The organism is Nonomuraea sp. NPDC049378 (assembly GCF_055586745.1).
Genome location: NZ_JBVJHP010000002.1, coordinates 159,479 through 382,535, shown reverse-complemented (window position 1 = coordinate 382,535; position 223,057 = coordinate 159,479). Strand labels below are relative to the sequence as shown.

The 223,057-nt window shown below is 70.0% G+C and carries 218 protein-coding genes, 4 tRNA genes and 2 pseudogenes (2 of these 224 cut by a window edge); 108 read left to right on the top strand and 116 right to left on the bottom strand.

From position 1 onward, the window contains the following. Positions 1–473: the 5' portion of a serine/threonine-protein kinase gene (locus ACZ6SA_RS06705; protein WP_347648445.1), read on the bottom strand. It extends 712 nt beyond the left edge of the window; the window shows 473 of its 1,185 coding nt (coding positions 1–473); its start codon is at positions 471–473; its stop codon lies beyond the left edge, outside the window. 140 nt (positions 474–613) lie between these two features. On the opposite strand from ACZ6SA_RS06705, the gene ACZ6SA_RS06700 reads away from it, so the two are divergent. The 8 genes and pseudogenes from ACZ6SA_RS06700 to ACZ6SA_RS06665 all read left to right on the top strand — a co-directional run bounded on the left by ACZ6SA_RS06700 (position 614) and on the right by ACZ6SA_RS06665 (position 10,486). Beyond that, positions 614–1,732, top strand: coding sequence for a NuoI/complex I 23 kDa subunit family protein (locus ACZ6SA_RS06700; protein WP_465826955.1), 1,119 nt, complete (start codon positions 614–616; stop codon positions 1,730–1,732). Then, positions 1,729–2,424 carry an NADH-quinone oxidoreductase subunit J family protein gene (locus ACZ6SA_RS06695; RefSeq protein WP_443155621.1) on the top strand — a complete coding sequence of 232 codons (696 nt, stop codon included), beginning with the start codon at positions 1,729–1,731 and terminating at the stop codon, positions 2,422–2,424. The genes ACZ6SA_RS06700 and ACZ6SA_RS06695 overlap by 4 nt, the downstream gene beginning before the upstream one ends. Next, a pseudogene (gene nuoK, locus ACZ6SA_RS06690) lies at positions 2,424–2,732 on the top strand (NADH-quinone oxidoreductase subunit NuoK); the annotation flags it as partial. The gene ACZ6SA_RS06695 and the pseudogene nuoK, both read left to right, overlap by 1 nt. A gap of 188 nt (positions 2,733–2,920) precedes the next feature. Next, the gene (locus ACZ6SA_RS06685) at positions 2,921–4,831 is read left to right on the top strand and encodes an NADH-quinone oxidoreductase subunit 5 family protein (RefSeq protein WP_465826954.1); all 1,911 of its coding nucleotides are present in this window, start codon (positions 2,921–2,923) and stop codon (positions 4,829–4,831) included. Further along, entirely contained in the window at positions 4,828–6,486 is a 1,659-nt protein-coding gene (locus ACZ6SA_RS06680) for a complex I subunit 4 family protein (protein WP_465826953.1), read from the top strand. Before ACZ6SA_RS06685 ends, ACZ6SA_RS06680 begins: the two co-directional genes overlap by 4 nt. Beyond that, the gene (locus tag ACZ6SA_RS06675; protein ID WP_465826951.1) at positions 6,483–8,024 is read left to right on the top strand and encodes an NADH-quinone oxidoreductase subunit N; all 1,542 of its coding nucleotides are present in this window, start codon (positions 6,483–6,485) and stop codon (positions 8,022–8,024) included. Before ACZ6SA_RS06680 ends, ACZ6SA_RS06675 begins: the two co-directional genes overlap by 4 nt. 117 nt (positions 8,025–8,141) lie before the next feature. Beyond that, a complete protein-coding gene (htpX, locus tag ACZ6SA_RS06670; RefSeq protein ID WP_347648451.1) occupies positions 8,142–8,993 on the top strand; it encodes a zinc metalloprotease HtpX in 852 nt (283 codons plus the stop codon). 2 nt (positions 8,994–8,995) lie between these two features. Further along, positions 8,996–10,486: a hypothetical protein gene (locus tag ACZ6SA_RS06665; protein WP_347648452.1), complete on the top strand. Its 1,491-nt coding sequence runs from the start codon at positions 8,996–8,998 to the stop codon at positions 10,484–10,486. Here ACZ6SA_RS06665 and ACZ6SA_RS06660 read toward each other — a convergent pair. Both ACZ6SA_RS06660 and ACZ6SA_RS06655 read right to left on the bottom strand, forming a co-directional pair. After that, on the bottom strand, positions 10,461–10,934 hold the full coding sequence (locus ACZ6SA_RS06660) for an NUDIX hydrolase (RefSeq protein ID WP_465826949.1): 474 nt from the start codon (positions 10,932–10,934) through the stop codon (positions 10,461–10,463). The genes ACZ6SA_RS06665 and ACZ6SA_RS06660 overlap by 26 nt on opposite strands. 137 nt (positions 10,935–11,071) lie before the next feature. Beyond that, complete coding sequence (locus ACZ6SA_RS06655) at positions 11,072–11,572, bottom strand: YajQ family cyclic di-GMP-binding protein (protein WP_347648454.1); 501 nt, start codon at positions 11,570–11,572, stop codon at positions 11,072–11,074. A gap of 523 nt (positions 11,573–12,095) precedes the next feature. On the opposite strand from ACZ6SA_RS06655, the gene ACZ6SA_RS06650 reads away from it, so the two are divergent. Further along, positions 12,096–12,180, top strand: a tRNA-Tyr gene (locus tag ACZ6SA_RS06650). A gap of 237 nt (positions 12,181–12,417) precedes the next feature. Here ACZ6SA_RS06650 and ACZ6SA_RS06645 read toward each other — a convergent pair. From ACZ6SA_RS06645 to ACZ6SA_RS06595, 11 genes are all read right to left on the bottom strand, one after another. After that, the gene (locus tag ACZ6SA_RS06645; protein WP_465826948.1) at positions 12,418–13,797 is read right to left on the bottom strand and encodes a tyrosine-type recombinase/integrase; all 1,380 of its coding nucleotides are present in this window, start codon (positions 13,795–13,797) and stop codon (positions 12,418–12,420) included. After that, a complete protein-coding gene (locus ACZ6SA_RS06640) occupies positions 13,794–13,985 on the bottom strand; it encodes a helix-turn-helix transcriptional regulator (protein WP_465826946.1) in 192 nt (63 codons plus the stop codon). The genes ACZ6SA_RS06645 and ACZ6SA_RS06640 overlap by 4 nt, the downstream gene beginning before the upstream one ends. Further along, a complete protein-coding gene (locus tag ACZ6SA_RS06635; protein WP_465826945.1) occupies positions 13,982–15,595 on the bottom strand; it encodes a replication initiator in 1,614 nt (537 codons plus the stop codon). The genes ACZ6SA_RS06640 and ACZ6SA_RS06635 overlap by 4 nt, the downstream gene beginning before the upstream one ends. Then, positions 15,592–15,795, bottom strand: coding sequence for a hypothetical protein (locus ACZ6SA_RS06630; RefSeq protein WP_465826944.1), 204 nt, complete (start codon positions 15,793–15,795; stop codon positions 15,592–15,594). The genes ACZ6SA_RS06635 and ACZ6SA_RS06630 overlap by 4 nt, the downstream gene beginning before the upstream one ends. Beyond that, positions 15,792–17,213 (bottom strand): FtsK/SpoIIIE domain-containing protein, encoded by a 1,422-nt coding sequence (locus ACZ6SA_RS06625; protein WP_465826942.1) that lies wholly within the window; start codon positions 17,211–17,213, stop codon positions 15,792–15,794. The genes ACZ6SA_RS06630 and ACZ6SA_RS06625 overlap by 4 nt, the downstream gene beginning before the upstream one ends. Positions 17,214–17,299: 86 nt before the next feature. Beyond that, entirely contained in the window at positions 17,300–17,611 is a 312-nt protein-coding gene (locus tag ACZ6SA_RS06620) for a hypothetical protein (protein ID WP_465826941.1), read from the bottom strand. 264 nt (positions 17,612–17,875) lie between these two features. Then, positions 17,876–18,289 carry a plasmid replication, integration and excision activator gene (locus ACZ6SA_RS06615; protein WP_465826940.1) on the bottom strand — a complete coding sequence of 138 codons (414 nt, stop codon included), beginning with the start codon at positions 18,287–18,289 and terminating at the stop codon, positions 17,876–17,878. Positions 18,290–18,411: 122 nt separating this feature from the next. Then, positions 18,412–19,128 (bottom strand): GntR family transcriptional regulator, encoded by a 717-nt coding sequence (locus ACZ6SA_RS06610; RefSeq protein WP_465827100.1) that lies wholly within the window; start codon positions 19,126–19,128, stop codon positions 18,412–18,414. 104 nt (positions 19,129–19,232) lie between these two features. After that, on the bottom strand, positions 19,233–19,676 hold the full coding sequence (locus ACZ6SA_RS06605) for a hypothetical protein (RefSeq protein WP_465826938.1): 444 nt from the start codon (positions 19,674–19,676) through the stop codon (positions 19,233–19,235). After that, complete coding sequence (locus ACZ6SA_RS06600; protein WP_465826937.1) at positions 19,673–19,966, bottom strand: hypothetical protein; 294 nt, start codon at positions 19,964–19,966, stop codon at positions 19,673–19,675. The genes ACZ6SA_RS06605 and ACZ6SA_RS06600 overlap by 4 nt, the downstream gene beginning before the upstream one ends. An 8-nt stretch (positions 19,967–19,974) precedes the next feature. Further along, positions 19,975–20,388 (bottom strand): hypothetical protein, encoded by a 414-nt coding sequence (locus ACZ6SA_RS06595; RefSeq protein WP_465826936.1) that lies wholly within the window; start codon positions 20,386–20,388, stop codon positions 19,975–19,977. A 120-nt stretch (positions 20,389–20,508) separates the two neighbouring features. On the opposite strand from ACZ6SA_RS06595, the gene ACZ6SA_RS06590 reads away from it, so the two are divergent. After that, positions 20,509–21,726, top strand: coding sequence for an XRE family transcriptional regulator (locus ACZ6SA_RS06590; RefSeq protein WP_465826934.1), 1,218 nt, complete (start codon positions 20,509–20,511; stop codon positions 21,724–21,726). Here the strand turns inward: ACZ6SA_RS06590 and ACZ6SA_RS06585 are convergent. From ACZ6SA_RS06585 to ACZ6SA_RS06570, 4 genes are all read right to left on the bottom strand, one after another. Continuing rightward, a complete protein-coding gene (locus ACZ6SA_RS06585; RefSeq protein WP_465826933.1) occupies positions 21,704–22,267 on the bottom strand; it encodes an NUDIX hydrolase in 564 nt (187 codons plus the stop codon). The genes ACZ6SA_RS06590 and ACZ6SA_RS06585 overlap by 23 nt on opposite strands. Before the next feature lie 124 nt (positions 22,268–22,391). Continuing rightward, positions 22,392–23,597, bottom strand: coding sequence for a restriction endonuclease subunit S domain-containing protein (locus ACZ6SA_RS06580; RefSeq protein ID WP_465826932.1), 1,206 nt, complete (start codon positions 23,595–23,597; stop codon positions 22,392–22,394). Positions 23,598–23,833: 236 nt separating this feature from the next. Next, the gene (locus tag ACZ6SA_RS06575) at positions 23,834–25,807 is read right to left on the bottom strand and encodes an N-6 DNA methylase (RefSeq protein ID WP_465826930.1); all 1,974 of its coding nucleotides are present in this window, start codon (positions 25,805–25,807) and stop codon (positions 23,834–23,836) included. Between the two features lie 666 nt (positions 25,808–26,473). Beyond that, positions 26,474–27,097, bottom strand: coding sequence for a hypothetical protein (locus ACZ6SA_RS06570; RefSeq protein WP_465826929.1), 624 nt, complete (start codon positions 27,095–27,097; stop codon positions 26,474–26,476). Between the two features lie 274 nt (positions 27,098–27,371). Here ACZ6SA_RS06570 and ACZ6SA_RS06565 point away from each other — a divergent pair, with 274 nt between their 5' ends. Both ACZ6SA_RS06565 and ACZ6SA_RS06560 read left to right on the top strand, forming a co-directional pair. Then, positions 27,372–27,758, top strand: a complete 387-nt coding sequence (locus ACZ6SA_RS06565) for a DUF6228 family protein (protein ID WP_465826928.1) — start codon at positions 27,372–27,374, stop codon at positions 27,756–27,758. Between the two features lie 233 nt (positions 27,759–27,991). Further along, complete coding sequence (locus ACZ6SA_RS06560; protein ID WP_347649287.1) at positions 27,992–28,132, top strand: hypothetical protein; 141 nt, start codon at positions 27,992–27,994, stop codon at positions 28,130–28,132. A 195-nt stretch (positions 28,133–28,327) separates the two neighbouring features. On the opposite strand, the gene ACZ6SA_RS06555 is transcribed toward ACZ6SA_RS06560, so the two are convergent. After that, positions 28,328–28,840: a DUF6461 domain-containing protein gene (locus tag ACZ6SA_RS06555; protein ID WP_347649286.1), complete on the bottom strand. Its 513-nt coding sequence runs from the start codon at positions 28,838–28,840 to the stop codon at positions 28,328–28,330. A gap of 852 nt (positions 28,841–29,692) precedes the next feature. On the opposite strand from ACZ6SA_RS06555, the gene ACZ6SA_RS06550 reads away from it, so the two are divergent. After that, the gene (locus ACZ6SA_RS06550) at positions 29,693–30,970 is read left to right on the top strand and encodes an aspartyl protease family protein (RefSeq protein WP_465826927.1); all 1,278 of its coding nucleotides are present in this window, start codon (positions 29,693–29,695) and stop codon (positions 30,968–30,970) included. Positions 30,971–31,080: 110 nt separating this feature from the next. Here ACZ6SA_RS06550 and ACZ6SA_RS06545 read toward each other — a convergent pair whose 3' ends face one another. Continuing rightward, a complete protein-coding gene (locus ACZ6SA_RS06545; RefSeq protein ID WP_465826925.1) occupies positions 31,081–31,581 on the bottom strand; it encodes a hypothetical protein in 501 nt (166 codons plus the stop codon). Positions 31,582–31,662: 81 nt separating this feature from the next. Between ACZ6SA_RS06545 and ACZ6SA_RS06540 the strand changes: the two genes are divergently transcribed. After that, positions 31,663–31,872, top strand: a complete 210-nt coding sequence (locus ACZ6SA_RS06540) for a Hint domain-containing protein (protein WP_465827099.1) — start codon at positions 31,663–31,665, stop codon at positions 31,870–31,872. Between the two features lie 198 nt (positions 31,873–32,070). Here ACZ6SA_RS06540 and ACZ6SA_RS06535 read toward each other — a convergent pair whose 3' ends face one another. Further along, positions 32,071–32,973: a LysR family transcriptional regulator gene (locus tag ACZ6SA_RS06535; protein ID WP_347649283.1), complete on the bottom strand. Its 903-nt coding sequence runs from the start codon at positions 32,971–32,973 to the stop codon at positions 32,071–32,073. Positions 32,974–33,161: 188 nt separating this feature from the next. Between ACZ6SA_RS06535 and ACZ6SA_RS06530 the strand changes: the two genes are divergently transcribed. From ACZ6SA_RS06530 to ACZ6SA_RS06520, 3 genes are all read left to right on the top strand, one after another. Then, a complete protein-coding gene (locus tag ACZ6SA_RS06530) occupies positions 33,162–33,467 on the top strand; it encodes a DUF1330 domain-containing protein (RefSeq protein ID WP_347649282.1) in 306 nt (101 codons plus the stop codon). Positions 33,468–33,765: 298 nt separating this feature from the next. Beyond that, positions 33,766–34,146 carry a hypothetical protein gene (locus ACZ6SA_RS06525; RefSeq protein WP_465826922.1) on the top strand — a complete coding sequence of 127 codons (381 nt, stop codon included), beginning with the start codon at positions 33,766–33,768 and terminating at the stop codon, positions 34,144–34,146. A 316-nt stretch (positions 34,147–34,462) separates the two neighbouring features. After that, complete coding sequence (locus ACZ6SA_RS06520; RefSeq protein WP_465826921.1) at positions 34,463–35,020, top strand: DinB family protein; 558 nt, start codon at positions 34,463–34,465, stop codon at positions 35,018–35,020. Between the two features lie 186 nt (positions 35,021–35,206). Here ACZ6SA_RS06520 and ACZ6SA_RS06515 read toward each other — a convergent pair whose 3' ends face one another. Both ACZ6SA_RS06515 and ACZ6SA_RS06510 read right to left on the bottom strand, forming a co-directional pair. Then, on the bottom strand, positions 35,207–35,875 hold the full coding sequence (locus ACZ6SA_RS06515; protein WP_465826919.1) for a Type 1 glutamine amidotransferase-like domain-containing protein: 669 nt from the start codon (positions 35,873–35,875) through the stop codon (positions 35,207–35,209). 167 nt (positions 35,876–36,042) lie between these two features. Next, a complete protein-coding gene (locus ACZ6SA_RS06510; protein WP_347649278.1) occupies positions 36,043–36,423 on the bottom strand; it encodes a nuclear transport factor 2 family protein in 381 nt (126 codons plus the stop codon). A gap of 88 nt (positions 36,424–36,511) precedes the next feature. Between ACZ6SA_RS06510 and ACZ6SA_RS06505 the strand changes: the two genes are divergently transcribed. Beyond that, positions 36,512–37,303 (top strand): helix-turn-helix domain-containing protein, encoded by a 792-nt coding sequence (locus tag ACZ6SA_RS06505; RefSeq protein ID WP_347649277.1) that lies wholly within the window; start codon positions 36,512–36,514, stop codon positions 37,301–37,303. Between the two features lie 166 nt (positions 37,304–37,469). On the opposite strand, the gene ACZ6SA_RS06500 is transcribed toward ACZ6SA_RS06505, so the two are convergent. From ACZ6SA_RS06500 to ACZ6SA_RS06490, 3 genes are all read right to left on the bottom strand, one after another. Beyond that, a complete protein-coding gene (locus tag ACZ6SA_RS06500; RefSeq protein WP_465826917.1) occupies positions 37,470–38,696 on the bottom strand; it encodes a riboflavin synthase in 1,227 nt (408 codons plus the stop codon). Between the two features lie 296 nt (positions 38,697–38,992). After that, complete coding sequence (locus ACZ6SA_RS06495; RefSeq protein ID WP_465826916.1) at positions 38,993–39,355, bottom strand: hypothetical protein; 363 nt, start codon at positions 39,353–39,355, stop codon at positions 38,993–38,995. A 5-nt stretch (positions 39,356–39,360) separates the two neighbouring features. Next, a complete protein-coding gene (locus ACZ6SA_RS06490) occupies positions 39,361–39,903 on the bottom strand; it encodes a helix-turn-helix domain-containing protein (RefSeq protein ID WP_465826915.1) in 543 nt (180 codons plus the stop codon). A 238-nt stretch (positions 39,904–40,141) separates the two neighbouring features. On the opposite strand from ACZ6SA_RS06490, the gene ACZ6SA_RS06485 reads away from it, so the two are divergent. Beyond that, positions 40,142–40,273 carry a hypothetical protein gene (locus ACZ6SA_RS06485; protein WP_347649273.1) on the top strand — a complete coding sequence of 44 codons (132 nt, stop codon included), beginning with the start codon at positions 40,142–40,144 and terminating at the stop codon, positions 40,271–40,273. Between the two features lie 36 nt (positions 40,274–40,309). On the opposite strand, the gene ACZ6SA_RS06480 is transcribed toward ACZ6SA_RS06485, so the two are convergent. Beyond that, positions 40,310–41,233, bottom strand: a complete 924-nt coding sequence (locus tag ACZ6SA_RS06480; protein WP_465826913.1) for a slipin family protein — start codon at positions 41,231–41,233, stop codon at positions 40,310–40,312. 221 nt (positions 41,234–41,454) lie between these two features. Beyond that, positions 41,455–42,204, bottom strand: coding sequence for a hypothetical protein (locus ACZ6SA_RS06475; protein WP_465826912.1), 750 nt, complete (start codon positions 42,202–42,204; stop codon positions 41,455–41,457). A gap of 440 nt (positions 42,205–42,644) precedes the next feature. On the opposite strand from ACZ6SA_RS06475, the gene ACZ6SA_RS06470 reads away from it, so the two are divergent. Together ACZ6SA_RS06470 and ACZ6SA_RS06465 are read left to right on the top strand one after the other, a co-directional pair. Further along, positions 42,645–43,412, top strand: a complete 768-nt coding sequence (locus ACZ6SA_RS06470; protein WP_465826910.1) for an ArsR/SmtB family transcription factor — start codon at positions 42,645–42,647, stop codon at positions 43,410–43,412. Positions 43,413–43,590: 178 nt separating this feature from the next. Continuing rightward, positions 43,591–43,959, top strand: coding sequence for a GYD domain-containing protein (locus ACZ6SA_RS06465; protein WP_465827097.1), 369 nt, complete (start codon positions 43,591–43,593; stop codon positions 43,957–43,959). 9 nt (positions 43,960–43,968) lie between these two features. On the opposite strand, the gene ACZ6SA_RS06460 is transcribed toward ACZ6SA_RS06465, so the two are convergent. After that, complete coding sequence (locus tag ACZ6SA_RS06460) at positions 43,969–44,196, bottom strand: hypothetical protein (protein ID WP_465826909.1); 228 nt, start codon at positions 44,194–44,196, stop codon at positions 43,969–43,971. A 216-nt stretch (positions 44,197–44,412) separates the two neighbouring features. Here ACZ6SA_RS06460 and ACZ6SA_RS06455 point away from each other — a divergent pair, with 216 nt between their 5' ends. Beyond that, complete coding sequence (locus ACZ6SA_RS06455) at positions 44,413–44,892, top strand: hypothetical protein (RefSeq protein WP_347649268.1); 480 nt, start codon at positions 44,413–44,415, stop codon at positions 44,890–44,892. Positions 44,893–44,968: 76 nt separating this feature from the next. Here the strand turns inward: ACZ6SA_RS06455 and ACZ6SA_RS06450 are convergent, their stop codons facing one another. Further along, positions 44,969–46,309 carry an aminotransferase class I/II-fold pyridoxal phosphate-dependent enzyme gene (locus tag ACZ6SA_RS06450; protein ID WP_465826908.1) on the bottom strand — a complete coding sequence of 447 codons (1,341 nt, stop codon included), beginning with the start codon at positions 46,307–46,309 and terminating at the stop codon, positions 44,969–44,971. A 30-nt stretch (positions 46,310–46,339) separates the two neighbouring features. Between ACZ6SA_RS06450 and ACZ6SA_RS06445 the strand changes: the two genes are divergently transcribed. From ACZ6SA_RS06445 to ACZ6SA_RS06425, 5 genes and pseudogenes are all read left to right on the top strand, one after another. Next, positions 46,340–47,179: an ATP-binding cassette domain-containing protein gene (locus ACZ6SA_RS06445; protein ID WP_465826906.1), complete on the top strand. Its 840-nt coding sequence runs from the start codon at positions 46,340–46,342 to the stop codon at positions 47,177–47,179. Positions 47,180–47,225: 46 nt separating this feature from the next. Beyond that, positions 47,226–47,528 (top strand): hypothetical protein, encoded by a 303-nt coding sequence (locus tag ACZ6SA_RS06440; protein WP_347649265.1) that lies wholly within the window; start codon positions 47,226–47,228, stop codon positions 47,526–47,528. A 5-nt stretch (positions 47,529–47,533) separates the two neighbouring features. Next, positions 47,534–48,700: an N-methyl-L-tryptophan oxidase gene (gene solA, locus ACZ6SA_RS06435; protein ID WP_465827096.1), complete on the top strand. Its 1,167-nt coding sequence runs from the start codon at positions 47,534–47,536 to the stop codon at positions 48,698–48,700. Then, positions 48,697–49,398: pseudogene (locus tag ACZ6SA_RS06430) on the top strand (diaminopimelate decarboxylase family protein); the annotation flags it as partial. The gene solA and the pseudogene ACZ6SA_RS06430, both read left to right, overlap by 4 nt. Before the next feature lie 304 nt (positions 49,399–49,702). After that, the gene (locus ACZ6SA_RS06425; protein ID WP_347649263.1) at positions 49,703–51,223 is read left to right on the top strand and encodes an aldehyde dehydrogenase; all 1,521 of its coding nucleotides are present in this window, start codon (positions 49,703–49,705) and stop codon (positions 51,221–51,223) included. Between the two features lie 186 nt (positions 51,224–51,409). Here ACZ6SA_RS06425 and ACZ6SA_RS06420 read toward each other — a convergent pair whose 3' ends face one another. Next, entirely contained in the window at positions 51,410–52,615 is a 1,206-nt protein-coding gene (locus ACZ6SA_RS06420; RefSeq protein WP_347649262.1) for a cytochrome P450, read from the bottom strand. Positions 52,616–52,731: 116 nt separating this feature from the next. Between ACZ6SA_RS06420 and ACZ6SA_RS06415 the strand changes: the two genes are divergently transcribed. Then, positions 52,732–55,884 carry an AfsR/SARP family transcriptional regulator gene (locus tag ACZ6SA_RS06415; protein ID WP_465826905.1) on the top strand — a complete coding sequence of 1,051 codons (3,153 nt, stop codon included), beginning with the start codon at positions 52,732–52,734 and terminating at the stop codon, positions 55,882–55,884. A gap of 20 nt (positions 55,885–55,904) precedes the next feature. Here the strand turns inward: ACZ6SA_RS06415 and ACZ6SA_RS06410 are convergent, their stop codons facing one another. Next, on the bottom strand, positions 55,905–56,705 hold the full coding sequence (locus tag ACZ6SA_RS06410; protein WP_347649260.1) for an NAD-dependent epimerase/dehydratase family protein: 801 nt from the start codon (positions 56,703–56,705) through the stop codon (positions 55,905–55,907). A 99-nt stretch (positions 56,706–56,804) separates the two neighbouring features. Continuing rightward, positions 56,805–57,260, bottom strand: a complete 456-nt coding sequence (locus ACZ6SA_RS06405; protein ID WP_347649259.1) for a hypothetical protein — start codon at positions 57,258–57,260, stop codon at positions 56,805–56,807. Between the two features lie 130 nt (positions 57,261–57,390). Here ACZ6SA_RS06405 and ACZ6SA_RS06400 point away from each other — a divergent pair, with 130 nt between their 5' ends. Continuing rightward, positions 57,391–58,158 (top strand): class I SAM-dependent methyltransferase, encoded by a 768-nt coding sequence (locus ACZ6SA_RS06400; RefSeq protein WP_347649258.1) that lies wholly within the window; start codon positions 57,391–57,393, stop codon positions 58,156–58,158. A gap of 45 nt (positions 58,159–58,203) precedes the next feature. Here ACZ6SA_RS06400 and ACZ6SA_RS06395 read toward each other — a convergent pair whose 3' ends face one another. The 4 genes from ACZ6SA_RS06395 to ACZ6SA_RS06380 form a co-directional block, all read right to left on the bottom strand. Beyond that, positions 58,204–58,854: a maltokinase N-terminal cap-like domain-containing protein gene (locus ACZ6SA_RS06395; RefSeq protein ID WP_465826903.1), complete on the bottom strand. Its 651-nt coding sequence runs from the start codon at positions 58,852–58,854 to the stop codon at positions 58,204–58,206. Between the two features lie 118 nt (positions 58,855–58,972). Then, positions 58,973–59,332 carry a hypothetical protein gene (locus tag ACZ6SA_RS06390; protein WP_443154507.1) on the bottom strand — a complete coding sequence of 120 codons (360 nt, stop codon included), beginning with the start codon at positions 59,330–59,332 and terminating at the stop codon, positions 58,973–58,975. 312 nt (positions 59,333–59,644) lie between these two features. Continuing rightward, on the bottom strand, positions 59,645–61,792 hold the full coding sequence (gene helR, locus ACZ6SA_RS06385; protein ID WP_465826902.1) for an RNA polymerase recycling motor ATPase HelR: 2,148 nt from the start codon (positions 61,790–61,792) through the stop codon (positions 59,645–59,647). A 216-nt stretch (positions 61,793–62,008) separates the two neighbouring features. Next, complete coding sequence (locus tag ACZ6SA_RS06380; RefSeq protein WP_465826900.1) at positions 62,009–62,947, bottom strand: aldo/keto reductase; 939 nt, start codon at positions 62,945–62,947, stop codon at positions 62,009–62,011. On the opposite strand from ACZ6SA_RS06380, the gene ACZ6SA_RS06375 reads away from it, so the two are divergent. Further along, positions 62,946–63,551 (top strand): TetR/AcrR family transcriptional regulator, encoded by a 606-nt coding sequence (locus ACZ6SA_RS06375; protein WP_347649253.1) that lies wholly within the window; start codon positions 62,946–62,948, stop codon positions 63,549–63,551. The two genes, ACZ6SA_RS06380 and ACZ6SA_RS06375, sit on opposite strands and share 2 nt — an antisense overlap. On the opposite strand, the gene ACZ6SA_RS06370 is transcribed toward ACZ6SA_RS06375, so the two are convergent. Continuing rightward, a complete protein-coding gene (locus tag ACZ6SA_RS06370) occupies positions 63,548–64,750 on the bottom strand; it encodes an ROK family protein (protein WP_465826899.1) in 1,203 nt (400 codons plus the stop codon). The two genes, ACZ6SA_RS06375 and ACZ6SA_RS06370, sit on opposite strands and share 4 nt — an antisense overlap. Before the next feature lie 204 nt (positions 64,751–64,954). On the opposite strand from ACZ6SA_RS06370, the gene ACZ6SA_RS06365 reads away from it, so the two are divergent. The 4 genes from ACZ6SA_RS06365 to ACZ6SA_RS06350 are packed head-to-tail and all read left to right on the top strand — an operon-like array spanning position 64,955 to position 70,190. Next, on the top strand, positions 64,955–66,265 hold the full coding sequence (locus tag ACZ6SA_RS06365; protein ID WP_465826897.1) for an ABC transporter substrate-binding protein: 1,311 nt from the start codon (positions 64,955–64,957) through the stop codon (positions 66,263–66,265). Next, the gene (locus ACZ6SA_RS06360; protein WP_347649250.1) at positions 66,262–67,176 is read left to right on the top strand and encodes a carbohydrate ABC transporter permease; all 915 of its coding nucleotides are present in this window, start codon (positions 66,262–66,264) and stop codon (positions 67,174–67,176) included. The genes ACZ6SA_RS06365 and ACZ6SA_RS06360 overlap by 4 nt, the downstream gene beginning before the upstream one ends. Further along, positions 67,173–68,024 (top strand): carbohydrate ABC transporter permease, encoded by an 852-nt coding sequence (locus tag ACZ6SA_RS06355; protein WP_347649249.1) that lies wholly within the window; start codon positions 67,173–67,175, stop codon positions 68,022–68,024. The genes ACZ6SA_RS06360 and ACZ6SA_RS06355 overlap by 4 nt, the downstream gene beginning before the upstream one ends. 51 nt (positions 68,025–68,075) lie before the next feature. Beyond that, a complete protein-coding gene (locus ACZ6SA_RS06350; protein ID WP_465826896.1) occupies positions 68,076–70,190 on the top strand; it encodes an alpha-galactosidase in 2,115 nt (704 codons plus the stop codon). A 30-nt stretch (positions 70,191–70,220) separates the two neighbouring features. Here ACZ6SA_RS06350 and ACZ6SA_RS06345 read toward each other — a convergent pair whose 3' ends face one another. Next, the gene (locus ACZ6SA_RS06345) at positions 70,221–71,576 is read right to left on the bottom strand and encodes a serine hydrolase domain-containing protein (RefSeq protein ID WP_465826894.1); all 1,356 of its coding nucleotides are present in this window, start codon (positions 71,574–71,576) and stop codon (positions 70,221–70,223) included. A gap of 100 nt (positions 71,577–71,676) precedes the next feature. Between ACZ6SA_RS06345 and ACZ6SA_RS06340 the strand changes: the two genes are divergently transcribed. Continuing rightward, a complete protein-coding gene (locus ACZ6SA_RS06340) occupies positions 71,677–72,228 on the top strand; it encodes a helix-turn-helix domain-containing protein (protein ID WP_347649246.1) in 552 nt (183 codons plus the stop codon). Here ACZ6SA_RS06340 and ACZ6SA_RS06335 read toward each other — a convergent pair. Continuing rightward, entirely contained in the window at positions 72,215–73,018 is an 804-nt protein-coding gene (locus ACZ6SA_RS06335; RefSeq protein ID WP_465826893.1) for an aminotransferase class IV family protein, read from the bottom strand. The genes ACZ6SA_RS06340 and ACZ6SA_RS06335 overlap by 14 nt on opposite strands. A gap of 84 nt (positions 73,019–73,102) precedes the next feature. On the opposite strand from ACZ6SA_RS06335, the gene ACZ6SA_RS06330 reads away from it, so the two are divergent. Beyond that, positions 73,103–73,447 carry a MerR family transcriptional regulator gene (locus ACZ6SA_RS06330; protein ID WP_347649244.1) on the top strand — a complete coding sequence of 115 codons (345 nt, stop codon included), beginning with the start codon at positions 73,103–73,105 and terminating at the stop codon, positions 73,445–73,447. Position 73,448: 1 nt separating this feature from the next. Here the strand turns inward: ACZ6SA_RS06330 and ACZ6SA_RS06325 are convergent, their stop codons facing one another. Beyond that, a complete protein-coding gene (locus ACZ6SA_RS06325) occupies positions 73,449–74,252 on the bottom strand; it encodes a class I SAM-dependent methyltransferase (RefSeq protein ID WP_465826892.1) in 804 nt (267 codons plus the stop codon). A gap of 75 nt (positions 74,253–74,327) precedes the next feature. On the opposite strand from ACZ6SA_RS06325, the gene ACZ6SA_RS06320 reads away from it, so the two are divergent. Next, entirely contained in the window at positions 74,328–74,927 is a 600-nt protein-coding gene (locus ACZ6SA_RS06320) for a TetR/AcrR family transcriptional regulator (protein ID WP_465826890.1), read from the top strand. Positions 74,928–74,943: 16 nt separating this feature from the next. On the opposite strand, the gene ACZ6SA_RS06315 is transcribed toward ACZ6SA_RS06320, so the two are convergent. Next, entirely contained in the window at positions 74,944–75,492 is a 549-nt protein-coding gene (locus ACZ6SA_RS06315) for a dihydrofolate reductase family protein (RefSeq protein ID WP_465826889.1), read from the bottom strand. Positions 75,493–75,569: 77 nt separating this feature from the next. Beyond that, the gene (locus ACZ6SA_RS06310) at positions 75,570–76,271 is read right to left on the bottom strand and encodes a helix-turn-helix domain-containing protein (protein WP_465826888.1); all 702 of its coding nucleotides are present in this window, start codon (positions 76,269–76,271) and stop codon (positions 75,570–75,572) included. 139 nt (positions 76,272–76,410) lie between these two features. Here ACZ6SA_RS06310 and ACZ6SA_RS06305 point away from each other — a divergent pair, with 139 nt between their 5' ends. Further along, complete coding sequence (locus tag ACZ6SA_RS06305; protein ID WP_347649239.1) at positions 76,411–76,911, top strand: MarR family winged helix-turn-helix transcriptional regulator; 501 nt, start codon at positions 76,411–76,413, stop codon at positions 76,909–76,911. A 13-nt stretch (positions 76,912–76,924) separates the two neighbouring features. On the opposite strand, the gene ACZ6SA_RS06300 is transcribed toward ACZ6SA_RS06305, so the two are convergent. Further along, positions 76,925–77,308 (bottom strand): hypothetical protein, encoded by a 384-nt coding sequence (locus ACZ6SA_RS06300; protein WP_347649238.1) that lies wholly within the window; start codon positions 77,306–77,308, stop codon positions 76,925–76,927. A 149-nt stretch (positions 77,309–77,457) separates the two neighbouring features. On the opposite strand from ACZ6SA_RS06300, the gene ACZ6SA_RS06295 reads away from it, so the two are divergent. Further along, entirely contained in the window at positions 77,458–78,141 is a 684-nt protein-coding gene (locus ACZ6SA_RS06295; RefSeq protein WP_465826886.1) for a flavin reductase family protein, read from the top strand. On the opposite strand, the gene ACZ6SA_RS06290 is transcribed toward ACZ6SA_RS06295, so the two are convergent. From ACZ6SA_RS06290 to ACZ6SA_RS06280, 3 genes are read right to left on the bottom strand one after another with little or no spacing between them, the layout of a single operon-like run. Then, a complete protein-coding gene (locus ACZ6SA_RS06290) occupies positions 78,103–78,612 on the bottom strand; it encodes an NUDIX domain-containing protein (protein ID WP_465826885.1) in 510 nt (169 codons plus the stop codon). The genes ACZ6SA_RS06295 and ACZ6SA_RS06290 overlap by 39 nt on opposite strands. Positions 78,613–78,631: 19 nt before the next feature. Further along, entirely contained in the window at positions 78,632–79,375 is a 744-nt protein-coding gene (locus tag ACZ6SA_RS06285; protein WP_347649235.1) for an ABC transporter permease, read from the bottom strand. Next, positions 79,356–80,297: an ATP-binding cassette domain-containing protein gene (locus ACZ6SA_RS06280; RefSeq protein WP_465826883.1), complete on the bottom strand. Its 942-nt coding sequence runs from the start codon at positions 80,295–80,297 to the stop codon at positions 79,356–79,358. The genes ACZ6SA_RS06285 and ACZ6SA_RS06280 overlap by 20 nt, the downstream gene beginning before the upstream one ends. A 259-nt stretch (positions 80,298–80,556) precedes the next feature. Here ACZ6SA_RS06280 and ACZ6SA_RS06275 point away from each other — a divergent pair, with 259 nt between their 5' ends. The 13 genes from ACZ6SA_RS06275 (at position 80,557) to ACZ6SA_RS06215 (ending at position 89,486) form a co-directional block, all read left to right on the top strand. Continuing rightward, positions 80,557–81,108 (top strand): P-loop nucleotide/nucleoside kinase family protein, encoded by a 552-nt coding sequence (locus tag ACZ6SA_RS06275; RefSeq protein WP_347649233.1) that lies wholly within the window; start codon positions 80,557–80,559, stop codon positions 81,106–81,108. Beyond that, a complete protein-coding gene (locus tag ACZ6SA_RS06270; protein ID WP_465826882.1) occupies positions 81,105–82,109 on the top strand; it encodes a lysozyme in 1,005 nt (334 codons plus the stop codon). Before ACZ6SA_RS06275 ends, ACZ6SA_RS06270 begins: the two co-directional genes overlap by 4 nt. 42 nt (positions 82,110–82,151) lie before the next feature. Then, on the top strand, positions 82,152–82,694 hold the full coding sequence (locus ACZ6SA_RS06265; protein WP_465826880.1) for a C40 family peptidase: 543 nt from the start codon (positions 82,152–82,154) through the stop codon (positions 82,692–82,694). Between the two features lie 50 nt (positions 82,695–82,744). Beyond that, a complete protein-coding gene (locus tag ACZ6SA_RS06260; protein WP_347649230.1) occupies positions 82,745–82,975 on the top strand; it encodes a transposase in 231 nt (76 codons plus the stop codon). A 39-nt stretch (positions 82,976–83,014) separates the two neighbouring features. Beyond that, positions 83,015–83,087 (top strand) — tRNA-Thr (locus ACZ6SA_RS06255). Between the two features lie 879 nt (positions 83,088–83,966). Next, the gene (locus ACZ6SA_RS06250; RefSeq protein ID WP_465826879.1) at positions 83,967–84,413 is read left to right on the top strand and encodes a hypothetical protein; all 447 of its coding nucleotides are present in this window, start codon (positions 83,967–83,969) and stop codon (positions 84,411–84,413) included. Between the two features lie 480 nt (positions 84,414–84,893). Next, a tRNA-Met gene (locus ACZ6SA_RS06245) sits at positions 84,894–84,967 on the top strand. Between the two features lie 70 nt (positions 84,968–85,037). Then, on the top strand, positions 85,038–85,202 hold the full coding sequence (gene rpmG / locus ACZ6SA_RS06240) for a 50S ribosomal protein L33 (RefSeq protein WP_019632658.1): 165 nt from the start codon (positions 85,038–85,040) through the stop codon (positions 85,200–85,202). 317 nt (positions 85,203–85,519) lie between these two features. Further along, complete coding sequence (locus ACZ6SA_RS06235) at positions 85,520–85,969, top strand: MaoC family dehydratase N-terminal domain-containing protein (protein ID WP_465826878.1); 450 nt, start codon at positions 85,520–85,522, stop codon at positions 85,967–85,969. Next, positions 85,969–86,397: a MaoC family dehydratase gene (locus tag ACZ6SA_RS06230; protein ID WP_443154523.1), complete on the top strand. Its 429-nt coding sequence runs from the start codon at positions 85,969–85,971 to the stop codon at positions 86,395–86,397. The genes ACZ6SA_RS06235 and ACZ6SA_RS06230 overlap by 1 nt, the downstream gene beginning before the upstream one ends. Before the next feature lie 54 nt (positions 86,398–86,451). Beyond that, positions 86,452–87,516 carry a hypothetical protein gene (locus ACZ6SA_RS06225; protein ID WP_443154524.1) on the top strand — a complete coding sequence of 355 codons (1,065 nt, stop codon included), beginning with the start codon at positions 86,452–86,454 and terminating at the stop codon, positions 87,514–87,516. A gap of 142 nt (positions 87,517–87,658) precedes the next feature. Continuing rightward, positions 87,659–88,696 (top strand): UDP-N-acetylmuramate dehydrogenase, encoded by a 1,038-nt coding sequence (locus tag ACZ6SA_RS06220; RefSeq protein WP_465826876.1) that lies wholly within the window; start codon positions 87,659–87,661, stop codon positions 88,694–88,696. A gap of 223 nt (positions 88,697–88,919) precedes the next feature. Next, positions 88,920–89,486, top strand: coding sequence for a TMEM165/GDT1 family protein (locus ACZ6SA_RS06215; RefSeq protein WP_347649224.1), 567 nt, complete (start codon positions 88,920–88,922; stop codon positions 89,484–89,486). A gap of 65 nt (positions 89,487–89,551) precedes the next feature. Here the strand turns inward: ACZ6SA_RS06215 and ACZ6SA_RS06210 are convergent, their stop codons facing one another. Both ACZ6SA_RS06210 and ACZ6SA_RS06205 read right to left on the bottom strand, forming a co-directional pair. Next, on the bottom strand, positions 89,552–92,413 hold the full coding sequence (locus ACZ6SA_RS06210) for an ATP-binding protein (RefSeq protein WP_465826875.1): 2,862 nt from the start codon (positions 92,411–92,413) through the stop codon (positions 89,552–89,554). 111 nt (positions 92,414–92,524) lie between these two features. Further along, complete coding sequence (locus ACZ6SA_RS06205) at positions 92,525–92,671, bottom strand: hypothetical protein (protein ID WP_347649222.1); 147 nt, start codon at positions 92,669–92,671, stop codon at positions 92,525–92,527. Between the two features lie 197 nt (positions 92,672–92,868). Here ACZ6SA_RS06205 and deoC point away from each other — a divergent pair, with 197 nt between their 5' ends. Genes deoC through ACZ6SA_RS06185 form a run of 4 tightly spaced genes read left to right on the top strand, consistent with a single transcriptional unit; the run spans position 92,869 to position 96,280 of the window. Next, positions 92,869–93,798 carry a deoxyribose-phosphate aldolase gene (gene deoC / locus ACZ6SA_RS06200; protein WP_347649221.1) on the top strand — a complete coding sequence of 310 codons (930 nt, stop codon included), beginning with the start codon at positions 92,869–92,871 and terminating at the stop codon, positions 93,796–93,798. Beyond that, entirely contained in the window at positions 93,798–95,228 is a 1,431-nt protein-coding gene (locus ACZ6SA_RS06195; RefSeq protein WP_443154528.1) for an aldehyde dehydrogenase family protein, read from the top strand. Before deoC ends, ACZ6SA_RS06195 begins: the two co-directional genes overlap by 1 nt. Next, the gene (locus ACZ6SA_RS06190) at positions 95,221–95,442 is read left to right on the top strand and encodes a hypothetical protein (protein ID WP_465826873.1); all 222 of its coding nucleotides are present in this window, start codon (positions 95,221–95,223) and stop codon (positions 95,440–95,442) included. The genes ACZ6SA_RS06195 and ACZ6SA_RS06190 overlap by 8 nt, the downstream gene beginning before the upstream one ends. After that, the gene (locus ACZ6SA_RS06185; RefSeq protein WP_465826872.1) at positions 95,435–96,280 is read left to right on the top strand and encodes an aldehyde dehydrogenase family protein; all 846 of its coding nucleotides are present in this window, start codon (positions 95,435–95,437) and stop codon (positions 96,278–96,280) included. The genes ACZ6SA_RS06190 and ACZ6SA_RS06185 overlap by 8 nt, the downstream gene beginning before the upstream one ends. Before the next feature lie 71 nt (positions 96,281–96,351). Here ACZ6SA_RS06185 and ACZ6SA_RS06180 read toward each other — a convergent pair whose 3' ends face one another. Continuing rightward, a complete protein-coding gene (locus ACZ6SA_RS06180) occupies positions 96,352–97,794 on the bottom strand; it encodes an amidase (RefSeq protein WP_347649218.1) in 1,443 nt (480 codons plus the stop codon). 56 nt (positions 97,795–97,850) lie between these two features. Between ACZ6SA_RS06180 and ACZ6SA_RS06175 the strand changes: the two genes are divergently transcribed. Next, entirely contained in the window at positions 97,851–99,029 is a 1,179-nt protein-coding gene (locus tag ACZ6SA_RS06175) for a threonine synthase (protein WP_347649217.1), read from the top strand. A 97-nt stretch (positions 99,030–99,126) separates the two neighbouring features. Here ACZ6SA_RS06175 and ACZ6SA_RS06170 read toward each other — a convergent pair whose 3' ends face one another. The 5 genes from ACZ6SA_RS06170 to ACZ6SA_RS06150 all read right to left on the bottom strand — a co-directional run bounded on the left by ACZ6SA_RS06170 (position 99,127) and on the right by ACZ6SA_RS06150 (position 106,185). After that, complete coding sequence (locus ACZ6SA_RS06170; protein WP_465826870.1) at positions 99,127–99,882, bottom strand: ABC transporter ATP-binding protein; 756 nt, start codon at positions 99,880–99,882, stop codon at positions 99,127–99,129. After that, a complete protein-coding gene (locus tag ACZ6SA_RS06165) occupies positions 99,879–102,419 on the bottom strand; it encodes an ABC transporter permease (protein WP_465826869.1) in 2,541 nt (846 codons plus the stop codon). The genes ACZ6SA_RS06170 and ACZ6SA_RS06165 overlap by 4 nt, the downstream gene beginning before the upstream one ends. 182 nt (positions 102,420–102,601) lie before the next feature. Next, positions 102,602–103,291, bottom strand: coding sequence for a hypothetical protein (locus ACZ6SA_RS06160; protein WP_465826867.1), 690 nt, complete (start codon positions 103,289–103,291; stop codon positions 102,602–102,604). Then, positions 103,288–105,798, bottom strand: a complete 2,511-nt coding sequence (locus ACZ6SA_RS06155) for an ATP-dependent RNA helicase (RefSeq protein ID WP_465826866.1) — start codon at positions 105,796–105,798, stop codon at positions 103,288–103,290. The genes ACZ6SA_RS06160 and ACZ6SA_RS06155 overlap by 4 nt, the downstream gene beginning before the upstream one ends. 9 nt (positions 105,799–105,807) lie before the next feature. After that, a complete protein-coding gene (locus ACZ6SA_RS06150; RefSeq protein ID WP_347649212.1) occupies positions 105,808–106,185 on the bottom strand; it encodes an ArsR/SmtB family transcription factor in 378 nt (125 codons plus the stop codon). Between the two features lie 85 nt (positions 106,186–106,270). Between ACZ6SA_RS06150 and ACZ6SA_RS06145 the strand changes: the two genes are divergently transcribed. Beyond that, positions 106,271–106,444 carry a hypothetical protein gene (locus tag ACZ6SA_RS06145; protein WP_465826864.1) on the top strand — a complete coding sequence of 58 codons (174 nt, stop codon included), beginning with the start codon at positions 106,271–106,273 and terminating at the stop codon, positions 106,442–106,444. Positions 106,445–106,492: 48 nt separating this feature from the next. On the opposite strand, the gene ACZ6SA_RS06140 is transcribed toward ACZ6SA_RS06145, so the two are convergent. Further along, entirely contained in the window at positions 106,493–106,873 is a 381-nt protein-coding gene (locus tag ACZ6SA_RS06140; RefSeq protein WP_465826863.1) for a peptidase inhibitor family I36 protein, read from the bottom strand. A 427-nt stretch (positions 106,874–107,300) separates the two neighbouring features. On the opposite strand from ACZ6SA_RS06140, the gene ACZ6SA_RS06135 reads away from it, so the two are divergent. Both ACZ6SA_RS06135 and ACZ6SA_RS06130 read left to right on the top strand, forming a co-directional pair. After that, positions 107,301–109,862 carry an ATP-binding protein gene (locus tag ACZ6SA_RS06135; protein ID WP_465826861.1) on the top strand — a complete coding sequence of 854 codons (2,562 nt, stop codon included), beginning with the start codon at positions 107,301–107,303 and terminating at the stop codon, positions 109,860–109,862. Positions 109,863–109,934: 72 nt separating this feature from the next. Then, the gene (locus ACZ6SA_RS06130) at positions 109,935–110,399 is read left to right on the top strand and encodes a hypothetical protein (RefSeq protein ID WP_347649208.1); all 465 of its coding nucleotides are present in this window, start codon (positions 109,935–109,937) and stop codon (positions 110,397–110,399) included. Here ACZ6SA_RS06130 and ACZ6SA_RS06125 read toward each other — a convergent pair. After that, complete coding sequence (locus tag ACZ6SA_RS06125) at positions 110,368–111,198, bottom strand: undecaprenyl-diphosphate phosphatase (protein ID WP_347649207.1); 831 nt, start codon at positions 111,196–111,198, stop codon at positions 110,368–110,370. The genes ACZ6SA_RS06130 and ACZ6SA_RS06125 overlap by 32 nt on opposite strands. A 39-nt stretch (positions 111,199–111,237) precedes the next feature. Next, a complete protein-coding gene (locus tag ACZ6SA_RS06120) occupies positions 111,238–112,119 on the bottom strand; it encodes a MurR/RpiR family transcriptional regulator (protein ID WP_347649206.1) in 882 nt (293 codons plus the stop codon). Positions 112,120–112,230: 111 nt separating this feature from the next. Between ACZ6SA_RS06120 and ACZ6SA_RS06115 the strand changes: the two genes are divergently transcribed. The 9 genes from ACZ6SA_RS06115 to ACZ6SA_RS06075 all read left to right on the top strand — a co-directional run bounded on the left by ACZ6SA_RS06115 (position 112,231) and on the right by ACZ6SA_RS06075 (position 120,170). Then, on the top strand, positions 112,231–113,364 hold the full coding sequence (locus ACZ6SA_RS06115) for a C45 family peptidase (RefSeq protein ID WP_347649205.1): 1,134 nt from the start codon (positions 112,231–112,233) through the stop codon (positions 113,362–113,364). After that, positions 113,361–114,968 (top strand): ABC transporter substrate-binding protein, encoded by a 1,608-nt coding sequence (locus tag ACZ6SA_RS06110; protein WP_347649204.1) that lies wholly within the window; start codon positions 113,361–113,363, stop codon positions 114,966–114,968. Before ACZ6SA_RS06115 ends, ACZ6SA_RS06110 begins: the two co-directional genes overlap by 4 nt. Positions 114,969–114,971: 3 nt before the next feature. Continuing rightward, positions 114,972–115,889, top strand: a complete 918-nt coding sequence (locus tag ACZ6SA_RS06105) for an ABC transporter permease (protein WP_443154541.1) — start codon at positions 114,972–114,974, stop codon at positions 115,887–115,889. Further along, positions 115,886–116,728, top strand: a complete 843-nt coding sequence (locus tag ACZ6SA_RS06100) for an ABC transporter permease (protein WP_347649202.1) — start codon at positions 115,886–115,888, stop codon at positions 116,726–116,728. Before ACZ6SA_RS06105 ends, ACZ6SA_RS06100 begins: the two co-directional genes overlap by 4 nt. Beyond that, on the top strand, positions 116,728–117,669 hold the full coding sequence (locus ACZ6SA_RS06095; protein ID WP_347649201.1) for an ABC transporter ATP-binding protein: 942 nt from the start codon (positions 116,728–116,730) through the stop codon (positions 117,667–117,669). Before ACZ6SA_RS06100 ends, ACZ6SA_RS06095 begins: the two co-directional genes overlap by 1 nt. A 1-nt stretch (position 117,670) precedes the next feature. Further along, on the top strand, positions 117,671–118,432 hold the full coding sequence (locus ACZ6SA_RS06090; RefSeq protein WP_347649200.1) for an ABC transporter ATP-binding protein: 762 nt from the start codon (positions 117,671–117,673) through the stop codon (positions 118,430–118,432). Positions 118,433–118,492: 60 nt separating this feature from the next. After that, entirely contained in the window at positions 118,493–119,413 is a 921-nt protein-coding gene (locus ACZ6SA_RS06085; RefSeq protein WP_347649199.1) for an AraC family transcriptional regulator, read from the top strand. Further along, positions 119,410–119,916, top strand: a complete 507-nt coding sequence (locus tag ACZ6SA_RS06080) for an HAD domain-containing protein (protein ID WP_347649198.1) — start codon at positions 119,410–119,412, stop codon at positions 119,914–119,916. The genes ACZ6SA_RS06085 and ACZ6SA_RS06080 overlap by 4 nt, the downstream gene beginning before the upstream one ends. 62 nt (positions 119,917–119,978) lie before the next feature. After that, complete coding sequence (locus ACZ6SA_RS06075) at positions 119,979–120,170, top strand: PspC domain-containing protein (protein ID WP_106243857.1); 192 nt, start codon at positions 119,979–119,981, stop codon at positions 120,168–120,170. Here ACZ6SA_RS06075 and ACZ6SA_RS06070 read toward each other — a convergent pair. The 3 genes from ACZ6SA_RS06070 to ACZ6SA_RS06060 form a co-directional block, all read right to left on the bottom strand. Further along, positions 120,155–121,030, bottom strand: a complete 876-nt coding sequence (locus ACZ6SA_RS06070; RefSeq protein ID WP_465826858.1) for a CPBP family intramembrane glutamic endopeptidase — start codon at positions 121,028–121,030, stop codon at positions 120,155–120,157. The two genes, ACZ6SA_RS06075 and ACZ6SA_RS06070, sit on opposite strands and share 16 nt — an antisense overlap. A 273-nt stretch (positions 121,031–121,303) precedes the next feature. Next, complete coding sequence (locus ACZ6SA_RS06065; protein WP_465826857.1) at positions 121,304–121,873, bottom strand: hypothetical protein; 570 nt, start codon at positions 121,871–121,873, stop codon at positions 121,304–121,306. After that, on the bottom strand, positions 121,870–122,418 hold the full coding sequence (locus ACZ6SA_RS06060) for an RNA polymerase sigma factor (protein ID WP_347649195.1): 549 nt from the start codon (positions 122,416–122,418) through the stop codon (positions 121,870–121,872). The genes ACZ6SA_RS06065 and ACZ6SA_RS06060 overlap by 4 nt, the downstream gene beginning before the upstream one ends. A 119-nt stretch (positions 122,419–122,537) precedes the next feature. Between ACZ6SA_RS06060 and lipB the strand changes: the two genes are divergently transcribed. Next, positions 122,538–123,173 carry a lipoyl(octanoyl) transferase LipB gene (lipB, locus tag ACZ6SA_RS06055; RefSeq protein WP_347649194.1) on the top strand — a complete coding sequence of 212 codons (636 nt, stop codon included), beginning with the start codon at positions 122,538–122,540 and terminating at the stop codon, positions 123,171–123,173. A gap of 6 nt (positions 123,174–123,179) precedes the next feature. On the opposite strand, the gene ACZ6SA_RS06050 is transcribed toward lipB, so the two are convergent. Both ACZ6SA_RS06050 and ACZ6SA_RS06045 read right to left on the bottom strand, forming a co-directional pair. Next, a complete protein-coding gene (locus ACZ6SA_RS06050) occupies positions 123,180–123,503 on the bottom strand; it encodes a type II toxin-antitoxin system VapC family toxin (RefSeq protein WP_465826855.1) in 324 nt (107 codons plus the stop codon). After that, complete coding sequence (locus ACZ6SA_RS06045) at positions 123,500–124,588, bottom strand: GNAT family N-acetyltransferase (protein WP_465826854.1); 1,089 nt, start codon at positions 124,586–124,588, stop codon at positions 123,500–123,502. Before ACZ6SA_RS06045 ends, ACZ6SA_RS06050 begins: the two co-directional genes overlap by 4 nt. Positions 124,589–124,618: 30 nt before the next feature. Between ACZ6SA_RS06045 and ACZ6SA_RS06040 the strand changes: the two genes are divergently transcribed. Then, complete coding sequence (locus tag ACZ6SA_RS06040; protein ID WP_465826853.1) at positions 124,619–125,083, top strand: MarR family winged helix-turn-helix transcriptional regulator; 465 nt, start codon at positions 124,619–124,621, stop codon at positions 125,081–125,083. 78 nt (positions 125,084–125,161) lie between these two features. On the opposite strand, the gene ACZ6SA_RS06035 is transcribed toward ACZ6SA_RS06040, so the two are convergent. Then, positions 125,162–126,688: an amino acid permease gene (locus ACZ6SA_RS06035; protein WP_347649190.1), complete on the bottom strand. Its 1,527-nt coding sequence runs from the start codon at positions 126,686–126,688 to the stop codon at positions 125,162–125,164. A gap of 156 nt (positions 126,689–126,844) precedes the next feature. After that, positions 126,845–127,387, bottom strand: coding sequence for a type 1 glutamine amidotransferase domain-containing protein (locus tag ACZ6SA_RS06030; RefSeq protein ID WP_347649189.1), 543 nt, complete (start codon positions 127,385–127,387; stop codon positions 126,845–126,847). 246 nt (positions 127,388–127,633) lie between these two features. Here ACZ6SA_RS06030 and ACZ6SA_RS06025 point away from each other — a divergent pair, with 246 nt between their 5' ends. Genes ACZ6SA_RS06025 through ACZ6SA_RS06005 form a run of 5 tightly spaced genes read left to right on the top strand, consistent with a single transcriptional unit; the run spans position 127,634 to position 133,418 of the window. After that, the gene (locus ACZ6SA_RS06025) at positions 127,634–129,454 is read left to right on the top strand and encodes an ABC transporter substrate-binding protein (RefSeq protein ID WP_347649188.1); all 1,821 of its coding nucleotides are present in this window, start codon (positions 127,634–127,636) and stop codon (positions 129,452–129,454) included. Continuing rightward, positions 129,451–130,506 (top strand): ABC transporter permease, encoded by a 1,056-nt coding sequence (locus ACZ6SA_RS06020; protein ID WP_465826851.1) that lies wholly within the window; start codon positions 129,451–129,453, stop codon positions 130,504–130,506. Before ACZ6SA_RS06025 ends, ACZ6SA_RS06020 begins: the two co-directional genes overlap by 4 nt. After that, the gene (locus ACZ6SA_RS06015; protein WP_465826850.1) at positions 130,503–131,384 is read left to right on the top strand and encodes an ABC transporter permease; all 882 of its coding nucleotides are present in this window, start codon (positions 130,503–130,505) and stop codon (positions 131,382–131,384) included. The genes ACZ6SA_RS06020 and ACZ6SA_RS06015 overlap by 4 nt, the downstream gene beginning before the upstream one ends. A 58-nt stretch (positions 131,385–131,442) precedes the next feature. Further along, entirely contained in the window at positions 131,443–132,417 is a 975-nt protein-coding gene (locus ACZ6SA_RS06010; protein ID WP_465826848.1) for an ABC transporter ATP-binding protein, read from the top strand. Continuing rightward, the gene (locus ACZ6SA_RS06005; protein WP_347649184.1) at positions 132,414–133,418 is read left to right on the top strand and encodes an ABC transporter ATP-binding protein; all 1,005 of its coding nucleotides are present in this window, start codon (positions 132,414–132,416) and stop codon (positions 133,416–133,418) included. Before ACZ6SA_RS06010 ends, ACZ6SA_RS06005 begins: the two co-directional genes overlap by 4 nt. 34 nt (positions 133,419–133,452) lie before the next feature. Here ACZ6SA_RS06005 and ACZ6SA_RS06000 read toward each other — a convergent pair whose 3' ends face one another. The 5 genes from ACZ6SA_RS06000 to ACZ6SA_RS05980 all read right to left on the bottom strand — a co-directional run bounded on the left by ACZ6SA_RS06000 (position 133,453) and on the right by ACZ6SA_RS05980 (position 137,787). Next, on the bottom strand, positions 133,453–134,100 hold the full coding sequence (locus tag ACZ6SA_RS06000) for a response regulator (RefSeq protein ID WP_465826847.1): 648 nt from the start codon (positions 134,098–134,100) through the stop codon (positions 133,453–133,455). Positions 134,101–134,122: 22 nt separating this feature from the next. Continuing rightward, positions 134,123–135,256 (bottom strand): sensor histidine kinase, encoded by a 1,134-nt coding sequence (locus ACZ6SA_RS05995; protein WP_347649182.1) that lies wholly within the window; start codon positions 135,254–135,256, stop codon positions 134,123–134,125. A gap of 84 nt (positions 135,257–135,340) precedes the next feature. Continuing rightward, positions 135,341–136,165: an NmrA family NAD(P)-binding protein gene (locus ACZ6SA_RS05990; RefSeq protein ID WP_465826845.1), complete on the bottom strand. Its 825-nt coding sequence runs from the start codon at positions 136,163–136,165 to the stop codon at positions 135,341–135,343. Between the two features lie 181 nt (positions 136,166–136,346). Next, a complete protein-coding gene (locus tag ACZ6SA_RS05985; RefSeq protein WP_465826844.1) occupies positions 136,347–136,985 on the bottom strand; it encodes a maleylpyruvate isomerase N-terminal domain-containing protein in 639 nt (212 codons plus the stop codon). A 73-nt stretch (positions 136,986–137,058) separates the two neighbouring features. After that, positions 137,059–137,787, bottom strand: a complete 729-nt coding sequence (locus tag ACZ6SA_RS05980; protein ID WP_465826843.1) for a nucleotidyltransferase domain-containing protein — start codon at positions 137,785–137,787, stop codon at positions 137,059–137,061. A gap of 10 nt (positions 137,788–137,797) precedes the next feature. Between ACZ6SA_RS05980 and ACZ6SA_RS05975 the strand changes: the two genes are divergently transcribed. The 3 genes from ACZ6SA_RS05975 to ACZ6SA_RS05965 all read left to right on the top strand — a co-directional run bounded on the left by ACZ6SA_RS05975 (position 137,798) and on the right by ACZ6SA_RS05965 (position 140,083). Beyond that, positions 137,798–138,565: an SDR family oxidoreductase gene (locus tag ACZ6SA_RS05975; protein WP_347649178.1), complete on the top strand. Its 768-nt coding sequence runs from the start codon at positions 137,798–137,800 to the stop codon at positions 138,563–138,565. 127 nt (positions 138,566–138,692) lie between these two features. Then, the gene (locus ACZ6SA_RS05970; RefSeq protein ID WP_347649177.1) at positions 138,693–139,508 is read left to right on the top strand and encodes an SDR family NAD(P)-dependent oxidoreductase; all 816 of its coding nucleotides are present in this window, start codon (positions 138,693–138,695) and stop codon (positions 139,506–139,508) included. A gap of 80 nt (positions 139,509–139,588) precedes the next feature. Then, the gene (locus tag ACZ6SA_RS05965; protein ID WP_347649176.1) at positions 139,589–140,083 is read left to right on the top strand and encodes a hypothetical protein; all 495 of its coding nucleotides are present in this window, start codon (positions 139,589–139,591) and stop codon (positions 140,081–140,083) included. Between the two features lie 4 nt (positions 140,084–140,087). On the opposite strand, the gene ACZ6SA_RS05960 is transcribed toward ACZ6SA_RS05965, so the two are convergent. Continuing rightward, positions 140,088–141,029: a ribose-phosphate diphosphokinase gene (locus ACZ6SA_RS05960; RefSeq protein WP_347649175.1), complete on the bottom strand. Its 942-nt coding sequence runs from the start codon at positions 141,027–141,029 to the stop codon at positions 140,088–140,090. A gap of 33 nt (positions 141,030–141,062) precedes the next feature. Then, the gene (locus tag ACZ6SA_RS05955; RefSeq protein ID WP_465826841.1) at positions 141,063–141,701 is read right to left on the bottom strand and encodes an HAD family hydrolase; all 639 of its coding nucleotides are present in this window, start codon (positions 141,699–141,701) and stop codon (positions 141,063–141,065) included. Positions 141,702–141,827: 126 nt separating this feature from the next. Here ACZ6SA_RS05955 and ACZ6SA_RS05950 point away from each other — a divergent pair, with 126 nt between their 5' ends. Beyond that, positions 141,828–143,627 (top strand): alkyl/aryl-sulfatase, encoded by a 1,800-nt coding sequence (locus ACZ6SA_RS05950; protein ID WP_347649173.1) that lies wholly within the window; start codon positions 141,828–141,830, stop codon positions 143,625–143,627. A gap of 130 nt (positions 143,628–143,757) precedes the next feature. On the opposite strand, the gene ACZ6SA_RS05945 is transcribed toward ACZ6SA_RS05950, so the two are convergent. Further along, positions 143,758–146,562: an AAA family ATPase gene (locus tag ACZ6SA_RS05945; RefSeq protein WP_465826840.1), complete on the bottom strand. Its 2,805-nt coding sequence runs from the start codon at positions 146,560–146,562 to the stop codon at positions 143,758–143,760. A gap of 133 nt (positions 146,563–146,695) precedes the next feature. On the opposite strand from ACZ6SA_RS05945, the gene ACZ6SA_RS05940 reads away from it, so the two are divergent. The 3 genes from ACZ6SA_RS05940 to ACZ6SA_RS05930 all read left to right on the top strand — a co-directional run bounded on the left by ACZ6SA_RS05940 (position 146,696) and on the right by ACZ6SA_RS05930 (position 148,092). Further along, positions 146,696–147,169, top strand: coding sequence for an SAM-dependent methyltransferase (locus tag ACZ6SA_RS05940; RefSeq protein ID WP_347649171.1), 474 nt, complete (start codon positions 146,696–146,698; stop codon positions 147,167–147,169). A 76-nt stretch (positions 147,170–147,245) separates the two neighbouring features. Next, entirely contained in the window at positions 147,246–147,371 is a 126-nt protein-coding gene (locus ACZ6SA_RS05935) for an aromatic-ring hydroxylase C-terminal domain-containing protein (protein ID WP_465827095.1), read from the top strand. A 133-nt stretch (positions 147,372–147,504) separates the two neighbouring features. Beyond that, a complete protein-coding gene (locus tag ACZ6SA_RS05930) occupies positions 147,505–148,092 on the top strand; it encodes a pyridoxamine 5'-phosphate oxidase family protein (RefSeq protein ID WP_465826838.1) in 588 nt (195 codons plus the stop codon). Positions 148,093–148,095: 3 nt separating this feature from the next. On the opposite strand, the gene ACZ6SA_RS05925 is transcribed toward ACZ6SA_RS05930, so the two are convergent. Both ACZ6SA_RS05925 and ACZ6SA_RS05920 read right to left on the bottom strand, forming a co-directional pair. Then, positions 148,096–149,073, bottom strand: coding sequence for a proline dehydrogenase family protein (locus ACZ6SA_RS05925; RefSeq protein ID WP_347649169.1), 978 nt, complete (start codon positions 149,071–149,073; stop codon positions 148,096–148,098). A gap of 85 nt (positions 149,074–149,158) precedes the next feature. After that, positions 149,159–150,337 carry a cytochrome P450 gene (locus tag ACZ6SA_RS05920; protein WP_465826837.1) on the bottom strand — a complete coding sequence of 393 codons (1,179 nt, stop codon included), beginning with the start codon at positions 150,335–150,337 and terminating at the stop codon, positions 149,159–149,161. Positions 150,338–150,382: 45 nt separating this feature from the next. On the opposite strand from ACZ6SA_RS05920, the gene ACZ6SA_RS05915 reads away from it, so the two are divergent. Continuing rightward, positions 150,383–150,901: a GbsR/MarR family transcriptional regulator gene (locus tag ACZ6SA_RS05915; protein WP_347649167.1), complete on the top strand. Its 519-nt coding sequence runs from the start codon at positions 150,383–150,385 to the stop codon at positions 150,899–150,901. Here the strand turns inward: ACZ6SA_RS05915 and ACZ6SA_RS05910 are convergent. The 3 genes from ACZ6SA_RS05910 to ACZ6SA_RS05900 all read right to left on the bottom strand — a co-directional run bounded on the left by ACZ6SA_RS05910 (position 150,830) and on the right by ACZ6SA_RS05900 (position 153,910). Continuing rightward, a complete protein-coding gene (locus ACZ6SA_RS05910; RefSeq protein WP_465826835.1) occupies positions 150,830–152,419 on the bottom strand; it encodes an ABC transporter permease in 1,590 nt (529 codons plus the stop codon). The genes ACZ6SA_RS05915 and ACZ6SA_RS05910 overlap by 72 nt on opposite strands. Then, positions 152,416–153,336, bottom strand: a complete 921-nt coding sequence (locus tag ACZ6SA_RS05905) for an ABC transporter ATP-binding protein (protein WP_465826833.1) — start codon at positions 153,334–153,336, stop codon at positions 152,416–152,418. Before ACZ6SA_RS05905 ends, ACZ6SA_RS05910 begins: the two co-directional genes overlap by 4 nt. A gap of 127 nt (positions 153,337–153,463) precedes the next feature. Beyond that, a complete protein-coding gene (locus tag ACZ6SA_RS05900) occupies positions 153,464–153,910 on the bottom strand; it encodes an SgcJ/EcaC family oxidoreductase (RefSeq protein WP_347649291.1) in 447 nt (148 codons plus the stop codon). Positions 153,911–154,208: 298 nt separating this feature from the next. Between ACZ6SA_RS05900 and ACZ6SA_RS05895 the strand changes: the two genes are divergently transcribed. Beyond that, on the top strand, positions 154,209–154,910 hold the full coding sequence (locus ACZ6SA_RS05895) for a hypothetical protein (RefSeq protein ID WP_465827093.1): 702 nt from the start codon (positions 154,209–154,211) through the stop codon (positions 154,908–154,910). 149 nt (positions 154,911–155,059) lie between these two features. On the opposite strand, the gene ACZ6SA_RS05890 is transcribed toward ACZ6SA_RS05895, so the two are convergent. Then, positions 155,060–156,508: a purine-cytosine permease family protein gene (locus ACZ6SA_RS05890; RefSeq protein ID WP_465826832.1), complete on the bottom strand. Its 1,449-nt coding sequence runs from the start codon at positions 156,506–156,508 to the stop codon at positions 155,060–155,062. Between the two features lie 93 nt (positions 156,509–156,601). On the opposite strand from ACZ6SA_RS05890, the gene ACZ6SA_RS05885 reads away from it, so the two are divergent. Continuing rightward, positions 156,602–158,002, top strand: coding sequence for an MFS transporter (locus tag ACZ6SA_RS05885; RefSeq protein ID WP_347649162.1), 1,401 nt, complete (start codon positions 156,602–156,604; stop codon positions 158,000–158,002). Between the two features lie 10 nt (positions 158,003–158,012). Here the strand turns inward: ACZ6SA_RS05885 and ACZ6SA_RS05880 are convergent, their stop codons facing one another. Next, positions 158,013–158,855, bottom strand: coding sequence for a Rossmann-fold NAD(P)-binding domain-containing protein (locus tag ACZ6SA_RS05880; protein WP_465826830.1), 843 nt, complete (start codon positions 158,853–158,855; stop codon positions 158,013–158,015). Positions 158,856–159,064: 209 nt separating this feature from the next. Here ACZ6SA_RS05880 and ACZ6SA_RS05875 point away from each other — a divergent pair, with 209 nt between their 5' ends. Then, positions 159,065–160,429 carry a sensor histidine kinase gene (locus ACZ6SA_RS05875; protein WP_347649160.1) on the top strand — a complete coding sequence of 455 codons (1,365 nt, stop codon included), beginning with the start codon at positions 159,065–159,067 and terminating at the stop codon, positions 160,427–160,429. Positions 160,430–160,447: 18 nt separating this feature from the next. Continuing rightward, a complete protein-coding gene (locus ACZ6SA_RS05870; protein WP_347649159.1) occupies positions 160,448–160,753 on the top strand; it encodes a nucleoside triphosphate pyrophosphohydrolase family protein in 306 nt (101 codons plus the stop codon). A gap of 312 nt (positions 160,754–161,065) precedes the next feature. Here the strand turns inward: ACZ6SA_RS05870 and ACZ6SA_RS05865 are convergent, their stop codons facing one another. Next, positions 161,066–162,853 (bottom strand): bifunctional metallophosphatase/5'-nucleotidase, encoded by a 1,788-nt coding sequence (locus tag ACZ6SA_RS05865; protein ID WP_465826829.1) that lies wholly within the window; start codon positions 162,851–162,853, stop codon positions 161,066–161,068. 108 nt (positions 162,854–162,961) lie between these two features. On the opposite strand from ACZ6SA_RS05865, the gene mshD reads away from it, so the two are divergent. Beyond that, positions 162,962–163,888 carry a mycothiol synthase gene (gene mshD, locus ACZ6SA_RS05860; protein ID WP_465826827.1) on the top strand — a complete coding sequence of 309 codons (927 nt, stop codon included), beginning with the start codon at positions 162,962–162,964 and terminating at the stop codon, positions 163,886–163,888. Between the two features lie 6 nt (positions 163,889–163,894). Here the strand turns inward: mshD and ACZ6SA_RS05855 are convergent, their stop codons facing one another. From ACZ6SA_RS05855 to dcd, 3 genes are all read right to left on the bottom strand, one after another. Then, positions 163,895–164,899 (bottom strand): inorganic phosphate transporter, encoded by a 1,005-nt coding sequence (locus tag ACZ6SA_RS05855; RefSeq protein ID WP_347649156.1) that lies wholly within the window; start codon positions 164,897–164,899, stop codon positions 163,895–163,897. A gap of 5 nt (positions 164,900–164,904) precedes the next feature. Then, positions 164,905–165,522 carry a DUF47 domain-containing protein gene (locus ACZ6SA_RS05850; protein WP_106243913.1) on the bottom strand — a complete coding sequence of 206 codons (618 nt, stop codon included), beginning with the start codon at positions 165,520–165,522 and terminating at the stop codon, positions 164,905–164,907. 251 nt (positions 165,523–165,773) lie between these two features. Next, positions 165,774–166,349: a dCTP deaminase gene (gene dcd, locus ACZ6SA_RS05845; protein ID WP_465826826.1), complete on the bottom strand. Its 576-nt coding sequence runs from the start codon at positions 166,347–166,349 to the stop codon at positions 165,774–165,776. A 99-nt stretch (positions 166,350–166,448) separates the two neighbouring features. Between dcd and ACZ6SA_RS05840 the strand changes: the two genes are divergently transcribed. From ACZ6SA_RS05840 to ACZ6SA_RS05825, 4 genes are all read left to right on the top strand, one after another. After that, positions 166,449–166,522: transfer RNA gene (locus tag ACZ6SA_RS05840), tRNA-Gly, on the top strand. 91 nt (positions 166,523–166,613) lie between these two features. After that, positions 166,614–166,946: a DUF6247 family protein gene (locus ACZ6SA_RS05835; RefSeq protein WP_465826824.1), complete on the top strand. Its 333-nt coding sequence runs from the start codon at positions 166,614–166,616 to the stop codon at positions 166,944–166,946. Further along, positions 166,947–167,192 carry a hypothetical protein gene (locus ACZ6SA_RS05830; protein WP_465826823.1) on the top strand — a complete coding sequence of 82 codons (246 nt, stop codon included), beginning with the start codon at positions 166,947–166,949 and terminating at the stop codon, positions 167,190–167,192. It abuts the gene before it with no gap. A 1,020-nt stretch (positions 167,193–168,212) separates the two neighbouring features. After that, complete coding sequence (locus ACZ6SA_RS05825; RefSeq protein WP_465826821.1) at positions 168,213–168,908, top strand: DUF6461 domain-containing protein; 696 nt, start codon at positions 168,213–168,215, stop codon at positions 168,906–168,908. A gap of 195 nt (positions 168,909–169,103) precedes the next feature. Here ACZ6SA_RS05825 and ACZ6SA_RS05820 read toward each other — a convergent pair whose 3' ends face one another. From ACZ6SA_RS05820 to ACZ6SA_RS05790, 7 genes are all read right to left on the bottom strand, one after another. Further along, the gene (locus tag ACZ6SA_RS05820) at positions 169,104–169,421 is read right to left on the bottom strand and encodes a hypothetical protein (protein ID WP_347649779.1); all 318 of its coding nucleotides are present in this window, start codon (positions 169,419–169,421) and stop codon (positions 169,104–169,106) included. Between the two features lie 104 nt (positions 169,422–169,525). Further along, on the bottom strand, positions 169,526–169,711 hold the full coding sequence (locus tag ACZ6SA_RS05815) for a hypothetical protein (protein WP_465826819.1): 186 nt from the start codon (positions 169,709–169,711) through the stop codon (positions 169,526–169,528). A 108-nt stretch (positions 169,712–169,819) separates the two neighbouring features. Continuing rightward, positions 169,820–170,998, bottom strand: coding sequence for a glycoside hydrolase family 99-like domain-containing protein (locus ACZ6SA_RS05810; protein ID WP_465826817.1), 1,179 nt, complete (start codon positions 170,996–170,998; stop codon positions 169,820–169,822). Continuing rightward, positions 170,995–171,783 (bottom strand): carbohydrate ABC transporter permease, encoded by a 789-nt coding sequence (locus ACZ6SA_RS05805; protein WP_465826815.1) that lies wholly within the window; start codon positions 171,781–171,783, stop codon positions 170,995–170,997. Before ACZ6SA_RS05805 ends, ACZ6SA_RS05810 begins: the two co-directional genes overlap by 4 nt. Then, positions 171,784–172,632, bottom strand: coding sequence for a carbohydrate ABC transporter permease (locus tag ACZ6SA_RS05800; RefSeq protein WP_465826814.1), 849 nt, complete (start codon positions 172,630–172,632; stop codon positions 171,784–171,786). Next, positions 172,629–173,939 (bottom strand): ABC transporter substrate-binding protein, encoded by a 1,311-nt coding sequence (locus ACZ6SA_RS05795; protein WP_465826812.1) that lies wholly within the window; start codon positions 173,937–173,939, stop codon positions 172,629–172,631. The genes ACZ6SA_RS05800 and ACZ6SA_RS05795 overlap by 4 nt, the downstream gene beginning before the upstream one ends. A gap of 33 nt (positions 173,940–173,972) precedes the next feature. Continuing rightward, on the bottom strand, positions 173,973–177,995 hold the full coding sequence (locus ACZ6SA_RS05790; protein WP_465826811.1) for a discoidin domain-containing protein: 4,023 nt from the start codon (positions 177,993–177,995) through the stop codon (positions 173,973–173,975). 202 nt (positions 177,996–178,197) lie between these two features. Here ACZ6SA_RS05790 and ACZ6SA_RS05785 point away from each other — a divergent pair, with 202 nt between their 5' ends. Further along, positions 178,198–179,010 carry a helix-turn-helix transcriptional regulator gene (locus tag ACZ6SA_RS05785; RefSeq protein ID WP_347649772.1) on the top strand — a complete coding sequence of 271 codons (813 nt, stop codon included), beginning with the start codon at positions 178,198–178,200 and terminating at the stop codon, positions 179,008–179,010. Between the two features lie 227 nt (positions 179,011–179,237). Here the strand turns inward: ACZ6SA_RS05785 and ACZ6SA_RS05780 are convergent, their stop codons facing one another. After that, a complete protein-coding gene (locus tag ACZ6SA_RS05780) occupies positions 179,238–179,627 on the bottom strand; it encodes a hypothetical protein (protein WP_465826809.1) in 390 nt (129 codons plus the stop codon). Between the two features lie 417 nt (positions 179,628–180,044). Between ACZ6SA_RS05780 and ACZ6SA_RS05775 the strand changes: the two genes are divergently transcribed. After that, positions 180,045–181,466, top strand: coding sequence for an SNIPE associated domain-containing protein (locus ACZ6SA_RS05775; protein ID WP_465826807.1), 1,422 nt, complete (start codon positions 180,045–180,047; stop codon positions 181,464–181,466). A gap of 612 nt (positions 181,467–182,078) precedes the next feature. On the opposite strand, the gene ACZ6SA_RS05770 is transcribed toward ACZ6SA_RS05775, so the two are convergent. Both ACZ6SA_RS05770 and ACZ6SA_RS05765 read right to left on the bottom strand, forming a co-directional pair. Beyond that, complete coding sequence (locus tag ACZ6SA_RS05770; RefSeq protein WP_465826806.1) at positions 182,079–182,945, bottom strand: hypothetical protein; 867 nt, start codon at positions 182,943–182,945, stop codon at positions 182,079–182,081. Then, positions 182,942–183,442, bottom strand: coding sequence for a SigE family RNA polymerase sigma factor (locus ACZ6SA_RS05765; protein ID WP_347649768.1), 501 nt, complete (start codon positions 183,440–183,442; stop codon positions 182,942–182,944). Before ACZ6SA_RS05765 ends, ACZ6SA_RS05770 begins: the two co-directional genes overlap by 4 nt. A 156-nt stretch (positions 183,443–183,598) precedes the next feature. On the opposite strand from ACZ6SA_RS05765, the gene ACZ6SA_RS05760 reads away from it, so the two are divergent. After that, the gene (locus tag ACZ6SA_RS05760; protein ID WP_347649767.1) at positions 183,599–184,228 is read left to right on the top strand and encodes a DJ-1/PfpI family protein; all 630 of its coding nucleotides are present in this window, start codon (positions 183,599–183,601) and stop codon (positions 184,226–184,228) included. 98 nt (positions 184,229–184,326) lie between these two features. Here the strand turns inward: ACZ6SA_RS05760 and ACZ6SA_RS05755 are convergent, their stop codons facing one another. The 4 genes from ACZ6SA_RS05755 to ACZ6SA_RS05740 form a co-directional block, all read right to left on the bottom strand. Next, positions 184,327–184,899: a TIGR03086 family metal-binding protein gene (locus ACZ6SA_RS05755; RefSeq protein WP_465826804.1), complete on the bottom strand. Its 573-nt coding sequence runs from the start codon at positions 184,897–184,899 to the stop codon at positions 184,327–184,329. Next, positions 184,886–185,368: an SRPBCC family protein gene (locus tag ACZ6SA_RS05750; protein WP_465826803.1), complete on the bottom strand. Its 483-nt coding sequence runs from the start codon at positions 185,366–185,368 to the stop codon at positions 184,886–184,888. Before ACZ6SA_RS05750 ends, ACZ6SA_RS05755 begins: the two co-directional genes overlap by 14 nt. Continuing rightward, positions 185,301–185,699 carry an ArsR/SmtB family transcription factor gene (locus ACZ6SA_RS05745; RefSeq protein WP_347649764.1) on the bottom strand — a complete coding sequence of 133 codons (399 nt, stop codon included), beginning with the start codon at positions 185,697–185,699 and terminating at the stop codon, positions 185,301–185,303. Before ACZ6SA_RS05745 ends, ACZ6SA_RS05750 begins: the two co-directional genes overlap by 68 nt. A gap of 168 nt (positions 185,700–185,867) precedes the next feature. Further along, positions 185,868–186,764, bottom strand: a complete 897-nt coding sequence (locus ACZ6SA_RS05740; RefSeq protein ID WP_443154590.1) for a hypothetical protein — start codon at positions 186,762–186,764, stop codon at positions 185,868–185,870. A gap of 142 nt (positions 186,765–186,906) precedes the next feature. Between ACZ6SA_RS05740 and ACZ6SA_RS05735 the strand changes: the two genes are divergently transcribed. After that, entirely contained in the window at positions 186,907–187,419 is a 513-nt protein-coding gene (locus ACZ6SA_RS05735) for a SigE family RNA polymerase sigma factor (protein WP_443154591.1), read from the top strand. Next, positions 187,406–188,164 (top strand): hypothetical protein, encoded by a 759-nt coding sequence (locus ACZ6SA_RS05730; protein WP_465826801.1) that lies wholly within the window; start codon positions 187,406–187,408, stop codon positions 188,162–188,164. Before ACZ6SA_RS05735 ends, ACZ6SA_RS05730 begins: the two co-directional genes overlap by 14 nt. A 47-nt stretch (positions 188,165–188,211) precedes the next feature. On the opposite strand, the gene ACZ6SA_RS05725 is transcribed toward ACZ6SA_RS05730, so the two are convergent. Genes ACZ6SA_RS05725 through ACZ6SA_RS05715 form a run of 3 tightly spaced genes read right to left on the bottom strand, consistent with a single transcriptional unit; the run spans position 188,212 to position 192,746 of the window. Further along, positions 188,212–188,928, bottom strand: coding sequence for a class I SAM-dependent methyltransferase (locus ACZ6SA_RS05725; protein WP_465826800.1), 717 nt, complete (start codon positions 188,926–188,928; stop codon positions 188,212–188,214). A gap of 48 nt (positions 188,929–188,976) precedes the next feature. Further along, positions 188,977–191,418, bottom strand: a complete 2,442-nt coding sequence (locus ACZ6SA_RS05720; protein WP_465826798.1) for a hypothetical protein — start codon at positions 191,416–191,418, stop codon at positions 188,977–188,979. Further along, on the bottom strand, positions 191,415–192,746 hold the full coding sequence (locus ACZ6SA_RS05715; protein WP_465826797.1) for a DUF4407 domain-containing protein: 1,332 nt from the start codon (positions 192,744–192,746) through the stop codon (positions 191,415–191,417). Before ACZ6SA_RS05715 ends, ACZ6SA_RS05720 begins: the two co-directional genes overlap by 4 nt. A gap of 83 nt (positions 192,747–192,829) precedes the next feature. Between ACZ6SA_RS05715 and ACZ6SA_RS05710 the strand changes: the two genes are divergently transcribed. Next, entirely contained in the window at positions 192,830–194,164 is a 1,335-nt protein-coding gene (locus tag ACZ6SA_RS05710) for a hypothetical protein (protein ID WP_347649758.1), read from the top strand. Positions 194,165–194,181: 17 nt separating this feature from the next. Here the strand turns inward: ACZ6SA_RS05710 and ACZ6SA_RS05705 are convergent, their stop codons facing one another. The 3 genes from ACZ6SA_RS05705 to ACZ6SA_RS05695 form a co-directional block, all read right to left on the bottom strand. After that, positions 194,182–194,910: a Type 1 glutamine amidotransferase-like domain-containing protein gene (locus ACZ6SA_RS05705; RefSeq protein WP_465826795.1), complete on the bottom strand. Its 729-nt coding sequence runs from the start codon at positions 194,908–194,910 to the stop codon at positions 194,182–194,184. Between the two features lie 62 nt (positions 194,911–194,972). Continuing rightward, positions 194,973–195,656 (bottom strand): DNA alkylation repair protein, encoded by a 684-nt coding sequence (locus ACZ6SA_RS05700; RefSeq protein WP_465826793.1) that lies wholly within the window; start codon positions 195,654–195,656, stop codon positions 194,973–194,975. 34 nt (positions 195,657–195,690) lie between these two features. Continuing rightward, positions 195,691–196,734 carry a BtrH N-terminal domain-containing protein gene (locus tag ACZ6SA_RS05695; RefSeq protein WP_465826791.1) on the bottom strand — a complete coding sequence of 348 codons (1,044 nt, stop codon included), beginning with the start codon at positions 196,732–196,734 and terminating at the stop codon, positions 195,691–195,693. 194 nt (positions 196,735–196,928) lie between these two features. Between ACZ6SA_RS05695 and ACZ6SA_RS05690 the strand changes: the two genes are divergently transcribed. Then, entirely contained in the window at positions 196,929–198,149 is a 1,221-nt protein-coding gene (locus tag ACZ6SA_RS05690) for a family 16 glycosylhydrolase (protein ID WP_465826789.1), read from the top strand. A gap of 51 nt (positions 198,150–198,200) precedes the next feature. Here ACZ6SA_RS05690 and ACZ6SA_RS05685 read toward each other — a convergent pair whose 3' ends face one another. Further along, positions 198,201–198,791, bottom strand: coding sequence for a TetR/AcrR family transcriptional regulator (locus ACZ6SA_RS05685; protein WP_465826788.1), 591 nt, complete (start codon positions 198,789–198,791; stop codon positions 198,201–198,203). Between the two features lie 39 nt (positions 198,792–198,830). On the opposite strand from ACZ6SA_RS05685, the gene ACZ6SA_RS05680 reads away from it, so the two are divergent. Then, complete coding sequence (locus ACZ6SA_RS05680) at positions 198,831–199,310, top strand: hypothetical protein (RefSeq protein ID WP_465826786.1); 480 nt, start codon at positions 198,831–198,833, stop codon at positions 199,308–199,310. Between the two features lie 6 nt (positions 199,311–199,316). Here ACZ6SA_RS05680 and ACZ6SA_RS05675 read toward each other — a convergent pair whose 3' ends face one another. Beyond that, on the bottom strand, positions 199,317–199,781 hold the full coding sequence (locus tag ACZ6SA_RS05675; RefSeq protein WP_465826785.1) for a GNAT family N-acetyltransferase: 465 nt from the start codon (positions 199,779–199,781) through the stop codon (positions 199,317–199,319). 332 nt (positions 199,782–200,113) lie between these two features. Between ACZ6SA_RS05675 and ACZ6SA_RS05670 the strand changes: the two genes are divergently transcribed. Beyond that, on the top strand, positions 200,114–200,995 hold the full coding sequence (locus ACZ6SA_RS05670; RefSeq protein ID WP_465826784.1) for a helix-turn-helix domain-containing protein: 882 nt from the start codon (positions 200,114–200,116) through the stop codon (positions 200,993–200,995). Here the strand turns inward: ACZ6SA_RS05670 and ACZ6SA_RS05665 are convergent. The 4 genes from ACZ6SA_RS05665 to ACZ6SA_RS05650 all read right to left on the bottom strand — a co-directional run bounded on the left by ACZ6SA_RS05665 (position 200,961) and on the right by ACZ6SA_RS05650 (position 208,957). Then, positions 200,961–202,181, bottom strand: coding sequence for an MFS transporter (locus ACZ6SA_RS05665; RefSeq protein WP_465826782.1), 1,221 nt, complete (start codon positions 202,179–202,181; stop codon positions 200,961–200,963). The genes ACZ6SA_RS05670 and ACZ6SA_RS05665 overlap by 35 nt on opposite strands. Positions 202,182–202,538: 357 nt before the next feature. Continuing rightward, positions 202,539–204,662, bottom strand: coding sequence for a carbon starvation CstA family protein (locus ACZ6SA_RS05660; RefSeq protein WP_347649748.1), 2,124 nt, complete (start codon positions 204,660–204,662; stop codon positions 202,539–202,541). A gap of 3 nt (positions 204,663–204,665) precedes the next feature. After that, positions 204,666–205,016, bottom strand: coding sequence for a hypothetical protein (locus ACZ6SA_RS05655; protein WP_347649747.1), 351 nt, complete (start codon positions 205,014–205,016; stop codon positions 204,666–204,668). Positions 205,017–205,150: 134 nt separating this feature from the next. After that, entirely contained in the window at positions 205,151–208,957 is a 3,807-nt protein-coding gene (locus ACZ6SA_RS05650) for a S8 family serine peptidase (protein WP_465826780.1), read from the bottom strand. Between the two features lie 163 nt (positions 208,958–209,120). On the opposite strand from ACZ6SA_RS05650, the gene ACZ6SA_RS05645 reads away from it, so the two are divergent. Together ACZ6SA_RS05645 and ACZ6SA_RS05640 are read left to right on the top strand one after the other, a co-directional pair. After that, entirely contained in the window at positions 209,121–212,042 is a 2,922-nt protein-coding gene (locus ACZ6SA_RS05645; RefSeq protein ID WP_465826779.1) for a helix-turn-helix transcriptional regulator, read from the top strand. A gap of 178 nt (positions 212,043–212,220) precedes the next feature. After that, on the top strand, positions 212,221–214,230 hold the full coding sequence (locus ACZ6SA_RS05640; RefSeq protein WP_465826778.1) for a GxGYxYP domain-containing protein: 2,010 nt from the start codon (positions 212,221–212,223) through the stop codon (positions 214,228–214,230). On the opposite strand, the gene ACZ6SA_RS05635 is transcribed toward ACZ6SA_RS05640, so the two are convergent. Continuing rightward, a complete protein-coding gene (locus ACZ6SA_RS05635) occupies positions 214,231–214,833 on the bottom strand; it encodes a histidine phosphatase family protein (RefSeq protein ID WP_443154604.1) in 603 nt (200 codons plus the stop codon). It lies immediately after the preceding gene. A 55-nt stretch (positions 214,834–214,888) separates the two neighbouring features. On the opposite strand from ACZ6SA_RS05635, the gene ACZ6SA_RS05630 reads away from it, so the two are divergent. Next, on the top strand, positions 214,889–215,836 hold the full coding sequence (locus tag ACZ6SA_RS05630; RefSeq protein ID WP_465826776.1) for a DNA polymerase domain-containing protein: 948 nt from the start codon (positions 214,889–214,891) through the stop codon (positions 215,834–215,836). 128 nt (positions 215,837–215,964) lie between these two features. Further along, positions 215,965–217,449, top strand: a complete 1,485-nt coding sequence (locus ACZ6SA_RS05625) for a M28 family metallopeptidase (RefSeq protein WP_465826775.1) — start codon at positions 215,965–215,967, stop codon at positions 217,447–217,449. A 34-nt stretch (positions 217,450–217,483) separates the two neighbouring features. Here ACZ6SA_RS05625 and ACZ6SA_RS05620 read toward each other — a convergent pair whose 3' ends face one another. Continuing rightward, positions 217,484–218,092 (bottom strand): hypothetical protein, encoded by a 609-nt coding sequence (locus ACZ6SA_RS05620; protein WP_443154607.1) that lies wholly within the window; start codon positions 218,090–218,092, stop codon positions 217,484–217,486. Between the two features lie 190 nt (positions 218,093–218,282). On the opposite strand from ACZ6SA_RS05620, the gene ACZ6SA_RS05615 reads away from it, so the two are divergent. Continuing rightward, on the top strand, positions 218,283–218,618 hold the full coding sequence (locus tag ACZ6SA_RS05615) for a hypothetical protein (protein WP_465826773.1): 336 nt from the start codon (positions 218,283–218,285) through the stop codon (positions 218,616–218,618). 18 nt (positions 218,619–218,636) lie between these two features. On the opposite strand, the gene ACZ6SA_RS05610 is transcribed toward ACZ6SA_RS05615, so the two are convergent. Further along, entirely contained in the window at positions 218,637–219,494 is an 858-nt protein-coding gene (locus tag ACZ6SA_RS05610; RefSeq protein WP_465826771.1) for a TetR/AcrR family transcriptional regulator, read from the bottom strand. Between the two features lie 99 nt (positions 219,495–219,593). Continuing rightward, complete coding sequence (locus ACZ6SA_RS05605) at positions 219,594–220,868, bottom strand: MFS transporter (protein WP_465826770.1); 1,275 nt, start codon at positions 220,866–220,868, stop codon at positions 219,594–219,596. 70 nt (positions 220,869–220,938) lie between these two features. Between ACZ6SA_RS05605 and ACZ6SA_RS05600 the strand changes: the two genes are divergently transcribed. Then, positions 220,939–221,943 (top strand): GlxA family transcriptional regulator, encoded by a 1,005-nt coding sequence (locus tag ACZ6SA_RS05600; protein ID WP_465826768.1) that lies wholly within the window; start codon positions 220,939–220,941, stop codon positions 221,941–221,943. 22 nt (positions 221,944–221,965) lie between these two features. Here the strand turns inward: ACZ6SA_RS05600 and ACZ6SA_RS05595 are convergent, their stop codons facing one another. Both ACZ6SA_RS05595 and ACZ6SA_RS05590 read right to left on the bottom strand, forming a co-directional pair. Then, entirely contained in the window at positions 221,966–222,997 is a 1,032-nt protein-coding gene (locus ACZ6SA_RS05595) for an alpha/beta fold hydrolase (RefSeq protein ID WP_465826766.1), read from the bottom strand. Continuing rightward, positions 222,994–223,057, bottom strand: partial view of an AbrB/MazE/SpoVT family DNA-binding domain-containing protein gene (locus tag ACZ6SA_RS05590; protein WP_347649733.1) — the final stretch only. The gene runs 194 nt beyond the window's last position; 64 of the gene's 258 nt are visible here — the last part of the coding sequence; the start codon falls outside the window, past its right edge — the gene reads right to left on this strand; the stop codon is at positions 222,994–222,996. Before ACZ6SA_RS05590 ends, ACZ6SA_RS05595 begins: the two co-directional genes overlap by 4 nt.

The window sequence follows — 223,057 nt, the reverse complement described above, 5'->3', positions numbered from 1 at the left end:
TGCCCGCCCCGCCCGAGCTCCCGGAGCACCTGGTAGTGGCCGACCCACTCCGGTTGCCCGGGACGCCGCCGATGCGGCGGGCTGGGGGAGGTGGTGCGCTTGTGCACGTCCATCGGCCGGTGCGGAGGAAGGGGCGTCGCTCTGAGGCGGGCGCGCACCATCTGGGGCACGAGGATGCCCGCATGGATGGCCCCTCCGCCCCAGCTGAGCAGCAGCCCCAGCGTGACCAGAACGGCCAGGAACTCCGGGACGTCCTCGAAGCTGGCGTAGGCGAGGGCCGAGATCGTGAACGAGCCGATGCCGACGAGGTAGACGCACGCGGCGACGAAGTGCCAGACGTTCCGCAACCAGTAAGCCGCGAACCCGATGCTGAACGGGGTCGCCAGGCCGCAGGTGAACAGGGGCAGGCAGGCCCACAAGACGGCGGCCGCCCACCTCCCGCCACTGGGACGGACTGAATGGCTGTGGTGCATGGCGGAGAGACTATCGTTCAAGTACCGGTTCATATCGGGCGAGTGCACAGGTTGTGGATAACCGCCTCTCAGCCTGTGGATAGCTGTGGAAAAACTGGGGACAATGCTCTGGCTCATTCACCTGCGAGGCCAAGTGCGTCATGATGTTGAACATGGGGCGGATACCGGGAGTCGGACTGGCAAAAGGGCTGTCCATCACCCTTCGCCACATGCTGCGTAAATCGGTCACGCAGCAGTATCCCGAGGTCAAGCCCGCTCTACCGCCGCGGAGCCGGGGCGTTATCGCCCTGGTTGAGGAAAACTGCACCTCTTGCATGCTCTGTGCCCGGGAATGCCCAGACTGGTGCATCTACATCGACTCGCACAAGGAGACCATCCCGGCCCCCGAGGGCGGCCGCGCCCGCCAGCGCAACGTCCTCGACCGCTTCGCCATCGACTTCTCCCTGTGCATGTACTGCGGCATCTGCATCGAGGTGTGCCCCTTCGACGCCCTCTTCTGGTCGCCGGAGTTCGAGTACGCCGAGGGCGACATCCGCAACCTCCTCCACGAGAAGGACAAGCTGGCCGCCTGGACCCAGACCGTACCGCCGCCGCCTGCTCACGACCCCGGCGCCGAGCCGCCGAAGGAACTCACGGCCGCCCCGCGCCGCCCGGCCGCCTCCCGCGCCACGCCGTCCGCCAGGCAGCCCACCGCGCCGAAGCCCGCGACCGCACCGGACCCCGACGGCGCGGCGGACCCCGCGGGCGGCACGTCCGAGCCCGCCGAGGAGAGGCCCACGTCCGGCACGCCGGAGCCGACCGCGGACGCGCCTACGACAGGCCCCGCGGCGCCATCACGGCCCGCAGGCGGTCGAGAGCGTCCCCGCCGATCCATGGCCGACGTACGGGCCATCCGCCCCCCTGGCGCCCTTCCGCCCGGAGCTCAGGGCGACGCTCCAGCCGAAGGCCCTGACCCGGCGGACACCGGCGGACCGGCGGCTCCCCCGACCGGCCCCGAGAGCTCCGAGCCCGAATCCGCGGAGGACACCGGACGCTCCGAGGGGCAGGAAGCCCGCCCTCAGGGACCGGCTTCGTCCACAGGCCGGCCGTCCCCGGACACGTTGTCCACAGCTTCGAGCCACCCGCAACCCGAGCCCGGCCCGCCGGAGCAGACTTCACCCGCGAGCCCCCGCAAGCGGAGGATGGCCGATCCACGGTCCATCCGTCCGCCAGGGCGGCTCGGTCCTGACGACACAAGGGAGTCCGAGGAGGAGTCGTGACCGAGGCGGTGCCCTCCTACCTGTCACCCACCGGGCAAGAGATCGTCTTCTTGCTGCTGGGCGCGGTAGCGGTCGGATCGGCGCTGCTCGTCGTCACGACGAGGCAACTCGTTCACGCCGCCCTCTGGCTGGTGGTCTGCTTCGGCGCGCTGGCCGGCGGCTATCTCGTCCTGACGGCGGAGTTCGTGGCATGGGTCCAGGTCCTCATCTATGTCGGCGCGGTGGTCGTGCTGATGTTGTTCGGCATCATGCTCACCCGCGCGCCCATCGGCCCCTCCGCGGATCTCGACAGCGGCAACCGGGTGGTCGCCGCCGTGGTGGCGGTGGCGACGGCGGCGGTCCTGGTCACCGTGGTGATCGACGGTTTCCGCACCGCCTACGCCCCGCTGCGCCCGGGCAAGGGTGCCGCCAAAGAGCTGGGCGCCAGCGTGTTCGCCACCTGGGTGCTGCCTTTCGAGGCGCTGTCCGTGCTGCTGCTCGCCGCGTTGATCGGCGCGATCGTGCTGTCACGCACCGACATCCCCGGCGGCTCACCCGCCGAGCCCGCGAGCGCTCCGCCCTCCGCCCGGCCGGGAAACTCCCGCTCCCCGAGCAGCCCCGAGACCGCCCAGCCGCCGGCCCGGTCCGGGAACACTTCGCCGTCCGACCAGACCATGGGCAGCACACCACCCGAGCAGACCGGGGGTCACTAGTGCACATCGTCTACCCGGCGGTCGTCTCCGCGCTCCTGTTCTCCGTGGGCGTCTACGGCGTGCTCGCCCGGCGCAACACGATCCTGGTGCTGATGTCGGTCGAGCTGATGCTCAACGCCGTCAACCTCAACCTGGTCGCGTTCGACGTGTGGCTGGGTGACCGCCTGCACAGCGGTCAGGTGCTCACCCTCTTCGTCATCGTCATCGCCGCCGCGGAGGTGGGCCTCGGCCTGGCCATCATCCTGGCGCTCTACCGCAACCGCCGCACCGTCGACATCGACCATCTCCGCGACCTCGCCGAGCCCGCCGACGACCCCGGGCGCCCGCAGACCGTGCCGAGCATGCCCGCCGGCGACGGGCTACGGACAGCCCCGCGCACTCTCACCGACCCGTCCGGCCCGCCGGCGCCTTCGGAACCACGCGCCGACGACCCCGGCCAGGAGCAGCCGGCCGCCGGTCGCGGGGGCGACAGGCCCGTCAGGCGAGGGGGCCCGCGATGACGACTTTTCCCCTGCTGGCGGTCCTGCTGCCGTTCCTCGCCGCCTTCGCGGGCCTGCTGCTCTCCCGCCTGCCCCACAGCGAAGACCCCGGGGCAGGAGCGGCGGGCGCGCGGGCGAACACCAGGGCGGCCTGGATCGCCGTCCTGCCCACGGCCGCCTCCGCCGTCCTGGCCATCGAGCTGGCCTGGGGCCCCGGGTTCGCCTTCCTCAACGGGGAAGGCGCCACCACCTCGCCGCCCACCGGCCAGACCTACGGCACGATCGTCACCGGCGGCGTGCCGATCTCGCTCACCCTGCAGGCCGACAACCTGTCGGGCGTCCTCGGCGTCCTGGTGACCCTCGTCGCCCTGGCCGTACAGATCTACTCGGTCGGCTACCTCAAAGACGACCCGCGCTACCCCTCCTACAGCGCGTTCATCAGCCTGTTCACCAGCGCGATGTTGCTGGTCGTCTACGCGGGCGACCTCCTGGTCCTCTACGTGGGCTGGGAGATCATGGGCCTCTGCTCCTACCTGCTCATCGGCCACTGGTGGGAAGACCGCGGCAACTCGCGCGCGGCGGTCAAGGCGTTCCTCGTCACCCGCCTGGGCGACGTCGGCTTCCTCTTCGGCATCTTCGTGCTGGGCCTGGCCGCGGGCAGCTTCCGCGTCGCCGACGTGCTGGCGAGGGTGCCGGAGATGTCGCCGGCCACCCTGGTGACGGCCACGATGTTGCTGCTGGCCGGGGTGGCGGGCAAGAGCGCCCAGGTGCCTTTGCACACCTGGCTGCCCGACGCGATGGCCGGTCCGACGCCGATCAGCGCCCTCATCCACGCCGCGACCATGGTCGCCGCCGGGATCTTCATCGTGGCCCGGCTCTTCCCCGCGTTCCTGGCCGCCCGGCCCACGCTCGACGTGCTGGCCGTCATCGCCGCGCTGGGCATGCTGGGCGCCGCGCTGGCCGCGCTGGCGCAGGACGACCTGAAACGCGTGCTCGCCTACTCCACGGTCAGCCAGCTCGCCTACATGGCCGGCGGGCTCGCCGCGGGCTCCGACACGTCGGCCGTCTTCCACCTCGTGACGCACGGGGCGTTCAAGGCGCTGCTGTTCCTCTGCGCGGGCGTGGTCATCCACCACGTCGGCTCCAACCTGATGGCGCGGATGGGCGGCCTGCGCCGGGAGATGCCGGTCACGTTCGTGGCGACCACGATCGGGTTCGCCGCGCTGATGGGCCTCCCGCCGGCCAGCGGCTTCTTCAGCAAGGACAGCCTCCTCGTGGCGATGGACGGCGCGCTCGCGACCGGGGTGCTCACCGACGCGGCCGCCCTGCTCCTGTACGCCTGCGCGCTCGCGACCGTGGCCGTCACCGGCGCGTACGCCACCAGGGCCTGGCTCCGCACGTTCTTCGGCGAGGCGACACCCGCGGCGCTTCCCGAGCCCGAGCCGGGCACCGCCCACGTCGTCGACGGCCGTGAGGCCCCCCGCTCGATGCTCGTGCCCGTCGCCCTGCTCGCCGTTCCCGCCCTGCTGCTGGGCTTCGCCGTCGAGCCGCACCTCGCGCTCGGCGTGGCGGCGACCAGCGTCGTGCTCGCCCTGCTCGGGGCGGGGGTGGTCTACGCGTTCTGGCGCATCGACCCCGCCGCCGACCCGGCCCGCCTGCTGGGGCCGTTCCGGGCGCCGTGCGAGCGGGCGTTCCACGTCGACGGCCTCTACGCCGCGCTCTTCGTACGCCCGGTCATGGTGCTGGCCAGGCTCGTGGTCAGCACCGACGACCGGGTCGTTGACGGCGCGGTGCGCGGGTCGGGCAGGTCGGCGCGTGGCCTGTCAGGAGCGCTGAGGTTCGCCCAGAACGGCAACGTGCAGCTCTACGTGAGCGGGCTGCTGGCCGGTGTCCTGCTGATCGTGGTCGGGGCGGTGGTGTTCACATGATGGGCTGGCTTCCCGTCGCGCTGCTGGCCGTGCCGCTGCTCGGCGCGCTCCTGCTGCTCCTCGCGCCTCGGGCGCTCCGTCCCCGTCTGCGCGCGTACGGGCTGGTCCTGTCCGGCGTCACGCTGGCGCTGGCCGTGCTGCTGGTGGCGGCGTTCGACTACGGTCAGGCGGCGCGCCCGCAGTTCGAGATCGACCAGCCGTGGATCCCCGGGCTGGGGCTCCGCTTCCACCTCGGCGTCGACGGGATCTCGCTGCCGCTGGTCGCGCTGACGGCCCTGCTGACGTTCCTGTGCTTCGTCTACCTCTGCTGGGGCCGCGCGCGGGCCGGCGAGCAGCTCATGACGGCGCGGCCGAGAGCGCTCGTGTTCACGCTGCTCGTGCTCGAGATCGGCATGATCGGCACGTTCCTCGCCCTCGACCTGCTGCTCTTCTTCGTGTTCTTCGAAGTCGTGCTCATCCCGATGTACTTCCTGATCGGCATCTGGGGCGGCGAGGGGCGCAGGGCGGCGTCGGTCAAGTTCATCCTGTACACCCTGCTCGGCTCGGTCGTGATGCTGCTCGGCCTGCTGCTCGTGTGGGCGCAGACCGGCACGCTCGACATCGAGGCGCTGGCCGCGGCCCACGGCGCCGGCATGGCGAGGTCCGTACAGATCCTGGCGTTCGTGGCGATCGCGGTGGGCCTGGCGGTCAAGACGCCCATGTGGCCGCTGCACACCTGGCTGCCCGACGCCCACACCGAGGCTCCCACCGTGGGCTCCGTGCTGCTCGCCGGGGTCCTGCTCAAGATGGGCACGTACGGCTTCGCCAGGATCGCCATCCCCGTCCTTCCCGAGGGGGCCGCGGCCGTGGCGCCGTGGCTCGGAGCGCTCGCCGTCGTCGGCATCGTCTACGGCGCCCTCGCCTGCCTGGCGCAGCGCGACCTCAAACGCATGATCGCCTACTCCTCGGTCGGCCACATGGGCTTCGTCCTGCTGGGCTTCGCCACGCTGACCCCCGTGGGCATCAACGGCGCCCTCTTCGCCAACGTCGCCCACGGCCTGATCACCGGCCTGCTGTTCTTCCTGGCCGGGGCGGTCAAGGACCGCTACCACACCGCCGACATGCCGTCGCTGGGCGGCGGCCTGCTGGCCACGGTGCCCCGGCTGGGTTCGGTGCTCACGTTCGCGTCGATCGCCTCGCTCGGGCTGCCGGGCCTGGCCGGGTTCTGGGGGGAGATGCTGGCGCTGTTCGGCGCCTTCCAGCCGGCGAACACCCTGCCGCGCCCGCTGTTCCTCACCTACATGGTGATCGGCGGCCTGGGCGCGGTGCTGACGGCGGCGTACTTCCTGGTCATGTTGTCCCGCGTCACCCACGGCCGTCCCGCCCGTCCGGCGGAGCGGGTCCTCCAGGGCGCGGGCGGTCCGTCACCGGGTGCGGGCCATCCGGACGCACCGGATGGCGACGCCCATGACACCCCCGGCGAGCGCCCGGTGGCGCCGCTCGACGCCGGCGGCGGGCCGGCCGAGATCGGGGACCGACCGGACGACGTCCGCACCCACGAGCTGCTGGCCTGGACGCCGCTCGTGGTGCTGATCCTGCTCTTCGGGCTCTGGCCGGGCCTGCTGCTGTCGCTCACCACCCCGGCCGTGCAGCTCCTGCTGGGAGGCGCCTCGTGATCCAGCAGATCGACTATCTCGTCATCGCACCCCCGCTGGTGCTCGCGCTGGCGGCCGGTCTGGTGCTGCTGCTCGACGCGTTCCTCCCGGCCCGCCCGCGCACGAGGGGCGTGCTGGGGCTCGTCACGCTGGCGGGCGTGCTGGTCTCCCTGGCTTTCGTGCTCGTCCAGGCGGCAGGGGGCGGCACGCCGCGGTCGACGTTCTGCGTCCCGCCGAGCCTCGCGGACCCGGCGACGGCGCAGTGTTCGTTCGTGGCCGACCGGTTCACGCTGGTGTTCGCGGGCATGGTGCTGGTCGCGGCCGTGGTGGTCGTGCTGCTGTCGATGAGCGAGCTGGCCGGCGGCGGCATCCCGGTGGGCGAGTGGTATTTCCTGCTCCTGTGCACGTTCGTCGGCGCGGTCACCCTGCCGGCCTCCCGCGACCTGATCATGCTCGTGGTGGCGCTCGAGCTGGTGTCGCTCCCTGTCTTCGCCCTCACCGCGCTCAAACGCTACGACGGCCGCTCCTCCGAGGCCGCGGTGAAGCTGTTCGTCGTGTCGGTGGTGTCGACCGCCGTCATGCTGTTCGGGGTCTCCCTGCTGTACGGCATCGCGGGCACGGTCTTCCTGTCCCGCCTGGGGGCCGTCTTCAGCGGCCAGGCCCAGGCGCCCGGCGTGGCGCTCGTTCAGGGCGACCTGCCCGCGGTCGGCACGGTCGGCGTCGTCCTCGTCGTGGCGGGATTCGCGTTCAAGATCGCCGCCGTGCCGTTCCACTCCTGGGCGGCGGACGTCTACCAGGGCGCGCCCGTGCCCGTGGCCGCGCTGCTCTCGGTCATCTCCAAGGCGGCCGGGTTCGCGGGCCTGATCCTCGTACTGGTGGCCGCGCTGTCCGGGCAGGCCGCCACGTGGGTCCCGATCATCGCGGTTCTCGCCGCGCTGACCATGACCGCGGGCAACCTGCTGGCCCTGCGCCAGCGCTCGGCCGTACGCCTGCTGGCCTGGTCGTCGGTGGCGCAGTCCGGCTACATCCTGGCCCCGCTCGCCGTGACGGTCACCGCCGACGGCGGCACCGCGATCGGCGCGTCCATGGCCTACCTCGTGATCTACGCCGCGATGAATCTGGGCGCGTTCGCGGTCGTCATGCTCGTCTCGAAGACCACGGCCCGCAACGAGCTCGACGACTACCGCGGGCTGGTGTTCCGCCGTCCCGCCGCCGGGCTCGCGCTGGCGTTCTGCCTGATCTGCCTGGCGGGGCTGCCTCCGGGGCTGGCCGGGCTCTTCGCGAAGGTGTTCGTCTTCCGCGAGCTCGTCGAGGGCGGCTCCGGCTGGCTGGCGCTGGTCATGGCGGTCAACACCGTGATCGGCCTCTACTACTACGCCGTCTGGACGGCGCGCCTGTTCGCCTCGGCCCCCCAGCCGGAGCCCGCGCCGGAGCCCGCGCCGCCGCGCACGTTCCCGGCGACCCTGCCGGCCATCGGGATCGCCGTGGCGGTCGCCGTGTTGTTCTCGGTCGCGCCGCAGCTGGTTCTCGACGTGACAGCTCTGTCCGCGTTCGGTTGACGCGCGATGACATGCGGGTGAAAGGTCGCGCTCTGCCTTCAGCTGAGCACGCCGGGGAACGAAGAACCGGGTCATCATCGTTGGACTGAGGTGAACCCAGGCACGAAAGGGGGAGCCTTGCACCACAACGGTCTGCGCACCGCCGTTCTGCTCGGCGGATTGTCGGCGTTCATTGTGGCGGTGGGCGCGTGGTTGGGCGGCGGCACCGGTGTGCAGATGGCGCTGGTGCTCGCCCTGGCGACCAACGGCGTCGCCTACTTCTTCTCCGACCGCATCGCCCTGTCGGCCATGCGTGCCCGGCCCGTCGGCGAGGTCGAGCACCCCACCCTCTACCGGATCGTGCGCGAGCTGTCGACGCAGGCCAGGCAGCCGATGCCGCGCCTGTACATCTCGCCGACCGTGCAGCCCAACGCGTTCGCGACGGGACGCAGCCCGCGCAAGGCCGCGGTGTGCGTGACGTACGGGCTGACCCAGCTGCTCGACGAGCCGGAGCTGCGCGGTGTGATCGGGCACGAGCTGTCACACGTGTACAACCGCGACATCCTCGTCTCCTCGGTGGCCGGTGCGCTGGCCACGATGATCACCTGGCTCAGCTATGTGGCCGTGTTCTTCGGCGGGTCGGATGACGACGAGGGGCCGGGTTTCCTCGGCGCGCTGCTGATGATGGTGCTCGGGCCGGTCGCGGCCGGAATGGTGCAGATGGCGATCTCGCGCGCGAGGGAGTTCCAGGCCGACGAGTCGGGCGCCCGGCTCACGGGCGACCCGCTCGCGCTGGCCTCGGCGCTCCGCAAGATCGAGCTGGGCGCCCGCCGCCTCCCGCTTCCGGAGAACAGCCGCCTCACCTCGGCCTCCCACATGATGATCGCCAACCCGTTCAGCGGCTCCGGCTTCGGCCGCCTGTTCTCCACCCACCCGCCCACCTCCGAGCGAGTTGCCCGACTTGAGCGCATGGCCGGATATCGTCGTTGACGATGGGCCGATTTCCACGATTAACCAAAGCGGAGCGCAAGCTCTGGGACGCCTTCCCCACGGGCCGGCTCGTCGAGCTGAGCCCCTTGGAGATCAGCGCCGGCCGCCCGGCAGGGTCGAACGCACCCACCGACGGCCACACCTGGGGCCCCGACCGTACGATCAGGGCCGAGGTGATCACCCGGCTGCTGCTCGGCGCCCGTGACGACGGCGGGGGCGCCGCGCCGGCCCTGCGCCTGCGCGGCGCCAGGATCACCGGCCGGCTGTCGATCGTCGGCGGCACGATCCCGTACGAACTCGTCCTGAGCGGCTGCCACCTGGACGAACCCATCCAGCTCACCGGCTCCGCCACCCGCACCATCCGCCTGACCGACTGCCACTTCCCGGGCCTCAGCGGCGGCGGCATGCGGGTCGCAGGCCACCTCAGCCTCTCGGGCTCCCACAGCACCGGCACCGTCCGCGTGAGCCGGGCCCAGTTCGAGAGCGGCCTGTGGCTGGGCGGCACCAAGGTGGTGTCCGACGACGGGAAGTGGGCGCTCTACGCGAACTCCATCGTCGTCGACTCCGGCATGTACATGCGCAACGCCGACCTCACCGGCGGCGTCAGCCTGGTCGGTTCCCGCCTGAACGGGGGGTTCTTCCTCGACGGCGCCACTCTCCGTAATCCCGGCAAGGACGCCCTGACCGCCGACAACATGGTCGTCGAAGACAGCATGCGCTGCACCGGTGGATTCCAGGCATCCGGCTGCGTACGGTTGCGCGGCGCCCGCGTCAACGGCACGCTCGCGTTCGCCGGCGTCCTCAGCAGCCCCGACACCCGCTACGCACTCCACGCGAGCCACATGGAGGTTCGCGAGCTGTCACTCACGCCGTCGGAGCCCATCGACGGCGTCGTCACCCTCGCCCACACCACGGTCGGCACCCTGCACGACAGCCCCGACACCTGGCCGGACAAGCTCCGCCTCAACGGCCTCACGTACGACCGTCTGCGCGGTTCTGGCGTGGCCCGGCGCATCGAGTGGGTGACGCGCGACCCGGAGGGGTTCCGGCCGCAGCCGTACGAGCAACTGGCCGCCTGGTACCTCAGCGACGGCAACGACGCGCTCGCCCGCCGCGCCCAGCTCGCCAAGCTGCGCGCCAGGCGGCAGACACAGGGGCTGGGGGGCCGGATGTGGGGGCGGCTGCTCGACGCGGCCGTCGGGTACGGCTACCGGCCATGGCTGGCCGGCATGTGGTTCACGCTCCTGCTGGCCGTCGGAACGGTCGTCTTCGCACTCAACCCACCCAGGGCCCTCAAACCCGATGAGAGCCCCGATTTCAACTCGTTCGCCTACAGCTTCGACCTCTTGCTCCCGATCCCGGCGTTCGGGCAACGAGAGATGTTCGACCCGGCGGGCTGGACGCAGTGGCTCGCGTACGGGCTGATCGTCTGCGGGTGGATCCTGGCGACGGCGCTGATCGCGGGCGCTACGCGAGTCCTCCGCCCGCAGTGATCTTCCGCAGGATCTCCGCGAGATTCACGGGGAAGAAGACCTCGCGCGTGCTCTCGAGCTCCGCCACGCTCCACCACCGGTAGGCGGTCGTCGTGTCCTTCTCGATCTGCTCCATGTGCTCGAACGACACCGCCGTTTCGGATCCGACCCTGATCGCGAAGAACGTCTGATCCTGCGTGATGGCGTAGTCGGACCACTCGAACTCGATCACGCTGGATCCGTACGGACCGGTGAACTGGCTCACATCCGCCCGGATCCCGACCTCCTCGAACAACTCCCGCGCCGCCGCCTCCTGCAACGTCTCGCCGCCCTCGGCGGCCCCGCCGATCGTGAACCAGAACGGCTGATCAGGGCGAGCAGGATCAAAACCGTGAAGCAGCAGAACGCGATCCTGATCATCAAGGGGCAGGGCACGTGCCGTGAAGCGGCGCAGGGGGATCTTCGTCACGACAACTGAGCATAGGCGGGCCGGACCCGAGGCACAGGCGGGGTCACGCCGCCCTCGTACGAGAACGCCGCGCCCGGCCATGTGCCCCGTATGCCCCTCAGCCACCTCCGGAGCCGTCGCGGTTCCACGCCCGCGAGCTAGCGGTAGTTCACGAACTGCAGGGCGATGTCCAGGTCCTTGCCCTTGAGCAGCGCGATGACGTCCTGGAGGTCATCCTTCTTCTTCGAACTGACCCGAAGCTCCTCGCCCTGAATCTGCGCCTTGACCCCCTTCGGCCCCTCATCGCGGATCATCTTCGAAATCTTCTTGGCGTTCTCCTGGTCGATGCCCTCCTTCAGGCTGACCAGCAGGCGGTATTCCTTGCCCGACAGCTTGGGCTCGCCCGCATCGAGAATCTTCAGCGACAGGCCCCGCTTGACCACCTTGTCCTTGAACACGTCGAGTGCGGCGTTGGCCCGCTCCTCGCTGTTCGCCTTGACCTCGATGTTCTCCTGCCCGGACCAGCTGATGGCCGCCCCGGTGCCCTTGAAGTCGAAACGGTGCCCGAGCTCCTTGACCGTCTGGTTCAGAGCGTTGTCGACCTCCTGCCGGTCGATCTTGCTGACGATGTCGAACGACGAATCAGCCAAAACACCCATCCTCTCAGCTGCGAAAGCACTCTCCGGATCCCGCCGGCACGGCGTACGCGGCGCGGACCCAGCGCACGAGCCTAGCCAGCATCGGCCCGCCATGCAGGCCCCCAACCCGTCGCGCCCCCCACCACACCGTTCACCCGCTCCCACCGACGCCCCATCCGGCCCGTTTCCGCGGAGATCCACGCGCCGCCACCCCTGGAACTCGTCACCCATAGAGGTCCGTACGGCGTTCCCACCGCGTCGCGTCACCATGGAGGTCCGTACGGCGTTCCCACCGCGTCGCGTCACCGTGGAGGTCTGAACGGCGCTCCACGTCGTGTCACGCGCCTTCACGTCCGTGACACGTTCCCGGCCCTCCCGGGGCGTTCCACACGACACGGCCGCGCACGGAGGATGTTGCGTGCGCCGAAGGACCGGCCAGCGCCGGTGTGGCACGCGACCGCGATCCGGCCCGGGACAAACCGGTGTCACGTACACCTCGGAAGTCCGCTATCCTTCTGTCTGTCGCCGCGAGAGCGGAAGACACGGCAGGTTGCCCGAGTGGCCAAAGGGAGCGGTCTGTAAAACCGTCGGCTCAGCCTACGCAAGTTCGAACCTTGCACCTGCCACCAGCAGTAACAGCAGCTCAGAGGCCCTTCGGGGCCTCTTCTGCGTTTCAGGGGTATGCAGCCAGATGCCGCTCTGAGCGGCCGTTTGTCGCTGGTCACGGGATATACGCGGGATGGATCTGGGGGGCGTTTCCCCAGGTCGAGGCCCATGATCCGGAGTATGCGCGGGATGACGTGGCCCCTGCAACGCCGAAAGGCCCCGGGGAAGCCGGAGCCCTTCAAGTGGTGCCGTTCGCGATCTCATGCGGTGAGTACGTCCGCGATCCGCTGGTTGACGATGTCCTCCTGGCCGTCGATGCACTTGGCATAGACCCTGAGCAGGACGTCCACCCCGTGGCCGGCACGGGCCGCCACCTCTGGAGCCGGGACGCCGCCGTTGAGCCAGAGCGAGACGGCCGCGTGCCGCAGGTCGTACGGCCGCCGAGCGAGCGGTGAGGCGACCTGGGCGGGTGTGAGAGCGAGGGTGCGGGCTTCCTGCCAGACCTCGGTGTAGGCCGTCGAGGCGACCACGCCGCCGCGCTCACTGCGGAACAGCCGCCCGTCAGGAGCAACGCCGAACTCTTCGACGTGTTGCCGAAGCATCTTCACGAGTTCCGGAGGGATCGGGATCCGGCGGACGTCGTCCTCGCCTCGATGCTTGAGACCGCGCAGCTCGTGAGCGTCCCCGGTGTCGGTCCATCGGCGGTTCACCTCGGGTCGTGAGCTGTCGAGGGTGAGCCGTCCCCAGCCGTTCGCCGGGAGGTAGCAGTCCTGCTCGCGGAGACTGACCGCCTCGCCGGGGCGGAGGGCGGCGAAGTACATGCAGGCGAACATTGCCATCAATCGCCGGCCCCGCCCCTTCCCGTCACGCTGGCGCTTGCCCACGTAGGTGAGCGCCACGAGCAGTTCTCTGGCCTGGCGAGGGTTGACCACGACCCGCGGATCCACGGTCTCGGTCGTCTTCGGGGCCTTCCACTTGATCCGGTGCAGCGGGTTGGACGGCAGCTCTTCCAGTTCCACCGCGTACTCGAAGACGTGGTGCAGGACAGCGCGCTTGCGCCTGATCGTGTTGGCGCCGGCCTGCTTGCCGTCGAGACGGAGCGCGAGGGCATCGAGGGCAGGGCGGACGGCTTTGGTCTCGTTGAGGTCTGCCATGTTGAGCGATGCCGCCTCCAGCCAGCGGACGGCCCGCGCGATGTCGGCAGGCATGGCCGGCCGCTTCCCTTCGGGCAGCAGCACGTAGTGGCGCAGGGCCCTGCGGAGGAGCGCGGCATCCGGGCGTCCGGCCTTCTCCGTCGTCAGCGCCGGGAGCGCCGTCGCCAGGGCGTCGGACATGCTGTCTCGGCTCTTGGCAGCCGCGTACGGCCAGCGCGCCTCAACGTACGCCTTCACGAAGTTGAGGACCGTCCGCGCGTCCTTAGCCTTGGTCATCGACTCGGGGAGACCGGTCTCCAGGTCGAACGCCTCACCGCGTCTCGCGGCCTGCCGTAGGTCGGTCAGGAAGCTCTCGCCGAGAGCCTTGGTCTTGTAGGTCTTGGACTTCTGCCGGCCGCCGACCTTCCAGCGCACCTCGTAGGAGGGTGACTTGCTGGACTTGTTCCGCCGGATCTCCCAGAACTTCACGTCGTACGAGGTCGTCATGCGGCGCTCCTGAGGGATTCGAGCCAGGCTTCGAGGTCGCTGCGGTAGATGCGCAGTTCGCCGTTGGGCAGGCGGATGCCCTTCGGTGCCTTGCCGATCTCGCGCCAGCGGTAGAAGGTGCGGCGGGAGACGCCGCCGAGTTCGTCGAGGACCTGGCGGACAGTCAGGAGTTCGTCGTGCTTGGTCATGCGGCCCTCCTCGTGTCCTCGGTTGCCGAAAGATCTTGTCCGGCTGCTCTGGCTTCCAGCTCTCTGAGGTGGGCTCGCCAGCGTTGGCGTTCGTGGACGGAGCGGAGAAGCCGGGCGGCGAGGGGTGGCACGTTGGCGTCGCCGGCCGGGACGGGGCGCCAGATGTAGCGGTGTGGGTCGGTGGGCTCGTCGGCCTTACCAAGAGCCTCCAGGACCCACGTACGGCGGTCCTGCTTGTGTTCGGCGAGGGTCTTGTTCGACCACTTGCGCGAGACCAGGACCCGGCGTCCGGCATAGCCGAGGTGGTCGGGCTTGTGGGCCTTGCCACGGCAGCGACCGGGTTGCATGCCGGGCTTGGCGTCCTTGGGCTGGATGCCGTAGCGGAGCCAGTTCGGGCAGGTGGGTGAGCAGGGTTCGTAGCGGAGAGCGTCGAGCATGCGGGCGGCGTGCTGTTGCTGGGCTTGGCCGCCGTCGAGGGCGTCGCCGAGTGACTTGGTGAGGTACTTGGACAGGTAGCGGATGCACTGGTCGGCGTCTGGGGTGCCCGCGAGCACGCCTTGGACATCGATTTGTTCGCCGAAGCGGATCACGTGGAGGGGTTCAGCATCCTCGTCCAGGGCGTCGAGGGCTTGGCCCCAGGTGGACAGGACCTCGCCGGTGGCGGGGTCGAGGTAGCCGGCCTGCTCGTCCCAGACGGGCAGGTGGTCACCGTCGAAGCGAACTTCGTCCGCCTGTGGCCACCAGACCTGGTGATAGGTGGCGGCGGCGATCTGCTTGATCTCGGCGCGTGGGAGGGTGCCGCGGATGGCCATGTGCAGGTGTGGGGCGAGCCGCTTCTGAGGCTCGACCGAGGCGAAGTACTGCACGTCATAGCCCGCGACGCGACGCAGGTTCTGCACGAAGCGATCCACCAGCTTGGAGAAGTGCAGCGCGTCCCGTGCGGCACGCTGGTAGTCGTAGGTGTCCGGATCAATGGGGACGCCGTCCCGGACCTTGCCGTAGGAGGGCAAGGTGAGCGTGACGAACAGGGACGGCCGGTAGACCTTGCCGCCTGCGCCATGGAAGGTGCGCCCAAGAGTGGTGCTGGTCATCTTGCGCTTGGGCAGGTCCGGCGCGTCCTGCCGCCGTCGGGTGGAGCGGGAGCGCTTGGCGCTGGCACGGCCCAGCACGTTTCCGCGCATGCCTGCAGCGTTGATCTCCTCGTCCAGACCGGTGATGATCGCGTCGAGTTCGGCGGTGTCCTCGCCGGCCTTTTCGGCAGCGTTGCGCTGGGCTTGGTAGTCGGCGCGGAACTCCACCAGCCAGCGCTGTTCCTCGTTCGGCTCGTCGGGCGTGATGGCGGGTTCGGCGTCGAGGTGCCAGCCCTCCCGGCACTGGGCCTTGCGGAGCTGCTTGTTGCGCTTGGCGCACGGCGGGCACTTGCTGTCGAGCGTGGCCCCGCACGGCACGTCGATGATCTCCCATTTACCTGTGACGACGTCGAGGCGCTTGAGCGGGACGGGCCGGATGCAGACGCCGTGTTGCTTGGCGACCTCTACGAGCACGTCGCGGGCCATCGGCATGGCCTGGCGGACGGCTCGGGGGAGGGCGCGGTCGTGCGGATGAGTCATGCGCTCCTGCCTTCGCCGGTGGTCTCGGTCATCAGGGCGCAGAGCCGGTAGTGGTCGTGGAAGGCGTTGGCGTGGACGTGGGGGTGGTAGAGCTCGAAGACCCGCATGCGGGGCAGGTCACGCGCGGTCAGCAGAACCATGAGCGGGCGGCCCGCGACCAGGCTGATTTCGTCGGCGGTGCCGTGGAAGCAGACCTTCACGCGGCCTCCCCGCTGAAGGCGTCGACCATGGCGCGGATGTCGTGGTCGGAGACGTAGGCGGCGCGGACCCGGATGGGTTCGGGGCTGGTCTCCAGCCGGACGTATCCGACGCCCGCGCCCAGCTCCGGAACCGGTGAGATGTGGTCGGCCAGGGCGCCCCGGTCGCGGGCGCCGTCGCCGAGGACCATGTCCACCTGCTCGGACTCGTCCAGCCGGAGAGCGATCTTGTCCGGGAAGAGATTGCGGACGTTCATGACCTCTTTGCGCGGGTCCTGGAGTGCGGCCAGGACGCCGACGCCGACCGCGCGTCCTTGAGTGGTCAGGGTGGCCAGGGCAGCGGAGATGCGTTGTCTGAGCTGCCGGTCGGACTGGTAAGCGGTCAGGAACGCCACCTCATCGACAACGACCAGGACGAACGGGTCCTCGGCGGTAGGGGTGTGGGAGCGCTGGAGTCCGGCGAAGCGGGCGGCGCGCTTCTGCATGACGCTCACGGCCTCGTCGAGCAGGTCGGCGCATTCCTCGGGCGTGGCCGCGTACCGATCGCCGAACAGGTCGCGGCCGTAGGACAGTTCCATGAGCTTGGGATCCAGCGCCCACAGCTCGACCAGGCCCGCGCTGACGGCCGGGAGAAGGGAGCGGATGACGGACCAGATGATCGACCCTTTGCCGGCTCCGGTCGCGCCCGCGACGAGGACATGCGTGCCGTGCACCTTGAGCCGCCACGGCCGCCCGTCCTCGCCTTTGCCGATCTCGACCGGCCCGACCGTTGGTTCTTCCGGGATATCGAGCGCCGGGAGGGGCGAGGCGAGGGGATCGCTACGCGGGAAGGTCAGCGTCAGCCATCCAGCGCGGGACACCGCCACGCGGCACGACTTCGCACCGAAGCCTTGGGCCAGGTGGTCAGTGCGATCCGCCCAGTCCTTGACGGCCTGACCCTTGAGCATGCGCACGGTGACCACGTCGGCCCACGAGGTGCAGGTGACCTTGCCCAGCCCGGGAAGGTAGTCCCGACCCCGCAGATGACGGCCAAGACCGGAGACGATCATGACGGGTTGCCAGTGCCGCCGGTAGACCCAGATGAGCCGCCACCAGGCCAGCAGCCGGTAGCCGACGAGCCGGGCGAAGGACGGCCGGTCGAGGAACGCCCACGAGGTCAGGGCCAAGACGATCGTCCCGGACAGGGCCGCCACCAGTGGCCAGCCGTAGAAGTACCAGACAGCACCGAGAGCGGTCGGGACGAGGGCCGCGATCGGATGACGCCAGACCGTACGGACGAGCCTGGCGAACGTACGAGCGATGAGAACGACGATGGTGAGGAAGGCGGGTGTGGTGACGACGGCCGGTCGGAAGACGACGGCCGTATCGGGCGTGGTGGAGACGAGGTTGCGCGCCTCATCCCCAGGCAGCCGCTTGAACATAAGCTGGGAACCTCTCGTGATGTGGAGTCAGGGGAGAACCGAGGGGCCGCCGGAAGTTGCCGCTTCCAGCGGCCCCGCCTCTTGCGTCAGGCAGCCGTGTCGTCGGCATCCTCGGCCGACTGCTCGGCGTGCAGTTGCTCGCAGTCGGCCAGGTAGCGAGCGGCGGCGTTGAAGATCTCGCGGGCGGTGGCCAGGTCGGCTTCGGTGACCGGCCCAGCTCCGGTGGTGGAGATGTGCACGTTCGCCTCGATGGAGTAGAGCTCCAGGTACGGGCGCGGGCTGCTGAGCAGAAGACCGGCGCGGACCTTGAGGCCGGACGTGTGGAAGGAGACCCCGACATGCGGCGTGGACTCCGGTCGCAGGGACAGGGTGACGTAGGTGTACGGGCGGGAACTCATGCCGCGACCCCCTGTCCGTCGGGCAGGCCGTAGAAGCTGCGTTCGACGGAGCGGGCGAAGCGGTGGGCCGCGTGGACGAGCTGCCGCGCGAACTCCAGGTCCTCCACCGTCACCGGTACCGTCCGTGGTGACCAGGACGGAGGTGGCGCCGAAGTCGAGCGCCAGGACGGGCTCACGGCGGGCGAACGGGTGGTTGAGCGTGCGGGCGGCGTGCCCGGTGGTTAGCCGGATCACGCTGTTGCGCGGCGTACGGCGTCGGGTCATTTAGGCGGCTTCCTTTCCGGCCTTGGCGGACTGGGCTTGCTGGCGGGGTGGATGCATCTCGCGGACCTTGATCGAGTACGCGAGGCGACCGGCGGCGTTGACGTACGGCGTGACCGTGATGCCGTCGAACGCGACCGGCGTGAACGGCAGCCCCGGCATGGGCTGCGGCGGCACCGGCTGAACCGGCGCGAGGATCTTGACCGCCACTGTCTTCTGGGCGGGCTTGAGGGTCGGGTCACCGTCCATGACCGCGACCTGCCAGACCAGTTCGGCGGTCTGCTTGTCGCGGGCCTGCACGAACCGGCCGCCGGATGAGGCGTCGAAGTCTTTGACGGGCTCGACCTCCCCGACGATGTAGCAGCCGTGCGGGAAGACCATGGAGTAGGTGACGGGGATCGGTCCCTGGATGGCCATGTGGTTCCTCTCGACAGCGGAGGACAGCTCTTCGTTCGCTCGTCCACTTGTCCGCATGAGTTGAGAGTAAGAGATCGCAACTCGTCCGCACAAGTGGTTGAGCGGTAAGTGGTGGGTAAGAGTTAGCTCACCTTGAAGACATCTTCGAGCTCGTGCAGAGTCCCGGGCAGTGCCAAGCTCACCACCATGAGCACGTTGCCGGCCGGATCGTGCACGGTCGCCAGCACGCCGAGCACCGGGTTGGACGACCCGAGCAGTTCGGTTTCGTCCTGGGTGGGCTTGCGCGCGCTGACTCGTTCGGTGATGTGGTCGAAGCGCAGGTGCTTGACCGACTGGAGATGCTGGCGGATGCCCCGCCGCAACGGCTCGGGCTTGTCCAGGTCGGTGCCAATGGCATGTTCCAGCGGCACCCAGATGGTCTCTACCGCCGAGATCACATCGGCTTGCCGCGCCACTCTCTTCCGCGCGATCAGCGGAGTTCCCTCTGCGACGCCCAGCAGGCGCGCGACATGGCGGGGAGCCGGTACGCGCCCCGCCTCCAGGACGGCATCGGCGTTCTCGCCCTGCTCGGTCGTGCCCAGGCTGGGGCGTACGGTCTCGGCCGGGCGCTGGGGCCGGCCTTTGACGAACGACCCGCGGCCGTGCTCGCGTTCGATCCACCCCTGCATGGCGAGGGTCTGCAGGGCGCGCACGACAGTTGTCCGGCCGACTCCGAGTTCACGCACAAGCTGGGTTTCGGAGGGCAGCATGTCACCTGGGGCGTACTCGCCCGATTCGATTCGTTCCTGAATCGTCCGCATGACCTGCGCGTATTTGGGTGGGGCGAAATCCATGCCCATCTCAACCGCCCGTTCACTCTTCCACTCGTGCGCATAAGCACAGTACCGGCTGAGGCAACGCCTGTCAGCGGCCCTGATCCAAAGGACAGCAGGATGTAGCCCGCTCAGGAGCCCTTCACCAGAGCGACGCACCTGGAACAGGCCCTCGATGAAGCGACGGAGAACGGCACCGACCACCCGCACATCGGCAACGGTCCCGCCGACGCCGAACATACGGCCACCTTGGTGCCCGGCTCCACGGCATGCAGCACCACCGTTTGCCCCGTCTCTCTCCACCCGGTCACGTACGCCGGGGGAGCAGGCACGTCGACCAGCTCTTTCAGATCGAGGTCATCCCACCGCAGCGACCAGCGCCGTACGCCGCTCGGCAGGTCCCAGGCATCACCGTCGAGCTCGACCAACGCCGTCGTGCCGCAACTCAGCACCGCCACTACCACGCCCTCACGCCCGAGCAGCTCCGAACGATGAGCACGCGTGTACGCATGACTGTGCAGGGTGTCCACGATCGTCGCCCGCCAGCCGATCCGCGACGACGCTGCCGGGCTCACAACGGCTCCACGGTCCAAGTGGAGCGGAGTTCGGCGTAACGCCTCGCGATCCGGCGAGCTGCCCTGAACGGATCATCCGCCGGGTGCCACGCGTAAATGACCCGGTGGCGATCAGGATCCCATCCGGTACGCCACCAGAACCGCCCGCCGTCGCACCAGACGACCAGGCCCACCCAGACCGAAACCAACGCCAGCCCGTAACCATCATGGACATCAGCGTTGATTCCGTCGTAACGCAATTCCTGTTGAAGCAGCTCGGCCGATCGACAGGGATCGATGGCGATCAGCATCGGGGCGCTCATTTGGCGATCCGCTCAAAAAGGATGTACTCAGCCGGATCGAGGTATGCGCGGAAGATAAGACGGCTTGACACAGCGTCAGGACCCGCGCCGAAGTCATAGACCTTGTGCACGATGGTGCCCTGAACGGAGGCGCCACCGGGGATGCGCCGCATCGCCTTACGCAGCTCGTCCATCGCGGTGGCCTGGAACGCCGAGGACCCGCACGGCCCCAGAACGTCACCCTCCTCTGTGGGGATGCGCACTTCCCAGTCGAACCGCTCCTGCGGCGTCTCGGCCGGCCCCTGACAGTGCAGGCATTCTTCCTGGGCGGAAGCTGCCAGGCCCATCCCTGCGGCCGTCGCGTGTCCGCGCCGGGTGACGATCTTCCATCCCCGTCCGTCGCACTCTGTGCATCTGACTGGCGTTGTCATGCCGGACAGCATGATTGCCCATACTTTTCAGACCTATCCCACGCTGATATACGACCCTTGGATATAGGCTCCGCCGCGCGAGGGAATGCATCATCCGGGCGCTAAAGCCGGAGGTCAGCAATGCAGAATGGCGCGTTCGACCCCATTGAACTACCCGTCACGGTCTGGGAACAGGAACAGACCCGGGAGATTCTCAGAAAGCGCGACATTGCCGGACTTTTCGGTATCGCAGGCAAATACGGCGCCAGCCAGGTCCGCATCGGCACCGCCACCGGCCTCGGCCAGCCCCGAGTCAACGCCATCCTGCACGGCAACGGAACGATCAAAGAACTCGCCGTCATCGAACGCATCGCCGCCGGCCTACGTCTGCCCGATCACGCCCGCATGCTTCTCGGCCTGGCCCCGCTCGACATTGCCTCGCCCACCGGCGACCACGACGACGAACACGAAGAACAAACCACCGAACTCCTCGACTGCCTGGAAGCCGCCTCAGCCGTAGACGCCACCACGGTCATGATCCTGCGCACCGACACCAACAACCTGCGCCTGCTGGACCGCCGTCTCGGAGGCCCCGCCATCGCCGACAAGATGCACGCCCAGATGGCCCAGATCGAGCGCGCCCACCGCCACGCCATCCGCCCCGGCCTCCGCACCCAACTGGCCCACCTCCTAGCCGAAACCGCCTCACTCGCAGGCTGGCAGGCCATCAACACCCTGGCACTCAACGACGCCTGGACCCACTACGAACGCGCCAAAGCCGCCGCCTACGAGTCCGACGACGCCGCTCTACTGGCCTACGTCTCCGGCGAACAGGCATACGTCCTCATGGAACTCGGCCGCCCAGCCGAAGCCACCGAACTCCTCCAGCACGTCCACCGGCAGCACAGCGCCCATGTACCGGCCCGCCTCCGTACCTGGCTCTCAGCCGCCGAAGCAGAAGCCGCCGCCATCCTCGGCGACGAAACCACCTGCCGCACAGCCCTCGACCAAGCCACCGCCCTCCTCCCCAAAGGGGACGGCGACCCGGACATGCCCTACCTATCCATCAATGCTCACCACGTCGCCCGCTGGCGCGGCAACTGTCTCGTCCGCTTCGGCGACCCCGACACCGCCGACGACCTCCGCTCAGCCCTGGCTGGCATGGACGGCACCTACAACAGAGCCGAATCCGGCGTCCGCTGCGACCTCGGCCACGCCCTCCTGGCCGTCGGCGACCCCGAAGCTGCCCAACCGCACATCCAACGCGCACAGCAACTGGCCATCATGACTGGCAGTCGTCGGCAACGCCGCCGCATCGACGACCTGTCGAAAGCCGTCAACCGTGCCCTCGGCCGTTGAGCCACACCTGAGCCTGAAGCAACCCGATCAACGTCCCCGACGTCCAGATGTCCCCGCGGGCAATCATGCCCGGGACCTCGCTCATGGGGACCCACTCAAGCCGGTCGGCCTCCACCTCGCCTTCAGGCGTGCCCACCAGCTCGGCCCCACGCCCCACGAACAGGATGTGCTCGGAGTCGACCATCCCCGCCATCGGCTGATATGAGACCAGACGCTTAAGGCCCGAAGGCCGATACCCGGTCTCTTCCTCCACCTCCCGCAGAGCCGTGACCAGCGGATCCTCGCCCGACTCAATCAGCCCGCCCGGAAGCTCCCAGCCCCATCGATCAAACACGAACCGATGCCGCCACATCATCAGCACACGATCCTGCTCATCCAGGACGACGGCGATCGCAGCCCGATCCAGATGCACAACATGATGCTCAAACCGCTCCCCGCCCGGGATCTCCACATCAGCCAGCCCCAACCGGATCCACCGGTTGTCATAGACCAGCCGCTCCCCATGTACGACCCAGCGCGTCAGCTCAGCGTCATCAGCCACACCGCGAAGCTACCGCCTTGGCCCCTGATCGGTACATGGGTACACCGGAGATGCCAGCCGACACTGCAAGTGGGCTCCGCGCCTGGCGGCAGTGCAAGCTTCGGTGTCGACGCTACAGAGATGGTCAGACGCTTCGTATAGTGGAACCTGTATGCATAAAATGTGCGATTTGTTCGTTTGCCAGAAGGGTTACGGAGTCCTCCAAGTCGTCAGCATCCGCTCGGTTGCGGGCCGCCAGTTCGATTCTGTCGGCGATTTGATCTTCGAGGCTTCTATCTAAGCGTGGGATGCCTACTTCACCCACATCTGCAGGCTCTAGATGCGGAATCGATGTGCCATAGGCATGCCTGAGGATAAGCGGACGGCCGTATGTAGCATCATTGAGCGCGCATAGCAAGTAGCCAGGCCGAATCTTGTCGACCAACGGATTTAGACGAATCAGATCCTCTGAAACCAAGAAGCTAGCGAGTCGGTCGTCCACGAGTCGAACGCTTCCATTGAGCCCGTAAATTTGGCCTGATCGCGCCATTACGATCCAGCCTGGCTTCAGGAAGTAATCTTCTCGATTCTCGATCAACCCGGCATAGATTCTCTTGTTGATGGGTGGGTTCTGATTGAATAAGTCTTCAGCGCTTACATACGGGGTGCCGTTTTCGCCGAAGACTCTTTTGAAGCGATCGGGCCACCAAATCTCTTGACATAGTTCACTTAGCCTGTCGATTCGAATAGCTTTAGACGCCTGAGACCGCTCGATAGACTGAACCACGGGGTTGTAGTGGTATGCATCCAGTCGGCGGCGCCGATGAAGAAGGCTGCTTGCGCGGACTGTGAAAGTCTCATCAATGGTGGGAAGAGGTGCATCCTGCGAGAACGCAGACCGGTATAGGGCCTCCGCCTCTTCGACGAGGCGGAATGCATCATCACGAAGAGAGAAGATTGTGCGTACTTCACTATTGAGGCGGTCAATAAGATGTCCTGGGGCATCCGGAATAGGCAGCATAGCGAGGTGGCCAATCTCGACATGCTTGATGACATGGCCGTAATGGATGCCTACGGCCATATTTCTGAATACCTCTGTACGCATGAAGGCATAGAGCCAACCTTGATCATTAGGCTGTAGGGGTTCCACACGCAACAGGTCGTCCGTTATGAGTTTACCCATATGTGGTGCATGGGCAATTGTGACACGGCCGACGTTGCCGGAGCGAGAAACCAACAACGTGCCAGCATCTACGTATCGTTCAGATGCATTCTCCGTCTTCGCCGCTGAAAGCCACTTACGAGGCATCGGCCGGGCCTCGAAAACCTGGCCGGCCGTCAGGAACGGCACACCGTACTCAGGTGATGTAACGATGCCTTTAAGCCGACTCGGCTGCCATATACGCGCTAGTCGTCCTACCTGAGTCCACCCCGTAGGCCTGGATTCAATTGCGGTACGTAGACCAAAGCCATCAGATAGATAGGACTCTGCTTCCAGTCGCCGGTCGCCGTTTGACAGAGCGGACGCGCGAGTCGTTCCCCAGATAACGTCAGAAGAAGGGACGCGAGGACGTGTGATGCTTTCGCTTATGAAAGCACGGGAACTAGCCATTCCCTAAATGCCTCCGCTATCTGTCCGGTGTTGTCGTCAGGGACTTTCCGAAGGGTCTTGTGTACGCGACGTACGGGTTGGCCATCAATATGTTCCCGTACGGGGACCTCTATTTCCTCGACGATCTCGTTTCCCTCAGAATCGCGGACGTATATAAGGTTTCCGCGCTTATCGTGGCCTATGCGATTGGCAATTGCCATGAAGACGTCATAGTCCTGACGTTTGCCTGCTGCCTCTTCCAAGGCTATCCGCTGCGCCGTCTTCCGTTGAAAAACGAGTATGCTTGTCTGAACACTAGTGCCGGGTTGAAATGTGTCAGGGTGCATATCGACACTTCCCAAGACGGTTGTGTTCCGCAATAGCCAATCGCGAACATACCCAAGGCCGGGCGACCCTAGAATCCCATCCGGCAGGACCATTGCGGCAATGCCTGTGCCTGGCTTGAGGAACTTCACGCAGCGCTCGATAAAGAGGATCTCCGGCGGTTGTGAGCGCTGAAGAGTCTCCTGTTGTACCCACTCGTCAAGGTCGCCGTCGTAGTGCCAGTTATGTCCCAGGTCATATGTTTCGAGGGTTGCGGGATCATCGATGGGAATCTTTGATCCGAACGGCGGATTGGTGACGATAAGATCCACTCCACCGATGAGCGTTCGAAGCCTCTCCGGCCATGTCGCAGGCGCAGTCAGCGAGTTTGCCTGATATAGACCACCCGACCCGTCATTATTCATGACCATATTCATCTTCGCCGCTTTAACGAGATTCGGGTTTAGATCGACCCCAATCATGTTGGCGCGAAGAAAACGGTCGACGCGCTGATGGATAGCTTCCTCAGTTTTGGAACCAGCCCCTCGCCGTGCTTCCTCGGACATGCGGATTTTTGCGGTGACATGGTTCATCGCGGCGATGAGGAATCCACCGGTACCGCAGGCGGGATCGAGGATGATCTTCCGTTCATCCGGGTCGAGCATTTTGACAGCCATATTGCACACATTCCGCGGAGTGAAGAACTCTCCACGGTCGCCGCGTAGATTGGATCCGACGATCTCCTCATAAGCCTTACCCTTGACGTCAATGTCGCTATCGAGCAAGGAATACATCTGCAACTGACTGACCAGGTATGCCACTACGGGCGGATTGAGTTCGATCTCATCCGCAGCCTTGAAGATCTGAGGGAAATCCTTCTTGACATCAGAGAATAGTTTGTCGATACGCTTCTTTACCCTCAGTTGGCCATTGAGTCCTTGCCTATCTGACGCGGCTGCATAAAATTGGATGCTTTGAGAGTAGCGCTCATCCTGTATTTTGCAGAAAATGAGCTTGAGGAGCTCCCAAAAAGCTTCTGGCTTCTGTAGTCCCTGATTGCCGGCGATATAGTTATGGCATCGTCTAAAAGCAAATAGAAGGGCGTCGCTAGAGGCTGGTTTGAGCTGATCGAAGCGCGGGCGATCTGCTTCTTCTTCCGTTTGGCCAAAAGCGGGTAGATCGGGGACCTCGATGGGGCTGTTCTGTGAGCTATCCCATTTGTAGCAGTATCGTTCGCTGCCATTAGTCCACATCCCGTATCTGACACGACGGCATGCAGCCATATAGCTCTTGAGCTGATCGACACCGTCTTTTCTGTCAGACGATCGAGTTGTCGGGGACTTGCACTCGACGATGACAAAAACGTTCTCGGGTTCGCGCTTTTCGCCTGGATAGAACACGACAATGTCTGCGCGTGGCTTGCGTGTTCCCATGCGAATGGTGAACTCGACAGCAATGTCGCTACGTGCGTATCCGTACTCTCTTACGAGAGACTTAGAAATTTCTTGTCTGACGTACTCTTCTGGCGTCTCATTACGCTGTGTCGTCTGATCTATGAAGTCCAGGACCTTGCCCTGCTGGACAATGACTGTTGGGCGCGGTACCTGCGCGTCATCGGTTTCGGATCGTTCCTCGCTTCTCGTCACCAGTCCCTACCCCACAGTAACCATGACTTGAACTGAGCTCTATGCCCCAGTTGTAGGTGTGACCTCTACTGGAGGTCATACATCATGTCGCTACGCAGGGCCAGGGCGAAAGAGGTTGATCAACAGAAAGATAACGATCCAAACGTTTTCTGTCCAGATGCGAACATATATCTGCCTTTGTATGGACATGCCTGTTTTGGTTGGTGTACGTCAAGTTGGACATGTGTCGCCCTGTTTTCGGCAAGGCCGACTGCTGCATGTCCTGGCCAGCCGGTGGGAAGGCGGGTGCCAGCGGAACGGAGTATGGCCGGCGTGATGAGGGTTGCCGAACAGTTCCTATAGGGATCAAGCGGCGGCGCGCCGCGCCGCCGTACAGCGGCCCGTCGCTTGCCCGCCGCCCGGGCATGCGGCCTGGGGGCCGGTCCCGGGCGGCAGCAGCACGGGCCGCCCCGCCGACCACCGATCGCCGCCGACCCGAGCGAACTCGCCGACCCCAGCGCCACGCCGCCACACGAGTACAGCCCTACGATCGCCCCGTGTGGGCATGCCTCCGTAGATGGTCGGGGGCGATCGACGATCCGGTGCTTCGTTCCTCAGCACCGGCTCACCGAGTAGCGGTCGTCGGTTCGTACTCCTGTGCGCATCCCCATGCATCCGCCGACGTGATCAAGACAGTTCACCGACCGGCGCGACGGTATGCGTTCCATCGCCCGTGCACCGCCAAACGGCGATCTCATGGTCCCACCCGGCATGCAGGCCAAGATCGTGCGTAGCGCAGACAGGCCAGACTCTCCAGATCAGCTCCATGATCGTTTCTTGGACGGCATCGGCGACCTCCGCGAGCGCCGTTTGAGGGTCGCTTCCTACCATGGGCGGGATGCCGTTGCCATGGTAGCCACCCTGGAACTCCACCCAAGCATGACCGCCGTTGTCCCAGTCGTGGGTGACCAAGCGGAGCGTACCGGTGATTCCTCGGGCGCGGACGTCGCGCTCCACGACCTCCAGTGCGTGCTCCAGCGTCGCCCACAGACGAGGTTCGAGGGCGAAGGTCGGCTCAAAGTTGGTGTCGCGGAGAAGGCTCTCGCCCAGGCGGGTCAGATCGGCCGTGGTCAGATGAGCGGCGGGGCGTTCGAGAAGCTCCTGCGTTGCCAGAGTGCTCATACCCCATTCCTCCAGCAAGGAGGCCAGTTCGAGGACCGGTTCGGCGTCGAGGCCGCCGTCACCCAATGCCGTGTAGATACGGCCCCTCAACTGGTCGACCACCCGTTTGGCTTGCTCTTCGGAGTGCACGCTGCAGTGTTTCCTACTGCATGAACCCAGACAAGCAAGATCTTCATGTGGTATCGACGATGCACGACTGATCCGGGTCGCTGTCGTTCCCTTGTGAGCGGCCGACAACAGACGGGATGATCTCTGTGCAGGCGAACTGTGCGCGGGTGCGCAACACTGTGATCTCGGCAGGCACACGAACTGATCGCCGCCGTGAACCAGAGTTGGAGCAGTCATCGTGGAGCGCTTGGAAGCTGAACGTCCAACTTCAGAGGTCGAAATACCAGGCCCAGGAGTGACTTTCATCAGGCTCGCGCAGTGCGAGCGTCCACACGACGACGCCTTGATGTTCTTCCTTGCTCAGGCCGAGTCAGCTGGGCTTCACGCCGAGGTAGCCGTGGAAACCATCATGGGAGACGGGCTCGCCGACTTCCTTGAGAACCTGGTGACCGACTTCAGAGGATGGAGCGGAACACGGACATGGACCTCCCATAGAGCTGATCTTCAGCTGGAAGCCATCCACTCTGGTCACTGGGTGGATCTCCGCTGGACCCTTCGCTTTCCGAACCCGAGCGAAGATCCGGACGACATGTGGTCCGCCACAGTTCGCACCCCGATTCTCCCTGGAGAGGCCTTGACCAATCTCGCGCGAGAGGTTCGCAGCTTCCTCTACGACGAGTGAGCTACGCACACCGAGGCCAAGCCTGTGATCGTCGTGCCATTAGCATGCCATTAAGAGAGGTAATGAGGGGTCAACCACGGTCACTCACGACCGACCTCAGGCCCAGGTCAACGCCTCTACAAGCCAAGATCCGTGCAATTCCCAAGCTGATAGCGCGGGAAGATGCTCTTGTGGGAGATCTCTGGGGTGCCATTGATGATCACATCGTCCATGGACGTATCCTTCCGGTCCTGATGATCATGCGAGACGAGTTCGGTGACATGATCCATGAGGCTATCGACAGGTTCGCCGAGCGCTACGAGTACCTCCGGGAGGTGCGGCCCGATGACTTCACGAAGTCTCGCGAGGAGTACGGGCAGGGCTTCTACTCCTAGGAAACCGTTGAGGCGTGGTCGGGTCGGGTTGCAGTTTGGGTTGCAGTTCACTGCCGCATCAGGTCGTTCCAGGAAGACCGGCAATGGGCGTTGGTCCAGGCGGGACTGTCCTGAACGATGGCCCTCCGAACTGCTAATGCGGTTTGGTCGCTTCGTTGGCCTGCTGCGTCTGCGATGGGCCGACAGCAAGGTGCCTCAGTATTCGAAAACGCCATGGGCGGCCACCACGTCACTTGACGCGTTCGGCCGCACCTCGGTGATGCGCTCGGCCAGCAGCAGCGCAGCGGCGAGCCCGCCCTCCGACTTGTCGCCGGCCAGCCCGAGCTCGATCCGGTCGGCCAGGTAGTCTTCCGGGATGCCGTCCTCGTCGCCGCCGTACAGCGGATCGAAGGTGAGGATGTTTCGACCGTCGGCGTAATGGTCGAAGGACGCGACCCTGTTCACGTTGACGAAGACACTCGCCGTGACCGTCCCCGCCGACAAGGGTCGTAGCACCTCGGGCAGCGTGCCCACGAAGCCGTTCGACTCGCTCAGAATGGTCCCGCCCTCGGCCGACCGGGCGCGGATGAGCCCTTCCTCGAAATCGCCTTCCTCGTCATCCCCGTCGTACACGTCAATGCCAAGGCGGGCCAGCGCCTCGTGCGGGGTGAGACCGCGGACAAAGGTCGCACAGAACGCGTCGTCATCGAGCCAGTCATAGCCGCTCATGGGTGGGGATCCTGTTCTCGCGGGACAGATCTTGGAGATGATGGCATGCGAGTCCGACGAAAAGTTGGCACGACGACCTTGAGAGACGGCACCGGGCTCCCTGCTCAGCGACACGCAAGTCCGTAACGTGTGGTCGTGCGGGACGTGACCGCGACGGTAAGACCAGCAGGTGAGGATGCTCACGACGTCTACTGGATCTTGAAATCCGGCGTCGGTGACGTCGAGGCTGGTGGCGCGAAGGGGTGATCGTACCTGCCTTCGCCTCGCGGGATATACGCTGGATGATCTTCTCCGGTAGCGGAAAAGCGAGAGTCGAACCCGGAGGTCAGGGGCCTGATGCAGCTAGGAACGTCGACCCGCTGTACAACCGTCGGCTCAGCCTACGCAAGTTCGAACCTTGCACCTGCCACCAGCGGTAAGTGCAGGTCAGAGGCCCTTCGGGGCCTCTTCTGCGTTTCAGGGGCATGCAGCCAGATGCCCCCGTGAGCAGCCCGTTGTCGCAGGTCCCGGAATATGCCCGGAATGGATCACGGGCGATTTCCCTGGTCGGGGGCCTTGATCCGGAACATTTGCGGATCGCGTGCTCCTGGGAGCGTATGGGGAACGGCGAAGGGTCCCGGTGGCGTTCCAGGACCCCTTCGACGTCGTGACGATCACGCGGCGAGGGCGTCCTTAATCCGCTTGTTGGCGATCTCCTGTTGGCCATCGAGGCACTTGGCGTAGACCCTGAGGAGCACGTCCACGCCGTGCCCGGCTCTCTCGGCTACGTCCGGGGCGCCAAGAAACGCTCCGGAAACAGAGATCCGTGTTGGGTGGTCTGCCATCCTCGCCACAGAACGTCAGGAGCATGGCATGGCCCTTACCGACGATTTCCCCGCCGCCAGCCGGCGCGCTTTCCTGCGCGGAACCGCCATGATGGCGGCTGCCGGGATGGTCCTTCCCTCCAGGGGCACGGCGGCCGCCGCCGTGAAGGATCCCGACCAGTTGTTCAAGAAAGGTGAGTTCGACGAGGCCGCCCGGGGCTACCGGCGGCTGCTGAGCAAGAATCCCAAGAATGCGCACGCTGCCGCCCAACTGGGCTACATAGCCCTGCTGTCCAACCGGTTCGCCGCAGCCGAGCGCTACCTGTCCACCGCCACGGCGCTGGATCCCGGCGACGTGGCCTCGCACCAGCGGCTGGCCGAGTGCTACGTGCGACAGGACAAGCTCACCCGCGCCGTCCCGCTGCTCAAGAAGACCGGCAGCTCGCGCGACGCCGCCTTCGCCACCTTGTACGCTCACCTCACCGGGACGCCCTGGCAGATCCACGGCGCATCGAGCACGCGTGCCCCCTTCGTGTTTCTGGATCCTCTGCCCACCATCGAGGCTTCGGTGAACGGTAGAGCGGGGAAGTTCTTTCTCGACACGGGCGCGACGCTCGGTCTGGCGCAAGAGGTCGCGGAAGAGGCGGGGCTGCGCTCGCTGGCGACCGTGACGGGGGTCGGCAGCGGTCAGCAGATCATCATACACCTGGGCATCCTGGAGTCATTCCGGATCGGCGGGATCGAGATCCGAAACCTACCGGTGCAGTGGAACGAAGGGCACGGAATGGCACTGCCCGACGGATCGCAGCCGGCGGGGAGTATCGGCACGACGCTCTTCTACCACTTCCTGACCACGATGGACTACGCCGGGCAAGCCCTGGTGCTGCGGCGCAAGTCCGCGGCACCAGGGCGAGGGTCCGGCCGGGTCCCGCTATGGCTGGCCGGAGACCACTTCCCGTGCACGCTGGGAAGCCTGGGCGACTACGGGCCGCACATCGTCACCGTCGACACCGGCGGCGTGGGCACCGGCATCAACACGACGGTGGAGTACGCCCAGCGGGCCGGCCTCACGGTGGACTACGATCATCCGAACGAGGTGAACGGCGTCTCCGTCTACCCGATCAGGCCGGACCGGATCAGCCTGGGCAAGGCGATCGGGCGCAACGTCCCCGGCAACGCCGCCGAGAAGTCGTTCCCCGGCTATCCCGGTCCCGGCCAGGCCGACCAGTTCGGGTTCGAGCCCATCGCCAACTTCACCCACGAGTTCTTCAAACCCTTCGCCCTCACCTTCGACTTCGCTGGCATGAACATTTTCATCACCCGCTGATGAGCCGCCGGCAGCGCTGAGGGAGGCGTGAGGTGTGCGGCGGTCGCACCCGGCCCGTCCCGCTTCGGCCGAGCAAGGCGGCCACCATCTACATGACGTGACGGTCGCCGTCACAGGCCCCCATTGTCCCGGAGTCGGCGGCGGTTGCCGCACGTCACCACATTGACCACGGCGGGAACCATGCCGTCCACCACGACCGGCAGGATCAGCATGCCGTTCGCGCCGTTCGCCGTCAGCCAGGGCAGAGTGCCCTCGGGAGCGACGTGCGGCGGCGGCGAGCCGGCGGGGAACGTCTTCAGCAGAGGCCGTCTGCGCCGCGCGGCCTTGACGAAGGCGTTGGCGACGGGAAGCTGTTCCTCGCTGTACGGCGGCAGCCGCTGCATGCCGGGGCGCGCGGCGGTGGCCATCCGCTCGACGACGAACGATGTGCCTCCGTACCGCTCGCCGGTCAGGTCGGTGACGAGGTAGACGCCGCAGCCGTCGGCGAGCTCGGGCACGATGACGTCGGCCGCCTGGGCGATCGGCTCCCTTGTCAGCCCACCGTTGATCGCGGCCGGGTACAAGTACGCGCTCTCCCTGCGCACGGCGATGCGTAACCGCGCAGCGTTCACCGAGAATTTGTTCCGGCTCCGTTACTCGGGGCTGCCCGCCGAGGCGATCTACGGCCTGGAGCGGGCCGCGGGAAACGCGCGCTGGCGGCCGGGCGCTGTTTCCCGGCCGGCACACGCATCGACACCGGGCACGGCCCGCGGAAGATTGAGGAGATCCAGGTCGGCGATCGAGTCTGGGCGGCTGATCCGGCGACAGGCAAGCGCACGCTGCGCCACGTCACCCGGCTGTTCCACCGGACGGTTGACACGCTGGTGAAGATCACAACGGTCAGCGAGGGGCATCGGTTCTGAGTGCAAGCCAGGGGTGGCTCTCCTCACAGGAGCTCCGTCCCGGCGGCGCGCTCCAAAACCCGTCCGGCGGGGCGGAGCGCGTCCTCGCGGTCTCCAAGGCCGACGGGCCGATCGACGTGTACAAACGTACTCCGCCAGCGCTCGTGAAGGATTCGGCCTCGCCACCGCAGGCGTCCGTCTCGCTCGACCTCTTGCGCGTCAGTCCGGCAGCCAGTGCCGCTCGTGCGCCAGGGTTTTGGCGACGGCACGGATGCGGCGGTGTAGCGGCGACTGCTCGCGTGGGAGGACCAGGTGGATCGTCAGGCTGGGCGCGCCCCGCAGCGGTCGCCAGGTGAGACCGGCCGGTTGTGCCGTGACCGCGGCTTCTCCGGCCGGGGCGAGGGTGACCCCGTCGCGCAGGTCGCGCTGAGAGATGTCGAAAGAGACTGCGGGCGTGGTGAATCGGGGGTGTGGTCGGATGTCTCGGAACAGTGCGGACAGCTGATCGTGGATCACGGGGTTGGCCGCACGGTCCGGGAGTCGCAGCGGATACGCGGCCGCGTCGGCGATCTCGATCTCCGGGTATTCGGCCAGCGGATGATGCTGCGCCAGCTGGACCCCGACGCGCATACGCCGCAGCAGGAACCGGCGCACGCCACGGCCCGGCTGTTCTCCGCGGGTGATCCCGGCATCGATGCGGCCGTCGGCGACCGCGGGGGAGATCTCCGGTGTCGCCATCGGGACCGCGCCGACCTCGAGTCCGCTGTTGCCGCGAATCAGCCTGTCCACCAGGGCCGGTGCCGTCTCGGCCCCGGCGCTGAGGCTGTATCCGATGCGCAGCGTGCCCAGTTCGCCGGCCGCCGCGCTCCGGGCGGTGTCCCATGCCCGGTCCAGCGCCGCCAGCGCGGGCGGCGCGGACTCCGCCAAAGCCGCACCGGCCGTGGTCAATGCGACGCTACGCGTGTTGCGGACCAGCAGGGCCGTACCGAGTTGCGCCTCCAATCGGCGCATCCGGGCGCTGAGCGCGGGCTGTGCGATACCGATCCGTGCGGCCGCGCGGGTGAAGTTCAACTCCTGCGCCAGCACCAGGAAGTACCGCAGGCTCACCGTATCCGGCGCCACGTGCCCTCCCTGCCGATTGATAACGATCCGTTCTGAGTCTAGCCCGTACTGGTCTTTCCCTCGACCGCACATCAAGCCCTAACCTGCGCATATGACGATTCAACTGACCGCAGTACCGGTCGCCGGGATCGATCGTTCTGAGTGTCAATGCGAAGTCGGACGTGTCCGGCCCAACACAGGAGGTTTCCATGGCTAAGGGCTACTGGGTCAGTGTCTACCCCGCCCTTTCCGACCCTGAGAGGCTGAATGCCTACGACAAGCTGGCCGGTCCGGCTGTCCAGGCTGGGGGCGGGCGCACCCTGTCCCGGATCCCGTCCCGTGGCGGTCGAGTCGTCGCCCACGAGGCCGGAATCACGCAACGCGTCGTTCTGATCGAGTTCGACAGCTTTGAACAGGCCGTCGCGGCATACGAGAGCGAGGCATACCAGAAGGCGCTGGTGGCCCTCCCCGACGGCTTCGAGCGCGACTTCCGCATCATCGACGGCATCGACTGACCGGCGGGCCCCGCCATCGCTGAGCATCCGTCACCTGATACGCACACGGTGCTGAACGACGACTCACGAGACGAGTTCGAAGCCATGCCCCGCGTCCCAGTTCGTCGTCGACGTCCTCGACGGCCTGAAGCCTGTCGGGCGGATCGAAGAAGCGACGCGACGTCCAGGGCGGCTCGTGCTCCAGGATGCACGATCAGGAAGGTCATCGTCCGGAATTGGCTCTTCCTGATCGTCGAGGTGCAACAGGGCAGCTTCCCAGATATCGACCTGTCCGGCCCTGATCCGCGACAATCATGCTGTGCGTCTCTTCTTGAGGTCGGCCTTGGCAGGGTCCGCAGTTGCGGCCTTACTGCTGCTTTTCCTCCACTGGCCGACCACCGACTCGGATTCCGAGCTCAAGTTGGCAGTGGCGTTCGCGCTGGCGCCCTTCCCGCTCAGCATGGTGGCTGCGTGGTCGGCCCGTCTGCCCTACTGGCCGGCCGTTGGTCTGACGGCCCTCTTCGTCATGTTGGCGGTCGTCGTGCTCCAGCCGGCGTACGACTCTTGGGTGTACGACGAGACACTTGCGTTCGGCTTGCTAATAGGGGTCCCCGTGGTGGTCGGCTTCATGATCACGGCCCTGCTCAGTGCCCTGGTCGCCGGAAAGACCGCACGCCCGGCAGGAGGAGACACGGTGTAGGGCGCAATTGGAGGCCCGGTCACCGTGTTCAGTATTCCGGCTGTTCCGGTCCCAACAGTGGCCGTGCGATATGCGTGCAATGATCATTAGCCTCATGGTCGCGGTACAAGGCCCTGTCGCAGGTAGAAGGCTGTTCCTCCACCGCAACGGTCACGAGCTGTAGATCGTCGGTTCAGCCTGCGCAAGTTCGGACCTTCCACCTGCCACACCACAGCCCCAGCGTCATCTCCCGTTGCGGTACGCTCTCGCGGCCCACGGCCGGTGACGGCGTCCGAGAGGGTCGCAGCCAGGTCTCCGTTGTATGTAGCGTGCGGAAATGACAAGAAGCGAGCGACTCGCGGACCAGCTGGACCGGCACTGGCACAAGAATTTGCTGCCGCGGCTGCACGGTCTTGCCGATGAGGAGTACTTCTGGGAGCCGGTGCGCGGCTGCTGGAGCATCCGCCCACGTGGCACGTCGGCCGCACCGATGTCGGCAGGTTCGGGGGAATGGACGATGGACTACGCGTCCCCTGACCCGGTGCCGGCGCCGGTGACCACGATCGCCTGGCGGCTGGCGCACATCATCGTCTCCTGCCTGGGCTATCGGGTCGGATGGCACTTCGGCGGCCAGGACGTCGACTTTCAGACATTCGCCTACGCGGGGACCGCTGACGAGGCGCTGAAACAGCTCGATGAGATGTATGGGAGATGGAACGCGGGGGTCCGCGAGCTCTCGGACGCTGAGCTGGAGAATCCGCCCACGGTGGGTCCCGAGCGATTTCCCATGGAGGGCATCGTCCTGCACGTCAACAGGGAGCTGATCCATCACTGCGCCGAGATTTCCCTGCTGCGCGACCTCTACCGCTGGCAGGACGTACCGCGCCGAATGTGACTTTCCGGTAATCGGCGATCGAGCTTCTGAAACCTTCGTGGACTCCGTGACGCTCCGCGGCTGCGAGCTTCTGTGAAGCTGCGCCCTCCTGAAGTAGCTGGTCAGGGCGGTGGCGTGAGGATCGTTCGGGTGGTCATGCTAATGCATGAGAGGGGCGCCTCGCTCACTCGCGGCCGGCGTCGGTGGCTAGGAGGAAAGTGACCTCCAGCGCCCCTCGGAGACGACCTCGACGGTGCCGTCGGTCACCTTGATGGCTGTCTGGTCGTCGATGGCGTACGCCGGACCCGCGATGTCGGCGGCCCATCGCTCGGCCGCCGCCATGGTGTTTCCCGGCATGAGCTCGTGACCCAGGTGCGGGAAGATCGAGAAGTCGACGAATCCGAGGGTGAGGTCGCTTCCGGTGGGCGGCGTCCATTCGACGAAGTAGTCCCCGATCCTGGGGGTCATCACCATGCTTCCGGCGCTCACCCCCACCCAGACCGTCTCGGGCAGCGACGGCAGGAGATCCGCTATCCCGGACTGCCGCATCCAGTGGCACAGGTACGTGGCATCGCCGCCGTCCACCAGCAGGACGTCAGCCTCCCGGACCCAGGGGACCCAGCGGTCCTTGCCGATGCTGGGCAGCGCGGTGAGCTCGAGGACGCCCACCGACTTCCAGCCCAGATCGCACATGGGCGCCGGGCTCTGTCCGGCGATGAAGCGCCAGGCCGAGGCCGGCGTGCACATGGGGTGGCCATACTCCGCCGTAGGGATGCAGAGGGCACGGGAGTCGGCGATCGGCTTGCCCAGCAGGTCGACCAGCGCATCACGGATGCTCGTGTTCGTGACGCCCCCGGACGTGAGAAGAAGCTTCAAGATGCCTCCCGATCAGAGCGCGATGGAGCGGTGTGACCTGTAGACCTGGAAGCACTGCGAGACTCATCGCGCCCGTGCACCCAGGAGCGGAACCGGTCGTAGGCGGTGGACCGCCATCGCCCGGGCATCGATCTCGATCGAGGCGGAAATCTGCTTATGCCGTCCGCTCAGAACATCCCGTAGGGAATCTGCGCGGCCTCCGGCACCGGCTGGACGACATCCCAGTGTTCGACGATCTGCCCGTCGATCATCCGCCAGATGTCGACCACGGCGATGCCGCGCGGGTCGTCGTCCGTGGCCATGTGGTAATGCATCACCACATGATCGTCGTCGGCGATGACCCGTTTGAGGTCGAGCCGGGCGCGGGCCACGGGGGCCTCGGCTATGAACGCGATGAAGGCCTCTCGCCCGGAGGGGTTTTCCGGGCTGTGCTCGATGAAGTCCTCGTGCAGGAGGGTTCGGAGCACATCGGTGTTGCCCGCCGCGAACTCGGTGAAGCCGTGGACGGCGAGTTGCCTGTTGCGTGCGGCCTTGCTGCTTTCGCTCATGCGGCCACCGTCGCAGCAGCCGCCCGGCCCTGTCGATTACCTGGCATGTAATCGCGATGATCGACGAGGCGGGGCGATAATCGCTCGCATGACGCACGACCGGCCAGTCGGCGAGTTGCTGCGCGAGTGGCGGCACCGCAGAGGGCTCAGCCAGTTAGATCTGGCGATTCAGGCGGAGGTGTCCGCCCGGCATGTCAGCTTCGTCGAGACGGGGCGGACCATTCCCAGCAGCGCGATGGTGTTGCGTCTGGCCGAGCATCTGGGCGTGCCGTTGCGGGAACGCAACCGCCTGCTGGTCGCGGCCGGCCACGCGCCCGGCGTCCGGGAGCGGCCGCTGGACGATCCGCATCTGGCCTCGGCGCGGAAGGTCCTGGAGCAGATCCTGCGGGGGCACGAGCCGTATCCGGCGCTGGCCGTGGACCGTCGCTGGAACATGCTGATGGCCAACACGGCGATTGACGTCTTCCTGGAGGACGTCGATGCGTCGTTGCTGCGGCCGCCGGTCAACATGATGCGGCTGGGCCTGCATCCGGGCGGGTTCGCGCCGAGGGTGCGCAACCTCGGGCAGGTTCGCGCCTACCTGCTGCCCCGGCTGGCCCGCCAGGTGGCGCAGACGGGTGATGCGGAGCTGAGCGCGCTGTATGAGGAAGTCCTGACGTACGGTCCCGAAGGTGATGCGGCCCCGCTCGATCCCGCCGACCTGGCGCTGCCCATCCGCATCCGCCATCGCGGCGTGGAGCTGTGTTTCATCAACACGGTCACGACGTTCGGCGCCGCTTTCGACGTCACGCTGGAAGAGATAGCCGTCGAGGCGTATTTTCCCGCCGATGACGACACCGCCCGATTCTTTCGGACAGGAGCCGGAGGACCCTCTGAATGAGGGGGTCCAGGCACGTTATGGCTGTGCAGGTCAGTTAGGCAGCGTCTCGCGGAATTCCCATCGCGTTCGGTGATCCGGGCGCCCACCTGCTCGCTGAACGGCTGCGCCCGCAGCACCGCGTTGGCGTATTCCACCGTGAGCTCGAAGGCGCCGGCCACGTCGTGCCTCACAGCCACGTACGCAGATCGTCGATGTCGACCAGCGGCAGCCCCCAGCGCAGGGCGGACGCCTCCAGATCCGCCGCGCCCGCCATGGCGCCGTCGCGTTTCATCACCTCGCAGCAGACGCCCACCGGCGGCAGGCCCGCGGCCAGGCAGAGCGCGACGGTCGATTCGGTATGCCCGGCGCGCTCCCGCAAGAGGCCGGGCCGGGCCGCGATCGGGATGACGTGACCGGGCGAGGTGAAGTCGGCGGGCACGGACTCGGGGCGGGCGAGTTGCCGTACGGTCGCGGCGCGTTCGGCGGCGCTGACTCCGGTGCCGGTGGAGGCGGCCAGGTCGACCGGGGCGTGGAAGGCCGTACCCTGGCGATCTCCCGAACCCGCCAGGGCCGGGATCTCGAGCCGTTCCAGGACCTCCGGTGCGCACGGGACGCACGGGTAGCCGTACACCTCCGTCAGCAGGAAGGTGAAGGCGGCGGGACGCAGGTTCGCGCCGGCGAAGATGACGTCGCCCTCGACCTCGCGAGCGGGATCCCACACCATGACCGCGCCGCCGGCGGCGACCTGCCGCACCGCCTTCTCCACGCCGGTCCGCCCCGACAGATGCCCGGCCCAGCCCAGTGCCGCGACGGCGCGCGCGACGTGGGCGCTCGCCGAGGCGGGGCCTGCCGCCGCCAGACGGCTCACCACGTCGGACTCGATGTTGACGCGGTCGCCCGCGGACAGCGAGGCCAGGGTCGTGCCGGCGAGAGTGGAGGGGATCAGTGCCACCGAGAGGCGGTCCTTGACGATCTCGGCCACGGTCAGGCTCACGCCGTCGACCGCGATGGAGCCCTTGGCGGTGATCTTGCCGATGAACCGTTCCGGTGTGCGGATCCACACCCGCCGCCCCAGCCCCGGGCCGTCGTCGACGCGTACGACCTTGCCCACCCCGTCGACGTGGCCCTGCACCAGGTGCCCGTCGAGAGGGTCGCCGACCGTCAGGGGAGTTTCCAGGTTCACCCGCCGCCCCGGAGCCCGCAGCTCGTCGAACGTCGTCCGGCGCCGGGTCTCGGTGCTGATCGACATGCTGATCAGGTCGCGCTCCACGTGCTGGGCGGTCAGGCGGACCCCTGCGACGTTCAGCGAACCGCCGGCGGCCAGCCGTCCCGCGCACTTGGCCGCCCGGATGCCGATGTCGTCCGCGCCGACGGATTCGACCACGCCGATCTCGTGAACTCTGCCGGTGAACATGCTCATCCCCTTCATGCTGGCGTCGGCCGCGTCCGCCGCGGCCGATGGCGTCAGGGACCGTCATCGGGGTCCGAGAGGGGGCGGGGTTTCACCGCATGGCTCCGGGATCGCACCGGATCGTTCCTCCGCCGGGAGGAATCGGCGGGCTGTCACCGCCGCACCTGGAATCGCACCGCTTTCACGATAACCGCCGTCCGCGCCGATGCCCAGGTTCATGCGAGTGATCGGGCCCGGCACGGCCGTCCGCCGATCTCGGTGCTCCGCCCCTGAATCCGGCGCCGACGGCCCGAGGACGGTCACGCGGCCACGCGCCGGATCTCCTCGACGAGCCGGCCGGCGTCCGGCACCGACAGGACGACCTCGTCGAACTCGCCGCCGGAGCTCGCGCGATCCAGGATCAGGTGGGCGCCGGACTGGTCACGGTTGGCCGCCACCAGCTGGCGGGGCCCGCCGAACAAGCCCCAAACGCCGATCTTGGTGTGGCCTGACACCGCGAGGCCCCTTCTCGCGCCACGGGCGACGCGCAGCGGCTGGTGGGTGACGACCGCCTGCCGTACCGCATGAGCGGGAATGAGCTGCCGGGACCTGCCGGTGAACATCCGCTCCCAGCGTCCGAACTCGATGGTGATCAGACCATCAGTGATCATGACCGTGGCCATGGGTGTCATCCCTTCGTCAAGGGGAGAAGAATCGTCGCCAGCAGCCGGGGCGTGCGATTCCCTCCCGCCTCGTTCGCCAGCAGGGGCTGCACCAGCTCGGCGAAGCCCTGCGCGAAGCGCACGAACTCCTCCTCGTCCAGATGCAGCACCACCTGCTGGTAGCCGACTCCGTCGGCCGGCAGGTCGATGTGCTCCCTCGTCAGGTAGCGCGAGAACTGCGACAGGAGCATGGAGACGAACGCGGTGAAATACCGCGCGTGCTCCTCCCGCGACGCGGCGGCCAGCGCCTCGGGGGTCGGGGTCAGGCCTTCCCGGGGCAGCGCGTAGACGCGCTCCGTCGCACCGCCGACCTTCCGCTCTTCCACCACATCCAGCAGCCCGGCCTTGGCCAGGGCGGAGATCTGCCGGTAGAGCGTCGCCTGCGGCACGTCGGGCAGCAGGCCGGCCAGGTCGGACGCCGTACGGCGGGCACCGGCGACGGCGACCAGGATCCGGATGCGGACGGGGTGAAGCGCCAGCTCGGCCCACCGTTCAGTCGAAACACTCACTCGACTACGTTATCAGTATCGAGAATGAGAATGTACCCGTCCTGTGGGGCCAGGATTCGAGCGAGCAGGTCCGGGCGTTGCAGGGGAGGCCGTGGCCGCGTCCCGCGGCCCGGGCCGGGCCGTACCGCGCGACCGGCGGCGCCCTCGATGTCGGGTAGGTGGCACCAGGGCTGCTCGCGTGCAGGGTGTCCATCCGCCGGCCCGGGACATGCGACCCGCCGAGCGGCCCCGGGTGTATGTGGCGTTGACGACCGCCGACACCGTCGTGATCCCGAAGGGCGCCGACGCGGCGGCATGGGCTGCGGCGATCGGCGTGATCCGCAGGCCCGCGCCGCCCCATGAGGGGCGATTCCTGGACGCGCCGGGCTGAGCCGCGGCGGTCCTGGGCCCTCAAGCAGCTGATGGTCTATGGAGTGCGCGAGGCGCCGTTCTCTGTGGCCGATTCCGCGGCGGCACGTTCGAAGGAACGCCCTGACGGGCCCAGTTCGGGCGTGGCGGAGCTCGTCACGGCCGGCTGCCCTTCAGGCTCCCCCTCCGAGGAGCCGGCGGGCCGCTCAGTGTCCTGCGCTACCGGAGCGCTGTTCGCTGAGCGCTCGAAGAAGCGCAGGAGCTCCACGGGCACCGGCATGACCAGCGTGGAGGTCTTCTCGGCCGCCACCTCCACCATGGTCTGCAGCAGGCGCAGCTGGAGCGCGCCGGGGGCCTGATTCATGATGGCCGAAGCATCGGCGAGCCTCTGCGCGGCCTGGAACTCCCCGTCCGCGGTGATCACACGAGCCCTGCGCTCCCGCTCAGCCTCGGCCTGGCGGGCGATGGATCGCTTCATGCCCTCGGGAAGGTGGACATCCTTGATCTCCACGCGGTCGATGTGGATGCCCCAGCCGAGCGCGGGGCTGTCGATCATCAGCGCCAGGCCCTTGTTCAGCTCCTCGCGGTTGGAGAGCAGGTCGTCCAGATCGCTCTTGCCGATGATCGAGCGCAGTGAGGTCTGGGCCACCTGCTCGATCGCGAACAGGTAGTTCTGCACCGCGATGGCCGCCCGCATCGGCTCCTCGACCCGGAAGTACGCGACGGCGTCAACCTCAACGGAGACGTTGTCACGGGTGATGCCTTCCTGCGTGGGCACCGGCATCGTGACGATCTGGATGTTCACCTTCTTCATCCGGTCCACGACCGGGATCAGGAAGGTGAGTCCTGGCGGTCGGATCTCCCGCTGAGCCTTGCCGAAGCGGAAGACCACGCCCCGCTCGACCTGATTGACGACTCGGACGCTGACCACCAGCCCGACCATGAGCATGATGATCAGCGCGATCACGATATTGGTGATCATGGCATGCCCCTTCCAACTCAAGGGTAGATCCGGGCATCCGCATGCGTCGGTAATGCCGGCGTCAAGACCTGGTCAGCGGCATCGGCGCGGGGGCCTCGCCGCAGGCCGCCGAAGCTCGGGACCACCGCGCTCTGGCCGGCGAGCTCCCGAACGGGCAGGTGATGGCCACCGAGCGGGCCAGCCACCAGATTCCACGTCCCGGCAGGCGGACAACGGTACGGCTATCCCTGCTGTCCTTGCGTGAGCGCGATGGCCTCGGCCGCCAGTTGCTTTGCCTGCCGCGTCATCGGCAGGATCCGTTCCACGGGGACGTATCGGCGCCTGGAGTGTGTCCACAGCAGGAGCATTCCGAACTCCGGGTCGAGGCGCCAGCCGTCGAAGTCGGATTCGAGGAGCAGGCGGCGCGTCTGAGGGGCGAGCCCGGCCTGTACGTGGCCCGCGTCGTCGGCGGTCGTCAGAAATCTCTTGTCGAAGGCGTTGTCGCCGGTCCGGAACACCTGGCCGGGCCGCCATCCGTCATGAGGTTGTCCCTTGCTCGCCGCCTGCGCCCAGAACGGCACCTGGGGCAGCGGGATGGCCCACACCGTGTGCAGAAAGACCAGGGATGCCCGCCCGGCGCCGGAAGCGTGCCCGGCGACCCAGTCGAAGATCCGTACCTGATGCCCCTCCGAGGCGCCTTCGAGGACGTGCATGATGCGCGAGCCGACTTGCAGGCGCGTCGGCTCCGCCCTGACCAGTTGGCTCGTGATGATGTCCTGCGCGGTTCCGAGCGCGCGTGGAAGCCGCTGTACGAGCGGGACCAGCTCGTTGTTCTCCGGCGTGAACGACCAGCCTTGGCTCGCGGCCAGCTCGGTCATGGTCTTCACCCGGCGCGCCATGACCCGGCGCCCGCGGACCCGGGGCACGATGATGGAAGCGATGATCAGCAGGATCACCCCCACAACGACGACCTTCGTCACCACTTCGCCCATGGTCTTCACGTCCCCTCAAGGACAATCACGTCCGTATGCAGACTCGGCACAGTGAGTACCGGCCTCTTAGAATCGGAGCCCGCCCGCCACGGGGTCCAGTCGTTTCGGCTCCAGCCGAAATGCGATATGGGCCCTATGTGTCAGCTAGGCTGGGCGACCGTCCCGCAGGAAACGGTGCACGAGGCGGGTGCGGAACAATGCTGCGGCTTGTGTTCACGCCGGAAGATGTGGCACGCGTGCGGATCGCCGAACACCTCGATCCGATGTGGGAGATCGTGCTGAGCCTGCACCAGTTGGGTGCGCGTCATTCTCGTCATGATCCCTACCGGAACTGGGCTGCTTGGATCCGGTCGGTAGCGCGCGACAAAGTCGCTCCTGCGGCATCCGAGTTGTACGAGATCGTGCCTCCGAAACGGTATTTTCCCGACTTCATGACCCCGGTGCCGGTAAGCGTCAGCCTCGACGAGGGCATCGACGCCGTGTTACACGTACGGCGGGCACGCCTGCGTGCGGAGATGACCAGGGCGACCGGTACGGGCCAGCGGTCATCCTGGCTGGCCGGGGTCGCCGCCGGCCGGCCACGGCACCTGCGCAGGCTGGCATCCGCCCTCCGTACGTATCACGAGCACGCGCTGGCGCCGTTCCGCGACCAGATCCTTCACCAGGCCGAGGCCCACCGCCGCGCCGTCACTCAATGCCTGGCCGGTGGTGGCGTACACGCCCTGCTGGGGAACCTGGGCGCGGGCATCCGCTGGAATCCCCCCGTCCTGTCGGCCCCCTACCCCGCCGACCTCACCGTCGACCTCGCCGGCCGCGGCCTGACACTGATCCCCTCGTTCTTCTGCCGAGGCGCTCCGGTGACCCTGGCCAACGTCGAACTCGACCCGATCCTCGTCTATCCCCTGGATCCGCCGCAGCACTGGATGCAGCCGGACCACTGCGGTGATGGCGTCGACCGGCACCTCGCCGCGCTCATCGGCAGACCGCGAACCGCTCTGTTGCGGGCGCTCACCTCCCCGGCGGGCACGTCGCAGTTGGCTGCCCGTACCGGAATGTCTCTTTCCTCGGCGAGCGAGCACACGGCGATCCTGCGCAACTGCGGCCTGGTGGCCTCGACCAGGAACGGCAGGCACGTGGTTCACAGCCTGACCCCGCTCGGCCGGCATGTCCTCGCCGGTGGCCTGCCCGTGGGGCAGGCGGGAAGCTGACGTAATCACATCATTCGGTCCAGCGAGTGCCACGGCGGCCAACCGGAGACGCTCGGGTGGACGGCGCTCCTACGAGCTGCGATGGGACCGGGTGGCATGGGGCTGTGACGGGGGAAAACCAGTACAGCGGGTGGGATTACCGTCACCCTAAGCCGAGAACGTCGACCCCGTGACCGCGATGGCCGCCTCAACGCAGGAGCGGCGGCACGAGGAGAAGGAGTCGACCATGCCCAAGTACCTGATTCAGGCGACCTATACCGCAGAGGGCCTCAAAGGCGTGTTGCACGATGGCGGCACCGGACGTCGGCAAGCGGTGGAGCGCATGGTGGAAAGTGTCGGCGGCCGGGTCGAGCAGATGTATTTCGCGTTCGGGGACACGGACACGTACGTGATCCTCGACCTGCCGAACAACGCGACGTCGGCCGCAGTGGGACTCACGATATCGGCGACCGGGGCGGTACGCACGAAGACGGTCGTCCTGCTGGCGCCGGAGGAGATCGACGATGCCGCGCGGATGGAGGTGGCGTACCGGGCTCCTGGCGCGTGACGCCCGGCGTCAGCTTGCGCGCGCGCCACCGGAGGATCGGCGGGCGGAGACGGCCGTGCCCAGCCTGCGGAGCAGCGCGCGTACGCGTTCTCCGTGCCGTCGCCACCAGGCGCGGGCCCAGACGGACTGGAGGAACACCACCGAGGCGGTGACCACCAGCGCGTCCGCGAGGCCGGCCGCCGAGGCGGCCCGCGCCAGGAGGGCGTTCACCGCCATCCCCGAGAGGTAGACGGTCATCCGGATCCGGCGAAATCGGTGGCGGGTAACCCGTGCCGCGAGACCGCCTGGCGGTGTATCCGTCGTCAAAGAACTGTGCAGGCTCCGTTAAGGACAGCGTGCACGTGCTGCGGCATGCTGAAGACAAAGCCGGCGGGGGAATCGGCCCATGTCCATGGCGATCTCCGAGGGCGGCTCCTGCCGGAGCAGATGTAGCCGTACTTGGGAGGACATGTCGTGTCTCGGACGTACCGGCGCATACTCGCGCGTACCGGCGTGGCCTGTGGCCTCGGGCTCGCCTCGATCATGTCCGTGGCCTCGCCCGCCTCGGCCCACACCCTGAGCCAGGCCGTCGTCAGCGAGCAGGGGTGCGGCTGGGCGAACGGCGCCTACACGCAGCTCACCAGGGAGGATCTCTGGGACAACAAGAACAACATGCCCCTGGGCGAGGTCTACGTGTTGTGGAACGGCACCTATCAGGAGAACTGCGTGGTCACCCTGAGAGTCGGCCGGGCCGACGGCGTCGCCAGCTACACGGAGGCCGTCTTGGAGCGTCAGGGCATGAAGACCATCAAGGACGAGGGCAACTACGCCCACTACGCGGCGGCCAGCGGCAAGGCCGCCGGCACGTGCATCAGGTGGACGGGATCCATCGGGGCCATCTACGGCGGAGGGATCGACAGCACCACCTCCCTCGGGTGGAAGTACTGCGACTGACAGGCCTGCCGGTGCATGAGCCGAGGTGACCGGATTCAGCGGCCCGTAGGGCGGTGCCACCCTGCCGCGGGGCGGCTCAACCGCGGCGCGCGGCGCGCGGCTGCAGGGCGTGGGAGATGTCATCGGCCAGCCGCGGCGTTTCGGAGACGTCGAGGGTCGAGGTGGTGACGCGCAACCCTGGGGGACAGGTCTTGCGATAGCCACCGCCCGGGCTGACCGCCCAGCCGCGATGCGCCAGGTCGAGGGCGGCCCGACCCTCGTCGGCGACCGGGATCCACACGTTGAGACCGGTGGCTCCGTGCGCTTCGATGCCTTTGCGCCGCAGCTCGCCCAGCAGCGCCAGACGGCGGGCGTCGTAGGTGTCCCTGGCGTGCTTGAGCTGCCGGCGGATCGACTGGTCGGTCAGGGCGTGGACGACGGTGCGCTGCAGGACGTGCGACACCCAGCCAGGGCCGAGGGCGTGCCGGCCGAGCACCCGGGCGAACAGGTGCGGGTCCGCAGCGACAATGGCCAGGCGGAGGTCCGGGCCGAGCGACTTGGCCACCGATCGCGCCACCGCCCATCGCCTGACTTTGCCCGCCAGCGTGGAGCGCGCCGGCTCCACGAGCGACAGGTGGTGGTCCTCGAGGACGACGAGGTCCGGCCACTCGGCGAGCACCCTGGCCAGCTCGCCGGCGCGCTCGTCGGTCAGGCCCGCTCCGAAGGGATTCTGCGCGCTGGGGGTGTGGATGAGCGCTGCCGCGCGTTGCATCGCCTCCCGTACGCCGTCGGGACGCAGGCCCTCGTCATCGACCCGGACCGGCACGGCCTGCAGCCCCATGGCGCGTAGCAGGTCGAACAGGTCGGGGTAACCGGGGTCCTCGACGATGATCCGGTCGCCGGGCCGGCAGCTCACGAGCAGCGCGCGCTCGATCAGGTCGAGAGCGCCGCTGGTGACGCCCACGTGATCGGGGGCGACGTCGATGCCGAGATCGTGGAACTGGGGGAGGGTCAGGTTCCGCAGGTCGGAGTCGATCATCGCCTGGCCGTACAGCCGCGGGATGTCGTTCTCCTCGGCGACCGCGTGCAGGGTGGATCGCAACGTCGGCAGGAGCGCGCGGTCGGGGCCGCCGTGGCTGAGGTCGACCCCCGGTGGCCGGGCGGACGGCGCAGGGCGGGGCGTCACATCGAGCTTCAGCGGCGGCACCGGGGCGATGGTGCTGCCCCGCCGGTCATTCGTGACGATCACGCCGCGCTGTCGCAGTTCGGCGATCGCGGCCACCACGGTCGAGGCGCTGACCCCGAGGTGGCGTGCCAGCACCCGCACGGAGGGAAAGGCCTGCCCGGGCTCCAGCTCGCCGGCGCTGACCGCCCGTTCGACGCTGTGCATGAGGTCCTTCTTGCTGCGTCCCGTGATGACGTTCTGCCAATCCGCCATGGTTCCTCCTGATCGCCAAGCCTACGGGCTATGCGTGCCGGCATCTTGACCGCTGTGCAGCGCACGTGCTTCTATGGCAGTACAGATTGTAATCTGTACCAGTACAAGGCCCTTGCCGCAGCGTCCGGCGCACCGGCGCCTTCCTGTGCTTCGAGGTCGAAGATCGCACCGCCGCACCGCCTCTGCCGCGAGATGCCGGCTTCGACGACGAGCACGGTCGCGGCCTGCGGGTGCTCGACGCGATCGCCTGCCGCTGGGGAAGCGAAGGCTCCCCGCACGGAAAGACCGTCTGGTTCGAGCTTCTCGCCGGGGCGGATCTCCGACCGTCGCGCCGGGCGCCTCCGGGAAGCGGGCGGCGGCTGGATCTGGCCTCCGTCAGAAGCTTGCCAAACTCTGGCGTCTTCCTCGGGCAACGTATTGACCTGGGCTTTCCTTCGGTGGAAGTATGAACCGAACAGTTTTCCTACTGTACCAGTACAGAGGGGCGCAGTGGACGGCGCGTGCACGCGGGTCGGCCTCCAGGAGAAGGCGGACGAGCATCCGGCCCGGCTGTCCGGAGGGCAGCAGCAACGGGTCGCCATCGCCAGGGCCCTGGCCATGGAGCCCGAAGTCATGCTGTTCGACGAGGTCACCAGCGCGCTCGACCCGGAGCTGGTCACTGACGTGCTGGACGTCATGCGGCGGCTCGCCGAGGGCGGCATGACCATGGTGGTCGTCACCCACGAGATGTCCTTCGCCAGGGACGTCTCCGACGACGTGCTGTTCATGGACGGCGGGGTGGTGGTGGAGCGCGGCGACCCCGCCACGGTGTTCACCGACCCGTCACACGAACGCACCCGGCGTTTCCTGGACCGGGTCCTCCGCCCCTGAGCCATATCACCACGACCACATCCACCCACGAGCAGCGAGGAACGTCATGATCGCCCGTATCTGGCACGGCACCACCCCCGTCGACAAGTCGGCCGACTATCTGAGGTTGATGCGCGAGGTCGCAATCCCCGACTACCGCTCCACCCCGGGCAACCGGGGCGCCTACGTGCTCCATCGAGAGTCCGGCGGGGTGGCCCACTTCCAGATGTTGACGTTCTGGGACTCCGAGGATTCGGTCACGGCCTTCGCCGGCGACGACGTCACCGTCGCCAAGTACTACGACTTCGACGACGCCTATCTCCTGGAGAAGGAACCACGCGCCGTCCATTATGAGCTCCACGACGCGTGAGCATCATGCCGCAGAACGCACCGGATGTTCTCGTCGTGGGCGGCGGCGTGGCGGGAGCCGCCACCGCCGCCGCCGCGGCCAGGCGCGGTTTGCGCACCACGCTGGTCGAGCAGTTCCACCTCGGGCACCGGCACGGAAGCTCTCATGGACCTTCAAGAATCATCCGCCTCGCCTACGACGGCGCCCCTTACGTGGCACTCGTCCGGGAGGCCTACGAGCTGTGGCGAAGCCTGGAGCGCCGAAGCCGGCAGCGGCTCCTGCTGCCGACCGGCGGCCTCGACATCGGCCTCGCCGGCACCCCGTCGCTGCGGGACACCGCGAAGACGATGACGGACTGTGCCGTCCCCTTCGAACCGTTGTCGTCGGCCGACCTCGCTGGCCGGTTCCCGCACCTGTGCGTCGAACCGGAGATGGAGGGCCTGTACCAGCCGGACGCGGGAGTGCTGGACGCCGACGCGTGCGTTCGGGCCCTGATGGAGGACGCGCGGGCGCACGGCGCGACCATTCGCGAGCGGGCGCGAGTGACCCGGCTTGAACCCGTTCCCGGCGGAGTGGCCGCCCAGGTCAACGGCGCATCCTTGCACGCGGGCGTGGCCGTGGTCGCGGCCGGCTCCTGGACCGGCCGGCTCCTGGACCAGCTGGGCCGGCCGGTCCCGCTGACCGTGACCCGCGAACAGGTCGCGTATTTCGCAACGAACGGCACCGCGTACGCCCCCAGCCGCTTCCCCATCACCATCGAGCACCGGGCGAGCGGCCCTCCGATGATCTCGATGTTCCCTGAGCTGACGCCGGGCGGCGGCGTGAAACTCATGCTCGATCGCAACGGCCCCGAGATCCTGGCCGAGGACTTGTCCGACACCGTGTACGCGCCCGCCCTGGCCTGGCTCATGACGTACGCCGCCCGCAGGCTGCGCGGGCTCGGAAGGGTCGTCCACGCGGAGACCTGCCGGTACACCATGACCCCCGACGAGGACTTCATCCTCGACCTGCTGCCCGGCCACCCGCAGATCGGGATCGCCTCGGCGTGCTCGGGCCACGGCTTCAAGTTCGGCCCGGTCGTGGGGGAGACCATGGTCGACCTCGTCACCATGGGGAAGACCGCGCGTCCCGTCACCGGATTCTCCCTGGACCGCCCGGCACTCGCCGCCGACCGGACGTGGAAGCGGTCATGATGCCACCTCCGTGGCCGGACACGGCCACCATCGACGCGTCGGGGGACCTGCGGCTGGCCGGTATCCCGCTCGGTGCCGTCGCCGAGGAGTGCGGGACGCCGGTGTACGTGTTCGACGCGGCCACCTTCGCGCGGCGCGCGGCGAGCTACCGCGACGGACTGGCCGCGCACTACCCGGGTGAGGCGGAGGTTCACTACGCCTGCAAGGCCTTCCTCAACGTCGCCGTCGCGCAGTTGGTGTCGCGGCACGGCCTGCACCTCGACGCGGTGTCCACCGGTGAGGCCCAGGTCGGCCTGCACGCCGGCGTCCCCGGCCGCCGCATCCACCTGCACGGCAACGCCAAGACCGACGACGAACTGCGCCTGGCCCGGCGCCTCGGCGTGGGCACGATCATCGCCGACAACCTGCACGAGCTGCGCGGCATCGCCGCGGTTGCGCGCGAAGGCGGCGAACTGAGGGTCATGCTGAGGCTCGCGCCGGATGTCGCCGCGAACACACATCCCCACATCGCCACAGGAGCGGCCGCTTCGAAGTTCGGCATCCCCCTCGAACGGTTGGTCGACGCCGCCCGGATCATCGCGAGCGAGCCGAAGCTCCGCTACGAAGGGCTCCACTGCCACATCGGGTCGCAGATCACCGACCTGCTGCCGTACCGCGCCGCAGTGCGGGTGCTCCTCGCCGCGGCCGGCACCCTGCGCCGGCGGTACGGGTGGACGACCCGCCGTGACGTACACGTGCCCGAATTGCGCAATGGAGACGTGCTCGCCGTACCGGCCGCGGGGGCGTACACGCTGTCCATGGCCTCTGCCTACAACCACGTGCCGCGCCCGCCCGTGGTCCTCGTCCAGGACGGGCACTCGCATCTGATCACGCGGCGGGAGACCCATCGGGACCTCATGGCTCGCGACAACTGCCTGCCGGATCCGCCGATCGCGGGCCCATCAGGACCTGATCCCGCATTGCGACGACCCAGAACCCCCACCGCCACACAGGAGTGCATGCATGTTGCTCGATCGAGACGTAGCCGAGATCGCTGCCATGGCCGGGTGTGTCCGGCCCGAGACGCGAGCCTTCATCGACGGCGAGTACCGGTCCGGAACGCTCGAGCAGACCTTCCCGACCGAGAACCCGGCCACCGGCGACATCGTCGCCAAGGTCGTGTTCTGCACCGGCGAGGACGTGGACGCGGCGGTCAGATCGGCCCGTGCGGCGTTCGAGGACGGCCGCTGGTCCCGCAGGTCGCCACGCGAGCGCGGCAGGGTCCTGCTGCGCTTCGCGGACCTCATCGACGAACACCGCGAGGAACTGGCGCTGCTGGAGACCCTGGACACCGGCAAACCGATCCGCGACGCGCTGACCGGCGACATCGCCAAGTCGGCTGAGATGACCCGCTGGTACGCCGAGGCCGCGGACAAGATGTACGGCGAAACGGCGCCGACGCGGGCCGACGTCCTGGCCGTGGTGCGGCGCGAACCGCTCGGGGTGATCGGCTGCGTCACGCCCTGGAACTTCCCCCTCTACCAGGCCGCCTACAAACTCGGCCCCGTCCTGGCGACCGGCAACAGCCTCGTGCTCAAGCCCGCCGAGCAGACGCCGCTGACGACCGTCAGGATCGCCGCGCTGGCCGCGGATGCCGGCCTTCCGCCGGGGGTGCTGAACGTCGTGCCAGGAGACGGGCCGACCACGGGAGCGGCGCTCGGCCGCCATCCCGACGTCGACTGCCTCGCCTTCACCGGCTCCACCTCGACGGCACGCCGCTTCCTCGCGTACTCCGCCGAGTCCAACGCCAAGAAGGTCTGCGTGGAGGCCGGCGGCAAGTCCCCCCACATCGTGTTCCCGGACGCCGGTGACCTGGACGCCGTCGCCGAGGCGGCGCTCTGGGGCATCTTCTACAACCAGGGACAGGTGTGCAGCGCGGGCAGCCGGCTGTTCGTGCACCGCCGAATCATCGACGACCTGCTGCCGCGCATCCTCGAACGTGCCCGCGCACTGCGCATCGGTGACCCGCTCGACCCGCACACCCAGATGGGAGCGCTCATCAGCGCGGAGCACAAGCAACGCGTGCTGCGTTACATCGAGCGCGGTCACGCCGAAGGAGCACGGCTGCTCACCGGCGGCCACGAGCTGCTCGCCGGGACCGGCGGCCACTTCCTCGCGCCAACGGTGTTCGACAGGGTCGCCAACGACATGATCATCGCCCAGGAAGAGATCTTCGGGCCGGTCCTGTCCGTGCTCTCCTTCGACGACGTCGACGAGGTCGTCCGGCTCGCGAACGACACCGTCTACGGGCTGGGCGCCGGAGTGTGGTCGCGGGACATCGACCTGGCCCTGCACGTGGCGGGACAGCTGCGGGCGGGACAGGTGTGGGTGAACAACTACGACGCCAGCGACTGGACGGTGCCATGGGGCGGGTTCAAGCAGTCCGGCACCGCGCGGGACAAATCCCTGCACGCCCTCGACGAGTACACCGCGGGCAAGGCGACCTGGATCCAGATCCGGCCGTCCGCGCTGGGGTCGGTCTGAGGGCCGGGCAGGTTGACGGCGCCGCCGGCCGTTCGGCAGCGCGCGTCGAGCCGCGCCCTCCGACCAGGGCGCGGCCTGAAGGGCTTCGGGGTCACGCCGGCACGGAGGGCCAAGGAGAGCGACCAGCTGCTCCGCTGCCGGCGGATCCCCGGTTAGTCGAGATCCCGAACCGGTTCATGGTCGCCGTCAGCCGGCGGTGTCCCAGGTGACCGGGAGGCTCTTGACCCCGTAGATGTCGGCGGTCTCCGGGCGCAGGGCGACCTCCTCGGCCGGTACGGCCAGGCGCAGGGTGGGGAAGCGGGCGAGCAGCGCGGTGAAGGCGACCCGCATCTCCACCCGGGCCAGCTGCTGGCCCAGGCACTGGTGGATGCCGTGGCCGAAGGCCAGGTGCCCGCCGTCCTGCCGGCGCAGGTCGAGAGTGTGGGGGGCGGCGAAGCGTTCGGGGTCGCGGTTGGCGACGTTGTACTGCAGGATGACCGCCGTACCGGCCTTGATGGTGTGGCCGCCCAGCTCGACGTCCTCCAGCGCGGTGCGCATGAACATCTTGGCGACGCTCAGATACCGCAGCAGCTCCTCCACGGCCCGGTCGGCGAGCGCGGGATCGGCGCGCAGCGCGGCCAGCTGCGCCGGGTTGCGCAGCAGCGCGAACGTGCCCAGCGCCAGCATGTTCGCGGTGGTGTCGAACCCGGCCGACAGCAGGATCAGGGCGATCCCGCGTAGCTCCTCATCGGTCAGGTCGCTGTCGAGCAGGTCGCTGAGCACGTCGTCGGTGGGGTCGGCGCGCTTGGCGGCGACCAGCTCCGCGAGGTACTGCTGGGTCGCGGTGTAGGCCGCGATCAGGTCCTCGTCACTGGCCTCCCCGCCGAGGAACTTGTCGATGTGCTCCTGGAAGGAACTCCGGTCCTCGTACGGCACGCCCAGCAGCTCACAGATGATGACGGCGGGGATGGGCTTGGCGAAGGCGGTCACCAGGTCCGCCGGCGGCCCGGCCTGCTCCATGGCGTCCAGGTGCTCGGTGGTGACCTGCTGGACGCGCTCGGTGAGCAGTCGCATCCGCCGCACGGTGAACTTGCCCACCAGCGGTTTGCGGTAGCGGCTGTGCCGCGGCTCGTCCATGAGGAGGAACTCGCCGGGCGGCGCCGGAGGGACCTCGATGTCGCCGTAGTCGATGATCGGATGGTGGCGCATGAGCTCCTTGCGCGAGCTGAACCGCGAGTCGGCCAGGACCGACCGGACCAGGTCATAACCGGTGACCAGCCAGCCCTGGTGTCCGTCGGGGAAGGGGAGGCGGCTGATCGGGCCGTGCTCGCGGGCCTCGATCAGCTCTGCCGGCGGGTCGAACGGACAGCCGGGCCGGCGGGCGGTCGGCATGGCGGAGACGGTGTGTTCCATGGGTCCCACCCTCGCCGACGGCTCTGATATCGGGCTGTCGCCGTGCTGACACGGCCGCTGACAGGCCGCGGCCGGACCGGCTCGGGAGGCCGTCGCGGTTGGGCAGAATGGCTGATGTGCGCGTCGACTTGCTGGGACCGTTCGCGGTGCGCGACCGCGACGGGGCCGTCGTGGAGGTTCCTGGCGTCCGGTTGCGCGCGCTGCTGGCAGCGCTCGCCCTCCACGCCGGCCGGATCGTCACCCGGGCGAGGCTGGTGGACTGGATCTGGGGGCACCGGCCGCCCGCGGACGAGGTGAATGCTCTGCAGGCGCTGGTGTCCAGGCTGCGCAGGGTGTTGCCGGAGGGCGCGATCGAGGCGGAGTCGGGCGGCTACCGGCTGGCCGTGGCTCCCGACGCCGTGGACGTGTGCCGGTTCGAGCAGCTGGTCGGCCAGGCCCGTGCCGCCGAGCCCGCGGCGCGGGCGGAGCTGCTGCGCTCGGCCCTGGCGCTGTGGCGCGGCGCGCCCATGGCGGACATCGCCCTGCAGGGCGGCGACGCGTTCGACGCCGCCGTCGCGCGCCTGGAAGAGCTCCACGTCGCCGCGCTCGGGGATCGGGTGGATGCCGACCTCCGCCTCGGCCGTGGCTCGGAGCTGGTCTCCGAGCTGACCGGGCTGGTCGCCGCGTACCCGCTGCGGGAGGGGTTCGTGGCCGCCTTGATGCGGGCGCTCGCCGAAGCCGGGCGCGGGAACGAGGCGCTGACCCTCTACCAGCGCACCCGCGAGCGGCTCGCTGAGGAGCTGGGGGCCGACCCGTCGGCCGAGCTCTCCGCGCTGCACACCGCGGTGTTGCGGGGCGAGCTGGGCGAGCGGGCGGAGCACCGCAGGACCAACCTGCGCGCCGAGCTGACGAGTTTCGTCGGCAGGGACGATGAGCTCTCCGCGGTCGCGGGGCTGGCCGCCAGGCACCGGCTGGTCACGTTGACGGGGGCGGGCGGCTCCGGCAAGACCAGGCTGGCCACGGAGACCGCGCGGACGATGCTCTCCGAGCTGCCGGACGGGGCGTGGCTGGTCGAGCTGGCCTCGGTACGCGCGGGTGGGGAGCTGGCGCAGGCCGCCCTCACCGCGATCGGCCTGCGTGACCAGCCGCTGCTCGGTGGCGCGCGGGGCGGGGAGGCGATGGATCGGCTCGTCGCCGCGGTCCGCGAGCGCTCGATCCTGCTGGTCCTGGACAACTGCGAGCACGTGATCGAGGCGGCCGCGGCTTTCGCCGATCGGCTGCTGGGGGAGTGCCGCAGGTTGCGGATCCTGGCCACGAGCAGGGAGCCGCTCGGCATCACCGGGGAGGTGCTGTGGCAGGTCGAGCCGCTCGCGCTGCCCGCGAAGGAGGCGGACCCGTCCGAGGCCGGCGCCTCGCCCTCGGTGCGGCTGCTGCGGGACCGCGCGCATCTGGTGCGCAAGGACATCGGCTCCGACGCGCGCACCCTGGCGGCCATGGCCCGGATCTGCCGGGCGCTCGACGGGGTGCCGCTGGCGATCGAGCTGGCCGCGGCGCGGCTGCGCACGATGTCCGTCGATCAGCTGGCACGCCGGCTCGATGACCGTTTCCGCCTGTTGACCGGAGGCAGCCGTACGGCGCTCGCCCGGCACAGGACGCTCCGCGCGGTCGTGGACTGGAGCTGGGACCTGCTGACCGAGGCCGAGCGCGGCGTGCTGCGCCGGTTGTCGGTGTTCGCCGGCGGCGCGAGCCTGGAAGCGGCAGAACGGGTGTGCCGGGACGAGGCGGTCACCGGGGAGCAGGTGCTCGAACTGCTGACCGCGCTGATCGAGAAGTCGCTGCTGCTCGCAGAAGACGGCGACGGCGCGCCGCGCTACCGGATGCTCGACACCATCAGGGAATACGCGGCGGCCCGGCTCGCCGAGGCAGGGGAGACCGAGGCGGCGCGCCGGGCGCACCTCGCCTACTTCACCGAGCTGGCCGAGACGGCCGATCCGCACCTGCGCCGGGCCGGGCAACTGGAATGGTTGTCCACGCTGGAGGCCGAGCACGACAACATCAGCGCGGCCCTGCGCGGGGCGATCGCCGCGGGACGGGCCGAGGAGGCGATGCGGCTGGTCGGGGTGGCGGGCTGGTACTACTTCCTCAGCGGGCACAGGGCCGAGGGCGCCGAGCTGGGCATCGCGGCGACCGCGCTGCCCGGAGAGGTCGACGACGAGGTGCGGGCGCTGGCGTACCTCATGGTGTCCGTGTTCATGACCTCCGGGGTCAGCGGCGACCAGTACCAGGCGCGGGAGTGGATCCAGGAGGCGCACCGGTACGCCCGGCGCAGCGGGTCGCGCCATCCGCTGCTCGCGTTCGCCAGGGTGCTGGAGCTGACGCTGCAGGGCCCGGCTGAGCTCCTGCCCGCGTTCGAGCCGCTCATCGCCGGTGACGATCCCTGGGTGCGGGCGCAGGCCAGGCTCACGCGTGGCCGGTTCCGGCTCACGCTCGGCGGCGACGAGACCGACGTCGACACCGACGCCGAGACCGCCCTTTCCGAGTTCCGCACGCTGGGCGACCGGATGGGGATCTCGCTGGCGCTGACCTTCCTGGCCGATCGGCTCGCCACGCGCGGCGAGCTCGTACGCGCGTGCGAGCACTACGAAGAGGCGGTCGTGGCGCTGACCGAGGTGGGCGCGACCGAGGACGTGGTCGGCGTGGGGGCGCGGCTGGCCCAGCTCTACTGGCTGCTCGGCGATGAGCGGGCCAGCATGGCCGCCATGGCGGAGGCGCAGCGGTGCGCGGGCGGGATCGCCTGGCCGGACGCGCTCGTCGAGCTGGCGCTCTCGAAGGCGCAGCTGGCGCGCTGGCGCGGCGAGCCGGACAATGTGCGCGAGCACCTGGCCACGGTGCGGGCGGTGCTGGGCGACGCGGAGATGACCGACACCGTCCGCGCCATGACCATGCACCTGTACGCCTACCTCACCGACGATCTCGAACAGGCCCGCGCCTATCGGGCCGAGGCGTTGCGCGCCGCCCGGTCCACGGAGCGCACCTATCCACCGACGATCGCCGAGATGTTGATCGGGATCGCGGATCTCGCGCTGCGCCAGGGACAGTACGAGCAGGCCGTGCGCCTGCTCGCGGCGAGCGACGGCGTGCGCGGCACGCCGGACCGTTCGCAGCCGGACGCCTCCCGGATCGCCGCGGAGGCGCGGAACCGCCTCGGCGAGACCGTGTTCGCCGAGGCGACCCGTGACGGCGGGCGGAGGGACTGGCGCGAGCTGGCCGCGATCACCCTCGCTACGTGAACGAGGCGCGCCGGGAGCCGTCAGCGCGGGTCGAGAGCGTGCCGGATCGTGTAGTCGGCGGTGGCGTAGACGCCGCCCTGCAGCGGGTCACCGGCGAAATAGTCGCTCACTCCGGGGATCCGGTCCGCATAGACCTCCGCGTCATCCTGCGGCTGATAGCCGAGTTGCTCGTCGAGCTCCCAGAAGCGGCGGGTGTTGGCCGAGACCGCGTAGGCCGCCGTGAAGGTGATGCCCGGACAGGTCAGGGCGGACCAGACGAACCCGGCGCAGTCGCGCGGGCTGAGCCAGGTGGCCAGGTGCCGGGGGTCGGTCGGCTCGGGTTCGAGGCTGCCGATCCGCAGGCACACCACCTCCATGCCGAACTTGTCGGCGTACAGCCGCCCCAGAGCCTCCACGGCGACCTTGCTGACGCCGTACAGGCCGTCGGGGCGGGGCGGCAGCTGGGGCGAGACGGTTCGCGCGGCCGGATAGCAGCCGGTCAGCCGGTTGCTGCCGGCCAGGACCACGCGCCCTACCCCCGCCCGCCGCGCCGCCTCGAGGACGTGGTGAGAGCCGAGGACGTTGCCCTCCAGCAGGTCGGCGAGCGGCGCCTCGTCCGGCACCCCCGCCAGGTGCACGACCGCGTCGGCGCCGCCGATGACCGACATCGCGTCCTCGACGCCGGCCAGCGACGTCCTGCGGATCTCCTCGTTCGGCCCTCGATCGGTCACCGCCACCCGGTCGACCGAGACCAGCCTGCGCAGCCGCCGGCGCAGCGGCTCGCGCAGCACACTTCCGACCCGTCCGGCGGCGCCGGTCAGAACAACCGTCTCTATCGTCATGAACGGCAGTATGCCCACGTTCGACATGAGGAAGGGCCCCGGGGAATCCGGGGCCCTTCGCCACCGCGTGCCGTTCAGGACGGTTCGCGGATCAGGACGTCACACCCTCCAGGTGCTGGTGCACTTGGCCGCGCTGCCACCGAGGCCGGGCTGCTTCGTGCAGGCCTTGTACAGCCAGTTGGCCTTGGCCCGGTGTGCCTGGCTGTAGGTCGTGTTCTTGATCGACAGCGGGTGCGGCGAGTCCTGCCACTTCCCCTTCGAAGGGTCGTAGACCGACAGCCAGAGATGGTTGCCGTTCGCTCCCGAGTTCTTCGGGACGCGAGCCCAGATGTAGGTGTTCGCACCCCACTTACCCGAACGGAGCTGCAGCGTGTAGGTCTTCTTGGCGACGGTGACGCTCTTCGTCGTCAGGTTGCCGACGCCTGTGGCGTACCTCGGCGCGTCCTTCGACCAGTAGCCCGCCGCCTGGGCACTGGAGGCGGCCATGACGAGCGCGGCCGACGCCGCCAGGGCGACAGTTCCCACGGACGCGATGCGCCCCACGATTTTCCGCATTGCGTGCGATCTCTCCTTCTCCCGGCCCGATGGGTCCGGGTGCATCGACTCCGGCCGGTCAGACGCTAGGGAACGGCGGTATATCGGCGGTATGCCGCTGAGCCCGGGGGCTTGTGCCAGGATGCTCGGCATGTCCAATCGCGCTTTGAGCTTCGGGGTGATGGCGGAGGCCTACGAACGGTTCCGCCCGGGCTATCCGGCGCGGCTGGCCGACATGGTGATGGCGTACGCGGCTCAGCCCGTTCTGACCGCCCTCGAGATCGGCGCCGGCACAGGCAAGGCGACCCGCCTCTTCGCCGAGCGAGGGATCATCGTCACCGCGACCGATCCCGACGGGGCCATGCTGGCCGAACTGCGCAAGCACGTGCCTGCGAGCGTCAGCACCGTGCGGGCCGCGTTCGAGGACCTGCGACCCGGCGAGACGTACGGGCTGGTCTATGCGGCGGCGGCGCTGCACTGGACGGACCCGGAGGAGCGGTGGTCCCGCGTGGCCGCGCTGCTCGGGCCGGGCGGCGTGTTCGCGTCGTTCGGCGGTCCTGTCCGGCTGGCTGACCCGGCTGTGGAGGAGGCCGTTCGCGTGGCACGATCGCCGTTCCTGGCCAGCGACGAGGTTCCGTCTCCCGACGGGACGCCTCCGGAGGAGGCCATGCAGTGGCCGGGTACGGAGCTCCAGCGGTCGCCGTGGTTCGCCGATGTCCGGCAGTCCGTGGTCGAGCGGCGGTTGACGATGAGCGCCCGCGACTATGTCGGCTATCTCTCGACCGTCTCGGCCTATCTCGTCCTGCCGGCCGTGGAGCAGGAGCAGGTGTTCAGCCGGATCATGCGGGCGCTGCCCGCGACGGTCGAGATCGCCGCCGACATCACCGTCCACGTCGCGAGGCGGCGCCGGGAGCTCTAGTCCGCACTGCGTGAGGCACGCTCATTCCCGGCGGCGCGCGGAGACCTACGTACGAGGGTGCAGGACGACAAACAACCCTTGGGCCCGGGAGCCGTCCGGCATCCGCCAGGAGCCGGCGACGTGGCCGAGCGCCTGCGGTGGAAGGGAAGACGCGTCGTCCGGTGAAGGACGCAGGGCCCGGTGCAAGCGGAGGGCCGTAGCCTGCGACGCGGGCAGCAGGGTGCCGTCCTGGTCGTCGGTGGCGGTGGTGAAGCCGGTGAGGCCGGCACCGCTGTAGGACCGGGTGACCTCCCGGTCGGGGGTGTCGCTGGTGTTCTGGTCCTGGGCCTGGACGCGGCCCTCGATAAGGGCCTCCAACTGGGCGAGGAGCACATGGTCGTGGCAGCCGTCGTAGGCCCAGCGCCGCCCCAGCACGCCGTGTTCCATGGTGCCGATGAGGGCGTGCTCAGCCCCGTCGAGCGGGGCGCCGCGATAGGTGAGCGGCACCAGGTAGTTGGTCAGGTGGGCGCCGGAGGCATCGGTGACCACCATGAACTCGATTCCCACCGCACCCTGCGGGTCGTCCAGCCGGAAGCCGCCGGCCTTGGACAGATGAGGTGCGCCCGCCCCGCCGAGATACCACGGCCGGGAGGGGAGCCAGGAGGTGAGAAGCTCCAGCTTGGTCGGCTTGAGGGCGGTACGGTGGATGACGGCCATACCGGGGGTTCTCCTCCGCTGCGGGTGTACGGTCTGGATGGTCGTTGCCGGCGGACCACGAGTTCCGGTCCGGGTCCTCGGAGATCGCGGTCCGGCCATCGTGCCACGTCGTCCTGGCTTACGCGTCGCCAGGGTCGCGCAGCGCCAGTGCCTGGGCGTCGGCCAGCCCTCTGCGGGCCGCGATCCGGCGCCGGGCCCGCACCTGCGCGCTCGTGCGCGGGCGGTATTTCGGCTCGCTCCCGCAACCGCACGTCTCGAAGCCTTCGTACCGCAGTCCCGCTCCCAGCACGGCCGCGACGGCCGCCCATTCGCGGTCCTTCGTCCTGCGCGGCGCGGCGAAGTCGTGGCCGGCGAAGATCATCGGCCGGCGGCAGCGCGTGCACAGGTGCTCCGCGCCGTCCCAGGCCAGTTTGCGGCTCTGCCGGCACGGGACGCACACGTAGTGGACCTTGTAGGTGACCTCCGCGTATGTGCACACAGGCCCAGAGTACTCGTGTCCGTCCGGATGATCCGCTTGGTGCATGATCGTCCCCAAGGTTGGGCCGCAGCGGTTGGCAGGGATGCACGGGAATGTCGGAACGCGTCGCAGCGATGGACGACGTCGTCACGTCCGCAGCGCGCACCCGTGCTTCGACCTGGGGCGGCGGCAGGCGTACTGGAGACTCCGCGCGATCATGTACGAGCTTCGGGATCCGGACGAGATGGCGGCCGAAGGGATGGCGTCGGATGTGGAGGAGTACTGCTTCCAGTTCTGGCCGATCCCCCGGCCGGCCTGATCGGCGCGCCGGCGTCAGGCGCTCGTGAGGATGACGAGCCGGCTGGTCGCCCGGGTCATGGCGACGTAGTGGTCGACCGCTCCTTCGACGCCCGTGCCGAACGCCTCCGGGTCGACGAGTACGACGAGGTCGAACTCGAGTCCCTTGGCCAGCTCCGGGGTCAGCGACCGGACGCGGGGCGCCTCCGGGAATGCGGGGTCGCCGATGACGCAGGCGGTCCCGTCGGCGTGGGCGGCGAGCCAGGTGTCGAGGATCGAGCCCAGATCCGCGGTGGATCCGTGGACGACGGGGACACCGCTGCTGCGGATGGAGGTCGGCACGTTGGCGTCCGGGAGTACGGCCCGGATGACCGGCTCGGCCTCCGCCATGATCTCTTCCGGCGTCCGGTAGTTGATGCTCAGCGAGGCCAGGTCGACGCGGTCGAGCCCGATCCGTCCGAGCCGTTCCTGCCACGACTCCGTGAACCCGTGCCTGGCCTGGGCGCGGTCCCCGACGATGGTGAAGCTCCTGGACGGGCAGCGCAGCAGCAACATCTGCCATTCCGCGTCGGTCAGTTCCTGGGCCTCGTCCACGACGATGTGGGCGAACGGGCCGGCGAGCAGGTCGGGTTCGGTGCCGGGCAGCGCGTCCTCGTCCACCAGGGCGTCCCGCAGGTCCTGTCCGTGCAGCATCGTCACGACGCCTTCGCCGTCGTCGTCGGCCTCGAGCAGGTGGTCGACGACGCCGGCCATGCGCTCGCGTTCGGCGGCGACGGACGCTTCCCTGCGGCGCCTCTGCCGTGACGCCTCCGGGTCGCCGAGCCGTTGCCGTGCCGCGTCGAGGAGCGGCAGGTCGGACACCGTCCAGGCCTGGGCGTTGTCGCGCTGGAGCCGCAGGACGTCTTCGCGGCCGAGCCAGGGGGCGCACTTCCGCAGGTAGGCCGGCACCGTCCACAGGTCTCCGACCAGGTCGGACGCCTCGATCAGCGGCCATGCGCGGTTGAAGGTCGTGAGGAGCTCCCTGTTCTGCAGCAGCGACCTGCGGAGCAGGTCGGGGGAGACGTCGCCGTCGTGCTTGCCGGCCAGGATCGTGAGCAGTTCCTCCCAGATCCGGTCACGGGCCTCGTTGTGCGGGGTGCCGGGTTCCGGCGCTTCGAACGCCTCGGCCCAGTCGTCGGCGCTCAGCCAGATGTCGGACCAGTGGGTCGTGACCGACATCCCCTCGGTGGGCGGGTTCTCGTAGAACCTGACGGCCGGCTCGATCGCCTTGACCAGGTCCGCGGACGACTTCAGGCGGGCCACCTCCGGGTCGGCCTCGATCGCCGCGGCGGCCCCCTCGGCGACGAGGTCCCGCAGGGTGCAGGTCTGTACGCCCTCCTCCCCGAGGCTGGGCAGCACGTCGGAGACGTAGGCCAGGTAGGGCTGGTGGGGGCCGACGAACAGCACGCCGCCCCGGCGGTGGCCGAGGCGCGGGTCGGAGTAGAGGAGGTAGGCGGATCGGTGCAGGGCGACGACGGTCTTGCCCGTGCCGGGACCGCCGTCGACGACGAGAGCGCCGCGGGATCCGGCGCGGATGATGGCGTCCTGGTCGGCCTGGATGGTGCCGAGCACGTCGCGCATCCGGGGCGAGCGGCTGCCGCCCAGGCTGGCGATGAAGGCGGACTGGTCGTCGAGCGCGGCGTGCCCGTCGATCTGGTCCGGGGTGAACACCTCGTCCCAGTAGTCGCTGATCCGGCCGCGGGTCCAGCGGTATCTCCGGCGGCTGGCCAGGCCCATCGGGTTGGCGTGGGTGGCGCCGAAGAACGGCTCGGCCGCGGGGGAGCGCCAGTCGATCAGCAGCCGGCGGCCGGCGCTGTCCGTGAGGCCGAGCCGTCCGACGTACACGGGCTCGGGGTTGTCCGCGCCGACCATGTGCCCGAGGCACAGGTCCAGGCCGAAGCGGCGCAGGGCGCGCAGGCGGGCGGTCAGCCGGTGGATCTCCAGGTCCCGGTCCAGCGCCTGCCGCCCCTTGCCGCCGGGGGCCCTGCGCTCGGCTTCGAGGCGGTCGGACAGTTCGGCGATCGACTGCTCGAGGCTCTCGGCGATGGCCGCGAAGTGCCGCTCGTCGCCGGCGATCAGCGCCGGGTCGGCCTTGGGGGCGAGGTGGCCCGGAAGGTCAAACGCGCTGGTGGTCAGCGGGTTCACGTCATCAGCTCCGATCTGAGGGTGCGCGGACCAACCCGTACGCCGGCGACGGCACCCGCACTTCGTGTCCCCCGTTCGCGCAGGGTGTTCTGGCCTTGGCCGACGATTGTGCGGCACGACCCGGGTCTTGCCGCAAGCCCCCCGCTGCGCTATAGGTTGAAAGTGGAAAGGAGCCGGAGTCCCCTTTCCACTCCTGATGACCTCTTCCGGTGTGCTTCAGAGCCGTATGTCGGCGGAGCGTGACGGCACGGCGTCGAGCGCGGCCAGCGTCGCGTCGTCGAAGGTGATGGCGCCGGCGGCGACGTTCGCCTCGAGGTGGACGGGGTTCGCGGTGCCGGGGATGAGCAGCACGTTCGGGGCGTGCCGGAGCAGCCAGGCGAGGCCGGCCTGTGACGGGGTGCAGCCGATGGACTCGGCCGCGTCGCGGACCGCCGGCTCGTCGGTCACCTTCGGCATCTGCGGGAATGCGCCGCCGAGCGGGAAGAACGGCACCCAGGCGATCCCCTCCTCGGCGCAGAGCCGGACCAGGTCCTCGTCGTCGCGCGTCGCGAGGCTGTACGCGTTCTGCACGCAGGCGATGCCCGCCGGGAGCGCCCTGCGCAGGCCGTCGAGGGTCACGCTGCCCAGGCCGATCGCGCCGATCTTGCCTTCGTCGCGCATCGCCGTCAGCACCGCGAGCTGGTCGTCGAGGTCGACCACCTGGTCACCTTCGGCCCGGATGCCGGGGCCGATGTCGAGCCGCCGGAGGTTCACGACGGGGAGCTGGTCGAGGCCGAGGCTCCTGAGGTTGTCCTCGACGCTCGCCCTGAGCTCCTCGGGACGCTGCGCGGTACGGAGCGGGAGGGGGCCGTCGGGGTCGGGGTCGGCGCCGATCTTGGTCACGACGACGACGCCGTCCTCGGGGCGGATGGCGTCGCGGATGAGCCCGTTGACGAAGCCGTCGCCGTAGAACTGGGCCGTGTCGATGTGGTCGATGCCGAGGTCGACGGCGCGGCGGAGCAGCGCGACGGCCGCGCTCCGGTCGCCGTGCAGGCGCTCGAGCTGCATCGCGCCGTAGCCGACCCGGGAGACGGTGTGGCCGGCGAGCCGGCCGGAGCCGCCGGGACGCGGGACGCCGGTGGCCGTGACGTCGAGCGACGAGGTGCCGGTTGGCATGGACAGCGCCGGCCGTCCTGTCCGCGCCCATGCCCGGCGCAACCGCGAGCGCCTCATCGCCGTCGCGCGGGCCACCTTCGCGGCCGCCGAGGGCTCCGTCTCGCTCGAGGGCATCGCCCGGGACGCCGGCGTCGGGATCGGCACGCTCTATCGCCACTTCCCCACCCGCGAGGCCCTCGTCGAGGCCGTCTACGCCGCCGAGCTCGACGACGTCACCGCGAGCGCCTCCACCCTGCTCGACGAGTCGCCGCCCGAGGTCGCGCTCCGCGCATGGATGGACCGTTACGCGGCGTTCGTCGCGACGAAGCGCGGGATGGTCGACACGCTCCGCGCCGGCTGGGCCTCCGGGCGGATCGCGACACCGACCACCAGGGAGCGCGTCACCGCCGCGCTCGGGATGATCCTCACGAGCGGCGCGCAGGCCGGCACGCTCCGCGCGGACGTCGATCCGGACGACGTCACCGCGATGCTCCTCGGGGTGTTCCTGTCCACGGCCGCGAGCGACAGGTGGGAGCAGACCGGCCGGCTGCTCGACCTGGTCATGGACGCGCTCCGCCCCTCGGGAGCGCCCACCCGGCCCCGCCCCGCCGGGGACGGACCCTAGTCGCTGCCGGTCACGAAACTCTGGATGGCGACCACGGCGCCGCCGCGGGCCCATTCACGGAAGTCGTCCGCCTCGATCACCACCTCGGCCGAGCCCGGCACGCCCCGGCGGTTCGCGGTGAGCGCCGCGTCGAGGTCGTCCTTGCCGACGCGGGCCAGTTCGACGCCCTCGCCCGCGAGGATCACGGTCTTCACCATGGAGATCGTCGTGATGTGCGCGATGAGCCTGCCAAGGGCCCGCGCGGCCTCGCGGACCACGCCCAGGCACACCTGGTCGCCGGCCGCGGCGCCCCGCATGACCTCCTCGTACGTCACCGCCCGCCGCAGCCCGAGCCCGGCGGAGATCTCGATCGAGTCGCTGGACAGGTACGCCGAGGCGCATCCGCGGTGACCTTCCGTGCACATGGGCCCGCCGGGGCTCAGCACCAGGTGGGCGAACATGCCCAGGTCGGCCTCGGCCGCGGCCACGAGGTGGTCGTGCACGATGAGGGCGTAGCCGATGCCCGCGCCGATCGTGACCAGCGCGAAGTCGCGCAGGCCGCGTCCGGCGCCGAACCAGTGGTGCTGGTGGGCCAGCGCGGCCACGTCGTTCTTGACCACGCACGGGCGGCCGAGAGCCTGCTCCATCAGTGGCTCCAGCGCCACCTGCCGCCAGCCGAGGAACGGCGCGTCGATCAGCCGTTCGCGGCCGACGGGCGCGGAGCTGCGGGCGTCCCCGCCGATCGTGACCCCGGCGGCGACAATCTGCGTCCCGCCAGTCCCGCCAGTCCCGCCAGTCCCGCCGGTCCTGCCGGTCCTGCCGGTCCCGCCGGTCCCGTCCGTCAGGCCGTCCAGCAGCCGCCTGGCCTGGTGGCAGACGGCGTCGGGGGAGTGGTCGGTGATCGGCTCGTCGCGGGCGGCGACGACGCCGGCGCGCAGGTCGGTGATGACGGTGTGGATCCGGTCGGCGGTCAGCTTGATGCCGAGGAAGCGGTGCTCGCTCGCCGCGACGTCGAGCGGGCGGGTCGGCCGGCCGTTGACGGGGTCGTGCACCACGTCGCCCTCGACGAGGAGGCCGGCGTCGACCAGGGGTCTGGTCAGCCTGGTCAGGCTGCCGGTCGACAGGTGCAGGGTCTTGGCCAGCGCGGTCCTGGACTGCGGGCCGTGGATGATGAGCTCCTTGACGATGGAGCGTGCGGCGTCGGGCAGGGCGTCCCACATGCCGAACCATCTTCGGGGCGCAACACCCTTCAACGCCAGCCTCCCCAGATTTGACTTTGCGATAAAGCTAACATGGCGGTCCGATGACGATCTCCGCACATCAGCATGGTCCGATTTGTTGACAAGTAGTGACATGCGCCTCACTTGTTCTCTAGGTTGACTTTGTCGCGAAGCTATCTTTGCTTCGCCCCGAAGGAGGCGTGGATGGGTTTCAGAAGGGTCTCCGGCTCGATCGCGGTGCTCGGCACGGCCGTACTCCTGGCCGCATGCTCGTCAGGCACGAACGAGAGCGCCGGCACGCAGGCGGCCGGGACCGGCCCGGTCACGCTGCAACACTGGTGCTGGAGCGCGGGCCAGAAGGAGAAGGTCGAGGCCTTCAACAAGGCCCATCCGGACATCCAGGTGCGGCTCACCGACGTCGGCGGCGGCACCGACACCGCGACCAAGCTGGTCACGGCGAGCCGGGCGGGCAACGCCCCCGACACCGCGTGCCTGGAATACCAGACGTTGCCCGCCATGATCGTGGCCGGCGCGCTCGCCGACATCGCCCCCCACACCGGCGACGTCAAGGAGGCCTTCAGCCCCGAGGTGTGGACGCTCACCAGCTTCGACGGCGCCGTCTACGGCGTCCCGCAGGACGTCGGGCCGATGGTGTTCGTCTACAACAAGGAACGGTTCGACGAGCTGAAGATCAAGCCGCCCGTCACCTGGCAGGATTTCGCGAAGCTCGCCGCCGACGTGCGCAAGAAGGACCCCGAGGCCTATCTCGCCACCTTCGCCCCCGCCGAGTTCGGCAACTTCGCCGGTCTCGCCCAGCAGGCCGGCGCGTCCTGGTGGAAGGTCCAGGACACGACCTGGACGGTCGGCATCGCCGACGCACCATCCCTGGAGGTGGCCGGCTTCTGGCAGGACCTCATCGACAGGGACCTGGTCAAGGCCGAGCCGCTGCTCACCCCCGAGTGGAACAACAAGCTCAACAAGGGCAAGATCCTCAGCTGGCCGAGCGCCCTGTGGGCTCCGGGCGTGCTGTACGGGATCGCGGAGGAGCAGGCCGGCGACTGGGCCATCGCGCCGCTGCCGCAGTGGAAGGAGGGCGACGACCGGGTGGCCTTCCAGGGCGGCAGCGCCATCACCGTCACCAAGGACTCCAAGCACGTCGAGGCCGCGGCCACGTTCGCCAAGTGGATGAACACCGACAAGACCGCCTACGACCTCCAGATCGCCGAGGGCGAATATCCGGCGTCGCTGGCCGGGCAGGAGGCGACGAGCAGCAGCGAGCCGCCGAAGCTGGTGTCCGGCCAGAAGGACTACTGGCAGGTCGCCGCCAAGGCCGCCCAGAGCACGATCCCGCACATCAGCTGGGGGCCGAACGTCAGCACCGCCGAGAGCGTGTTCAGGGACGCCGTGTCCGCCGCCGTCCGCGACGGGACGCCGCTGGCCGACGCGCTGAAGAAGACGCAGCAGGCCGTGGTCGACGACATGAAGTCCACGGGATTCAAGGTCGCCGGCTCATGACCGCCGGCACCGGCGCCCGCCGCAGGACGCGGGCGCCGTACCTGTTCGTCGCGCCGGCCGTCCTGCTGTTCGTGGCCTTCCTGGCGATCCCCATCGGGTACGCGCTCTACCTCAGCGTCCGCGGCCTGCGGCTGACCGGCAAGGGCATCTTCGGCACGCGCGAGGAGGTCTTCGTCGGGCTCGACAACTACGCCAGGACGCTGACCGACCCGGAGTTCTTCGCCGGCTTCGGCAGGCTCGCCCTCTACGGGCTGATCAGCGTGCCGCTGACGCTCGGGCTGGCGCTGCTGTTCGCGCTCTTGCTCGACTACGCGGGTGCGCGCGGCCGCCGGTTCTCGCGTACGGCGATCTTCCTGCCGTACGCCATCCCGGGCGTGACCGCCTCCCTGTTGTGGGGCTTCATGTACCTGCCCTCGACCAGCCCCTTCAGCTTCGTCACCCGGGAGCTGGGACTCGGCGAGATCCCGTTCCTGGGCGCGGGCGTCATCTACCCGTCGCTGGCCAACGTCGCGGTGTGGGGCGGCGTCGGCTTCAACATGATCATCATCTTCACGTCGCTGCGCGGCATTCCCGCGGAGCTGTACGACGCCGCCCGCATCGACGGCGCCTCGGAATGGCAGATCGCCTGGCGGGTCAAGATCCCGCTGGTGGCGCCCGCGCTCGTGCTCACCGGCCTGTTCGCGCTGATCGGCACCCTCCAGGTGTACGGCGAACCGACCACGCTCAGCCCGATGACCACGGAGATCTCCCAAGCGTGGGTGCCGCTGATGCAGATCTACCGTGACGCCTTCGTCCGCGACGACCTTCCGCTCGCCTCGGCCGCATCCGTCCTCCTGGCCGTGGGCACGCTCGTGGTGTCGGTCGTGCTGCTGAAGGTCACCCAGAGGCGGGCGTTCGGAGGGATGCAGTGAGGGCCGCCGCGCTCCCGCACCAGCGGGCCAAGCTCCTGCCCACCGTCGTGCTGCTGGTCGGGGCGTTCTACTGCCTGGTGCCGGTCGTGTGGGTGATCGTGGCCTCCACCAAGTCGAGCGCCGAGCTGTTCTCCACGTTCACCTTCGCGCCGGGGACGGGGCTGCTGGACAACCTGCGCGACCTGTTCGCCTTCGGCGACGGCCAATATCTGCGCTGGGCCGCCAACAGCGCGCTCTACGCGGGCGTCGGCGCCGCCGCGTCCACCCTGATCTCCACGCTGGCCGGCTACGGCATGGCGAAGTACGACTTCCGCGGCCGGAGCGTGCTGTTCTACGCGATCCTGGCCGGCGTGCTCGTGCCCGGCATGACCCTGGCGATCCCGCAGTACCTCATCATGTCGGAGACGAACCTGGTCGGCAGCCACTGGTCGGTCCTGCTGCCCAGCCTCATCTCCCCGTTCGGCATCTACCTGGCCCGCGTGTACGCCATGTCGTCGGTGCCGGACGCCACGCTGGAGGCGGCCAGGATCGACGGGGCGAGCGAATATCGCATCTTCGGCTCCATCGGGCTGCCCATGATGCTCCCCGGCATGGTGACGATCTTCATGCTGCAGTTCGTGGGCATCTGGAACAACTTCCTGCTGCCGTACATCATGCTGTCGGACCAGGGGAAGTTCCCGATCACCGTGGGCCTGTACACCCTGCTGGCCAAGGGCTCCTCCGAGCCCGCCCTCTACGGCCTGGCCATCGTGGGCGCCGCCGTGTCGGTGGTCCCGCTCGTCGCGCTGATGTTGTTCCTGCAGCGGTTCTGGCGGCTGGACCTGCTCAGCGGGGGGCTCAAAGGGTGATCACCGGCGCAGCCGCGCCCGACCTTCGCACCGCCTAGCAGAAAGCCGTTCATGCACCTGCATCACTTCAGAGCCGCCGGCGTGTCCGTGGTCCTGGAATGCCCGCCCGACGCTTTGCCCGCGCTCCTGTACTGGGGGCCGGATCTGGGCGCGCTCGGCGAGGACGCCCTCGGGCACCTCGCGGCCGAGTTGCGGCCTCGGGCCGACCAGACCGTGGAGGTTCCGGTGCGCACGGCGCTGGTCCCCGAGGGGCGTACCGGATGGATGGGCATGCCCGGTCTGTCCGGACATCACCAGGGGGAGAACTGGTCTCCCGCCTTCACCGCCGTCACCTATGAGCGGGCGGGCCAGGGCGTCACCGCGACCGCCACGGACTCCCGCGCCCGGCTCGACCTCACGATCACCGTCGAGCTCGACCCTTCAGGGTTGTTGCGCGCGCGGGCGGAGCTGCGTAACCGGCACGGGCTGCCGTACACGCTGGACGCGCTCAACCTCGTCCTGCCCGTGCCCGGCAACCCCACCGACCTGCTCGACCAGGCAGGACGGTGGTCCAAGGAACGTATCCCGCAGCGGCGGCCCCTGACCGTCGGCACCCACCTGCGCGAGAACCGGCGCGGCCGCACCGGAGCCGACGCGGCCACGGTGCTGCTCGCCACCACAGCGGGCACCGGCTTCCAGCGCGGCGAGGCGTGGGGCCTGCACGTCGGCTTCAGCGGCAACCACCGGCACTACGCCGAGCGCACCGCCACGGGCCGGACCATGCTCGGCGGGGGCGAGCTGCTGCTCCCCGGCGAAATCATCCTGCGGACCGGCGAGACGTACGAGAGTCCCTGGATCTACGCCACCTACGGCCGCGGTCTCGACGAGGCGGCCCGCCGCTTCCACGCCCACCTGCGCGCCCGCCCCTCCCATCCGCCCACGCCGCGGCCCGTCGTGCTCAACACGTGGGAGGCCGTCTACTTCGACCATGACCTGGACCGCCTGCTCGACCTCGCCGAGCGCGCGGCCAGGGTCGGGGCCGAGCGGTTCGTGCTCGACGACGGCTGGTTCACCGGCCGCCGCGACGACAGCGCCGGGCTCGGCGACTGGCACGTCGACGCGGACGTGTGGCCCGACGGGCTGCACCCGCTGGTCGAGCGGGTCAGGAAGCTCGGCATGGAGTTCGGGCTCTGGCTGGAGCCCGAGATGATCAACCCGGACTCCGGCCTGGCCCGTGCCCACCCCGAATGGATCCTGCAGACCGGCGACCGCCTCCCGCCGCCCGCCCGGCACCAGCAGGTCCTCGACCTCACCAACCCCGCCGCCTACTCCCACATCAAGGAACGGCTGCTCGCCCTGATCACCGAGTACGGCCTCGACTTCATCAAGTGGGACCACAACCGCGACCTCGTGGACGCCGGGTCCACGATCCGCGCGGGCCGCGCCTCGGTCCACGCCCAGACCCTGGCCGTCTACCGGCTGCTCGACGAGATCCGCGCCGCGCACCCCCGGCTGGAGATCGAGTCGTGCTCCTCCGGCGGCGCCCGCGTCGACCTCGGCATCCTGGAGCGCACCGACCGCGTGTGGGCCAGCGACTGCATCGACTCCGTCGAACGCCAGCAGATCATGCGCTGGACCGCCCAGCTGCTGCCGCCCGAGCTGGTCGGCAGCCACATCGGCGCTGGCCGCTCGCACAGCACCGGCCGCCGCCACGAGCTGTCGTTCCGCGCCGCGACGGCCTTCTTCGGCCACTACGGCATCGAGTGGGACCTCACCGCGCTCACCGACGCCGAGCTCGACGAGCTGGCCGGCTGGGTCTCCCTGCACAAGCGGCACCGGCACCTGCTGCACACCGGCACGATGGTCCGGCTGGACGACGCCCCGGAAGGCGTGCGGGCGCACGGCGTGGTCGCCCCGGACGCGAGCGAGGCCCTGTACGAGATCGCCGTGCTGGACCGCCCGGCCACCTGGCCGCCAGGATTCATCCGCCTTCCGGGCCTCGACCCGGACACCGTCTACCGCGTCCGCCCGCTCGTGCCCGTGACCTCACGCGGGGCCGCGCCCGCCTGGCTGTCCGGCGGCGCCGAGCTGCCCGGCTCGGCGCTGGCCGCCGCGGGCGTCGCCGTGCCGCCGCTGTTCCCCGAGCAGTCCGCCCTCCTCCACCTCCAGGCCGTGCCCCCGGCGTAGGGACCGTGCCGCCGCTGCCTGGTGGCGGCGTCAGGAGATGCGCAACATCGCGCGGCTGTTGTGCAGGATCCGGAAGCGCCCGTCGGGTCCCGGGTCGAGGAAGACGACCTCAAGGCGCTCCCCGCCGTGCTGCCCGACCTCGACGAAGCGGGAGCCGTCGAGCGCGGCCAGCGTCGTGACCGGGTTCGTGACCAGGGATTCGACGTAGCTGGAACGCGGGATCGTGGTCATCGTCAACACGTTCCGCCCGTCATGGCCGATCCTGATGGTGGCCAGTCCCATGTCGAAGTCGCCGACGTACGGGCGGTGGTCGAGGGGCGTCCCGGCCTCCGGAGGGCCGGCCGGCGCGGGGGCGCGCACGCCGGCCAGCTCCTCCAGCAGCGGATGGACGAGGTCGGCGTGGAACGCGTCGGCGGCGCCGCCGTTGGTGAGCAGGGCCACGGCCACGTCCGCTCCGGGGACCATGCGCAGGTAGGCCTTCTGCCCGATCGTCGCCCCTGAGTGGCCGGTGACCGTGCCGCCGTCCCAGTCGTGCACCTCCATGCCCAGCCCGTACGAGCGGGGGAAGGCGGACAGCGGCGGCGGCGTCACCTGCGGCGTGCTCATGGCCTCGACGGCGGCGCGCGAGAGCAGGCGTGTCCCGTCGGGGGCGAGCCCGTGGTTCAGGTGCAGGCGCGCGAACTCCAGCAGGTCCGTGGCGCTCATGGCCAGCCCGCCGGCCGGATCGAGCGCGCGCGGGAGCGACCAGACGGGAGCCGGGCCCGTCTCGACGTGGCCGACCGCCGCGCGGTGCATGATTGCCTGCTCCGGCAGCGTGACGACGGTTCCCAGCCCCAGCGGAGCGGCCAGCTGACGCTGTGTCACCTCGCCCCAGGCGCCCTCCCACAGCACCTCGACCAGGCGGCCGAGGACGACGAAACCGGCGTTGTTGTACGAGAACAGCGCGCCGGGCTCGGTCACCTTGGGCGCGCCGGACAGGTTGGCGACGAGGGCGGCCACGGCGTCCTCGTTCCTGCCGTAGTCGGTGAGGTCCTCTCCCGGGAATCCCGCGGTGTGCGTCAGCAGGTGGCGAGGGGTGACGGCCGCGGCGGCGCCCTCGTCGGCGAGCGCGAACTCCGGGAGGTGGTCGCGGATCGGCCGGTCGAGGTCCAGCCGTCCCTCGTCCACGAGCCGCATGACGAGCGTGGCCGTCCACGTCTTGGTGACGGATCCGATCTGGAAGACCGAGTCGGGGGTGGCCTCGACGCCGGTGCGGGTGTTGAGCACTCCTGTGGCCGTCTCGACGACGGCACCGTCATGCAGGACCGCGAGTGCGGCGCCGGGCACCCGGTGCCGGCCGGCCAGCGTGGCGAGGCGCTCGCGCAGGTCTGATGCGGTGATGGTCATGGCGATTCCCCCATGTCGATTGATCTCATATTTAAGACCATAGCCATAAATGGAGTCAATGGAGCGCTACGATTTCCGCGAGGACGATCGGAGGATGCCCGTGAGCGATGTCGGTGTGCTGCACCCGGTCCGGATCCGGCTGGCGCAGATCCTGGCCCTCGGCCCCCGCACCGGGACCCAACTGCGCCAGGCGTTGCCGGACGTCCCCTACAGCAGCCTCTACCGGCACATCCGGTGGCTGGTGGACGCGGGCGTCATCCGCGTCGTCGGCGAGCGCAAGGTGCGCGGAGCGGTCGAGCACACGTACGAGCTGGACGAGCGCGCCGTCCAGGGCGCGGTGCCCGATCCGGCGGGGTTGTCGACCGGTGACCACGAGCGGGCGGTGACCGCCTTCGTCACGGGCCTGATGGCGCAGGCGCACGCCTACCTGGAGGGCGACCCGGACGATCCGGTCGCCCAAGGGCTGACCTACACGTCCGTCCACGTGTGGGTGGACGACGACGAGCTGGCCCGGCTCCGCGCGCGCCTGCGCGACCTGATCGACCCCCTCGCGCACGCCACCCCCGGGCCGGGGCGGCGGCAGATCACCCTCGGCGTCGTCGCGATCCCGCAGCCGGGCGGCGCCGAGCCCGCCGACCCTACGGCGCGGTGAGCGGTTCGGCCTCGTACGCCTCGTGCAGCACCTCCACGAAGGACGGCGCCTCGGGCAGGGACACGGCACCGATCCGGTGCACGGCCAGCCCCGGCGTCCACGAGTTCATCACCACGGCGCCCGCCAGCGCCGGCAGGCCGGCGAGGGTGACCTCCTCGACGCGCTGGGGCACGCCGAGGCGGTCCAGCTGCCTGCGTACGATGCCCATCGTGGTCCCGGCCAGCATCTCGGCCTCGGGCCACACCACCGCCGAGCCGTCCCAGAAGGCCACGTTCCAGATCGAGCCCTCGCTGAGCCGCCCCCTGCGGTCGACGAAGGCGGCGTCGTCGAAGCCCTCGTCGACGGCCTGGCGCAGGTAATAGGTCTTGGCGGCCTCTCCGACCTGCTTCACGGCCGGCAGGAACCGTTCGTGCTCGATCGCCGCCAGGGCGAGCGGGCCCCGCGGGCCGGTCGAGGCGGGCCCGGTGCGTACGAGCAGCTCCGGCTCCACCTCGGGACCCGCCACGGTGAACTCGCCCGCCGGGGAGTAGACCGTGGCACTCAACGAGAGGTCGGCCGGCCCCGCCTCGACCGCCGCCCGCAGGCGGGCGCGCACCCGGTCGTCGGGCAGGGCCCGGCCGAACAACGTGAGCGAGGCGGAGCGTAGCCGGTCCAGGTGGAGGTCGAGCCCCCGCACCCGGCCGCCGCGCACCTGCATGGCGGTGAAGTGGGCGTAGCCGGCGAAGGCGAGCGGCGCCAGATCGCCGGCGCTCGCCGCGCGGCCGTCGCGTTGGACAACGAAGGAAGACATACGTCGCTCCAGCATGCTCATCAGATGGAATGTCCGTTACCACGGTGACGTTAAGGCCTGACATCGATGGAAAGGTCAAACCGCATGCTGATCGGTGAGTTGTCCCGGCGCACCGGGGTCAGCGCGCGCCTGCTGCGCTACTACGAGGCCCAGGGGCTGCTCGACACCAGCCGGGGCCCCAACGGCTACCGCCACTTCGGCGAGGACTCCGTGGTCACGGTGCGGCAGGTGCGCGCCTTGCTGCGGGCCGGCCTGTCCACCGAGGTGATCCGGTCGGTGTTGCCGTGCGCGCGGGGCGAGCGCCCGGACATCGAGTGGTGCGCCGAGTTGTGGGACATCCTGAACGGTGAGCTGGCGACCATGGACCAGCGTATGGACGAGCTCCAGAGCAGCCGTGACGCTCTCGCCGGTCTCCTGGCGCGGCCCTGAGTCAGGCGGTTCGAGTCGCGGTGACCGCCACGGCGGTGTAGCTCATCGTGAAGGCACCGCCCATCGCGTCGATCGCGGCGCCGATGGCCGACAGCAGCTCGTCCCGTTTGGCGGGCGGGAGCCGGGTGCCGCCTCCGTGCGTGGGCACCTGGTCCAGCCACGCGTCCCGGGTGTAGGTGTGCTCCCAGCCGATGTGCCAGTGCTCCGGGTCGCCGAACGCGCCGGCCTCGCGCATCCCGTCCGCGGCCATGGCGCACATCGCGGTGTACGCCTCCGTGACCGGCTTCGTGTGGTCGTAGCCCGGCATCTCGGGTAGCACCTGGCGGTAGGCCGCGGCGAAGGCCTCGTTCAGGCCGGGCGGAGGCTGGAACGCGTTCCAGAACAGGGCCAGCCGTCCTCCGGGCCGCAGCACCTCCGCCGCCTTGGCCGCGCCGGCGACCGGGTCCACCCAGTGCCAGGCCTGCGCGGCGATGACCGTGTCGAAGGTCCGGCCCGCGGCGTCCCAGGCCTCGAACGTCGACACCTCGCATGCGACTCCGGTGCGCCGGGCCAGGCCGGCCATGCGCTCGTCGGGCTCGACGCCGAGCACCGTGCAGCCGGCGGCCCGGAACTGGCGGGCGGCGATGCCGGTGCCGCAGCCGACGTCGAGCAGGTCGGGCCCGGGGGCGGCGGCGACGATGCGCTCCACCAGGGCGTCAGGGTAGCGAGGGCGGGTGCGGTCGTAGCGTTCGGCGTCCGTGCCGAACGACTCGGCGACCTGGCGGAGCCGATGGGGCTGGTTGTTTTCCCGCGGGATAGTGGGCATGTGCCCACCATAGTGGGCGTCTGCCCACTCGTCTAGCCTGGGGGTGCCCGGCGACGGTTCGAGGAGGGACGCGCGGTGCCGACAGGGGTGGCCATGCGCGACGTGCGCGAGCAGCTGTTCAACGCCGCGGAGCGCATCCTGCTCCGGGCCGGGCCGAGCGGGCTGACCAGCAGGGCGCTCACCACCGAGGCCGGCTGCGCCAAGGGCGTGCTGCACCGCCACTTCGCCGACTTCGACGCCTTCCTCGCCGAGCTCGTCCTCGACCGCATCGGCCGCATCGACGCTCAGGCGGCCGCCCTGCGCGCCTCCGCCGGCACCGGCACCGTCGCCGGCAACCTCACCGGAGCGCTGGCCGGGGTGTTCGAGTCGGTCGCCGTGGCGATCGTCGGCCTCATCACCTTCAGGGACGAGCTGCGGGCCCGGCTGCGCCGGACCCTGCCCGCCGGGATCCCGCTCCTGGCCGAGGCCACCACCATGATCGCCTCCTACCTCGCAGAAGAGCGCGAGATGGGCCGCATCGCCGCGGACGCCGACGTCGACACGCTCGCGCTCGCTCTCGTCGGGTCCGCGCACCTGCTGTACGCAGGCCGGGAAGGCGCCCCGCCGGAGGCCGGAGCCGTCGAGAGCGTCGTGACCACGGTCATGGCCGACGTCGTGCAGCGACGGCTGCTCTGACCCGCGTGGCAGGTGCTCAGCCGGCGTCGGGAACGTACGTCAGGTTGAGCACGCCGGTCTCGAAGGTCTCCGAGTTGACCAGCTTCAGCGGGTGGGTCGGGGTGTCCTCGAACAACCGCTGGCCGCGACCCACGGCGATCGGGTGGACGAGCAGGTGGAGCTCGTCGAGCAGCCCGTTGGCCAGCAGCCACCGCACGGTCGTCGCGGAGCCGGACATCCCGATGTCGCCGCCGCTGACCTCCTCCTTGATCTCGCGCAGCCTGGCCGCGACGTCGCCGGAGACGATGGTGGTGTTGTCCCAGTCGGCCTTCTCCAGGGTGCTGGACACGACGAACTTGCGGGCGTTGTTCATCGACGCGGCCACTTCCGGGTCGGCGTCCGTCGTCGTCCAGTACGTGGACCACTCGTCGTACAGTTTGCGGCCCATCAGCATCGCCGCCGTGCGTCGCATGCTCGCCTCGACCACGGCGCCCATCTCGTCGTTCCAGTAGGGGAAGTGCCACTGGTCCGGCGACTCGACCACGCCGTCCACGGAGATGAAGAAGCTCGAAATGATCTTAGCCATCGTTCGGTTCCTAGTCGTCGGAGGTGTTCACGGGATGGTGCGTACGCGCCGATGTGAAGGTTAGGCAGGAGGGGCGCTCACGTCTTGTACAGAAGCGACAGCGGCTCGTCCGGCTTCTGGGCGCTCAACTGCGTGGCGGTCCGCCCGACGTAGCGGGTCAGCGACCGCGCCAGGTGCGGCTGGTCGAAATAGCCGAGCCGGTGGATCACGTCGCCGACCGGCGTGCCCTCCTGGATCAGGACCGCCGCCTGCCTGGCGCGCGAGATCCGCTGGGCGGCGCCGCGCGTGAGGCCGGTCGCCGCCATGAAACGCCGCTGGACGGTGCGTTCTGACACGTCCGGCGCAGCGCCGCGCAGCACCGTGGCGACGATGGGGTCGCAGTCCACCACTCCCTCGCGCACCATCCGCCGGACGAACGCCTCGGCGTTGTCGTAGCCGGGAAGGCGCCAGGTGGAGCCCTTCAGCCAGAACGACCTGCGCGTCGCGCCGGGGATCTCCACGGCGCCGTTGACGAGCCGGCCGCTGGGCAGATGGGGCATGGACGTGCCGAGCGGGAACGTGATCCCGAAGAACGTCGCGTCCTCGGGCACGGGGGCGGTGCTCGCCGCCGTCTCGGGCCCTCGTACGGCCACGCTGACCTGACCGCGGTGTTCCCAGAGCACCAGCTCCCAATGGGCGGTCGCGATCGACGTCATCCGGGCGATGTCGTGGCTGCGGCTGCGCCACACCCGCTCGATGTACGGCGAATCGGATGGTCGGCTCTCGACGTGCAATCCCATCCTGGTCGTCCCCCTTCGCCGCGTATGGCACCCCTGAGCAGGCAGTCTGGCACGATTCCTGCCGGGCGTGTAGGGCACGGGACGCCCGGATCGCCCAAGGAAATAACAGTACTTATATAAGAGCTGTTATAGTTGTCCCATGGCCGACCCCAACACCCCGGACCCCACCCGCGAGAGCCTCTGGCGGCCGCTGCGGGTCCTGCAGGCGTCGATGGACGCCGACATCGCCCGGCTCTACTCCGACAAGCGCATCGAAGGGCTCAAGCCGAGCTTCGTGATGGAGTTGCTCCGGCTCAACGCCCTCGGGCCGATGACCATCACCGAACTCGCCGAGTCGGTCGGGCGGACGCACTCGGCGCTGAGCCAGAAGGTGGCCGCCATGCGGGAGGCAGGCTGGGTCGAGACCGTGCCGGGTGACGACGCGCGCAGCAAGAAGGTGACGCTCACCGACCACGCCCGCGGCGTCGTCGGCCGCCTCGCTGCGGAGTGGCGGGCCACCGAGGCCGCCGTCGCCGAGATCGAGGCCGAGATCCCCTATCCGCTCACCCGGGTCGTCGCCGACATCGAGCAGGCCCTGGCCCGCAAGAGCTTTCACGACCGCATCGCCGAGAAGCTGGCGCACGACGCCGCGTGGGAGTGACGGGCGTGCCTGGTCAGGCCTGAGGGCCGCGGGGCAGGCCGGCGGTGTACGCCGCCCAGTCCGCCGGGTGCGCCATCCCCTTGCGCACGGGCACCTTCCTGGCCCTGCCCGCCTCGTCGACGACGATGCGGTTGCCCTCCAGGCGCGGGCTCCCGCCCGCGGGGATGGGGAATCTGCGTTCGGCCGGCCCGATCGGCGCGGCGAGAACGATGGCCTGCGGCTCGACCCGGAAGTACGGCCGCCGCAGGTAGACGACGCCGAGTCCGGCGACGATCAGCCCGACGACGATCGTCGGGCTGAACGCGCCGAGCAGGAGGAGCCAGAGCTGTAAGAGGACCAGGACGGAGCCCAGGATCAGGAACGTCCAGCCCAGCAGCGGGTTGTAGCGGATCTTCATGGGGATTGGTCCTTCGCCGACGGATGTGTGCCGGCTCACGATCCTCGCCGCCGGCGGTCCAGGGGGCAAGCGGGCCGAGCGGGGGCCGCCAACGAGAGGTCCGAAGGCCGCCAGCGCCCGGCCCTCGTCCGCCGCGAAAGTAGAGCGCCATGAGCACTGTCACCGGCACCCACACCCTCATCGAGCCGAACATCCTCTACTTCGGCACCCCCGTGGTCCTCATCTCCTCCATGAACGAGGACGGCACCCCCAACCTGGCGCCCATGTCGTCGGCGTTCTGGCTGGGCTGGCGGGCGGTGCTGGGGCTGGCGGTGCGGTCCAAGACGTCGCAGAACCTGCTCAGGACCGGCGAATGCGTGCTCAACCTCCCGTCCGACGCGCTCGCGCCGGCCGTCGACCGGCTGGCGCTGACCACCGGGTCCGACCCCGTGCCCGAGCGCAAGCAGGTGCGCGGCTACCGGCACGTGGCGGACAAGTTCCGGCGGGCAGGGCTGAGCGCCGTCCCGTCCGAGACGGTGGCGCCGCCCCGGGTCGGCGAGTGCCCGGTCGCGATGGAGGCCGTCGTCGAACGCCACCACCCCGTGGGGGACGAGGGCGGGATCCTGGCGTTCGAGGTGCGGGTGCAGCGGGTCTGGGTGCACGACGGGATCCGCATGGCGGGCACGGACGACCACATCGACCCCGACGCCTGGCGCCCGCTGATCATGAGCTTCCAGAAGTTGTACGGGCTCGGCCCGCAGGTGCACCCGTCCACGCTCGCGCAGATCCCCGAGCGGCTCTACCGCGGCGCCGACCTAGAGCGGGCCCGCACCGTCCACCAGAGCCAGCCATGAGCGGCCGGCGCAGACCCGGCTGATCTCCTCGAACGCCAGCCAGCCGGCGCCGGTGGCCTCCGACCCGGCGGGCGGCCGGGTCGGGGAGCCCGGCTCCGGGAGCGAGGCCCGGAACATCACCATGTACGTCAGCGGCGGATAGCGGTAGCCGTCGGGCGCCGGGGCGAGCAGCTCGATGCGCTGCCAGGCGAAGGCGGACAGCGCGGACGAGGGCAGGCGCAGGCCGGTCTCCTCGTACAGCTCGCGGACCGCGGCGCCGGCCGCCGTCTCGCCGGGTTCGAGGTGGCCGCCGGGGATGTCCCAGCCCTGCCCGTCCACGCGCGTCATGAGGGTGCGGCCCGCCCGGTCCGACACGAACGCGAACGCGCACGTGGTCTGCTCCACCGGCGGGATGGTCGCGGTGCGCATCAGGTCCATGCGGTGCGCCACGGGGACATAGGGGACCGTGCCGGTCAGGAGCAAATCTGTCATGTCTCCATCGTGCCCGCGATCACACGCCCCGGCGCATGGCCCGGTTGCCGAGGTGGAGCCCGACCGCGGCCACCGCGCAGGCGGCGGCGGTGCCGTACAGGATGGAGGGGCTCGCGAGGTGGCCGGCGAAGAGGGCTCGCTGGGCGTCGACGATGTACGTGACCGGGTTGGCGTACCCGATGGCCCGCAGCCAGGCGGGGCCGGTGTCCAGCGGGAGGAGCACTCCAGAGCACAGGAGCAGCGGGAAGAGGATCGACTGGCTGACGATGTAGAACAGGGTGCCGCCGGGCGCCGACTTGATGGCGAGGACGAACGAGAGGGAGCCCAGCCCGACCCCGAAGATCACCAGCAGCACGAGACCGGCCAGCACGCCCGCCGGATGGAGGTCGAAGCCGAGGGGCAGCGCCAGGAGGATGATCAGCACGGCCTGGGCCAGCAGGACGATCATCTCCTTCATGGTCCTGCCGACGAGCATCGCGGTGCGGTTGAGCGGCGTGACCATCAGGCGCTCCATCGAGCCGCCGATCAGCTCGACCAGCAGCGTGTAGCCGGCGCCCATCGGGCCGGTCAGGCACATCATGACGAGGATCCCCGGCACGAACCACTGCCACGACGAGCCGACCGCCCCGTCCAGCAGCGACCCGAACAGGAACAGGAACAGCAGCGGCTGCCCCATCTCGAAGAGGAGCCCGACGGGCTCGCGCAGGGCCGGCCTGGCCTCGCGCGAGAGGACGGTTGCGGTGTCACGCAGGAATGTCGTCATCGGTGAGGCTTCTCCCGGTAAGAGCGAGGAACACGTCGTCAAGGGTGGGGCGGACGGTCTCGGCGGTGGTGACCTTGATGCCGGAGCCGTCCAGGGTGCGGAGATAGTCGGGCAGCGCGGCGGCGGCGTTGGGCACCTGGAGGCGCACGGTGGTGCCGGTCGCGGTCCCTTTGCCGATGCGGGCGGCCGTCGCGGCCTCCTGCTCGGTGCTGGTGGTGATGGTGATGTGGTCGCCGGCGAGGTCGTTCTTGAGCTGTTCCGCGGTGCCGTCCGCGATGATCTTCCCGCCGTCGATGATGACCACGCGTTCCGCCATGGTGTCGGCCTCCTCCAGGTAGTGCGTGGTGAGGAAGAGCGTCGTGCCGAACGTCTCCCGCAGCCGGAGGATGTGCTGCCAGATGTCGGCGCGGCTCTTCGGGTCGAGGCCGGTCGAGGGCTCGTCCAGGAAGAGCAGGTCGGGGCGGTGGATGAGGCCGAGGGCGATGTCCAGGCGGCGGCGCTGGCCGCCGGAGAGGGTGCCGGGCTTGCGCCTGGCCAGCGGCACGAGGTCGAGCAGGTCCAGCAGTTCGTCGGCGCGGGCGGCCGCGTCGCGGATGCTCAGGCCGTAGCAGCGGCCCTGGGTGATGAGCTCGTCGCGGACGAAGAAGTTCTCTCCCGCGCTGTTCTTCTGGCCGACGTAGCCGATGCGGGCGCGGACGGCGGCCGGGTTCTCGCCCACGTCATGGCCCGCCACCCTGGCGGTGCCGGAGGTGGGCGGCAGCAGTGTGGTGAGCATGCGCAGGGTCGTGGACTTGCCTGCGCCGTTGGGGCCGAGGAACGCCACGAGCCGGCCGGCCTCCACGTCGAGGTCGATGCCGCGAACGGCGGTGACGGTCTCCTTCTTGACTCTGAACTCTCGGGTCAGGCCCCGGGCGTGGATCATGGTCGGTCTCCTCTGGGCATGGCGAAGAAACCCCTGGTCGGGGCGGGCAATCCGGAATGGGACAAGTTTGTGCAGGGGAAACCGGGTTTGGCAAACGCGAATGTCACGTTCATGAACCGCTGTGACCTGCGGAAACGACGTCGTCGACGGCCGCTCCCACATAGGCGATTTCGGGGCTCTGAAGTGCGGGTTTCCGGATAGCGGAGAAGTTTTTCCCGACGAGCGCCCGGGGGCGGCGGTTCTGGCAGCATGTCGGGTCATGCGCAGACTTGCCGTGCTGGTGAACGGGCTGCCGGGAGCGGGGAAGAGCACGCTGGCCCGGGCGCTCGGCCGCGAACTCGGGCTGCCCGTGTTCTCCAAGGACGATCTCAAGGAGACGCTGGCCGACGTCCTCGCCAGGCCCGACGGCGTGGAGGCGAGGGAGTGGAGCAGGCGCCTCGGGATGGCCGCGGGCGAAAGCCTGTGGACGTTGCTGGCGAACTCCCCGCCGGGCGCGGTGCTGGAGAGCCCGTGGCTCGCGCCGCTGCGTCCCGTGGTGCTGGCCGGTCTCGACCGGGCGGGCGTCGCGCCGGCGGAGGTGCGGGAGGTCTGGTGCGAGGTGCCGCCCGGCGTGGCGAGGAGCCGGTACGAGCGCCGGGTGCGGCATCCGATCCACCATGACGCCGAGGTCGATGACGGGCGGTGGCGGCAGTGGGCGGCGGCGGCGCGGCCGCTCGCGCTGGGGCCGGTCATTTCAGTGGACACGTCGAAGAAGGTGAATATCGCCGAACTTGCACGTTCGTGTATGGCTCAGGAAGGATCTCCGGCGTGAAACGTCTGTGGTTATCAGCGGTCATTCTGGCGACGGGGATGACGGGAGTCGCCGAGGCCGCCGACGGCGTTCCCGGGGTCGACGTCAGCAACTGGACCGGTGACGTCGACTGGGAGAGCGTGTCCCTGGGCGGTGGGAAGTTCGCGTTCGTGCAGGCCACCGAGGGGGGCGACTACCGCAACCCGCGTTTCGAGACGCAGTTCGGCGGCGCTGCGGAGGCGGGGCTCTTCCGCGGTGCCTATCACTTTGCGCAACCGCACGAATCCGACGGGACAACTCAAGCCGACTATTTCCTTCAAAATGGCGGCGACTGGATCGGCGACGGCCAAACCCTGCCCGGGGTCCTCGATGTGGAGGACAATCCGTACAAAGACAAGAACGGCAAGAACTCCTGCTACGGCCTGTCGACGAAGGACATGGTCGGCTGGATCAAGGACTTCACCGTCCGATACCGCAGGGCGACCGGCCGGCACGTGATCATCTACACCACGGCGAGCTGGTGGCGGACCTGCACGGGAAACTCGGCCGCCTTCACGTCCAACCCCCTCTGGCTGGCCCGCTGGGGCAGCGAGCCAGGTGCGCTGCCGAAGAGCTGGAAGAGGCACACGTTCTGGCAGTCGGCGGAGAAGGGCGCGCTGGCCGGCGGCCAGAACGCGTTCAACGGCAGCGAGTCCCAGCTCAAGGCGCTGGCCAACCCGCCGGCCGAGGTGATGGTATCGGGCGAGGCCAGGAGCCGGACGTCGTACAGGGTCGTCGTGACGAACACGGGCCCGCACCCTGTCAAGGACATCAAGGTGTCGGGGCGCGCGTTCGGCGGGCAGCGGGTGGTCGAGGCGCCGGCGTGCAAGTTCAGCGGCACGGCGGTGTCGTGCCGGATCGAGGAGCTGCCGCGGGCGAAGAAGGTGTTGTTCGTGTTCACCACCAAGCCCAGGAAGGCGAAGGGCACGGTCGGCATGAAGGTCACCGTCGGTTCGGTGAAACTCACCCTGAAAGCGCGATAAGGCAGGATAAATCCCAAGTCCCGGTGTTAAAGGGGGTTTGGGATGAAGCGGCGGCTGGTTGTGGCGGTGGCGCTGATCCTGCTCACCGCCACGGCCTCGGTGCCGCTCGGCCTGTCCCTGCCGCCCAGGATCGTCCAGATCGCCTACGAGATCGAGCGGTACGGCATCGCGTACTCGTGGGGTGGCGGCCACGCCGAGGAGCCCGGCCCGTCGAAGGGCACCTGCAGGGGTTACCGGGGCAGGATCAAGCCCTGCCCGGCGGCCAGGACGCGCGGCCTCGACTGCTCGGGGCTGGCCCGATGGGTGTACGCGCTGGCGCACGGCAGGGACGTGCTGGGGCCGGGCAACACCGACGCGCACGTACGGAAGATGCGCCGGGTGAAGTCCCCGAAGCCGGGAGACCTAGCCTTCTTCGGAAAGATCACCAAAAAGACCGTCAAAACCCATCATGTCGGCATCTACCTGGGCAATGGAACGATGATGAACGCACCCGAGACCGGGGCGATCGTGCGCGTCGACGACATGGCCGAGAAGGAGGACTTCGCCGGCTTCTACCGCTACCGCCCGCCGCGTACGGTCCGGTGACGCGTGTGGCGGCCGGAAATTGAGAGACCCGGTGGCTAATGTGTGCGGCTATGGACAGGCGATGGGTCGGCCTCGACGGCTACGAGATCCTGCCGGCCATCCGGGCCGGCCGGCAGGTGTTGCGCGTGCGCAGGCACGGGTGCGTGATCGCCGACTGCACCTCGGTCGCGCAGGTGGCCAGGCTCGTCGATCTGGCCGACCTGTGCGAGGTCATCGAGCTGCCCGCCCGGCGCCGCGCACAGGTCCCCGCGGAGGCCGGAACAAGTTCGCATCAGGGCTGAGCGCCGTGTATGGTTACACCTGTCCGCAGCGCCGGACAGGCCCCTATAGCTCAGTCGGCAGAGCGTCTCCATGGTAAGGAGAAGGTCAACGGTTCGATTCCGTTTGGGGGCTCCCACCTTGACCAGCCATAACGCCCGACCCGCCAGATAGCGGGCCCGGGCGTTTCTCCTTGAGTGCGACGAAAATGCGATGACCTTGGACAGTCACGCGTCCCGCACTCGCCACTCAACCACCTCGCCGCACGGCGCGATCGGCGTCTTGCGGCTGTCACGGAACGGAGCGCGCTTGCGGTGACCTCGGCCAGCCGCCACTGGCCCCACTCCGGCAGGACGTGGGCGCGAAACAGTAGGCGTAGGTGCCGCGCGAGCGTACCCATCGGTCAAGGCCGCCGTGGACGGACGGGTCGACGCCGGCGTTCCGGCCGACGACGACGCCGGTCACCTGGTCGGGCCGGACACGGGCTCGGCGACGTCACGCGCCGGCCGCAACTCGTGCTGCACATCCACCAGCTCGGCAAGGAGCGGCCGTGAGCGTGCGGGTCCGCATCGACGAGGCGGCGCTGTGTCGCATGGCCCACCGGCATGACAGCCCGGTGGCGGTGGCCGCAGCGGCCCCCGAGGAACTACTCCGTTGAGCTGCGCGATCGTGCGGTTCGGAGGTCTTTGAGTTGCGTGAGCGGACCGGGATGATCGCCCGTGTCGCGACCAGCTCGGGGTGTGCACGACGACCGGGGAGGGTGAGGACTCCTGCGTGGTGCTGCGGCGCGGGCACGGCGGCCTGACCACTGAGTGCGAGGCCCGCGCTCGCGGGTGAGACGTTTCTGGGGCGCTGCGAGTGATGTGGTGGCGAGTGATGCGCCCTGCATGACAAAATGCTCACAATGTGGGTCAGAAGTGCCGTACTGGACTGTTCGGGTTTTCGGGATAAAAGGTGCTGGACGTCCTCGTGCGGTCGGACCGCTGTTTTGTGACACCTGTAGTCAAGTGAGGTATGAACGTGCTTGCTCGTACCAAGTTCACGGCCGTGGCGAGCGCCGCAGTGCTTGCGGCCGGGATCGTCTCCACGATTGCCGCTCCTGCCAGCGCGGCCGCCGTCGGCCCGTGTGGAAGCGGCTACAAGCTCGTGGGCACCTACAACATCAGCAAGGACGGGCAGAAGTACGGCGTCCTCGAGGTTCGGTGGAATGCCGGCACCGGGAAGAACTGCGCGTTGGCCTACGGCTCCGGATCGAACTATGGCCGAGCCGACTACAAGGCGGTGCGGATCCGATCGTCCGACAAGACGTCCTGGGCCGACACCGACTGGGGGAACTTCTCGAAGTACGCGGGTCCTGTCTATGTCGCCGCCAAGAACAAGTGCATCGATGTATCCGCCCACGTCGAAGGCAGGTCCGGGAAAAAGGGGTTCGTGTACAAGCGTGACGTCCACTGCGGATGACCAGCGCGGCGCTGTGGAGAGCGGGGCGGTGAAAGCGGTCGCCATGCCATAGCCCACGGCCGGGGCACTCGCTGGGCATCCGATGACGGGTGCCCAGCCTGTCCGTGGCCATGTGAAAGAGTCCCTTCACGGTCATGCTGGAGGAGTGGAGGAGAGCGGGGCAGAGGAGTTCGCGGTGACGATCTCGCAGGGGACTGGGGAGAACCGGAGGGACTGACCGGGCGGTGTGCGGGCCGCGCGCCGAGATGGCCACGCTGACCGAGCGACGCTCGGATGAGTCTCGGGCCGCGCGCCTCTCGTCGCACGGCACCTGGCGAGCGGTGGATCCGAGGTTCGTCCCCGAGCATGTCGGGCGCTCCGGATTTCGGTTGCCGGGGTTCCTGAGGCATACTGGAGAGACCCCGCCCGGTGGAGCGAGTTGCTGATGTGCTCGCCACGTCGGGTATTCTTTACGACGGCCGGTGTCGTTACCGGCTCAAAGGCGGAGTAGCTCAGTCAGGCAGAGCAAACGGCTCATAATCGTTGTGTCGCCGGTTCAAGTCCGGCCTCCGCTACTGCCCAATCCCAGGTCCACGGCCTGGGCACGGGTGTGTCCATGTCCCGAACGTAGAAAGGCACTCCCAAGTGGCTGCCACCGACGTTAGGCCGAAGATCACGCTGGCCTGCCAGGAGTGCAAGCACCGCAACTACATCACGCGGAAGAACCGGCGCAACGACCCGGATCGGCTTGAGCTGAAGAAATACTGCCCCAACTGCCGCTGCCACCGCGCGCACCGCGAGACCCGCTAGGTTCGCACCGGGCAGGGGCCTCGGCCCCCCACATACGCTCCATCGCACAGCCGGCGTCCCTTCGCAGGGCGCCGGTTCGTCGTGTCCGCCCCCGGCCCGCCACATGTGGCGCTGGCCCGTGGCCGGCTCGTGGCGTGCCCTTGAACACCTGCCGGCCGAAGCGGGAAACGGTGGCCTCGATCGTGCCGGGGTGGAAGAGGGCTGCTGGGGGCGGGGGCGGCACGGCAAAATCCGGGCCATCTCCCGCGACAGCCGAACGTTGTTCTGTTAGCGTCGCCCTCAGCAGCGCTCGGCTGGAGACGTACGAGGAGCCACTGATGGCCTTGAACCGTGACTTCGTGGGCCGGAGCTATCCGCCCAGCGCCCCATACGAGGTCAGCCGGGTGAAGATCAGGGAGTTCGCCACCGCGATCGGCGACAACAACCCTCTCTACCGCGACAAAGATGCCGCGCAGGCCGCCGGCTACCCCGACGTGATCGCGCCGCCGACGTTCCCGATCGTCTTCAGCCTGCAGAGCGGCGGGGAGGCGCTCGCCGATCCCGGCCTGGGGCTCAACTTCGCCATGGTCGTCCACGGCGAGCAGCGCTTCGAGTACGTACGTCCCGTCGTCGCCGGCGACGAGCTGGTCACGACCGCGACGATCACCGACATCCGCACCGCCGGCAGCAACGAGCTGCTGACCGTGCGCAGCGACGTGACGACCGTCGAGGGCGAGCCCGTCTGCGTCACCTACAACACGGTCGTCGAGCGCGGAGGGGCCGCCTGATGGCCGCCACGGTGAAGTACGACCAGGTCGAGGTCGGCCAGGAGCTCGCCCCGGTCGACTACCACGTGCGCCGCTCCAACCTGGTCATGTACGCCGGGGCCTCCGGCGACTTCAACCAGATCCACTGGAACGAGCGGTTCGCCAGGATGGTCGGGCTGCCCGACGTGATCGCGCACGGGATGTACACGATGGCGCAGGCCGGCCGGTTCGTCACCGACTGGGCGGGAGATCCCGGGGCGGTGGTCGACTACGGCGTGCGGTTCTCCTCGATGGTGGTCGTGCCCGATGACGACCAGGGCGCCACGATCACGGTCAGCGGCGTGATCGAGGAGAAGCTCGAGGACAAGCGGGTGGTCGTCGGGCTCGTCGCCAGGTCGGGGGAGGCACAGGTGTTGTCCAAGGCGCGTGCGGTGGTGCAGCTGACCTGAGCCTCGGCGGGCCGGGATGATAAGTCGGCCCGCTTTCGGGTACTCCGTGACGGTATGTCTGAAGCCGCGCGAGAAGTCTGGCCCACGGTCCGATCGATCCCCGTCTCCGCCGTCACCGACGCCAAGCCTCCTGGCCATCTCCGGCCCCCGCGCATCGAGGACGTGGCGGGCACCTCAGGCTCCGGCCGCGACACCGCGGGCGGCCCGGCGACCGGCTCTGGCACGGCAGCGACTGGTGTCGGCACGGCCGGGACCAAACCGCGCGGCACGCACGCACGCCAGAACCCCGCCGCCGAGCTGGGCTTCTCCGGCGACCCCGGCCAGCACGGCGACGACGAAGGCGACGGCATGCTGCACGCCCAGCGCACCTGGGACGCCTCGCTGGCCACCAGCCGCCTCGACGACCTGGGCGTCAACGCCGAGCGGCAGCGCGTCGAGACCGCGGACGTCACCACGAGCGTGGGCCTGCTCGTGGACGGCCGGCCCGAGGACGTGCAGCGGTGCGTGCAGTCGCTGATCGACCACACGAGGGCCCGCGTGCTCGCCCTCGACCTGGGCAACGTCGACGGCGCCGGCAACGTGCTGGACGACCTGGCCCGCCGCAGGCCCGACCGGATCGCCACCTGGCACGTCGCCGAGCGGCCGCACTGGCGCGGCGGCACCGCCACCTGGGGCGAGAGCCGGGCCAAGCTGCTGCGGCTCGACATGTCCGAGGTCCACGTACTGATGGAGACGACCACCGTGCTGCGCGGCGACGCGCTGACCCCGCTGATCGCGGCCATCACCGAAGGCGCCGTCGCGGCCGGCTGGTGGGGCGCGGAACCGCTCGGCGACGGCCATAACTGGCGCGAGGCAGGGCCGGGCCGGGTGCGGGCGCTCACCGGAGACCTCATGGCGGTACGCCGGTCGGCGGCGCTCGGAGCGCTGCCCGAGGACGCCCGTCACGGCACGAACGCCGACCTGGAACTCTCGCTCGCCCTGCACGGCACCCTGGTCGTGCCCCGCGACCGGCCACCCGTGGAGCGCCTCGGCCGGCACGACGTGCCCGACGACTATCTGGAGCGGGAGTCGCGGCGCAACTATGACGGGGTGCTCCGCCTCCTGCACGCCTCCGCCTGACGGTTCTGCGGGTCGGGCGCGGCGGGAGTCCCGCTGCGGCCCGTGCCCTGGCGGGAAACGTGCCGTCCGGCCGCCGTCAGCGCCGGTTCGGGGCGCAGCGGCGGTCTGTCGGGCGGATCGCCCGTTAGTAAGCTGTGGGCCCATGGAGATGCTCGCGCCGTACACCACGTTGGGCCTGGGCGGGCCCGCCCGCGATTTCGCCGAGGCGTCCACGGCGGAGCAACTCGTCTCCCTGGTGGCCGAGGCCGACAGGAACGCCGTGCCCACGCTGGTGCTCGGCGGGGGCAGCAACGTCGTGGTGGCCGACGAGGGTTTCGACGGGCTCGTCATCAAGGTCGCCACCGAGGGCGTGTCCGTTTCGCGCGACGGCGAGCAGGTGCTGGTCACCGTCGAGGCGGGCGAAGACTGGGACCCGCTGGTCGCCCGCGCCGTGGCTGAGGGCTGGTCGGGCCTCGAGTGCATGTCCGGCATCCCGGGGCAGGTCGGTTCGACCCCCATCCAGAACGTCGGCGCGTACGGCCAGGAGGTCGCCCAGACCATCAGGTGCGTGCGCGCCTACGACCGGCGCACCCGGCAGGTGGTCGACCTGGAGGCGCGGCAGTGCGGCTTCTCCTACCGCGACAGCGTCTTCAAGCGGGATCTGGCGCGGCACGTGGTGCTCGCGGTGACGTACGCGCTGGACGTCTCCGAGTTGTCCGGCCCGCTGGCGTACGCGGAGCTGGCCGGCCGGCTGCGGGCCGAGCCGGAGGGCCGGGTGCCGCTCGCCCGGGCGCGTAAGGCGGTCCTGGAGTTGCGGCGGGCCAAGGGCATGGTGCTCGACCCGGGCGACCCCGACACGCGCAGTGCCGGGTCCTTCTTCACCAACCCGGTCCTGACGGCCGAGCAGGCGGAAGCGCTGGCGGCGCGCGCTCCCGGCCACCCGCAGTGGGACATGCCCGACGGATCGGTCAAGGTGCCCGCCGCCTGGCTGATCGAGCAGGCCGGCTTCCCGAAGGGTTACGAGCTCGGACCCGTACGCATCTCGACCAAGCACACGCTGGCCCTCACCAACCCCACGGGGAGCGCCACCACCGCCGACCTGCTGGCGCTGGCCAGGCACGTGCGCGACGGGGTGCGGGAGAAGTTCGGGGTCACGCTGGTCAACGAGCCGGTGCTGGTCGGCTGCGCCCTCGGGGAATAGCGGCCCGATCTGGTCTGTTATGGTGTCTCGGAGTTACCGAAGGGGAGTAGTCCCAATCGTGTGATCGACACACTGGCGCTTCACCGCGCCCGGTCGCACGGGCCTCACACGGGCGGACGAGACCTTCGGCCTGGCAGCCATGCGACAAGTCGCTGCCGGGCCGAAGCCGTGCCCGCATCTCCCCGGGTTCTCGCTTCCGGCCCGGTCGCGCGGAAGAGGACCGTTGGAAGCGTTCTGGATCAGTCTCGGCGTCATCTTCGTGGCCGAGCTCGGTGACAAGAGCCAGCTGATGGCGATGACGTTCGCGACCCGCTTCAAGATGTGGCCCGTGCTCCTGGGCATCACCATCGCCACGACCGTCGTGCACCTGTTCAGCGTCGCCGTGGGCGGCCTGATCGGCGACGCCCTGCCGACGACGGCCATCTCCGTGGTGGCCGGGCTGGCCTTCCTCGGGTTCGCGGTGTGGACGTTGCGCGGTGACGAGCTGACCGAGGACGAGGCGCAGAAGGCCCGGCGCACCACCAGGAACGCCCTGATCGCGGTGACGGTGGCGTTCTTCCTGAGCGAGCTGGGCGACAAGACGATGCTGGCCACGATCACGCTGGCGACGCAGCACGGCTGGGTCGGCACCTGGATCGGCTCGACGGTCGGCATGGTGGCGGCGGACGCGCTGGCCATCGTGGTGGGCCGGCTGATGGGCAGGCACCTGCCCGAGAAGGTCATCAGGTACGGCGCCGCCGCGGCGTTCGCGGTGTTCGGCGTCGCTCTCCTGGTCGAGCCGCTCCTCTGAGGCTGTCGTGTCCCTGGCCGGGCCGCCCACGGAAGGCGTGTCCCCGGCCGAGCCGCCCCCGGAAGCTACGGTGCCAGCAGCGACCGCCGGTGGGCCGCCGCGGCCGCCTCGCCCCGGGTGGTCACGCCCAGCTTGGCCAGGATGTTGGACACGTGCACGCTCACCGTCTTCGCCGAGATGAACAGCTCGGCCGCGATGTCCCGGTTGGTGCGGCCCTGGGTGACCAGGCGCAGCACCTCCAGCTCGCGGGGCGTCAGCAGCTCCGACTGTTCCTGCCCCTGCGAGAGCCGGCCCACCCGGCGGGACAGCGCCTCGATCTCCTCGACGAGCGGCGTCGCGCGCAGCGCCTCGGCCAGCGGCAGCGCCGTCTTCAGCCGTGCGGCCGCCCCCTCGCGGTCGCCGCCGCGCGCCACCACGGTGGCCGCCTGCAGCAGCGCCATGGCCTGGTTGTGCGGGCGGTGGAGGCGCTCCCAGGCCGCCGCCGCGGTGTCGAACTCGCCCCAGTACGACAGCCGGTACGCCTCCACGACCGGCCCGATGGCCGACAACTCGGCCGCGACCTCGGCGGCCTGCCGGCGCACGGCGGCGATCCCCTCGGCGCCGGGCTCGGTGGTCTCGGCGGCGTCGCAGACCGTGCGCAGCAGGGAGAGCAGCCGCCAGCCGAGCATGGCCTTGCTCCACTGCTGCGGACGTGACAGCACCCGCTCGGCCACGCCCAGGGCGGCACCCGGCTCGCCCTTGGCGAGGTGCCAGCGGATGTGCAGGCGGGCGTTGTGGGTGACGTCCTGGACGAACTCCTCCGGGCGCTGCTTCAGCAGGCCGATCTCCGACAGGATGCCCTCGACCAGCTCCAGCTCGCCCCTGGCCAGCGCGATGTCGGCGCGCACCCGCAGCAGGGCGTACCGGGTGCGCAGGACGGGCCCGTGGCCGAGCGCGGTTTCGACGACCTCGACGGCCTCGTCCCAGCGGCCGAGCGACTCCAGCACCTCGGCCCGGTTGTTCAGGATGAACAGGCCGCTGCCGCGCAGCCTGCCGTACTGCTTGGCGAGCCGCCAGCCGTCCTCCGCCATGCGCAGGGCCTCGTCGTCGCGGCCCGTGTCGGTCAGGGCGTCAATGTTGTTGCCCATGGCCCTGGTGATGATGCGGCCGGCGTTCGCCGCCCTGCCGAGCTCCAGGGCCTGCTCGTTGACCATGATCGTGGACTCGAGCTCGCCGTTGAGCGAGTGGCCGAGCGCCAGGTTCATCAGCAGGTCGGCTTCGAGGCTGCGTTCGCCGTGCTCCCTGACCAGCCGCAGGCCGTCGGCGATCAGCTCGCTCGCCTCGCCGATCGCGCCTCTCAGCATGAGGTGGCGGCTCAGCGGCGTGACGACCTCGGCCCAGTCGACGCTGTTCTCGGGGACGAGCCGCAGCGCGTGCCTGAGGTCGTCGAGGACGCCCGGATGTCCTTTGCTGTTCTTGATGCCGGCCCGCCGCACGATCAGCTGGGCCACCCGCGCCGGCTCCGCGGCCTCGTCCAGCTCGCACAGCGCGCCCTTGACGAACTTGAGTGCCGCGTCGACGTCGCCGCCGGCGTTGGCGGCCTCGGAGGCCCGTTCCAGCACGGCGGTGTGGTCGGCGCCGATGAGCTCGGCCGCGTCGGGCACGCGGTCCCACAACATGAGGACGCGTTCGAGCAGGGGGACGGCCTCGGTGTAGGCGTACGCCTTGAACGACTTCTGCGCCGCCTCCCATGCGGAGATCAGCGCCCACTGGTCGTTGCGGGCGCCGTACCAGTGGTGGGCCAGCTCGACTGCGGCGCGGCCGGGCGGGACCAGCCTGCGGTCCTTGGAGATCTCCTCGGCGTACCTGGCGTGCAGCCGCTGGTGCTCGCCGGGCAGCAACTCGTCGTGGACGGCCTCGCGGATCAGGGAGTGGCGGAAGACGTAGGCGCGGTTGTCGGCGATCTGCAGCACGTTGCCCGCGATCGCGGGGCGCAGCGCGGTCTCCAGGTCGATGTCGGACAGGCCGCTCACGGCGGCCAGCAGGGCGTGGCTGACCCTGGTGCCGCCCGCCGCGGCGACGCGGAGCAGGCGCTGGGTCTCCTCGGGCAGGCGTTCGACGGCGCTGAGGATGAGGTCCTGCATGGAGTCGGGGACCGTGCAGTCATCGCCGCCGTCCAGCAGGGCCTCGACGAACAGCGGGATGCCCTCGCTGCTCTCGTAGACCTTCTGCACCTTGGCGTACTGGGGGATCTCGCCGAGGATGCCGGTCATCTGCTGGGCGACCTCGTCCCTCGACAGGCGGGGCAGGTCGAGCCGGTGCACGCCGTTGACCCGGCCCAGCTCGGCCAGCACGGGCCTGAGCGGGTGCTGGCGGTGCAGGTCGTCGGAGCGGTAGGTCATGACGATGAGGACCTGCGGCGTGTGCAGGTTGCGGCTGAGGAAGGCGATGAGGTCGCGGCTGGACCGGTCGGCCCAGTGGATGTCCTCGATGACGAGGATGGTGGGGCGGCCGGCCGCGAGGCGTTCGAGCAGGGTGAGGAACTGCTCGAAGAGCCTCGCACGGCCGGCGTCGGTCTCGCCGTCGCCGTTGAACTCCCCGAACTCGGGCAGCAGCCGGGCGAGATCGCGTTCGGCCCCGTCGGGCAGCAGCCCGGTCACCGTGCCGGGCCCCCGCTCCCTGACGAGCTGCCGGAGCGCGGCGGTGAAGGGCGCGTAGGCCAGGCCTTCCGTGGACAGCTCGACACAGCCGCCGTACAGCACGTGCGCGCCTCCGGCGGCGCAGTGCTCGGCGAAGCGGTGGACGAGCCGGGTCTTGCCGACCCCGGCCTCACCGCCGATGAGGACGGCCGTCACCGTGCCCTTGAGCGCCTCGTCGAACGTCTCGGAGAGGGCCTTCAGCTCCTCTTGCCGCCCGACGAAGACGGGACTGACCGATCGTCCCCGCATGTCATCCAGCATGTCATGCCTTATCGGTTGTTTTCGACGTCTTTACGCTCGTTCATGGTGGTACGTAGGCCCGGCCACGAGGGAGGATGTGGCCGGGCACTCGTGGGGCGGTCATGAGGAGCGGCGCTTGCCGAAGATGGAGCGGCGCCCGGTCTTGTTCGCCCGCTCCGCCTCGCGTACGCGCCGGTGCTCGGCGGCCGTCCTGCGCAGCTCGCTGGCGTGGCTCTTCATGAGCTCGTACTCGATCTCGGGATTCACGGTGTCTCCTGCTTTTTCGTGCTTCTTCTTGACACCTTCAAGACTCGTGCTAAGGCCCCGCCCGCCACATCGGGTGGATGCCTTATCTCTGGCGCGCGGACACGCCAGGCGTACCTAGGACCTGGGGCACGATCGCCCTAAGGTGGTCCGGTTTGGAGCTGGCGGCCCTGGTCGGCGATGCTGTGATGGTGTCAACTGTGACTACCTCGCTCACGGACGTCGCTTCGTCCGACACCGCGTTGCGAGCATTCCTGCACGGCCTGCCCGGTGTCGACCGGGTCGGCGCGGACCAGCGGGCGGCGATGCTGGGCACCCGTTCGATCAAGACCACGGCCAAGGCGCGGGCCATCGACCTGGCCATCTCGATGGTCGACCTGACCACGCTGGAGGGGGCCGACACGGCCGGCAAGGTGCGCGCGATGTGCACCAAGGCCGTGCGGCCCGGCGGCGGCGCGCCCGAAGTGGCGGCCGTCTGCGTCTATCCCGACCTCGTCCCTGTCGCGGTCGAGGCGCTCGGCGGCGCCGGGGTCAAGGTCGCCTCGGTGGCGACCGCGTTCCCGAGCGGCCGCTCCTCGCTCGAGGTCAAGGTCGGCGAGACCGCGGCCGCGGTGGCGGCGGGCGCCGACGAGATCGACATGGTGATCGATCGGGGGGCGTTCCTGTCCGGCCGCTACATGAAGGTGTACGACGAGATCGTCGCGGTGAAGGCGGCCTGCGGGCCCGCCCACCTGAAGGTGATCCTGGAGACCGGAGAGCTGGCCACCTACGACAACGTCCGGCGGGCGTCCTGGCTGGCGATGCTGGCCGGCGCCGACTTCATCAAGACCTCGACGGGCAAGGTGTCGCCGGCGGCGACCCCGCCGGTGACGCTGATCATGCTGGAGGCGGTGCGCGACTTCCGCGACGCGACCGGCCGCCAGGTGGGGGTCAAGCCGGCCGGCGGCATCCGCACCACCAAAGACGCCATCAAGAACCTGGTGCTGGTCAACGAGACGGCCGGCGACGACTGGCTGACGCCGGAGTGGTTCAGGCTGGGCGCGTCGTCGCTCCTCAACGACCTGCTCATGCAGCGCCAGAAGCTGGCCACCGGCCGCTACGCCGGCCCCGACTACTTCACCCTGGACTGATGATGGCGATCTTCGAGTACGCCCCCGCGCCCGAATCGCGCGACGTCGTCGACATCAAGCCGTCGTACGGACTGTTCATCGACGGCGAGTTCGCCGACGGCTCCGGCACCCCCTTCAAGACCATCAACCCCGCGACCGAGGAGAAGCTGGCCGAGGTGGCCACGGCGACCTCCGACGACGTCGACCGGGCCGTGCAGGCCGCGCGCAAGGCGTTCGGGGTCTGGAGCGCGCTGCCCGGAGCTGAGCGGGCGAAATACCTGTTCAGGATCGCGCGCATCATCCAGGAGCGCGCTCGCGAGCTGGCCGTGCTGGAGTCGCTCGACAACGGCAAGCCCATCCGCGAGTCGCGCGACGTGGACGTGCCGCTGGTCGCGGCCCACTTCTTCTACTACGCGGGGTGGGCCGACAAGCTGGCTCACGCGGGGTTCGGCGGAGCCCGTCCGCTCGGCGTGGCCGGGCAGGTCATCCCGTGGAACTTCCCGCTGCTCATGCTGGCCTGGAAGATCGCTCCCGCGCTGGCCTGCGGCAACACGGTGGTGCTCAAGCCGGCCGAGACGACGCCGCTGACCGCGCTGGCCTTCGCCGACATCTGCCGCCAGGCCGACCTGCCGCCGGGCGTGGTCAACATCGTGACCGGCGCGGGCGAGACCGGCGCCGCCGTGGTGGGCCACCCCGACGTGAACAAGGTGGCCTTCACCGGCTCCACCGAGGTGGGCCGGATCATCGCGCGCGCGGTCGCGGGCACCGACAAGAAGCTGACCCTCGAGCTGGGCGGCAAGGCCGCCAACATCGTGTTCGAGGACGCCGCCGTCGACCAGGCCGTCGAGGGCATCGTCAACGGCATCTTCTTCAACCAGGGCCACGTGTGCTGCGCCGGGTCGCGGCTGCTGGTGCAGGAGTCCGTCCACGAGGAGGTGCTGGAGTCGCTGCGCAGGCGGCTGAGCACGCTCAGGCTGGGCGACCCGCTCGACAAGAACACCGACATCGGCGCGATCAACTCGGCCGAGCAGCTCGCGAAGATCCGCTCGCTGAGCGACCTCGGCGAGAGCGAGGGCGCGCGGCGCTGGTCGCCCGCCTGCGAGCTGCCGGACAAGGGTTTCTGGTTCCCGCCCACCGTCTTCACCGGGGTCGCGCAGTCGCACAGCATCGCCAGGGACGAGATCTTCGGTCCCGTGCTGTCCGTGCTGACCTTCCGCACGCCCGCAGAGGCCGTCGAGAAGGCCAACAACACCCCGTACGGGCTGTCCGCCGGCATCTGGACGGAGAAGGGCTCGCGCATCCTGTGGATGGCCGACCGGCTCAGGGCCGGGGTCGTCTGGGCCAACACGTTCAACAAGTTCGACCCGGCCTCGCCCTTCGGCGGCTACAAGGAGTCCGGGTACGGCAGGGAAGGCGGGCTGCACGGGCTGGAGGCGTACCTCGATGTGTGAGCGTGACCAACCGGGCCGCGGGCCCGGCTCCAGGTGCGGGCTGCGCCGCGCCCGCCGCGCGCAGTCCACGGACGGGCACGCCTTCGCCAGGGTCGGACGCCCCGTGCGCACCGGCTGGTTCGCCCACCGCTGCGGCGTGAGCCGGTGCGGCCAGGTCTTCGTGCAGGTCCAGATGTCGCAGGAGTCCACGTGGAGGGGGCGCGGCGATGAGTAGGTTGTCCGTCAGAAAGACCTACAAGCTGTACATCGGAGGGGCGTTCCCGCGCTCGGAGAGTGGGAGGTCCTACCCGGTGACCTCGGCCAAGGGCGACTTCCTCGCCAACGCTTCGCGCGCCTCGCGCAAGGACGCCCGCGACGCCGTGGTGGCTGCCCGCAAGGCGTTCCCCGGCTGGTCGGGCGCCACCCCCTACAACCGGGGGCAGATCCTCTACCGCGTGGCCGAGATGCTGGAGGGCCGGCGCGGCCAGTTCGTCGAGGAGCTCGGCGGCGGCAAGCGGGCGGCGGCCGAGCGGGTCGACGTGACGGTCGACCGGCTGGTCTGGTACGCGGGATGGTCCGACAAGATCGCCGCCGTGCACGGCGCGGCCAACCCGGTGGCGGGCCCCTACTTCAACCTGTCGTCGCCCGAGCCGACCGGCGTGGTGGCCGCGGTGGCGCCCGCCGATCCGCTGCTCGGGCTGGTGTCGGTGGTCGCCCCGGTGATCGTCACCGGCAACACGTGTGTGGTGGTGGCCTCGGAGCCGTCCCCGCTCGCGGCGATCACCCTGGCCGAGGTGCTGGCCACCTCCGACCTGCCGGGCGGGGTGGTCAACATCCTCACCGGGTCGCAGGCCGAGCTGGCTCCCTGGCTGGCCGCTCACATGGACGTCAACGGGCTCGACCTGACCGGAGTCGACGACGCCGACCTCGCGCTGCGGTGCGAGCAGGCGGCGGCGGAAAACCTCAAGCGCGTGCTGCGGCCCGCGCCGGAGGAGTGGACGGCGGACCCCGGGCTCGGGCGGATGACCCGGTTCCTGGAGACCAAGACCGTCTGGCACCCGATCGGCATCTGAATCCCACAACGTCCCCCGGTCCAGGCCGGGGGACGTTGTGGTCCCCACGGGGCCGCCGGAAGGGCCGGCCGTCAGAAACCGAGACCCGGCGGGCGAAGCGGCGGGTGGGCGGCCTGCAACTGGGCCGCCAGGCCGAGCAGATGGGGCTCGCCGCCGGGCGGGGCGACGATCTGCACCGCGATGGGCAGCGCGGTCGAATGCGTGGCGATCGGCACGGTGATCGCGGGCCAGCCGCACATGTTCCACGCGCCGGTGGCGGGGGCGTACCTGACGTTGGTCACCGTGTTGCGCACGAAGCCGCGCCTGCCCCAGCGGTCGGCCATGGGCGGGATCGCGGCCAGGGCGGGCATGATCATGGCGTCGGCGTTGCCGAACCACTGGTCGGCGCCGTAGCCGCTCCAGCGCTCGCGACCGCTCGCGCCGTCCAGCTTGAGCGCGCCGAGAGCCCGGCCCGCGCGGCTCAGCGCCCGCGTACGCCGCTCCAGCCGGCCCCTGTCCAGGCCGTCCGCCGCAGCCGCGGTCCTGACCAGCCACGCCGCGACCGACGCCGGGCCCAGCCAGCCGGGCAGCTTGCGGGTGTGCTCGACCACCGTGTGCCCGGCCACGCGCAACGTCTCGCTCGCCGCGCGTACGGCGGCCTGGAACTCCTTGTCCACGGTCAGGCCCGCGGGCAGCGGCTGAGAGGCGTAGGCCACCCGCAGGTCGAACGGCTCCGGGCCGTCGGAGGGCGGCTGCGGCTCCCACACCTTGTCGTCGTCGGCCCAGACCGAGCGCAACATGGGCGGGCTCGGCTCCTCCCGCCGCCCCGACCGCCACGCCTGGGCCAGCGACGGGTCCCCGGCCAGCACCGACAGCGCCAGCGCCAGGTCCGGCGCCGTACGGGCCAGCGGGCCGTTCTCGCACAACCGGTCCCAGTCGTCGGAGGGCGGCGGCACCAGCCCGGTGCCCGGCTTGATGCCCAGCACCCCGCAGCACGCCGCCGGGATGCGTACCGAGCCCATGCCGTCGTTGCCGAGTGCCAGCGGCACCATGCCGGCAGCCACGGCCGCGGCGCTGCCCGCCGACGAGCCACCGGGCGTGCGCGCCAGATCCCACGGGTTGCGCGCGATGCCGTAGGCGCTGTCGCCGAACGCGACCAGCCCCAGCTCGGGCAGGTTCGTCAGGCCGACGACCACCGCACCCGCCGCGCGCAGGCGCGCCACCGTCTCGTGATCCTGCCGCGCGGGCACGTCCGGCGTCGCCCTGGACCCGGCGCGCATGGCCGTGCCGGCCACCTCCAGGTTGTCCTTGACCGCCACCGGCACGCCGGCGAGCGGGAGCTCCGCGAGGTCGCGCCGCTTCTGCAACTCCCGTGCCTCGTCCAGCGCCTGCTCGCGGACCAGCCGGAACGCCCGTAATCTGGGATCTCGCTCCGAGATGGCGTGGAGATGCTCCTCGACGACCGTCGCGGCCGTGACGTCCCCGCGCCTGACGGCCGTCGCGATCTCGACAGCGGACCTGCCTGCCCACAACATGACTAGAGTGTGCAGCTTTTCCCATGCGGTTGCGAGTCTGATTAGAGTCGGTACGCGTGAACGGACCGTCTCTCGCCCGCCGCCAGCGCTCCCTCGGTGACCCCTCGGCCGAATATCCGCTGTTCCCGCCGCTGACCCGGGGCTGCCCTCGGACCAGCACCGCCGAGATCGCCTATCCACTCGACGTCGACTACGACTACGACCAGGTCGACCCGGGCCTCTTCGCGCAGGAGCCGGGCGCCGACATCGCCCGCTGGTCGCCGCTCCTGCCGCCGCTCGGGGCGCCCACGCTGGGGGAGGGCGGGACACCGCTGGTGGCGTTCGACGGCGTGCACGTCAAGGACGAGTCGCGCAACCCCACCTGGTCGCACAAGGACCGCCTCAACCGGGTCGCCGTCAGCGCCGCCCTCGCCTCGGGCGCGCCCGGCATCGTCGTGGCCTCCTCCGGCAACCACGGCGCCTCCGCCGCCGCCTACGCGGCCAGGGCCGGGCTGCGCGCGATCGTGCTGACCTCCGCCGCGTCGCCGCCCGCCGTCCAGGCGTTCGCACGGGCGTACGGGGCCAAGGTCGTGTCCGTGCCCGTCGAGGCGCGCTGGCCGCTGCTGCGCGAGGTCGTCGACCGGCTCGGCTACCACCCCGTCAGCAACCAGACCGTGACGCACACCGGGCACCCGTTCGGGCCCGAGGGCTACAAGACGATCGCGTACGAACTGTTCCGGCAGCTCGGGCGGCCGCCCGCGGCCGTCTTCGCGCCCACCGGCTACGCCGAGCTGCTCTACGGGGTGTGGAAGGGGTTCACGGAGCTGCGGCGGCTCGGGGTCGCCGAGACCCTGCCGCGGATGTTCTCCTGCGAGACCGCCGCGGGCGGCCCCCACGCCAGGGCGCTGGCCACCGGTGCGCCCGCCGCGATCGTCGAGCTCGGGCGGAGCGACGCGTACGGCATCGCCGGGCCGGTCGGCGGGCACCGCGGGGTGCTGGCCGTGCGGGACAGCGGCGGTGAGGCGGTGCTGCTGACCGACGAGGAGCTGCGCGCCGCGCAGCGCGACCTGGCCGGGCAGGGGATGTGGCAGGAGCTGTCGGGGGCGGCGGGCGTGGCCGGTCACCGGCGGCTCGGGCGTGACTTCGACGGGCCCGTGGTGTGCATCGCCACGTCGAGCGGGTTCAAGGACGTGGGGGTGGGGTCCGAGAGTTTCCCCGCCGTTCCCGACCCGACCCTGGACGACCTCATGGACTGACGGCTTGGGCTGCGGGATCGGGCCCATGCGGTGATCGTCGCGTACGAGGCGAGGCCCGTACGCCTGGCGACCACTCACGCTGGACCCGTGCGACGCGTCAACTTCGGTGCGCGACGGCGGCGGCGACCATCTCGGTCGTCGGCGACTCCATGACGTCGACGAGCCGCCCGTCGCTGAGGACGAGAACCCGGTCGGCGCGGGAGGCCGCGGCGGGGTCGTGGGTGACCATGATGACGGTCTGCCCCAGGGCGTCGACCAGGAGACGCAGCAGGTCCAGGAGCTCCCGTCCGGACCTGGTGTCGAGGTTGCCCGTGGGCTCGTCGGCGAAGACCACCTCCGGGTTCGCCACCAGCGCGCGGCAGACCGCCACCCGTTGTTGTTGCCCGCCGGACAACTCGTGCGGCCGGCGATGGACGTGATCGGCGATACCGGTCCGGTTCACCAGCTCCTCCACCCAGCCTGGCCGCGCCTTCGTCCTGGCCAGCCGCAGCGGCAGCTCGATGTTCTCCTTCGCGGTGAGCGCGGGCAGCAGGTTGAACGCCTGGAAGACGAACCCGATCCGCTGCCCGTGCAGCCGGGACAACCCGGCCCCTGTCAACGTCGTGATGTCGGTGCCCCCCACGCTGACCGATCCCGACGTGGGGCCGGTGAGCCCGGCGGCGCACTGCAGCAGCGTGGTCTTGCCCGAGCCCGACGGCCCCATCACCGCCGTGAAGGAGCCGCGGGCGAAGTCGTGGCTGACCCCGCGCAGCGCGGTCACCGCCGAGGGGCCCGCGCCGTACACCTTGCCGACGCCGTCGAGGCGCACCGCCGGCGCGAAGCCGTCGTTCTCGCCGGATCGTGTCCCGTTCATGCCAGGCCCTGCCTTTCGTTCTTCACGGCCACGCGGATGACCAGCAGCGATCCCGCCACAGCGGCCAGGAGCGCGCCGCCGCCGAGTGCGGCCAGCCAGCCGAAGGGAATGAACGACGATGTCGCGGCCGGCCCGCCGGGCTCGCCCGCGGCGTGCACGAGGGTCATCCAGGCGGTCGTGACCAGGGCGAGGACGAGGACGGGGACGATCGCGAGCGTGCTCTCCCAGCAGGCCATCCGCATCACCTGGCTCCGCCGCATGCCGAGGTGCCGCATGCCGGCGAACTCCCGCCTGCGGTCCACGAGCGCCAGGCACAGGTTGTTGACCGCGGCCACCAGGCAGAACAGCGCGACCAGGACGGACACGGACGGCATGAGGCGATTCTTCGCGGCGTTCGCCTCGCTCTTGCGCCACATGTACTCCTGCCTGGTGAGGGACTCGACGGCCGAGCGGGCGTCCACGACCCTTCCCGGGCCGGCCCCGCGCACGTAGATCCGCTCGTGCAGCTCCGACGACAGGTGGGTGCCGGCGAGGGCTCCGGCGGGCAGGAGCATCTCGCTGATCTCGGGAGCGTCGGTGTAGACCGTCCTCACCGTGAAGGAGGAGTCCACGGCCGCTCCGGGGAAGCGGACGCGCAGCCGCGACCCGAGCCCGGCCCCGTGACGAGCGGCCAGCGAGTCGCTGATGGCGACCTCGCGCGCGCCCAGGTCGCGCGGCGGCCGACCGCGTACGGACAGGTCAAGGACCTGGGCGATGTCGCCGGTGACCATGGTCGCGAAGAGGGGCGGCGGGCTCTGGTCCGGCGGCCGGCGCTCCGCCGGCTCTGCCGCCGGCCCGGCCGCGGACACGGCCGCCGGTACCGAGCCGACGCCGACCGCGGCGGACGTGCCGTCTCGTGCCAGGACGCGGCGCCGTAGGTCTTCCGACAGCGCGCCGGCTCCGGCGACGGGCTGCAGCACGTGGTCGGCACGGATGTCCTTGACGGCCGCCGCGGCCACTTTCCAGTTGTAGAAGAGTTGCGTGCTCATGACCACGCCCACCAGCGTCACGCCGAGCGCCAGCGACGCCACCGCGCCGCCGTACCTGCGGTGGTTGAAGACCACGCCGGAGACCGCGAGGTAACCGCTCACCCGTGACGCGCGGGCGACGCCGGGCCGTACCAGCCTTCCCGCGACCAGCACGCCCCACGGCGCGAGCAGCCCGACCGCGGCGACGGACAGGCCCAACGTGGCGAACTGGAGGAGCATCAGGCCGGGCCCGTCCAGCGCGAACAGGTCCCACAGAAGGGCCACGGACAGGCCGCCGGCGCCTGCCAGCAGCGTCAGTCCGGTCACCAGCCGGCCCGTGCCGAGCCGCCGGCCCTCCGCGGGAGCCTCACCCAGCGCGTCGCCAGGACGGACGCGCAGCGCATGGCGTACCGAGATCAGGCTCCCCGCCAGGGCCATGGCCAGGGTGAGCGCGAGCATCCACACCATGGGCTCCGGGCGGTAGCCGATCTCGAACGCCACGCTGAGCGCACCGGAGTCGCGGAAGCGCGCCGCGACGGCGGGAGCGACGAGCATGCCGAGCGGGACCGCCACGGCGGTGGCCACGACCGAGAGCAGCACTCCTTCGGCGATGAGCATGCGGCTGATCTGCCAGGGCCGGGCACCGATGGCCCGCAGGACGGCGATCTCCGTGCCGCGGCGCCGGATCGACACTCCGATGGCGGCGGCGATCATGCCGGTCGAGACCAGGGCCGTGATCCACACCGTGAACCACAGGGTGTTGAACCCGCCGGCGGGGGACACGAGGTTGTTCTCCTGCCCGCCGCGGTCCGCGCCGACGGCGACGGTCATGACCCGCGGGCCGTTCGCGTTGTACGGCTCGACCGCCCGCGCCACGGCCGCTCGCAGCGCCTCCGTTCCGACACCGGTCCGGGGGAGGACCCCGAGCGTGTCGGCGCCGCGCCGGCCCCCGAGCAGCTCCGCGACGCTGTCGTCGGAGAAGAACAGCGCCGACTGGAAACGCAGGGCCGGGCGGGCCGCGGCCACGCCGACCACTTCGTGGGGACGGACGGTTCCCGCCACCGTGATCTCAACCCGGTCCCCGGCTCCGACCCGTGCGGCGGCGGCCACCCGCGTGTCGACCACCACCTCGCCAGGGGCCAGGGGCGGCCGGCCGTGCCGCAGCTCGAACGGCGTCAGCCGGGCACTCGACCAGCCATGTCCCCACGGCCACGGGTTCTGGTCTCGGGGCACCCGTACCGGAGTCCCGAGAACGGACAGCCCGGCGGGGAAGCTGTGCTCGGGAACCGTCGCCGCCACCTCCGGGAGCGCCTGCACCGCTGCGACCAGTCCGGGCGAAATCGCCCCTCCGGCCGTGCCGACCACCAGCGGGACGTCCGCGTACCGCTCCACCGGGGCCTTCTGCCGGTCCGTGGTGTCGACGACGAACCACAGAGCTCCGACAGCGGTGGCCGCGACGACCAGCGTGATCAGCGTGCCGACCAGACTCTCCGGATGCCATCTCAGCGTCCGCCACGCAAGCCACGTCATCCCGCGCCACCTCGCGCTCGTCGATCCACGCGTCCAGCGTCTCGCTCTCCCTGGCGTGGTTCTTCGTCTGCGGGGAGGATCGCCGTGTCAGACCCGGGTCACTCCGGACAGGCCGGAGAGGACCGTGGTACCGCTTCGGAGGATCTGACGGTCTGACGCCGCGGTTCGGCGGGCGGCCGTGTTCACCTCCTGAGCCACACCCGGAGGGGGCCGATCGGGGTGAAGCCGTGGCTCAGGGCGGCCTCCGGGTCGCTCTCGTAGCCGACCAGGGGGCGGCCGGGGAACAGGGAGGCCGCCATGGCGACCGTGCCCGCCCACGCGGCGTTCAGGTCGCAGCCGGAGGCGAACACGTTGGAGACGCCCGCCACCGCACCGCTCGCGGTGAGCACCGAGCCGCAGACGATCTCACCGTCGATCCGGCCGCACAGGATCTCCACGTGGTCGAGGAGCGAGGCCGGGAAGAGGCCGTGTACCTCGCCGAAGGCCGTCCGCTCCCAGTCGGCGAGCGTGGCCGCGTCGCCGACGACCTCCCACCCGATTCCCGCATCCGGGCGCTGCCGGGCCGCCGGGCCGGTACGGGCGGGAGCGGAACGCCACAACCACTGGGCTTCGAACAGCACGTCGAAGCCGGGCAGGTCGAGGGTGGCGAAACTGTCCTTGACCGAGGCGCCGGGGCCGGAGTCGATGCGGTCGAGCACGTCGGCCGCCGTCGCGGCGGGAGAGAGGGTGACGGCGTCCGGATAGAAGAGCGGGGTCCTGACGGCGTTCGTCCAGGCCCTGCCCGTGAACGTGCCGGGAGAACCGTGGACGCGGCACATCAGGTCGCACCACTCGGCGTTGTCCCGAACCGCCTCCGCCAGCCGGTCGATCACGCTCTGCTCCTCTTCGTGCGTCTGGTCGGTGGCGCGGTGAGCGGGTCCTCGGGCCACGGGTGCTTCGGGTAGCGGCCGCGGAGTTCGGCGCGTACGGACCGGTAGCCGTCCCGCCAGAACGACGCCAGGTCCGCCGTGACCGCCACCGGCCGGCCCGCCGGGGAGAGCAGGTGCACCAGGACCGGCACACCGGATATTTCCGGTGTCTCCTGCTGGCCGAACAACTCCTGCAGCTTCACCGCCAGCACCGGCTGCTCCCCCGAGTAGTCCACGCGGATGCGGGAACCGCTCGGGACCTCGACGCGTTCGGGAGCGGCTGCCTCCAGCCGCTCGCTCCACGGGATCAGGCGCCGCAGCGCCGAGGCCACGTCGATGCGTTCGAGGTCGGCGCGGCGGCGGGCCCTGGACAGCTCGGGTTCGAGCCACTGATCTGACAGGTCGAAGAGCGCGTCCATCGAGGGCCAGGGCGGGCCGATCGCGCGGTGGCAGAAGGCCAGGCGGTCTCTGAGATCCCCGGCCTGCTTCGTCCAGGTCAGTACGTCTTCGGTGCGCAGGCCGTACAGGATGGCCTCGCGGACGTCGGCGTCCTTGAGCGGGGTGGAGGAGAGCTCGATGGCTCCCAGGCGCTCCACCCGGCGGGCGGACACGTCACCGCGGCGCTCGCCCGGCGGGACCCGCCAGGCCACCTCGTCCTCCGTGGTGACGGGATGGGCCAGCCTGGCGGTGGCCTCGTCGATGACGACCGCCTGCCTGATGCGGGCCGAGGCCGCCCCGGCCGGGCGGTCGGCGACGGCGATGGCCAGCCAGGGGGCGGTGGCCAGCTTCGAACCCTCGGCGAACTGGGCCCGCGTGCCTGACGCCATGAGATACCCGCCGCCCCGCCTGCGCGCCACCCGCTCGGGAAACGCCAGCGCCACGGCCACCCCCGCCAGCGCGTCATCCGCCCCCGAGGCTCGCGCGTGCGCGGACGGCCCCGCGGGTCGTGCGTGATCGGCCGGTCCTGTGGTTGGTGCGTGTTCGGCCGGTCCTGTGGTTCCGTCGCGGGCAGACAGCCCCGCGGGTTCGTCGTGGGTGGGCGGGCCGGCCGTGGCGGCGGTGCGCCGGAGGCGGGCGGACTCCTGGCGCCAGCGGGCCGCGTACGGGGTGCCGCCGCGCCGGGCCGTACGCCAGAGCTCCACCAGGTCGTCGCCCGCGTCGCGCGGCGGCTGCTCCGACATCAGGGCCACCACCTCGGCGGCGCGCGGCCCGAGGTCGAGCAGGGCGCGGGCCAGGCGCGGGTGCACGCCGGCGAGCGCCATCCGCCGCCCCCGGCCGGTCACCCGCCGCCCTTCCACGGCACCGAGAGCCTCCAGGACCCGGGCGGCGGCGGACATCGCGGCGGCCGGCGGCGGGTCGAGGAGCGCCAGGCCGGAGGCGTCCGGCGTGCCCCAGCAGGCCGCCTGCAGCGCGAACCCGGTCAGGTCGGCCAGCACGATCTCCGGCCGCGGGTGGTCGGCGAGGCGCTCGTGGTCGGCGGCCGGCCAGCAGCGGTAGACCGCGCCGGGCGCCTCGCGGCCCGCTCGCCCGGCCCGCTGGTCGGCCGACGCCTTCGAGACCCTGACCGTGGTGAGCGAGCCGAGGCCGCGGGCGTGGTCGGTGCGCGGCTCGCGGGCCAGCCCCGAGTCGACCACCACCCGCACGCCGGGGACGGTCAGGCTCGACTCGGCGACCGACGTGGCCAGCACCACCCTGCGGGCCGTGCCGGGCGACAGCACGGCGTCCTGGACGCGGGCCGGAGCCTGGCCGTGCACCTGCAGGACCTCCACCCCGGCACCCGCGAGCAGCCCCGCGACCTTCGCGATCTCGCCCACGCCGGGCAGGAAGCACAGCACGTCGCCGTCCCGCTCCGCGAGCGCCACGCGCACCGTCGCGGCGACGTGGGAGAGCAGGGCGGGATCGACGCGCAGGCCGTGCGGCGGGGTGATCGGGCGCGGCGGCGGCACCCACACGGTCTCGACCGGGTGCGTGGCGCCGGTGGCCGCGACGACGGGCCCGCCGAGCAGCAGCGACCACGGGCCCGCGTCAGCGGTGGCGGACGTGGCCAGCAGCCGCAGGTCGGGCCGGAGCGTGTCGCGTACGTCGAGGAGGAACGCCAGCGCGGTGTCGGCGTCGAGGTGGCGCTCGTGGCACTCGTCGAGCATGACCGCGTCGACCCCGGCCAGCTCCTGGTCCCGCTGGAGGCGCTGGAGGAGCACGCCGGTGGTGACGACCTCGACCCTGGGGTCGGCGCCGGTGTGGCGCTCGCCGCGGATCGTGTAGCTCACGCCCATGCGCCGGGCCGCCGCGCGCACGGCCAGGCGCCGCGGCTCGGCCACCAGCACCCGCATCCCGGTCTCGGCCAGGGCCAGCGGGACGACCGTCGTCTTGCCGGTGCCGGGCGGGGCTGTGAGCACGGTGGCGCCGTGCCGGTCGAGCGTGCCGAGCAGCTCGGGCAGGACGTGGCGGATGGGCAGGTCGGGGCCGGTCATGCGGTCGGGTCAGCGCCGGCCGCGCTCGCCGGACGCGGTGAGGGCCGGATCGTCACCGGACGCTGCGGGGGCCGGCGCGTCGCGGGACGCGGTGAGGATCGAGTCGAGCAGGCCGGGGAAGCGGGCGTCGAGGTCGTCGCGGCGCACGCTGATGTATTTCAGCCGGCCTTCCTGCTCGGTGCAGACGACGCCGGCCTCCCTGAGGGTGCGGTGGTGGTGTGAGGTCGTCGACTTGTGCACGCCGAGGTGGTCGCCGGCCTCTCCGCAGGTCATCCTGCCGGCCGTGGCCAGCCGGGCGACGATCTTCAGCCGGATGGGGTCGGACAGCGCCCGCAGGACCTCGGTGAGCTCGATGTCCTCCGTCGCCGGGTGCGGGAGCAGGCGCATGGATCCCATCCTATCTCCGTCGCATTGTTTGACGACCGTAAAACAATGCGACAGTCTGCGTCCAACTGTGCAGACGGAGGCTCCCTTGAGCACACGGCTCTACCCGCTGGCCGCCGGAAATTTCGCGATCGGTACGGGCATGTTCGTCACCGCCGGGCTGGGCCTGCTGTCTTCGGCTCAGTATCTCGGGTTGCTCGATGGCCGGGCTGGCCGGCGGCGCGGCACGATCGCCGCCAAGGAGAGCTCGCCCGTCAGGTAGCGCTGGACGCCGGGTACGAAGCTCGGCGCGGTGCGGTTGCGATGCCGGTCATCCCCCCACCGACTTGAAGCCGCCCACCTGGTCGATCGCGGATCCGCTGGGCAGGTAGCGGTTGGCCCCGGTGCAGTCGGTGTTCTGCCAGAGACGCTGCGAAGCACCGGTGCGGTTGTAGGCCGACCGGTAGGGGACGGCGGTCCACCTGCAACTCCCCGGCGCGGTCTCCGGTGCGACCATCTTGAGGCCGGTGAAGTTCGCCCCCTGCCACAGGCAGATACTGCCGACAGGACAGTCGAGGGCCTGTGCTTCCACGGGGGACACCGGCCTCGGTGCCGGATCGGCGTATGCCGCCTGCGAAGCTCCCACGGATGTCAGCGTGGCGACGATGGAGATCGTGGCCAGAGTCCTCATCGTGAGTTTCGGCGTTCTCAATGATCTGCTCCTTCTAGGTGAGTTGTTCGGCGGGTTGACCCGCTGAAGCAGATCCTGCGTTGTCTCACCCTGGGCGCCCCAGGGCGATCGCCGGACATCCTCCGGACAGATTTCCGCTTACGCCCTGATGGCTCTCCGCCTCGCCCGCGAATCCACACCCGAGCCGGCGAAACACCTGACCACAGAGGGGTCCGTTCCCGCGCGGGAAGGTGGGCGGCGCGGCTCGTGCCCGGGCCGGTTCGTCCGGCTGCTGCTAGGGATCGGCGCGGGCGGCACGGGCGGGAGGCGGGCAGTACTCGCGCACGGCGTCGCCCGGCCCGTACGGTGTCCGTGACGGAGTGAACTTTCCGCCGTGCCGCCAAGCGTACGGCTGTCATATTTTGTTCTTCCGAGGACGCAGGTGTGGCCGACCGCAGGAGAGGTGCGCATGCCGCCGGCACCACGTGAGGATGGCGAAGAAGCGGCCGCCCTGCTGCGGGCCTGGCGCGAGCGGGCGTTGCTGACTCAGGAGCAGCTGGCGGAGCTGGCCGGGCTCAACGAGCGCACCGTGCGCCGGCTGGAGGCGGGCGAGCTGCGACGCCCGCGCAGCACGTCGATGCGGCTGATCGCCGAGGCATTGGAGCTGTCCGAGCAGGAGAGGGCGGCCCTCATCCGGGCCACGACGGGGGCGCCGGGCAAGCCCGGCCTCGGCCGGGTGCGACCGCAGCAGTTGCCGGCCGACGTGGCGATGTTCATCGGCAGGACACGGGAGCTGGCCGTGCTCGACGACGTGGACGGCGCGGCCACCGTCGTGATCACGGCCATCGACGGCATGGCCGGGGTCGGCAAGACCGCCCTCGCGGTCCGTGCCGCTCACCAGCTCGCCCCCCGCTTTCCCGACGGCGATCTCTTCATCGACCTGCACGGCCACACCCGTGACGTGGCCCCGGCCGATCCGGCCGACACGCTGGCGCGCATGCTCGGCGCGCTGGGGGTTCCGGGGGAGTCGGTGCCGCGCGATCTCGACGACCGGGCGGCGCTCTTCCGCACGGTGCTGGCCGGCAGGAAGATGCTGATCGTGCTGGACAACGCCGCCGACGAGGCGCAGGTGTGGCCGCTGCTGCCGGGCGCGGGCGAGTCCCTGGTCCTGGTGACGAGCCGGCGGCGGCTGGTCGGCCTCGACGGCGCGCGTACGGTGTCGGTGGACGTGCTGCCGCTCCCCGACGCGGTCGCCCTGTTCGTCCGGACGGCCGGGGCCGATCGGGTGGCGGGCGTGCCGGGCGAGGCGCTGGCCGAGGTGGTGCGGCGGTGCGGGCTGCTGCCGCTGGCCATCCGGCTGGCCGCCGCCCGGCTGAAGGCCCATCCGTCCTGGCAGGTCGATCACCTGCTCGCCCGCCTCGAGGAGCAGCGGCGCCGGCTGAGCGAGCTGCACGCCGGGCAGCGCAGCGTCACGGCCGCGCTGGAGCTGTCCTACCGGGAGTTGCCCGGCGACGTGCGCTGGGCGTACCGGTTGCTGGGCCTCGACGCCGGCACGGACATCACGGCCGACGCGGCCGCGGCCCTGCTGGACACGCCGGTCACGCGTGTCGGGCGGCTCCTCGACCAGTTGCAGGAGGTGCATCTCCTGCAGGAGCCGGTGCCCGGCCGCTACCGGTTCCACGACCTGGTCCGCGCGCACGCCGCGGCCACGGCCGAGGCGGAGGAGCCGGCGGACGACCGGCGGGAGGCGCTGACCCGGCTGCTCGACCACTACTGCCGGGCCGCCACGGCGGCGATGGACCACCTCTACCCCTACCACGCCGACCTGCGCCCGAGCCTCCCGACCGACGCCGCCTCGGGCACCGCGCCCGGCACCGCACCAGCAGCCGGCACCGTGTCGATGCCCGACGCGGGCGCGTGGCTGGACGCGGAGCTGGCCAACCTGCTCGCGCTCGCTCAGCAGGCCGCCAGGCATGGGCTGCACCGGCATGTCCGGCACCTGTCGGACACCCTGCACCGGGGGCTGCGCACGCGCGCCCGGTTCGCCGACGCCGAGCACCTCCACACGGGCGCTCTGGAAGCCTGCCGCGCCGCCGGAGACCGCGTGGGCGAGATGGAGGCGCTCATCGGGCTGGGCGACATCGGCCGCCTGCGGACCCGTTACGACCAGGCCACCGAGGACATCACGCGTGCCCTCGACATCGCGCGGGCCATGGGGCATCGGGTGGGCGAACTGCGCGCGCTGAACGGGCTCGGCATGCTCTGCGCCAGCCGGGGACACTACGAACCCGCCATCGGCTACTGCGCGCGGGCTCTGGAGATCGCCGGCGCGATCGGCCACCGCAGCGGTGAGCTGGACGCGCTGATCGGCTCCGGCAACGTCCACCGGCTGATGGGGCAGCACGAGCAGGGCGCCGCCAACCTGGCCGGTGCCCTCGGCATCGCCCGCTCGATCGGCAATCGTACGAGCGAGTCGGCGGCGTTGATCGGGCTCGGCCACATCAACCTCGTCCGCGGCGCGTACGGACCGGCCACCGACTACCTCACCCAGGCCCTGACGCTGACCCGCCGCACCGGCCACCGGCTGAGCGAGATCAACTGTCTTACCGGCCTGGGCCACCTCTATCGCGTCCGCGGCCGGTACGAGCAGGCCCGCGACTGCTACCAGCAGGCCCTCGACCTCGCACGCGAGTTCGGCAACCGCAACTGGCAGTTCGAGGCCGTGCACGCCATGGGCCGGCTGGAGCACGACGGCGGCCAGGCGGACCGGGCGCTCGATCGCCACCGCCGGGCGCTCGACCTGGCGACGGAGCTCGGCCAGCCGAGCGACCAGGCACGCGCGCACGACGGCATCGCCCGCGCCCACGGCACGCTCGGCCGGCCCGACCTGGCCCGCCGTCACTGGTCGGCCGCGCTGGCCATCCTCACCTCGCTCGGCACCGACCGGACGGAGGAGAGCGGCGTCGACGTCGGGTCCATTCGCGCCCGCCTGGACGGGATGGCGGCCGGGGGCGAGATCACGGACGGGTGAAGCGGCGCTGCCGTTCGCGCCGCCCGCCTTCCGGGGCGCCGCCGCTCGGGGACGTCGGCCAGAATGGTTGCCGTGCCCGACGACAACGACCCCCGTGACGAGTCCGTGCCCGCCGGCGCCCCGGAGTCCGAAGGCGCCCCCTTACCGCCCGAGACCGACCCGCGTGACGAGCCCGCGCCCTTCGGGGCCGTCGTCCTGCTGACGGCCGGCTCCGCGGTGGCGGTCATGGTGATCTCCGCGTTCATGTCGGACCCGCCGGGGATGAGGTTCCTCCTCGGCGGCCCGATCGCCCTCGTGGTCTTCGAGGTGGTCGCCAACGAGGTCTGGTGGCGGCGCTGGTGGGGCGCGATCCCGGGCGCGATCGGCGGTCTTGCCTGCTATTTCGAGGGCCGCGCCGCGCTGTCCGACCTCGTCGGCGACGCCTGGAGCCACCCCGTCGCGTACGTCGCCGCCTGGACGTTGTTCGCCGCCGTCTTCGCCCTGTGCAGCCGCTATCCCCGCACTTTCAGCCGTTGGCCGGGATCCACCCCAACGTGACCGCCAGGATGACGAAGAACCCGAGGATGATCCGGTAGATCACGAACGGGGTGAAGCGGTGGGTGCTGATGTATCTCAGGAACCAGGCCACGGCCAGGTAGCCGACGGCGAACGAGATGACCGTGGCCAGGATGGTGGGCCCCCACGCGGGGGAGGGGCCTTCGCCGATCTCGCGGAGTTCGTACACGCCTGAGGCCAGGACGGCGGGGATCGCCAGCAGGAACGAGTATTTCGCGGCGTCCTCGCGTCGGTAGTCGAGGAGCAGGCCGGCGGTGACCGTGCCGCCCGAGCGGGACACGCCGGGGATCAGCGCGAGTGCCTGGGCGCACCCGTAGACGAGGGCGTGGGGCAGGCTCAGGTGCTTTTCCAGCGTGAGCTTGTTGCGGGCGGTGCGGTCGGCGAGCCACAGGATGCAGGCGAAGACGATCAGCGTGGTGCCTACCAGCCGCAGGTCGCGGAAGACGGTCTCGATCTGGTCCTTCAGCAGCACGCCGAGGATGCCGATGGGCAGCGACCCGGCGATGATGTACCACCCCATGCGGGCCGCCCAGTGGCCGCGCAGCTCCTTGACGAACAGGGAGCGGGTCCAGGTGGAGATGATGTCCCAGATCTCCTTGCGGAAGTAGATGAGCACGGCCGTCTCCGTGCCGAGCTGGATGACCGCGGTGAACGCCGCGCCCGGATCCTGCCAGCCGGCGAAAGCGGAGACCACACGGATGTGGGCGCTGGAGGAGATCGGCAGGAACTCCGTGAGCCCCTGGATCAGCCCCAGCACCACCGCTTCTAGCCAGCCGATCACGACGAAACCTTCCGAGAAAGCGGGACTGACGAGGTGAGGTTAGCGGAAACGGGGGCCGAGAAGTTGCTGGCGTAGCGCGCTCAGCTGGTGGGAGTGCTCGACCGAGCGGGTCTGGTCGAGGGAGTCGAGCGCCAGCAGCAGCGCGTCGGCCACGATGATGCCGGTCAGGGGCTCGCCGGTGATGCCCGTGGGCGTGTGCGGCGCCGCGAGTGCCGCGTCCACGCGGTCGGCGAACTCGCCGCCGAGCTCGTCGGAGATCAGGACGATGCCCGCCCCCACCGCGTGGGCCCGGTCGATGAGCACCGTGATCTCCTTCAGCCGGCGGCCCGGCTGGAAGATGACCAGCACGTCGCCGTGGCCCAAAGCGAGCAGGTCGTCGGCCAGCGCGAAGCCGGTCGCCGCGGTGGCGCGGGCGCGGTGGCCGCGGCGGCCCAGCTTGAGCGCCAGGTGGCGGGCGGCGGGGTCGGAGGCCCCGGTGCCGAAGACGAGCACGCCCGGCGCGTTGACCAGCAGCTCGACCGCCTTCCTGAACGGCTCCTCGTCGAACAGGCGCCGGCAGTGGTCGATGCGTTCGCGGGCCTCGTCGAAGACCCGCTCCCAGATGCCCGACAGGTCCTGCCCGACGTGGCTGATGCGCTGCTTGAGGCGTATGTCGGGGGCCACCGCCGAGGTGAACTCGGCCGCCAGCGCGCGCTTCAGCCCGGGCAGCCCGCCGAAGCCGAGCCGCTGCATCGTGCGCACGACGGTGGCGTTGCTGGTGCCGGTCGCGGCGCCGAGCTCCTGGGCGCTGGCGAACAGGATCTGCTCGGGCGAGGCGGACACGAGGAACTGGCACACCGCCCGCTCGGCCGGTGACAGCTCGTCCCACAACTGCCTGACCTTGGCTCTGAGCTGCTCGACCGGACCGTGTGTATTTTCCATTACGGCTATTGACTCCTCTGTAGCGATCATTACCCTGTCTTGGAAACGACCGCTACAGACTCGCCGCTTCCTGAAATGAACGTTACAGGCCGGTCGGTCCAAGGAGCACCATTGAGCCTCACATCCCTGCCTCTCGTCGAGATCTCCGGCGCTCCGCGCGAGCGGGGACGCCAGTACGGCGAGCAGGCCCGTGACCGCGTCCAGCGTGCGATGGCCTACTACGCCGAGGCGTTCGGGCACTCCAGCGGCCTGACCTGGGATCAGGTCGTGCAGCGCGCGGCCCGCTGGGTGGAGCCGAGCAGGGCGTTCGCGCCCGACCTGGTCGAGGAGATGGAGGGCATCGCCGAGGGCGCGGGAGTCGGCTTCCTCGACGTCCTGGCGCTCAACGCGCGCGGCGAGATCATCTACGACACCACGTTCAGCTCCATGGAGCCCGACGGGTGCACGTCGTTCGCGCTGATGGGCGAGGCCGCCGGCGACGGCCACGTCTACGCGGGCCAGAACTGGGACTGGCGCGACGGGGTGTCCGGCACGCTGATGGTGCTCAGGGTGGTCCAGCCGGGCAAGCCGACGGTGATCATGCATGTGGAGGCGGGGCAGGTCGGGCGGCAGGGGGCCAACTCGGCGGGCATCGCGCTCAACGCCAACGGGCTCGGCGGGCGCTTCGACGACTCGGTGGGCGTGCCGCAGACGCTCATCAGGCGCAGGGTGCTCGACAGCGACAACCTCAACGCCGCGCTGGAGGCGCTGACCAAACCGCGGGCCCACATCGCGAGCAACGCGCTCGTCACCCACCGCGAGGGCTTCGCGATCGACCTGGAGACCACCCCGGGAGCGGTCGGCTGGATGTACCCGACCGACGGGCTGCTCGTCCACGGCAACCACTACCAGGCGTTCGTGCCGCCGCAACTGGCCGCCTCCTACCGGCCCGGCTCGGCCGACTCGCTGTTCCGGGTGCCGAGAGCCGAAGGCGGGCTGCGGGCCGTGGCCGAGGCGTCCGGCACCGACGAGGCGCGCAAGCGCATCAGGCTCGCCATGTCCGACCACCTCGGCTACCCCGAGTCCCTCTGCACCCACCCCGACCCCGCCCAGCCCGCCGTCAAGCGGTGGGCGACCCTGCTGTCGAGCTGTGTCGACCTCACCACCGGCGACTACCTGATCGCGGCGGGCACGCCCTGCGACCACGAGTACGAGCGCGTGCCCTGGAACCTCTACGACGGACCGCATGGAGAAGTGACCCCGTGAAGAAGACGCTCGCCCTCCTAGGGCTCATCGGTCTCACCGCGGCCTGCGGCGGCCCCGCCGCGACCACCAAGCCGGCCGACCCGGCCAAGCTCACCCTGGTCGACCGCACGGCCAAGGCGGCGGGCCCGCTCGACTCCGCCGTCTGGCTGATCGACGAGGAGCCGGGCACCCTCGACCTCGACACCGACGGCGGCACCAGCAACCGCACGATCATGGCCAACGTCTGCGAGCGCCTCATGCAGACCCAGCCCGACATGACGGTCGAGCCCTGGCTGGCGGAGAAGGCCGAGCGGCCCGACCCCAGGACCATGGTGCTCACACTGCGCCAGGACGCCACGTTCCACGACGGCTCGCCGGTCACCGCCGACGACGTCGTGTGGAGCCTCGAACGGCACGCCGGCGAGGGCATGGACGAGTCCGACGAGTTCGAGGACGTCGAATCCGTCACCAGGACCGGCGACCACGAGGTCACGATCGCGTTCAAGAAGCCCAACTCGCTGTTCGACCAGGCCATCGCGGGCGGTGCCGGGATCGTGCTGAACAAGGAGGCCGTCGAGAAGCAGGGCAAGGAGTTCGGCACGCCGGGCCACGACGACGCCTGCAGCGGGCCGTACGAGGTGGCGGAGTGGAAGTCGGGCAGTCACCTCACGATCACCCGCCACGACGCGTACTGGAACAAGGACGTCAAGCCGCTCACCAGGAGCGTCACCTTCAAGTGGGCCGAGGACACGGCGCTGGTCAACAGCCTGGTCACCGGCGAGGCGCAGGGGGCCTACCTGTCCGACACGGGGCCCGCGGTCGCGCTGCAGGCCAACCAGGCGGTCAGCGTCGCCTACGGGGCCACCACGCGCGTGTACGTGCTGCTGCCCACCGACCGCGGCGTGATGAAGGACCCGAAGATCCGCCGGGCGCTGTCGCTGGCCGTCGACCGCGCGGGCATCGCGAAGTCGGGCTTCGCCGGGCTGGCCAGGCCGTGGAAGGTGCCGGTCGGGGCCGGCGCCTGGTCGTACGAGAAGGAGGCGTTCCAGGCGGCCTACGACCAGCTCCAGGGCGCCCCCGACACGCCCGACCTCGAGGCGGCCAGGAAGCTCGTGCAGGAGGCCGGCGCGCCCAAGGAGCCGATCATCGTGGCCACCAACGGCGAGCAGTCCCGCACGGTCATCGCCAACGCGGTGGTCGACGCGGCCAAGAAGATCGGGCTCACCGCCCAGATCAAGACCGTGCCCGCGTCCGAGTTCGGCAGCTTCTACACCGACAAGTCGCTGCGCGCCCAGGTCGACCTGGTGCCCGACGACTGGTACATCACCAAGTCCGACCCGATCGGCTTCTACGACAACGGGCTGACCGGCTCGGCGAACAACTGGGTCAAGTTCAGCTCCCCCGAGTACGACGAGCTCGTCGCCAGGGCGCTGGAGACCACCGACGACGCGGCCCGCGCCAAGGACGTCATCGAGCTGCAGCGCCGCTTCACCGCCGACATGGTGTGGATCTCGCTGGTCGAGGTGCCCAACGCGGTCGTGCTCGGCGGCAAGGTCACCGGACCGCCCGCCTCGCAGGTCCACATGAGCTACCCGTGGGCGGCCGACCTCGGGGCCAAGGGCTGAGCCGTGGCGGTCCGCAAGCTGGCCGGGCTGGTCGCCACGCTGCTCGCCACCTCGTTCGTGATCTTCGGGGCGTCGTACGCGGCGCCCGGCGACCCGGTCACGTTCCTGGCGGGCGGCAAGGAGAACCTCACCCCCGAATACCTGGCCGCCATCCGCGCCCAGTACCACCTGGACGACCCGTTCCTGGTGCAGTACGCGCGGTGGCTGGGCGACGCCGTGACCGGCGACCTCGGGCGCTCGATGCAGTACAACGACCAGGTCTTCGACCTGATGCTGGCCCGGCTGCCGAGCACGCTCGGGCTGGTGGCGTACGCGTCGGTGCTGTTCGTGGTGTTCGGCGTCGCCCTCGGGGTGCTGGCGGCGGTCCGCGGCGGCCGCACCGACTCCGCCGTCGTCGCCGGCACCACGCTGGCCACCTCGGTGCCGTCGTTCGTCACCGCCGCCGTGCTGATCTCGCTGTTCGGCGTGCAGCTCGGCTGGTTCCCCGTCATGGGCGGCGGGTCGCTGTGGCACCTGACGCTGCCCGCCGTGACGCTCGCGCTGGGCGCCCTCGCGATCATCAGCCGGGTGACCAGGCAGGCCATGGTCGAGCAGCGCGAGCTCGACCACGTGACCGTGGCCCGCGCGTCGGGGCTGGCCGAACGGCTGATCGTCACCAGGCACGTCCTGCGCGGCGCGCTCGGCCCGATCGTGACCATGTGCGGGCTGGTCACCGCCGGCATGCTGGCGGGCACCGTGGTCGTCGAGACCGCGTTCAGCCTCAACGGGATCGGCTCGCTGCTGGTCAAGGCGATCAACACGCACGACTTCCCCGTGACCCAGGCGGTGATGTTGTTCATGGTGGCCGCGTACATCGTGGTGACCACGCTCGTCGAGCTGCTGCAGCCGCTCATCGACCCCAGGGTGAGGAGGCGGGCGTGACCACCGTCGTCTCCGCGCTCTCGCCGGGGCCCGCGCGGCCCCTCGGCTACTGGCTGGCCGGCGGTTTCCTCGGGCTGGTCGTCGCGGCGGCACTGCTGGCGCCGGTGGTGGCGCCGTACGAGCCCGACGCGGTCGACTTCGCCGCCACGCTCGCGCCCATGTCGCCCGGGCATCCGCTGGGCGCCGACCAGTCGGGTCGCGACCTGCTCACCCGGGTCCTGTACGGCGCCCGCACCTCGCTCGTCGGCCCGCTGCTGCTCCTCGCCATCGCCTCCGTCCTCGGCGTCGCGCTCGGCACGCTGGCCGCCTGGCACCGCGGCTGGGTCGACACCGTCGTGGCCCGGCTGACCGACGTCATGTACGCCTTCCCCGGCCTGCTGTTCGTCGTGCTGATCGTGGCCGTCTTCGGCAACGGGATGACCACGGCCGTCGTCGCGCTCGGCCTGGCCTACACGCCGACGATCGCCCGCTACACGAGGAGCGTCGCGCTGGGCGAGTGCGCCAAGCCGTACATCGACGCCTACCGGGTGCAGGGCATGGGCGGCTTCACCATCTGCGTGCGGCACCTGGTGCCCAACATGGCGCGCTCGATCGTCGGCTACCTGGTCGTGCTGTTCGGGGAGGGGCTGATGAGCCTGGCCACGCTGAGCTTCCTCGGGTTCGGGGCGCAACCGCCGTCCTCCGACTGGGGGCTGATGGTCAAGGAGGGGCAGCCGGCGATCGTGCAGGGGGCGTTCCTGCCGGTGCTGGTGCCGGGCGCGGCCATCGCGCTCGTGGTCGTGTCGTTCAACGTGATCGGCGTGCGCCTGGCCGACCGCATGGGCGTGAGGGGGACGTGATGGTGTTGTCCGTCGAAGGGCTGACCATCGGGGCGGGCGGGCGGCGGCCGATCCTCGGCGACGTCTCGCTCACCGTCGGCCGGGGCGAGATCGTCGGCCTGGTCGGCGAGTCCGGCTCCGGCAAGTCCACCCTCGCCCGCTCGGTGCTGCGCCTGCTGCCCCAGCACGCGACGGTGTCGGGGCGGGTGCTGGTCGCGGGCGACGACGTGCTCACGATGGACCCGGGCACGCTGCGCGACCTGCGCGCCACGCAGGTGTCGATGATCTACCAGGACCCGCGCTCGTCGCTCAACCCGGTCCGCAGGATCGGCGACTTCCTCACCGAGCGCATGGTGCACACGCTGGGCCGGCCCAAGGCCGAGGCCCGCGCGCGGGCGCTGGAGCTGCTGGCCGCGGTCGGCCTGCGCGAGCCGGAACGGCACCTGCGGCAGTACCCGCACGAACTGTCGGGCGGCATGTTGCAGCGCGTGGTCATCGCCGCCGCGCTGGCCGCCGACCCGGCGCTGCTCCTCGCCGACGAGGCGACCAGCGCGCTCGACGTCACCACCCAGGCCGAGACGCTCGCGCTGCTGCGCCGGGTGCAGGCCGAACGCGAGCTCGGCATGTTGTTCATCACCCACGACCTGCACCTGGCCGCCGCCTTCTGCGACCGGGTGCACGTGTTGTACGCGGGCACGGTCGTCGAGTCGCGGCCGGCCAAGGAACTGTTCGAGGACCCGCGCCACCCGTACACCGCGGGGCTGCTGGCCTGCACGCCCGAGCTCGACGACCCCCGCCCGATCCGCCCGATCCCCGGCCGGCCGCCCTCGCTGGACGACGTGTTCACCGGCTGCCCCTTCGCGGCCCGGTGCCCGCACGCCACCGGCGCCTGCGAGGAGTGGCGGCCGGAGCCCGTGACCGTGCCAGGCGGCTGGGCCGCCTGCCGCCTGGTGGAGGCCTGACATGCTCGCCGTACACGCCCTGTGCAAGTCGTACGACGGCGCGGTGGCCGCCGCCGACGTCTCCTTCGAGCTGGCCGCGGGCGGCTCGCTCGGCCTGGTGGGGGAGTCGGGGTCGGGCAAGACCACGATCGCCCGCATGCTCGTCGGTCTGGTCGCCCCCGACTCGGGCACGATCACCGTGGACGGCAGGGCCCGCACCCTCAAGGAGCGCGGCAGGGCCGCCAGGCTGCGCAGGGCCCGCGAGATCCAGATGGTGTTCCAGGACCCGTACGTCTCGCTCGACCCCCGGCTCACCGCGGCCGAGTGCCTGCGCACGGCGCTCGGGCTGCACGGCAGGGACCGCGCACGCGCCGGCGAGCTGCTCGACCAGGTCGGGCTCGGCGCCCGCGAGGCCGGGGCGCGGCCCCACCAGCTCAGCGGCGGCCAGCGCCAGCGCCTGGCCATCGCCAGAGCCCTGGCGGTCGAGCCGTCGGTGCTGGTGCTGGACGAGGCGGTGGCCGCGCTGGACGTGTCGATCCAGGCCCAGATCCTCGAACTCCTCGCCCAGGTGCGCCGCGACTCGGGCGTCGCCCTGCTGTTCGTCAGCCACGACCTGGCCGTGGTGCGCCACCTCTGCGACGACACGCTCGTCCTGCACCGGGGAGTGGTGGTCGAGCAGGGGCCGGTCGCGCGGGTGCTGGCCGAGCCCGAGCACCCCTACACCAGGCTGCTGCTCGACTCGGTGCCCCGGCCCGGGTGGGACCCGGCCAGGGTCGTCCGCTGACGATATCCGTACGGCTGCCCGTGGTTGAGATGCGCAATCCGCTATGCGATCGTCTGACCCATGGACCAGCTCGCGGCGCTTCTCGACGGCCCGCGTGCCCGCGGCGCCTTCCTGCTCCGCTCGGTCCTCGCCCCGCCCTGGTCGCTGCGCATCGAGGACGAGGCCCCGCTGTCGGTGATCGCCCAGGTGTCGGGCGAGTCGTGGATCGTGCTCGACGCGGGCGCACCCGCACGCCTGCGGCCGGGTGAGGTCGCGGTCGTCCGGGGGCCGGAGCCGTACACCGTGGCCGACTGCCCCGGCACCGAGCCGCAGGTCGTCATCCACCCCGGCCAGCACTGCGCGACGCCCGACGGGCGGCCGCTCGCCGGGACGATGGACCTGGGCGTGCGCACGTGGGGCAACGACCCCGACGGCGGCACCGTCATGCTGACCGGCACCTACAACCTGGAGGGCGCGGTCAGCAGGAGGCTCCTCGAAGCGCTGCCCCGGCTGATCGTGCAGCCCGGCGGCCCGATCATCGCGCTGCTCACCGACGAGATCGTCAAGGACGAGCCCGGTCAGGAGGCCGTGCTCGACCGGCTGCTCGACGTGCTGCTCATCGCGGTGCTGCGGGCCTGGTTCGCCACCCACGAGGCGCCCGGCTGGTTCCGTGCCATGGGTGACCCGGTGGTGGGCCGGGTCATGCGGATGATGCACAACGACCCCGCCCACCCCTGGACGGTGGCCGGGCTGGCCGCCGAGGTGGGCGTGTCCAGGGCGTCGCTGGCCAGGCGCTTCACCGAGCTGGTCGGCGAGCCGCCGATGGCCTTCCTCACCGGCTGGCGGCTGGCCCTGGCCGCCGACCTGCTGCGCGAGCCCGACACCACGATCGGTTCGGTCGCCAGGAAGGTCGGCTACGGCAGCCCGTTCGCGCTGAGCGCGGCGTTCAAGCGGGTCCACGGCGTCAGCCCGCAGGAACATCGGGCGGGAGCCCCGCTGTGAAGCCGCTGCTGCTGCTCGACGTCGACGGCGTGCTCAACCCCATGGGCCGGCCGACGCCCGACTACCGGCGCTACCGGTGCACGATCGGGGGCGAGGTCTACACCGTGCACCTCAACCCCAGGCACGGTCGCAGGCTGCTCGACCTGGCCATCGCCACCGGGTCCGAGCTGGTCTGGGCGACCACGTGGGAGCAGCACGCCAACGACTGGATCGCGCCCAGGATCGGCCTGCCCTCGCTCCCCGTCATCCCGCTGACCACCGACCCCCCGAGCGAGCACGGCGAGATGTTCAAGACCCCGCACGTGGCCGCCTACGCCGGGCGGCGGCCGTTCGTGTGGTTCGACGACCAGGTGTGGGCAGAGGACGAGGACTATCTCAGGGTGCGTCAGGGGCTGACCGACTTCCTGCTCATCCACGTGGACCCGATGCGGGGCCTGACCAGCCGACATCTGGGCATGGCCCGTGAGTGGCTGACCCTTACAGGGTTTTCTCAGGGTTCCTGACGGGAGTCCGTCGGGCTCCTCGTCCGTTGTACGGGTAGGTCGTAACCACACGGAGGCATAGCATGTACCGCTCAAGAGAGCACAGGATTCTGGCCGGCGTCTGCGGCGGTCTCGCCGACAAGATGGGCCTTCCTCCCACCCTCGTCCGGATCCTCTGGCTGCTGCTCTCGCTCATCCCGGGGCCGCTCTGGGTGGTCTACGTGGCGATGTGGATCCTCGTCCCCGAGGAGCCGAAGGGCTACCGGGCGGCGTAACCCTCGGAGCGCCGGTCGTCGGTTCCGGGGGCGCCGATCTCGCGCCGGTGGCGTCCGTAACTGAGGCGTCCCCGAGTGGCCGCGATGACGACCAGCGCCAGGGCGATCTGCAGGGGCGCGCGGACCTGGCCCAGAGCGCCGAGTACGTCCGCGCCGGCGAAGAAGCCCTGCATCACGAAACCCACGCAGTTGGCGGTCGCGTGGTGCAGCATCGCTATGAGCAGGCTGCCGCGCGTGTTGTTGAACAGCCACGTGAAGGTCACCGCCCCCGCGGTGACGCCGGCCGTGAACCACGCGAACACGACGAGCATGCCCGGCAGGTCCGTCGGGCTGCCGTTGTAGCCGGGAACCAGCAGGAAGACCGGCAGGTGCCAGATGGCGTGCAACGCCCCGAGCAGCAGCGATCCGGGCAGAGGACCGATGCGCTCCTGAAGGCCCGGCAGAGCGAAGCCGCGCCACCCCGGTTCCTCTCCGAGAGGGCCGCCGAGCACGAGGATGTGCGCGAAGGCGCCCAGGTACGTCAGGCCGAACCCCAGGGCGGGAGCTCGCAGGACGTCGAGCGTGCCGGCATGAGCCAGAACGGCGGCCACGACGAGCAGGGGCCAGCCCAGGAGGACCGCGACGTACCACAGCGGGGAGACCCGCCACAGGACGAACCGCCTCAGGAGGCGGAGCACGCCCGCCCTGCCCTGCGTGACCGCCGTCATGACGAAGGCGGACAGGCACGGCCCGATCAGCGGTCCCAGGGTTCCGCCGACTCCCATCATGGGGAGCCGCAGAACGCCGAACGCCAGGGCCATCCAGCACCAGGACAGGGTGAAGGTCATGAGGAAATAGCCGGTGAGGGGATGATCCCTCATGAGCCGGGCCACTCGGTGCCAGGCTCCTCGTCCGCTGTGACGGACTTCAGCGTCTTCAGCGCTGGGCGGGTGTTCCATCTGGCTGCTCCTTCCGTCCGGCTCCCTTCCGAGGGGCCGGTGTCGAGGAGGCAGTCTTCTGAGGTCGCGCTAACAGCGGCGTAACAGCCGGGCGTTCACGGCGTGGTGCCCCGGCTCCGATCAGAGCCGGGCCACCACCGCGCCGGGCCGGAACCCTCGGCCCTCCCTTTCGACGCGGTTCCCGTGAAGCGTCCGTTACGGCGTGACGTTCCAGTCGACGAGGGTGCAGGGCTTGACCGGACCGGCGATCACCTGAGCCTTGAAGCGCGCGGTGACGTCCGGCCTGCCGGAGCTCTCCTTGTTCTCGGCGAACTCCATCACGAGGGTCTGGCCCTGGGCGACGTACCGGGGGTGGATGTCGACGCCTCCGGTCCGGACGCGGGCGGCCTTGTAACTCACGGACTTGCGGAACTCCTCGATGCCGCCCGGTTCCCCGCCGACGACCGCTCCGCGCCCCGGCTCGCACTGCTTGCCGATCGGCACGTAGCTGACGTCGGCCTGGACGCCGGCCTCGTGGAGGTCGGCCTCCAGCTTGTCGGCGTCCCTGAACTCGTTGATCTCGACGCTGATCGTGCCGTCGGTGTTCGTGCTCACGGCGTACGCGGGTGTCCCGGTGCCGGTCAGCAGGGGTACGGCGACGGCGGCCACGGCGGCCATTCCGGCCACTGCGAGCACGGACCGGGTGCGGGTGAGGCGGCGACGCCGGTCGGCGCGGGCGGCGATCTCGGTCTTCAGATCCATCAGCAACTGCTCCTCGAAGCTCATCGTGCTCCATCCATGACGAAGGGCAGGTTCCGTAGCGTCCGGCGGGCGCGGTGCAGGCGTACCTTGGCGGCGCCCTGACGGATACCTAGGGCGTGCGCCGCCTCCGTGACCGTGAGCTGGTCGATGGCGACCAGCTCCAGCATGGCGCGCTCCCCTTCCGGCAGTTCCTCCATGGCCGCGAAGGCCGTCCTGGCGTCCCGCTCCGCGTCGATGCGCTCTTCGAGCCTGGCGACGTCGTCGGCGGCCAGTTGCCGGCGGCCGTTCATCCGGTCCGTCAACTGGTGCTGCCGGTAGACCCGCCGTCGCTCGGCTGAGATCGTGTTGCGGGCCACGCCGTACAACCAGGCGATCTCCGTGCCCAGGTCGGCCCGGTAGGTGTGGGCCGAGTCGAGCACCGCGACGAACACCTCGGCCACCAGGTCCGCGACCGTGTGCGGGTCGTCGACGCGGCGGGCGAGGAAGCGCGTGACGGCATCGACATGTCGCCGGTAGAAGGCCTCGAAAGCCGCAGGGTCCGTGGCGATCTTCGGCTGTTTGCGACGCACCGGCCATGCTCCCTTCGTCGATTGACACCCCTGCTTGGTGAGAAGTGGCCGAAGGGTTACAAGAGTGGTCGTTCGGGGCGCGTGCTGTGTGGCTTCGGCGGCGGCTTATCCTCGAAGTCATGAGGGCTAGGCCGCTGACGCTCATCGAGGATGAGCTCGTCGACTACGACAAGGCTATGGAGCGCATGACCGACCTGGTCGGGCAGCGCCAGCGGGACGAACGACCGGACACACTCTGGCTGCTGAGCCACCCCTCCGTCTACACGGTCGGCCGCCGCACCCCGCTCGACCACCTGCCCGACCCGGCGCGCGGCATCCCCGTGGTCGAGACCGGGCGCGGCGGGCAGCTCACCTACCACGGGCCCGGGCAGCTGGTCGGCTACCTGATCGTCAAGCTCGACGACGACCAGGGCATCGTCGACTACGTCCGCGAGGTGGAGCTGCGGATGGTGGAGGCGCTGGGCAAGCTGGGCCTGCCGGCCGAGCGCCGCGACACTCCGCCCGGCTCCGAGCTGCTCACCGGCGTCTGGACGGCCGGGACCGGCCGCAAGGTCGTCTCCATCGGGATGCGGCAGAGCCGGGGCGTCACGAGCCACGGGTTCGCGCTCAACGTCGACGGCGACCTCACGCCGTGGGACTGGGCGGTCGCCTGCGGGATGCCCGACGTCGACATGACCTCGCTCAGGCGCGAGCTGGGCGCGGCTTCGATGGCGGACGTCCGCGCGGCCGTGGCCGCCGCTTTCGAGGCCTCCTGAACGGGGTCAGGCGCGCGGAAACACCTGCACGTCGGCGTTGTGCCCGCTTCCGACCAGCTTGCCGTCACAGGTGAGGAGGGGAGCCTCGAATGCCTCGGCCAGCGCGAGACAAGAGGCGTCGTACGCGGTGTAGCTGTGCCGCAGCTCCCAGACCCGATCCGAGATGCCCCTGGTTTCGTAACGCGAGATGCTGAGGGCGAGATAGTCGGCCCGTGCCTGCTCTGCCGCGATCGGCGCGTAGTTGAGCGACGTCCAGGTGAAGCCCGGGTTGCCGGGCACGCCCTCCGGCGAGAACGGCATGACAAAGTTGCCGGGCGGCGGTTCCGTCACCTCGCCCCGGTCGGCTCGCGGACGGCGCCGTTCGCGGTGGCGGGCTTGGCGAGGAAGGCCGTGGCGCCGTCGGAGGACTCCGTGCGGTATCCCTGAGCATGGTAGAGGTTGAGGTTGCGCCGGCTCCGGGCGCCGGTGGCCAGCACGATGCGGCGGCAGGAGGCGTCGGCCGCGGCTTCGGCCTCGCGGAGCAGCCAGCGCCCCACGCCCTGGCCGCGCAGATCGGGGACGACGCCGAGGCGGCTCACGTGCCAGTCGTCGTCCACGCGGCGCGTGCGCACCATGCCCAGGAGGCGGCTGTCCCGCCACAGGCCCGTGGCCTGCCAGGTGGCCAGCCACGCGCGGACCTGGTCCAGCGACTCCTCCAGGGCGGGGATGGCCAGGGTGTCGTTGGCCAGAGCCTCCTCCAGCCAGCAGCAACGCTGGAGCACCAGGACCTCCGGGGCGTCGTCCGGGGTCAGCGCTCTCACGTACGACCCCGGCACCGGCCCAGGATCTGAGCGGGTCCGCTCGCGCATCGGGCGCAGCGCGTGGGCGAGGCGGGCGAGCTCGTCCAGGACGCCGATGGCGGCCCGGTCGCGGCCGGCGTCCGGGCGCACCCGTCCGTCGTCGAGGGCGTCGGCGATGCGCAGGGCGACCGTGGCGCCCAGCGGTACCAGCCGCAGCGTGGTCACCACCTGCTTGGCGTGCTGGACCGACCGGGTGCCCGCCGAGGTGTTGCCGTAACTGACGAACCCCATCGGTTTCCACGCCCACTCCCGGCCCAGGTAGTCGAGGGCGTTCTTGAGGGCCGCCGGCATGCCGTAGTTGTACTCGGGGGTGACCGCGATGAAGCCGTCCGCCGCGTCCACCATCGCGCTCCACCTCTTGGTGTGCTCGTGCCGGTAGAGGCCGGACGCCGGCTCTTCCTCCTCGTCCAGGAACGGCAGGGCGAGGTCGCCGAGGGCCACCGGCAGCAGCTCCACGCCCAGCTCCGTCGCCCGTGGCGCGATGGCGTCGACCAGCCACTGGCCGACCGCCGGGCCGAGGGCGCCGGGACGAGTGCTGCACATGAGGACGAGGACCCGCAGAGGTTTCGTTGACATGGAAATGAAGCTAGCTGGTAACTTGTTTACATGTCAAAGAAAAGCTCGGGAGAGACCGTGCGCTGGCTCGACGCGGACGAGGAACGCGCCTGGCGCGCCCTGCGCCGCATGATGATCGCGATCCAGTCGCGCACCACGCACGACCTGGCCGCGATCGGCCTGTCAGAGCCCGACTACGAGGTGCTCAGCACACTTTCCGAGCGCCCGGGCCGTACCAGCACGCTGCACGAGCAGGCCGCCAAGATGGGCTGGTCGCGCAGCCGCCTGTCGCGGCACGCCACCCGCATGGAGACCCGCGGTCTCGTACGGCGCGAGCCCGACCCGGACGACGGCCGGGGCTGTTATCTGGTCCTCACCGAGCACGGCATGGAAACGCTCGAGGAGGCCGCCCCGGCCCACCTGGAATCGGTCCGCCGCCACGTCATCGACCGGCTCTCGCCCGCGGACCTGTCCGCGCTGGAAGGCATCGCCCGCAAGCTGGAGGAACCCGCGTGAGCAGCGCCGGAGAGAGCGGGCCGCGCCGCTGCGCCGAGTCGTGGGTACGGCCCGCGCGAGCCGTACCCACGGTGAGCGTCAGGGGACGGGGACCTCGTCGATCGTGCGGCGGGGGCCCGTGAACCAGTGGCGGGCCGACAGCACCCACCACAGCGCGATGCCGATCAGCACCACGCCCACCGCGATCGGCGCGTAGTTGACCGACGTCCACGTGAAGTCCGGGTTGCCGGGAACGCCCTCCGGAGAGAACGGCATGACGAAGTAGATCGAGACGATCACGATCTCGACGCAGGCGATCCAGCACAGCGCCTTGTACTTCCTGCCGAGCGTCCACGGGCCGGGGGTGAAGGCGTCGCCCATGCGCAGGCGGAGCCAGATCGGGATGAGGAACGCCAGGTAGAGCCCGATGACGGCGATCGACACGACCGCGTAGAACGCGACCGGCGTGGTCAGGCCGGGAGGGGCGTAGAGGGCGGGCAGGGTGATCAGCGCGGCGGTGACGCAGCCGCCGAGGATGGCGTTGACCGGGGTGCGGTTGCGGTCGACCCGTGACCACAGCCGCCAGCCGGGGATCGCGCCGTCACGAGCGAACGCGTACGTCATCCGCGACATCGACGTCACGCAGCTCATCCCGCAGAAGAACTGGCCGACCGTGGAGATCGCGAAGATCGCGGTGGCCAGCGGTGACGACAGCGCCGTCTCGAAGATGGCGCCGACGAAGCCGCCCTGCTCGTTGAGCGCGTCCACGTTCGTCGCGGCGAACAGGAACGACAGCAGCAGGATCCATCCGCCGATGGCCGAGTAGAAGATCGACTGCCACAGCCCGCGAGCGGCGCTCTTGGCCGCGCCCTGCGTCTCCTCCGACACGTGCGCGCAGGCGTCGAAGCCGGTGATCGTGTACTGGGTGAGCAGGAAGCCGAGCGGCAGCACGTACAGCCAGAAGGGCAGCCCTTCTGAGCCGGTGCCGAAGGAGCTGTCGTTGGTGCCGCCGAAGACGAAGCCGAGCGACTGGTGGTCGTCCGGCGCGAAGATCAGGATGGCGACGATGATCGCGGCGCCCGCCACGTGCCACCAGACGGAGACGTTCTGCAGCAGCGAGATGAGCCGGTGGCTGTAGATGTTGATGAGGGCGTGCAGCGCGAGGACGATCACGAACAGCAGGAACGCCTGCGGGAGCGTGCCCTCCCATGCTCCGCCGGTCAGCCGGTTGATGGTGATGTTGAGGAACGTCGCGCAGCCGTAGTCGACGGACGCGGTGACGGCGATGAGGCCGATCAGGTTGAGCCACCCGGTGAACCAGCCGTGGATCGGCTTGCCCAGCTTGGCGGCCCACCAGTAGATGCCGCCCGCCGTCGGGTACGCCGACACCAGCTCCGACATGCAGAAGCCGATGATCAGGATGAACACGGAGATCAGCGGCCAGCCCCAGGAGATGGCGATGGGGCCGCCGTTGTTCCAGGCCTGTCCGAAGGTGGTGAAACAGCCGGCGAGGATGGAGATGATCGAGAAGGAGATGGCGAAGTTCGAGAATCCGCTCCAGGTGCGGGCAAGCTCCTGCTTGTAGCCGAGTTCGGCGAGTCGCCTGGAATCCTCTTCAGTGGTCACTGAGGTCTCCCTGGGGGGCATGGAGGACGCTCCATTTGGTCTACATCTAGACCATTTCTCTCCAGGGGACAAGGCGTTGACGCCGGTTCGACGACGCTTCGACGACGAGGGAGGGCGCCAGGTGCGGCGCCCTCCCTCTCCGTCGGTTCCGCGCTCCTATCCGAACGCGTCGGTCGCGGCCTGGCAGAAGGCCTTCAGATCGTCCGGCTTGCGACTGGTGACCAGCATGTTGGGCCCGGCGGTGCACACCGCGACCTCCTGGTCCACCCAGGTGGCGCCGGCGTTGCGCAGGTCCGTCTGCAGGCTCGGCCAGGACGTCAGCGTGCGGCCGCGTACGACGTCCGCCTCGACCAGAGTCCACGGCGCGTGGCAGATCGACGCCACCGGCTTGCCCGCGTCGAAGAACGAGCGCGCGAACTGCACGGCCCGCGGCACCGTACGCAGGAAGTCGGGGTTCGCCACGCCGCCGGGGAGCACGAGCCCGTCGAAGGATCCCACGTCGGCGTTGTCCACCGTGTCGTCCACGGCGAACGTGTCGGCCTTGTCCAGGTGGTTGAACGCCTGGATCTGGCCGGGCGCGGTGGAGATCAGCCTGGGCGTGCCGCCCGCCTGCTTGACCGCCTTCCACGGCTCGGTGAGCTCGACCTGCTCGACCCCCTCAGGAGCGACGAGGAACGCGATGGTCTTGCCCTGCATCATGCGATCTCCCCCTTGGTTTCGGCTGTTTCCCGCCCCCTATCCGGTGGGTTCGGGAGTATGCGGTCGCGTGCCAGGAAGGGCCGTCGTAGGGTGGGAGGCCAGGTCACGGGTGTGCAAAGCCGGTTGAAAATTTACACCGCTGAAGGAAACGAAGATGAAACAATTTTCCGCCACGCGTTGACACACGGTCTCCGTATGGTGTGCCTTTCTCTACACAGGAACCCCCCGCCTGAAGGTGAGGCACGTATGAGGAAATGGGTCGCACGCCTGGCTGCGCTGGGCGTCGCGCTATTAGTAGCAGGCCAGGGCACGACAACGGCCCTTGCCCAGGAACCGACGGCGGGGAAGAAGATCGTTCGCGTCGGCGCCACGCAGTCCATGGACTCCATGAACCCGTTCCTGGCGGTCCGCCTGGTCTCCACGTCGATCCACCGCTGGATGTACGGCTTCCTCACGGTCCCCGACTCAAAGACGCTCCAGCCCAGCGCCGACCTGGCCGAGTCGTGGGAGGCCTCGGAGGACGGGCTCACGTGGACGTTCAAGATCCGTGAGGCCAAGTGGTCCGACGGCAAGCCGATCACGGCCGAGGACGCCGCCTGGACGTTCAACAAGATCATGACGGACGAGGCGGCCAAGACCGCCAACGGCCCGGCCGTGGAGAACTTCGAGAGCGTCACGGCCAACGGCCAGGAGCTGACGATCAAGCTCAAGTCGCCGCAGGCGTCCATGCTGGAGAACCCCGTCCCGATCGTGCCCAAGCACGTCTGGGAGTCGGTCACCGACATGGCCAACCACGACGCCGAGACGTACCCCACGGTGAGCAGCGGCCCGTACTTCGCGACCGAGCACAAGAAGGACCAGTACGTCAAGCTGCAGGCCAACCCCAACTACTGGCGGGGCAAGGCCAAGGTCGACGAGCTGCAGGTCATCTTCTACGACAACCCGCAGGCCGCGATCGCCGCGCTGCAGAAGGGCGAGATCGACCTGATCGGCCGGCTGGACCCGCCGGAGTTCAAGGCCATCCAGAACGACCCCAACATCGAGGCGTGGAACACCGACGGCCGGCGGGCCAGCTACCTGCAGATCAACCACGGCGCCACCACCACCGACGACAAGCCCCTCGGCGACGGCCACCCCGCGCTGAAGGACGTCAAGGTGCGCCAGGCGCTGCACTACGCCATCGACAAGCAGAAGCTGGTCGACGAGGTGTGGGACGGCCTGGCCAAGCCCGCCGACGGCTCGATCGTGCCGCCGATGTACAAGGACTTCTTCTGGGAGGCCACCGGCGACACCAAGGTCACCTACGACCCGGCCAAGGCCAACCAGATCCTCGACGACGCCGGCTACAAGAAGGGCTCCGACGGCGTCCGCACGATGCCCGACGGTGACCGCAAGCTGGAGTTCCGCTTCAGCATCCACACCGACACCCCGCTCGAGGACAAGCTCGCCGAATACCTGACCGGCTTCTTCAAGGAGATCGGCATCACGCTGACCACCAAGAAGCTCGAATCCAGCAAGTTCACGGAGGAGACGGGCTACACCGGCCTGTTCGACATCGCGATCAGCGGCTGGTCGGTCAACCCCGACCCCGAGGAGGTGCTGGCCACGCACCTGTGCTCGCGCCGGCCCACCAAGGACGGCGAGGGCGGCGGCACCGAGTCGTTCTACTGTGACGAGACCTTCGAGAAGCTCTACAAGGAGCAGCTGACGGAGCTCGACCGGCCCAAGCGGGCCGAGATCATCAAGCAGATGCAGGAGCGCCTCTACACCGACGCCCCGGTCATCGCGATCTACTACACGAACGACCTCGAGGGCTACCGCAAGGACCGGATCACCAGCATCACCCCCATCCCCGAGGACAAGGGCCTGCTCTACGGCGGCAGCGGCTACTGGCCGTTCTACACCGTCGACGTCAAGGCCACGGGGGCGGGAGCCGCCGCCGGCGACGGCGGCGGCGGATCGAACACCGGCATCATCGCCGGTGTCGTCGGCGCCGTGGTGGTCATCGGAGTGGGCGGCTTCCTCCTGAGCAGGCGGCGCAAGAGCGTCGCAGACGAGCGCGAATGACCGCTCCGCTCGAAGCGGCAGAGCCCGCCGCCGCGCAGGCGGCGGGCCCTGGTGACGAGCGCCCCACCCGCGGCGGCACGCTGCGCTACGCGCTGTCGAAGGCCGGTGGGGCGCTGTTCAGCATCGCCATGGTGATCGTCGGCACGTTCTTCCTGTTCCGGATGTTGCCCGGCGACCCCGTACGCAGCCTGGCGCAGGGCCGCAACATGACCCCGGCGCAGCTCGACCTCGAACGCAGCCGCCTCGGCCTGGACAAGCCGCTGATCGAGCAGTTCTTCAAGTTCGTCGGCGACACCCTCCGCCTCGACCTCGGCATGTCGTACGAGTACAAGCGGCCCGTCCTCGACCTGATCGGCGAGCGGCTCGGCCCGACCCTGCTGCTCGCGGGAACGGGCCTGGTCATCGCGGTCAGCCTCGGCATCTGGCAGGGCACGCGGGCCGGCTGGCGCAGCGGCAGCACGTTCGACCGCTTCTCCACCGGCACGTCCCTGGTGCTGTGGTCGGTGCCGACGTTCTGGCTCGGGCTGCTGCTCATGATGGTCTTCGGGGTGGGCATCGGGCCGATCCCCGGCATCTTCCCGTTCCGCGGCATCGAGAGCGTGGACGCGCCCGACGGGTTCGCCTACGTGCTCGACGTGGCCTCCCACATGGTGCTCCCGTGCCTGACGCTGGTCGCCGTGGTCTACGCCCAGTACCTCCTGGTCATGCGCTCGTCGCTGCTGGAGGAGGTCGGCCAGGACTACGTGACCGTGGCCAGGGCCAAGGGGTTGCGCGACGACGACGTACGCCGCCGCCACGCCGTGCCCAACGCCCTGCTGCCCACGGTGACGCTCGTGTTCATGCGTGTCGGGTTCGTGGTCGGCGGCGCGGTCACCGTCGAGACGATCTACACCTGGCCGGGGCTCGGCCAGCTGTTCTACGAAGCGATCAGCGTGCCCGACTTCACGCTCATGCAGGGCACGTTCCTGCTGATCACGGTGGCGGTCATCGTCATGAACACGCTGGCCGACGTGGTCTACCACATGCTCGACCCGAGAGTGAGGTCGGCATGACCAGTGTCGCCACGACCCGCAGGCGGCAGGCGCTGAGCCGCTTCCTGGCCGATTTCCGCAGCCACCGGGCCGGCGTCGCCGGCGTGGTCGTGCTCGTCGTCGCCGTGGTGCTCGCGCTGATCGCGCCGCTGTTCATCGACGAGAGCGTGACCAGCGTCGTCGACGCCCCCGGCGACGACTTCGACGCGCCCAGCCTGGCGTTCCCGTTCGGCACCGACGAGTCCGGCCGCTCCATCCTGCTGATGGTCTGGTGGGGCTCGCGCACGTCGCTGCTCATCGGCTTCCTCGCCGCCCTGCTGAGCATCGTCATCGGCATGGTCGTCGGCATCGCCGCCGGCCACTTCCGCGGCTGGCTCGGCGCCGTGCTCATGCGCGTCACCGACTGGTTCCTCGTCCTGCCCTCGCTGGTCACCGCCCTCGTGCTGGCGGCCATCCTGGGCGGCAGCACGTTCACGATCATCATGGCCATCGGCATCACCACCTGGCCGTCGACCGCCCGGCTGATCAGGGCGCAGACGCTGGCCGTGGAGTCCAGGCCGTACATCGAGCGCTCCAAGGCGCTCGGAGCCGGCCACTGGCACATCACGACCCGCCACGTGCTGCCCAACGTGGCGCCGCTGCTGCTGGCCAGCACCACGCTGGAGGTGGCCAGCGCCATCGTGACCGAGTCGACGCTGGCCTTCCTCGGCGCCAGCGCCAACAAGACCTCGTGGGGGACCATGCTGCGCGGCTCGTACGACTTCGGCGCGGCCAACGAGGGCGCCTGGTGGTACATCCTCATCCCCGGTCTGGCCATCCTCGCCGTCGTCATGGCGTTCACCCTGGTCGGCCGGGCCCTGGAGGCCGTGCTCAACCCCCGGCTGAGGAGGGCTTCGTGAGAGAGCGGAGCGAACGAACCATGGACACGGCAGTCCGGCGGCCGACGGGGGAGGCCGCATGAGTCTCCTCGAACTCGACGACGTCTCGGTGACCTACCGCATCGCCTCCGGCGAGGTGCCGGCCGTACGCGGGGTGTCGCTGACGCTCGACCCCGGAGCGGCGCTCGGAGTCGCCGGCGAGTCGGGGTCCGGCAAGTCGACGCTGGCCATGGCGCTGCTGCGGCTGCTGCCGCGGGACGCCCGCGTCGGTGGCCGGATCCTGCTCGACGGCGAGGACGTGCTCACCATGAAGTGGGGCCGCATGCGGGCCGTACGCTGGGCCGAGGCCTCGATCGTGTTCCAGGGCGCGCAACACGGGCTCAACCCGGTGCGCAGGATCGGCGACCAGGTCGCCGAGCCGCTGCTGGTCCACGGCCAGGCCAGGCCCGAGGCGGCCCGCAAGCGCGTGGCCGAGCTGCTCGACCAGGTCGGCCTGCCCACCTGGCGGGCCCGCAGCTACCCGCACGAGCTGTCGGGCGGGCAGCGGCAGCGCGTGATGATCGCGATGGCCCTGGCCTGCTCGCCCCGCCTGATCATCGCCGACGAGCCGACCACCGCGCTCGACGTCATGGTGCAGGCCCAGGTGCTGACCCTGATCAAGGACCTGGTCGCCGAGCACGGCATCTCGCTCATCATGATCTCGCACGACCTGTCCGTCCTGGCCGACGTGTGCGACCGGCTCGCGGTCATGTACGCGGGCCGCATCGTCGAGCAGGGCCCGTCGGGCGAGGTGTTCCACGACGCCAAGCACCCCTACAGCAAGGCGCTGGCGGCGGCGTTCCCGACGGTGGGCGACCCGGCCGCGCGGCTGGCGCCGAAGGGCCTCGGCGGCGACCCGCCGGACCCGATGCAGCTCCCGACCGGCTGCTCGTTCCATCCACGCTGCCCGGTCGCGCTCGACGAGTGCGCCACCCTCGACGTGGAGCTGTGGCCGGCCGGCGAGCGCCGCACGGCCGCCTGCGTCCACGTCAGGGCGAAGGAGGAGGCGTCATGACGGAGACGCAGACCACGAAGGAGAAGGTCTTGACCGCGGGGCAGAGCCTGCTGGAGGCCCGCGACCTGCACGTGGAGTTCGTCGCGCGCGGCCGCCGCGCCCGCGCGGTCGACGGCGTCAACCTGTCGATCGGCGAGGGCGAGATCGTGGCCCTCGTCGGCGAGTCCGGCTGCGGCAAGACCACGCTGGCCCGCACCCTGCTCGGCCTCGAACGGCCCACCTCGGGCGAGGTCCGCTACGGCGGCACGGCGCTCGACTACGGCTCCAAGGCGCTCAAGGCCTACCGCAGGCAGGTGCAGCTCGTCCTGCAGGACCCGACGGGCTCGCTCAACCCCCGGCACACCGTCTACGAGGCGGTGGCTGAAGGGCCGCGCATCCACGGCCTGGCCGACGAGGAGAGCGTCGTCGCCTCCGCGCTGTCCAGGGCCGGGCTGCGGCCGCCCGAGCGGTTCTTCCTGCGCTACCCGCACGAGCTCTCCGGCGGCCAGCGGCAGCGCGTGGTGATCGCCGGGGCCCTCGCGCTCAACCCGCAGGTGCTGGTCGCCGACGAGCCGGTCGCCTCGCTGGACGCCTCCGTACGCGGCGAGATCCTCGCCCTGATGCTCAAACTCAGGGAGGACCTCGGCCTGTCGGCGCTGGTCGTCACCCACGACCTGGGGCTGGCCTGGAACATCGCCGACCGGGTCGCGGTCATGTACCTCGGCAGGATCGTCGAGTCGGGACCCGTCGAACAGGTGCTGACCGCGCCGCGCCACCCGTACACGCAGGCCCTGATGTCGGTGCTGCCGGAGTCGCCGGAGCGGGTGGTGCTGACCGGCGAGCCGCCCGACCCGACCAGGATCCCCGGCGGCTGCCGCTTCCACGTCCGCTGCCAGGTGCTCGCCTCCGGCAAGGCGGCCGAGGCGGGGGTCGACGGCAGGTGCCGCTCGGAGCTCCTCGACATCCTGCCGGCCGTGCCCGGGGCCCAGGCCGCCTGCCACTACGCGAACGTCGCCGGCTAGCCACGGCCGGGCGCGCGTGGACCGGCACGCGGCTCTAGCCGAGGTCGGCGTCGTGGACCAGGATGGCGGCCTGGACCCGGTTGGCCAGGCCCAGCTTGGCCAGCAGCCGGCTCACGTGCGCCTTCACCGTGGCCTCCGTCAGGCGCAGCTCGCGGCCGATCTCGGCGTTGGACAGTCCGCGGGCCACGGCCCTGACCACGTCCTCCTCCCGCCCGGTGAGCCCGGCGAGCTGCCTGCGCGCGGCCTCGGCACGTGAAGGGGCACGATCCACGTACGACGCCAGCAGTCGCTTGGTCACCGACGGGGACAGCATGGCCTGGCCGCCCGCGACCGTACGCACGGCGGCTGCCAGCTCCCTCGGCGGGGTGTCCTTGAGCAGGAACCCGACCGCGCCCAGGCGGAGCGCCTCGTGCACGTACTCGTCCAGGTCGAACGTCGTCAGCATGACCAGCTTGGGCGGGTCGGGCACGGCCAGCAGCCGGGCGGCGGCGGTCAGGCCGTCCATGCCGGGCATGCGCACGTCCATCAGCACCACCTCGGGCCGCAGCCGCCGCGCCGCCGCCACGGCCTCGGCGCCGTCGCGCGCCTCGCCGGCGATCGCGATGTCGCCGGCGGCCTCCAGGATCAGCCGCAATCCCGACCGTACGAGCTCCTCGTCGTCCACGATGAGCACCCGGATCACCGGAACCTCCATGTGCCGCGGGTCATGCCGGGATCCTGGCGCTCACCAGGAAGCCGCCGCCGTCCTGGGCGTTGGCGCGCAGGGTGCCGCCGAGCAGCTCGACACGTTCCCGCAGCCCGATCAGGCCCCAGCCCGCGCCGGGCAGCTCCTCGTGCGGCGCGCGCGGCGCCTCGTTGCTCACCTCCACCTCCAGCGCGTCGGTCCTGAAGCGGATGCGCACGTCCGCGCCGGCGTTCCCCGCGTGCTTGTGCACGTTGGTGAGCGCCTCCTGGACCACGCGGTACGCCGTCCGCTCCACGCTCGCCTCCACCGGCCGCGTCTCGCCCTCGTCGTGCCTGGTCACCGCGATGCCCAGGGCACGGCTCTGGTCGAGCAGCCGGTCGAGGTCGTCCAGCGTGGGCGGCGGCCGGCGCGCGCCGCCGGTGTCCTCGCCCAGCAGCTCGTGCGGAGGCGAGCGCAGAACGCCGAGCACGTCGCGCAGGTTGGCCAGCGCCTCCCGCCCGATCCCCGCGATCATGGCGGCCGACCGGGCGGTGTCGTCGTCGGCCGCACGCATCTCCATCGCCCCCGCGTGCAGGACGATGAGCGAGACCCGGTGCGCGACCACGTCGTGCATCTCCCTGGCGATCCTGGCCCGCTCCTGCGCCCTGGCCTGCTCGGCGCGCATGACCTGCTCGCGTTCCAGCCGCTCGGCCCGCTCCCTGGCCGCTTCCAGGACCTCGCGGCGGGCGCGTACCCAGAGGCCGAGCGCCAGCGGCAGCCCGATCACGGCCAGCGCCGTGGCCACCGCGTTGGCCGGGCTCGCGGTGGCGAGCCGGTGAGGGCCGTCCTGCCACTCGCCGACCAGCGCGGAGATCCCGCACACCGCCAGGCAGCCGCCGAGGTAGGCGGCTATGCCGCGGCTCCTGCTCAGCGTGAGACCCGCGTAGTAGGACGCGACCATCAGCGGCGGCCACATCACCAGCCAGGCGTACCCGACGGCCCCCACGACGGCCAGCGGCCACCAGGACCGCCTGACCTGCCAGGCGGCCACGCCCGCGGCGGCGGCGATCGCGGCCAGCACCGGGAGGGGCAGGTTCGACGGCACCCCCACCTGCCCGTGCACCACGAGCAGTGAGGCCGCGAACACACCACAACCGAGCAGGACGAACCGCATATCCACAGCGTAGGAGGTGTTAGGCGGGATGAATGACGACGAAAGTAGTAAGTTCCGCCTGCACCGGCGCGGGGAGGGTGTGGATCACTCGCGGAAGGCGTCGGCGTTCTCCGAGGCCCACTGAGCGAAGCCACGCGCCTCCCGGCCGGTGATCTCGCGCACGGTCGGCACCACCGTGTAGCCGATCTCGGGGGTGTTGCCGAGCGCGTCGATCAGGAACGCGATGGTCTGCTCGCCCATGCCGTCCGCGGCCCACTTCGCCCTGGCCTCGTCGGCCGTCAGCTCCACGAACGTGACGTCCTTGCCGATCGCGGACCCCAGGATCGCCGCCTTCTCCTTGGCCGTGATCGCCTCAGGGCCCGTCAGCGTGTACGCCTTACCGCCGTGTCCCCCTTCGGCCAGCACCTTCGCGGCCACGGCGGCGATGTCGCGCTCGTGCACCAGCGCGCTCAGCCGGTCGCCGAACGGCTCCTTGACGACGCCTTCCGTCCTGACAGAGCGGGCCCACCACTGCAGCGTGTTGGACATGAACTCGACCGGGTTGAGCAGCGTCCACTCCAGGTCGCTCGCGGCGAGTGCCTGCTCCAGGGTGCCGTCCTCGCGTCCGCCGAGCACCGTGGCCCGCCGTACGCCCGCCTTGGCGGCCAGGGCGACGAGCTCGGCGCCGTCGAGCAGGGCGGCGTAGTCGTCGCCCGCGAAGTTGATGAAGTGCACGCCGGTGACGCCGTCGAAGACGCCGCCCAGGGAGCGGGGATCGGCGAGGTCTCCGGCGACGACCTCGACCCCTTCGGGGAGTGCGGCCTTGGCGGGGTTCCTGGTGAGGGCCCGAACCTGCCGGCCGGCTTCGAGGAGCTCCTCGACGACGTGACGGCCGACGGTCCCGGTGGCCCCGGTGACGAGCATGGTCATGTGAACCCCTTCGACGGAACGGAACGTTCTGCTCTTATGCTAACAGAACGGAATGATTCATTCCAATACGCTGCCGTCGGCGCGCCGACGAAGTCGGGTTCCGCATCGTCAGCACCGACGGCAACGGCCCCGGCATGCCGGTTGCCGGCGTGCCGGGGCCACAGGCTCGTGCCGACCTCGGTCAGAAGGCGCTTATCGCCGCCGGTGCGCGCTCGGCCCGGCTCAGGGTGCGGATGACCGCGGTGGCTCCGTGGCGGTGCACGGCCAGGCGGGCCAGCAGGTCCACGACGGGCTCGATGACGGCCGGCGGCAGTTCGGGCGTGTCCACGCCGACGCTGGCCGCAAGGTCGTCGGAGTGCACGACCAGCTCCACCAGCCGGGTGAGCAGGAAGTCGTCCAGCCGCAGGCACCAGCCGGCCCAGGGCAGCAGCACCACCCGGTCGGCCGGCTCGGCGGGCAGCGCGGCGCTCAGGTGGTCGAGCAGCGCCTGGGCCTTGTCCGCCAGCGCCGCGGCCCCGCAGGCCGCGGCCGCCTCGCCGCCGCGCCTGATGCCCACGTTGCTCTCGTGGTCGAGGCCGGCCTGCACCCACGGAGAGCGCGAAAAGTGCTCGATGAGGTCGACGGGTTCCTGGACCTCGCCGTCCGCGGGAAGCACGTCACCTACCCTGACGAGCTGGTGAGCCAGGTGCCCGGCCAGTCCCGCGACGCCGAACTCCGTCAGCGCGCTCGGCTTGTCCCACGACGCGCCCACGGCGGGGTGGCGCAGGAGCGACACCGCCGACGTCGCGGCCACCAGATAGGACTGCCTGCTCTCCCCCATTTGCCGCCCTTTCCCCAAATCAGGTGGTACGCGCCAACACTATCCGTTCACCACGCGGCGGATATGGCCATCCTCAGGCCAGGGCCTTCCTGATCGCCGACCTGACGAACGCCCGCGCCAGCCGTGCCCTCCTGAACCGGCTCAGGACCGGAGGCGGGGCGCCGTACCTGCGGGCGCGGATGTCGGCCACCACGGTCTCCGGCGCTCCCAGCCCGGCCGCCACCTCCAGAGCCTCCCGCTTGCTGATCAGGCGACCCTCCCGCAGGGTCACCGTGGCCCTGGCGACCGTCAGCACGCCCAGGTCCACCCAGACCTCCTGCAGCCAGCGCCGCCGCGCCCGGGTCTTGGCCAGCCAGAAGTCACGCAGGTCCGACCGGATGAACGCCTCCAGCTCCGCGTCCGACACCGGCGGCAGCACCTCGCCGGGCGGCGGGCCGTACAGCCGCAGGGGCGCCGTGTGCAGCTCGCGCCGCGTGACGGCGGTGACGGGACGGCGGAAGATGCGCTCGTGCGCCCACGTCACATGCTCGGCAGCGAGATCGTCCAGCTCCTGCCGGGGCATGTACGAGCAGTGCAGCAGGCCGGCGAGCGGCTGGTCGAGCGAGCGGTGCACGGCCTTGATGTCGCGCCACTGCTGCATCGTCACGGGCGAGTCGAGCACCGCGACCAGGTCGAGGTCGCTGCGGCCAGGACGGTAGTCGCCGGCCCCGAGCGAGCCGTGCGCCCAGAGCGCGACCAAGGGGACGGCAGGTCCGATCCGGTCGAGAAAATCCTTCAGCAGGCGTTCGGTCGCTGCGTGCATGATGGCCACTATGATCCATTCACGGCGGGCAGGAAAGGTCGCGCTGATCACAGGTGTGGGCCGCACCGTCGGCATCGGGGCGGGGATCGCCCGGCGGCTGGCGGCGTCGGGCTGGGACATCGCCTTCTCCCACTGGTCCCCCTACGACGAGCGCATGGCCTGGGGCGTCGAGCCGGGCGCGACCGGCACGATCACCGCGGCCCTCGCGGACACCGGCGCGGCCTCGGTGGCGATCGAGGCGGATCTCTCCGACGTGACCACCCCAGCCAGGATCTTCGACGAGGCGGAGCAGGCGCTGGGCAACGTCACCGCGCTGGTCATGTGTCACTGCGAGTCGGTCGCCTCGGGCCTGCTCGACACCACCGTGGAGAGCTTCGACCGGCACTTCGCGGTGAACGCGCGGGCCACCTGGCTGCTGATCCGCGAATACGGCCTGCGTTTCCGCGGCACCCACGGAACCGGCCGGATCGTCGCCCTCACCAGCGACCACACCGTCGGCAACCTGCCCTACGGCGCGAGCAAGGGCGCCCTCGACCGCATCACGCTGGCGGCCGCGCACGAGCTGGCCCACCTCGGCGTCAGCGCCAACGTGGTCAACCCCGGGCCGGTGGACACCGGGTGGATGCCGGACGAGGTCCGCGAGCAGTGCGTACGCCAGACGCCGCTCGACCGTCTCGGCACGCCCCAGGACACCGCGCACCTCGTCGACTTCCTCTGCTCGGAGCAGGGCCAGTGGATCAACGGCCAGGTGCTCATGAGCAACGGCGGCTTCGGCTGAGGGGGTCAACGGCCGGTTCGCTGATGAGCATCGTCCCAGGCCGGCGGTGTCCCGGCGGGGGCGCAGCCGGTGCGCACCGCCGGAAAAAGCTTGGCGCCCGTCCGGCCGCCGCGGGCATGATGGCGACATGATCGATCCACGCCTCGCAGGGAGGGTCGCGCTGATCACCGGCGCCAACCAGGGCATAGGCGCCGCCACCGCGGTCGCGCTGGCCGCCGAGGGCGTCGCCGTCTTCCTCACCTACAAACGGCTCGCCCCCCTGAACGATCCGGCCACTCCACCCGCGTACGACCAGGCCCGCGGCTCCGACGCCGGCGAGGTGCTGCGGCGCATCCGGGAGGCGGGCGGCACCGCGGAGGCCGCCGAGGCCGACCTGGCCGACCCGCGGACCCCGAAGGTCCTGTTCGACCAGGTGGAGAAGGCATTCGGCCCGGTGGAGATCCTGGTCAACAACGCCAGCGGCTGGCTGAGCGACACCTTCTCTCCGGCGGGCCGTGACGCCATCGGGCGCCCGCTGCGGCCGGTGGACGCCGAGACGCACGAGCGGCAGTTCGCGGTCGACGTGCGCGCACCCGCGCTGCTCATCTCGGAGTTCGCCCGGCGCCACGTCGAGCGCGGCGCGACCTGGGGCCGCATCGTGGGCCTCACCTCAGGCGGCCCCGACGGCTTCCCGACCGAGGTCTCCTACGGCGCGGCCAAGGCGGCCCAGGAGAACTACACGATGTCGGCCGCGCACGAGCTGGGCGCGTACGGCATCACGGCCAACATGGTCTATCCGCCCGTGACCGACACCGGCTGGGTCAACGCGGAGGTGGAGAAGCTGGTCGCGCAGAGCGGCGTGCTGCGCGAGGTGGCCCAGCCCGAAGACGTCGCCGAGGTCATCACTTTCCTGGCCTCCCACCAGGGCAGGAAGGTCACCGCTCAGACCATCAGGATGTTCTGAGCGGTGACCCCCGGCCGGCTGGGGGCGCACCGGCCTTCGCCTACATCGAACGTGAAGCGCCGATGCCTACCGTCAGGCACATGCACAGCGACCAGAGTCTCCTGCAGCGCAGAGTCGAGCAGGCGGTGTGGGGAGTCGCCATCGGCGTCTCGATGTTGTTCGCGACGGCCCTTCCCTGGGCCGTCACGTATGAAGACGTCGGGATGAAAAGGCTCGCCACGGCGCGCTCGCTGGTGGATCTCGCCCTCGCCGGATGGGAAGAGCATGATCGTGCCCTACCCGTCCTGATGTTGATGATGTGCGTCGCGACGACGCTCGCCGCGTGGTTCGGCGCCGCGAAGCCGCACTATTTCGGGTTGGCGTCGCTGACGGGTGTCGTGACCGCGGTGATTCCCGTCGCGATCTCCTTATGGGATCCGGGTGAGACGAACAACGTCACCCCCGAAGCCCTCACTCCCGCCTACGGCATGTTCGTGGCCGTGATTCCCATCCTCGCCCTGCTCGTCGCCACGATCAGAGCCCGCGTCTTCCGCGGGGCGGGAGCCCCCGCGGTCGACCGCCCGGTGCTCAGGTGAGCTCTCACGGGCCGGTGTCGAAGAGCGCGCTCACCGACTCGCCGTCGTGGATGCGGCGCATGGCCTCGGCCAGGGCGGGCGCGATCGACAGGACGGTGAGCTTGTCGCAGGGCTTGGGCGGCGGCACGGTGTTGGTGCAGACGATCTCCTCGACCTCCGGCAGCGCACCCAGCCGTTCCAGCGCTCCGGCCGAGAACAGCCCGTGCGTGCAGGCCACGCGGACCGATCTGACGCCCCGCTCGCGCAGCCGGTCGAGGAGCTCGATGACCGTGGAGCCCTTGGCGATCTCGTCGTCCAGGATGATCACGTCCTTGCCGGCCACCTCGCCGATCACGGAACTGATCACCACGCGGTCGTCGCTGAAGCGCTGTTTGGCGCCCATGGCGACGTCGGCGCCGAGCAGGCGGGCGAAGGCGGCGGCCTCCTTGGCGTTGCCGAGGTCGGGGGAGACGACGACCGTGTTGGACAGGTCGTACCGGCGGAAGTGGGCGGCCAGCTCGCGCAGGGCGTGCAGGTGGTCGACGGGGACGCTGAAGAAGCCGTGCACCTGCGGCGAGTGCAGCGTCATCGCCAGCACCCGGCTGGCCCCGGCGGACACCATCAGGTCGGCGACCAGCCGGCCGCCGATGGAGATGCGGGGGGCGTCCTTCTTGTCGCTGCGCGCGTAGGCGTAGTGGGGCATGACGACGGTGGTCCGGGCGGCGGAGGCGCCGCGGGCGGCGTCGAGCATCAGCAGCAGCTCGACGAGGTTCTCCTGCGTCGGCGGGACGAGCGGCTGGATGAGGAAGACGTCACGCTCGCGGCAGTTGGCCTGCAACTGCACTTCGAGCACGTCGTTGGCGAACCGGTGAACCTGGACGGGGTGCAGGGGAGTGCCCAGGTGGGCACAGATCTCCTCCGCGAGCTCGGGGTGGGCGCTGCCGCTGAAAACCGTTATGTCTCGCACGATTCCGTGAGCTTAGCAACCCCGCCCCGGCGTTCATGAGAGCAGCTCGGGGGTGAGCGCGTCGAGATTGGGCAGGACGCGCCAGGCCAGGGCGAGCGCGTCGGGCGCCGGCGGGTAGCGCGGGTGGGGTACGGCGATCACGTGCATGCCGGCGGCGTGGGCGGAGCGCAGCCCGTTGCTGGAGTCCTCGACCGCCACGCAGCCGCGGGGGTCGACGCCCAGCCGCCGGGCCGCCTCCAGGTAGCCGTCGGGGGCGGGCTTGCCGCGCGCGACCTCCTCGGTGGACACGGTGGCGGCGAAACACTCCTTCAGGCCGGCCGCGTCCAGCACCACGTCGATCAGCGTGCGCGGGGACGAGCTGGCCAGCCCCAGCGTGTTGCGCTCGGCCAGGCGCCGCACCGCCTCCACCGCCCCCGGCAGCAGCGGCACCCCGTCGCGGTAGCGGGCGGCCATCTGGTCGACGACGCCGCGGGCGATCTCGGCGGGCGGCCTGCGCACTCCGAGCTCGTTCAGGTAGGCGGCCCACTCGGCGGTGCTCATGCCCATGAGCCTGGCCTGCGTGTCCGGCTGCCAGGCGCCGCCGTGCTCGGCCACGAACGTCCGGCGCACCTCCTCCCACACGGGCTCGGAGTCCACCAGCACGCCATCGAGGTCGAACACGCAAGCTCTCACGACCGCGAGAATACGCGAATGGCGACCGGCGAGGCTCTGCTGTCATATGTCCTTATTGCCCGAGATTCATGCTATTAGGGAAGTCTGTTGAGCTATGGGGAGTGATTCCCGGGCATGCCACACGGCATGGCAGACCTTCCACTTCACGACCAGGGCGACTTCGCGGACGCCGACCGCGGCTTCATCGCGAAGCTCAGCCCGGCGGTGGTCAGAACGGCGGACGGCCGGGTCGTCTGGGACGGCGACTCCTACGACTTCCTCCAGGAGGACTGCCCGGAGACGGCCCATCCCGGCCTCTGGAGGCAGAGCCGGCTCTGCGCCAGGCAGGGACTGTACGAGGTCACCAGCGGCGTCTACCAGGTGCGCGGCCTGGACCTGTCGAACATGACGCTGGTCGAGGGCGATCGGGGCGTCGTCGTGATCGATCCGCTGATCTCCACAGAGTGCGCCGCCGCGGCGCTGAAGTTGTACCGCGCCCACCGCGGCGACCGCCCGGTCACCGGCGTCATCTACACCCACACGCACGTCGACCACTTCGGCGGCGTGCGCGGCGTGACCGACGGCGGCGTGCCGATCCTGGCCCCGGCCGGGTTCCTGGAGCACGCCGCGTCCGAACGGGTCTACGCGGGCCACGCGATGACCCGCCGCGCCGTCTACCTGTACGGCCGGGCGCTGCCCCGCTCACCCGAGGGGCAGATCGGCTGCGGCCTCGGCATGACCGCCTCGACGGGCACCGTGTCGCTCATCCCGCCCACGCTGGACCTCACGCGTACCGGCCAGGAGGAGACGGTCGACGGCATCCGCATGATCTTCCACCTCACGCCGGGCGCCCAGGCTCCCGCGGAGATGAACCTGCTCCTGCCCGACCACCGCGCCCTCTGCCTGGCCGAGAACGCCACCCACAACCAGCACAACCTGCTGTCCCTGCGCGGCGCCGCGGTGCGCGACGCCCGCGCGTGGGCGCGCTACCTGACCGAGGCGGTCTCCCTGTTCGCCGACCGGGCCGACGTCGCCTTCGCCTCGCACCACTGGCCCACCTGGGGCGGCGAGGCCATCGTGCGCTTCCTGGAGCAGCAGCGCGACATGTACGCCTACCTGCACGACCAGACGCTGCGCCTGATCAACAAGGGCCTGACGGGCCCCGAGATCGCCGAGGCCATGACCATGCCGCCCCAGCTGGAGCAGGCCTGGCACACCCACGGCTATCACGGCTCGGTCTCCCACAACGTCAGGGCCGTCTACCAGCGCTACCTGGGCTGGTTCGACGGGAACCCGGCCCACCTGTGGGAGCATCCGCCCAGGGAGAGCGCCATCCGCTACGTCGAGTGCCTGGGGGGCGCCGCCGGCGTGGTGGAGTTCGCCCGGCGCTACATCGGCGAGAACGACCTGCGCTTCGCCGCCCAGCTGCTCAACCACGCGGTCTTCGCCGACGAGGGCAACAAGGAGGCTCGGGATCTGCTCGCCGAGGTCTACACGAGGCTGGGCCACGGGGCCGAGAACGCCACCTGGCGCAACTTCTACCTCATGGGCGCCCTGGAGCTGGGCGACGGCATCGTGCCCGCCACCATGGACGTCACCTCTCCTGATCTGCTCGCCGCGCTGAGCGTCGAGCAGATCTTCGACTCCATCGCCATCCGCGTCGACGGGCCGCGCGCCTGGCACGAGCGGCTGGCCATCGACTGGCACCTGACCGACCTGGGGGAGCGCCACCGTACGACGTTGAGCAACGGCGTGCTCGTCCAGCAGCGCGACCCGCGCGACGCCGCCGCCGACCTGACCCTGCGGCTGACGAAGGAGCAGCTCGTGGGGTTGCTGGCGGGCAAGGGCGTCGAAGGGGTCGAACGCGAGGGCAACACGGCGGCGCTGCAGCGGCTGGTCGCCGTACTGGACCGGCCGGTGCCGGACTTCGCCATCGTGACGGCCTGACCGGGACTCCTCGCGAGCTAGACCCGGCCCACCCGCGCCCCACGGCCGCGTAGGGCATCTCACCGGGTTCACTGCGGACGCCTCCCACGAGGTGCGCACTCCTCTGGCCGGGTTTCGGCGTTTCCCCTTGCTACGCGTCGTGCCGAATCCGGTCACCGGTAGGACCGAAGTCGATGCCCGCCAGTTCGGCCCGCGACGAGACGCCCAGCTTGGGATAGGCCTTGTAAAGGTGGAAGCCCACGGTTCTGGGGCTGAGGAAGAGCTGGGCGCCGATCTGCCGGTTCGTGGCCCCGGTGGCGGCGAGCCGCACCACCTGCAGTTCTTGAGGGGTCAGGGTGTCGAGCGGCGCGGTGTCGGCGCGGGGGTTCGGCGCGGTGGCGGGGACGCCGGTCGCGGCCAGTTCCATGCGGGCTCGCTCGGCCCAGGGCGCGGCTCCCATCGTGGTGAAGTCAGTCAAGGCGGCGCTGAGTTGCGCGCCGGCGTCGGCGCGGCGCCGTGCCCGCCGCAGCCATTCGCCGTACATGAGCTGAGTCCTGGCTCGTTCGAAAGGACGTCCGCCCAGGGCGTGCAGGGCGAGCGCCGAGCCGAAGTGCGCCTCGGCTTCGTCGCGAGGGGCGAGCAGGGCGTGGCAACGGTGGGCGACGGCCGCCGCCCATGGCCGGCCGCTGGCCGCTGCCCAGGCGTCGAACCGGGCGAATGCCGAGGTCGCCCGGTGGGGCTCGTTCAGGCGGGCACACGCCTCGACGTGGTCGGCGATGGCGAAGGTGACGATCACAGTGTGGCCGAGCGGCCCGTCAAGCACCCGTGCCATTCGCTCGGCCACCGCGTCGTAGCGCGTTCGTACGAGGTCGAGCAGGGTGAGCGCGCATCCGCCCCACCCGGAGCCGTTGCGCTCCTGGGAGGTGCCCTCAGCCTGGCGGGCGAGGCGGAGGCATTCCTCGTCCTCGCCTCGGATGGCGGCCAGGCGCGCCAGGATGCCGTGAAGGTGCACCAGCCGTCCCGCCTGTCCGGTGTCGTGCGCGATCCGCCAGGCTTCGGCGCCGGATTCGGCGGCCTCGGCGTGCCTGCCGCACAGGATCTGCGCCTGGGTGAGGAGTTGCAGCGCGTGTGGCAGGGCTCCGATGAGCCCTTGATGGCGGCAGGCTTCCACCCGGGCGGCGGCCAGTTCCCTGGCCGCGTCGTCGTCGCCGGTCATCAGGGCGCTGAAGACGGCGTACGCCCCGGCGGCAGGGTCGGTGGCGATGCCCCAGGCCGTCGAGGTGTCCGGGTCGGTCTCGGTGGCGTCGGCCGCGGGAATGGCGGAACGCAGAAGCGGCAGGCCCGCCGCCGGGTCGCCGGCGGACACCCGCTCCATGCCGCGTACGGCCGCGACCACGGGGGTCAGACGGGCCCCGACGCCGGAGCCGAGAGACTCCAGGAGATCGGCGGCCTGCCCGAGTGCGGTGTGGTCCCCGGCGAACCAGGCCTCGCCGGCGGCCGTGGCGAGCAGCGACGCGGCTTCGGCGGGCGCGGCCTGCACGACGCCCGCGCCGGCGACGGTGATCAGCATGTGGGCGGCCTGTGCCGGGTCGCCCTGCTCGGTCTCGACCGCGGCCCGTACGGTGGTCAGCCGGGCCAGCAGCACGGGGTCCGTGGTCAGGCGTCGGCCCCTGTCGGCGGCGGCACGGGCACGGGGGAGCTGACCGGCGCCGAGTGCTGCCTGTGCGGCCGCCGCCAGCCAGCGGGCGCGCCTGTCCCGGTCGACGGTGAGTTGCGCCGCCCGCTCGTAGGCGGTGGCGGCCGACGTGTTGCCGCCGAGCCCGCGGGCACGCTCGCCGGCGGCCGCGAGGATGGTCGAGATTTCCTCGTCGGGCTCGAGGGCGGCGGCTGAGAGATGCCAGGCCCTGCGGTCGGCGTGCTCGTCGTCGACGAGGAGGTCGGCCAGCACGCGGTGGGCGGCCACGCGGCGGGCGAGAGGCGCCTCGTGGTAGGCGGCGGCCTTGATCAGCGGATGCCGGAAGCGCAGCCGGCCGTCGGAGACCTCCACCAGGGCGGCCTGCTCGCAAGGTTCCAGGTCTTCCGGCGTGGCACCGAGTGCCTGTGCCCCCTTCAGGACGAGCGGCAGACTCCCCGATCCGTCGGCGGCGGCGACGAGGAGCAGCAACCGGGCGCGTTCGGGCAGGCGCCGGATCGCGGCGCGCAGTGACTGCTGCAACCGCCCGGCGAGGGAAGGCCCCGGCGGCTGCAGGGGAAGCGGCGGAAGGCGTCCGGCCCGTTGCTCGGGGGTCAGGCTCCCGGCGAACTGCAGGAGCGCCAGCGGGTTGCCCTCGGCCTCCTCGATGACGCGATCGCGCGCCTCGGGCGTGAGATCGTCCGCGCGCTCGGCCAGCAGCCGCGCGCAGTCATCCATGGCAAGAGCGGTGAGCCGCAACTCGGGGACGCCGGGCAAGGTCGGATCCGTGTCGTCACGGCCGGCGAAGATCATGGAGATGCGTTCGGCCGCCAGCCTGCGCGCGGCGAACAACAACGCGTCCACCGACGCGCGGTCCAGCCACTGCACGTCGTCGACGAGACACAGCAGCGGACGCTGCTCGGAAAGGTCGGCCAGCAAGGTCAGCACCGCGAGCCCGACGAGGAAACGGTCCGGAGTGTCCCTCTCGTCCTCTCCGAACGCGCCGCGCAGCGCCGCCCGTTGTGCGGCGGGAAGCTGGTCCACGAGGTGACGAGCCGGTCGCAGCAGCAAGTGCAGGGCGGCGAAGGGCAGCTCGGACTCGGCCTCGACGCCGGTCGCCCGCAGCACCAGCACGTTGTCGGGTGCCGTGCTCGCGAGGTGCGCCAGCAGGGCCGACTTGCCGATCCCGGCCTCGCCGTACACGGCGACGGCGTTGCCCTGCCCGGCGCGGGACTCGGCGATCAGGCCTCCGAGGAGGGCAATCTCCGCGTTCCGCCCGATCACGGTACCCGACCTTACCTAACCGGCCGGCGGCCCCCGCGGGCCGGTCGGGTAGACACCGGTCACCGTGACTGATCCAGCCGTGGCCGCCGGGCCGTACGGTCGGGTGCGACTGCCCCGATGACTGGAGGAAACCTTGAACGACGCGACGGCCATCGTCGTGGAGCCGGTGGGAACGGTCGTCGGCGGGCGCGCAGAGGCGTTCGACGATGACTGGAACACCGAGCAGGCGCTGATCCGCCTCGACGGGACGAGTTTCGGGCCGGACTCCCTCGCAGGACTGGAGACGTTCTCACACCTGGAGGTGGTGTACCAGTTCCATCTCGTGCCTCCCTCCTCCGTGCACACCGCCGCCCGCCGCCCTCGCGGAAACCCCGACTGGCCGGAGGTCGGCATCTTCGCCCAGCGGGGCAAGAACCGCCCGAACCGGCTGGGCGTCTCCCGTTGCCGGCTGCTCGCCGTGGACGGCCTCGACATCCACGTACGCGGTCTGGACGCCATCGACGGCACGCCGGTGCTGGACATCAAGCCCTACATGACCGAGTTCGGCCCGCAGGGCGAGATCGTTCAGCCGCAGTGGTCGATCGAGCTGATGCGGGCCTATTACTAAGGAGGCAAAGGTATGCACGAGGTGATCGTCGTAGGAGCGGGGCCCACCGGGCTCCTGCTCGCCGGGGACCTCGCTCATCCGCCCGGACGGCTACGTCGGCTGGGCCGGTGCGGAAGCCGCCGAACTGCGCGAGGCCCTGTCCCGGCTGGCAGGCACTCCCAGCCTCCACCGTTTCGAGGCCATCGAACGGAACGCCTTGTGACAGCGGCGGGGCAAGGCTCGGGTCGCGCTGACCGGCGCGCTCGGCACGGGTACGAGGACTACATGATCCGGAGCTCTTGGGAGGATGTGTCATGGTCGCTGAGGGGATAGAGGAGATCACATCAGAGGAGGAGATGGACGACCTTCTCGGGACGCCGTCGAAGCGCGTTGCGACGAAGGTGCGCTCTCGCCTGCACGAGCACGACAAGCAGTGGCTCGCGGTGTCCCCCTTCTGCCTGGTGTCCACCTCTGCCGCCGACGGCTCCTGCGACGCATCGCCCAAAGGCGACCCTGCGGGGTTCACTCTGGTCCTCGACGACACGACCATCGTGATCCCGGAACGTCCCGGTAACCGGCGCGCCGACGGTTTCCGCAACGTGCTGAGCAACCCCCAGGTGGGCCTGCTCTACGTGATCCCCGGCCGCGGTGACACGTTGCGCATCAACGGCCGCGCCCGGATCCTGCGCGAGGCCCCGTTCTTCGACCGGATGATCGTCAAGGGCTACCGTCCTCGGCTCGCCCTCCTCGTTGAGATCGAGGAGGTCTTCTACCACTGCTCCAAATCCTTCCTTCGCTCCTCCCTCTGGAAGCCCGAGACGTGGACTCCCGACGCGGCCCCCTCCAGGGCCCGCATCGCCAAATCCCTGGAACGTCCCGACGAGGAGCTGGAAGACCTGGAGGTCTACTACGGCCCGCAGTACGGCCGGCACTTGTACGGCTGACCGTCACTCCACTCCTGTCATCGGATCGGATGCGGGATGACCGCCGTGCCGGGTGGCGTCCACCAGAGCCTGGAACAGGCGGAGCGGGTCCTCGGCGACGCGGTTGCATACGTACAGCCACCACTGGGTGCCGAACACGATGTACTCCCTGACCGGATGCCCGCGATCCCGCATCGTCGGCAGCTGATCGTCGCCGAGTCCGAGCAGCATCTCGACCTCGTAAGCGCCGGAGTCCCGCCGCATATGCGGCTGCAGCTCATCGAGAAGGTCCAGGTCGTGGGTGGCGATCGAGCAGAGGTGGCCGCTGTCCAGCAGGAGGGTCGCGTACGCGAGGAAGGCCGCCCGCAGCTCGTGGCTGTCACGGGGGTGGGCGATGGACTCGTGTTCAAGGAAGGAGCCCTTCACCAGGCGGATGCGGCCGGGCAGCCGCAGCAGGCGGGTCAGGTCATCGGCCGTCCGGTGCAGACGGGCCTGGATGGTGACGCCGACGTGGTCGAAACGCTCGCAGAGACGTTCGTGGGTCCACAGGATGAGATCCGTACGAGCGGAGCCCTCCGCCGAGATCATCATCTCCTGGCCCGCGGCGGCCGTGGCCTCGGCTAGCCGGGTGGCGTTGGCGAGCCCCAGCTCCCGGTCCACCACCGAGCCGATATGGGAGAGATCGAGGGACACCGAGCAATTCGTCCCGCGGGCTGCGGCCTGCCGTGACAGGTCGAGGAATATCTCGGTTTCGGCCGTGGCCAGGCCGGCGTCCCGGCAGCTCTCCCCCATGTAGTCAAGGGTGGCGGACCTGCCCTCCGCGTTCACCAGGGCGGCCCGGGCGAGCGCCTCGGCAACGGTCTGGCCACCGACGTAGCGTTCGGCCACCCGCCAGGCCAGCTTGCGTAGTGCGGGGTCTGCGGCGACGTGGTCCTTGAGGACCTCGTCAAGGGCCAGTGCTCGCATCGCCTCGGCAGCCTGCTCCATTACGGTCATCATCATCCTTTCACCCGAGAGCCGGAACTCTATCGCCAATGGAGATTTTTTTAGAAGGTACTATCTCTCCGGTGAAGGCGGTAGTGGCTTCCTAGAAGGCGACCGGCAGGCGGTGCACACCGTAGATCGCCATGTCCGTACGGATCGGGATCTCCTCGTCGGGAGCGGCCAGCCGGAGGTCGGGGAACCTGCGGAACAGGGCCGGGTAGGCGACTCTCATCTCGATCCTTGCCAGCTGCTGGCCCAGGCACTGATGGACGCCGTGGCCGAAGCCGAGGTGCCCGGCGGCGTCCCTGGCCAGGTCGAACGTGTCCGGATCCGGGAATTTCGCGTGGTCGCGGTTGACCGCGGGGATCGAGACGACCAAGGTCTGACCTGCGCGGATCAGCGTGCCGTCCAGCCAGACGTCTTCCAGAGCGGCGCGCTGCGCGCCGAACTGGATGATGGACAGATACCGCAACAGCTCCTCGACCGCGTTGTCGATCAGCGTCGGGGCGGCGCGCAGGGCAGCCAACTGCTCCGGATGGCGCAGCAGCGTCCAGGAGCCGAGCGCGAGCATGTTCGCCGTCGTCTCGTGCCCCGCCACCAGCAGCAGCATCCCGATCGCCCGCAGCTCCTCGTCGGTCAGTTCGCCGCCCGCGATGAGGCCGCTGAGGAGGTCGTCGCCCGGCTCCGCGCGCTTGGCGGCGACGAGCCGTACGAAGAACTCGTGCAGCTTGGTGAGCGCGGCGATGACATCGTGCTTGTCCGCGTCGAGCTTCAGCACGGTGGCGGTGGTGCGTTGGAACTCCTCCCTTTCCCGGTACGGCACGCCGAGCAGCTCGCAGATGACCATGGACGGGATCGGTAGTGCGAAGTCCTGGACCAGGTCGGCGGGGGAGCCGGCCCGTGCCATCGTGTCCAGGTGCTCTTCGGTGATCTGCTGGACCCGGGGGATCAGCCGGTTGATCCGCCGCACGGTGAACTGGCCGGTCAGCAGCCGCCGGTAGCGGGTGTGCTCCGGAGGATCCATCCGGATGAACCAGCCGGGTATGGCGGGTGCGAACGACTCCTGACCGAGCGGATGGGGATACGGCATATGACGAAGTTCCTGCCGGGCGCTGAAGCGCGCGTCACTCAGCACAGCCCGAGCCGTCGCCATGCGGGTCACCACCCAGCCGACGTGGCCGTCGGGGAAGGCCAGCGGGTGCAGTGGGCCGTCGGCGGCCAGCCGCCTGAGCGCGGCGGGCGGGTCGAAGGGATGGTCTCGGACGGTCGGCAGCAGATCCATGCGGCACTCCTTCATGCATTTCGTGAACTGTGTAAAATTGCTCGGATGACACTCGACGACCAGGAGTTCCTGGAGCGGTTCGCGATGATCATGTCCGAGTCCGGCTATCCCCGGATGGCGGCCAGGGTCTTCGCCGCGCTGCTCGTCTCCGACGACGGCCGGCTCACCGCCGCCGAGCTGGCCGACCGGCTCCAGGTGGGCCCGTCGGCGATCTCCGGCGCGGTGAAATACCTGATGAACGTCGGAATGGTCGCCCGCGAGCGTGATCCGGGCGAGCGGCGTGACCGTTACCGGGTCGATCAGGTGGCGTGGTTCACGGCGGCTCTGGCTAGCGACCACGTCTACCGCCGTTTCGAGGAGGGCGCCCTGGAGGGCCTTGCGGTGTTCGGCCGGGACACGCCGGTAGGGGCGCGACTGGAGGAGACCCGGCGGTTCTTCGCCTTCCTTCGCAGGGAGGTGCCCATGCTGATGCACAAGTGGCTGGAGCAGGAGTCAGGCGATGTCGCGCCGGTGCAGGCCGGCCAGCCCGACGGCGCCCAGGGCGGCGGCGACCGCGCTCAATAGCACCAGGGGTGCCACTGTCACCTGCCCGAGCACGACCCAGGGCACGTGCACGAACGGGATGACGACCAGCACAGACTCGTCGACCTGCCCCAGCATGCCGAATACGTCGAGCAGGATGAACACCACCCAGATCCCCCACGCGGCCATCGACAGGCGCGGCAGCAGGCCGGCCAGGAGGACCGCGATCCCGGTCATCGCCCACACAGCGGGCAGATAGGCCAGCGCGGCTCCCAGCACCAGGGGCAGCTTGCCCAGGTCGCCGCTGCTCGCGCCGTATGCGAGCCCGGCGCCCGCGCCGAGCGCGATGAGCGCCGCGGCTTGCCCGGTCACCGCCATGACCAGATGGCCGAGCGCCCACCGGACGCGGCTCGTCGGGGTCGCCAGCAGCAGGTCGGCGCGTCCCTCCGTCTCCTCCGTCCGCAGCCGCAGCGCGGACAGGATGCCGTAGGCGGCGATGATCCAGGCGAGCATGGACAGCAGGTAGTTGACGAAGAAGTCGACCGGCTCGGCATCGCCGGCGCCCACCCTGGCGATCATCTCCATGATCTGCGGAGCCTCGATCTGCTCCTCGATCTCGCCAGAGACGGCGCCGCCCAGGGCAAGGCCGCCCACCGCGAAACCGGCGGTCCAGCCCAGGAGCTGGCCGCGGTGCAGCCGCCAGGCCAGGGCGAGGGCGCTGCGCAGGCCGGGCGCCGCCGCGGACGGCCCGAGCCGCGCGGGCAACGACCCGGCGGCCAGGTCACGGCGGGCCGACAGGCGGTAGGCGATGCCTGCCAGCAGCACGACCAGGGCCAGCAGCAGCAGGAGAACCCACCAGCGTTCGTCGGCGAACGCTCGTGTCCGAGCCGTCCAGCCCAGTGGTGACATCCACGACAACCAGGCCGCACCGCCCACGTCGCCGACCGCGCGGATCAGGAAGAAGGCGATGAACACGGCGACGCCCATCCCCCTGGCCGCCACCGCGCTCTGCGTCAGTTGCGCGGTGACGGCGCCGACCGCGGCGAACGTCCAGCCGGCGGCGGCCAGTGACAGGGCCAGAGCGCACGACCCGGAGGCGGGCAGCCCCGCGCCAATGAGAGCCCCTGCCATGAGGACGGCGATCACCAGGTTGGCGGCGAGCACCACGGCCAGCACCGCGGTCAGCGGCGCGTGCCTGCCCACCGCCCCCGCACCGACGAGCTCACGGCGGCCCGATTCCTCCTCGACCCTGCTGTGCCGGATCACCAGAAGCATGCTGACCAGCCCGAGCAGCATGGCGCCCGCACTGGACACGGTGTACGCGGTCAGCCCGCCCACGCTCGCCTCGAACACGGGGCCGCGGGTGGCCACCTGCGAGAGGTTGGCCGTCGCCGCGTCGGCCGCGCCGTGCAGATCCTCAGCGGTCGGATAAAGGGCGGCCGTGCTGGAGGCGATGCTCGCCGGGTAGACCGCGGCCAGCAGGCCCCAGACGGGTAGGAGCAGTCGGTCGCGGCGGACGATGAGCCGGGCGAGCGCGCCGGTCCCGGTCAAGACGCTCATCGGGCAGCCACCCTCCGGGGCCGCGCGCCGCTGCTCGCCGTCTTGTAGTGCCGTATGAACAGGTCCTCCAGCGTCGGCGGCGCTGCCGTGACGCCGCGCAGCCCCAGCGCGGCCAACCGGTCGAACAGCGCGTTGAGATGGCGGGGCTCGACCTGGCAGGCGATCTTCAGGCCGTCGATCCGCAGATCGTGTACGCCGGGCAGACCGGCCAGGTCGGCCGGCGAACTCGCCACCTCCGCGACCACGGACGTACGGCTCAGGTGGCGCAACTCCGCCAGCGTGCCCGACTCCACGATGCGCCCCGCCCTGATGATGCTCACCCGGTCGCAGAGCGCCTCCACCTCCGACAGGATGTGGCTGGACAGCAGCACGGTACGGCCGCGCGCCTTCTCCTCCGCCACGCTGTCCCTGAAGACCGCCTCCATCAGCGGGTCCAGGCCGGAGGTCGGCTCGTCGAGGATGAGCAGTTCCACGTCGGAGGCGAGCGCCGCGACCAGCGCCACCTTCTGCCGGTTGCCCTTGGAGTAGGCCCGGCCCTTCTTACGCAGGTCCAGCTCGAACCGGTCGACGAGGCTCGCCTTGCGCCGCTCGTCCACTCCTCCGCGCAGCCGGCTCAGCAGATCGATCACCTCGCCGCCGGTGAGGCTGGGCCACAGGGTGACGTCGCCCGGCACGTAGGCCAGCCGGCGGTGCAGCTCGGTGGCGTCGGCCCAGGGATCGCCGCCAAGCAGGCGAGCCTCGCCCGCGTCGGCGCGCATCAGGCCGAGCAGGATCCGGATGCAGGTGGATTTGCCTGCTCCGTTGGGGCCCAGGAAGCCATGGACCTCGCCGCTTCGGACGTCCAGTTCGAGACCGTCCAGCGCACGTGTCCGGCCGAACGTTTTGACGAGGCCGGACACGGAAATCGCGTCTGTCATGGCTCGAAGCTACACTAGATTCACAAATTTTGTGAAATATGTGAAAGATTGCAACTGTCAAGATCAAGACACCGCACGGGCTGCCACATGCTTCGAAGTCAGGTTGCCAGGGCCCGCCGAGAGCCACTCACTCCGGTTGCGGGACCAGGGTGTTGTGCCGGGCCACCGCCCACCAACGGCCGTTCTCTTTGACAAGCACGTAGAGGGCGACCATGACATGCTCGCGGTCGATGAGCTCACCCTTGTCGTTTGCTGCGCGAGCTCCCTTGTGGGCAATGGCGACATCCGGACGAAGGAACACGACGTCGAGCACGTCGTATCGCACGTACTCATCCTTCAGGAACCCGGCGAGTCCGGCCCGGCTCGCCTCGAGCACCACGTCGCGACCGTGAGCCAGCATGCCGACGGCGTTGCCCATGATGGCATTGCTTGCCAGATCTGACACCATGAGCTCGGCGTCGTTGGTGTTGTAGGCAGTTTCGACATTCTTGATGATCTGCGCGATGGCCTCGCGGTCGGCGCTGTGATCGACGCTGGAGTCCTCGATAACCGGTGCTTGGACGTTTGTGTGCATGCGGAACACTCAAGCACCTCAACCAAACTTGGGGTCAACACCGGCAGTATGTGTTGATAATCACGTCGTTTGGCCTGCCAGTAGTCGTCGACCTGGTGCTCCAGGCCGACAAACCCCGTTGACGTAGCAGCGGGGCGGCCATGCTTCTCGCAAGGCGGCGGCCCGCCTCGGCTTTCTGGAGGCGCAGCGTGCAACGGGGAGGGGCGCAGCCGCGGCGTTCGGCCTTCCGCCTTCCCGTCAGGGCGCTGATCGCCGTTCTCGCACGGCCTGGCCGATCGAGGCCACCACGGTCGCCGAGATCTGCGCGGCAGCCGAGATCTCCCCCGCGACGTTCTTCACCTACTTCCCCGCCAAAGAAGACCTGGTCTTCGCTGACCAGCCGGATCAGGTGGAGACGGTCAACGAGCTACTGGCCGGGCGGCGGCCCGGCGAATCCATGCGCGAGGTGCTCACGCGCGTCTCGACATCCAGGCCCAGTGGGCAGAAGCCCTCGAGGTGGCCTTTCCCGACGAGCTCGACGACACCGAGGCGCACGCGATCATCGGCTCGCGGGCGCGGTGATCGCTGCCGCCATGGGCCAACCTTCGCCGCGGCGACGCCGCGCTGCGCTAGGTGCGGGCCGCCTCCGCGTGCAGCGCCTCGCAGGCCAGCCCGAGCAACGTCACCAGCACCGCCGCGAACACCGGTCCCAGCGTCAGCGGCGCCGTCAGCTCGCCCGCGTGCCAGGCCGCCGCCGCGACCGCCGCCGACGTCAGCACCGTCACCCCGAACATGGCCGCCCACAGCGGCAACATCCGCAGGTAGGCGAAGAGCAGCCCGAACACCGGCCACACGAACGGGGACGCCGCCACGGCCAGCGCGGCCCAGCCGCCCGTCACCAGGCCCAGCCAGACGAGCGCCGGGATGGGCCGGCGTTCGATCACCGGGCCGGTGGAGTGGACGAGGCCGAGCAGCACACCTCCGGCGGCCACGGCCACGAGGCCGTCGCGCAGCACGGTGACGATGGCGATGAGCAGCAGCCCGCACGCCGTGACGTGCGTCGCCCACTGCAGCAGCCGCAACGGAAGGTTGCCCATGTCCACTCAGCGTAACGCCGGGTGCGCGCCGGGTCAGCGCGTCCCGCGGCCGCCACGCCGGGTGAACGCCAGGTCAGCGTGTTCCGCGGTCGCCACGCCGGGTGAACGCCGTCAGCAGGTAGTACAACGCGCCGGCCACCACGAGGGCGACCACCACGCCGATGTTCGCCGCCCCGAACGTGCCGGTCCGCAGTGCGTCGCTCATCAGGAAGCCGACGAGCGCGGCGATGTTCTCGTCGGCCGAGGTGATGAGGCCGAGCCCGACGATCGACGCCACGACCAGCGACGCCAGGCCCGGCCAGTGCAGCGCCGGCGCCCCTGGGCGCAGCAGCCGCTCCCGGTCGGCCCGGTCGGCGGGTTGGCGCCGCCCGCCGTACGAGCGGCCGCCCTCCCGCAGCCGCCACATGTCCACCAGGAAGACCGCGGCCCAGGCCGCCATCACCACGCCGATGATCGCCAGGAACGCCTGGAAGGTGGCGAGGAAGCTGGTGGAGACGAACAGCAGGTAGTAACCGCCCAGCACCATGAGCAGCCCGTCGATCAGCACCGCGTAGTGCCGCCTGATCGGTACGCCGAGCGCCAGCATCGACAACCCCGACGAGTAGATGTCCATGATCGCCCCGGCCAGGAAGCCGCCGATGGCGGTCAGCAGGTACGCCAGCAGGAACCAGGTCGGCAGCGCCCCGGCCAGCGCCGCCACCGGGTCGCCGCCCGCGGCCTCGGCCAGCGTCGGGTCGCCGCCTGCCAGCAGCACGCCGAACACGAGCAGCACCATGGGCGGCAGCGCGCCGCCGAGCATCGTCCACAGGGCCACCGAGCGCGGGCGGGATCGCGACGGCAGGTAGCGGGAGTAGTCGGCGCCGCAGTTGACCCAGCCGAGGCCGAGCAGGGTCATGGCGAAGATGATCCCGCCGACCCAGCCGCCGGGGCCGGCCGTGGTCTCCAGCGACACGCCGAGCCGCGGAGCCATGAGGATCATGTAGACGACGGTCAGCACGACGAACGCGTACGTCAGGTAGCGCTGCACCACCATGATCATCGCGTGGCCGTACACGCCGACCGCGATCACCACCACGGCCGCGACGGTGAAGCACGCGGCGGTGGCCGTCGTGGGCGCGAGGCCGGGCGCGAGCCGGCCCAGGATGGCCGCGCCGCTCTGCGCGGCCAGCGTGACGAGCACGATCTCCCAGCCCACGTTCGACAGGTACGACAACGCCGCGGGCAGCTTGTTGCCCTGGTAGCCGAACGGCGCCCGGCCCAGGGTCATGGTCGGCACGCCGGACCTGGCGCCGGCGATCGCGACCAGGCCGACCAGCAGGAACGACAGCGCGTACCCGATGGCTCCGGTGATGATCGCGGGCACCACGCCGAGGCCCAGGCCGACGATGTAGACACCGAACGCGACGCCGAACAGCGACAGGTTCGAGCCCGCCCACGGCCAGAAGAGATCTCTCGGCCGCCCGTGCCGCTCGGACTCGGGTACCGCGTTGATGCCGTTCTGCTCCACGGCCATCGTGTCCATGATCGGACGTTACTCGCCTTATGCGAAGAAACGAACCCTTACCTCTGGTACGGGGGCACGTTTCCGCCGCTGATCTGCGGTGAGACTCCCGTGATGAGGCCATTGGGGGGTGACACGCGCAAGCAGGCGCTGGCCATCTGCCTGGTCGCGGCGTTCATGAGCGGGCTGGACGTGAGCATCGTCAACGTCGCCGTCCCGTCGATCCGCGAAGCGCTGGACGCCTCGGAGGACGGGCTGCAGTGGACGGTGTCGGGGTACGCGCTCGCGTTCGGGCTGCTGCTGGTCCCCGCCGGGCGGCTGGGGGACGCCAGGAGCCGGCGCACGATCTTCATGACGGGCGTGGCGCTCTTCACCGCCTCCAGCGCGGCGTGCGGGCTCGCCGCGGACATGAACGTGCTGATCGCGGCCAGGTTCGTGCAAGGGCTGGCGGCCGGCACGCTCAACCCGCAGGTGTCGGGGCTGATCCAGCAGATGTTCCGCGGGGCCGAGCGGGGGCGCGCGTTCGGGGCGCTCGGCGCCACCATCGGCGTGTCCACGGCCGCGGGGCCGCTGATCGGCGGCCTGCTCGTCGGCCTGGCCGGAGCCGACCAAGGGTGGCGGTGGGTGTTCCTGGTGAACGTGCCGATCGGGATCGCGCTGCTGCCGCTGGCCTGGCGGGCGCTGCCGGCCCGGCCGGGGACCGGGCGGCGCGAGAGCATGGACCCGGTCGGCGTGCTGCTGCTCGGCATGGGCGTGGTGGGACTGCTGCTGCCGTTCATCCAGCGGCACCAGTGGGAGGGCAACACGAAATGGCTGCTCATCCCGGTCGCGCTGGTGGTGCTGGCCGCCTTCGTGCTCTGGGAGCGGCGCTACCCGCGCGAGCCGCTGGTGAACCTGGCGCTGTTCGGCAAACGTTCGTACAGCCTGGGGACGGCCATCGCGCTGTTCTACTTCGCCGGCTTCACGGGGATCTTCTTCATCTTCACCCTCTACCTGCAGGTCGGGCTGCACTACAGCGCGCTGATGGCCGGGCTGGCGATCACGCCCTTCGCGCTCGGCTCGGCGTCGGCCTCGGTGGTCGGCGGGCGGCTCGTGTCGCGCGCAGGCCGGCGCGTGGTGGCGGTGGGCCTGACGATGGTGATCGCCGGGCTCTGCGCGACGATGCTGGCGACCGTGCTGGTGCCCGGACGAGCGGTGGGCCTGGCGACGGTGCTGCCGCTGTTGCTGGCGGGCATGGGCAGCGGTCTGGTGATCTCGCCCAACCAGGCGATCACGCTGTCGGAGGTGCCGCCAGAAGGCGGGGGGAGCGCGGCGGGCGTGCTGCAGACGGGGCAGCGGCTGGGGTCGGCGATCGGGATCGCCGTGGCGGGCTCCACGTTCTTCGGCGCGCTGGGCCAGGGCTGGGCGACCGCCTTCCGCCACGGCCTGATGGCGGTGCTGATGTCGGTCGTGATCGCCCTGGTGGCCGCCGCGTACGACCTCGTCCGCACCCGCGGGGAAGCCCGCCGCCCGTGACCTCGGCGGCTCATCCGGCCAGGACGCGCGCCTCCGTCTCGGGGTCGAGGCCGACGGCGGGGCGGTCGGGCCGCATGGGCGCCACGCCGCCGATGCTCCGCAGCCAGGCCCACGTGTCGGCGACCGTCTCCTCGACCGGGCGCACCCGCAGCCCCGCCGCCACCGCCCTGGACACGTCGGCCCCGTGCATGAAGTCGTGGAGCTCGCCCGTCAGCCAGATCGGCAGGTCGGTCCACGGCTCGATGCCCGCTCCGAGGACGCGCGCCTCCGACGTCCAGCGCAGCTCGGCGTCGGACCCGGTCACCTTCACGCACGTTTCGAGCAGCTCCCGCATCGTCGTGAACCCCGGCGGGCTCACCACGTTGTACGCCCCGCCCAGCCCCTGCTCGGCCGCGCGCATGAGCCCTGCCCTGGCCAGCAGCGCCCGGTCGCCGAAGGCGGCGACGGCGGCCAGCTCCGCCCCGGCCTTGTTCTTCGCGTAGTCGCCGTCTCCGTCGTCGGCCGACCCCGTCACGACCGGCGCGTTCTCGTCGGCGCCGAACGGCGCGGGGAAGGTGTGGACGGACCTGCTGGACACGTAGACGTAGTGGCCCGCCCGGCCGGCCAGGAGGGAGGCGGAGTCTCTCACCGCTGACGGCGCCCACGACCACGTGTCGATCACGGTGTCCCACTCGCCGTGCGCCAGCGCCGCGAGGCCGTCAGGAGCCGACCGGTCGCCGCGCAGCGCGGTCACGCCCGGCACGGGGTCATGGGTGCCCCGGTTGAACGTCGTGACCTCCCACCCCAGGGCCCGCGCCTCCTCGACGACGGCCCGCCCGACGAACTCCGTGCCGCCCAGTACGAGAAGTCTCATGGAGCTCACCCTGGCCGCCGGAGTCCGCGGGCGACAGGGGGTCATGCTCTCGGCGGAATCGCCGTGAGCGTATCCGCTGCACCGTGCGTAACCGGATCACTGTTCGCCCGATGTGTGGGCAGGGTATAGCAGCAGATCAGGGTCCTTAATGGTGCGATTGCCTCATATGGGCAAATGTCACCTATAGTGACATAGGAGTTTATGCGCTAGTGATACGTCTTTTTCCCCGCTCGATCCGGGCGCGCCTGACCGCGATCGCGACCGCGATAGCGGCGCTGGTCCTCTTCGCCACATCCACCTTCATGCTCGTCACCGTCCCCGACAGCCTGCGCGACGTCGTCCGGGACAGGGTCGAGGTGTCCGTACGCAGGATCGCGAGCGACGCCAGAGCCGGAGATCTGTCCACGGCCCTCGAAGCCCCGGCGCGCGTGCACTTCCTGGAGGTGGTCACCCCGCGAGGCGACGTGCTCGCCGCCACCACCGGCCGCCACGTCGACCGGAAGCTCAGGGAGTTCCGGCCCTCCGAGCTCGACAAGCTCTACATCTCGGAGACGTGGGCGCGGCAGGAGCAGAACGGCGACGAGACCCACTTCCTGGTGATGTCCATGACGGTGTCGACCCCGGACGGCCCTGTCACCGTGTACGGCGCGTCGTCGCTGGCCGACGTCGACCGCGCCATCACCTGGTTCGAGGCCCAGACCTTCGTCGTCACCCCGCTGATCCTGGCGAGCGTCGCGGGCATCACGTGGCTCGTGGTCGGGTTCGCGCTGCGCCCGGTCGAGCGCATCCGCGCCAAGCTGGCCGAGATCACCGGCCACGACCTCAGCAGGCGCGTCCCCGTGCCCGACACCGGAGACGAGATCACCGACCTGGCCACCACCACGAACGACACCCTCGACCGCCTCGAACGCTCCGCCGAGACCCAGCGGCGCTTCGTCGCCGACGCCTCGCACGAGCTGCGCAGCCCCATCGCCGGCCTGCGCACCCAGCTCGAGGTGGCCAACGCCATCCCGGACGAGACCGACTGGCCCGCCACGGGAGCGGTGGCGCTGACCGCCGTCGAACGGCTCACCGGCATCATCGACGAGCTCCTGATGCTGGCCAGGCTCGACGCGGGCACGGTCGCGCCCCGCCGCGTGGTGGACGTGTGCCGGCTGTGCGTCGATCAGGTACGCCGCCGTGGGGACTCCAGGGTGGTCATCGTCCCCGACCTCTGCGCGTCCGCCCCCGTGTACGGCTCGCCCGTGCAGATCGACCGGCTCCTGACGAACCTGCTGGACAACGCCACCCGGCACGCCGACACCAGGATCGACCTGGAGGTGGCGGTGACGGACGGCCAGGTGGTGGCGACGGTGACCGACGACGGCGAGGGCATCGCCCCCGAGGACAGGGAACGGGTCTTCGAGCGGTTCACCAGGCTGGACAGCGCCAAGGCGAAGGACCAGAGCGGAAGCGGCCTCGGCCTGCCCCTGTCCAGGGAGATCGCCCTGTCCCACGGCGGCACGCTCACCATCGCCGACCATTCGCCCGGCGCCCGCTTCGTGCTCGTCCTCCCCCTCTACAAGGGCTCCTAGCGCTCTACACTCGCGGCCATGAATCTACGCCGGCTCTCCGACGAGGTCGAGTCCGTCTCCCAGCGTTATGCGGACAAGCTGGGCATCGAACGGGACGACGTCTGGTTCCTGCTCAAGCTGCAGGAGGAGGTCGGCGAGCTGACCCAGGCGTTCCTGATGCGCTCCGGCCGGGCCAGGACCAAGGGGCGCACGGAGGACGAACTCGACGCGGGCTACCGGGCCGAGCTGGCCGACGTGCTCTGCCACGTGGTGCTGCTGGCCCGCCACCACGGGGTGGACCTGCAGGTGGAGATCGACCGGAAGTGGCTCGTGCACAACCGCTGACAGACACGAGTCCGGCCCGCCGGCCGAAGCCTTCGCCGTCCTACCTGACCTCGGCGGCTCCGTGCCCCTGGTGTTGTGGCAGACCGGGCCGGGCCGCGCGAGGAGTGTCGCCGGGGAAGAGGTCGGGCCGCGGCGGGCCGGCGGGGCGCCGTCGCGGTGGCCGGCCACGTGCGGGTCAGATCGCGTCTCCCTGGAGGCCCCCGGCCGCGTGCGGCGGGTGGGTGACGTCGGCGCCGCCGTAAAGGATGGGGTTGTGGACGGAGGCCCGCCCCCCCGAGGAGGGACGGGCCTCGAACGGACAGGAGAGAACGGTCAGCCGGCCACGGTGATGCGGCCGGTCGCGGGCGGCGCGATCGGGTTGTCCTTGCCGAGGTGGTCGACGAAGGCGTCGATGTCCAGCGGCCCGCTCCACAGGTCGGTGCCGTCCCTGAAGGCGAGGAACGCGTCGCCGCCTCCCACCAGGAAGTTGTTGGCCGCCACCCGGATGGTCTGCGCGTCGGTCACCGGAGTCCCGTCGATCTTCATCTCGGAGACCTTCGAGCCCCAGGGCGCGCTGTTGTCGTAGGTGTAGGTGAAGTTCGCCGAGGGCTGCAGGATCTTGGTGAACGCCTGGTTGTTGGGCCCGCCGGTGAACTGCTGCTCCAAAACCGTCTTGAGCTGGGCGCCGGTCAGCGTGACGACCTGCATGAGGTTGTTGAACGGCTGCACGGTGAAGGCCTCACCATATGTGACGACCCCGTCGCCTTCGCCGGCCGGTGACGACGCGTGCGACAGCGAGGCCCGCACCCCACCCGGGTTCATCAGCGCGATCTGCGCGTTGCCGCCGGTCCTGGTGGCGGCGAGCTGGGCGTCGGCGATGAGGTTGCCGAGGGGTGACTCGCCGGAGGGGCCGGCCGTGTTCGTGATGTCGGCGGTGATCGTGCCGACGGCCTTGTTGGCGACGGGGGCGACGCGTTCCTTCCACGTCTCCACGAACGCCGAAATTTCGGGATCTGCGGTGACTGTACGGGTCACCACGTGGTTGTCCGCCACGATCGAGGCGCGGTCGATGTCCTGCGTCCTGGCGTTCACCTTCAGGTCCACCTGCGTGATGACCCGCCCGAACGAGCCGCCCTGCGAGAAGAGCCGGTCCTTGCCCGCCGGGTCCTTCACGGTGCACACGTACGCCTGGTGCGAGTGGCCGCTGAGCACCACGTCGATCTCCGGGTCCACCTGCGTCGCGATGCGGTTGCCCGCCCCCGGGACCGCGCTGCACGCGTCCGGCGACTGGCCCTGGGGCACCTGGTCGCCCTCGTGCACGAGCACGACCTGGGCCTTGACGCCCACGAGCTTGAGCAGCTTGGAGGCCACGTTCGCGGCCTTGACCTCGTCCGCGAACGTGAGGTTCTTGATCCCCTCGCTGGACACGATGCCCGGCGTCGTCTGCGTGACCAGGCCGATGAAGCCGATCGGCACGCCGTTCATCCACTTGACGCTCACCGGCGGCAGCGCGGGCACGCCCCAGCCGGACAGCGCCTGCCTGACCTTCGCCGCGTTCGCGCCGCCGAGCGCCGCCAGCGCGTCGGTCTTCTCGTGGCGGTTCTTGAACAGGACGTTCGCACCCACGTAGTCGAACTTCGCGCCCTTCCACTCGCCCGCGGGCGAGCAGCCGTCCACCGGGTGGCAGCCACCCTTCATGATCCGCCGCAGCTCGGCGTAGCCCTCGTCGAACTCGTGGTTGCCGACCGCGGCGACCTTGAGCCCCAGCTTGCCCAGGAACTCGACGGACGGCTCGTCGTGGTAGGCGGCCGAGATCAGCGGTGTCGCCCCGATGAGGTCGCCCTGGGCCACCGCGATCGTGTTCTTGTCGGCCAGGGCCTTCATGTGGGTCGCGACGTAGGCCGCGCCGCCGGCGTCGACGGTGTTGCCGTGCTCGTCGACCATGCGGCCGGAGGAGCCGGTCGGCGGCTCGAGGTTGCCGTGGAAGTCGTTGAGGGCGAGCAGCCGTACGGGGACCGTACGCGATGGTCTGCTCGCGTCCGCCGGAAGGGCGGCGAGCGTGACCGCTCCCGAGGCGACGGCTGCGGCCAGCGCCAGCCGGAGGAAGGAACGAGACGTCATGGCCCAAGACGTTACGACCGTTGCCCGTGCAGCCGATGTCGCAAAGGTAACGATTTGCCGGGTCGTCCCATGGCGTTATTTGCCAGTCATAGGCCTAGAGTGCGTTCTGTGAGTGTGCACGTGGAAGTTCAGCAGGTGCTCGATGACCAGGAGATCGCTGACGTGCTCGGCCTGGTCCGGGCGGCGACGGAGACCGACGGCGTGCGGCCGCTCAACGAACACGTGATGCTCCACCTGCGTTACGGCGGCGACCCGCAGGCCCGCTCCCTCCTGCTCATGGAGGACGGCGCCCTGGCGGGCTACGCCCACGTCGACCCCACCGACGAGGTCGAGGGCCCCAGCGTGGAACTCGTCGTCCACCCCGCCCACCGCCGGCGCGGGAACGGCGCGCGGCTGCTGACGTCCGTGATGGAGCTGACGGGAGGCCGGCCGCGCCTGTGGGCCCACGGAGGGCATCCGGGGGCGGGGGCGCTGGCGGCCGCGTTCGGCTTCGAGCGGGTGCGCTCGCTCTGGCAGATGCGCCGCTCCCTGTTCGCCCCGCTGGACCCTCTCGCCCTGCCACCGGGCCTCACCCTGCGCACGTTCGTGCCCGGCCGGGACGAGGAGGCGTGGCTCAAGGTCAACGCCGCGGCCTTCGCCCACCACCCCGAGCAGGGCGCGTGGACGATGGACGATCTGCTGCGGCGCGAGCAGGAGCCCTGGTTCGACCCCGAGGGTTTCTTCCTGGCCTTCCACGGCGACCGGCTGGCCGGCTTCCACTGGACGAAGGTGCACGGCTCGTCCGAGCACGGCCACGAGCCCCTGGGCGAGGTGTACGTCGTCGGCGTCGACCCCGCGCAGCAGGGCACCGGCCTTGGCAAGGCCCTCACCCTGGCCGGCCTGCACCACCTCCGCGCGCGCGGCCTCGCCCAGGCGATGTTGTACGTGGACGAGGCCAACACGGCGGCGATCAGGTTGTACGAGTCCCTCGGCTTCAACCGGTGGGACGTGGACGTGATGTACGCGGCTCCCGAGGCCGGCGCGCCGGGTTCCTAGAGGCGCCTACTCCACGATCGCGTGAAGGACGAAGTAGGAGACGGACGCCACGAGGGCCGCCGCCGGAATGGTGAGGATCCACGCCGTCACGATGTTGCCCGCGACCCCCCACCGCACGGCGCTGAGCCGCTTGGTGGCCCCCACTCCCATGATCGCTGACGTGATCGTGTGCGTGGTGGAGATAGGCGCCCCGAACCCGATGGCGGCCCCGTAGAGCACGGTCGCCGCCGCCGACTCCGCGGCGAAGCCCTGGGGCGGGTCGAGCGCGATGATGCGCCGGCCCAGCGTACGCATGATGCGCCAGCCGCCGGCGTACGTGCCCAGCGAGATCGCCCCCGCGGCGGCCAGGATGACCCACTGGGGGATCGGGTCGTCCTGCTCGGCGAAACCGCCGACCGTCAGGGCCAGGAAGATCACACCCATCGTCTTCTGCGCGTCCTGCAGCCCGTGCCCGAGCGCCATGGCGGCGGCCGAGACGGTCTGCGCGTAGCGGAAGCCGCGGTTGGTCTTGCCCGGCTGGCTGTTGCGGAAGATCCAATAAATTGCGATCATGATCGCGGCGGCGAGGCTGAAGCCGACCAGGGGCGAGAAGATCATCGGAATGACGACCTTCTCCAGGACGCCGTCCCAGTGCACCACGCTGGCCGAGGCCAGCGCCGAGCCCACCAGGCCGCCGATGAGCGCGTGACTGGAGGAAGAGGGCAGGCCGAAATACCAGGTGATCAGGTTCCAGACGATCGCGCCGATGAGCGCCGAGGCCACGATGACCAGACCGTGCGAACCGTCAGGCGCGTCGATGATGCCTTTGCCGACCGTCTGCGCGACCTGGGTGCCCAGGTGGGCGCCGATGAAGTTCATGGCCGCCGCCATGAACAGCGCGGCCCTGGGGGTGAGGGCCCGGGTCGAGACGGAGGTCGCGATGGCGTTCGCCGCGTCGTGGAACCCGTTGGTGTAGTCGAAGGCCAGTGCGATGACGACCACGCCGATGACGAGGCCGAGCGTGAGGTCCACCGGGCTTAGCTTTCCTTGACCGCGATCGACTCGACGGTGTTGGCCACGTGCTCGAAGGCGTCGGCGGCCTCTTCGAGAGCGTCGACGACCTCCTTCATCTTCATGACCGTGAGGGCGTCGTACTCGCCGCTGAACAACTTGGCCAGCAACCTCCGGTAGACCTGGTCACCCTGGTTCTCCAGGCGATTGACCTCGATCCAGTACTCGTTGAGGTTCTTCATCGAACGCAGCCGCGGCATGGCCTCCGCGGTCAGCTCCGCGGCCCGCTCCAGCACCTCGACCTGCCTGACGACGTCTTTGGGCAGGTGGTCGATCTGATACAGCACGATGAGGTCGGAGGCCGCCTCCATGGCGTCCATCACGTCATCGAGGTTGGAGGCGAGCCGGTAGATGTCCTCGCGGTCGAAGGGGGTGATGAAGCTCTCGTTGAGCCGGTTCATGATCGCGTGAGTGCGTTCATCGCCGGCGTGCTCGCAGGCACGCATCTTCTCGGCCAGGGCCTCCCTGTCCGATCCGTCGCTGATGATTTCTACCAGTAGCCGGGATGCGGTGACCAGATTGTTCGCCGAGTCGGCGAACAGGTCGTAGTAGCTGTCCTCACGTGGCGTGAGACGCAGGCGCACGTCGTTCTCCAGATGTGCGGGGATGGTCCGTGGAAGAGGGTACGGGTAGCCAGGCGAAATACGAACTTCATGTCCCCTTCGCCTAATGGCTACCCGGAGCAGGTTGTATGACACCGGAAACCCCGGTAGTTTGGGCGCTTTTTGCAGCTCCAGCTGACCTTAAACGGCCCGTCCGGATCGCCTCGACCCGGGGTGCCCCCATCACGTGTACCGACATGTTCCCCGACTGTTCATCTGATGTTCACCTTTGATTAGATCTTGGTCCGATGGAAGTTGCGGAACGATCGTGACGGCGTCGGCCCCCGCTGCCCCTGATAGCGCGACCCGTACTTGTCGGACCCGTACGGATGCTCGGCAGGAGAGCTGAGCCTGAACACGCACAACTGCCCGATCTTCATCCCCGGCCACAACTTGATCGGCAACGTCGCCACGTTCGACAGTTCCAACGTCACGTGCCCGCTGAACCCCGGATCGATGAACCCCGCCGTCGAATGCGTCAGCAACCCCAGCCGGCCGAGCGAGCTCTTGCCCTCCAGCCGCGACGCCAGATCATCGGACAGCGTGATCATCTCGTACGTGGACGCCAGCACGAACTCCCCAGGATGCAAGATGAACGGCTCGTCCCCGGCCGGCTCCACCATCCGCGTAAGATCCGGCTGCTCCACGGACGGGTCGATGTGAGGGTAACGATGGTTCTCGAACACCCGGAAGAACCGGTCAAGCCGCACATCGATGCTGGACGGCTGGATCATGTCCTGGTCGAAAGGATCGAGGACGAGCCGGCCGGCGTCGATCTCGGCGAGGATGTCACGGTCGGATAGCAGCACGCAGAGCAACCTACCGTCCGAGGTGAAAGTCTGCGGGGCGGGGATTGCTGATCCGGGGCAAGTTTCCGCTACAGTGGGGGACGCGACTTCGGGTCGCACGCGGGTGTAGTTCAATGGCAGAACATCAGCTTCCCAAGCTGACAGCGCGGGTTCGATTCCCGTCACCCGCTCCACCTTCATACTGTGGCAGGACCATCTCTCGTGTGTGCGTGAAGGATGTCGCCCCTCCTCTGTAGTCTCTAGAGGACAAGGAAGGGAGCGGGCATGACCGCACAACCGCAGGACTTCATCTCCGTCGGCGCGCCTCTGCCTGAGAAGAACCTGCGGGCCATCCGTGCCGCGCTGGTCGTCCCCGAAGATCGCGAAGCTTTCGACTTCGGACTCAAGACCGTGCTCGACGAGGTCAGGGTCAGCCTGGATCTTGGGGCGCTGAACGCTTTCGTCCACCGTTGGTGGATCTCCGCGTGTGACACCGCAAAGGATCCCGAGGGGCGCCGTCAGATGCACGTCCGCGCCCAGCAGGCCCTTGCCGGCGAACCCGTTCCTCAGGGGAGACCGTGGCGGGAGATCCTTGCTGCTCGTGGGATCGATGTCTAGGTGTTCAAGCTCAACATCGATCCCGTAGCCGAGGAACAGATCGCTGCGCTACCCGATCACGCACTGCATCCGCTCGCGGAACTGTTCGCGCTGCCGGAGACCGCTCCTTGGAGTGGAGACCCGTACAACTTCAAGAACCCCAGGGCGAACATGCTTACGCACGCGTTCGGAGAACGTGGTCTCGCCACCTATATGGTCCTGGACCGGCAGCGCGAGGTCTATCTTGTTCGCATCGAATGGCCATAGGTTCGTGCCCGTTGCGTCCCCGTTCGCAGAGCGATCAATGGGGAGTCACGGGAATTCACGGTCACTCAACCCTTGGCAGGTCGGCCAGCAGCACGCGACCGAGACACCGCGTAGGAGGTAATGCGGCGTCATCATGACGACGGCATCGCATGTGGAGCGGGTGACGGGAATCGAACCTGGCAGTATCGGCAGGAGAGGGAGACGCCATGAACTTCGATCGGATCACCGTCGAACCTGACAAGCGCAGGCGCTTGAGTACGCAGCGGCGTCCACGAATGTCCACTTCTACCGTCTCCGAGAGCCAGCGTGAACTTCCTGGTCGATGAGACCTCGCCCCGAGCGCTGAGCTGCTGACCGAAGCGGCCACGACGCCGTCCATGTACGCGATCTCCAGGTAACGAGCGCGCCCGACACCACGCTCATGTAACTCGCTGCTGTGGATGGCCGGATCGTCATCTCCGCCGACACCGACTTCGGCGCGCTCCTGGCCCATGCCCGCGCGACGCCGTGACTGTTTCCGGACTGGTTCGATCTTCGCAGGCCACGGGCTATTAGCTCGTGATCATCCTGCCGGTCGCGTGCTTCGAGTTGCCGATCGTCGATGTTGGTGATCGCCTCACCGGCTCCTCTGACCGCGTGCTGGTAGATCGTCGCCGGTCGGAACCCGGTGAGTCCAGGGCCGAGGGCCTGCTCAATCGCGCGTGTCGTAAGCACGAGTGGGGGCGTGGCCTCCGTCATGGCCGATGGTGTGGACATTCGCGTCGCCCACGATAATCGGCAAGGCTCGTCTACGCCCCTTCGGACTATCGAGAGGTCTCTGTGCCGGAATTCTCAGAGAAGGCCGGGCAAGCTGTCGCTCGGGTCGATGCCCTCCACCAGCCGGGCACGATTCTCCAGCTGCGCCCATGCTCTCGCCATGTCAGGAGCACGCGAAAGCCCCGCGGCTGCGACGACTGCACGTTCGATCACATTCAGACCTGTCCCACCTGTCGTATGTGGCCGTGTCCCACGCATCTGGCCTTGTACGACGAGACGGAAGAAGACTGCGGTCACCGACTTCCTGCCGATCCGGTCACCGACGGAACAAACCATCGCTCCGAGGGATCGGTGATCGTCGCCGGTGAACGTGCAGCGACCACGGACGTCTACGGATGGTGGAGTCAGTCTCCATGGGCGCCGGCGGCGTTTTGCCTCACCTTCATCGCCGGCCTCGCGCCTGGAGAGGTGCTGAACCGACTGGGACTCATCGAGGACCCCGAACAGGAAGGTCCCGCAACCGTCGAAGTCGGCTGTGCTCCCGGTGGATCGATCATGGTGGAGCACGGCCATGCAGGGATCTTGCGCGAAGTGGTGCACACCCTCTCGCGAGGTACGTCGATCGCCAGCGTTGAGCGCAACGTCAACTATCACTCCCACTTCGTCCATGCCGTAGACGGCGACGTCATCGAGCGCCTTGACCCGATGTACGCCCACTGGAGCGACAGCACCGACCCCGAACGGCTCAAACGGGACCTCGAAGAACTGGGCATGCTCTGGGACCTCGACCCGGACCCCGACATCTTCCCGCCTTACATCGAGGGAGCTTTGGCGCTCGCCGAACGACGTACCGGTGTTCGGCTGGAGCCCCGCCACCTCCAGCCCGGGGCCTTGCCTCACCGAGCATCCATCGCTCGCTACTACGCGAGCCCCGCGGACGCATTTCCAGAGCTTGCTTGACAGCCTGCCGATGCCCAAGTTCAGGCCGCTCCTATTGCAGGGTGCCCAGTTGCGGTTCTAGTTGCGGTTCCACGCCCTCCAGAGGCGTTCCTGAGCGACCGCGCACCCCTCCTGGCCTGCATTGGCCTGCCCGGAACGGCACGAACCGCTCGTGATCCGTAGGTTCGGTTTCAAGCCGCCGACAATGCGGCCTCACTACGATCCGCGGGTGCGTCGGCGCACCAGGATGATCAGCCCCATCTGGATGACAAGTAGCACCAGCGCGACCAGCCCCGACGCGGCGGTCGTCTCTTCCTCGGAAAACCCGCCAACACACTCCGTTATGTTGCCGCCCTCATAGGAAAAGGCGCAGTCGTGCCCAAGGATCATGGCAACGATGAACCAGTTGGCAAGCAGAAGAGGGATCGCGCCCAGGACAATGAGCAGTGTGATGTGGCTCGCTTTGCCACCTGCCGAGCCCATCTTCGCCGCAACAGGTTCGAGACGTTCGCCTACATCGGAATCACGACTCACTCCGAACACATAGGCATGGGCAAGCGATCATCACAAGCTGACAGCGCGGATTCTATTCTCGTCACCCGCTCCGATCGCCGGGGGTGACAAGTCTCGCCAGTGGGTCATGGGCACTGCGCGCCGAGCTTCTGGCGCGCGTACCGCTGATCAGGGTCTGTGAACTCCATGCCGTTCTCATCGAGAGCGTTGTAGATCGTCACTCGGCTGTCCGGGAAGAGGAATCCGACAGCCACCATCCCTTGCGCCATGTCCGCACCCATCCACGTCGGAAGCTCCACGGCCTCGAACATCTGATGATCATGACAGGACCGCGTCGCCGCCTTCCGTGAGGGCGACGCCAACAGTTGCGGTGATGGGTCCCAGCGCGTGCGCCCCGTGCCGGCTGGTGCTGTTCGCCCTCAAGGAGATCCGCGGTTCGCCCGCGGCCCGAACACGCGCAGGACGGCTTCGAGCCGAGCGAACCCGTCGACCTCGTCGGGGAGGAGGTAGGACCCCTCGGTCCACTCGTTCCACGCGTTGATCGTCAGTTCGCGGTAGTCGTACCCGGACGCTGAGATGAAGCTCTTCGCCAGGCGGAGGCCGTGTTCGAAGTCGGCCGGGGTGGCCTGCCAGACCGGTGTGTACGGCAGGTCGTCACGGGAGAATTCGGCCTCGGCCGCGACCCGGGCGGAGGCGTCCCAGCCCGCGGTGGCGTTCGGGTGGAACGGGACACCCAACCGTTTCCTGTAGCCGTCGTACTCCAGGAACGCGGCGGCGGCGACCTCACGCCAGGTGTCGGCGAAAGGGAAGGGGTGCTGGGCCGAATCCGCGTGGTGGATCCAGACGTAGGAGCTCGCCGACCTGAATCCCAGCTCCCGAATCAGCTTCTCGGGCGCGGCGATCGGAATCTCCGCGGGAAGCACCGCGAACCCCCAGACCACGGCGTCGAAATGCACGCCCGGATGGCCGGACTCGCGCGCGAGTCCGTCGAACCAGTTCAGTGCGTCGGCGGCCTCCCTGACGCCGCCCAAGCCGCGGATCAGCGCACCCACCTCGTAGATCGAGAAGCGTGGCCGTCCGTGGACGCGGGTGTAGTGCGGCCGCCAGAAATAGCGGTCGACCACATGTCGTGCCATCCGCTCGAAGGCGGCACGGCCGATCGCACCCCGCTTCAGCGTGCGGGGCATCGTGGTGAGGTCCCGCCGCGGAAAGATGTCGAGCAGGTCGTGGTTCGCCCACATCAGCGAGAACTCGACCCGCTCCGGGTTCGGCGCCCCGAGGAATCCTTCATCGAGCGCTCGCTGGAGGTAGGGGCCGTCGTCGTACCAGTAATAGTCGAAGATGAACCCGTCGATCCCGAACCGGTCGGCGAGTTCGATGGAGGACTGGGCGACCGCGGGGTCGGCTTCGTCCTGGTGGCCGAGCAGCGGCACCTTCGGCTGGAGGTGCTCAGGAAAACGGGGGACAGCGGCGCGCACCAGGTGCCACTCGTCCCAGCCCTCGCCGAACCAGGCGGCATTGCGCGAGTCGGCGTGGTAGTTGGGAAAGTAGTACGCAAAGATCTTGGGGCGGTCGGCCTGCCGTGCCCGATCGGTCATTTGACGGCCCCGCCGGTCAGACCTCTGCGGAAGGTCCGCTGCAGCGCCAGGTAGACGGCCACGATGGGCAGGCTGATCAGGACATTGGCCGCGAAGACCTTGGGGGTGTCGACGAGTCGCTGGCTCTGGAAATAGGTGGGCACCTGGGTCACAACCTTGAGATCAACGTCCTGGAGGAAGAGCAGCGGCAGCAGATACTCGTTCCATGCCGCGAGAAAGCTGAAAATTGCTATCACCGAGAGCACCGGGCGGCAGATCGGCACCACGATGCTCACCAGGGTCCTGAACGAGCCGCTGCCGTCGAGTTTCGCGGCCTCGAAGATCTCGACCGGTATCGCGCGGATGTAGTTCCCGCCGACGAGCACTCCGAACGGGATCGACAACGCCGTCAACGGGATGATCACCGCCCAGTAGGTGTCGAACAGCCCGAAGGTCTGGACGAGAGAGAACACCGGCACCGCCAGCGCGATCGCCGGCATGGACAGGCCGGCGAGGACGAGCACGGTGATCAGCGATGCGCCCCTGGGCCGGAGCACGGATGTCGCGTAGGCGGCGGCCATGGCCATGATCAGGACGAGCGCCACGGTCACGACGGCGATCACGAGGCTGTTCGACAGGAACCGGAGGAACGGCGTGGTGCCGACGATGACCACGAAGTTGCGCCAGCCCTCCCCGCCGAAGGACAGCCGGACGATCAGGGCGATCGGGGCGGCGAGGATCACGACACAGATCGCCAGCACGATCTGGCTCACGACCCGCCCCAGGATCGATTGCTGGGCGAACACTCAGCTCACCGCCCGCTGGGCGAGCCGGACCTGAAGGACCGCGAACAGCAGCGCGACCAGGACCAGCACCATCGACAGCGCCGCGCCGTAGCCGGCGTGGAACTGGTTGATCACCTGCTTGTAGATGTACGTGCTGAGGAACTCCGTCTCGACACCAGGACCGCCGCCGGTGGTCAGGAACACGATGTCGAAGGTCTTGAGCGCGCTGATCACTCCGAGCACGACGAGCACGAGGTGGGAACCGGAGACGAGCGGCGCGACGACGCGCCGAAGCAGCTGTGCCGTACCGGCGCCGTCGAGCCGGGCGGCCTCGATGACGGAAGGGTCGATCTGCGAGATCGCCGCGTCGTAGATGACGAAGCTGTACCCCGTGTACTGCCAGATGTTGATCGCGATGATGGTCATCAGCGCCGTCCGGGGGTCGGCCAGCCAGGCGTGATCCAAGGCCAGCAACTGGTTCACCTCCCCGTCCGGCGAGAGCAGCAGCCGGAAGGAGGTCGCCACGATCGCCGGGGAGATCACCACCGGAACGAAGATCAGGGTTCGCAGGATCCCGCCGCCCGACGTCCGCGTGCGTACGAGGACGGCCAGGAGAAACCCGAGGACCATCTGGATCCCGACGGTCGCGACGGCGAACAGCAGGGTGTTGCGCGCCGCCGTCCAGAAGACGGGATCGCTGGCAAGCGCGAGGTAGTTGCCGACGCCGACCCCGGTGTGCCGTGGTGACACCCCGTTCCAGTCCCACGTCGAGTACATGGCGTTCGCCGCGATTCCGTAGTGCACGACTCCGGAGACGAGCACGAGGGCGGGTAGCGCGTAGAGGTAGGGGCCCCAGTTCCTTGCCGTCATCGGGTGAGGGAGGACGACACGCCCTGCACCGCGGCGAGGGCTTCGGCGGGCTCGGCCGTTCCCGCCGCCACCTCCGACAACGCTCGGGCGAGCGCGGTTTCGAGGTCGGGGTAGGGGATCTGCCGGTACCCGATCAGGCTGGTGAGCGTCTTCTGCTGTCGTTCGATGTCGTCCACCTGGCTGGAGTCGACGACATCCGAGGTCGACACCGGCACGCTCAGCAGCGCCGGGAAGTTTCCGACTGCCGCCTGGATGGTCTGGCCCTCGGTGTCCGAGAGGAAGGACACCAGCTTCCACGCGGCGTCCCTGTCCGCGCTCTGGCTGCTGATGGCCCAGCCGTTGTCCGGGCCGCCGAAGGCCGCGGTGGGCGCCAGCCCGGTGGCGGCGCCGGGGAACGGTGCGGACAGGAAGACGCTCTTGATCGGTGCCGACACGGTCTGCTGGGAGACCTTGAGCCCGGTCCTGGTCATGGTGCCTGGGGTGTTCCACGTGCCGAGCGCGATGAACGCGGCTTTTCCTTCGAGGAAGGGTGAGAACGCGTCGGGGTACTCCGCTTTCGCCGTCGCGCCCGAGGAGATGACGCCGTCGGTGAACAGCGACCGCCACGCCTGCATGGCCTGGAGGAACTCGGGGCCGGTCCAGTCGGCCTTGCCGGCGATGGCGTCGTACACGATGCCGGGCTTGACGCTGTTGATCAGCGAGAGGTAGACGTCCAGGTTCGCCCAGGCGTCCTTGGCTCCATGCGCGAGGCAGTCGTACCCGGCTGCCTTGATGGTCTTGCAGGTGGCCTTCCACTCGGCCAGGTCCTTGGGGACCTTCGTCCCGGTCTTCTCCAACAGGCCGGAGTTGTAGTAGATCAGCCCGGCGGCGCTCATGTAGGCGGGAAGCGCTGCCTGCCTGCCGTTCGCGGCCAGCTGGTCGACACCGAGCTCGTTGAACCTGTCGCGCCAGCCGTCGCCCCACTGCTTCTCGGCGAGCGGCCCGAGGTCCTCGACGAGGTCGCCGTAGTTGGCCACGGTGGCACCGGGTGCGAGTTGCAGGACGTCCGGTCCCTTGCCCGACGTGAGTGCTGAGCGCAGGTTGTTCAGGTAGTCGGCGTTGGAGTAGGCGGTGAACTCGACCTTGATCCCGGGGTTCGCCTTCTCGAACGCCGCGATCGTCCTCTCGTGCTCGCCGGCGTTCCATGCCCACCATTTGACGGTGGTGTCACCTGGCGGCGAGCCGGAGCCGCCGCAGGCCGCCACGGCCAGTGCCACGGCCAGGGCCGTCACGGCGAGCCTGAAGCTGCTGGGTGTTGTCCTTGGCATGATGTGCTCCTCTTGGGCGCGGACGCCTGCGGTCTAGCCGGCCAGCAGTTCGACGCTGTCGACGTGGAAGCTTCCGCCGCTGTCGCCCTCTTCGGGGTCGAGCCGGATCTGTCGCAGGACGCCGTTCCAGCCGCTGACCTTGCTCATGTCGAGCCGGTACGTCACCGGCCCGGTGGCGCCGGTATCGAGGGGGATCCTGACGCTGTTGGCCTCGCTGAAGCCGGAGTCGGCCTCGGTCGTGAAGTAGAGGGTTCCGTGCGTCGCGGTCGTGTCGACGGCCATCCGGATCGCCACGGTCTTGAGGCCGGTGAGGTCCACCCACAACCCGTGCGGCGAGAAGAACTGGGGGTCAGGCCCGGTGATCGTGCCGCCGACCCCGCCGTCGCGCCAGGCGAATCCGTCGATGTGGCCGGGCTCGCCCCATCCTTCCGCGCTCTCGTCGAACGTCCACGAGCGCTGAGGGTTGAGCGTGGTGAGGACGAAAGGTTCGACCCGTACCGCGTCCAGGTACACGTTCTCGCCCTTCGCCGCACCGACCAGTTCCACGCTCAGCCGGTCCAGGAGGCCCTGCCAGCCGGGCACACCGTCCATGGTGACCTGGTAGGTCTTGAAGGCGTCGTCGTGCGCGGTCAGTTCGAACTCGGCCGAGCCTCGTGACGCGTCCTCGGGTTCCGCCCCCGTGGTGAAGCGGATCACGCCACGGCGTGCCGACGAGTCGTTGCGTACCCGCAAGGTCACGGTGTCGGCGTTGGTGAGGTCGGAACGCAGACCGGCGGGCGAGGTCACTGCGCCGCCATCGGCAGGCAGGCGGATCGAACCGTCCCGCTGCCAGGTCATGCCTGCGGCGGTCCATCCTTCCGCGTCCTCGACGAAGTGCGCGGAGTACACCGCGTGGTCCGGCGCGAGGCGCACGTGTCCGAGGTCCAGGCGGCCCTTCCCCGCCGAGATCCCGACCCCGACCTGGCGCACCGTTCCCGACCAGCCCGGCGCGTCCGTCATGTCGATGACGTGACTTCTGGCTGCTGTTCCCGGGGCCAGGCGGAAGGTGCGGCGCCCGGTCACGGTGCGATGGTCGGGGGTCACCGCGGTGTAGTCGATGTACGCCTCGCGCGCGTCGGTGCGGTTGCTCATCTCGACCAGGACGGACCGGAACCTGTCCGCATCGACGTGGAGATCGCCGGGGGAGCGCAACACCGACTCCGTGGCGCCGAGGTCGCCGCCGATCGTGCCCTGCTCCGACCACTCGACCTCGCCGCTCAGCCCGGCGCCTGACCAGCCGTCGGCGCCGTTCGCGAACTCCCACGAGGTGCCGGATGGCTTCGGCGGAGATTCGCGATGCGCTGAGACCTCGAGTTCGGCGATCTCAGGAGGTCCGCCGGTCGTTCCCTTGACCAGCAACTGGAGGGCGTCGGCGCGGATCGTGCCGAGGTCGATGGCGCCGGCGGCCGGCTTCCCGCCACGGTGGACGACGCGCCATCCGTCTCCGTCGGGCACGCGCACCTCGAACGACGTCACGGTCGCCCCGGCCGCTCTGGGCACCACTTCCACCCGGTCGAACCTGACCGTCCTGCCGAAGGAGAGGGTGACGGAGTCGCCCGACTCCTTGGTGCCCCGCCAGTACGTCCCCACGCGGCCGTCGTTCACCTGGCCGGCGTTGGTGGCGAACCACCTCGCCGGGGAGAAGGAGGATGCGGTGGCGTAGGCGGTCGCGGACGGGGTCGCCGGGTCGGGTCCGCCGCCACGGCCGGCGGCGCCGACGCCGTACTCGAAGGCGTCGTGGTAGTAGGTCCCGCTCTGGGCCCGGAACACGACCATGATCTCGTGGTAGTCGTCCGGCAGGCCACGTACCTCGAAGACGGTCTGCCTGGACCGCGGCTGCGAGCTGTACAGGTTCACCATCCCTTGCGACAGTCCGTTGACGAACACCTCGGCTTCGGTGCCCTGCGGACCTGTCGGGGCGACCCAGCGGACGGCGTTGCCGGTGAAGCCGGCTCTGATGAACGTCCGGTAGAAGCCGCTCGCCCCTCCTCCTGGGTTGAACAGGGAGCTGTAGGAGCCGCCGGAGGCGGCCCGGTCCGGCACGACCACCCAGTCACTGGCGTGTGGCGTCACGGAGGTCTCGTAGTCCGTCGTCCGGTCGTCGTTCTCGATCCGGTACCACCCGGAAGGCCTGGCCGGCGCCTTGTCCACGGCCGGCGGCCCGTCGAGCGGCTGCGCGCTCGGATGGTCGCCGGTGTCGTACAGGTAGCCGAACCGGCCGTCAGGCGCGGCGTCACCGGAGACGTACGCGTCGGCAGGGTCGTCGCTCTGCTGGTTGTCCCACCACTTGAAAGCGAGCCGCAGCGGATCCGCGCCGGCGGTGAGGTCCGCCCGCGGCACCGCGAGCATCAGCTCGCCGCCGTCGGCCGTGAACGAGATCGAGCGGACAGCCGTCCACCCGCCGCCGGTGAACCGTTCGAGCCGGGCTCCGCCGGCTTCGCTCCACCGCACCCGCAGGTCGTAACCGGACCAGCCGTTGGCCTTGCCGGAGTCGACGTCCAGGTACAGCGTCATCCAGTTCCCGCCGGAGATCGGCGTCAGGTGTTCGCCGGTCCTGGCGTAGAAGTAGACGTTCGCGGTGTCCCTGGCGACCTTGGCGGAGACGATGTCGTTGCGGCCCGTACGGTTGACGTAGGTCCGCGCGTCGGTGCCGGGATGGTCGCGTGGCGCGGTGTCGCCCCGGTGGTCGGCGTACTCGGGGGAGACCCCGCGCCACTGGCCGAATCCGCGCCGCAGGTCGATGGTCCGCTCGGCGCCGGTGTCCGCCGGCGGATCGACGCCCTTGTAGCGGCGGATGTTGTCGACCAGCTGCAGATAGTAGTTGTCGCCGTAGCCGCCGGCCATCGGCGCCAGGTCGCGGCTCCACCGGGTGTTGACCACGTCGTAGAAGACGAGAGGACTCTTCGGGTCGGCCGCCCAGTTTCCGGCGATCCATTCGTTCCACTCCAGGACGAGGATCGTCTCGGGATCTTGCGCGATCGCGTGGTCCCACTGTTCCTGGAAGTTGTGGCCGTGGAGCTCCGCTCCGGGCGACTCGTCCTCCGCGCCGTCATGGAAGTTACGGCTGAGCGACGGCCTGTCGTCGAGCTCGTACCACGCGGTGTAGCTGAAGATCGACGAACTGCCGGAGTTCTGTGCCGGGGACACGGCCATCTGCTCAAGGTTTCCGTCGGCGTCACGGTTGCCACGCTGCGGGCGGTCGAAACTGATCCAGTCCCAGCCGTCGGCGGGCTGCTGCGGCTCGTTGGGCCACTGAGCGTAGCGGAAGGTGAAGAAGTCCTGGACGGTCCGGGACGGGTCGCTGCCCATGATCAACGGCCTGCCGTCCCAGCGGAACCACGTGCTGGGATACCGGTGCGGCGCGTCGTCGGCGTAGAACGTCCGGTAGATCTCGTCCATGTTGCGGGTGGAATCGGTGTGCGTCATGAAGACCACCTGCGGTGCCCGCACGCCCTGGGCCTGCAGTTCGACGATCGTCCGCATCAGCAGGATCGCCTGCGGCTTGTAGATCTCCCAGTTCGAGGTGTCGAGCACCAGGTAGTCGACATGGGCGGCGGCGAGGAGTTGGAGGTCGCGGCGCACCACCCAGGCGTCGTCGCTGCGGAAGTAGCCCCACAGCGGCTCGCCCCAGTAAGCGAAATGGTTGGGGTCGGGGAAGGCTCCGCTGTCCGGCCTCTTCCAGGCGAGCGGGTCCTTGGCCAGCGTGGCGTTGTTGTCGAAGACGTTCTTGTAGTCACGCATGTCGTTCGAGCCGTGCCACAGCACGTAGAAGACGCCGACCGAGCGGTCGCGGCGCGGAGCGGGAGCGGTGGTGTGATCGCTCAGCCGGCGGCCGAGCGCATCGGTGGCCACCAGGGGACCGCCCGCCGCCATCAGGTCGGTGGTCGTGGCCGGGCTCTCTCGCGCCTCTTCCACGGTGACCGTCGTGGCATTCGCACCACCACCTGGTACGGCGAGCGCGACCGCGACCACGGCCGCGACGCGCGCCAGGTTTCTCCGTAAGCCGAGCGTCTTCACCGCGACCTCCCTGTTCGGGCCCGACCAAAGGGTGGTTTTCGGCCCCAACTTGCACGTAACGCGCATGCTATTGACATCGTGGTGCGTGGGCTAGCAGGATCCCGTCCTGAAATAGCACGATCTGACCAGTGGAGTCGCGATCAACCGATACCGTCGAGGCCAGGCCCTGCCGGAGTCGGGGCCGGCGGTCGCCGCGGAACTCATGGACGGCCTCCCCGGGGTCGGCCCGCACAGCCACGAGTTCATCGAGATCGTGGTCGTCGAGAGCGGCCAGGCACGCCACGAGACCCAGCTGGCCAGCCGTACGGTGGGCCGCGGATACTGCGCGGTGCTCAGGCCGGGCCATTGGCACAGCTGGCGTGACTGCCGCGCACTCCGGGTGTGGAACATCTACCTCGGCACCGAGTCGCTCCACTCGGCCCTGCGGTGGCTGCGCGACTCGCCGGAATGCAGCAGCCTGATCAGGCCGCCCGCACCGGGTCGCGTCGTCGAACGGCAACTCGACGACCCCACGCTGGTAGACGTCACCAGGTGGTTGCGCGAGGTGCCACCTCGCGACGCGCCCGGCAGCATCACGTACGCGTCCAGGCGGGTCGGCCTGCTGACGGCCGTACTCGGCGCCCTCTCCACGGCGTCAGGGCCTGACGGGCCCGCCCTCCATCAGCAGCAGCCCGCGCAACTGCCCGCGGCGATCACCGACACGCTGCGGCTGCTGGAATGTGACGTGGCCAGACAGTGGACCCTCGGCGACCTCGTCGAGGCGTCTCACCTGTCGGCGTCCCACCTGTCCAGATTGTTCCTCCAGGCCACCGGCATGTCACCGATCGCGTACCTCGCCCGGCTCCGCGCCGAGCACGTCGCCGCCGATCTCATCAACAGCGACGACCCGATCAGCGAGATCGGCCGCCGGTACGGCTGGCCGGACCCCAACTACCTCAGCCGCCGATTCCGCCAGGTCTTCGGCATATCCCCCCGGGACTTCCGCCGGCGCTACGGCGGTGCCGTCCACTCATAGGGGCGGGACAGGTGCGGGAGAAGCGGCAGATCCGGTTCCCCTTCATCCGGTCAGCGAGGATCCGACAAAGGGGCCTGGCCGTGTAGCGAAGTTTGTCGTGGAGTCGTTGTCGGCCCGGCGCAGCCGAGCGTTCCCTCTCCTTCGGCAACCCGACCCCCACGTGCTCGACTCGTTGGCCGGTCATCGGCTGAGCCAGGGAAGCGCGGGGCGCCGCTCGGGGCCGCACATCATGCAAAAGCCGCCAGGATATCCATCGTGCCGTCCTCCGAGTCACTGATCCTCAGGTAGACCGTGTGACCGTCCCGCTCGGTAGTTACGCCGTCGAGCCCGTCGACGCAAAGGGCGCACCCATCCTGTGGTCCGTCGATTCGATCCCACCCCTTGGCGAGAAACTTCTCGAATATCTGCTCGCTAGTCATCGTACGGCGTGCTCTGAAGACAAGGAACCCGCCACTTCCGGACTCGCAGTCGTCATCCTCCATGACGGCCTCAGCAACAGCTTTCGGGAGAAGACCTGGAACGATTCGCTTCAGTTCGTTGATGTCCTGCTTCGCCCGCGCTTGGCACAACGCGCCGCAGCCGGTCATTGCGCCAGCTAAGAAGATGCCCACTGCCAAGGCTGCACAGGTTCTTGCCAGGCCATTCATAGTCTTTGGCTCCGAACACTCGCGGGGCGGTGACAGCCGGGAAAGACAATCGCCTCCTCGGAGGCCACCGCCTGCATGGTTGTTGAAGGTATCGAAAGGATGGCACAGCCGACGGAGGGCTCTTGGCCCCTGCACTCCAGAGGACCAGCGTTGCGACTGGGATGTCCCGTAGGGTCGCCGTCCCGATCGCCTGGGCGTTCGCCTTGATGGCCGCAGCTAGCACATGCCTGTCGTCCAGGTCCGGCAGTTTGAGGCCCTCGATGATCGGGCCGTACCTTTCGACTGGACTGCCTGTGTTTTGATCTTGACCTGGAATCTTGTAACCCCGATGGCGCTCATGGCTATTTCACTTGTGTATGGCTTGTCGCGTGCACCTGAGGAGCGCCCATGCCCGAATACCGGTTCAACTCTCCTCCAGGCTGGCCGGTCCCGCCTCACGGATGGAAGCCGCCGCAGGGATGGCGACCGGATCCGTCGTGGCCACCGGCTCCCGCCGGCTGGGAGTTCTGGGTTCATGAGGAGACGCCGTCGGCGGAGCCTCCGAGCACACCGCAGATACCTGAACGGAAGGGCGGTGGCCTGTTCGGCGGTAAGAAGCGGCTGGAGGAGGAGAATGCCCAGCTACGGCAATGGGTGGAGCGCCTTGGGGGGATGGACGCCATGCGCATCGCCGCGATGACCGAGGCTCTGCACTTAGAGCACGCAGGGCTGCGAAGCGCCATCGAGGATGCCGCTCGGCGACTGCGCGATACGGAAACACGGATCGTGCAAACCGAGGAGACCGTTCTGCTCCAGGAGGTGGGGGTCTACGAATACCGGCACCCACTGAGCGACGCTGTGGCTTATAAGAGCCAGCTTGCGCAGGTGAAGGCCCGCATCAAGGAGATGGCCCGAGCGGGACGCGCCGTCGTCGGCGCCACCCACTGGCAGGTGAACGGGTCAGCAGCTGAGGGGCGCAAGATGGTGCGTGACTTCTCGAAGTTGATGCTGCGCGCCTACAACGCCGAGGCTGATAATTGCGTACGGACTATGCGCCCGTACAAACTGCAGTCGGCGATCGACCGCCTGGAAAAGGCCGTCGAGACTATCGTCAAGCTCGGGCGGACGATGCATATCCACGTCCATCCCGACTATCACCGCACCCGTATCTACGAACTGGAGCTGACAGCCGACCACCTGGCTAAACAGGAGGAGGAGAAGGAACTCATCAGGGCACAACGCGAGCTGCAGCGTGAGGAGGAGGCCGCACGCCGCGAGTTCGAGCGGGAGAAAACGCGTCTGCGCAAGGAGGAGGCGCACTACCGGTCGGCACTGGCCAAACTGCTGAAGAACGGTGCCGCGTCCGCGGAGAGCGTGGACGAGTTGAAAGCGAAACTGGAGGAGATCGGCGCGGCGGTCGTGGACGTCGAGGCCCGCGAAGCCAACATCAAGGCCGGCTACGTGTACGTCATCTCCAACCTCGGCGCATTCGGTGAAAACGTCGTGAAGATCGGAATGACCCGTCGGCTGGAGCCGGAAGACCGCGTGCGGGAGCTGGGCGATGCTTCAGTACCGTTCAGGTTCGACACACACGCGCTGATTTTCAGCGAGGATGCGGTGGGGCTGGAGGCTCGGCTGCACGCGGAGCTGAGCGACCGGCGGCTCAACAAGGTGAACTTGCGCCGGGAGTTCTTCCGTGCCACCCCGGCCGAGGTGCGCGATCTGCTGCAGAAGATCGCCGGCCAGCATCTTCTGGAGTACCGCGACACGGCCGAAGCTCTTGAATGGCGGCAGTCGGTTGGAGCGATACAAACCTCTTCGTCAACGTAGCTCCAGGCGAAGTTCTGGTAGAAGGGCTGCCCGACTGGGCTTTGCACGGCCCCTCCACCGGCTCCAAGACACGACGGTTCAGTACCCCTGGACTCGCTTTCGGTCGTGTCCGAACAACGAGCCTTACCGTCGAGAAGAGCGATCCAGACGCTCTGCGGCGCACCGGCCGGGGTTGCCGCGCTGCTGCTTCCAGATGCAGCCCTTGCGATCGGCCACGACACGGCTCGTCGCCGCCCTCAAGCGCTGGGGGTTAACGGTGAGCAGTGCTTTGTTCCTCAGTACGGCTCACCGTACCGAGCGGTTGTCGTTCGTTTTAGAGCTGAGGTCTGTACCAGTAAGTCAACCACAGCATAGAGAGAAAATGATAGGGATAGTTTGTGGCTACCTGGATAGCGACAAGTTACGCGACGCTTGTAGCGCTCCTTGGAATCGTGGGCTGGTTCACGTCGAAAAACGGCGTGCCAGACTCCTTCATTATGGCACAGGCCCTGTTCACTCTTCCGTTAAGTTATCTCGTCGCTCGAATAGGTCTGAGCGGAGTTGCCGCGATAGTTGCCCTTGATGTGGCCGGTCTCATCCAGGCAGGCGTGTTGTGGGTATTCCTCGGAGGCCTCAGGCCATGACCGCGGTTCTGGTGCGGTTCAGGTTGCCTGGTGGCGTAGGGCTGATCTGCCTCCGGGTTGCGGGGTGCAGGCGTGGTGCGTCAGGGGTCGCCGGGGTCGCGGCGGCCGGGTGGTCGTAGAGGCCGACCGCCCACTCGCCGGGCCGCTCGCCGACCTCCGCAGAGAGGCGTTCGAGCACGTCCGGGCGGGAGAGGGCGCGCGCGGCCGCCCGCTCGTCGCACGTCGGCGACTTCGTGAACTGCCGGCAGCGGCCGAGCTCCTCGGTGACCTTGACGACGGGGGCGTCGGCGGGGAAGACCCACACCTGTATCGTCTGCGGGCCCTTGAGCCAGCCGGAGGGGGCGGAGAGCCGGTCGTGGTGGCCGCCCACTCCGTCTCCGCATCGCCAGGAGGTGCCGCCCGCTTCACCGCCCTTGTGCGAGATCGAGACGACGACCCAGGCCTGGGGATCGGCGCAGACCACCTTGTAGCCGGTGGAGAGACTTGTCGGTGTGAACGTCACGGTCCGGCCGACGCCCGTCGTACCGAAGCGCTGGGAGTGGATGAGGGAAAGGGCGAACCTCTCGGCTCCCAGCACAACGGGGAAGCTCTCGGGCAGTTCCGGGGGCGGCTCGATCCGCGCCGAGCTGGGCGGCTGGGCCACCACGGCCCGGTCCGGCCGGACGGGCCCCGTCAGCAGGACAGCGGCGGTCGCGGTGACGGCGAGCGCCGCCCCGACGCTCAGCGCGCGCCGGGTCCGGCGCGTCCGGCGGCCTCGGCGGACGATGGCGTCGAGGTTGGGGACCGGTTCCCTCCCTGTCGTGTCGTGGGCGTGCCTGTCCAGGAGCGTGCGCAGGTTGCTCTCCGTGTGCCTCATCGGTGGAGCTCCTCCAGGTTCATGGTGCGGATGTCCGGATCGACCCGGAGACGGGTCAGGGCCCTGCTGAGCTGGCTCTTGACCGCGCCCAGCGAGCAGCCGACCATGTCGGCGACCTGGGTGAGCGTCCGCCCTTCGAAGTAGTGCAGGATGATCACCGCCCGCTGGCGTGGTGACAGGGTGCCGATGGCGTTCCACAGCGCCGCCTGGTCGTCCACGGCGGCGGCGTGGTCATGCGGGTCGGCCGTCTCGGGCAGGGTTTCGACCGGCAGCTCGCCGCGCCACAGCCGCCGCCACCAGGTGGCGTGGGTGTTCACGATGATGCGATAGACGTACGGATCGGGGTTGCCTTCGATCCGCCGCCAGGCCACCCAGGCCTTGGCCAGCGCTGTCTGCACCAGGTCCTCGGCCGTGCCCCAGTCACGGGCAAGGAGGTACGCCATCCGGCACAGCCGTAGATGGCGGTGCGCCACGTACTCGGCGAACCCGTCGTCCATCAGTCATCTCCGTCTCGTCGTCTCCGGCGATGACTACTACCTGGCGGGCACGTTCGGATGACAGGCGTTCATGGTGTGGCGCGGCAGCTCCACGCGCGGGAACGACAGGGAATACGGCACCGACGTAGCATTGTCGAGCTGACCGGAGGAGTCATCGTGCGTATCGCCATTCCGCTGTTTGATCGGTTCACGGCCCTTGACGCAGTCGGCCCGTACGAGGTGCTCAAGTTTCTCCCTGACGCCGAGATCGTGTTCGTCGCCGAGAAACCGGGGCCGGTGCGAGATGTGCCCAAGTGGCTGGCCATCAGCGCCGACGCGGCGTTCGCCGATGTCGACTCCTGCGATGTGCTGCTCGTTCCAGGGGGACCAGGCGCTCGAGGCCTCCTCCAGGACGACGATCTCCTCGGCTGGATCCGTCGAATGCACGAAGGGAGTGTCTGGACCACCTCCGTCTGTACAGGCTCACTGCTGCTGGCCGCGGCGGGGCTGCTCGATGGTCTCTCCGCGACGACGCACTGGGCGGCAGTCGACGTCCTGGAGTCGTACGGAGCTGCCTACACCCCCGAGAGAGTCGTGTTCCAGGAGAAGATCGTGACCGCTGCGGGGGTCTCGTCGGGCATCGATATGGCCCTCACCCTGGCGGCGCGGATCGCTGACCAGACCACGGCCGAGTCGATCCAGCTCGCCATCGAGTACGACCCTCAGCCACCTTTCGACGCGGGCTCCCCTGCCAAGGCGCCCCAGGCCGCCAAGGATCTTCTCGCCAGGGGGATCGGAAGCCGCTGACCTGCGCTCGCCGCTGGACGCCGGTGGCTTCGGCGTCCGGGCAGGTTTAGAGCGTCCGGTCAGGTGGAGGGTGTCCGGTCAGGCGGAGGGTGTCCGGATCACTGTCCCTGCCAGAACGGGTCCCGGCCGATGAAGCCCACCAGCCTGGTCTGTACGTCCGAGCCGGCGGGCACCTCGACCCGGGCGCCGTACTGGCCGGAGGAGCGGAGAACCTCCTCCATCTGCTCCATCCCGTCGAGGAGCTGGGCGCAGAAGCCGGGGTCCAGCCGGTCGTCCTGACCGGTTGCCCTGGACAGGTCCCAGGTGTGCATGAACACGTCAGCGGTGTAGAACTGGCCGATCGCGGTCGCCAGGGGCAGGGTGCCGATGTGCGGGTTGGTGAATTTGCGGTGCTCGGTCTCCGGATCGTCCAGCACCGCCTGCACAGCGTCGCTGTGCACGTGCCACGCGGCGACCGGGTCCTCGTCCACCGAGGGTCCGCGGCGCAGTTCGATGCCGGCGCCGGAGGCCAGGAACCCGGGGAACCACTCGGTCAGGTGCCGGACGATGTCGCGGGCGGCCCAGCCGGCGACCGGGGACGGCACGTCCCACGACGTGGTGGCGCGGATCCGGTCGGTGAACAGCCCGGCGATCTGCCGGTGTCGCTCGGCGGGGTGGTCAGACAGAGCCATCGATGATCATCCTCTCCAGCTTGGCGTAGCCTTCGCTGACACCGACCTCCATACCGCTGCGCAGCCACGCGTCGCGGCCCTCGAAGCTGTCGACCAGCGACTGCGACCGCAGCCGCGTCCGGCCGTCGCCCAGGTCCTCGAACCGCAACGTCTCCAGGGCGACTCCGTCGGGGTCGCCCTCGAAGGTGAAGGTCTGCACGATGCGGTCCGGCCGTACCTCGTGGAAGCAGCCGCGGAACCCGTATTCCGTGCCGTTGTGCTCCGAGACGTAGCGCCAGCTGCCGCCGGTGTGCGCGTCCCAGTGCTCGACCCGGGTGGCCGTGTCGTCGGGGCCGACCCACCGGACGAACAGCGCGGGATCGGTGTGGGCGCGGAACAGCTGCTCGGGCGTTGCCGCGAAGTCACGAGTCGTCCGGATGATCGGCACCCCCGGGTCGGCTTCGATGGCCGTCTCCTTGGTCGTGCTCATGTGGTTGGTCTCCGTTCATTTCCGAGAGGACGGCGTCGAGGCGGCGGTAGCGCTGCTCGACGCGGCGGCGGTGGCGCTCGATCCAGGTGTCCATCAGGTCGAAGGCCTGGGCCTCCAAGCGCACCGGCCTGGGTTGCGGCCCGTGCGGCCGGCTGACGAGCCCGGCGTCCTCCAGCACCCGCAGGTGTTTGTAGACGGCCTGCAGCGTCATCTGGTACGGCTCGGCGAGCTGGCTCACGGTCGCGTCGCACTCCGAGAGCCGGGCCACCATGTCACGCCTCGTGGGATCCGCGAGGGCGGCGAAGACGCGCGACAGCGTGTCCGTGGTCATCGGCTCCTCTACTTTCAACTCAGTGGTTGAAACTGTAGGCCGATGGCGCCCAGCCGTCAACCTCCAGGTTGAAAGCGCTGTTCGTGCCCGCCTTGCCGCGCCTCCTACAAGCGGCCCTACCCGGCTTCGGAGACGAGCTCCTGCTGAACGCGGGTGCCCGCCCGGGTGCTAGGGCAGGGCTGGGACTGCGGGTTGGGAGTTGGTCCAGCCGACCTTGACCAGCGTCTCGTTGTGCGTCTTGCCCGCGATCGTCTTGCCGTTGTGCGTGACCGTCTGGTCCCGTGACAGCAGCACCATCGTGCCGGTGTCGACGATCAGCCTGATCTCGGCCGAGCTCGTACCGCTCTTTCCCTTGCTCGTCCGGTCGATCACGACTGCGGCGCCGGATCTGCCCAGGGTGTCCTTCGCGTTGCCGCCGGCGCGGACGCCCGGCATCGTCAGCAGCGCCTGGTAAGCGGCGGAGCGGACCTCTTTCGGGGCGGGTATGGAGTGCAGGATCTCCGGCAGGGAGCTCGTGACCCAGCCGTCGATGGCGCCGTCCGGCACGCGGCTGACCTTGCCCGCCCTCTTGAGCCAGTCCTTCAGGATGTCCGGGTCGGCGGGCAGGCGCTGCACCTCGTCGTACGTCAGCCGCTGCCCCGCGAGCCGGAACGAGTTCTCATTCCGTACGGGGGTCACGCTGCCCTTGGCCGGTTCGGTGGACAGCTTCACGGTCTTGCCGTCGATCGACTCGCTCCACCTGGACGGGGAGCCGTCACGCCGCCACGCCTTCTTGTCCGCCGCGCTCCTCGGCAGCGTTCCGAGCTCGCGGAACCCGATCCACATCCTGCCGTCGGGCGCGTTCCAGTATTCCGTGACCCGCCGCTGGACCAGAGAATAGGGGTCCGACCTGGAGCCGAACCGCCAGGCGTGGGTGGTGGTCATGAGCGCCCGAGAGTGCCAGTAGGCGCCCTCGGGCGGAGCCGCCGCGGCCGCCGCCGGCGCGCCCATGAGAGCGGTGGCGCCCACGGCCAGGCCGATGCCCAGGGAACTCAGCCGCCGGATCGGTGCGGTCGCGAACTTCATAGGGTTCCTCCGTGGATTCGATGTGACGATCTGCAATACGCCTGGGACCGCCCGAATGGTTGCCCGTGGACCTTTCCTCGCCGACGGGCAACGCTTGGACCGGCCGAGGCGTATTAGGAGGCGTGAAATCGGACAGACAGCCGTGAGCGGCGTGGAGCACGACTTCGGCGCCTTCGTGGCCGCGCGCGCCACGAGCCTGCTGCGGGTCGCCTACCTCGCCTGCGGTGACGAGACAGAGGCCGAAGACCTGCTGCAGACAGCGCTGGAGCGTACGTACAGGAGCTGGGACCGGGTGCTCCACGACAGCCCCGAGCCCTACGTGCGCCGCGTCATCATCAACGCCGCCATCAGCCGCGCCCGCCGCCGAGCCATCCTCAACATCATCCCGATGCACAGCCCGCCGGAGAGAGCGGCCCGCGCGACCGACGTCGACCTGCGCCATGTGCTGATGGAGGCGCTGCGCGCCCTGCCGCCCCGGCAGCGCGCGGTGGTCGTCCTGCGGTACTGGGAGGACCTCAGCGAGACGCAGACCGCCGAGGTGCTCGGATGCTCGGTCGGCACCGTCAAGAGCCAGGCGTCGAAGGCCATGGCCAAGCTCCGCGCGGCGCTTGGCCGGGAACCAGTGGAAGGAGTGATCAGGAATGCCCACGCTTGAGGAGGAGATCCGCCGGATCATGGCGGACGAGACCGCGAGGCTGCAGGCCACGCCCGACCTGGCGGAGCGGGTCATGCGCTCCTCCCGCGGCAAGCGGAAGAGGACCAGGGCCGCGGCGCTGGCCGCGTCGGTCGCCGTCATCGCCGCCGCGCCCATCGGGTACGTGACCGTCGGCTCGGTGGCCACCACCGGGCGGCCGGAGCCCGCGATCTCCGCGGTGCCGGAGCCCACGACCTCCGCGACGCTGGAGCCGCCCGCCATCGACGACACCCCGCCGGCTCCCTCCCCGACGCCGGACTTCGGAGACCTGGGCGACGGGAAGGCGTTCGGGCATGTCAAGGTGGGCTATCTGCCCGAGCGGCTGAAATGGTCGAACTGGTCGCTGGACTTCGGCGACCGGTACACGACCTCGTACAACTTCGACGGCGACAAGAACGGCTTCTACTGCGTGCAGATCTACATGTACGAGGAAGCGGCCGTCCAGGAGGTCGACGACCGGATCAAGCAGTACCGCGACGAGGACGACGGTGAGGAGATCACCGTCGGCGACCGCACCGGCTACCTGGTCATCCAGGAGGTGGGTGAGGACGGCATGAAGGGCACCCCCACGCTCTTCCTCAGGATGGGCGACCGGCAGCGCGCCGAGATCATGTTCAGTCCCGTGTACGCCGAGGAGTTCTCCGGCGCCGAGGCCGTCAGCGCCGAGCTCAAGAAGATCGCGGAGGGGCTCACCTCGACCCTCTGACCTCCGCCGGGCGGTAACACGTGATCAGGAGGTGGTGCCGCGATCGATCAGAACTGCTGGAGCCCGAGCCGCCAGGCGAGGAGCCCGTCAGGCGCGTCCGCCCGGACGAACCCCGCGCCGGCCAGTTCTGCCTCGATCACGTCCCGTACGGGCCGGTAGGCGTAGCCGGAGATCTCCTCCTCGCTGATGACCTTGTCGTTCTCCGTGACCCGGTAGACGTAGCGGGCCTCGCACCTCTCCCCGTCCGACTCGGTGATCTCCGACAGGACGGTGTAGGTGTGCCGGCCCACCTGACACGACTCCAGTTCCTCGAGCGGGCCGGGCGCGGGCGGGCCGCCGTCGCGCCAGGTGAAGACCAGGAGGCCGCCGGGTTCCAGCTGGGTCGCCAGCACCGGCCAGAGCCGCCTGCGGTACTCCGGATCCAGGGCGTACAGCACGTTGATCATCACCATGGCCTCGACCGGCTCGTCCAGGTCCACGCTCAGCGCGTCACAGGGCAGCACGGTCACGCGCTTGAGCAACTCCGGACGGGCGTTCAGCCGGGACAGCAACATCCCGCGCATCCCGGCCGAGGGCTCCAGCGCGAAGATCTCGGCCGGTGTCCAGTCGGCTATCGAGGTGGTGATCAGGCCGCTGCCCGCACCGATCTCCAGGATGCTCCGCCGGACCCCCGTGAGAAGCGAGGGGAGCTTCTCGCGGATGCCCGGCACATGCCCGTTCTCGTGGAACAGGTCATAGAAGGGGAGGGAGACGAAGTCGGTCATGGCAGGCAACGCTACGCGAAAGACCGGTCATGGCTCAGCGCGAAGCCGTTACGGAAGGCCCATGCCCACGCGGATCCGCTGGACCGCCGCCCGGCAGCTGTCAGCGGAGATGCTCAGTTCGCGCCGCGCCGCCGCGAGCTCCAGGTAAGGTCCTGCCGCGGGCTGGGCCGGATCCTGTCCGGCCATGAGGTCGAAGCAGTTGTCCTTGAACGCGTCGCTGACGGTCATGCCGAGGAAGGCCAGCGTCGACAGTTCGGTCACGAGGGTCCTGAGGGGCAGGTCGTCCGGGTTGAGCTCGGGCGGTTGCTCCGATGCGAGCACTGCCAGCTCCTTCAGCGAGGAACGCAGGTCGCCGAGGGGAGCGCCCGGTTCGAGGGGACGGCTCAGCTGGTGCAGCCGGTCGAGGAGGGCGCCGCACTCGGGGGTGGCCGGCAGGCGGCCGATCTGCGCGCGAGTGCCGGTGATCGCCTCGTGGAGTTCTTCCCTGACGAGCCGGTCGGTCAGGTCGGGAAGGCGCAGGGCGTACTCGAACTCCATGTTGATCTCCACGAGCCGTCTGGCCACGCGGATGAGCTCGCGGGGCAGCCCGCCGGACAGCACGAGCCCGAGCCAGACGAAGGGCTCGGTGAAGCCGGGTACGCGGCGCTGCAGGAGGAGCCGGCACAGCTCGAAGGACATCGGCTCCAGGGAGATCTTCTCGTCGAAGGCGTTCTCGAGGTGGGAGCGCCCGGTGATGGTCTGGCGGGCGAACGACGCGCCGAGTTCGTCGGCGACGGCGACGAGGAAATAGCAGTGCACCGATCCGAAGATGGCCTTGATCTCGCTGAGGAAGCGGGTGGCCTCCTCCACCGATCCGATCCGGTCCACCTCGTCGATGCAGATGAGCACCTTGCGCCCGCGCGCGTGCTCGACCTCGGTGACGTCCTCCAGGAACCGGCGCAGGTGGCCGACCAGCTCCGGCATGCCCCAGGGCATCGACTTCAGCGCGATGCTGCGCTGGAATCCGGTCTGCAGGGCCGGCAGGCTGCCGCTGGCCTGCGTGGTCGCCGTCTGCTCCGCCTGCAGCCGCTGGTAGTGGCGCCTGGCCTCCATGACCAGCTTCGGCTCCGAGGCCCAGGACAGCTTCCGCCAGTGCCGTTTGGGCACGGCCGCCACGATCAGGAAGATCAGCAGGATCTGCACGACCAGCCGGTTGTCGGCCCACCAGACCTCCCACCAGCTCCGCACGCCGGCCGACAGGTCACCGACGAAGGCGGCCACCACGTTCGCGGCCTGTGCCAGCTCGAAGGCGAGTGACCAGATCAGCAGACCCGTGAGCCCGCAGGCCAGCGCCACGCGGAGGAACAGCCCGGAGGCGCCTGCCAGGTAGCGAAGCAGGCCCATGCGCCGCCGCACGGCGAGCTTGCGTTCCACCGTGAACCCCTGGTCGGTGATGTACGCGGCGCACACCCGCTGGAAGAGCTCGATGAGGAACTCTTTCGGCACGTAGTGGGTGGGCGCGGACACCAGGACCGAGAACTGCGACTCGTCTCCGCACAACATGCGCAGGAGCGTGGTCTTCCCCGTGCCGCGCGCGCCCGAGATGGCGATGCTGGCGCCGTCCGAGCGCCGCAGCGCCTCCTGGACCCGCTGGGTGGCGCGGGTGGGCACCAGGAGACCGGCGTGGTAGATCGCCCGCAGCCTGGCCGTGTCCTGGACGAGCAGCCGCTTTTCCATGCGGGGCTGGAGGAGGCGGTTGATCGTCTGGATCAGCTCGGGCATGACGGCGTTCTCGCGGGCGTCCTCAAGCCACTGCCGGCGCGCCCGCTCGGCGCGGTTCTCGAGACCGGGAGCCGCGGGGGTGAGGAGGTGCATCTTGAGCATCCGGCGCAGCGGCCGGCCGGTGTGATCGAGGCTCAGGATCCAGACGAGGCCGAGGAAGCCACCCATGACCAGGAAGCTGGTGAAGGAGAACGCCGCTCCCAGCAGCGGCGCGACCGCCGGCAGAGCCAGCCCCGCCGCCAGCGCCAGCGCGGCGAGGAGGAGCCGCGGCGCGCTGCGCGTGGCGCGGGCCGAGCGCCAGGTCAGGCCGGCCACCGGCACCAGGGCGAGTGCGGAGAGCTGGCAGGCCAGCAGCATGAGCGCGGACCACGAGGAGACCGGCAGCGCGAGTCCGACGGCCACGACGAGCGACACCCTCGTGGTCAGGAATCCTCGAAGCGCGGCCGGGCTGAATCCCGCCGCGTAGTCCTCGAAATCCATGCGGGCGCGGGTGCTCGCGTGGGCCAGGGAAGCGAAGCCGGCGTAGCTTTCCAGCGCGGTCGCATCGCGGAAGGCCTGGTCTCTGCTGCTCCCGGCGAGAACCCGAGCCCAGTCCACGGGCCGGCTCGCGGTTGTGGCCCGCGGCGGCGCGGGCTCGACATAGAAGCGGATGCGGGGGTCGTCGCGGCAGCTGCCGGCCAGCTCGTCCCAGGGAAACAGCTCCGGCGTCGTGGTCCAGGCGGCTGTCATGGGCGTTGCCCCCGCGGCAGCGGGGTCGCGTCGGGGTCCTCCGGCGCACGGGCGTCCCGCATGCCACGCAGCGCCCGATCCTGGAGCTCGTCCTCATCCGCCGGCCGGCGACGGCGTCCGGCGACGGGGTCGGAGGGCTTGGACGGCCGGTCCGGCTGGCGTGACTCGCGCTCCCAGACCTGCTCCAGCGTCAGCTTTCCCGCGCCCTGCGCGGCGTCGATCTCTGCGGACATGAGCCATGCGCGGGCCGCCGCCTGCTCCTCCCTGCGGGCCTGAGCCTGCTCGATCCGTTCGTACGTGCCCGGCCGGTGCATCAGCTTGGCCATCACCGGCAGGCACTCGATCAGCGCCAGAAGGAGGAAGATCAGCAGGTTCGCGGTGTTCAGGGTGGCGTTCTTCGCCGAGGCCGCCCCCAGTGCCTCGATCCGGAGGAGCAGCCCGCCCCCGTCCCGGGTCTGCGACTCGAAGGCGGCGTGGCGATCCTCCTGCTCACCCCTGAGCCGGTCGAGTTGTGCCTGATATCCGGGAAGGTCCGCCCTGGCCTGCTCGTACCGTGCCGCGGCCGCGCTCTTGCTCTTCCGCGTGAGTTCCTGCCTCCGCTGATCGATCTGCGTGTTCAGCTGATCGACCTCGTGGCGGGCGGACCGGTAACGGCTCTCCAGCTCGCGCGCTCGCGGACCGTCCCCCTTGGCGCCCGGGACGGATTCGCACTCACCGCCGTACAACTGGCACTGCCAGTCGTCGTAGTAGGCGTTCGCCTGCTCGAGTGCACGATCCCGGTCAGTGGTCAGAGATGCCGTCTTCGGATCCTTGGCGGGGTCGATGGTGACCTGACCCTTCGATTCGATCACCTGGTGAAGCTGGTCGACGAGCTGGGTCAGGCGGGTGATCTCTCTGGCGCTCTCGCCAGTGGACTGCTGCCGCTGGAACGCTTCCGCGCGGGCCTGCTGCATCTGCACGATCTGGGCGTCGATCTCGGGTCTGAAGATGTGCAGGACCAGGGGTGTGGAGAGGATGACGCCGAGCATCAGGGACAGCAGCAGCCGAGGCAGGGCGAGCCAGAGCCGCCCCGCGCCGTGGTCGCCGAGGGTCGCGATCAGCCACCGGTCCAGGGACATGATGGCCAGCCCCCACACGAGCCCCGTGATCACGGCCAGAGCGAGGTTGACGTCGAGCGCGGTCCCCAGCGCCAAGCTCATGGAGAGGGCGGCCACACTGCTCGTGACCAGCACGGCACCGCCGAGCCACCTGAACTTGCCCGCCTCCGACGGGCACATGGACAGGATGTCGCGCCGCGCTCCGGACAGGTAGAGGAGGAGCCCGCCCATGGCCGCCGCCCTCCTCGATCACGTGAGCCGGTCGCCGTGCCATTTTAGTCCTGGGAACCGCGTCAGTATGAGAACATGCGGCGGTGCGAGAAGCGTTCCGTACCGCTGTCGCAACACTCGGCGCCGGAGAATCGATCACTCTGGTCGGGCTCACCGCCGGCGAGGCCCTGAGCATCGTGATCACGCTTGACGGTGCGGGTGTTCCCCAACCGTCGGAGCAGCTGATCACGGGCATGCCCGGCGAGCTCTCGCTGCCCGAGCCCACCGGCCGGCTGTACGTGGTGAACACGGCTCCGGACGCCCCCGGCGCTGTCGCGATCTTCGACCGGCTTCGCACGGCCCACCCGGATGCGCGGTGCTGGGACCAGGAAGGGCTGGACGTGCGCGGCCTGGCTCGGGACGCCATCGCCGACTCCCCGGTCCGGCTCTCCCACGGCCTGCTCGTCGCCAGGGCGGACCCGCGTACCGGCCAGATCATGCTCGCGTTGCGGGAGCTCTTTCCCGAAGGCGCCAGGCGCGGCGCCGTGGCCGAGGTCAGGGTGCGGAGCGAGGCGGCCGACGACCACGGCACCGTGCTCGCGGTGGTCGCCTGGGACGGCTCGGCCCCCGCGCTGCTGTCGATGCAGGTGGCCCACGTGCCGCCGGGACCTCATCTGGTCAGGGTCCGGCTCCGCCGGCCCGGCTCGGTGCTCTTCCTCTCTCCGGAGCAGGTCACCCGCGACAACCGCAGCGTGGCCGAGCTGATGGCGGCGATTCCCCGCTCGTACGAGCCGGTGCAGCAGCACGTCCACCTCGTTTGCGCCATCGAGATCGCCGGCCCTGCCGCGCGCGTGGCCGCGCGGCTGGACTGCGCGGAGAAGCTGGTCAAGGCCGCGCACCGGGGGTTTCCCCGGCCAGGGGCGCTGAGCGTCGGCCTCATGGGCTACGGAGCGCACCACCCCACCCGGCGGCGGCGCGGCGACCGGGTGATCGTGACCGACTGGCTGGCGGACCCGGAGGAGGCGCTGAAGTCGTTGGGCTGGTTCGGCGCGGCGGAATCCGGCCACCCGCGCGCCGTCCAGCTGGAGGACATGCTGGCCGAGGTCGTCGCCAGGCTGGATGCGGGGCCCCGCCCCCGGCGGACCACCTTGCTGGTCATCGGTGAGAGGCCGCCGCACCCTCCCGGCCCTGGCGGCGACGTGGCGCCCTGCCCGCACGGCCACGACTGGCAGCGGTTGCTCAGCCGGCTCGAACGGCAGCAGGACGTCACGCTCGCCGCGATCCGCGACCAGCCCGGCTCCCCGGGCGGAGCGGTCTGGGCCCGTCTCGGCACCGCCGCGCTCAAGCCGCTCGCGACGGTGGACGCGGAGGCGTTGTGCGCTCAGATCGGCCTCTCCTCGCTGAAGCGGCCGAAGATTCCCGTTCCGCTCATCGATTGAACGGGTGCCGCCGGCGCTCAGGGAACCCAGCAGCGGGCGGGAAGGGCCTTCTCCCTGGTCCCGCCCGCGCCGTCAGGCTCGACGAACCATGCGTTCCGGTCGGGGAGCACGCTCACGACCTCGTGCAGCCCGGTGCCCACGTAGTGGAGGGCGACGCCGTCCTCGGTGGCGTACCCGGCCGGCAGCGTCCCGCTCGCCACGGACTCGCGGAACCGCGCCCGCCGGGGCTGGTCACCCAAGTCGTCATGGACACCGTTGCTGAACGGCAGGAAGTCCAGGCCGTCATCGAGGGCGTCGAGGTCGTCGCCGAAGGAGTCGGTTATACCGCCCGCGTGCCAGCACAGGCTGCCCGCGCTCTGGCCGGCCAGCACGACACCCTTCTCCCAGCACTCTCGCAAGATCTCATCGAGGCGGTGCGCACGCCAGACCGCCAGCAGATTCACCACGCTGCCCCCCGACACGAAGATCACATCCTGGGCCAGGAGATGCGCCCGTACGTCGGTCACGTTCGGCTGCGTGAACAACTGGAGGGAGGACAGCTCCGCGTCACCGAACGACGCGGCCCGCGCGCTCCAGCCGTCGATGAACTCCCGCGAGTCACCCACCGCCGTCGCGATGAGGCACATCCGCGGTCGGCGCGCGCCGGCCAGCTGCCTCGCCTGCCATATCTGCACGCCGACGTGCCGGAACCCCTCGGGAGGGGACAGCACCCCGGAACAGGCCAGGATCTGCGGCTCTCTGATCATGAGAACGTATTATGCGCCGGGACGGGGCGCGGGCGATGGTCCGGGGCACCCGGAGGCCGCGCTCAGCCGCGGCCGGATCCCTGCCCGGCCCGGCGCGTCATCTCGGTGATCCAGATGGGCGCGAACGGGGACGTGCAGCCCGGGGAGGTCGGGTAGTCCTTGAGCACCTCCAGGCGCTCGCCGATGCCGATGGCGCGGGCTCGGAGGCCGGCGTGCTCGATCCCGATCTGGGCCAGGCAGGTGTTCATCGCCCACTGCAGGCGGTCCGGGGCGTCCTTCATCTCCGCCTCGATGGCGTCGAGCAGTCCTGGGAGGTCGAGGCCTTCGGGCTGCTTCGCCACCCGGTCGGCGGTCAGCGCCCAGCCCGCGCTCGCGACCGCCGGATCCGGGTCGGCGAACCAGGCCAGGCGCAGCTCCTCGGCGTGCGGGCTCTTCTTCACCACGTAGTTGACGAGCCAGTCGTGCACCTTGGGCGTGCGCGCCTGCCGCATCATGACGTCCAGCTCGCCACGCTCGAACGCCTTCGGGCGGCAGATCAGGAGCGCCAGCAGTCGCGCCGCGGTGTCATCCGTCTCCCAGAGCCGGCGCGCCAGCTCCTGCTGCGTCTTCAGCCGCTTCGCGAGCGCGCGCAGCCTGCTGAGGTTGACGCCGTGGTCGTCACCGTGTCTCTCGTTGACCGCGCGTGCCTTGGGGTCCTCCAGCCCGGCCAGTTCGGCCAGCACCTCGGCCACCGTCGTCTCGGCCACCTCAGCCTCCTGTCCCTCACGTGCGCGATCGAGCCTACGACGGAAGCCGGCTTCCTGTCGTGCGCGCCCGTGCTCGTACGGCCTCCCCGCCGGGCCGCAACCGGCGCAGCGCCTGCATGGCGTCCTTCTCGATGCGTGACAGATCGTGCAGGAGGGCGCCGGCTTGCTGGAGGTGCCCGGCGTCGCCGCTCTCCCCGGCCTTCGCGACGAGGGCGGACACGTCGGTCCACAGGCCGGCGGCCTCGGCGTACAGCCGGTGCCCCGCGCGGAGGTCGTCGTCGTCGATCAGCCGGGTGCACTCGTCGAGGAAGTCGCGGTAGAGGGCCCGGAACAGGGCGCCGCCGGTGCCGCCCCTCTCCATGAGCAGGGCGGCCTGCGACAGATCCTGCCGAGGATCGCCGGCCCGCCCCAGCCAGCCGGGCACCTTCCGGCCGGCCTTCTCGATGCCGCGGTGGCCCAGGTTCGCGATGGGGGCGGCGAGGAAGGCGTCGGCGCAGTCTCTGATGGCGGGGACGATCTGCTCCTGCCAGGCGAGCGGGTGAGCCGGCAGGGTGATGGTGAAGGACCGGTTCCTGGCGGTCATCGGGCCGCGTTCGGCGCGCGCCCTGGCGAGGCCGGCCCGGCTGGTGCGCACCGCTCCTCCCTGCTGGTCGGTGTCCACCAGGTGGGCGTCGTGCTCGTCGTAGCCGTACATGGCGACGATGTGACCGCCGAAATGCACCTTGGACTGGAAATAGTGCAGATGGTACGAGTCGAGCTGGAGGCCCACGGGCCGGCCGGCGTCGATGGGGACGGCCACGTTCTCCCACGCCTTGCGCGGCGAGGCGGTCTCCTTGACCAGCAGCGTCAGCCCCAGCCTGGCGGCCAGGTTCCTGGTGAGGTCGAAAGGCCTGACGCGGCCCGCGAGAAAGGGGAAGGCCATGCTCTTGCTGTCCCAGTAGAGGAACGACAGGCCCGAGCCCAACCCGAACAGCATGGGCTCGGACAGGTCGAGCCCCTCATGCCGCAACAGCACCCCCAGCGCGGTCGTCTCGCAGTGGTGCATGCCGCGGGCCTCGACGCCCTTCACGATGGCCATGTGTCGCTCTCCTCATGCGGGCGCGGCGTACGGCCGCACCCTCCCGCCGGGATCCAGCATGAGGCCTCCCACGGGGGGAGAGTCCAGCCGGGGCGGCACGCGGCAATAATAAGTAAAGCTTCTTGTTGACAAAGGAGAGGCACTGATATTACATCCTGTTGATCGGGGGCGAAGACCACTCAGCGGAGGTCTCCATGCGCAAACCCCGGCTCCTCCTCGCGGCCACGGCCCTGCTCGCCGCCCTGACCGGCGGCCTGGTCACCGGCGCCCACCCGGCCGAGGCCGACATCGGCCCGGTCACCTGGTCCGACGAGTTCAACGCCGCCGCCGGGACGTCCGTCGACGGCTCCAAGTGGAAGTTCGACATCGGCGGCGGGGGCTGGGGCAACAACGAGCTGCAGTACTACACCGACTCGACCCGCAACGTCTCTCACGACGGGCAGGGCCACCTGGCCATCACCGCCCGCCGGGAGAACCCGTCCAATTTGCAGTGCCACTACGGCACCTGCCAGTACACCTCCGGCCGGATCCTGACCGCCGAGAAGTTCACCCAGACGTACGGCCGCTTCGAGGCCGGCATCAAGATTCCCCGGGGCCAGGGCATCTGGCCGGCGTTCTGGATGCTCGGCGGGCGCAACTGGCCGGGCGACGGCGAGATCGACATCATGGAGAACATCGGCAGCGTCCCGAACACCGTGCACGGCACCGTCCACGGCCCCGGCTACTCCGGCGGCAGCGGGATCGGCGGCAGCCGCACGATCGGCGGGCCGCTCGGCGACGCCTTCCACCGGTACACGGTCGAGTGGTCACCCAACCTCATCGTCTGGTATCTGGACGGTTCGGAATACTTCCGCATCACCCCTGCCGACCTCCGCGGCAACCGGTGGGTGTTCGACCACCCGTTCTTCATGATCATGAACGTGGCGGTCGGCGGCAACTGGCCAGGCCCGCCCAACGCCGGCACCACGTTCCCGCAGACGATGCTGATCGACTACGTCCGCGTCTCCGCGTGGACCGACGGCGGGTCGGGATCCGGCACCGCGCTCAGGTCCAGCCTGAACGGCCGCTGCATCGACATCCCCCGCGCCGAGCCCGTGGACGCCGCCCCGCTGCAGATGTACGACTGCAACGGCACGGTCGCCCAGCAGTGGTCCGTCAACGGTGACGGCACGGTCCGCGCGATGGGCAAGTGCATGGACGCCGCGGCGGCCGGCACCGCCAACGGCACGCCGATCCAGCTCTACACGTGCAACGGCACCGGAGCCCAGCGCTTCACGCTCAGCCCGGCGGGCGACCTCGTCAACATCGCGGCCAACCGGTGCGTGGACGTCGTGGACCGCAACACCGCCAACGGCGCGCGGCTGCAGCTGTGGGACTGCACCGGGGCGTCGAACCAGAAGTGGACCCGCTCCTGAGCGATGTTCCCGCGAGGACGGGGCTCTCCGTCCTGCTGGGCGGAGAGCAGGTCACGTCTTGAGCGAGTCGATGTGCGTCGAGAGGACGTCGGTCGCCCAACTCGTGTCCGCCGTGGGCGGCTCGTAGACCAGGTGGCCGGCGAGTCCGTCGATGACCGCGTGCAGTCGTAGGGCTTCCAGCCGCAGGTCACGCCCCGGCGCCAGGTCGACGCCGTTGTCGAGCTGGGCGATCATCCAGCGGCAGGTCTCGCGGACGGCCTCGTGCGCCTCCGCGCGGGGGCCTCTGAGGCTCTCTTCGGCGGTGGCGGCGCTGAACAGCGCCATGTTGACCTCCATTTCCGCGCGCCGCTCGTCGTCGAGCGGCAGCAGCTCGCGCGCCACGGCCTCGACGGCCTGCCTGATGGTGGGTTGTGGCGGGATGGCGGTGATCCGGGCGCGGACGCGATTGACCACGAGCTGCATGGCGAAGACCAGCAGTTCGCTCTGCGTCCTGAAGACGTGACGCAGCGATCCGGCGGAGAGTCCCGCCTCGGCGGCGACCATGCGCACGGAGGCGTGGCCTACGCCGTGCCGCATGATCACTCGCCAGGCAGCTTCGGCGAGCTCTTCACGGCGCTGTTCATGATCGATCAGCCTGGGCATGCGATCCATGCTAGCGCAGTCGTGCTACCATCTCGACTTATGGTAGTACGGCTGTACCAAGAAAAGAGTGTTCCCGCCGCTCTCCGCCTCCTCGTCCCCTACATGCTCGTCCTGGTCGTCCTCTATATCGCCCTACCGGTGCAGATGGCCGTCGACCGCGACTTCACCAGCGCGTCGATCATGCGCAACAACCCCACTCTCGACCCCGCCGATCTCGACTTCGCCGTCAACGCGGCCATCATTTACGCGATCGTCCTGCATGCCCTGGACGTCGTCCTCGTCGTCTGGTTCGTCCTCAAGACGCTCAAGGGGCGTCACTGGGCCCGCATCGCCCTCACCGTCTACCTGGTCATCGCCACCCTCGCGAGCTACATCTCCGCCGCCGCCGGTTCGGAGTACTGGTGGGCCGTCATCTCCGGCAACGTCATCCACCTCGCCATGATCGCCGCCCTCTGGCTGCCGGCCTCCGCCCGCGCGTTCTTCGCCGCGCATCGCCGGCACTCCGGACGAGCACGGTGACCGCCGCTACAGGTCCAGCGCCCCCACCGTCTCGCCGTCGCTCTCCTCGCCCGTGGGATGGAAGCCGAGCTTGCGGTAGAAGTTCTCGGGGCCGTCGTCACCGGGGTGCCAGGTGACGTACATCCGCGTGCAGCCGCGGCGCCCGAGGTGGCCGGCCAGGGCTTCGACGGCGAAGCGGCCGACCCCGCGCGCCTGCGCGTCGGCCGCCACGTTGAGCCGCCACAGGCCCGACCGGAAGTCGACCCCCTTGCCGTTCCAGTCGATGTCGAGGAAGGCCATGAGGAATCCCACGGGACGATCTCCGTCGAGGATCAGCCGGGGCCAGGCGACCTGCTGGTGGACGTACGCCTCCGCCAGCGACTTCGCCACGGGCGCGACGAGCCGTTCCTGGTCGGGACGGACCCGCACGGCGAGGGCCGCATCGATGTTGGCGGGGGTGACCGGCACCAGCCGGAGGGAGTCTGCGGTCATGGGAGAAACCATAGGTCAGAGTCGCTCGACCGGCCGCTGCGGACGCGGAGGCTCTTCCCCGCTACGCGCCGGCCGCGGATGAGCACGGCCAGGCCGTCTTCGAGACGGGGCTCCGTGACCGGCTGCGCCTCCTGATGCGCTCCTCGTGAAGGTCCGGGGCGCTTTGGGGCGAAACGCTGAGGAAACGCGCGCCGCCCTACACATGACTCGGGGCGTGGCGGAGGCGTTCGCAGCCCGGTAGGGCGTGCCTCCTGAGCGGACCCGCGAGGGATCACGGTGGGAGCCGTCGAGGTGTCGGGTCGTGCCGTGAACGCTGCGTGCGGAGGACACGAGTGCGCGGGAGCGAAACGGCGTTCATCGGCGGGCATGTCGTCGATCTCGGCGTGGCCGTGCTGGAGGTGAGGAGATACCGTCCGGTACGCCTACGGCGCGAGGCCGGCTGGAGGAGGGCGGAGGGCGAGGACGCGATCCAGCTCGTCCTGCCCGTGCGCGGCACGGTGAGCGCGACGTGGGCCGGGCGTCAGGACACCGTGACCGCCGGCGGTCTCTACGCGCACGACCTCGCCCGGCTCGACGAGATGGTTCTGCGGCCCGACGGGCACGGCGGCCTCGAGGTGGCCGTGGTCATCATCCCGAAGCCGGTGCTGCCGCTTCGGGCGCCGGCCGTGGACGCGGTGCTCGGGCATGGCGTCCCCGCTGACAGCGGGGTGTACGAGCTGTTGAAGAAGTTCATCCAGGCCCTGTCCGACGAGAAGCTGTCGCTCAGACCGGCCGACGGGCAGCGGCTGGGGATGGTGCTGGTGGACCTTGTGGCCGTGTGCTTCTCCAGCCTGCTCGAATGCGGAGCCGGCGGGCGGGAGAGCTACCGGCGGCAGGACCTCGTCCGGCGGATACGCGCCCACATCCAGCGCCACCTGGGCGACCATCAGCTGTCACCGAGCTCCATTGCGGAGGCTTACCACATCTCGGTGAGCTACCTGCACCGGTTGTTCCAGGAGCAGGGCGACACGGTCTGCGGCTGGATCCGCGACCAGCGGCTGAGGTGTACCCGTCGCGACCTCGCCGACACGGCCCTCGCCGACGTGCCGATCCGCCAGATCGCCGCCAGGTGGGGCTTCGGCGCGCCGGCGGACTTCAGCCGTACGTTCCGGAAGGTCTATGGCGAGTCGCCGCGGGAGTTCAGGTCCCGGACGGCCCGGACGGCACTGCGCTAGCTGCTGCGGACGTGTAGGCGGCGCCGCAGCACACCGCGGCGACGAGAGCGCCGATCCCGCACAGTCCCACCGTGGCCGAGGCGGTGACGCCGAGTTCGGTGACCCATCCCGCCAGGAGGAATCCGCCGCCCTGGCCGGCGGCGATGCCGGCGATCGCGACTCCCATGGCGCGTCCGCGGTAGGCCGGCGCGGCCCGCTGGACGAACATCGCGTTGAGCGGCGTGCTGAACGAGCATCCAAGGCCGCAGCAGAACAGCAGGGCCAGCACCACGGGTGCGGGCGGGTGCGCGAGCATGGGGAGCAGGGCGAGCCCGGAGAGCACGGCGAGCGGCACCGTGACGCGGTCGCGAACGGGCGGGCGCGTCCACCGGGTGAGGACGGTCGCCCCGGTCGCGTAGCCGAGGGCGATGGTGGCCATGAGCACCCCGGCGAGTGGCGGGCCGCCGCCCAGTTCGCGGGCGAGGGGATAGGCGATCGCCTCGGTGCCGAAGGCGAAGGCCGGCACCAGCCAGACCAGGAGAAGGCACTGCCGCAGCCAGGGGTCGGCGAACACGTGGCGCACCCCTGCCGCCGCGTCCTTGAGGGGTGACCAGCGGGCGCCCTCGCTCTCGGGCACGGGCCGGGGCCTGATGCCCCGCCAGATGAGCGCCGCGGAGAGCGCGAATGTCGCCGCGTTCACGAGCAGCGCGCCCGCGGGCGTGACGAGCAGGACGACGGCGCCTCCGATCGCGAACCCGGCCACCTGGCTGATCTGGTAGGTGAGGTTGGTCAGGCCGTTGCCGGCGATGTAGGCCTCGCCGCTGAGCACGTCCGGCATCAACGCGGCGCGAGCGCTCATGAACGGCGGGGTGAACAGGTGCGCGAGATAGAGCAGGGCGATCGCGGCGCCGATCGGCATGCCCGGCAGCGCCAGCGCCGCGACCAGTATCGCCCTGGCCAGGTCGCAGGCGATGAGCAGGCCGCGGCGCGGAAACCTGTCGGCGAGCGAACCCAGCACGGGGCCGAGCGCGGACGGCAGGAACGCCGCGGAGAACGCGACCGCGGTGGCTGCCGGCGAGCCGGTCCTGTCGAACACCAGTATGGCCACGGCGACGGACGAGAGCTGGTCGCCCACGTAGGAGAGCGCATAGGCCGGGTAGAGGTAGCGAAACTCGCGCACCGTGAAAAGGCCGGAGAAGGTGGCCATCACCCGGTCCGCGCGCTCGCGGCCGCGACGGTCCCGAGGACCGCCGGCTTTCTCGTTGTCGGCATTGTTTCACCATGCCGGGCGGCCGTCGCCGGGGGGAACGGCATGGAGTGCACAGTTCGTACGCCAGGCGTGCACACCGCCCGCGACGGTTGCGTGCGTGGTGGGCAGCACCCGGGGACGGGACCCCGAGTGCCGCCGTCTCACCTGTTCCTAGCTCCAGCCGTTCGTGCGCATGACATCTCTCCCCTCGTCGTGAAGCGCTCGGTTCAAGCGTTCAGGAGATTCGCGCCGTTGTCGTTGGCCGGGAGTCGCCAGGTTGTTGGCGAGGCATGAACGGGCGGAGCAGCGGCCCGGTCAGCCGTCGGGTGACGATTTCGCCATCATCGCGCGTTCCTCCCGGGTGGCGATGAGACCGGCCGGTGCGAGGATCTTGGACTCCTCGTACGGCGCCTCAGCGGTCGGCAGCGTCTCCCCGCTCCTGATCACCCGGATCCACACCCGTAGCGCGTCCAGGATCACGACGACGATGAGGATCGCGAACAGCGCGGCCAGGATGCCGTCGACGGTGGAGTTGAGCACGATCTGCTCCATCTCGCCCCGCGTCTTGGCGGGTGCGAGCAACTGCCCCTGGTCCAGAGCGGTCTGGTAGCGGTCGCGCTGGGAGAAGAAGCCGAGCGTCGGATCGGGCGAGAACACCTTCTGCCAGCTGGCCGTGAGCGTGACGGCGGCGTCCCAGGCCAGCGGGATCGCCGTCACCCAGGCCCACTTCAGCCGCCCGCTCTTGATCAGCAGGGTGGTGGCCACGGTGAGCGCCACGGCGGCGAGCAACTGGTTGGCGATGCCGAACAGCGGGAAGAGCTGGTTGATCCCGCCGAGCGGGTCGTTGACGCCCTGGTAGAGGAAGTAGCCCCAGGCGGCAACGACGACGGCGCTGGTGACGATGAGTCCTGGCCACCAGCTGACCCGGGAGATCGGCTTCCACACGTTGCCGATGGTGTCCTGGAGCATGAACCGTCCGACCCGGGTGCCGGCGTCCACGGTGGTGAGGATGAACAGCGCCTCGAACATGATCGCGAAGTGGTACCAGAACGCCTGCCAGCCGGCGCCGCCGAGGAAGCCCGAGAAGATCTGCGAGATGCCGACGGCGAGGGTGGGCGCGCCGCCCGTCCGGGCGATCAGCGTCTCCTCCTGTACGGCGTCCGCCGCCGCCGACAGTTGCTCGGGCGTGATGACGAAGCCGAGGTTCGTCACGGCCTGGGCGGCGCTCTCGACGGTGGCCCCGACGACGCCGGCGGGGGAGTTCATGGCGAAGTAGAGGCCGGGGGTCAGCACGCAGGCGGCCGTGATGGCCATGACGGCCACGAACGACTCCATGAGCATGGAGCCGTAGCCGATCATCCGGACCTGCGTCTCCTTCTGGATCATCTTGGGTGTCGTGCCGGACGAGATCAGCGCGTGGAATCCCGACAGGGCCCCGCAGGCGATGATGATGAACACGAACGGGAACAACGACCCGGCGAAGACCGGTCCTTCGCCGTTGAACGCGAAGTCGGTGAAGGCGGGGGTCTTCAGCGTCGGCATCGTGACGGCGATGCCGATCGCGATGAGCGCGATGGTCCCGATCTTCATGAACGTCGACAGGTAGTCGCGCGGCGCGAGCAACATCCAGACGGGCAGCACGGCGGCGACGAACCCGTACGCGATGAGCCAGAGGGACAGTGCCGACGGGCTCAGCGTGAAGAACGGCGCCCAGCTCGAGTCCTGCACCCAGCCGCCGGCGACGATCGCCAGCAGCAGCAGCACGACGCCGATCACGGTGGTCTCGACGACCTTGCCCGGCCGGATCACCCGCAGGTAGAACCCCATGAACAGGGCGATCGGGATGGTCATCGCGATGGAGAAGACACCCCACGGCGACTGCGCCAGGGCGTTGACCACGACCAGCGCCAGCACCGCCAGCAGGATGATCATGATGGCGAAGACGGCGACGAGCGCGGCGGCCCCGCCGACCGGCCCGATCTCGTCGCGGGCCATCTGCCCGAGGCTGCGCCCGTTGCGCCGCATGGAGAAGAAGAGGATCACCATGTCCTGTACGGCCCCGGCGAAGATGACGCCGGCGACGATCCAGATGGTGCCGGGCAGGAAACCCATCTGCGCGGCCAGTACGGGCCCGACCAGCGGCCCGGCGCCGGCGATGGCGGCGAAGTGGTGGCCGAAGAGGATGCGCCGGTCGGTCGGGTGGTAGTCGATGCCGTTGTCGAGACGCTCGGCCGGGGTGGCGCGCCGGTCGTCGGCGCCCAGCACCCTGCGCACGATGAAGCGGGCGTAGAAGCGGTAGGCGATGGCGTACGAGCCGAGCGCGGCGGCCAGCAGCCAGACCGCGTTGACGTTCTCGCCTCTGGACAGGGCCAGCACGGCCCATCCCGCGGCACCGACGAGGGCGACCGCCGTCCAGATGATGATGGAACGCAGTTTCACCCGTTACCTCCCATCCAAGGAGCCATCTAGCGAGCCATAAAGGGGGCGCCCCAGGCAGCAGCGCAGTCCGGCGTCCGGCGGCAGATCGGAGGTGAACCGCCGCCAGCGCCACAGCGGACGGCAGTCGATCGTGACGGGGAGGCCGGTGAGATGCACCCAGGCGGTCGGATGCGCGTACACCAGGTCGGTTCCGAGCGGGCGTGCGCGCCGGGGCAGTCGCGGGCGGCGCAGCGGCCGGACGGAGAACTCGCCCGCGTCCGCGCAGCAGAGCCCGGTCACGTGCCAGTCGAAGAACAACACTTCTTCGTCGCCCAGCGCTTCACGTGCGGCAGGAGTCAACGTGATTCGGGACATCTGGCGCTCCTGATAACAGGTAGCTCAGAATTTATGTCGGCTTTACCCGCTTTGCCGGACCTTGAAACGCTTATGGCAAGTCAGTGGAAGAGCGCCCCCTGACCCGGCGGGTCAGGGGGCGCACCGTCAACGGGTCATGATTTCTTCCACGGCTCGAAATAGGCCACCGTGGTGAAATCGACCTCCGTTCCTGAGAGCAGGTCCCCGGACGTCGTGCTCGATCCGGTCACGAAGATCCGCACCCCGGAGTCGTCGGTCGCGTCCACGGCGAGCGCATGCGCCTTGTCCGCGGCGCCCGCCGGGCCGCCGTACTCGCCGGTCCAGACGGGCTCACCGGTCGCGGCGTCGTAGGCGATCGTCACGTAGTCGAACTTCTGAAGGAACTCGTCGGGCCTGGCCACCTCGTTCCAGCCCTGCCCCGTGATGACGATCTTGCTGCCGTCCGGTGTCACGGCGACGTCCCAGGAGAGGTCCTGCTCGTTCGCCCTGCCGTTGTGACGTTGCACCCACACCCGCTCGCCCGTCCTTGGACGGTAGGCGATCGTGGTGAAGTCGTCCCTCGTCCCCTCACCCTCGGTGTTGCCGGTGACATACAGCGTGCCGTCAGGCCCCGAAGTGATGTCGCGCGGGGTGTCGCCGCCGTGCGCGGGTCCGTCGTAACGGTCCGACCAGAGCTCCTTTCCCGTGGCGGTGTCGTACGCGATCGTGGTCATGTCGGTCTTCGTCTCCCCGGCACTGGTTCCGATGACGAAGAACGACGCGCCGTCCGCGGCGACGGACATGCCGCCAGGAATGTCCCAGCCGTTCGCCGGGCCGTCGTGCCGGGCTGTCCAGAGCTGCTCGCCGGTGGCGGCGTCGTAGGCCACGGTTCCCCAGTCGGACCATCCTGTGCCGGGCGCGCCCTGGCTCTGGCCGGTGACCAGGAGCTTGGAGCCGTCAGGAGTCGTCTTGACCACCCGCGCGGAGTCGGTGCCGTCGCCGGGCCCGTTGTACTGCGCGACCCACTTCTGCTCGCCGCTGCCCGCGTCGTACGCGACCGTGACGTAGTCGTCCTTGCCGCCCACGCCCAGCGAGGTCATGCCGGTGACGTAGACGTGCGTCCCGTCGGGGCCGACCGTCAGGGCGTCGGCGCGGTCGGAGGCGTTCGCCGTGCCGTTGTGCCGCGCGACCCAGAGCTCCTCGCCCGTGGCCGTGTCGTACGCGATCGTGACGGCGTCGTTGCCGGTGTCCTGGCCGGCGCTGATGCCGGTGACGAAGAGCCGGGCGCCGTCGGGGCTCACCTCGATCCCCGCCGGCTCGTCGAAGGTGCCGGCCGGTCCCGCGTACGCCGCGCTCCACAGCTCGGCGCCGGTGGCGGCGTCGTGGGCGACCGTCGAGATGCGCGCGCTGCGCACGCCGGGCTGCGAGCCGTAGCTCGCGCCGGACACGTAGACCCGCTCGCCCTCGGGGTCGAGGGCGATGTGCCCGGCGGTGTCCTCCCCGCCCGCGACCCCGTGGGCGGCCGCCCACGCCTCGGCCACCGGCCGTACGACGACGGGCACGCGCACGGTGTGCCGGCGGTCCTTCCAGGTGAGCTGCCCGCCCACGTAGGCGTTCATGGGGGCGGTGGTCCTCTTGAGGGTCACCGTGAACGACTTGGTCTGCCCCGGCCGCAGGGTGAGCCGGCGCGGTTCGACCGTGACGTCGACGCCTTCGAGCCCGGTCGTGGAGGCGGTGTAGGTGGCGGTGCGGCGGTCGACGTTGGTGACCTCGCGGGTCACCGTACGCGTGCCGGGCAGCCTGCCGACCGCGATGGACGGGACGTTCAGGTCGCCGGCCTCGAACGAGTGGCCCTTCCTGGCCAGGTGCTCGCAGGTCCGCTCCTCGACCCCGCTGGTCGAGCCGCACAGGAAGGCCAGCCAGTCCCTGATGTCGCTGTCGTAGACCAGTCCGGGGTCGGCGGCGCTGTTCGGCACGACGTGGCCGGCGCCCTGGCCGAAGATCACCGACGGGTCGTGGCCGGGCCCGTCGAGCACGTCGGAGCCGCTGGTCATCAGCGCCGACTTGACGGCCATCGGCGACCAGCGCGGGTGCAGGTCCTTCAACAGCGCGGCGAGCCCCGCGACGTGCGGCGCCGACATCGACGTGCCGCTCGCGAGGCTGAACGCGGACCCGTTGGCGCCAGGCGGCGCGTACGCGGCCAGGATGTCCTGCCCGGGTGCGGTCAGGTCGGGCTTGAGCAGGTCGCCGCCCGCGGCGGTCAGCGGCCCCCGGGAGGAGAACGCGGCCACGTAAGGGGCGGGCGCGTCATCGACGATCTCCGCCTGCTCGATCGTGGCCGTCGCGCCGTCCGCGGCGGCGTGGTCCTTGACCGCCTGCCTGTCCTTCTGCGCGACGTGCAGCGTCGGCACGGCGTGCAGGTCGGCGTTGAGCGAGTTGTCGTCGGTGTTGGCCAGGATCATGCCGACCCCGCCCGCCTCGGCGACGGCGACGCTCTTGTTGGCGCGCGGCGTCTCCCCGCGGTCACAGACGACGATCTTGCCCTTGACCTTGGCCGGGTCGAGCACGGCCTGGCCGCCGTTGTCCCTGGCGGCGTGGCACTGCGCCAGCCGGGTCGCGTCCGCGCCCGGCAGCCCCGCGGCGGTGGAGTCGACGAGAGGCGCGGGCCCCGCCTTGACCGCCGCCAGCGAGGCGCCGCTCAGCGTGATGCCGTCGCCGAGCGTGGCCGAGCCCCGCGTGCCGCGGTCGTGCGTGCCCGCCGCGACCGTGGTCACCCAGGGGGACGGGTGCGCTACGGTGCTCGCGGCCGGGCCGCTGTTGCCGGCCGAGGCCGCCACGAACACGCCCGCCTCGGCCGCCGACAGGAACGCCACCTCGGCCGGGTCGAGCAGGTCCGCGCTCGTGCCGGAGACCGAGTAGTTGATGACGTCCACGCCGTCCGCCACCGCCTGGTCGATGGCGGCGACCAGGTCGGAGTAGAAGCCGTTGGCCGTGGAGGCGTCCTCCGTCGACCAGAGCGCCTTGTAGGCGGCGACCCTGGCGCGCGGCGCGATGCCGCTGATCGAGCCGAACACCGCGGCAGGCCCGGTCACCTCGACGCCGTGGTTGCCCGCCGCGGTCGAGGCGGTGTGCGTGCCGTGGCCGTTGTAGTCGCGCGGCGACAGGTATTCCCACGGCATGGCCTGCTTGACGCCCTCGTCTCCGCCCCAGCCGGCGTTGAAGTGCCGCGCCGCGACGAGCTTGCCGTTGCACAGGGGGGCGGTCCACGACTCGTCAGGGCTGCTCCGCGGGCATGTGCCGTGGAAGCCGGGCACCTTGCCGTACGGCTTCCCGCCGGGCCCTGGGTCGGCGAAGCTCTGGCTGTCGGCCCAGATGCCGCTGTCGATCACGCCGATGACCAGGCCGTCGCCCGCGCCCTTGCCCCGCCGGCCGCCCGTGGGGCCGCCGAGCTCGTCCCACAGGCCGCCGCGCTTGTCGAGGCCGAGGAACGACGGCGTCGACGACGTCGCCACCGGCACCTTCCTGTCCTCGGTCACGGCCACGACGTCGGGCAGCGCGCGTAACCCGGCGGCCTGCGCCTCGGTCAGCCGGGCCGCGAAGCCGCCGTAGGAGTAGACGTAGTCGTAGACCTTCGGGCCGCCGCCCACCTTCTTCAACGCGGCGTCGTGCCTACCGCGCAGGTGGTCGGCGTACCTCGTCACGTCGCTGGAGCCGGGGTCGATCTTCTCGCCCTGCTCGGGCTTGGTCTCGGCCAGCCCCGCGACGTCCCCTTCGTACGTCGCCACGGGGTCGGGGGTCATCTGCACGATGTAGGTCTTCTGCTCTGCCGAGCCGGCCGCCGCGGTGGCCTGGCCCGGCGCGGTCACTCCGGCCAGTGCCAGCCCCGTGAGCGCCATGGCCGCCGCCAGCCGGCGTCCGAACGTGGTGAATCCAGGAGATCCAGGAGATGTGGACAGGTCCATCGTCGCCCCTCAGTGCGTCGCCGCCGATCCGGCGGACGGTCGAGACGCTAGTGACGGGCGAGGAGGGGGACATCCGTAGCGCATACGGATTTTTGACCATCACTGGATCCGGTAGCCTGTTGAAGCTGATATATCGCCATCGGGGCAGGTGGGAGGGTGAGGCATGCCCTCCGGCCAGGCCCGCGTCGCCCCCTCAGGCTCCCTGTCCGACGTCCTCGTCGGGCGCCGGGCCGAGCTCGCCCTGCTCCGTACGGTCATCGCCGCCCCGCCGTCCCTCGCCCTGGTCGAGGGCGAGGCGGGGATCGGCAAGAGCCGGCTCGTCGGAGAGCTGCTCGCCGCGCCGGAAGCGCCCGGAGCGCCGGCGCAGGGATCGGCCCGGAAATCGGCCCGGAAATCGGCCCGGGTTCGCACGCTGGTGGGACAGTGCGAGCAGCTCCAGGAGCCGCTGCCGCTGTCGCCGCTGCTCGACGCCTTCCGCCTGGCCGGCGACGAGCTCGCCGCGTCCCGCCCGGCCAACCCGGTGATCGGGGCGCTGGCGCCGCTCCTGCCCGAGATCGCCGAGCACCTGCCGCCGCCGCTGCCCGCCCTGCCCGACCAGCGGGCGGAGCGGCACCGGGTGTTCCGCGCCGCCGTCGCGCTGCTCGACCACCTCAGCCCGCTGGTGCTCGTCCTGGAGGACGTGCACTGGGCCGACAGCGGCACGCACGACTTCCTCGCCTTCCTGGCGGCCCACCAGCCGCGCGAGCTGTCGGTGATCCTCACGACCCGCACCGAGACGGGCCCGCTGCCCATCCGCGAGGCCCTGGCCAGAGCGCCGTCAGGGCCGGCGCGGGCGATCGGCCTCGCGCCGCTGAGCCCGCCCGAGGTGGAGGAGCTGGCGGGCGGCATCCTGAAGACCGATCTGCCGCGTACGTTCGCCGCGGCGCTCCACGAGACGACCGGCGGCATCCCGTTCGTCGTGGAGGAGGTGCTCCGCACGCTGCTGGAGCGACTGCCCGCGAGCGAGATCCCCGGACGCCCGGACGTGCTGGCCGGCCTCGCGGTCCCGACCGTGCTGCGCGACGTGGTGGTGCGCCGCCTGACCTCGCTCGACGAGCCGGCGCGGGGGATCCTGGGAGCCGCCGCCGTCATCGGCGTGACGCCCGACGACCGGGTGCTCGCGGAGGTCACCGGCCGCGACGCGGAGGAGGTCGCCAAGGCCCTGGCGACGGCGCAGGCGGCCGGGCTGCTGCACGAGGAGGACGGCCGCTGCCGGTTCAGGCACGCGCTGGCCCGGCAGATCGTGTACGAGTCGGTGCCCGTCTCCGGCCGGCGCTGGTTGCATCTCAGGACCGCGCAGGCCCTGGAACGAGGGCCGGGCCCGAGGCCCGTGGCCCGGCTCGCCCATCACTACCGGCTCGCGGGGCGCACGGCGGACTTCGTCGGCAACGCCGAGGCCGCCGCCGACACGGCGCTCGCCCACGGCAACGACGCAACGGCGGCGAGGTTCCTGCTGCAGGCGCTGGAGACCGGCGAGCTGTCCAGCGACGTGCGCGTGCGGCTGGCCGTCAAGCTGGGCCGGGCCGCGGTCGACGGGCTGGCGCACGCGGAGGCCGTACCCATTCTCGAACGCCTGCTGGCGACCGAGCCGCTCCCCGCCCACCTGCGCGGAGAGTTACGCTTCGCGCTCGGCCGCCTGCTGCGCCAGCAGGGTGAGGCGCGGGCGGGATACCTGCAGATCGAGGCCGCGGTGGAGGACCTCGGCGACCGGCCCGCCCTTCTGGGACGGGCGCTCGCCGTGCTCGCCGCGCCCGAGACCGTCCCCGACCGGCACGTTGACGAGCACGCCGCCCGCTGCGACCAGGCGGAGCGGGCGGCCCGCCGCAGCGGCGACCGCGACGTGGACATCGCCGTACGCATCGCGCGGGCCTCGCTCCTGCTCGAACAGGGCGACCCGGGCAGCTGGCGGCTGATCGACGACCTGCTGCGCGACGACCGGCTCCGCGCCGTGCCCAGGGAGCACGCCCGCGCCTGCCTCAACTGGGCGCAGGGCGCGCTGCACATCGGGCGGCTCGACCGCGCCGAGGCCCTGCTCGCCGAGGGCCGCCGGGTGGCCGACCAGGCCGAGTACCTGCGCGTGGCGGAGGTCGTCGAGCTGGTCGCCGCCGCCGTGGACCGGGCCGCGGGGCGCTGGGACGGGCTTGAGCCCCGCGCCCGCCGGCTGGCGGGCCCGTCGGCCACGTTCGCGGCGGCGTTCCTGGACTCGCGGCTGCTGCACGGCACGCTGCTGGCGGCCACGGGGCCGGTCGAGAACGCCGGGGCGTGCCTGGGCGAGGTGATCGCCGTCGCCGAGAGGGTGGGCGCGGTCTGGCCGCTCATCCCGGCGCGGATGGCGCTGTCGCGGCTCCTGCTCACTTTGGACGACCCCGCGGCCGCCGCCGAGCAGGCCACCGCCGGGCTCGCCCTGGTCCGCTCCAAGGGCAACTGGGTGTGGGGCGCCGAGACCGTGCTGTGCCTGGTGGATGCCATGGACGCGTTCGGCGAGGCCGGCGAGGCGGCCGGGCTGGTGGCGGAGCTGGCCGCCGGCATCGAGGGCGCCGGCGCGCCGGCCGCGCAGGCCGCGCTGCTGACGGCGCGGGCCGTCATGGCCTGCTCGCGGGGCGATGAACCCGAGGCCGACCGGCTGCTGGGCGCGGCGCGTACCACGCTGGGGGAGGCCGGGCTGCGCTACGACGAGGCGCAGGCCGCCGAGCGGCTGGGCCGCCTGCGCGGCGCCGCGGGCGGCGACTGCCTGGAGAGCGCGCTGCGCCTGTACGGGTCGATGGGCGCGGACCGGGACATCGCGCGGGTGTGCCGCGCCATGCGGCAGAACGGCGTGCCCATCCCCTACCCGTGGCGGGGCGGGCGGCCCTCGCACGGGCGCGCGCTGTCGGCGCGGGAACGCGAGGTGGCGCTGCTCGCCGCCGCGGGCAAGACGAACCAGGAGATCGCCACGGAGCTGTTCCTGTCGCGGCGGACCGTGGAGAGCCACATCTCCAGCGTGCTGCGCAAGCTGAACCTGCCGTCGCGGAAGGAGCTGCGCGGGCTCGCCCTGCCGGTGGGGTGAGCTTGCGCGGGAGCGGTCGAGTTCGTGCGGGAGCCCACGGTGCGCCCGTGGTTCCGGGGGCTGCTGGGGGAATTGCGCGGTTTACGCCATGGACATCCTTACGTCAGGTTGTTACGTTCTCTGGCAGATGACAACGATGTCATTCCTGGTCCCCCCCTCGCAGGAGCAGAGATCGCGCATGGTGTCACGACGTAACTTCTTGCTGGCCAACACCGCGGTCCTCGCGGCCGGCGGGCTCGGAGTCAGCCTCTCCACCCCCGCCGCCGCCACGACCGCAGCCACCCGGCCCCTCCTCCCCAACTTCGGTCGCCCCACCCGGCTCGACCACGCCGACGTGAGTGCCCTCCACGGGAATGACCAGCTGCTCCTGACCACCCTCCAAGGAGTGGTCAACCGCCGCAGCCCTCGCCTCTACTTCAACTACAACAAGGAGAACTTCGACGTCCCCTGGCTGGACAGCACGGGCGCCCGCGTCACCCGCCACGACAACGCCCTCGACCTGGTCGCCCGCTACGGCCGCGAGGCCCGCGGCGCCATCCTGCACGACCCCGACGTCCCCGACTCGGTGAACGTCGCCACCACCCTCGCCGGCCTGGAGGGCGCCGTGGCCGCCACGGCCGAGCAGGCCGCCGAGCACGGCTTCAGGACCATCACCGACCTGCGCGGGAAGTTCGACCCCGACGACATCCTGGGCACCTACCGCTGGCAGCTCGACAACCTCTTCCCGCGCTGCACCCACGCCCTGCTCAGCGGCCTGCCGCCGACCAGGACCGTGAGCGTCGACAACGTCCAGTGGCGCGAGGTCGCCCGCGAGACCGAGCGCATCCGCGACACCTCCAACCGCGAGGTGCGCACCTTCGACTTAAGCCAGGAACTGTCCGGCGAGGACGGCGTCTACCTGCGCTTCCAGGACTCGTTCGGCGACGACGGCTGGGGCGCCTCTGTCGGCGCGGTCACCGTCAAGGCCGACGGCAAGGAGATCGCCTCCTTCACCCCCGGCACGGACGCCGAGACGCCGTACCTCTTCGACGGCCTCAACTCCGCGATCGGCGACAAGTCCAACCGCTTCTCCGACGGCGGCGGCTACTTCGTCTACCGCTTCACCGCGCCCGAAGGCGCCCAGCAGCTCACGGTCGACGTGGACCTGTGGAACCAGTACCTGGTGACCGCCACCACCACCGCGCCGACCAGGGTCGAGCCCTTCCCCTATTTCCGCGACTACACGGTCGCCATGCGCGCCATGGTCTTCTGGCTGCCGCCCAGCGGCCAGACCGGCGAGCTGCTCGACGAGATCCTCGGCAAGGTCAAGCCGACCACGCCGTACGCCGGATGGTTCTCCAACGACGTGGCGGGCGAGTGGGGCGGCGTCGACCGGGCCTCGCAACACGCCGTCGAGGTCATCCCCGCCGACTACTACATGAACGCCACCGTCCACGCCGGCGTGCGCGCCAAGGTCTCCGACCGGGTGCCGCCGAGGCCGCGGGCCACCCTGCGCAACCGCGTCTACGTCACGCTCACCGTCGGCGAGGGCGACAACATCCAGTACTGCCAGCGCCGGATGCGGCAGATCTGGGACGACGACAAGCGCGGCGAAGTGCCCACGAACTGGACCGTCAGCCCCCTGCTGGCCGAGATCGGCCCCGCGATCCTCGCCTACTTCCAGCGCACGGCCACGCCCAACGACCTGCTCATCGCCGGGCCGTCGGGCGCCGGCTACACCTATCCCGGGTCGTGGCCGAAGGAGGCGCTGGACGCGTACACGGAGCTCTCAGGACGATTCATGCGCAGGACCGGCATGGACCTCGTCTACGCCTACAACCACCGCAACGAGGAGGACGACGGCTGGGTGGCCTTCGACGAGCGCATCGTGCGGTCGTACAGGAAGAACACCGGGCTGCGCGGCATCATCCAGTCGTGGGAGACCGGCGACCTGCAGATCAACCCCGCGGGCCTGCCCGTGATCGGCAACTTCATGCCGCAGGGCAGGGCCCAGGAATACCGCGACACGCTGGTGAAGCACATCGAGGGCTGGGACGGGAGCAAGCCGCTGTTCATCGCCGGCGCCGTCAACGCCTGGAACTGGTCGCCGAGCGACATCGCCGAGCTCGGCACGCTGCTCGACGACCCCTTCGAGATCGTCCGCGGCGACGTGTTCTTCAAGCTGCTGGGCGACCACCTCGGACGGTGATCACAGGCGGAGCTCGGGTGGGAAGCCGGTCCACCTGAGCTCCGCCGGCAGGTGGGCCATGTCGTTGAAGAAGAGCACGGACGGCGGTCGGCCGGGCGTGTAACGGATGACGGTCAGGGCGGCGTTGCAGTGGTTGACACCCAGCCAGCGCCAGTCCGGGGCGTCCATGGCGGCGCGTACGAGCCAGCCGATCAGGAAGTTGTGCGTGACCACCAGCTCGTGCCGGGGCTGCGCGGCCGGTCCCGTGAACAGCTCCATGGCCTCGCGGGCGAGCGCCGGTCCGTCGCGGCGCTCGTCCTCGGGGAACTGGCCGACGAATCCCAGGAGGCGGTCGGCGTACTCCTCCGGCAGGTCCTCCCTGACCGGGACGTACGGGAGATAGTCGCCGGCGGCCCGCGACTCGCGCAGCGGGACGCCGGGGAGCCGCTCGCCGACGAGCCGGGCGGTCTCGGCCGCCCGGGGGAGCGGGCCGTGGTGCACGGCGGCGAGCGGCACGTCGCCGAGCCGGTCGCCGAGCAGCGCGGCCTGGCGGCGGCCGGCGTCTGTCAGCTCTCCTTCGGGTGTGGCCTCGCCGTGGCGGGTGAGATACAGGTAGCGGGTCATCGGCGGGGTTCACTCCCATGTCGGTTGTGCGGGGGTCTGTGGCATCGTAGGGCGGGTGGCCGCCGACGAGACCCGTGACGGGGTCGCCCTGACCAATCTCGACCAGCAGCTGTTCGACGGCGCCGGCGCCACCAAGCGCGACCTGGTCGACTACCTCGACGCCGTCGCCGGCCGCATCATCCCCGTCCTGCGCGACCGGGCGCTCTCCGTGATGCGCGTCCGCCCGGGGCAGCAGCCGTTCATGCAGAAGAACCTGCCGAAATACGCCCCCGAGTGGATCAGGTCCGTCTCCTTCTGGGCCGAGGCGTCCCGCAGGCAGGTGACGTACGCGCTCTGCGACGACAGGAGAACGCTCCTGTGGTTCGCCAACCAGCGGGCCGTGGAATATCACCCGGCGCTGTTCGTCGGCAACCGGCCCACGCACCTCATCCTCGACCTCGACCCGCCCGAGCACGACGACTCCTTCTCGCTGGCCGTACGCGGCGCGCTCCTCGTCCGCCAGGCCCTCCGCGACGCCGGGCTGTCGGGGGCGGTGAAGACGAGCGGGGCGAAGGGCGTGCACGTGTTCGTGCCCGTGGCCGAGGGCACGGCGGTGGACGACCTCGCGGCGGCAACCCGCGCGCTGGCCGCCCGTGCCGAGCGGCTCGATCCGGCGCTGGCAACCACGGCGTTCATCCGGGAGGACCGCGAGGGCAAGGTCTTCCTCGACTCCACCCGCGCGGGCGGCGCGACGGTCGCCGCCGCCTACAGCCCGCGCATCCGTCCCGGCGTGCCCGTCTCCTTCCCGGTGGCGTGGGACGACCTCGACCGCGTGGCGCCCGCCGACTTCACCGTGCACACGGCGGCCGCGCGGCTCAAGGGGGCCGACCCGTGGGCCGAGCTCATGCCCGGCCCGCAACCGCTGCCCGCCGACCTGGTCGAGGAGGGGCACACCATCCCGGTAGCCCGCGTCCAGGCCATGCACGAGGGAAAACGCCGCGCCCGCGCCCGTCGCGCAGAGTGAACGCGTTACTCGAACATGTCCTGATTTTGCCGCTGGACAAGGCCTTGTCTGCCTCGTAGCTGGGGATTTACGTTCCGATCGCGGCTCGGGGGAATGTCGCATTCCCATCCACGACAGGGGAATCGTTCATGCGCAGAATCGTCACCGCACTGATCACCGCACTGGCGCTGCCCCTGACCGCGGCGGCCCCGGCCCATACTGCCGAGCCCGCCGACGCGTACGCCGACCTGCTGGTCAAGAAGGTCAAAGGCGCGAACGTCGAAGAGCACCTCCGCGCCTTCCAGAAGATCGCCACCGCGCACGGCGGCAACCGCGCCGCGGGCACGACCGGCTACGACGGCTCCCGCGACTACGTGGCCGACAAGCTGCGCAGAGCCGGCTACAAGGTGACGCTCGATCCCGTCCAATTCGTCGAGAGCTGGACCGAGAACAGCCCGCCCGCCCTCACCGAGACCGCGCCCGAACGGCGGGCGTACGTTCCCAAGCAGGACTTCTTCGCCTTCGAGCCCTCCCCGGCCGGCGACGTGACCGCGCAGGTCCAGGGCGTGGACCTGACGCTGCCCCCGGCCGCCACACCGTCCTCCACCAGCGGATGTGAGGCCTCCGACTTCGACGGGTTCGTGGCCGGCCGGATCGCGCTCGTCCAGCGCGGCACCTGCGCCTTCTCCCAGAAGGTGCGCAACGCCGGCGCGGCCGGGGCGGCCGCGATCATCGTGTTCAACGAGGGCCAGAAGGGACGCACGGAGGCCGAGCAGCTCGACATCGGCGAATGGCGGGCCGGCATCCCCATGGTGTACGCGGACTACGCGGTGGGCGAGCGGCTGGCCGGCACGGAGGACGCCACCGTCCGGCTCACCGTCGACTCCACCGTCGCGATCGGCACCGACCACAACGTGATCGCCGAAACCCGCACCGGCGACCCGGGCAACGTCGTCATGCTCGGAGCCCACCTCGACAGCGTGCCCGCGGGTCCCGGCATCAACGACAACGGCTCCGGCAGCGCCGCCATCCTGGAGGTGGCCGAGGAGATGGCCCGCTTCCCGGTCAAGAACCGGGTGCGCTTCGCCTTCTGGGCCGCGGAGGAGCTCGGCCTGCTCGGCTCCGACCAGTACGTCTCGTCGCTGCCGCGGACGGAACGCGACCGCATCCGCCTCTACCTGAACTTCGACATGGTCGCCTCGCCCAACTTCGCCTACAAGCTCTACGACGGCGACGACTCCGACGACACCGGCGCCTCGGCGGGCCCGCCCGGCTCGGCCCAGATCGAGGAGCAGTTCGAGACCTTCTTCGGCTCCCGAGACCTGCCCACCGTCGGCACCGACTTCGACGGCCGCTCCGACTACGGCCCGTTCATCGCGGTCGGCATCCCGGCGGGCGGCATCTTCACCGGCGCGGAAGGCTCCAAGACGGCCGAGGAGGCGAAGCTGTTCGGCGGCACCGCGGGCAGCGCGTACGACGCCTGCTACCACCAGGCGTGCGACACGATCCGCAACGTCAACGGCACGGCGCTCGACGTGAACGCCGACGCCATCGCCGACTCGGCCGCCCGGTTCGCCTTCGACCTGCGCTCGATCCCGCGCCGCGCAACCCCCGCACATGGAGGTGGAGGCTGACGCCTCTCACGAGGAGCGCGGAGGCTGACGCCCTTCATGAGGGCACGGTGAGCCGGGGACGCAGCGCCGCCAGCGCCGCCTCCGGATCGTCGGCGAAGAACCGGATCGAGGTGACCTCGGCCCGGCGCCCGAGCGGGCGGACGACGGTGACCGGTCCGGCCAGCTCGACCGTCAGGTTGGTCTGCGAGGCGACGGCCACGCCGAGCCGCCCGTCCGCGACGGAGACCATGCTCTCCTCGTTGAGGTTGCGGCCGGTCCGTACCGAGACGATCCGGTCGAGGGGCACCCGCACGTCGAAGTAGGCGGCGTACCTGATGCGCAGTTCCTCGTCGGTGATGACGTGCGGCCGGGTGGCGCAGGCGGCGGCCAGCATGACCCCGAACAGCAGCCCGTAGAGGTCGGCGACCAGCACCGCGTACCGCAACCAGCCGGGCACGCCGAGCGCGACCAGCAGCAGGTCCACCACCACCGTCTCGATCGCCATCGCGAACAACATGAGCGCCAGCATGAACGTCTGCTCCTTGGCGTACGTGACGGCGCTCGCCCCGGGCGGCACGCCGTGACGCCGGCGCGCGATCCACAGCCCGACGGAGGCCAGGCCCTTCACCTCGAACCCCAGGACGCGCAGCGCGGCTCTGACCATCGTGCTCCTCTCTTCGGCTGGACGCCTCCCATGAGAAACGTTGACGTCGCGTCAAGGTCAACCCCGGAACAGAGGGCACATGCCGGCTCGGGCCACCGGCGAGCGGTTCGTTAAGTCTTCAAATGGGGACTTGAAAGTCTCCGTAAGGAGACATATGGTTGGGGGAGAGATCCGATCCAGGAGAGGTGTCATGTACGCGATCGTCCGGCACTACCGCGCGCATCCCGACACGATCAGGAAGATGGTCGAGCACGTGGACGCCCAATTCGCGGACCGCGTTCCGAAGCAGGTGGGCTCGGTCCTCTACACCGCCGTCGGCACCGGCGAGGGGACGGTGATGACCATCACGGTCTTCCGTGACGCCGAGGCGGCCGCGGCTTCCGAGGCCGCGGTGACCGAGCTTCAGCGCGACCTGAAGGAGGGCTTCGGCGTGGAAGAGGTCGCGGTGCAGCGCGGGGAGGTGCTGATCAACCGGGGCGATGCCGCCATGGCGCGGCCCATCGGATTCGGCGGTGCGGCGGCGTGAGCGCGCGCCGCGGGCTCATCAGGTTGAAGGCTTGGGCGCCCGTCCGGTGAGATAGCGCTGCAACGTCGGCGCGACCCAATCGGCGAGCTCGTCGGGATCGGCGATGACCAGTGCCTCGGCTCGTACGGCGTACCGGGTGATCGCCAGCCCGACGAGCTGGCTGGCCGTGAGCGTCGCGCGCAGGTCGGGGTGGTCCATGCCCAGGGCCCGGATGAGCTTGACGAGCAGGTCGGCGGCCAGGAAGTCCCTGACCTGGGAGGCGGCGTGCTCGTTGGTGGCGGCCGAGCGGATGACGCCGAGCAGCGGGCCGGGGGAGTCGACGTCCCCCAGCAGGTCGAAGACGTAGCCGAGCAGCCGGCGCCCCAGGCTGGAGCGCGGACCGTCAAGCAGCATGACGACCGTGCGGTCCGGCTGGAACACCTCCGCGACGACCGCGCTGAACAGCTGGTCCTTGTTGCCGAAGAACCTGCGTACGAGTGCGGGGTCGACGCCGGCGTCCGTGGCGACCCGCCGTAGGCTCGTGCCGTCGTAGCCGTGCTCGCTGAACGATGCGGCGGCGGCGGCCACGATCTCCTGCCTGGTGGTCGATGTCCCGGGCCGGCGTCCCGTCCTGCCCACGAGCTCCTCCTCGATGTTCGCGACACGAAGTCCTTCTATGAGGACTTTATCGCGGCTTCGCCGCCCCCGCAGCGGCTTTCCGCCGGCGTCATTCAGGGTGTTACCGATTTCCCTGACCTCCTCGCGGCCGGCGCCCAGTGCGTCTGGCCCGATCTCGGCGAGCCGAACCGCTGATTCCTCGTATCGATCCCACGTGGCGGGAAGGGGCGGGCCGGCGTTGATCCGAGCCGCGATCACCTGCTCACGCAATCTGGTCATGCGCCTGTCGTACAGCCATTCAGCGAAACGGCTGAGCATCGTCCCTCCATGGCCGCCGTTCGAGGACGCCCAACCTGACGCGGTCGGAGGAGGCATGACTCAACCCCGGTCGGATCTCCCGGCCCGTACGGCCAGTGCGGTCAGCGCGGCGATGAGGCAGGCCGTGCACAACACGGCCCAGACGGCGTCGTACGTGCCGGCCAGGTCGCGGGCGGTGGCCCCGAGGAAGGCCGAGGCGCCCGCGCCCAGCTGGTGAGCGGAGTTGGCCCAGCCGAAGACGATGGGGCCGTCGTCTCCGTAGCGGCGCTGGGCGAGCGCGATGACCGGCGGGACGGTCGCGACGTCGACGAGGCCGTAGACGACCACGACGGCGACCAGGGAGGGCTGGACCGTCGACGAGAGCACCATCGGCAGGGCCGCCAGGGTGATCGCGCGGACCGTGAAACACCAGGCCAGCAGGTGGCGGGGGTCGAAGCGGTCGGTGAGCCAGCCGGAGGCGGCGGCGCCCAGCGCGGAGAAGACGCCGATCAGGGAGAGCATCGACGCGGCGGCGGTCGCGTGCATGCCGTGGTCGTGGGCCGCGGGCACCCAGTTGCTCCACATGATGCCGTTGGTGCTGGCGCCGCAGATGACGAACATGCCGGCCAGCAGCCAGAAGGTGCCGGTGCGGGTGGCGTCGAGGAGGACCGTGACGGTGCGGCGCGCTGCGCCCCGGGCGGGGGCCGGCTTGGCGACGACGTGCTCGCCGCCGTACGGCGGCGCGCCGACGTCGGCGGGGTGGTCGCGCAGGAGCAGGGCCACCAGCGCCGACACGGCCAGGGCGACGAGGGCCAGCGTCACGACCGGGGGCCGCCAGCCGAACCGGTCGACCGACCAGGCGAGCAGCGGCAGGAAGAGCAGCTGCCCCAGATGACTGGAGGCGCTCAGGGCGCCGGTGACCAGCCCGCGACGCCGTACGAACCAGCGGCCGGTGATCATCGCGGCGAAGGTCATGGTCAGGCACCCGCTGCCCAGGCCGATCAGGACACCCCAGTACGCGACCAGGTGCCAGGGCGCGGCCATCACGCTGGTGAGCAGGGCGCCGGCGGCGACGAGCAGCATGGCGCCCGCCGCCACGCGGCGGATGCCGGCGCGCTCCATCAGGGCGGCCGCGAAGGGCGCGGTGAGGCCGAAGAAGATCATGTTGACGGAGGCGGCCAGGGCGATCTGGCCGCGGTCCCAGGCGTACTCGTGGTGCAGGGGAGAGATCAGGAGCCCGGGGACGGTCGTGAAGGCGCCGGCCGCCACGATGGCCGCGCCCGCGGCGGCGGCGACGACCCACGCGCGGCCCGTGCCGGGGCGTGCGGCGAGCGAGGTCTGCACGTGCTGAACCATGGCTCCAGCCTTTCGGCGTGGTGAGCCCTCGGCGAGTGGCTACATAGCCGACATGCGCAACAATATGGCCATGGGTTCTGCTTTCTCCCATCCGGTACGCCATCGCGTCGCCGTCCTCGCCCGCGAGATGACCCTGCCGATCGAGCTGGGCATCGTCCACCAGGTGTTCGGGCAGGCCCGCGCGGGGGCGTCGGCGGACGGCGAGCCGCTGTACGAGGTCGCCACCTGCGCCCTTCGGCCCGGCGCGGTGCGTACGGACGGGGACTTCACCGTCAACGTCGCGCACGGCCCCGAGACGCTCGCGGAGGCCGACACCGTGATCGTGCTGTCCTCCTACGACGACTACGAGCAGCAGGAGCCCGCGCTCTCCCCGCCGCTGGCCGGCGCGTTCGCCCGCATCCGCCCCGGCACCCGGGTGGCCTCGATCTGCACGGGCGCCTTCGTCCTGGCCTCAGCCGGGCTGCTCGACGGGCGCGCCGCCACGACGCACTGGCGCTACGCCGACCGGTTCGCCCGGCTGTTCCCGCAGGTGCAGCTGGACGCGACCGTCCTGTACGCCGACGGCGGCGACGTCCTGACGTCGGCGGGGTGCGCGGCGGGGATCGACCTGTGCCTGCACATGATCCGGCACGACTTCGGCATGGCCGTCGCCAACGACGTCGCCCGCCGCACCGTCGTGCCACCGCACCGGGAGGGCGGGCAGGCGCAGTACGTCCGCCACCCCGTGCCTGAGCCGTCGTCTCCCTCGACCGCGGCCGCGCGGGCCTGGGCCCTGCGACGGCTCGGCGAGGCCGTCACCCTGGGCCAGATGGCGGCCCAGGAGGCCATGAGCGTGCGCACCTTCACCCGGCGCTTCCGCGACGAGGTCGGCACCACCCCGATGGCCTGGCTCGCCCAGCAGCGCGTCGAACGCGCCAGGGAGCTCCTGGAGGAGTCGGACCTGCCCGTGGACCAGGTGGCCGAGCAGGCAGGGCTCGGTACGGCCGCCAATCTCCGCAAGCACTTCCACGCCGCCGTGGGGACCTCGCCCAGCACCTACCGGGCCGCCTTCCGCGAGCTGGACGCGGCGGGGTGATCCGGCCCGGCCGCGCCCCCTGTCAAGGGGCGGGCGAGCCGCGCAGGGCGCCCCCGAACTCGGTCACGGCGGTGACGAACTCCTGGGGCTTGTCGTCGTGGATGACGTGCCTGGCGTCGATCCGGCGGTAGACGGTCTGAGGAACGAGCTCGCGCACCCGGGCGGCGTCGTCGTCGTCCATGGCGCCGACGAGGCCGTGCTCGCCGAACCGGTTCCAGTTGGCGTGCAGCAGCAGGACGGGCGCGGTCGTCGCCCGCAGCGCGGCCGCGTGCGAGAAGTCGCCGTAGAAGCGGCCGTCGACGAACGCCCTGGCGAAGTCGGGGTCGAACATCGACGCCGACCGGATCAGGTGGTCGAGCGACGCCGGCAGCCAGCGCACGCCCAGCGAGGCCGGGCTGCCCGGGTGCTTGCGCCGGTGCCGGGTGACCAGGCGGTCGAGCAGGTCGACGAAGCGGTCGGGCATCCGGATGGTCTTGCTCTCCCCGACGGGGATCTCCTGGCGGTAGACGTCGGCCACGCGCTGCCGGTCGAGGTCGCCGAGCACCTCCACGGTGTGCTTGAGGCTGCCGTAGACCCAGCGGTCGCGGTCGCGGAAGCGCGGCATCTCGGCCGAGAAGATCGGCGGGTCCTCCAGGACCACCGCCGCGACGTGGTCGGGAACGTTGGCGGCGCACCACAGGGCGAGCACGCCGCCCGAGGAGTTGCCGCTGACGATCGCGGGCCGCCCGATCACCTGCCGCAGGAAGCGGGCGATGTCCTGGCCCGCGGAGTCCCACGAGTAGTCGCCGGGCGTCCACGAGGAGCTTCCGTGCCCCCGGACGTCGATCGCGTACACCGTGAACTGCCGCGCGAGCTCCGGCATGACCTTGCGGTAGCTGCTCCACAGGCTCATCTGGCCGGGGATCAGGAGGAGGGGCGGGCCGGCCGCGGGGCCCCGCACGTAGTTGATCAGCACGCCGTCGAGTTCGGCGAGCTCCTGGTGGAAGCCCGCCTCGGCGAGCGCGGGCGGCAGCGGGTCGCGCCGGCCCTCGTAGGGGTTGCGGTAGCCGGTCATCGGCCTGGCTCCTCGGGGTCGGCGGGCGGGTCATCCTGCACGGAGAGGACTCCTGTCGCG

Excerpts from the sequence above, each read along its gene's own strand:
- ACZ6SA_RS06350 (WP_465826896.1), top strand. The coding sequence starts at position 68,076 with ATGCACCTGCATCACTTCAGAGCCGCCGGCGTGTCCGTGGTCCTGGAA.
- ACZ6SA_RS06610 (WP_465827100.1), bottom strand. The coding sequence starts at position 19,128 with ATGGGCATGGATTTCGCCCCACCCAAATACGCGCAGGTCATGCGGACG.
- ACZ6SA_RS06425 (WP_347649263.1), top strand. The coding sequence starts at position 49,703 with ATGTTGCTCGATCGAGACGTAGCCGAGATCGCTGCCATGGCCGGGTGT.
- ACZ6SA_RS06335 (WP_465826893.1), bottom strand. The coding sequence starts at position 73,018 with ATGTCTTCCTTCGTTGTCCAACGCGACGGCCGCGCGGCGAGCGCCGGC.
- ACZ6SA_RS06360 (WP_347649250.1), top strand. The coding sequence starts at position 66,262 with ATGACCGCCGGCACCGGCGCCCGCCGCAGGACGCGGGCGCCGTACCTG.
- ACZ6SA_RS06280 (WP_465826883.1), bottom strand. The coding sequence starts at position 80,297 with ATGATCCACGCCCGGGGCCTGACCCGAGAGTTCAGAGTCAAGAAGGAG.
- ACZ6SA_RS06550 (WP_465826927.1), top strand. The coding sequence starts at position 29,693 with ATGGCCCTTACCGACGATTTCCCCGCCGCCAGCCGGCGCGCTTTCCTG.
- ACZ6SA_RS05925 (WP_347649169.1), bottom strand. The coding sequence starts at position 149,073 with ATGATGATGACCGTAATGGAGCAGGCTGCCGAGGCGATGCGAGCACTG.
- ACZ6SA_RS06395 (WP_465826903.1), bottom strand. The coding sequence starts at position 58,854 with ATGGCCGTCATCCACCGTACCGCCCTCAAGCCGACCAAGCTGGAGCTT.
- ACZ6SA_RS06225 (WP_443154524.1), top strand. The coding sequence starts at position 86,452 with ATGTCTGAAGCCGCGCGAGAAGTCTGGCCCACGGTCCGATCGATCCCC.
- ACZ6SA_RS06450 (WP_465826908.1), bottom strand. The coding sequence starts at position 46,309 with ATGGCGGATTGGCAGAACGTCATCACGGGACGCAGCAAGAAGGACCTC.
- ACZ6SA_RS06380 (WP_465826900.1), bottom strand. The coding sequence starts at position 62,947 with ATGCCAACCGGCACCTCGTCGCTCGACGTCACGGCCACCGGCGTCCCG.
- ACZ6SA_RS06655 (WP_347648454.1), bottom strand. The coding sequence starts at position 11,572 with ATGGGTGTTTTGGCTGATTCGTCGTTCGACATCGTCAGCAAGATCGAC.
- ACZ6SA_RS06095 (WP_347649201.1), top strand. The coding sequence starts at position 116,728 with ATGGTGTTGTCCGTCGAAGGGCTGACCATCGGGGCGGGCGGGCGGCGG.
- ACZ6SA_RS06085 (WP_347649199.1), top strand. The coding sequence starts at position 118,493 with ATGGACCAGCTCGCGGCGCTTCTCGACGGCCCGCGTGCCCGCGGCGCC.
- ACZ6SA_RS06265 (WP_465826880.1), top strand. The coding sequence starts at position 82,152 with ATGAAGCGGCGGCTGGTTGTGGCGGTGGCGCTGATCCTGCTCACCGCC.
- ACZ6SA_RS06250 (WP_465826879.1), top strand. The coding sequence starts at position 83,967 with ATGAACGTGCTTGCTCGTACCAAGTTCACGGCCGTGGCGAGCGCCGCA.
- ACZ6SA_RS06195 (WP_443154528.1), top strand. The coding sequence starts at position 93,798 with ATGATGGCGATCTTCGAGTACGCCCCCGCGCCCGAATCGCGCGACGTC.
- ACZ6SA_RS06045 (WP_465826854.1), bottom strand. The coding sequence starts at position 124,588 with ATGTCAACGAAACCTCTGCGGGTCCTCGTCCTCATGTGCAGCACTCGT.
- ACZ6SA_RS06190 (WP_465826873.1), top strand. The coding sequence starts at position 95,221 with ATGTGTGAGCGTGACCAACCGGGCCGCGGGCCCGGCTCCAGGTGCGGG.
- ACZ6SA_RS06310 (WP_465826888.1), bottom strand. The coding sequence starts at position 76,271 with ATGGGATTGCACGTCGAGAGCCGACCATCCGATTCGCCGTACATCGAG.
- ACZ6SA_RS06345 (WP_465826894.1), bottom strand. The coding sequence starts at position 71,576 with ATGACCATCACCGCATCAGACCTGCGCGAGCGCCTCGCCACGCTGGCC.
- ACZ6SA_RS05725 (WP_465826800.1), bottom strand. The coding sequence starts at position 188,928 with ATGACCGACTTCGTCTCCCTCCCCTTCTATGACCTGTTCCACGAGAAC.
- ACZ6SA_RS06285 (WP_347649235.1), bottom strand. The coding sequence starts at position 79,375 with ATGACGACATTCCTGCGTGACACCGCAACCGTCCTCTCGCGCGAGGCC.
- ACZ6SA_RS06445 (WP_465826906.1), top strand. The coding sequence starts at position 46,340 with ATGCGTGCCGGCATCTTGACCGCTGTGCAGCGCACGTGCTTCTATGGC.
- ACZ6SA_RS06595 (WP_465826936.1), bottom strand. The coding sequence starts at position 20,388 with ATGACAACGCCAGTCAGATGCACAGAGTGCGACGGACGGGGATGGAAG.
- ACZ6SA_RS05800 (WP_465826814.1), bottom strand. The coding sequence starts at position 172,632 with ATGACGGCAAGGAACTGGGGCCCCTACCTCTACGCGCTACCCGCCCTC.
- ACZ6SA_RS05930 (WP_465826838.1), top strand. The coding sequence starts at position 147,505 with ATGGACGACCTTCTCGGGACGCCGTCGAAGCGCGTTGCGACGAAGGTG.
- ACZ6SA_RS05605 (WP_465826770.1), bottom strand. The coding sequence starts at position 220,868 with ATGGTTCAGCACGTGCAGACCTCGCTCGCCGCACGCCCCGGCACGGGC.
- ACZ6SA_RS06625 (WP_465826942.1), bottom strand. The coding sequence starts at position 17,213 with ATGTTCAAGCGGCTGCCTGGGGATGAGGCGCGCAACCTCGTCTCCACC.
- ACZ6SA_RS06030 (WP_347649189.1), bottom strand. The coding sequence starts at position 127,387 with ATGATGCAGGGCAAGACCATCGCGTTCCTCGTCGCTCCTGAGGGGGTC.
- ACZ6SA_RS05810 (WP_465826817.1), bottom strand. The coding sequence starts at position 170,998 with ATGACCGATCGGGCACGGCAGGCCGACCGCCCCAAGATCTTTGCGTAC.
- ACZ6SA_RS05990 (WP_465826845.1), bottom strand. The coding sequence starts at position 136,165 with ATGACCATGCTCGTCACCGGGGCCACCGGGACCGTCGGCCGTCACGTC.
- ACZ6SA_RS05715 (WP_465826797.1), bottom strand. The coding sequence starts at position 192,746 with ATGGGCGGGCTCCTCCTCTACCTGTCCGGAGCGCGGCGCGACATCCTG.
- ACZ6SA_RS05775 (WP_465826807.1), top strand. The coding sequence starts at position 180,045 with ATGCCCGAATACCGGTTCAACTCTCCTCCAGGCTGGCCGGTCCCGCCT.
- ACZ6SA_RS06505 (WP_347649277.1), top strand. The coding sequence starts at position 36,512 with ATGACGCACGACCGGCCAGTCGGCGAGTTGCTGCGCGAGTGGCGGCAC.
- ACZ6SA_RS06480 (WP_465826913.1), bottom strand. The coding sequence starts at position 41,233 with ATGATCACCAATATCGTGATCGCGCTGATCATCATGCTCATGGTCGGG.
- ACZ6SA_RS05610 (WP_465826771.1), bottom strand. The coding sequence starts at position 219,494 with ATGACCAGATTGCGTGAGCAGGTGATCGCGGCTCGGATCAACGCCGGC.
- ACZ6SA_RS05720 (WP_465826798.1), bottom strand. The coding sequence starts at position 191,418 with ATGACAGCCGCCTGGACCACGACGCCGGAGCTGTTTCCCTGGGACGAG.
- ACZ6SA_RS06410 (WP_347649260.1), bottom strand. The coding sequence starts at position 56,705 with ATGACGATAGAGACGGTTGTTCTGACCGGCGCCGCCGGACGGGTCGGA.
- ACZ6SA_RS05690 (WP_465826789.1), top strand. The coding sequence starts at position 196,929 with ATGCGCAAACCCCGGCTCCTCCTCGCGGCCACGGCCCTGCTCGCCGCC.
- ACZ6SA_RS05765 (WP_347649768.1), bottom strand. The coding sequence starts at position 183,442 with ATGGACGACGGGTTCGCCGAGTACGTGGCGCACCGCCATCTACGGCTG.
- ACZ6SA_RS05900 (WP_347649291.1), bottom strand. The coding sequence starts at position 153,910 with ATGCACACAAACGTCCAAGCACCGGTTATCGAGGACTCCAGCGTCGAT.
- ACZ6SA_RS06510 (WP_347649278.1), bottom strand. The coding sequence starts at position 36,423 with ATGAGCGAAAGCAGCAAGGCCGCACGCAACAGGCAACTCGCCGTCCAC.
- ACZ6SA_RS06135 (WP_465826861.1), top strand. The coding sequence starts at position 107,301 with ATGCCGCCGGCACCACGTGAGGATGGCGAAGAAGCGGCCGCCCTGCTG.
- ACZ6SA_RS06685 (WP_465826954.1), top strand. The coding sequence starts at position 2,921 with ATGACGACTTTTCCCCTGCTGGCGGTCCTGCTGCCGTTCCTCGCCGCC.
- ACZ6SA_RS06560 (WP_347649287.1), top strand. The coding sequence starts at position 27,992 with ATGATCATGCGAGACGAGTTCGGTGACATGATCCATGAGGCTATCGAC.
- ACZ6SA_RS05665 (WP_465826782.1), bottom strand. The coding sequence starts at position 202,181 with ATGGCCACCTTCTCCGGCCTTTTCACGGTGCGCGAGTTTCGCTACCTC.
- ACZ6SA_RS05870 (WP_347649159.1), top strand. The coding sequence starts at position 160,448 with ATGAATCTACGCCGGCTCTCCGACGAGGTCGAGTCCGTCTCCCAGCGT.
- ACZ6SA_RS06150 (WP_347649212.1), bottom strand. The coding sequence starts at position 106,185 with ATGCGCCTGCTCCCGCACCCGGCGACGGAGGACATCGAGCTCACCGAG.
- ACZ6SA_RS05920 (WP_465826837.1), bottom strand. The coding sequence starts at position 150,337 with ATGGATCTGCTGCCGACCGTCCGAGACCATCCCTTCGACCCGCCCGCC.
- ACZ6SA_RS06075 (WP_106243857.1), top strand. The coding sequence starts at position 119,979 with ATGTACCGCTCAAGAGAGCACAGGATTCTGGCCGGCGTCTGCGGCGGT.
- ACZ6SA_RS06315 (WP_465826889.1), bottom strand. The coding sequence starts at position 75,492 with ATGGCTAAGATCATTTCGAGCTTCTTCATCTCCGTGGACGGCGTGGTC.
- ACZ6SA_RS05880 (WP_465826830.1), bottom strand. The coding sequence starts at position 158,855 with ATGAGACTTCTCGTACTGGGCGGCACGGAGTTCGTCGGGCGGGCCGTC.
- ACZ6SA_RS06495 (WP_465826916.1), bottom strand. The coding sequence starts at position 39,355 with ATGGCCACGGTCATGATCACTGATGGTCTGATCACCATCGAGTTCGGA.
- ACZ6SA_RS05915 (WP_347649167.1), top strand. The coding sequence starts at position 150,383 with ATGACACTCGACGACCAGGAGTTCCTGGAGCGGTTCGCGATGATCATG.
- ACZ6SA_RS05970 (WP_347649177.1), top strand. The coding sequence starts at position 138,693 with ATGATCGATCCACGCCTCGCAGGGAGGGTCGCGCTGATCACCGGCGCC.
- ACZ6SA_RS05815 (WP_465826819.1), bottom strand. The coding sequence starts at position 169,711 with ATGTTCGAGGCCGTGGAGCTTCCGACGTGGATGGGTGCGGACATGGCG.
- ACZ6SA_RS05985 (WP_465826844.1), bottom strand. The coding sequence starts at position 136,985 with ATGGGGGAGAGCAGGCAGTCCTATCTGGTGGCCGCGACGTCGGCGGTG.
- ACZ6SA_RS06325 (WP_465826892.1), bottom strand. The coding sequence starts at position 74,252 with ATGCCCACTATCCCGCGGGAAAACAACCAGCCCCATCGGCTCCGCCAG.
- ACZ6SA_RS05685 (WP_465826788.1), bottom strand. The coding sequence starts at position 198,791 with ATGCCCAGGCTGATCGATCATGAACAGCGCCGTGAAGAGCTCGCCGAA.
- ACZ6SA_RS06590 (WP_465826934.1), top strand. The coding sequence starts at position 20,509 with ATGCAGAATGGCGCGTTCGACCCCATTGAACTACCCGTCACGGTCTGG.
- ACZ6SA_RS06330 (WP_347649244.1), top strand. The coding sequence starts at position 73,103 with ATGCTGATCGGTGAGTTGTCCCGGCGCACCGGGGTCAGCGCGCGCCTG.
- lipB (WP_347649194.1), top strand. The coding sequence starts at position 122,538 with ATGAGGGCTAGGCCGCTGACGCTCATCGAGGATGAGCTCGTCGACTAC.
- ACZ6SA_RS05640 (WP_465826778.1), top strand. The coding sequence starts at position 212,221 with ATGGTGTCACGACGTAACTTCTTGCTGGCCAACACCGCGGTCCTCGCG.
- ACZ6SA_RS05890 (WP_465826832.1), bottom strand. The coding sequence starts at position 156,508 with ATGGACACGATGGCCGTGGAGCAGAACGGCATCAACGCGGTACCCGAG.
- ACZ6SA_RS05615 (WP_465826773.1), top strand. The coding sequence starts at position 218,283 with ATGTACGCGATCGTCCGGCACTACCGCGCGCATCCCGACACGATCAGG.
- ACZ6SA_RS06700 (WP_465826955.1), top strand. The coding sequence starts at position 614 with ATGATGTTGAACATGGGGCGGATACCGGGAGTCGGACTGGCAAAAGGG.
- ACZ6SA_RS05675 (WP_465826785.1), bottom strand. The coding sequence starts at position 199,781 with ATGACCGCAGACTCCCTCCGGCTGGTGCCGGTCACCCCCGCCAACATC.
- ACZ6SA_RS05650 (WP_465826780.1), bottom strand. The coding sequence starts at position 208,957 with ATGGACCTGTCCACATCTCCTGGATCTCCTGGATTCACCACGTTCGGA.
- solA (WP_465827096.1), top strand. The coding sequence starts at position 47,534 with ATGCCGCAGAACGCACCGGATGTTCTCGTCGTGGGCGGCGGCGTGGCG.
- ACZ6SA_RS05975 (WP_347649178.1), top strand. The coding sequence starts at position 137,798 with ATGATCCATTCACGGCGGGCAGGAAAGGTCGCGCTGATCACAGGTGTG.
- ACZ6SA_RS05635 (WP_443154604.1), bottom strand. The coding sequence starts at position 214,833 with ATGACCCGCTACCTGTATCTCACCCGCCACGGCGAGGCCACACCCGAA.
- ACZ6SA_RS06230 (WP_443154523.1), top strand. The coding sequence starts at position 85,969 with ATGGCCGCCACGGTGAAGTACGACCAGGTCGAGGTCGGCCAGGAGCTC.
- ACZ6SA_RS05965 (WP_347649176.1), top strand. The coding sequence starts at position 139,589 with ATGCACAGCGACCAGAGTCTCCTGCAGCGCAGAGTCGAGCAGGCGGTG.
- ACZ6SA_RS05745 (WP_347649764.1), bottom strand. The coding sequence starts at position 185,699 with ATGACCACGGACACGCTGTCGCGCGTCTTCGCCGCCCTCGCGGATCCC.
- ACZ6SA_RS06020 (WP_465826851.1), top strand. The coding sequence starts at position 129,451 with ATGACCGCTCCGCTCGAAGCGGCAGAGCCCGCCGCCGCGCAGGCGGCG.
- ACZ6SA_RS06645 (WP_465826948.1), bottom strand. The coding sequence starts at position 13,797 with ATGACGACCTCGTACGACGTGAAGTTCTGGGAGATCCGGCGGAACAAG.
- ACZ6SA_RS05695 (WP_465826791.1), bottom strand. The coding sequence starts at position 196,734 with ATGGCCATCGTGAAGGGCGTCGAGGCCCGCGGCATGCACCACTGCGAG.
- ACZ6SA_RS06500 (WP_465826917.1), bottom strand. The coding sequence starts at position 38,696 with ATGTTCACCGGCAGAGTTCACGAGATCGGCGTGGTCGAATCCGTCGGC.
- ACZ6SA_RS06275 (WP_347649233.1), top strand. The coding sequence starts at position 80,557 with ATGCGCAGACTTGCCGTGCTGGTGAACGGGCTGCCGGGAGCGGGGAAG.
- ACZ6SA_RS06440 (WP_347649265.1), top strand. The coding sequence starts at position 47,226 with ATGATCGCCCGTATCTGGCACGGCACCACCCCCGTCGACAAGTCGGCC.
- ACZ6SA_RS06375 (WP_347649253.1), top strand. The coding sequence starts at position 62,946 with ATGGACAGCGCCGGCCGTCCTGTCCGCGCCCATGCCCGGCGCAACCGC.
- ACZ6SA_RS06465 (WP_465827097.1), top strand. The coding sequence starts at position 43,591 with ATGGCCGCCTCAACGCAGGAGCGGCGGCACGAGGAGAAGGAGTCGACC.
- ACZ6SA_RS06300 (WP_347649238.1), bottom strand. The coding sequence starts at position 77,308 with ATGAAGATCCGCTACAACCCGCTGCTGGGCTGGACGTTCCTGATCCTG.
- ACZ6SA_RS05995 (WP_347649182.1), bottom strand. The coding sequence starts at position 135,256 with ATGCGGTTCGTCCTGCTCGGTTGTGGTGTGTTCGCGGCCTCACTGCTC.
- ACZ6SA_RS05905 (WP_465826833.1), bottom strand. The coding sequence starts at position 153,336 with ATGACAGACGCGATTTCCGTGTCCGGCCTCGTCAAAACGTTCGGCCGG.
- ACZ6SA_RS05655 (WP_347649747.1), bottom strand. The coding sequence starts at position 205,016 with ATGTCCCGAATCACGTTGACTCCTGCCGCACGTGAAGCGCTGGGCGAC.
- ACZ6SA_RS06090 (WP_347649200.1), top strand. The coding sequence starts at position 117,671 with ATGCTCGCCGTACACGCCCTGTGCAAGTCGTACGACGGCGCGGTGGCC.
- ACZ6SA_RS06290 (WP_465826885.1), bottom strand. The coding sequence starts at position 78,612 with ATGACAGATTTGCTCCTGACCGGCACGGTCCCCTATGTCCCCGTGGCG.
- ACZ6SA_RS05730 (WP_465826801.1), top strand. The coding sequence starts at position 187,406 with ATGCCCACGCTTGAGGAGGAGATCCGCCGGATCATGGCGGACGAGACC.
- ACZ6SA_RS06620 (WP_465826941.1), bottom strand. The coding sequence starts at position 17,611 with ATGAGTTCCCGCCCGTACACCTACGTCACCCTGTCCCTGCGACCGGAG.
- ACZ6SA_RS05835 (WP_465826824.1), top strand. The coding sequence starts at position 166,614 with ATGACCGCACAACCGCAGGACTTCATCTCCGTCGGCGCGCCTCTGCCT.
- ACZ6SA_RS06460 (WP_465826909.1), bottom strand. The coding sequence starts at position 44,196 with ATGACCGTCTACCTCTCGGGGATGGCGGTGAACGCCCTCCTGGCGCGG.
- ACZ6SA_RS06405 (WP_347649259.1), bottom strand. The coding sequence starts at position 57,260 with ATGCGGAAAATCGTGGGGCGCATCGCGTCCGTGGGAACTGTCGCCCTG.
- ACZ6SA_RS05910 (WP_465826835.1), bottom strand. The coding sequence starts at position 152,419 with ATGAGCGTCTTGACCGGGACCGGCGCGCTCGCCCGGCTCATCGTCCGC.
- ACZ6SA_RS06170 (WP_465826870.1), bottom strand. The coding sequence starts at position 99,882 with ATGAACGGGACACGATCCGGCGAGAACGACGGCTTCGCGCCGGCGGTG.
- ACZ6SA_RS06180 (WP_347649218.1), bottom strand. The coding sequence starts at position 97,794 with ATGTTGTGGGCAGGCAGGTCCGCTGTCGAGATCGCGACGGCCGTCAGG.
- ACZ6SA_RS05950 (WP_347649173.1), top strand. The coding sequence starts at position 141,828 with ATGGCAGACCTTCCACTTCACGACCAGGGCGACTTCGCGGACGCCGAC.
- ACZ6SA_RS06530 (WP_347649282.1), top strand. The coding sequence starts at position 33,162 with ATGGCTAAGGGCTACTGGGTCAGTGTCTACCCCGCCCTTTCCGACCCT.
- ACZ6SA_RS06015 (WP_465826850.1), top strand. The coding sequence starts at position 130,503 with ATGACCAGTGTCGCCACGACCCGCAGGCGGCAGGCGCTGAGCCGCTTC.
- ACZ6SA_RS06475 (WP_465826912.1), bottom strand. The coding sequence starts at position 42,204 with ATGGGCGAAGTGGTGACGAAGGTCGTCGTTGTGGGGGTGATCCTGCTG.
- ACZ6SA_RS05645 (WP_465826779.1), top strand. The coding sequence starts at position 209,121 with ATGCCCTCCGGCCAGGCCCGCGTCGCCCCCTCAGGCTCCCTGTCCGAC.
- ACZ6SA_RS06185 (WP_465826872.1), top strand. The coding sequence starts at position 95,435 with ATGAGTAGGTTGTCCGTCAGAAAGACCTACAAGCTGTACATCGGAGGG.
- ACZ6SA_RS06420 (WP_347649262.1), bottom strand. The coding sequence starts at position 52,615 with ATGGAACACACCGTCTCCGCCATGCCGACCGCCCGCCGGCCCGGCTGT.
- ACZ6SA_RS06010 (WP_465826848.1), top strand. The coding sequence starts at position 131,443 with ATGAGTCTCCTCGAACTCGACGACGTCTCGGTGACCTACCGCATCGCC.
- ACZ6SA_RS06635 (WP_465826945.1), bottom strand. The coding sequence starts at position 15,595 with ATGACTCATCCGCACGACCGCGCCCTCCCCCGAGCCGTCCGCCAGGCC.
- ACZ6SA_RS05770 (WP_465826806.1), bottom strand. The coding sequence starts at position 182,945 with ATGAGGCACACGGAGAGCAACCTGCGCACGCTCCTGGACAGGCACGCC.
- ACZ6SA_RS06260 (WP_347649230.1), top strand. The coding sequence starts at position 82,745 with ATGGACAGGCGATGGGTCGGCCTCGACGGCTACGAGATCCTGCCGGCC.
- ACZ6SA_RS05980 (WP_465826843.1), bottom strand. The coding sequence starts at position 137,787 with ATGCACGCAGCGACCGAACGCCTGCTGAAGGATTTTCTCGACCGGATC.
- ACZ6SA_RS05785 (WP_347649772.1), top strand. The coding sequence starts at position 178,198 with ATGGACGGCCTCCCCGGGGTCGGCCCGCACAGCCACGAGTTCATCGAG.
- ACZ6SA_RS06065 (WP_465826857.1), bottom strand. The coding sequence starts at position 121,873 with ATGAGCTTCGAGGAGCAGTTGCTGATGGATCTGAAGACCGAGATCGCC.
- ACZ6SA_RS06120 (WP_347649206.1), bottom strand. The coding sequence starts at position 112,119 with ATGGAAAATACACACGGTCCGGTCGAGCAGCTCAGAGCCAAGGTCAGG.
- ACZ6SA_RS06210 (WP_465826875.1), bottom strand. The coding sequence starts at position 92,413 with ATGCGGGGACGATCGGTCAGTCCCGTCTTCGTCGGGCGGCAAGAGGAG.
- ACZ6SA_RS06520 (WP_465826921.1), top strand. The coding sequence starts at position 34,463 with ATGACAAGAAGCGAGCGACTCGCGGACCAGCTGGACCGGCACTGGCAC.
- ACZ6SA_RS06165 (WP_465826869.1), bottom strand. The coding sequence starts at position 102,419 with ATGACGTGGCTTGCGTGGCGGACGCTGAGATGGCATCCGGAGAGTCTG.
- ACZ6SA_RS05740 (WP_443154590.1), bottom strand. The coding sequence starts at position 186,764 with ATGAAGTTCGCGACCGCACCGATCCGGCGGCTGAGTTCCCTGGGCATC.
- ACZ6SA_RS06155 (WP_465826866.1), bottom strand. The coding sequence starts at position 105,798 with ATGACCGGCCCCGACCTGCCCATCCGCCACGTCCTGCCCGAGCTGCTC.
- ACZ6SA_RS06025 (WP_347649188.1), top strand. The coding sequence starts at position 127,634 with ATGAGGAAATGGGTCGCACGCCTGGCTGCGCTGGGCGTCGCGCTATTA.
- ACZ6SA_RS05595 (WP_465826766.1), bottom strand. The coding sequence starts at position 222,997 with ATGACCGGCTACCGCAACCCCTACGAGGGCCGGCGCGACCCGCTGCCG.
- ACZ6SA_RS06220 (WP_465826876.1), top strand. The coding sequence starts at position 87,659 with ATGGAGATGCTCGCGCCGTACACCACGTTGGGCCTGGGCGGGCCCGCC.
- ACZ6SA_RS06365 (WP_465826897.1), top strand. The coding sequence starts at position 64,955 with ATGGGTTTCAGAAGGGTCTCCGGCTCGATCGCGGTGCTCGGCACGGCC.
- ACZ6SA_RS05795 (WP_465826812.1), bottom strand. The coding sequence starts at position 173,939 with ATGCCAAGGACAACACCCAGCAGCTTCAGGCTCGCCGTGACGGCCCTG.
- ACZ6SA_RS05705 (WP_465826795.1), bottom strand. The coding sequence starts at position 194,910 with ATGATCAGAGAGCCGCAGATCCTGGCCTGTTCCGGGGTGCTGTCCCCT.
- ACZ6SA_RS05680 (WP_465826786.1), top strand. The coding sequence starts at position 198,831 with ATGGTAGTACGGCTGTACCAAGAAAAGAGTGTTCCCGCCGCTCTCCGC.
- ACZ6SA_RS05620 (WP_443154607.1), bottom strand. The coding sequence starts at position 218,092 with ATGGTCAGAGCCGCGCTGCGCGTCCTGGGGTTCGAGGTGAAGGGCCTG.
- ACZ6SA_RS06040 (WP_465826853.1), top strand. The coding sequence starts at position 124,619 with ATGTCAAAGAAAAGCTCGGGAGAGACCGTGCGCTGGCTCGACGCGGAC.
- ACZ6SA_RS05885 (WP_347649162.1), top strand. The coding sequence starts at position 156,602 with ATGAGGCCATTGGGGGGTGACACGCGCAAGCAGGCGCTGGCCATCTGC.
- ACZ6SA_RS06665 (WP_347648452.1), top strand. The coding sequence starts at position 8,996 with ATGGGCCGATTTCCACGATTAACCAAAGCGGAGCGCAAGCTCTGGGAC.
- ACZ6SA_RS06295 (WP_465826886.1), top strand. The coding sequence starts at position 77,458 with ATGAGCACTGTCACCGGCACCCACACCCTCATCGAGCCGAACATCCTC.
- ACZ6SA_RS05625 (WP_465826775.1), top strand. The coding sequence starts at position 215,965 with ATGCGCAGAATCGTCACCGCACTGATCACCGCACTGGCGCTGCCCCTG.
- ACZ6SA_RS06005 (WP_347649184.1), top strand. The coding sequence starts at position 132,414 with ATGACGGAGACGCAGACCACGAAGGAGAAGGTCTTGACCGCGGGGCAG.
- ACZ6SA_RS06615 (WP_465826940.1), bottom strand. The coding sequence starts at position 18,289 with ATGGCCATCCAGGGACCGATCCCCGTCACCTACTCCATGGTCTTCCCG.
- ACZ6SA_RS06640 (WP_465826946.1), bottom strand. The coding sequence starts at position 13,985 with ATGACCAAGCACGACGAACTCCTGACTGTCCGCCAGGTCCTCGACGAA.
- ACZ6SA_RS06070 (WP_465826858.1), bottom strand. The coding sequence starts at position 121,030 with ATGAGGGATCATCCCCTCACCGGCTATTTCCTCATGACCTTCACCCTG.
- ACZ6SA_RS06305 (WP_347649239.1), top strand. The coding sequence starts at position 76,411 with ATGGCCGACCCCAACACCCCGGACCCCACCCGCGAGAGCCTCTGGCGG.
- ACZ6SA_RS06680 (WP_465826953.1), top strand. The coding sequence starts at position 4,828 with ATGATGGGCTGGCTTCCCGTCGCGCTGCTGGCCGTGCCGCTGCTCGGC.
- ACZ6SA_RS05755 (WP_465826804.1), bottom strand. The coding sequence starts at position 184,899 with ATGGCTCTGTCTGACCACCCCGCCGAGCGACACCGGCAGATCGCCGGG.
- ACZ6SA_RS06370 (WP_465826899.1), bottom strand. The coding sequence starts at position 64,750 with ATGTGGGACGCCCTGCCCGACGCCGCACGCTCCATCGTCAAGGAGCTC.
- ACZ6SA_RS06235 (WP_465826878.1), top strand. The coding sequence starts at position 85,520 with ATGGCCTTGAACCGTGACTTCGTGGGCCGGAGCTATCCGCCCAGCGCC.
- ACZ6SA_RS06400 (WP_347649258.1), top strand. The coding sequence starts at position 57,391 with ATGTCCAATCGCGCTTTGAGCTTCGGGGTGATGGCGGAGGCCTACGAA.
- ACZ6SA_RS06600 (WP_465826937.1), bottom strand. The coding sequence starts at position 19,966 with ATGCTGATCGCCATCGATCCCTGTCGATCGGCCGAGCTGCTTCAACAG.
- ACZ6SA_RS05600 (WP_465826768.1), top strand. The coding sequence starts at position 220,939 with ATGGGTTCTGCTTTCTCCCATCCGGTACGCCATCGCGTCGCCGTCCTC.
- ACZ6SA_RS06555 (WP_347649286.1), bottom strand. The coding sequence starts at position 28,840 with ATGAGCGGCTATGACTGGCTCGATGACGACGCGTTCTGTGCGACCTTT.
- ACZ6SA_RS05865 (WP_465826829.1), bottom strand. The coding sequence starts at position 162,853 with ATGACGTCTCGTTCCTTCCTCCGGCTGGCGCTGGCCGCAGCCGTCGCC.
- ACZ6SA_RS05750 (WP_465826803.1), bottom strand. The coding sequence starts at position 185,368 with ATGAGCACGACCAAGGAGACGGCCATCGAAGCCGACCCGGGGGTGCCG.